Source organism: Arthrobacter sp. StoSoilB19 (assembly GCF_019977275.1).
Lineage (GTDB): Bacteria > Actinomycetota > Actinomycetes > Actinomycetales > Micrococcaceae > Arthrobacter.
Map to the genome: position 1 here is coordinate 2174668 of NZ_AP024650.1, position 230686 is coordinate 2405353.

Genomic DNA, 230686 nt, shown 5'->3' on the forward strand with positions numbered 1-230686 from the left:
CGAAACCGCAGCGCTCATCGAAGAGCTGCAGAAGCAGCGCACAGGCGTTGTCCTGATCGAACGGATGCTGCCGCGCCATGAGCTGATCCAGGTGCTCAGCCATGCCACCGCCTTCGCGTGCCCGTCCATCTATGAACCGCTGGGCATCGTCAACCTCGAAGCCATGGCCTGCGGGGCAGCCGTGGTGGCCAGCGCCACGGGCGGTATCCCCGAGGTGGTTGAGCACGGCCGGACCGGACTCCTGGTGGACCTGGAGCAGGTGACCGACGGCACCGGCACGCCCCTGGATCCTGAAAAGTTCGTCAAGGAGTTCGCTGAGGCCCTCACCGAGGTGGTATCCGATCCCGCACGGGCCCGCGCAATGGGAGAGGCAGGCCGGGAGCGCGCCGAAAAGCACTTCTCCTGGGAGTCCATCACGGAGACCACCCTTGAGGTCTACCGCTCGGTGCTGCCTGCGGCCCGCTGAGCGTACCGCCACGGACGCTTAAGGACGGCAACAACGACGGCGCCGCTCCCCAGCCAGGGGGAGCGGCGCCGTCGTGCTTTCCGGGCCTGCGCGCCGGCGGCTGATCAGGCCTTCCGGGCCGCTGCCGTCCTGGCAATCAGGACTTTCTCGTCCACGGGCGACTGCCCGCTTGCCCTTTCATTACGGAAGTAGGCCCGGGCCTCGTCCTGCCGGGTTTTCTCGGCGCCCGTTGCGATGGCCGCCCGCACGTGATCCCCGCCGTACCCGAAGGCGTCCACCAGGTCCAGGGCATGGGGCCGGATCCTCTCCAGCAGCCGGTTGATGTACCCGCCCACGGTGCGTGCCCGCTGCATGGAGAGCCGGCCGTTCATGAGGTACCAGGCCAGGTTCTTCTCGATCAGGGACAGGCCGAATAGGTCCCGCAGCCAGGTCAGCACCTTCCTGGTTCCGGGGTCGTCCACCTGCTGCAGGGCGTCCGTGAACGCCTCCCACTGCAGCAGTTCGGCGTGCGCCTGGGCGGCATCAATAAGTTCGTTCTGGTGCCGGTTGAACAAGGCGGCGCCCTGGTCCTGCGGCAGCCGTTTGCTGCCCTTCAAAGCAGCCGCGGCCTCGGCCACCATGGTCTGCACCCTGTCGGTAAGGAGGGCGCGCTGGCCTTCCTCGTCCCGCAGCGCGATGGCAGCCTTTTGGACCGAACCGGTGTCGGCCACGAACTGGGCCACCTGGCGCAGTCCGGTGCGGTGGACAGCTGCGCCGGCAGCCTGGTTCACCACGTACCGGGCCAGCACGCCGAAGTCCACGCTGCGGAATTCCTTGGCGTAGTCGGCCAGCAGACGCTTGGCCACCAGTTGGAGCAACACCGTGTTGTCGCCCTCGAAGGTGGCATACACGTCCAGGTCGGCGCGCAGTGATGCGAACCGGTTCTCAATCAGGAAGCCGGCGCCGCCGCAGGCTTCCCGGCATTCCTGCAAGGTGTCCAGGGCGTGCCAGGTGCTCAGCGGCTTCAGCGCTGCGGCCAGGGTTTCCAGGTCCTGTCGGTCCGCGTCGGTATCGTGGGCACCGGAGAAGACATCGTCGAACTTCTGCAGGAGCTGCTCGTGGGCAAAGCCGGCCGCGTAAGTGGTGGCAAGCCGGGTGAAGAGGCGCCGCTGGTGCCGCTGGTAGTCGAGCAGGACCTCTTCCTCCGTGTGCGACGAGGCGTTGAACTGGCGGCGTTCGGTGGCGTACTGGATGGCTGCTTTCAGGGCCACTTTGGACGCTGCGACGGCGGCACCGTCCAGTGACACCCGGCCCTGCACCAGCGTTCCCAGCATGGTGAAGAAGCGCCGGCCGGGGCTGGCGATGGGCGACGTGTAGGTCCCGTCGGCATCGACGTTGCCGTACCGGTTCAGGAGGTTCGTCCGCGGGATGCGGACGTTGGTGAAGTGCAGCCGGCCGTTGTCGATTCCGTTCAGGCCGCCCTTGATGCCGTCGTCCTCCCCGCCGATCCCGGGCAGGAATTCCCTGGTGGCGGGGTCCCTCAGGTCAACGTAGAAGGCATGCACCCCGTGGTTAACCCCGCGGGTAACCAGCTGGGCGAACACCACGGCGCCCAGGCCATCGATGGCGGCGTTGCCGATGTAGTCCTTCCAGGCGGCGCGGAAGGGGGTGTGGATGATGAATTCCCCGGCGGCGGGGTCATAGGTTGCGGTGGTGGCAATGCTGGCCACGTCCGAACCATGGCCCGTCTCTGTCATGGCGAAGCAGCCGGGGATTTCGAGGTTCATGATTCCCGGCAGCCATTTGGCGTGGTGGTCTGCGGTGCCCAGGTGCATCACCGCGGATCCAAAGAGTCCCCACTGGACGCCGGCTTTGATCTGCAGGGACGGGTCAGCCACCACCAGCTCCTCGAACCCGGCGATGTTTCCGCCGTGGTCGTCGGAACCGCCCAGTGCCGCCGGGAAGGCGCGGTGCACGGCTTCATTGTCCACAAGGTATTTGAGCTGGTCGAACACGCGGGCGCGGTGTTCGGTGTGCGTCAGGCCCTCGGTCTTGTGCAGTTCCGGCCTGGCGGCCAGGTCCCTTGCCTGGAGCCGCACGTCGGCCCACTTGCCCAGGAGCTGCCGGCCCAGTGCCTCGACGTCGACGGCGGGGGCAGGGCTGCTGCCTGCGGGTTTGGCTGCAGGGGTCGCCGCGGGGCGAAGCCCCTTGCGGGCGGGGCGGTCCACTACGTCAGTCATGTCACAGTCCTTCTTTGGCGGATAACTTGGTGGTCGGTGGGGCGGGAGTGAGTTCGGGGGCTATGCCCACGCACAGCCAGGCGGTTATCTGGCGCGCCATGGTCTCCTGGCTTGGTTTGGAGGGGGAGTCCGGAGTGCTGAGCCATTGTTCGCCGGCGTTCCGCACCAGGCCGATTGCCGCCTTGGGCCAGTAGCCGATGACGGTTTCCCTGTCGTCGCCCAGGTGCGACCGCATGGGGGTGGCGATCATGTCCGCAATTGCGTCAAAGAAGTGGCCCAGCGGGCCGCCTGCCGCCGACGGGTGCGGCGGGTTGGCGGGGTCGCCGGGGGCATAGCTCGTGACGAACGTGTACACGTTGGGACTGGTGTCCGCCATTTGCAGGTATGCCGAGACCATGGCCAGTAAACCTTCCCGGGGGGTCACAGCGCTTTGCGCTGCTTCCTGGATGCGGTGCTGCATCTGGCTGAGGACCACTTCGCCCACGGCCTGCTGCAGTCCGGCCTTGTCCCCGAAATACCGGTAAAAGACCGACTTCGAGGTTCCTGCCGCCGTTGCAATGTCCTCCATGGAGGCGTCGCTGCCCAGTGCGTGCACAGCGCGGCGGGCCTGCTTGATGAGTTCGCGGCGCCGTTCCTCCCGGTGGCTCTGCCAGCGCGCCGAACGGCCGTCAGAGCTGGCGGAAGACGGCAGCTCAACCGTCGCTGGAAAGCGCGTGTCCTGAAAGTTCACGATACCCAGCGTATCAGGTACGCTGGGTATCGGTAACCACATGTGACCAGAGGAGCCATCCATGTCCACAGACGGACAGTCCACCCCCACACCCGACGGATCAATCGCGGCCGGGGTCCCGGCAACCAGGAGGGCAGTGATCGTAGGGGCCAACCGGATCCCGTTCGCCCGTGCCGGCGGCGCTTATGCAAAATCCTCCAACCAGGACATGCTTACAGCTGCCCTGGACGGACTGATCGCACGCTTTGGGCTCCAGGACGAACGGATGGGCCAGGTGGCCGCCGGCGCCGTACTCAAGCACTCCAGGGATTTCAACCTCACCCGGGAGGCCGTGCTGGGCTCGGCACTTTCCGCCGAGACCCCGGTCTACGATCTCCAGCAGGCCTGCGCCACGGGACTTGAAACGGTGGTGGGCCTGGCGAACAAGATCAAGCTCGGGCAGATCGACTCGGCCATTGCCGGTGGCGTGGACTCAGCCTCCGACGCGCCGGTGGTAGTCAGCGAAGGGCTGCGCGAGGTCATCCTGGACCTTCACCGCGCCAAGACACTTCCCCAGCGCCTGCAGATCCTGAGCCGCCTCCGGCCCAAGGACCTGGCACCGCTGGCCCCGGGCACGGCAGAACCCCGCACCGGCCTGAGCATGGGTGAACACCAGGCCCTCACAACGGCACAATGGAAGATCTCCCGCGAAGCCCAGGACGAACTGGCGCTGAACAGCCACCACAATCTGGCTGCCGCCTACGAGTCCGGCTTCTTCGATGACCTCATGACCCCCTACCGCGGACTGACGCGGGACGCCAACCTGCGGGCCGATACATCGCTGGAAAAGCTTGCGTCCCTGAAGCCGGTGTTTGGCCGGAACCTCGGGGCAGATGCAACCATGACGGCAGGAAACTCGACCCCACTGACCGATGGTGCCTCCACAGTGCTGCTGGCGTCCGACGAGTGGGCAGATGCCCGCGACCTGCCGAAGCTGGCAGCAGTGGTGGACGCTGAAGCTGCGGCCGTGGACTTTGTCCACGGCAAGGACGGGCTGCTGATGGCCCCCGTGTTCGCTGTGCCCAGGCTCCTTGCCCGCCAAGGCCTTACGCTGGCGGACTTCGACTTCTTCGAAATCCACGAAGCATTCGCCGCCACTGTCCTCAGCACCCTGGCCGCGTGGGAGGACGAGGAATTCGGCCGTACCCGCCTCGGCCTGGACGGTGCTCTTGGCAGCATCGACCGCTCGCGCCTGAACGTCAACGGGTCCTCGCTGGCAGCGGGCCACCCGTTTGCGGCGACCGGCGGCCGCATTGTCGGCACGCTTGCCAAGATGCTCCACGCCAAGTCGGCGTCCACAGGTCGTCCTTCGCGCGGCCTGGTGTCCGTCTGCGCAGCCGGCGGCCAGGGCGTCGTCGCGATCCTGGAATCTCTGTAGGGGACGGCATGGCTGACACATATGCACAACTGGTCAACAGCGGCGTAGGCCGCAACCTCGCAAAGAAACTCGGCCTTCCGCAGCCCGCTGTCCTGCGCCGCTACGAGCCGGGGCAGCCCCTGGTGACCGGGCCTGTCGTTGTCCTGGGCGACACCCCCGGCGCGGACAAACTTGCCGCCGAGCTGCTGTCCTGGGACCTCGATGTCAGGCGGCACGCCGTTCCGGCCGAAAAACTGGGTGCCATCATCCTGGTCCTCGATGAGCTCGGGCACCCGGCGGACCTGGAAAAGCCTGTGTTGGCGGCCGCGGGTTCCCTCCGCGACCTGCGGGCCGGGGGCCGGATCATCACCTTGTCCCGCCCGGCGGCGGAAGCTGCCACTCCCGACGCTGCAGCAGCACGCCAGGGGGTGGATGGCTTCCTGCGATCCCTTGCCAAGGAACTGCGTGCGGGAGCAACCGGAAATGGTGTGCTCCTCGCTGATGGCACCACTTCCACCAGCCCCAGCACGCTCGGTGCCATCACGTTCTTCCTCTCCGGCCGTTCAGCGTTCGTGGACGGACAGTTCCTCACGGTTTCAACGGAGGACGGCGCGCTGCCCGCCGACCCGGAAAAGCCACTTGCAGGAAAAGTGGCAGTAGTTACCGGCGCAGCCCGCGGCATCGGCGCGCAGATTGCCCGGACGCTGCACCGCGATGGTGCCACGCTGGTCCTGGTGGACATTCCGGCAGCGGGAGACCAGCTGGCGGCCGTAGCCAATGAGGTACGCGCGACGGCATTGCAGCTCGACATCACCGCAGCGGACGCGGGCCGGCGGATCATCGACCACGCCATACAGCGGTACGGACGTCTGGACATCGTGGTGCACAATGCCGGGGTTACGCGGGACAAGCTGCTGGCCAACATGGACCAGGCGCGGTGGAACCAGGTCATCAACATCAATATCGCCGCCCAACTCCGGATCAACGAGGCCCTGATGGCCTCAGAACACTTCCGGTCTTCGCCGCGTATCGTTTCTGTTGCCTCCACCAGCGGCATCGCCGGGAACCGGGGACAAACCAACTACGCCGCATCCAAGGGGGGAGTTGTGGGAATGGTCCGTGCCAGCGCCCCGCTGCTCGCGTCCCGGAGCGGCACCATCAATGCGGTGGCACCCGGATTCATCGAAACCGACATGACCGCGCGCATCCCCTTCGCCGTCCGTGAAGTGGCACGACGGTTGAACTCACTCCAGCAGGGCGGCCTGCCCTCCGACGTCGCCGAGACCATAGCGTTCCTCGCCAGCGACGCCGCAGGCGGAATCAACGGGGAGGTGCTGCGGGTGTGCGGGCAAAACCTGGTGGGGGCATGACGCTCGCACAGCCGGTGATCCTGGCCGAGATGCCGTCCTTGTCCAAGCTCTACGTCAACGCCGCCGCCCAGGCGGCACGGCGCAGGCTCCTGGGCACACATGACTCCGCCGTCCTCCCGGCCGAGAGCCATGAAGTCAGGGGGGTGGTGGTGGGGGTGGAAAACCTCACGGCCTACCAGCACCTGATCGGTGAGACGGCAAGCGATGTCCTGCCTGCCGGTTTCATCCACGCGATCGCATTCCCGCTGGCCATGAGCGTCCTTAACCGCGACGACTTCCCGCTGCCCCTGCTGGGCATGATCCACCTGCACAACAGCGTCGAACAAAGGTCCCCATTGGTCTTCACGGACGTTCTGGACATGACCGCTTGGGTGCAAAACCTCCGTGGGCACCGTTCCGGCACGCAGGTGGACGTGGTAGCGGAAGTGCGCCCTGCCGGCTCGCCGGATGTGCATTGGCGGGGCGTCTCCACTTACCTGGCCAAGGGCGTGTTCCTGCCCGGAATCGACAAACCTACTGCGCTGCCACCGAAGGCCGATTTCACGCCGCCGGACCCGACGGCCCTGTGGCACCTGGGCGTTGACACGGGGCGGGCCTACGCCGCGGTATCCGGGGATTTCAACCCGATCCACCTGAGCGTGCTGTCGGCAAAAGCACTGGGCATGCGGCGTTCGATAGCACACGGGATGTACTTGGCCTCGCGTGCGCTCGCAGATGTCGGCCCTGCCCGCGGTGACTCCTTCACGTGGGACGTGGAGTTCGAGGCTCCGGTGTTCCTGCCCTCCCGGGTTGCCCTGGAAATCGCCACCGAACAAAGCGGATCAGGGGCATGGAAACACTCGCGCTTTGTCGCCTGGAGCCCCCGCTCCGGGCGCCGCCATTTCAGCGGGACGGTTGCCGCGCTCTAGCCAGCCCGGTTCCCGGCGCCAGGACTAGTCCTGCGGGCGGACTGCCCGCAGGATCCGGTGGAGGCTGAGGAGGACCGATTCGGAGGCAGGGACGGTGCCTTGGGTTGCCTCCCTGCCTGCAGCGGCCGCCATGCAGGCGTCCACCGCCTCTTTCGCGGCGGCGAAGCGGTGTTTCTGGGTCTGTTCGTCAGCTTCGCTGTAGGACGCCAGCAGCTCTCCGGTGGCCGTGATGGCGGCAGCAAGCGGTTCACTGTCCTGCAGGGGGATATCGTAGGGGGCGTCGCTTTCCCAGATGACGTCCGAGAGTACGTCCGTCATGTCCTGGATGTGGAAAGTGACCCGCTCCAGTTCCCGCAGGTCGCGGTAGTCCCTGTCCACGTCCCTGGGGTGCAGCTTCCGCCTGGGATTGGCGCGGCGGCTGGCATCGGCTTCCTTGACCAGATGCCGCACCGATCGAGCTGCTTCGGCCAGTTCGTCCGACCGGCGCGCCCAGTCCTCGTGCTCCGGAGGCCACTTCTCGGTAATCGCCGCCCCCATGTCCGTAAGTTGCCGCCCAAGGGCGAGGCGAAGATCATCGAGGCTTGAAGCCGCTGCATCAAAGTGCAGCGGCGGGAAGATCAGAAAATTGACTGCGATCCCCACGCCCACGCCCGCACCCATCTGGACCAGGTAGCCAAAGGAGAAATCGTCCGCGTTGCTTCCGCCCACCAGCAGGACCAGCAGGGCCGCCGTCGGAATCCAGTCACGGCCCGAACCGATACCCGGCAAGCCGCCCAGGAGCACGCCGACTCCCATGAACAGGGCCACCGTCAACGGGGAGGGTTGGGCAAGGCTGACCAGAATGAAAGCAAGGCCGATTCCCATTGCCAGCCCGGCGAGGGCCTGCGCCCCCTGCTTCACTGAGCCCGCGACGTTGTGGTACATGGCCACCAGGGCCCCCAGCGGCGCATAGTACGCATAGTGCGAGGCCGCGCCCGGCATTAGCGGAGCGATGGCGAACGCCAGGCCCGCGGCAAGCGCGGCTTTGGCAGCCAACTGCAGGCGCTGCGCCGCAAAGGCAGCGGAGAGCCCCGCCACCGATTGTTTGAGAAGTTGGGTCCCCCGAGCCCACCGTGCATCCGGTCGTGCTTGAGTGTTGCCCATCCGGACCACAGTAGGGCCGGGCGCCCGTCAGGACAAGCCGGCTGCGGAACGCCGCACTTCGGCGGCCAGGCGATGCGCCCTTCCCGGCGTCCGGCCCTCCTCCTGGCGGCGTGGAATGTAGCCAAAGCCAAGCCCGTAGGCCGGATCCGCAAAACCGAGCGCCGCGTTGGCACCCTCGTGTCCAAAGGCCCGGTGGCTGCCAAAGTTCCGGGAAGGGTGGGGCTTCATGAAGACGACCGCAAACGCGTTGTCCAGGCCGGAAGAGCGGTCCAGGCCCCACACCTGTTCCCGGGTCATGGCCTCCACCGTCCGGGCCGCCAGGAACGGTTTGTCCCCGTCGACGCCTGTGGTCGCAGCGGCGTACAACCGCGCCAGGCCCTCAGCGGAGCCCACACCGCCGGCGGCGGACATTCCGGCCGCCCGGACGGCGCGGATGTTCGGCAGTTCCATGACGGTGCTGACCGGCGCATTGCTGTTCATGCCTTCGAGGCTGAGTGGATCAACCCAGCCCTGGCCGGGATCTTCTTCATAGAGGACGTCCCTGTACCGTGGCTCCAGCTCCTCCGGGAGCCCCAGGAAGAAATCCACGTCCTGCGGCTGCCGGATCCTGCGGTCGTACATGGCCTGCAGCGACTCGCCCGCGACGCGGCGGCACAACTCCTCCATAAGGATTCCGATGGTCAGGGCGTGGTAGCCGAACTGCCGCCCGGGCTCCCAGGCGGGAGCGGCAGCGGCAAGGCGCGCCGCGGCCGCGGACGTGGTGAATTCATCCAGGCGGAATCCGCCCTCAACGCCCATCAGTCCTGCCTGATGCGACAGCGCTTCCCGGACCAGCAGCCTGTCCTTTCCGTGGCCACCGAATTCCGGCCAGTAATGGACCATTGCCTTATCCAGGTCAAGGACGCCATCCTGGACCATCAGGGCGATGACCATGGCGGCAACGCCCTTGGAGCAGGAATAGGCCCCGGTCACGGTTTCCGAAGCCATGTCGGGGCCGCCCGTCAGGCGCACCACCGGCATCCCGTTGTGGTAGCAGGCGAGTTGTGCGCTGTACCGGGAGTCCTCAGCGAGGAACGACTCAAACAGGGCCAGGACGTTTTCGTACCCTGGCGCCACGGAACCAAGAGATGTCTGCATGCCCTCAGTGTAGGCAGGAAAGCGATTTCCTGCCCGAGGTTTGTTTAGCGCAACGCGCCGTGTCCCGGCGCAACCTCTTCGCCTGGCCGGACCGGCCCGGGCGGCGTGCCGTCTCCAAACGGCCGGCCCCCCAGCGATTCCCTGCCGTGGTCCTGCAGCCAACCGCCCAGGTCCGGACCGGCCGGAACAATGCCCGTGGGATTAATGTCCTCGTGCACGATGTAGTAGTGCTGCTTGATTTGCACGAAGTCGATAGTGTCCCCGAAACCCGGCGTCTGGAACAGGTCCCGTGCATAGCCCCACAGATGCGGCATCTCACTGAGTTTCTGCCGGTTGCACTTGAAGTGGCCGTGGTACACGGGGTCGAACCTGGCAAGCGTGGTGAACAGGCGCACATCCGCCTCGGTGATGGTGTCGCCCACCAGATAGCGCTGCCGGGACAGGCGGTCTTCAAGCCAGTCCAGCGCAGTCCACAGCCGGTCGTAAGCTGAGTCATAGGCTTCCTGGGAACCCGCGAAACCGCAGCGGTAGACGCCGTTGTTGACCTCCGTGAAGACGCGCTTGTTTACCCGGTCGATTTCGTCGCGGAGGTGTCCAGGGTAGAGCAGCGGCGCTCCTGCCCGGTGGAACTCCGTCCACTCGGTCGAGAAGTCGAGGGTGATCTGGGGGAAGTTGTTGGTCACGACTTCACCGCTGCGTACATCCACGATGGCAGGTACGGTAATTCCCCGCGGATAGCCGGGGAACCGTTTGAAGTAGGCCTCCTGGAGGCGCTCTATGCCGAGGACGGGGTCCACTCCGCCGGGATCCAGGTCGAACGTCCAGGAGCGAGCGTCGTGGGTAGGGCCGGGCTGGCCCAGGGAAATCGCTTCTTCCAGGCCCAGCAGCCTGCGGACAATGACGGTGCGGTTTGCCCACGGGCAGGCACGGGCGGCGATGAGGCGGTAGCGCCCGGCTTCCACCGGCCACCCCGGTTCGCCCTTGCTGCCGGGGGAGGCATCCCTGGTGATCCGGTCCTCGATGTAATTGGTGTCCCGGGTGAACTCCGTGCCGCCGGTCACATAGGCTCCACGGGTGCTGTGCGTTTCCTGGCTCATGCCACAAGCCTATGTGCCGGCTAACCGATCCAGGCACCTTCCGCCAGGATCGCCGAGACGGGCTGCCAGGCAACCAGCCACGCTCCGGCAACCAGGAGGGTGAACAAAGCAATCCAGACTCCGGAGGGGACGGAGGTGGCGCGGTACAGAAGGTAGGCGTCGGAGCTGCCAAGGCTTCCGCGACGCCGGATGTGGACGTTCGTGAGTTTGAGCAGGTCACGCACAGCAGCCACCAGGAGTGCAAGACCGAAGATGACGGCCACATGCCCCACGACTGGCGCCGGTGCAAGGAAGGTAAGGGCAGCCGCGCCGGCGATGGCGGCGGCAGTGATGATGAAACCGGCAAGGTTGCGGAGGAAGATCAGCGACGCGGCCAGGACCAACAGGCTCACGGCCATGGCAGCCGGGCCCCACCCGCCAAGGCCGCAGCAGACGAAAGCGGCACCGACCATAGCCGGTACCGGATATCCCCAGAAGCAGGACCATGCTGCTGCAAGCCGGCTCCTGCTGTAAGTGGTGGTGGTTCCGGAATGGTCAAGCCTGAGGCGGATTCCCGACAGCCGCTGACCGGACGTCAAGGCCGCGAACGCGTGACCCAGCTCATGGGTGGTGGTAGCGAGGAGCCCGAAGTAGCGCCAGCTGCGGCGGGGTATGGACAGACCGATGGCTGCCGCCACGGACAACAGCATCTCGATCCAGGTGACGTTGGGTACGTTTGCCTGCGCGAACGCCGCACTGAAGGTGTTCCACAAGCTCGCGGAGCTGTCCAACATTGCCTCCTGGCTGCCGGTTGGCGTCGTAAATGTCCTACTCCAACGCTACGCACCCCAGCTGGGCGAAGGCTTAAAGTCGAAAGGCACGCCCGTTGCGGCGTGCCTTCGGCGTTGGTGGGACGTGCGAATCGCTGCCCGAAAGGTTCCCGACTAGCCTTCGCACTCAGTGCAGTAGCTGTGGCCGTCTTTTTGACGGGCGATCTGGGACCGGTGGCGGACCAGGAAGCAGGAATAGCAGGTGAACTCATCCTCAGCCTGCGGGATGACCTGGACTACGAGCTCCTCAGCGACGAATTCGCCGCCAGGGACGCCGGCGCCGTCCAGTCCGTCAGCCTCGTCCAACTCCTGCACAACACTGCGGGCGTCGGGAGCATTTGCTGACTGGAGCTGCTCGAGTGAGTTGTCCTGCGATTCCTTGACGTCGGAACGCAGTTCATCGTAATCGGTTGCCACTTTAGGTGCTTCTCTTTTCTTTGATTGGCTGTCGGGTATGAAACGTACAGCATCGGGAGGGTATTCCCCAACAGTGAGCGTGAATCCGCCGCCTATTGGGTAAAGGTCCTAAGGAGCAGCCGCACGTTCCAGGAGCGCATTGCGGCCGCGTGGGCAGTGGGGGGACAGGGGACTGGTCCCCCTGCATGACGGAAGGGGCAGTGTGTGGAACAACTCACCGCAGAGTTCGGCGGTGCAGGACAAATCGGCGTGGGCGTCGGTCCTGTGCTGGAGAAGTTCACCGACGTGTCCAGGATTGTCATCCTGCGCGGCGGAGGATTGGGCGACCTGATTTTCGCCATCCCGGCCATGGCAGCACTGAAGGTGGCTTATCCGGGATCAACCATCACGCTGCTGGGAACACCAATCCACAAGGCGCTGCTGGAGGCGGTGAAAAGCCCCGTGGATGAGGTGGTGGTCCTGCCGTTCGCCGAAGGAGTCAGGCCTGGGCAGGAAGAGGCACCTGAACTGGACCGTTTCTTTGCGGACATGCGGGGCCGCACCTTCGACCTGGCTGTCCAGCTTCATGGCGGCGGCCGCTATTCAAACCCCTTCCTGCTAAGGCTCGGCGCCCGTCATACCGTCGGGACCCGGACTGCCGATGCAGCCAGCCTCGAGCGCACCGTCCCCTACCTTTACTACCAGCACGAACCGCTCAGGGCTTTGGAAGTGGCCGGGTTCGCTGGTGCCTTCCCGGTCGATCTCGAAGCCCGGCTGGCGCCCGCCGGCGGGGGAGCCGCACACGAAGCCCTAGACGGCGCCGCCGGCCAGCCGCTGGTGGTGATCCATCCCGGCGCCACCGACCCCCGCCGTCGTTGGCCTGCTGACAAGTTCGCCGAACTTGCCGCTGCCTGCGCAGCGGACGGCTCGCGGGTGGTCATTATCGGTGACAGCAGCGAGCAGGACCTCGCGGAGGCGATCGCGGCCCGGGCCGGATCGGCGGCCGTCGATTCCGCAGCCGGCGCACTGGACATGGCAGGGCTTGTGGCCCTGCTGGCGGAAGCCGGCGTTGTGGTGGCAAACGACAGCGGTCCACGGCACCTTGCCCAGGCCCTGGGCGTTCCCACGGTCGGCATCTTTTGGGCCGGGAACGCGATCAACGCCGGAGCGCTGGGCAGGAGCCTGCACCGCGTGCATGCCTCCTGGGTGACGGCATGCCCCACGTGCGGGATAGACGTGACCCAGGTTGGCTGGACGGCACCCCGCTGCGCCCATGACGATTCTGCGGTAGCGGGCATCGGGGTGCCGGAGGTGTACGAGGATGTCCGCAGCCTCACCGCCACGGCCTACGCAAAGCAGGACGCATGAGCGGCACCGGGACGGCGGGCGTTGCCACCGATCCGCTTCCCGCTGACGGCAAACCGGAATTACTGGTCCTGCGCGCCCTGAAGCTTGGCGACCTGCTGGTGGCCGTACCTGCCCTGAAGGGTATCCGGCGGGCGTTTCCCGAACACCGGCTGCGCTATGCGGCGCAGGGATGGCTGGCAGAAGCTTTGGGGCTGGTGGGCGGTTATGAGCTGTTCCCTACGCATGGGCTGGACGAGCCGCTGGCGATGGAACCCGGCGTAGTGGACGTTGCCGTCAACCTGCACGGCAGCGGCCCGGAGAGCCAGGGAAGGATTGAGGCGCTGAAAGCCAGGCATACGGTTGGCCACCGAAGCGCCCACCGGGACGGCCCGCCGTGGCGGCCGGAACTGCACGAACGCGAACGCTGGGTAAAGCTCCTGGAGTGGCATGGCATCGAGGCGGATCCACTGGACGTAAAGCTGAATACGCCGCATGTCCCCAGCCCCGTCCCCGGTGCGACAGTCCTGCATGTCGGGGCCGCCTATGGCAGCAGGCTGTGGCCGGCGGACCGCTTCGCGGCGGTGGCAGCGGCCCTCGCGGAAGCCGGCCACCAGGTGGTTTTCACCGGCGGCGCAGGGGAGAGGGAACGCGCTGACGAAGTGTGCCGCCTTGCGGGGCTCCCGGGGACCACCGTCTTGGCCGGCGTCCTGGGCCTCGGAGAGTTCGCGGCCACCATCGCCGCCGCACGCCTGGTGGTTTCCGCCGACACGGGCGCCGCCCACCTGGCATCCGCTTACGGCACTCCTTCCGTGGTGCTTTTTGGTCCGGCCCCACCCGAAATCTGGGGTCCGCCCCCTGGGCCCCATGTGGTCCTGACCCGCACGGAGCTGCGGCGCGGGGACACGTTCGCGGCGCAGCCGGACCCCGCGCTGCTGGCAATCCAGGTGCCCGACGTCATGGCTGCGGTCAGGGGGCTGGGCCTGCTGTAAGCGCTGCGGATTTGCGCCCCATAGTGTGGGTCTGCAGGGGTCGGCTTGGGTCCCGGGGGCCTAAAATTGTGTGCATGAGCACTGAGCTGGAAATTGCCTTGGTGTTGGGGACGGCGTTGTTGTGGGTCATCGTGGCGCTGACCATCCTGTCTGCCATTGACCGGCCCGAAAGGAAGGCGCGCCGGCAGGAACGGCGCGACCTCCGGACGGAGAAGCGGCGGATCGAGTATCGCCCCGTCGCAGCGGGTTCCCATCCCCAAGGACGGGACCGGCACTCGCGTAGGCTGCACCCGCATTGACGACGGCGGGACGTGCCCGGGTGCATCGGCGTGGAGCACCCGGCCGGCATACCGCACCCGGCCTGGCGCCCGCCGTCGTCCGTTGACGGTGTTGCGCTGCTGCCTGCCAGTCAAGTCTTGACGGGCTTCTTCGGAACCCTGACACTTTCCCGATGGGAGTAAGCGAAGAGTTGCGGGCACTGACTGACGTGGTGGACCGGCTTGCGGCAAGGTTTCCCGCACTGCCCCGCGAACGCATCGAGGATGTGGTGCAGCAGGAGCACAGCCTGCTGGATGCAGGCAGGGTCCGCGCGTTCGTACCGGTCCTGGTTGAACATGCTGCCAGGGACCGCCTGGCCAGGTGAGGCCCAGGGGCTTTTCAGGGTGCCGGCGTGACGTCGATAAGCACTTTTCCGATGGTTCCCTGTTCCACGGCATCGTGGGCCGCCGCAGTGTCCTCAAGGGTGAACCGGGTAAGAGGCAGGCCATGTTCCTCGCCCACCCGAAGGGCACCTGCCGCGAGTGCCGCGGCAACGCCGGCTACCGCGTTCTCTTTCTGCCCGTCCGTGACCGTGTAGGTGAGGATGAATTGGTAGCGGACGTTCTTGGTCATGCTTTCGCGGATCGGAACCGTGAGCGATTCTCCGGGGTTGGCCGCGTAAATCGAGATGGTCCCGCCAGTCTTGAGAACGTGCAGGTCGGCATCGATGTTCGCCGGCGCGTTGACGTCCACGATGATGTCCACCCCACCGGGCGCTGCCTCCTGAACGGCGCGGACGACGTCGTCCTTCCGATAGTTGATGACCGTCCCGGCGCCTGCGCGGCGGGCGAGTTCGGCTTTCCGTTCTCCGCTGACGGTTGTGATGACGGTAGCACCGGCCCACCGCGCCAGCTGGATGGCAGCATGGCCCACGGCGCCTGCACCGCCGGTGACCAGCACGGTTCGACCCGCCAGGGCGCCGGGCGAGAGCCTGGCCGGACCGTCCTCATTCGATGTCAGGGCACGGTGGGCCGTGAGGGCCGGAATCCCGAGCGAGGCGCCGGTGTCAAAGGATTCGGCGTCGGGAAGTGCCACAACTTTGTGGGCCGGCACCACTACGTACTCCTGCGCCGTACCTTCGTTGCTGCCCCACGCCACGTCCCAGAGCCAGACACGGTCGCCGTGGCTGAAACCCGCCACCTCTGCGCCCACTTGGTCGATAACGCCGGCTCCGTCCTGGTTGGGAACCTTGGTGACGTCCAGTTTCCTGCCACCCGTTCCGGCACGAGACTTCCAGTCCGTGGGGTTCACGCCGGACACCACCAGCCGGACCCGGACCTCACCGGGACCTGGCTCCGTCAATGGCCTGTCCTGGAGCTGCAGCACCGAGGAGGGACCCGTTGCCTGGTACACGATTGCCTTCACGTCTTCTCCCATGTCCGGATGCTCATCCCTTACCGCTCCAACCTAACCGCTAGAAGCGGTCCGTGCCGCGGAGACCCCGGGGGCGGCCGTCCGGATCGACGATGAAGCGGTAGACCGGATCCGCCCAGAGGCGATGGAGTGGCCGGACGGGTTGCGTGGCATGGTGGCGCACCTGCCCTGGCGGTCGGGGCGTGCTGCGGCCGGCCCGGTGCCACTGGTCCAGGGCATCGGCGGTGCTGTTCCACAGCTCCAGTCCTGCGGTGGTGGCCTGGAGCTGTGGGTCGTCCAGCTCCAGGCCCAGGTGTTCGGCCCAGAGCTGGAGCCTCAGCTCCGTGGCGAGTGGCCGGGTGGGCAGGGTGCCGGAGCCTGCAGGCAGCATGCCGTCGGCGGATGTGTCCATCACGGCGCAGGTGAGCTCACTGTCAGTGGTCCAGGAGCGCCGGTTGAAGTTGTCTGATCCGCAGGTGAACCAGGTGTCGTCGATGATGCAGATCTTGGCGTGGACGTAGATCGGGGTTCCCTGGCTGTTTTCCAGGTCGAATATGCCCACCCTGTCCGGCGCGGCCCGGCGGAGCATGCCGATGGCGCGCAGTTGCCCCAAGCGCTTGGGCGGTCCACTGAGAAAGCCATCCGTGTCGGGGTACCTGGGAACCACGATGATCACGTTCAGCCCGGGGTTGTGTTGCAGGGCGGCTGCGATCCCCGCTGCCACCTCTGTTGACCACAGATACTGGTCCTCGATGTAGATGAGCGAACGGGCCTGGGCGAACGCCTTTGCATAAGCCTTCGCTATGGTCCGTTCTCCGTGTGGGGCGAAGGGGAATGGCGGATGCTTCAGGCCGTAAGTGCGCAGCAGCTGCACGGCGTGCGGGCCTGACGGAGGTGGGGGAGGAGCGGACTCGGGGAGCGGCTTGGGGTGCCTGGGCATCCGGGCCAGGCGCTGCAACAGCATCCGGTACGGGGTCCGCCGGTCCAGCGGGTGGGGATCGTTCCACCGTTCAGCGAATACGGCCAGCACATCTGCAACGACCGGGCCGCGCAGCTCAAGGGCGGCGTCGTGCCATGGGGGCCTCTGCCCGTAACGGGAATCCATCTCTACTGCCTGGGGGTCTCCCGCATGGCCGGCGTCATCACGGCGGCTGTGTGAGAGGTCCAGTCCCCCCACGAACGCCACATCGAGGGAAGGATCGGTACGCCGGCGGATGACCACCAGTTTTTGATGGTGCGAGCCGAAGAGGCGGACGCGCTGATCCAACAGTGCCTCCCCGCCGGAGTCGTTGATCTTCCGGCTGAGAAGTTCGTTGGAGCGGCCACTGATAGGGGCCGACACGCGCTCACCATGGGATCTCCAGACGAGGCCCCGTACCTCCACGCCGGACCGGGCCAGCCCGGCGAGCTTCGCGCCAATGGTCGTACCGTTCGCCTCCAACTGCTCATCGGCATCGCCACGCCAGTCGGTGAACCATACCTGGTCTCCCGCCTGCAGCGCAGACAGCTCCTCATGCAGCCTGGAGAAGTACGTTGCTCCGTGAATCAGGGGACGTACCAGGTTTCCTTCAGACCAGGGGCCGGATTCCGTACCAGCCCCTTGGACGTCGGAGGCAGGGTTTCCCCGCTCAGCCTGATTCAGAAACCACTTGCCAACCATGCTGTCCACGTGGCGCTCCTTCCGGGGCCCGGGGCAGGCCACTGCGTTTCCAAACTAACCTACGCCCGTGCGTCTACCTCCGCCCCGTGCAGACGGCTCCAGACAGATTGAAGCCAGCAACGCTCCACCGCCACGTCGGGAATAGGCTTGGGCAAGATCCTCCCTGCTGCAGTCCACTCGGCGGCGGCAAGCACCGGCGCCATGCGCAGGGCGGGATAAGGCCGCTCCAAGAGCCACGCCGTACCTACAGCTCAATCACCAACCAGCTCCATAACCAACGAAGGAATGAGTCAGGTCCATGTCACTGAAGGAAAAACTGAAGGGCGATGTCATCGTCCACATGAAGGCCGGCAACAAGCTGGGCCTGACCACTGTGCGCAACGTCCTGGGCGAAATCGAAACGCGGGAGAAGTCCGGCAAAACGCCGGTCGAGCTCGACGACCTGCAGGTCACGGCGCTGCTGCAAAAGGAAGCGGCCAAGCGCCGGGACACCGCCGCCACGTATTCGGCGGCCGGTCACGATGACCGGGCGCAGGCAGAGATCGCCGAGGCTGAGGTCATTGAGGCCTACCTGCCCAAGGCGCTGACCCGCCAGGAAGCCGAAGCCATAGTGGACGGGGTTATCGCCGGCCTGAAGGCGGACGGAACCGAACTGACGATGCGCTCCATGGGCACAGTGATGAAATCAGTAACCCCCAAAATCGGCGGCCGCTTCGACGGCAAGGCCATCAGCGAGATCGTGAAGGCCCGTTTGGCGTGATGACATTCCCCCGGGCGTTTCCCCGAACGGCCTGTCGTCCCTGGAAAGTCATCGGGCGCCGCTGGGTTACAGCGCGCGCCTGACGCCCTGCAGGGGGTATGGGCCGGCGGCGGTTGGGGGGCGGCATCCGGTCTCAGAGATGCCATGGCCGCCGGCCCTGTCCCCATGTATAAGACCCTGCCCCAGCGGCAGGATCTTGTCCTTAACGGTAAAACCCGTTCCTAAATGACAGCCCACGTTGGCCGCAAGTTTCGCTCAAGACTGGCACGCAGTAGCCGCCGCGGTTTCAACTTCCGGAACGCCCCTGCGCGGTCAGTGCGGCAAACGCCTTCGGCCCGAAGCTCCGGCCCGGAAACAGGGCAAAGAAAAACACCCCGGTCCGAAGACCAGGGTGTTTACGGTGGTGACTCTACTCACCACTCTTGTGCGCGGAGGGGGACTTGAACCCCCACCCCCTTTCGAGGACTAGCACCTCAAGCTAGCGCGTCTGCCATTCCGCCACCCGCGCAGGTGGTATTCCGGGAAGCGTTGCGCTTTTCAGCGTTTCGCGCCTCTCCGAAGCAGCGAGAAAAACTCTAACATGACTTTTCGGGAACAACGAATCGAGCCAAGTAGGTAGGCTGAGGGCAGCGATTCAGCTCGTGCCAACCAGTCATTCCCTACCAAGGAGCCACCAATGCCTGACGTCCTGCCCGAGGATGAAGTTGTCCGGATCTGCCAGGAACTCATCCGGATCGACACCTCCAACTACGGCGACGGGTCAGGACCTGGGGAGCGGGCGGCAGCAGAGTATGCGGCAGGCCTTATCGAGGAAGTGGGCCTGGAGGCGGAGATCTTCGAATCCGCCCCCGGCCGCGCCAACGTCGTGACCAGGATGGCAGGGGAGGACCCTTCCGCCAGCGCACTGGTGGTCCACGGCCACCTGGACGTGGTCCCCGCCCTGCGTGACCAGTGGTCTGTGGACCCGTTCGGCGCGGAACTGAAGGATGGCCTGATCTGGGGCCGCGGCGCCGTCGACATGAAGGACATGGACGCCATGATTCTTTCTGTGCTGCGGGGTTTCGCCCGGGAGGGCAGGAAACCCAAACGGGACATCATCTTCGCGTTCTTCGCTGACGAGGAAGCCGGCGGCGTCTATGGCGCACGTTATGCCGTGGACAACCGCCCGGAACTTTTCGAGGGCGCCACGGAGGCCATTTCGGAGGTGGGTGGCTTCTCGGCAACAATCGGCGGCCAGCGGACCTACTTGCTGCAGACGGCGGAGAAGGGCATCTCGTGGCTGCGGCTGGTGGCCCACGGCCGGGCCGGCCACGGCTCCCAGATCAACACGGACAACGCTGTCACGCGCCTCGCCGCCGCCGTAACCCGCATCGGCGAATACAAGTGGCCCATTGAACTCACGCCCACCACCCGCCAGTTCCTTGATGGAGTGACCGAACTCACCGGCGTGGAGTTCGACGCCGACAACCCGGAGCTTTTGCTCAACCAGCTTGGCACCGTGGCCCGGTTCGTCGGCGCCACCTTGCAGAACACCACCAACCCCACGCTCCTCAAGGGTGGTTACAAGCACAACGTCATCCCCGAGTCTGCCGAGGCCCTGGTTGACTGCCGTACGCTGCCGGGCCAGGAGCAGCAGGTCCTTGAGATCGTGCGCGAGCTTGCCGGCAGTGGAGTGGACGTCAGCTACGTCCACAACGACGTCTCGCTGGAGGTCCCGTTCGCCGGCAACCTGGTGGACTCGATGATTGATGCCCTCCACAAGGAGGACCGCGGTGCAAAAGTGCTGCCCTACACACTGTCCGGCGGCACGGACAACAAGTCGCTCAGCCGGCTGGGCATTACCGGCTACGGCTTCGCTCCCCTGATGCTCCCCGAGGAGCTGGACTTCACCGGCATGTTCCATGGCGTGGACGAACGTGTGCCGGCGGACTCCCTCAAGTTCGGTGCCCGGGTGCTGAACACCCTGCTCACCAACTACTGAGGGGACCTGCCGTGACTCCAGCGGACCTGCTGCCGGACGGGCTCCTGGAACGCATCCGCGGCCGCGCCGCAGGATACGACCGGGACAACGCCTTCTTCCACGAGGACCTGCGGGAGCTTGCGGCTGCAGGGTACCTGAAGCTTTTCGTTCCAGTACCCGACGGCGGCGCGGGGCTTGGGCTCGAGGCGGCAGCGCAGTGCCAGCGCAGGCTGGCAACGGCGGCCCCTGCCACCGCGCTTGCCGTCAATATGCACCTGGTGTGGACCGGCGTCGCGCACGTCCTCGCAGCCCGCGGCGACCACTCCCTGGCCTTCGTGCTCGAGGAAGCGGCGCAGGGCGAGGTCTTCGCGTTCGGCAATTCGGAGGCCGGCAACGACTCAGTCCTCTTCGACTCACGGACCGCGGCCACACCTTATCCGGACGGAAGCTACTCGTTCACCGGGACCAAGATCTTCACCAGCCTCTCGCCGGCGTGGACCCGGCTGGGGATTTTCGGAAAGGACGCCGCAGCCCGGGACGGTGCCGGGGAACTCGTCCACGGGTTCATCAACCGTGAAACGGCCGGCTACTGGATCATGGACGACTGGGACACCCTGGGCATGCGCGCAAGCCAGTCCGCCACCACTGTCCTTGATGGTGCGACCGTTCCGCCGGACCGGATCTTCCGCAAGCTGCCCGTGGGTCCCAACGCCGACCCGCTGGTATTCGCGATTTTCGCGTGCTTCGAAAGCCTCCTGGCCGCCGTCTACACTGGATTGGGCGAACGGGCGCTGCACGTGGGTGTAGAAACTGTAAAGCGCCGCACGTCTTTCAAGAACGGCGGACGCAGCTACGCGCAGGACCCTGACATCCGCTGGAAAGTTGCTGAGGCAGCCATGGCCATGGACAACCTCTACCCACAGCTCAGGGCTGTCACCGCCGACGTCGATGCCCTGGCCGACCACGGGAACCAGTGGTTCCCCAAACTGGTGGGTCTGAAAGTGAATGCCACCGAAACGGCGCGGCGCGTTGTGGACCTGGCCATCCGCGTCAGCGGGGGATCGAGCTACTTCAGGGGTTCGGAACTGGAACGGCTCTACCGCGACGTGCTTGCCGGCATGTTCCACCCCTCCGACGACGAGTCTGCCCACAACACGGTGGCCAACGCCTGGCTGGGCCCGCTGGAGGACTAAACGGTCCGCTGGACCACACGACTCCTAAACGGTCCGCTGGACCTGCATCACCCGGCGCCGCAGCCAAAAGCGCCTGCCGCCGCCCACGTACAGCTTGCTGCGTTCCAGTTCCCACTTGCCGTATTCGGAGTGTTCCACCAGGCGGCGGCGTGCCTCCGGCAGGGAATCATCAGGGCTGACGGTCAGCACGAGGTACTCGTACTGCCGCAAATAATCCCGTTCCCGCTGGACCGAGCTGGTGAGAAATTGTTCCTTCATTTGCTCTCCATTTTCGTCCTTTTCCGGCTAACGTGAAGTCATGAGCATCGATCCGCGTGTCGCGCTTTCGTCCCTGACCACCGCTTTGGAAGAACACCTTATAGCAGCATCGAACCGCCGCGGGGACGGTGACCCCTCCGTTGAGGCAGCTTTTTTCGCAGTGGCCGATGCCTTCGAAGTTTACGAGGACGCGCTGTACGAGGCCTACAACGAGGTCACCCCGTTGCAGGTCTTTGACGACGAGGACGAAGAGGACGAGGAAGCCGACGTGGACGAGGACGAGGACCTGGAAATCGTCGAGGAATAGCCGCGCCGGGGCAGGAACTCAGAAGGCGGCGGAGACATCCTCCAAAGCCCGCGCAATCTGCGGTGGCAGCGGTGCGGGCTGGACGTCCAGGAGTTCCTTCAACTGCACCGGCGTGCGGGCGCCGACAATGGCGGTGGCAACTCCCTGCTGTGACAGCAGCCATGACAGTGAGACGTCCTGGGGAGTCCGGCCCAGGCCGTTGGCCGCCATGCATACCGCATCCACGATGCGCGACGGCTTCTCCTCCAGGTAAGGCTCCACGTAGGCCGATTCGCTGGCCGACGCCCCGCGTGACCCGGCGGGGATGCCGCCGCGATACTTCCCGGTGAGGACGCCGCGGCCCAGCGGAGCCCACGCCATCAGCCCAAGCCCGGCATCCTCCGCGGCAGGGATCAGTTCCGCCTCCGCCGTCCGCTGAAGGAATGAATATTCCGCCTGGACGGCAACCAGGGGCACACTGCTGGTGGCTGCGGCCTTCGCAGCCTGCCAGCCCCTGAAGTTCGAAATTCCGGCGTACCGCGCCCGGCCGGTGCGTACCGCAAATTCCAGCGCAGCCAGCGTTTCATCGAGGGGAACGTTGCCGTCCCAGGCCTCAGCAAACCAGAGGTCCACATATTCCGTGCCCAACCTGGCCAGGCTCGCATCAAGTCCGGTGAGCATCGCATTGCGTGACGTGTCCACCGCGCGGCGCCCGTCCGGCGTCGTCATCCCTGCCTTGGTGGAGATGGAAATTTCGGTGCGGGACACCACATCACCCAGGAGTGAGCCAAGGATGGCCTCCGAGCCCCCGCCCGCATACGACGCCGATGTGTCCACGTGCCGGCCGCCCGCATCAAGGAAGGTACGCAGCAACTCGGACGCGTCCTGTTCGTCAGTTTCCCCACCCCAGGACCGGGTGCCCAGGGAGAGGGCGGAAACTCGCAATCCACTGTTGCCGACGTAACGCTGCTGCATAGCAGCAAGCTTACGGGCAGATGCACCACCGCCATGCCGTAGGGTCTTAGCGTGAACTGGTTTGAAGCGGCCCTGCTGGGCCTTGTGCAGGGACTGACCGAATTTCTACCTATTTCATCGAGCGCACACCTGCGGATCGTGGGGGAGTTCCTTCCCAACGCGGAGGACCCGGGGGCGGCCTTTACGGCCATCACCCAGCTCGGCACGGAGACCGCCGTGCTGATCTTCTTCTGGCGCGACATCGTCCGGATCGTCAAAGCCTGGGCCGGGTCCCTCACCGGCAAGGTGCCGCGGCAGGATCCCGACGTCCGCATGGGCTGGCTGGTGATCCTGGGCAGCCTGCCCATCATCGTGCTGGGCCTGCTCTTCCAGGACCAGATCGAATCGGTACTGCGCAGCATGTGGATCGTGGCCACCATGCTGATCGTCTTCGGGCTCTTCCTCGCCGTGGCAGACGCCGTGGGGGCCCAGAAACGGGACCTGGCGCACCTGACCTACAAGCACGGCATCCTCTATGGGCTGGCCCAGGCCCTGGCACTGATTCCCGGCGTCTCCCGCTCCGGAGGCACCATTACCGCGGGCCTGCTGATGGGCTACACGCGCGAAGCCGCCGCACGGTACTCCTTCCTGCTCGCCATCCCCGCGGTCTTCGGCAGCGGGTTGTACCAGCTCTACAAGGTGGTGACCAAGGAAGGCATCTCCGGCCCGTTCGGCCTGCCGGAAACTGCCCTTGCCACCGTGATCGCCCTGGTGGTGGGCTATGTCATCATCGGCTGGTTCCTGAAGTTCGTATCCACGCGCAGCTACCGGCTCTTTGTCTGGTACCGGATCTTCCTGGGGCTGGCCCTGTACCTCCTGCTCGGTTTCGGCGTCATCAGCGCCTAGGACTAGGCTTGGCTTGTGAAATCCTGGACTTCCCGCCCCGTTCCTGCCCTGCCCGGAAACATGCCCGTCATCCGGCTGTTCGATACCGCGGCAGGCCGCGAAGTGGCGCTGGAACCGGAAGCACGGCCGTCCATGTACGTCTGCGGCATCACTCCCTACGACGCAACCCACATGGGCCACGCCGCCAGTTATGTGGCCTTTGACCTGCTGAACCGCGCGTGGCGGGACGCCGGCAGCGAGGTCTCCTATGTGCAGAACGTCACGGACGTGGATGATCCCCTGCTGGAACGCGCCACTGCCACCGGAGTCGACTGGCAGGACCTCGCGGCGGAGCAGGTTGAACTTTTCCAGACGGACATGGAGGCGCTGAATGTCCTGGCGCCGGACCATTACGTTGGCGCCGTGGAGTCGATTGGCCTCATCGTCCCCGAGGTGGAGCGGCTGGTCAGCCTGGGGCTGGCCTACCAGGTTCCCGGCAGCAACGGGGAACCCGACGGGGATGTCTATTACGACGTCGAAGCGGCCGGCAAGCAGTCAACGGCACCTGATGCCTGGTCCCTGGGATGCATCTCCCACCTTGGCGAAAGCACCATGCTGGAGCTTTTTGCCGAACGCGGCGGAGACCCGGGCCGCGCCGGGAAGCGGCAGGCCCTTGATCCGCTGCTGTGGCGGGTGGAACGGCCCGGCGAGCCAAGCTGGCCCGGTGGAAGCCTGGGCGCGGGCAGGCCCGGCTGGCACATCGAATGTACAGTGATCGCCCAAAAATACCTGCCCTCGCCCTTCACGGTGCAGGGAGGCGGTTCGGACCTCATCTTCCCGCACCATGAGATGGGTGCCGGCCATGCATACTCGTTGGCCGGGGTACCGCTTGCCCGGCACTACGCACACGCCGGCATGGTGGGGCTCGACGGGGAGAAGATGAGCAAGTCCAAGGGCAACCTGGTGCTGGTCTCCAGGCTTCGCGCCGCCGGTGAAGACCCGGCAGCAATCCGCCTTGCCATCCTGGCCCACCACTACCGTTCCGACTGGTCCTGGACGAATGAAGGCTTCACCGCTGCCAAGGCAGACCTTGCAGCGTGGCGGAAGGCCCTCGACCACGCCCCGGAAGGTTCGGGCCGCGAACTGCTGGCCGACATGCGGGCGGCGCTGGCAGCGGACCTCAACGCGCCCGCCGCAGTCGCCGCAGTCTCGCGCTGGGCACGTTCAGCGAACGACGGCGGTGCTGCCGCCAGCCCCGCCGACAGCAGCCTGGTCAGGGACGCGGTGGACGCCCTTCTTGGCATCCGGCTCTAGGCTTCGGCTCCACGTCAGCAAACAGACAGGGGCCGGGCCGGGATTCCTCCCGGCCCGGCCCCTGTCCCTTTTAATGTCAGGGCCGGTCCTGGCCCCGCCGCTTCAGGTACCGCTCAAATTCGCGGGCAATGGACTCGCCGCTGGCCTCAGGAAGGTCGGCGGTGTCCTTGGCTTCCTCCAGCTGCCGGACGTAGGCAGCAATTTCCGGGTCCTCGGTGGCCAGCTCGTCGACGCCGCGCTCCCATGCGTCCGCCTCCTCCGCCAGCTCGTGGGTGTCCAGCGGCACCTGCAGCAGTTCCTCGATGCGGTGCAGCAGGGCAAGCTGGGCTTTGGGGGAGGGGGCCTGTGCCACGTAGTGCGGCACCGCGGCCCACAACGATACGGTGGGGAGCCCGGCCAGCAGTGCCACCTCGGACAGGACCCCCACGATCCCCACCGGGCCTTCGTACTGCGAGGCTTCCAGGTTCATGCGTTCCCGGAGCTGGGCGTCATCGGACGACGTGCTGACCGGAATGGGGCGGCTGTGCGGAACATCCGCCAGCAGTGCACCCACCAGCACCACGTAGTCCACTTTCAAAGCCTCTGCATGGACCAGCAACTCCGCGGTGTAAGCGCGCCATTTATAGGACGGCTCGGTTCCCTGCACAAAGATGACGTCCACGTTGGAGTTGGGCGCCGAGGCTTTGTAGATCCTGGTGGAAGGCCATTTGATCTTGCGTTCACCGGCAGAGTTCCTGCGGACCGTGGGGCGCGTGAACTGGAAGTCGTAGTACTCGTCCGCATCAATGGATGCGACTTTCTTGCCACCCCACAACTTGTTCAGGTACCGCAGCGAATCGCTGGCCGCCTCTCCGGCGTCGTTCCACCCTTCAAAGGCGGCAAGCATTACGGTTACGCGCTGTCCGTCAGCCACCGGCTGCAGGAACCGTTCCCGCTCGGGTCCGGCACCTTGTTCGGCGGTGTCTCCCTCGAAGCTATTCATTTCTTCACCCTACGTCCAAGGTGCGCACTCGTGCATGGAATGAAGCGCCGCAAATCGCCGCTAACCGGCGCAAAGGGCACCCCGCCTGCGTCATATTCGCCAAGGGCGTAGCCCACAGCCTCCGCCCAGCCACGCCCCGTAGACTGGCGTCATGCGATTTCCTGCCACCGGTTCCCCGCTCAAAGCTGTCCTATGGGACATGGACGGAACCATCGTGGACACCGAGCCATACTGGATTGCCGCGGAGCGTGCCCTGGTGGAGGCCCATGGCGGCACCTGGAGCCACGACCAGGCCATGCAACTGGTGGGCCAGTCACTGACGTTCTCCGCCGGCCTGCTCCAGCAGGCAGGCGTCGAGCTGGAAATCCGCGAGATCATCGACGCCCTGACCGCCCAGGTCATCAGCAGCGTCCAGCAGCAGGTGCCATGGCGCCCAGGCGCCCGGGAACTCCTCGAAGAACTGCACCTGGCAGGCGTGCGCTGCGCCCTGGTCACCATGTCCGAGGGGCCGCTGGCCCGCCAAGTGGTGGCCAGCCTTCCCCGCCCCTACTTTGAAGTCCTGGTCACGGGTGACACCGTGACCCAGGGCAAACCGCACCCCGAGGCCTACCTGACCGCCGTCGAACTGCTCCAGGAAAGCGATCCTGATCTCGGAATCCACCACTGCGTTGCCCTCGAGGATTCCGTACCGGGCGTGGCCGCGGCCGTAGCCTCCGGCGTCGCCACGGTGGCTGTCCCGCACATCGTTCCACTGCCCGACGACGGCAGCTACGCACTCTGGGACTCCCTGGCCGGCCGCGGCCTGGTGGAGCTTGAAGCCCTGCTCCCCGGGGCGCAGGCAACGGTGCCGGCCGCCACCGCCGCTGGTGACTCCCGTGGCTGATCCAGGCACTCAGCGGGACACCGAACCGGGCACCCCGCCGGGCACCACGGGACGACGCCGTGACGGCATCCCGCTGGGACGCATTGCCGGCGTTCCTGTCGTGCTTGCTTACTCCTGGTTTGTGATCGCGGCCTTCACCGTCATCGCGTACGGGCCCGTGTTGGCGCGGAACAACCCCATGCTGGGCATGAGCGCCTATCTCGTGGCCTTCGCCTACGCCGTCCTGCTCCTGCTCTCGGTGCTGGTCCATGAACTCGCGCACGCCCTCACGGCGAAAATCTACGGATGGCCCACCCAGAAGATCGTCCTCAACCTCTGGGGCGGGCACACCCAGTTCGAGAGCTTCACGTCTTCCCCCGGCCGGTCCGTCCTGGTGGCGTTGGCCGGACCGGCGGCCAATTTTGTCCTCGCCGGCGGAGCCTGGCTGGTCCTGGGCACCAACAGCCTGGGAAGTGTCGCCGAGATCCTGACGAACATCTTCATGTGGGCCAACTTCCTCATCGCCGTCTTCAATGTCCTGCCGGGCTTGCCGCTGGACGGTGGGCGCATTGTCGAATCCATCGTGTGGAAGGCCACCGGGAGCCAGGCGAAAGGAACCGTGGCAGCCGGCTGGGGTGGGCGCATCATCGTCCTGGCGATCGCTTACTGGTTCCTCCTTCGCCCCTACCTCGCCGGCGACCAGCCGGACTTCAGCCTCCTGATGATCACCATCCTGGTGGGCGGCTTCCTGTGGATGGGTGCCTCGGCTTCCATCCAGCAGGGCACGCTGCGGGCACGGCTGCCGCTGGTCAGCGCAGCGGGATTGTCGACGCCGGCCGTTGGGGTGCCTGCCTCGGGCACTGTCCGTGACGCCCTCCGCCTGGCGGCAGAAGGAACGAAGTCCGTGGTGGTGTGCGGACCGGACGGCCGGCCGCAGGGTGTGGTGGACCCCGGCGCATTGGCCTCGGTGCCCGACGCCGCAGCCGATTCGACGCCAGTCACCGCCATTTCGTTTCCCTTGGCTGCGGGAGCCTATGTTCCCGAGTGGTCCAAGGGGCAGGAGCTGATCCAGTTTCTTTCGCAGGTTGAGGGACGGCACTACGCAGTGGTGGACCACAATGGCAAAGTCACCGGGCTGCTCACCCAGGACGTTGTCCTCGCGGCCATCACAGGGAGGCGCCAGCGCACCGATAGGCACCCGCAGGGCCAGAACCGGTAGAGTTACCTGCCGGTCGTGCATTGCCGCCGCCAGGGGCCACAATATCCGTGGGCACTTTGGCCGCGGCACAAAAGGTTTACAGGAGCGAGGAACATCATGAGCAGCGAAACTGCCGTCAACGACGCCACCGGAGCAGCGCAAGCCGGTGCTGCCGCCAGCGGCTCGCAGCCGGTGGGAGCCGCCCGTCGCCGCGGCCCCTTCAGGGAAGGCGAGCGTGTCCAGCTCACCGACGAACGTGGCCGCATGAATACCATCACGCTTGAACGCGGTGGCGCCTTCCATACGCACCGGGGCTTCCTGAACCACGATGAGATCATCGGCAAGGTGGACGGCTCCGTTGTGGTGAACAACGTCGGCCAGCAGTACCAGACCCTGCGCCCGCTGCTGTCCGACTTCGTGCTGTCCATGCCGCGCGGCGCCGCCGTGGTCTATCCCAAGGACGCCGGCCAGATCGTGACCATGGCGGATATCTTCCCCGGGGCCCGCGTGGTGGAGGCCGGCGTCGGCTCCGGTGCCTTGTCCATCTCCCTGCTCCGCGCCGTGGGGGACAACGGCTACCTGCACTCCTTCGAGCGGCGTGAAGAGTTTGCGGACATCGCCCGGGGAAACGTGGAGACCATCTTCGGCGGCCCGCATCCTGCATGGCAGATCTCGCTCGGCGACTTCCAGGAGGAAGTGGTCAAGGCTGAAGAGCCCGGCTCCGTGGACCGCGTGGTCCTGGACATGCTGGCGCCCTGGGAATGCCTCGACGCCGTCGCCACCGTGCTTGCGCCCGGCGGCGTCTGGATCAACTACGTAGCCACGGTCACCCAGCTCTCCCGTACGGCCGAGGCGATCCGCGCCGACGGCCGCTTCACTGAACCTGACGCCTGGGAATCGCTGGTCCGCGGCTGGCACCTTGAGGGTCTCGCGGTCCGGCCGGACCACCGGATGGTGGCCCACACCGGGTTCCTGCTGGTCACCCGCCGGCTCGCCGACGGTGTGACGGGCATCTCGGTCAAGCGGCGGCCGTCCAAGACCGAATTCAACGAAGAGGATGTCAATGCCTGGACTCCCGGTGCTGTTGGGGAGCGGGCGGTGTCAGACAAGAAGCTGCGGCGGGCAGCCCGGGACGCCATCGCCGGAACGAATGTGGTGGACACGCCCGAGGTTACGAACTAGTCCACATTTCGGGAGTCTCCATCCCTACCCGGCATCTTGGGACTAATGTCTTAAGAGAAGCGCAGGAAGGGGCTGATACATCATGGAGACACCAAACCAGGACTCCGGACGTACACCGGCAGAGCAGTCTGCCGCCAACGACCTCTCGGTTGCTGACCGCCAGGTCAACATACTTCGGGACAAGCTCAGGCACATCGACCGCCAGTTGGCAGCGGCAACGCAGAACAACACCAAGCTGGTCAGCATGCTTGAGACGGCCAAGGCGGAGATCCTCCGGCTGAAAAACGCCCTTGACCAGGAAGGACAGCCGCCGTACAGCTTCGGCACCATCCTCCAGATCAACCCAAAGCGGCAGCCTTCCCCCGGCAACAGCGGACAGGCCGCCACGGAGGAATCGGTGGACATCTTCAACGCCGGCCGGAAGATGCGGGTGGGCATCAGCCCCCTGGTAAACATCAACCAGCTGGCGGTAGGCCAGGAGGTGCTGCTCAACGAAGCCCTCCTGATCGTTGCAGGGCTCGGCTATGAGCGCGCCGGCGAGCTGGCCACCCTGAAGGAGATGCTGGGACGGGACCGGGCCCTGGTGGTGGGCCGGGCCGATGAAGAACGCGTGGTCCGGCTCTCCGGCGCGCTGCAGGCCGAGAAGCTCAGGGTGGGCGACGCCCTCTCCGTGGATTCGCGGACCGGCTACGCACTCGAGAAGGTGCCGCGCTCCGAGGTGGAGAACCTGGTCCTGGAAGAAGTTCCGGACATCACCTACGAGGACATCGGCGGCCTTGGCCCCCAGATCGAGCAGATCAGGGACGCGGTGGAACTGCCATTCCTGCACCCCGACCTCTACCGGGAGCACGGCCTGAAGGCGCCCAAGGGCATCCTGCTGTACGGGCCTCCGGGCTGCGGCAAGACCCTCATCGCCAAGGCTGTCGCCAACTCCCTCGCTGCCCGCGCCGCCGAGCGGTCCGGGAACGTGGACCTGAAGAGCTACTTCCTGAACATCAAGGGCCCTGAACTCCTCGACAAGTACGTGGGCGAAACGGAGCGGCACATCCGGCTGATCTTCTCCCGCGCCCGGGAAAAGGCATCGGACGGCAGCCCCGTAGTGGTCTTCTTCGACGAAATGGATTCCTTGTTCCGCACCCGTGGCACCGGAATCTCGTCCGACGTCGAAACCACCATCGTGCCCCAGCTCCTCAGCGAGATCGACGGCGTGGAACGCCTCGACAACGTCATCGTCATCGGCGCATCCAACCGTGAGGACATGATCGACCCCGCCATCCTCCGGCCCGGCCGGCTGGACGTCAAAGTCAAGATCCAGCGTCCCGATGCCGAAGCCGCCGCGGACATCTTCAACAAATACATCACGCCGGACCTGCCGTTCCACGAATCGGACCTCGCAGAGCACAACGGCGACGTCCAGGCCACGGTTGACGCCATGGTCCAGCGCACGGTCGAAGCCATGTACTCCACTGACAAGTCCAACGAGTTCCTGGAGGTCACCTATGCCAACGGTGACACCGAGATGCTCTACTTCAAGGATTTCAACTCGGGCGCCGTGGTGCAGAACGTGGTGGACCGGGCCAAGAAGTACGCCATCAAGGACCTGCTGACCACGCACCAGAAGGGCCTCCGGATCGAGCACCTGCTGCGCGCTGTGGTGGACGAGTTCCGCGAACACGAGGACATGCCCAACACCACCAACCCCGACGACTGGGCACGTATCTCCGGCAAGAAGGGCGAACGGATCACCTACATCCGCACCATCGTCCAGGGCAAGGCCGGCCAGGAGCCGGGCAAGTCCATCGAGACGATGCCGACCACGGGACAGTATCTATGACGGGTGCAAAGGGACCCGCTGCCGGGGAAGCGCTCCCCGTCGGCGGGGCCATGCGGGTCATGGGGGCGGAAACCGAATACGGCATCCACGCCCCCTCCGCACCCTCGGCCAACGCCACCATGATGAGCGCGCGGGTGGTGCAGGCCTATGCCCAGGTCACCAGGCAGCGGGCGGCCGGCGGGGCCGAGACCCGCTGGGACTATACCGACGAAGAGCCGCTGCACGATGCCCGGGGTTGGACCGTGGACCGGGGAGCTGCACACCCCACCCAGCTGACCGACCAGCCACCGGTGCTTGACGCGGAGGCGGTGGCCCTGGCCTACGGGCGCGAGGAACTCGAACTGGACGGCCAGGACGAGTCGGGGACGCTGCTCATGAACATGGTCCTGGGCAATGGCGCCCGGCTGTACGTTGACCACGCCCATCCGGAGTATTCAAGCCCCGAGGTCACCAACCCACGGGACGCTGTGGCCTGGGACGCTGCCGGCGACCTTGTGGGGCTGGCGGCCGTGCGCCGGCTGGCGGCGGACCCGGCGCTCCCGCCGGTCAACCTTTACAAGAACAACACGGACAACAAGTCCGTGTCCTACGGTTCGCACGAGAACTACCTCATGCCCCGTTCCGTCCCTTTTGGCGACATTGTCCGCGGGCTCACGCCATTCTTCATCAGCCGGCAGGTGGTCTGCGGGGCCGGGCGGCTCGGGATAGGACAGGACAGTTCAACCCCGGGCTTCCAGGTCAGCCAGCGGGCCGACTTCTTCGAAGCCGAGGTCGGCCTGGAAACCACCATCCGCCGGCCCATCATCAACACCCGCGACGAGCCCCATTCCACCGCCGACAAGTACCGGCGCCTGCACGTCATCATCGGTGACGCCAATCTCAGCCAGGTGTCCAACTACCTGAAGTTCGGCACCACGGCCATGGTCCTGAGCCTCATTGAGGCAGGGCTCGCCCCCAAAATCGAAGTCTACGAGCCGGTGGCAGCGCTCAAAACGGTGAGTCACGATACCTCGCTGACAGCAAAGCTGCGCCTGTTGGACGGACGGCGGGTCACGGCGCTGGACCTTCAGTGGATGTACCACGAAGCCGCAGCCAAACTCGCCCAGGACACCGGCGTCGGTGACGCCGTGGACGGTGACGGGCACACACACGAGGTCCTGGAACGGTGGGCTGCCGTTCTCACCCAACTGGACAGTGACAGGGCCGCGGCTGCCAGTTCCGTGGAGTGGCTGGCGAAACTTACCCTGCTTGATGGGTACCGCCAGCGTGATGGACTGGAGTGGAGCGATGCCCGGCTTGGCCTGGTGGATCTCCAGTGGTCCGATATCAGGCCGGAGAAAGGCCTCTACTACCGCCTGTTGTCCAGGAACCGGATGCAGCGCGTGGTGGACGATGCTGCCATCTCCGCCGCCGTGGCCGAGCCCCCCGCCGACACCCGGGCCTTCTTCCGCGGAAAGTGCATCAGCAGCTTCGGCAAGGATGTGGTGGGGGCAAGCTGGGACTCGGTCATCTTCGACGTGCCCGGTTACGGACGGCTTCAGCGGGTGCCTACCAGGGAACCACTGAGGGGAACCAAAGCCCTGACCGGAGCGTTGTTTGAGCGCTACCGGGAAGCGGGACCGTTCCTCGGCGAACTGCTGGGACACAACAGTACTCCGCCTGCGGCGTAAACCGCGCCGGAACGCCCGTCCCGTGGCAGGATGGGCATATCGGAGGATCCGCCGGATCCACCGGAGGAAAAAGGAGGGAATCCAATGGCAGGCCAGGAGCAGCAGCAGCCGCAGTCACGCGACAGCCAGGTCGAAGACGACATCCCCGAGGCACCCCCGGCACCGCCCGAGGCGCAGGCTTCGGCGTCGACCGAAGGCGTGGACGACCTGCTCGACGAAATCGACGGCGTCCTGGAATCCAACGCCGAAGAGTTCGTCCGGGCATTCGTGCAAAAGGGCGGCCAGTAACCCGGACCCGGAAGGTGGCGGAAGCCGCGGACGGCCGGAATCTGTACCGACGTTGAAGTACCACGTTCAAGGAGTGATGAGTGCAGGAATCAACCGCCAACCAGGTAGCCGCCAACGCCACCTCGTCCTTTACGGAGCACCTGCAACGGGACCGGCCCGAGCTACTGCCCTTTAGCCGGTCCCTCCAGGGCGGCGTGTCCGGGGCTGCGCCGTTGCAGGTTCCGCACGCCACCACGATCGTGGCCATGAGTTACGGCGGCGGTGTCCTGATGGCGGGCGACCGGCGCGCCACCATGGGAAACATCATTGCCAGCAGGCACATCGAGAAGGTCTTCCCGGCAGACCACTTCTCTGTCCTTGGCATAGCCGGCACAGCCGGAATAGCGATTGACCTGACGCGGCTCTTCCAGGTTGAACTTGAGCACTACGAAAAGATTGAAGGAACCCAGCTCAGCCTCGAAGGCAAGGCGAACCGGTTGGGGGCCATGATCCGGGGCAACCTTCCCATGGCCCTGCAGGGCCTTGCCGTGGTGCCCCTGTTTGCAGGGTTCGACACCAGCGCCGGTGTCGGACGGCTGTTTTCCTATGACGTCACCGGGGGCAGGTACGAGGAACACGAACACCATACCGTGGGTTCCGGTTCCGTCTTCGCCCGCGGAGCCCTGAAGAAACTCTGGCGGCCCAACCTCACCCCGGCTGAGGCGCTGTCCGTCGCCGTGGAGTCCCTGTACGACGCCGCCGACGACGATTCCGCCACGGGCGGCCCGGATACCGTCCGGCAGTTGTGGCCCGTGGTTTATACAGTGGACAGGACGGGAGCCCGCCGGGTGCCCGAGGCCGAACTCGCGGCTGCTTCGCGCAGCGTGATCGAAGCGCGCACCATCGCCGGACGGGAGGCCTGAGATGACCCAGCAGTTTTATGTCTCGCCCGAACAGCTGATGAAGGACCGCGCGGATTTCGCGCGGAAGGGCATCGCCCGCGGCCGGTCGGTGGTTGTCATCAGCTGCGCGGACGGCATCGCACTCGTCGCCGAGAACCCATCGCCGTCCCTGCACAAGATCGGTGAAATCTACGACAAGATCGCGTTCGCCGCCGTGGGCAAGTACAACGAATTCGAAAGCCTGCGCCAGGCCGGCGTCCGCTATGCCGACGTCCGCGGGTACTCGTATGACCGCGAGGACGTCACCGCCCGCGGCCTGGCGAGCGTATACGCCCAAAGCCTGGGTGCCGTCTTCACCGCAGAGCAAAAGCCGTTTGAAGTGGAACTGGCAGTAGCCGAAGTGGGCTCCACGCAGGCCGAAGACCACCTGTACCGGCTGACCTTCGACGGTTCCATCGCCGATGAGCACAGCTTTGTGGTCATGGGCGGCCAGGCAGACAAGGTGTCGTCAACCATCGAGGCAGGATGGCAGGCGTCCCTGGGCTTCGCCGACGCTGTCCGGCTGGCTTTGAAGGGTCTCACGCCTGCCCAGGAGGGTGACCAGCCGGCAGCACCGCTGCCGCCCGGCGCCCTCGAGGTGGCAGTTCTGGACAGGCTTTCCGAAAGCTCCCGCGGCTCCCGGCGTGCTTTCCGCAGGCTGAACGACGCGGACATCACAGCACTGCTGGCCTAGGAGGACGACATGGACAAGAGAATCTTCGGCATCGAAACCGAGTTCGGGATCTCTTACTCGAGCCCCGACTCGAGGCCGCTGGCCCCGGAAGAGGTGGCCCGGTACCTCTTCCGAAAGGTGGTCAGCTGGGGGCGCTCGTCCAACGTGTTCCTCACCAACGGTTCGCGGCTGTACCTCGACGTAGGATCCCACCCGGAATACGCCACCGCCGAATGCGACGACCTCGCCCAGCTGATCGCCCATGACCGTGCGGGTGAGCTCATCCTGGATGACCTGGTTGATGAGGCCCAGGCCCGGCTGGCGGCCGAGGGCTTCAACGGCACCGTATACCTTTTCAAGAACAACACCGACTCTGCGGGCAACTCGTACGGCAGCCACGAGAACTACCTCATTCCCCGCCGTGGGGAATTCTCCCGCCTGGCCGAAATCCTGATCCCGTTCCTGGTCACCCGCCAGCTCATCGCCGGCGCCGGAAAGATCCTGAAGACGCCGCATGGCGCCACCTATGCGTTCTCCCAGCGGGCCGACCACATCTGGGAGGGAGTGTCCTCAGCCACCACACGGTCGCGGCCCATCATCAACACCCGTGACGAGCCGCACGCGGACGCGGAGTTTTATCGGCGGCTGCACGTCATTGTGGGCGACTCGAACATGTCAGAGGCGACCGCCCTGATGAAAGTCGGAACCGTTGACCTGGTCCTTCGGATGATCGAAGCGGGCGTGATCATGCGCGACATGCGGATGGAAAACCCCATCCGCAGCATCCGCGAGATCTCCCACGACCTCAGTGGCCGGGCATTGGTCCGCCTGGCCAATGGACGCCAGCTCACCGCCCTTGAAATCCAGCAGGAATACCTCACCAAGGTCACGGCCTTCGTCAATGAACACGGCGCCCACAACCCGCATGTACCGCTGATCCTGGATCTGTGGGAGCGGACGCTGCATGCCATTGAATCCGGTGACACCAAGGGCATTGACACCGAAATCGACTGGGCCATCAAGAAGAAGCTGATGGATAACTACCGCGAACGCCACGGCCTTGGCCTGGACGCGCCCCGCATTGCCCAGCTTGATCTGACGTACCACGACATTTCCCGCAGCCGGGGACTTTACTACCTGCTGCAATCCCGTGGAGCGGTCCGCCGCATCGTGGACGACACTGTCATCAAGGGGGCGGTGGACGCGCCGCCGCAAACCACCAGGGCCAAGCTGCGCGGCGACTTTGTCCGCCGCGCGCAGGAGTTGGGACGCGACTACACGGTGGACTGGGTGCACCTGAAACTGAACGACCGCGCCCACCAGACGATCTTGTGCAAGGATCCGTTCCGCAGCGTCGATGAGCGCGTCGATGCGCTTCTGGACTCTATGGGCTGACGTCCAGCTTCAGGGTCTATTCTGGATAAGGTCCTTTTAACGGGACCTCTTCACGGCATGCTCCGCCGCCATGCGGAGTGTCGTATCCACCCTGCCCCGACGAAAGTTTTCCTACGTGCGCCGACTACTAGCAATCCTCCTTCCCGGCCTGCTGCTCCTGACCGCCTGCGGAGGCACCGCCTCCCAGCCAGAGCCCAGCAGCCAGTCCGCCGGGGAGACTGCAAAGTTCGACTCCCTCAAGCTGACCGACAACGGGGACAAGAAGGCCCCTGGCGTGGACTTTGACAAGCCACTGGCCGTGACCCAGCCAACCATCAAAGTGGTTTCCGAGGGCAAGGGCGACGCCGTAAAGGCCAACCAGGTTGCCAAGATTTCCATCCTCGCCCTGAACGGCACGGACGGCTCCCAGCTCGAGGATACGTTCCCCAACGAGCCGGAAAGCCTGGAGCTGAATGACGAGCTCAAGACCAGCAGCGCAGTCATCTACAACGCTTTCGTGGGCGCCAAGGTTGGATCCAGCCTTGCACTGGCCGTTCCCGGCCAGCAGAGCGCGGCATCGGCCAGCCCCAGCCCTTCCGACGGCGCCAGCCCCAGCCCGAGTCCGGAAGCCGGGCCCACCCAGCTGCTGATCATCAAGGTGCTCTCCGCATCCGATCCCACCCCGGTCCTGGACAAGCCCCAGGGCGAAACCGTGACGCCGCCGGCCGGGCTGCCTACCGTTACTGAAAAAGACGGCGTCCCCGAAATCAACGTTGCCGGTGCGGCTGCCCCCACATCCCTCGTGTCCCAGGACCTGATCAAGGGCTCCGGCGCCACCGTCAAGGAGTCCGACACGCTGACCGTGAATTACGTCGGCGTCAACCTGGCAGACGGCACCAAGTTCGATTCCAGCTTCGACCGCGGCCAGCCGGCCACCTTCCCGCTGACCGGGGTCATCAAGGGCTGGACCCAGGGCCTCGCCGGCAAGACCGTTGGGTCCCGCGTCCTGCTGGTCATCCCCAAGGACCTGGCCTACGGCGACGCCGGCCAGGGGCAGGCAAAGGGCGACCTGGTCTTCGTAGTGGACATCCTCGGGGTCAAGTAGCAAGACTTACATGGACGCCGCGTCCCTCGCGGCACCCCATCAGCATTTACGCATAGGAGCAAGCATGTCATTTGGACAGCGGGAATTTGACCGCCAGAAGCCCGAAATCGATTTTCCGGAGGGCGACGTCCCCACGGAACTCGTCATCACAGACCTGATCGAGGGTGACGGCCGGGAAGCCAAGGCAGGGGACACCGTCTCCACCCACTACGTCGGCGTTGCCTGGTCCACCGGCGAGGAATTCGACGCCTCCTGGGGCCGCGGTGCACCCCTGGACTTCCGCGTCGGCGTCGGCCAGGTCATTCAGGGCTGGGACCAGGGCCTGCTGGGCATGAAGGTCGGTGGCCGCCGCCGCCTGGAGATCCCCTCCGAGCTGGCCTATGGCTCGCGCGGTGCCGGTGGCGCGATTGCTCCCAACGAGGCACTGATCTTCGTCGTGGACCTCGTGGCAGTGCGCTGACCCAGGCGCCAACACAGCCGGGAGCGCGGCAGTACTGGAGGAAGTTCCTCCGGTACTGCCGCGCTTTCTGCTTTCATCGGGGGAGTTTAGTAACGTAACGAGCGTGTCCCTATCCCGCACCGAACGACTCCTCAACCTGCTGATTGCGCTGCTCAACACCCGCTACGGGCTGCACCGCAGCGAACTGCGCGAAAAGGTCTACCACGACACCTCCGGCAATGACGTTGCGTTCGGACGGATGTTCGAGCGGGACAAGAATGACCTGCGGGCAATGGGCTTCGACGTGGAGACACTGACGGACATGGGCTGGAGCGAGGACGACCCCGCCACCACCAGGTACCGGATCGGCAAGGAGTCCAACCGGCTCCCGGACGTCCAGCTGGGGCCCGACGAGTGGACCGTCCTGCTGCTGGCCTCCCAATTATGGGAGCGCGCGGCACTGGGCACCGCCGCCCAAAGCGCGCTCCGCAAACTCCAGGCCGCCGGCAGGATGGCGGACGTGGAACTGCCGGCCGGGGTCCAGCCCCGGATCAAACCCGCCGGCCAGGCCTTTGATGACATCGTGGCCGCCATGCACGCCCGGCATCCGGTCACTTTCACGTATCTCGCCGGCACCACCGGCAAAGAGGAGGAGCGCACCGTCGAGCCCTGGGGCCTGGGCAGCCGCTTCGGCCAGTGGTACCTCATGGGCTACGACCGGGCACGCGAGGCACCCCGGCATTTCCGCCTGTCGCGCTTCACCAGTGCCGTGACCACATTGGCGAAGGAGCAGTACACGCCGCCGGTGGACTTCAGTATCCGCGCAGAGCTGGACCTGTTGCCGGAACTGCCGCTGCGCACTGCCGTCGTGGACGTCAAGGAGGGGCACCTGCTGGCCCTCCGCCGTCGTGCTGTTCAAGCCACCCAGGACCAGGCCACAGGCCGGCCAGGTGCGGGCTACGACAGGCTCTTCATCGAGTACCGGGACCCGGAGGTGCTTGCCGAAGAGCTGGCCTCCTACGGACCCGATGCCCTGGCAGTGGAACCGGCTGAACTTGCTGCCGCCGTGAGGCGCAGGCTCCAGGCGGCGGCCGCGTTCAGCGACGCACCCGTCCCCGACTACACGTTCGCCGATGCCCGTGCCCGGACCGCCCGGAAGGGAACGTCTGAGGACCAGCTCAAGCGCATGCTGCAGTTGGTCCCCTTCCTGGTCCACAACCAGGGGCTGCACATCCAGGACGTCGCAAAGCACTTCGGCGTCACCCGTGAAGAGCTCGAGTCAGACCTCCGGATCCTCATCTGCTCCGGGCTGCCGGAGGGTTATCCGGACGACCTGCTCGATATCCAATGGGAAGACGACCACGTCTTCATTACCCAGGACCTTGACCTGAAGAAACCTGTCCGGTTTACCGTGGCGGAGGCATGCGCTTTGCTGACAGGTCTTGAAACGCTCAACGGCCTGCCGGACCTTCCCGGCGGCGGCGCGCTGGAGTCGGTTACCTTGAAGCTCCTGGCGGCCGCAGGCGAGGAAGGGCTGCAAGCTGCCTCCATTGCCGGGCCGGAGGTTGCACCTGCCGACGCCGCAACCCATGCCACGGTCCGCCAGGCCATCGAGACCCGCTCCCAGCTCCACCTGACCTACCTTTCACCCCAGCGTGACGCCGTCACCGAGCGCGACGTTGACCCGCTGCGGCTGTATTCCCTGGACAACACCTGGTACTTCGAAGCCTGGTGCCACCTGGTGGACGGGCTGCGGAACTTCCGCCTGGACCGTGTACAGGACGTTCACCCCAACGGAGCGCCTGCCGCCCCGCACGGGATACCGGAGGGCGGGGTCCCGGCCAAGCTATTCACCCCGAACGACGACGACACCACCGTCACCGTCCAGCTCACCCGGCAGGGGAGGGGGCTGGCGGAGGACTACTACGCGGAGCGTACCGCGGAGTTGCCCGACGGCGGCCTGGTGGCAGAGATCCGGTTCGGCAACACGGCGTGGCTGCCGATGTTCGTGGCCCAGCATGGCGGTTCAGCCCGGATTCTGGCCCCTGCGGAGCTGGCTTCCGCCGCGCGGGACTGGCTTGCGGCCTCGCTGGCCGGCTACGACCGATAGACTTCTCACCATGCCTTGGTGGTCCTGGATTCTCATATGGGTGGCGCTTGTCGCCGTTGCCCTGCTGTTCTATGTCCTGCTGGGCATCCGTCTCTTCCGACAGTTCATGGCCACGGTGAAGGACCTCGCTGCCGCGGGCGAAAAGCTGGGACACCTGAGCCCCGTCGAGGTGGCGGGTGAACCCGCGGATCCGTCCGGGCCCCTGCCGGGTTCTGCCGTTTTTGCCTCGCCCGCCGTCATGCGACATGATTACGAGGCATCCAAATGGGCCCGGCGCGAGGAACGCCGCCGTCGGCGAGTGCAGCGTAAAAAGGACCGGGGCCAGCCGCAGGCGCTCGGAGATCTCGACTTCACATAGAAGTAGGATGTACTTAGAGGAAAGGATTTCCCGTGGGAAGACTCTTTGACGGCCCCTGGCCGATCGTAATCATCATCGTTGTAGCTTTGCTTCTCTTCGCCGCCCCCAAGCTTCCGGCCATGGCCCGCAGCCTGGGACAGTCCATGCGGATCATCAAGTCCGAGGTGAAGGAAATGAAGAACGACGGCAAGGCCGACACCACCGACGCAAACGGTCCGGTGGAAGGCACCATCGTGAACCACCCCAAGGCGAAGCCCGGTGAGCCGACAGACGGCACTGACGTTCCGCCGTCGACCCGCGCCTGACCTCCCGTGGCACTGTCGCGGGCCCGTAAAGCCAATCCCGAGGGGCGGATGTCACTTTGGGAGCACCTCAAGGAGCTGAAGAACCGGCTGATCAAGTCGGCCATCGGCGTCGTCATTGGCGGCATTGGGGGCTGGATACTTTACGATCCGCTGCTGAAGGCTTTGGCCGAACCGGTTAACCGCATTTCCGATGAGACCGGCGGCCTTGCCGCCATCAACTTCGGGACCATCGCATCACCGTTCGACTTCAAGCTCCAGATGTCGCTCCTCATTGGCGCCGTCATCTCCAGCCCCATCTGGATCTACCAGCTCTGGGCCTTCATCACGCCCGGGCTGACATCGAAGGAACGGCGCTACACGCTGGGCTACATGGCTGCTGCCATCCCGCTCTTCCTGGCCGGAATCTGGGTGGGGTGGCTCGTGGTGCCGCAGGTGGTCCACGCGCTGACCCAGTTCACCCCGGCAGGCTCCTCCAGCGTCATCGATGCGCGGACCTACATCGAGTTCGTCACCCGGATGGTGCTCATGCTGGGCCTGGCCTTCCTGGTGCCCGTAGTGCTGGTGGGCGTCAACATGGCCGGGCTCGTATCCGGCCACACCATCCTCAAGGCCTGGCGCATTACAGTCTTCCTGGTCTTCGTCCTGGCCGCCATTGCCGCGCCGGGCGCGGATGCGATTTCGATGTTCATGCTTGCCGGACCGCTGCTGGCGCTGTTCTTCGCGGCAATCGGCATCTGCATCATGAACGACAAGCGCCGCGACCGCCGCCAGGCCCGGCAGGTCGAGGAAACCGAGGCCACAGCGGACGTCGCAACCCCCAGCAGCGAACTGAAGAAGCTCTAGCCTGCCGTTAGGCTTGGGGTATGTCCTCCACCACCGGACCCTTCTCCGCCGGGCCCATCGATCCTGAAGAAATGTCGCCGGCCGAGAGGTACCGTGCCAGCGCCGAACGCCGGGCCGAGGCCGCCACCTACCTCGGGGCGTTTATCCGGACCCTGGACTTCGAGCTTGACGACTTTCAACGGCAGGCCTGTCTTTCCCTGCAGCAAGGCAAGGGAGTCCTGGTGGCTGCCCCTACCGGTGCCGGGAAGACCATCGTGGGGGAGTTCGCCATCTACCTCGCGCTGCAGCGGGGACTGAAAGCCTTTTACACCACACCCATCAAGGCGCTCAGCAACCAGAAGTTCAGTGAACTCACCGCTAAATATGGTGCGGACAATGTGGGCCTCCTGACCGGCGACACCAGCATCAACGGGGATGCCCAGGTGGTGGTCATGACCACCGAGGTCCTGCGGAACATGCTCTACGCTGATTCGGCCACTCTGGGCGACCTCGGCTACGTGGTCATGGATGAGGTGCACTACCTCGCCGACCGGTTCCGCGGGGCTGTCTGGGAGGAAGTCATCATCCACCTGCCCAGCGAGGTCCAGGTCGCCTCACTGAGTGCAACCGTTTCAAATGCCGAGGAATTCGGGGCCTGGCTGGACACCGTCCGCGGCGACACAGACATCATCGTCTCCGAGCACCGCCCGGTGCCGCTGTGGCAGCACGTCATGGTGGGCCGCCGGATCATGGACCTGTTTGCCGGAGAAACCACCTTCGACGAGATCGCTCCGCCCGTGGAGGAAGACGACCTGCAGCCGGCCGCGTCCGGCACATCCCCCGACGCCGGCAAGGGACGTGGTTTCGACGTCAACCCGGACCTGCTGGCAGTGGCCCAGAGCGAGATGCGGCAGAGCTTCCGCAGCAGGCCCGGCCCCGGCGGAAGGGGCCAGCGCGGCCGGCGCGGAAACGACCGCCCCGCCCGTGGCGGCGAGAACACGGGAGTGCGCCCCGCCAGCCGCCCCCAGGTCATCGCCAGCCTGGACCGGATGGACCTGCTGCCTGCCATCACCTTCATCTTTTCCCGCGCAGGCTGTGAGGCTGCCGTGGCCCAGTGTGTCTCGTCCGGCCTCTGGCTCACCACCGAAACAGAGCAGCGGATCATCGCCCAGCGTGTTGACGAGGCGGGGCAGGACATCCCGGCCGACGACCTTGACGTCCTGGGCTTTTGGACCTGGCGCGACGGATTGCTCCGGGGGTTCGCGGCCCACCATGCCGGAATGCTGCCGACCTTCAAGGAGGTGGTCGAGAAACTCTTTGCCGATGGCCTGGTCAAAGCTGTCTTCGCCACGGAAACCCTTGCGCTGGGCGTCAACATGCCTGCCCGGTCCGTGGTGCTGGAAAAGCTGGACAAGTTCAACGGCGAAGCGCATGTGGACATCACTGCAGGGGAGTACACCCAGCTCACCGGCCGTGCGGGCCGGCGCGGCATCGATGTTGAGGGCCACGCCGTGGTGCTGTGGCAGCCCGGTACAGACCCGACGGCGGTCGCGGGACTGGCATCGCGGCGCACCTACCCGCTGAATTCCAGTTTCCGGCCCACCTACAACATGAGCATCAACCTGCTGGCGCAGTTTGGCCGGGCCAGGGCCCGCGAGATCCTCGAGTCCTCCTTCGCCCAGTTCCAGGCGGACCGCTCCGTGGTGGGCCTGGCCCGCCAAGTGCGCAGCCGCGAGGAATCCCTGGCCGGCTACGCAAAATCCATGACCTGCCACCTGGGTGACTTCACCGAGTATGCGCGGCTGCGCAGGGAACTTTCCGACGCCGAGAACGCCACGTCCCGCACCAAGTCCCGCGTCCGGAAGTCCCTTTGCGACGATTCACTGGCGCGGCTCCTGCCTGGGGACGTGGTCAACGTTCCCGGTGGCCGTGCCCCCGGGCCCGCCGTCGTCCTTAGTTCGGACCACGCCAGCCGCGAGCCGCGGCCGGCCGTGCTGACGCTTGACAACCAGCTGCGCAGGATTGGCGCTGACGACCTCGAGGGTCCCATCGCGCCGGTTACCCGGGTCCGCATCCCCAAGTCCTTCAACGCGAAGGTGCCCAAGTCCCGCAGGGACCTGGCGTCCTCTGTCCGGAACGCGCTGCGTGAGAACCGTCCGCCCGCCCCGGGCCAGAACCGCAACCATGACTTCGGCCGGGCCGCTGCCTTGCCCAACCAGGAAAGGCGCATTGCGGATCTTCGCCGGGCCCTGAAGGCACACCCGTGCCATGGGTGCAGCGAACGCGAAGACCATGCCCGGTGGTCGGAGCGCTGGTGGAAGCTAAGGCGCGAAACGGACGGCCTGGTCCGCCAGATCCAGGGCCGCACCAACACCATTGCCAAAACCTTCGACCGGGTCTGCGACGTCCTGTCCGTCTACGGTTACCTGGAAGACGCGGGAGACGGCCGGCTGAATATCAGCGCGGACGGCCAGCGGCTGCGCAGGATATACGGCGAGAAGGACCTGTTGATCTCGCAGTCCCTGCGGCTGGGCGCATTCAATGACCTCGACGCCGCCGAAGTTGCCGCGCTGGCCAGCGTACTGGTCTACCAGGCCAAACGCGAGGACCGGGGCCTGAGGCCGCGCATGCCCAGCGTCTCCCTGGAGACCGCCGTCGACACAGTGGTGAAGGAATGGTCCGTCCTTGAGGATGTGGAAGAGGAACACAAGCTCCCCCTGACCGGTGAGCCTGAACTGGGACTTGTCTGGCCGCTGTATAAATGGGCCCGTGGCCGCCATCTGCAGGATGTCCTCAGCGGCACCGATCTCGCCGCGGGCGACTTTGTCCGCTGGGTGAAGCAGGTGGTGGACCTTCTGGACCAGCTTGCCAAGATCCCCGGACTGGACCCGCGGCTGGCACGGCTCTGCGCCGAAGCGATCAACCTCATCCGCCGCGGCGTCGTGGCATATTCTTCCGTCCTTTAGCCCCGATGACACCCGGCCGGCCCACGCCGGCACCCCCACACCCCAGGAGTCTGCCCCATGCCGCGCCCCGATGCCACTTCCCAGCCTGATGCCGCCTCCCGGCCCGCCCCGGTCCTGTACCGCAATGGGTCCGTTTACACCGCGGCGGATCCATTCGCAACGGCCATGCTGGTGGACGGCGACACCGTTGCCTGGGTTGGATCTGAGCAGGCCGCATCCTCCATCGCAGACAGTTCCATGGAGATCATCGACCTCCGTGGCGCCCTGGTTGCACCCGGCTTCGTCGATTCGCACATCCACCTGACGGAAACCGGGATCGCCCTGGAATCGCTGCAACTGGCCACGGCCACGTCGGCACGCGCGCTGCTGGACGCCGTCGCCGCGGCTGGAGGGAAAGGGCCGGTGCTCGGCCACGGCTGGGACGAAACCAGGTGGGCGGACTCCGCCCTGCCCAGTGCCGAGGAACTGGAGCGGGCGTCAGGGGGCCGCCCGGTCTACCTTTCCCGGGTTGATGTGCACTCGGCCCTGGTTTCGACGTCCCTTGTACAGTCCGCGGACCTTCGCGGCAAGGACGGGTACGACGGCGGCGCCCGGGTCACGCGGGCAGCCCACGACGCAGCGCGGCTGGCAACCCGGCAGCTGCCCCAGGACGTGCTGAAGCGGCACCAGGCCCGTGCCCTGGCGGAGGCTGCGGCGAACGGGTACGTTGCGCTGGCCGAAATGGGCGCACCGCACATCGGCGGGCCTGAGGACCTGAGGCTGGCCGCAGGATGGAACGACGCCGACAAGGACGCGGCGCGCTTTCCTGAGGTGCTGCCGTACTGGGGGGAGCTGGTTTCGTCCGAGGCGGAGGCCCGGACCCTTGTGGAGCAGCTTGGTGCCGGCGTCCGCGGACTGGCGGGGGATTTGAACATCGACGGGTCGCTGGGTTCCAGGACCGCCGCCCTGCGCGCCGGCTACAGCGATGCCGGGCAGGAACGCGGCAGCCTGTACCTCAGCGTCGAGCAGGCGGCTGCCCACCTTGCCGCCTGCTCCCTTGCCGGAATCCAGGGCGGTTTCCATGTGATTGGCGACGCCGGGCTGGACGCCGCGCTGGAGGCGCTGGACGTGGCGGCCAAGGAAGTCGGGGAGCAGCGGGTGCGGGCGGCGGGCCACCGCTTCGAGCACGTGGAGATGGCTGATGCCGCGGCCGTGGCAAGGCTGGCGCACTACTCGGTGACCGTCAGCGCCCAACCGTCCTTCGACGCAGCGTGGGGCGGAGCCGGGGGCCTCTATGAGCAGAGGCTGGGGGAGCGGAGCCGGTCGATGAACCCTTTCGCTGCCTTCTATTCAGCCGGGGTTCCTGTCTGTTTCGGCAGCGACAGCCCGGTCACGCCCCTCCGGCCCTGGTCCAGCGTGCGTGCCTGTGTGGAACACCACAACGAGGACCAGCGCATTTCCGCGCGCGCAGCGTTCCTGGGGCACACCCGTGCGGGCTGGAGGGCCGCACGGCACGCCAACCCCATGGCCGGCCAACTGGTTCCCGGCGCACCGGCCAGTTTCGCCGTCTGGGAGGTGGAGGAGCTGATGGTCCAGGTGGCTGACGGCAGGGTGCAGTCATGGAGCACCGATCCGCGGGCCAGGACCCCACTGCTGCCCGCACTGGACACAGGCTCCGACCCGGTATGCCTGCAGACCGTGAAAGACGGTGCCGAACTCTACGCCAGCCCGGCCCTGCGTTCCTGACCCATAACCCTCCGCCCTATAATGGGGAGTTGCGCCCGCCGCCGGCCAGCCCGGCATCAGGTGCTCCGACCACTTCCACCAGGAAAGGCCCTTCGTGCGCGTCCTTACGATCATTCCCACCTACAACGAACTGGAATCGCTGCCCAAGACGCTCCAGCGCCTTCGGAAGGCCGTTCCGGCGTCGGACGTGCTGGTGGTTGATGACAACAGCCCTGACGGCACCGGCCAGCTTGCCGACGGCTTCGCCGCCGAGGACTCCCAGGTCCACGTCCTGCACCGCAAGGGCAAGGAAGGCCTGGGCGCCGCCTACATCGCCGGTTTTCGGTGGGGCCTGGACGCCGGATACGACGTCCTGGTGGAAATGGACGCCGACGGCTCACATCAGCCCGAACAGCTTCCCCAGCTGTTGGAAGCCGTGGACCAGGGCGCGGACCTGGCCATGGGCTCGCGCTGGGTTCCCGGCGGCAGCGTGGTCAACTGGCCGCTGTACCGCCAGGCGATCTCCCGGGTGGGCAGCACCTACGCCCGGCTGATGCTGGGCCTGCGGATCAAGGACGTCACCGGCGGCTACCGCGCCTTCCGCAGGACCACTCTGGAAAAGCTCAACCTGGACCAGGTGGATTCCGTGGGCTACGGCTTCCAGGTGGACCTGGCGTGGCGCGTGGCCAAACTGGGCCTGCGCATCGAGGAGCGCCCCATCACCTTCGTTGAGCGCGAACTGGGCGCCTCCAAGATGAGCGGCAACATCGTCGTCGAAGCGATGGTCAACGTCACCCGGTGGGGACTGGCCGCCCGCTGGAACACCTTGACCGGCAGGCTGAAGAACAAGCAGCCGTAGTTTTTCCCTGGGGCGCCCTCCGCGGCCTTCTGCGGACACAGGAAAAAGGGGGCGGCCCCGCACCAAAGTGCGGGGCCGCCCCCTTTTTTTCGGCTGGCCTTATGCCGAGCGGCGCTCTCCGCGGCGCTCCCGCAGGATGGTCAGGCGGTCCTCGAGGATCTGTTCAAGTTCAGGAAGCGAGCGGCGTTCCAGCAGCATGTCCCAGTGCGTGCGGACTGCCTTGTCATTGCTGGTGTCCGGCTTTTCGCCGTCAACCAGGAGCGCTTCCTTGCCGGTCTTGGAGACCCACACCGGAGGAATTTCCGCCTCGGAGGAGAACGTGACGAAAACCTGCTCGCCATCTGCGCAACGGTATTCGACCCGCTGGCGCGGAGCCGGCTCAACTCCGGACTCGGTCTCCATGCTCTGCGCACCAAGGCGCATGCCCCGCAGGCTGCGATCGCTCATGATTTCTCCCTCTGGTCGGTTCGCGGATGAAATCTCCGCGTTAGCCGGTGGCGACGTTGCGCCGCCGGACTAGTGTGTGCACTGTGCTGCATCATAAGATTCAACGCATTGCGAAGCTTGGTTGTTCCAGCTGGTCTTCTCCTGCCGGACAAATACCCAATTATACGGGCTTTAACACGTCTGCACCAAAACAGGGAGGGTTCGGCGGCTAGCCACTGAACCCTCCCTGTCTTGGTCAAGAGCCTAGGGCTGCGTGCGCTCGATGGGCGCCTCGTCGAAAAGTCCGCCGGCAGGCTCCGCGCTGGTGCCGCCAAGGGCGTTGCCGATTCCCTTCAGGGCTTCCCCAACTTCACTCGGGATGATCCAGAGCTTGTTGGCCGAGCCCTCAGCCAACTTGGGCAGCGTCTGGAGGTACTGGTAGGCCAGCAGTTTCTGGTCCGGGTTTCCCTTGTGGATGGCGTCGAAGACCTTCTGGATGGCCTGCGCCTCCCCGTCCGCACGGAGGATGGCGGCCTTGGCTTCGCCTTCCGCGGCGAGGATGGACGCCTGCCGCTGGCCCTCCGCGGTGAGGATGGCTGACTGCTTGGTCCCCTCCGCGGTGAGGATGGCAGCGCGCCGGTCGCGTTCGGCCCGCATCTGCTTCTCCATGGAGTCCTGGATGGAGTGGGGCGGATCGATGGCCTTCAGTTCCACCCGCGAGACGCGGATTCCCCAGCGGCCCGTGGCCTCATCGAGGACTCCCCGAAGCTGTCCGTTGATCTGGTCGCGGGAGGTCAGGGCCTCCTCCAGGTTCAGTCCACCCACCACATTGCGGAGGGTGGTGGTGGTGAGCTGCTCCACGGCCTGGATGTAGTTGGCGATTTCATACGTGGCTGCGCGGGGATCGGTGACCTGGAAGTAGACCACCGTATCGATGGAGACCACCAGGTTGTCTTCGGTGATGACCGGCTGCGGCGGAAAGGACACCACCTGTTCCCGCAGGTCCAGCAGCGGCAGCAGCCGGTCCACGAACGGGATGAGGATCGTCAGCCCGGGGTTAAGCGTGCGCTGGTACTTCCCGAGCCGTTCCACGACGCCGGCACGGGCCTGCGGAATAATCCGGACGGACCGGACCAAAACTATGATGACAAAGACGATCAGAACCACCAGCACAATGGCCAGTGCGGTTCCGCCTGCGTTTTCCATACAACTCCTTGTTCCCCAATTGTCAGGCTGTATCCGGACCGGCAGCCGCCGGCGGCGGTGCCGAAACTACTGCTGTGGCGCCGTCGATGGCCGCCACCACCACTTTCTGGCCAGCGGGAAGGATTCCCGCCGCGGAGCGCGCACTCCAAATATCGCCGCCGATTTTCACCAGTCCGCCGTCGGCGGTCACGGCCTCCATCACGACGGCCGGTTCACCGATCAGCCGGTCCACGTTGGTCCGCTGTTCGGCCGGCCCCTTCTTGAGATGCGAAAGGGCTACCGGCCGGACGAAGGCAACCATGAGCAGGGACACCACGCAGAAGACCACCACCTGGAGCCAGGGCTCTGCACCGGCGAAATCGGCAACCAGTGCGGCAAGGGATCCGCCGCCGAGCATGATGAAAAACAGGTCAAGGGTGATCATCTCGATCACCGCAAACGCCAGGAAAGCCGTGAGCCACAATGCCCACCAGTTTTCGCCAAGCCACTCGAACATCCCTGTTTCCCCCTTCGCCACGGGGGAGCCGCACGCGCGGACCCGCCAGTAACTGTCTTTTCATCGTAGTCCGCGGACTTACCGTGTGGGCCGGTTCATACCGGCCGCAGGGGGATAGTGGCCAAGTCGTTACGGGGCGCCGTGGGTCCTGGGCCTGAACACCAGGAGCCTGAACTTTGCGTCGGCTGTCACCGGCTCCGGGGAGTGTTCAAGCCGCACAGCGATCTGCCCCAGGTCCAGGTGGTGGCCGGCCGGGCCCATGAACGCCAGGTCCGCGGCGGCGGCCCGGCCCAGCGCCAGCGGGATGTCGACGTCGACGCTGCTGGCCGGCTCGAAATGCCCCGCCATCGCCCCGGCCAGGCGCTCATCCTTGCCCTCCTCAATGCCAAGCATCCCGGTGAGGGCGGCGATGTCCCCAAGGTGCCCGCTCCGTGGCGTCACCACCACCAGCACGCCGGTGGGTCGAAGGACCCGGGCAAACTCAGCCGGGTTCCGCGGAGCGAAGACCACGGTGACCGCATCCACCGAGTTTGCTGCTACCGGCAGCGGCTGCCAGATGTCCCAGACCAGGTTCACGGCCTCGGGATTGAGCCGGGCAGCGCGGCGAAGGGCAAATTTGGAAATGTCCAGGCCGACGGCGGACGCGTGCCGCCCGCCGGCCGCCGCCGTGTCGAGGATCTCCCGCAGATAGTGCCCGGTCCCTGTCCCCGAGTCCAGAACCACGGCACCTTCCTGCGGCAGGTTGGGCACGACGGCGGAGGCCACCGCCCGCGCCAGCGGCAGGTAGTGGCCGTTCCCCAGGAAGTTGAAGCGCGACGCCACCATGGCGGCACTGTCCGGTTCGAAGGGCGTGCCCTTGCCCACCAGGAGGTTGAAGTAGCCCTGCCGGGCGGCGTCGAAGCTGTGGCCGTTCGGGCACACCAGGCGGGGCTGGCGCGCGGCCGTTGCCTCCAGGTGTTCCAGCGGATGTGAGCAGACGGGGCACAGGAGGTGGAGATCCGCGGCAGGCATGGGAACCATCTTAGGACGGGCCGCCCTGCGCCCCTGCCGTTCGTCACTGCCCCGGGTGACGGCGAAGGTCAGCCGAGCGATATGCCTGCCGGCCCGTCGTCGAAACCCAGCCCTTCCCGCGCCTTGCTGACGCCGGGTTCAGCCCAGTGCGCCGCATACTCGGCGTTGCTGCTCAGGGACCGGAGTTGGGCACGGTCTATGTACAGGATGCCGTTGAGGTGGTCCGTCTCATGCTGGACGATGCGCGCCTGCCACCCGGAAAATGTCCGCCGCTCCGCCGCGCCGTCGGGCGTCTGGTACTCCAGGACCACGGTGTCGGGCCGCGCCACCACCGCCTGGAGCCCGTTGAGGGAAAGGCACCCCTCATAGAACGACGCCAGTCCCGTCCCCGCCGCCGTGTACCGGGGGTTGAGGATGGCCAGGAACTCCAGCGGGCTCCGGTTCCGCAGTGCCGCGGCGTCGGGATCGACGTCGAACTGGTCCTCCAGGACGGCGAGCTGCAGGGGGATGCCCAGCTGAGGGGCAGCGAGGCCCACCCCCGGGGCCTCGTGCATGACCTCGCGCATGACCCCGATAAGGCGGGCCAACTGGCCGGCGGAGAGCTGGCCGTCGAAGGCGGCGGCACGCTGGCGCAGGGCGGGGTGGCCGGCCTGGACGATGGGCGGGAGGGACCCGGCGGACAGGATCCGCTCAACAATCTCACGGATGTCGTCGGCGCCGGCGGTTGTTGGGGGAACAGTCTGGGTCATGGGGACAGCCTACTGGCGGAGCGGCGCAGGACCCTTGGTCTAGGGTCTACTGCATGGCTGATGATTCTTTCCCGCAGGCATCCCCGCTGGAGCACGTCCTGGAATTCATCCGGGTCCTTGAAGCCGGCGGCGGTGCGGAGGACATCCGGCCGTTCCTGTCGGAATCATTCCTGTTGACGGAGGCTCCGCACCTTTTGGCCCCGGAAGGGTCCACCCGCCCGCTGGCGGGAGTGCTTGCCGGTGCGGACCAAAGCCGCGATGTGGTGAAGGACCAGCAGTTCACGGTCCGGCGGACCACCTGTGAGGGAAGCCGGGTGGTGGTGGAAGCCGACTGGTCGGCCACCGTGCTGATGGATCTGCCCTACTGGGACCGTGGCGAGACGATCCGGGCCAGGACATCGTCGGTGTTTGAGGTGCGCAACGGCGTCATCGTCAGCCAGGACAGTTACGACTGCTATTTCCGGTAGCCCTGCAGCCGCTGGTTCCTGCCGGTTCACCTGGTTACTGCATGGTGAAGCGCCGGGCGGCCCACTGGTTCACGGCAGGCACGGCGGCGGCCGCGCCAATGGCGGCAGTGCGGACACGAAGGAGCGGCCCGGGCAGCGGCCTTCCAAGCATCATGTTGATTTCGGCTTGCCGCCGGGCCACGGCCGCAGCCCGGCGCCGGCTTGCCTCAAATTCGCGAAGCCGCCTTCCCGTTGGTTCGCCACCCAGTGCGGCGCAGATCACGGGCACCAGCGCCCTGGCATCCAGCCAGCCCAGGTTCATGCCCTGCCCGCCGATGGGGCTGATCTGGTGGGCGGCATCCCCCACCAGGACGGAGCGGCCGGCCACCATGCGCCGGGCAATCGTGGATTGGACGCTGAACGCGCTCAGCATGGAGTTCGTGGCCGGCTCAGGACGGAACCCGGTCCGGCGTTGCACAAGTTCCGCCAGCTCATCCGGTCCCGTGCCCGGTTCGGCGGGTCGTCCAAGCCGCACCACCCAGCGGCGCACCCGGCCGGGCAGCGGAAAGGACTCGACGATTCCTTCCGGCTCGAGGAACAGGACGGCTTTCTCCCCGTACCTGCTGCCGTCGTCGAAATCCCCCATGAGGTAGTGGTCGGGATAGGACTTCCGGTCCACAGGGACGCCCAGCGCGCCCCTGATCCGGGACCGGGCCCCGTCTGCCGCGACCAGCAAGGCGGCGGTGGCGCTGCCGTTGTGGTTGCCGCGCCGGTTCGCGGCATCCGGGCTGGACTGGACCGCGATGGTGACCTTGCCGCCGTCGTTCCTGGCTTCGGTGACGTTGGCACCCCGGACCAGCGCCGCGGGGTCCAGGGTGCGTACGCGGTCCTCCAGGAGTTCCTCTGTCCTGAACTGTGGCAGTGCCAGGACGAAGGGGTAGTTTTCCGAGACGGCGCCGAACGCCATGGTGCCCACCGTCTTCCCGCGGCTGACCGCCATGCCGGACCGGATGCGGACACCCTCCTCCACCATGGCAGAGGCCACGTGCACCGCGGCCAGTGCTTCCAGGGCCGGCGGGTGGATGCCGATGGCCCGGGTATGCCGGTTCCGCGACTGCCGTTGCTCAAAGACCCTTACCGAAACGCCTTCCTGCAGCAGGGCGGCCGCCAGGTAGAGGCCAACGGGACCACCGCCGGCGATCAGGACATCGGCATCCATCTCAGCCCTGCCGGTAGGCCAGGACCTGGTGGAAGACCGATGAGTGCTCCACGGACCAGCCCGGGGGAGCGGCTGCGGCAAGCTCGGCGCGCGTGTAGCTGCGGCGGATGGAGGTGAGGCCGTCTTCCCGGATGAAGGACTGCCGGAACGGCAGGGCGGCCACACTGAAAAGGGCAAAGGCGGCAGGACTGCGGATCAGGTCGTTGTGCAACGCCTTTCCCGCGGTCAGGATCTCCGAATCCGCCAGCAGTTGCCGGAGTTCCTCCGGGCCAAGATGGTGCAGGACGTGGTTGGAGATGACGACGTCGAACCGGGCACCCTCGCTGACCAGCTCGCCGCTGTGCGCCTTGCGGAATTCCACGCCGGCCATGGACGGGCGTTGCTGGGCGAACCGGGCCGCACGGGGATCAGGATCGATGCCCGTGATATGCACCGCTTTGCCGTCTTTGGCCGCCCAGCGGGCCAGCATCACGGCCAGGTCGCCGCCGCCGGAGCCGATGTCCAGCACCGTTAGCGGGCGCTGGTCGGGAGGGGCCATGGTCCTGAGTTCCCTGGCATACAGTTTCCGCCAGCCGGACAGCACCCGGTTGATGACGGCGAACTGCCGGTACGTGTTGTCCAGGAGACGGGCATCGCAGTCCGGCCTGTCCATCTGCTCCACGTCCGTGGTGGCTCGTCGGCGCAGGAGGATCCCCATTCCGCGGACCGCTCTCAGGCCACGGGCGCTTCGGCCGGCGTCCGGCTTTGGAGCTGGCCCAGGGCATCCTCTGCCGCGCTGCCCTCCCACCCCGGAGCGCCGCCTGTTGCCTGCCGAATCTTGGTGAACAGGCCGGTTTCCACGGTCAGACCCGGGCCAAACGCCATGGAACAGATCCGCTCTTCCGCGGCCGGCCCTTCCCGGAGTGGTTGTTCAAGGATGTGCTTGAGGACGAAGAGCACCGTGGCGCTGCTCATGTTGCCGTAGTTGCGCAAGGTTTCCCGTGCGGGGATCAGCTGGGTGTCGCTGAGGCCGAGCCTGGACTGCACCTTGTCCAGGATGCTCCGGCCGCCGGGGTGGATGGCCCAGTGGGGGATTGCCGTGTAGGGGAGTGGCACCAGTTCCGGCTCCCTGGCCAGAAGGGGCTGCAGCGCGCCGACTATGTGGTCATCGATGATGTGGGGCACGTAGTTGCCCAGGACCATTTCAAAGCCGTTGTCACCGATGTTCCAGGCCATGGAATCCTCACCCACCGGTGTCAGGACCGTCTCGAAGTGGTCCAGCTTCATCAGTGCGGTGTCCGCCATGCCTGGGCGCGCGGTTACGACGGCGGCGGCGGCACCATCGGCGAACAGGGCCGAGCCCATGATGGTGTCCGGGTCGTTGGAGGTGCGTACGTGGAGCGAGCACAGTTCAGCGCAGACAACCAGGACCACCGCATTCGGGTCCGCCTCGCAAAACAGTTTCGCGGCACGCAGGGCAGGAAAGGCGGCGTAGCAGCCCATGAAGCCGAGGTGGTAACGCTGGACTGCGGGATTAAGGCCGAGTTCACGGACCACCTTGTAGTCGGGGCCCGGATTGAAGAAGCCGGTGCAGGAGACCGTCACGAGATGAGTTATGTCAAGTAAATCGACTTCCGGGGCGGCCCGCAGGGCAGCACGCGAGGCCGCCACAAACAGCTTGGTGGCCTCGCGGGCGAAGATATCGTTGCGGACTTTGGTGCTGGGGTTCAGCAGGAGCCCGGTTTCCTGGTCGTAGAACTGCGGATCTTCGGCGCGGGACGTGTTGGTGAGTTCCTGGACGGCGGTAAACCTCGTCTCGATGGCAGCACCGTCAAAACAGGTGTTCACCAGCCGCGAGCCTAAGCGCGACAAGCCAGGCTGCGCGGCAAATACGTCACGGGCCTCGGACTGGATGAGCTTTGTCTCCGGAACTGCAGTTTCAAGTGAACGTACGTAGACCGTCATTGGTTCATTCTTGACGGGCGCCGGAATAAAGACAATGGGACCGCCGGTTTGACCAGCGCTTTCACGCAGGTGTTCGTGCTGGCTGGTTGGCTTGGTGCGCCCCGCTCCGGAGCAGTCCCAAAGCGCCGATAATCTACATTATGTCAACTAGCTCTTTGGGAGCGCTGCCCTGCTCGCCGATGCCTTCGCAACGGACAAAGGCCGCCTTCGCCGGGAAAGTACAGCATGCGGCCGGCTGGGTCAGGAGATGTAGGAACCGCCTGGGCTCCAATGGATGACGCCGCCCTGGTAGTTTTGCGCGACGCCACCGTCGTTGCCCGTGGAGTACTCGTCACTTGTCGGGTAGCCGAGGCGCCCTGATTCGTACCCTGTTGAGGCCCAGATGGAGCGGATGCCGCCTACGGACATATGCGCTCCGGTGGCTGGGGACCAGACGATGGCACCGCCCTGGTAGTTCTGGTAGACACCCCCGTCGCGCAGCCCGCCCACTTCGTTTGATACCGGGTAGCCGAGCTTGCCGCCCTCAAATCCCGACACCGCCCATTCGCGACGGATGGCGCCAACAGAGATATGCGCTCCGGTGGCTGGGGACCAGACGATGGCGCCGCCCTGGTAGTTCTGGTAGGCACCTCCGTCCCGGAGCCCGCCAACTTCATCGGTCACCGGGTAGCCGAGGCCACCATTCTCAAATCCTGTCTCCGCCCACAGGCCGCGGATCGCCCCCACGGAAATGTGGGCCCCCGTCGCCGGTGACCAGACGATGGCGCCGCCCTGGTAGTTCTGGTAGGCACCTCCATCCCGGAGCCCGCCAACTTCATCGGTCACCGGGTAGCCGAGGCCACCAGCCTCAAATCCTGTCTCCGCCCACAGGCCTCGAATCGCGCCGGTGGAGACGTGAGCCCCGGACGCCGGCGAATAAAGGATGCAACCGTGCTCGAAACACTGGTACCCGCCGTTATCCCTGAGCCCATAGATCTCTCCCGTAGTGGCAGCTCCTAAGGCCCCGTTCAGGGACGCTGCCTTTACGGCAATCGGAGTCTGCGGGGCCGGAAACGCGACGGCCGCCAAGGCATCAATCAAGCCGGCGCCGCAGCCTCCTGGGCAGGTTCCCGGAAGGGGCCTGGCCGTTGCCTTCAGCTTCGCCTCGATCCGGGCTGGCGTCAGGGAGGGATCAGCGGCTTTCATCAGTGCGCCGACGGAGGCCGCCATCGGCGTCGCCATCGACGTTCCCATCAGGTAGCCGTACGCTTCTGCGCCTGGAGTGGTTGTTCCGGCGTTGTAGGTGGACAGGATGCCGGCACCTGTGTCGCCTCCCGGGGCCATGACGTCGACGGCGGCACCGAAGTTCGAGTACGAGGCTTTGGATCCGGACTGGTTGGTGGCACCGACCGTAATGACGTTGCTGCAGTTTGCCGGCGCATTGTTTTCGGCGAGCTGGCTTTCGTTGCCGGCAGCCACGAATACGGATGAGCCGCGGCTGACCGCCCCGTCAATGGCGGCCTGCAGGGTGGAAGGGCAGGCCGCCGCTCCCCCGACGCTCAGATTGATGGTTTTCGCCGGGTTCGCATTGGCGGGCACGCCGGAGACTGCTCCTCCGGAAGCCCACGTAATGCTGTCCGACACGTCCGAGAGGTAGCCGCTGCCGCAGTCACCAAGCGCGCGGACCGGCTCGATCTTCACGCCCGGAGCGGCGCCGCTGACTCCTTCACTGTTATTGGCGACAGCGGCGATAATCCCGGCGACATGGGTTCCGTGCCAGGAAGAATGGGCGGATGAGGTGGAACCGCAAGTCCCGGAGGTCCGGTAGTCCCCCGGGTCGGAGGCGTCCGGGTCCCTGCCGTCGCCGTCACTTGAAACGGTTGGGTCGGCGATCATGTCGTAGCCTGCCATGACGTTCGCGTTGAGATCGCTGTGGGCGGTTATGCCGGTGTCGATCACCGCGACGATCTGGCCCGTACCCGTGGTTTTGTCCCAGACAGACGGAACCCTGATGCCGACGCCAGGGTCAGACAGAGCCCACTGCAAGGAGTAGTAGGTGTCGTTGGGGGTGTACGACGGATGCATGAGAATGTCAGGCTCCACGGATTCGACTTTGTCGTCCGCAGCGATGCTCTCCAGCACGCGCCTGGACTCCCCGGCATTGAGCCTGTGGCTTGTCTTGACCACCTTGGCGTCGCTGGCCGTGGTCTTGATCTCCCGCACGCCGATGGAGGCATGCCCGGCAGCCCTGGAATAGGTCTCGTCCCGCTCCGCGGCGCTGCCGGCCGCTGAGGGTTTGAACTTTACGATGAACTGGTCGGTGGGAGCTGGGGCATCCGGCAATTTCTCTGCGGCTGAAGGCCCGGGCAAGACGGGTTTGTCTGCGGCGTTTGCGGCTGGTGCGGTGGCTACGCCGGCGATCGTGGCTACCAACACCACCCCCATAGTCCGTAAGTACGTGTATCCCTTCGTCACACCAGTCTTCATGCTCAGATTCACTCCCCTTGGCCTACGGTTCCACGGTGAGCTTACTAAGGCTTGGTTAACTCAGGGACCCCACCATCATCCAGCCCCAGGGGAGGCTGACCGGTGGGCTGCTGACGCCGGGACAGCTGCCGGTGATCCGGACGGGGTCAAGGCAACCGCAAGGTCCTGCCTTGCCGGCATGCTAACGGCGGCGCTGCATTGAGGCCCCAACGACCGCGCCGATTCCCAACCCAAGCGCACAGCCCCAAAAAGGAGTATGGAACACCGCCAAACCCACACTGATCCCGACGGCGGCACCAACCAGGCTGCAAATCCACAAAGCTTTATTCACACATGTCTCCAGTACAGCGGGACTGACCTCTGCTCCTGCTGAGACCATACTGCATGCCGATTCCGCCTCCGCTCCCCCGCTTCATGTGAGGTCCTGGGTCAAGCTCGAGGAGGCGTGACGGCTAAGCTCGAAACCATGAGTTCCTTGAAAACGAAGGCGGCAGCTACAACGTCCGGAAAAACGGTGCTGGCAGCGGCGGCTGCCGATGTCGTGCTGATCCTTGCGTTCGCCGCCATCGGCCGCGACGCGCACCACCGCGAGGAGCCCATCCTGGGTGTGCTGCTGACTGCATGGCCCTTCCTTGCCGGCGCGGCAGCGGGATGGGTCGTTTCCCGCGCCTGGCGCAGCCCTTTGTCTGCCCTCCGGGCGGGTGTTCCGGTCTGGCTCGGCAGCCTCATCGGCGGCATGCTTTTGCGCGCGCTGACCGCACAGACGGTTGTCCTCCCCTTCGTCATCGTTGCCACGCTGGCCCTCGCAACGTTCCTCGTGGGCTACCGGCTCCTGGCTGCCGGTGCCGCGCGTCTCCGCCGCCGATAGGGGCTCTCCGCCCGAAGGGCGGGCTGCCGGGAAAAGGACGCCCGTGTAATAGGCTGGCAGTAGAGAGAAACCTGCCGTGACTTGCTGCGGCGGAACTGATCGAAGGGGTACAAACGTGGTCACCGCATTTGTTCTGATCAAGACTGACGCCGCCCGCATTCCCGAGACTGCGGAGGAAATCTCAGCCATCGAAGGCATCAGTGAGGTGTACTCCGTCACTGGAGAATGGGATCTGATTGCGGTGGCGCGTGTCCACCGGCACGAGGACCTGGCTGATGTTATCGCCGACCGGCTCTCCAAGGTTCCTGCAGTGGTCCACACCACCACGCACATCGCATTCCGGGCGTACTCACAGCACGATCTCGACGCTGCCTTTTCCCTGGGCTTCGAGCAGTAACCCGCCAAGCCGTCCTCAGGCGCGGGACAGGGACACCCAACGGTCCAGGACGGCTGCAGCGGCGCCGGAATCTATCGATTGCGCAGCCCGCGCGTAGGCCTTCTGCATCCTCGCCAGGAACGGGCCTTCCGCTTCACGGTCGAAGGCAACCAGGCCTGCCGCCGCATTCACCAGGACCGCGTCCCGGGCAGGACCCTCCTTGCCGGCAAGCACGTCACGGACAACTCCTGCGTTTGCCACTGCATCACCGCCGCGAAGCTGCTCAACGGTGGCCAGGCTGATGCCGAGGTCCTCCGGGGAGAAGAACAGTTCAGTGACGCCCCCGCCGCGGATCTCCCACACGGTGGACGGGCCGGTGGTGGTGAGTTCGTCCAGGCCGTCGTTGCCCCGGAACACCAGCCCCCTGCTCCCCCGCCGGGCCAGGACGCCTGCAACGAGCGGCGCCATCCGCGCATTGGCCACGCCGACGGCCGACGCCTGCACCTTGGCAGGGTTGGTCAGCGGTCCCAGGAAGTTGAATGCGGTAGGTATTGCCAATTCGCGCCGGGGTACCGCGGTATGGCGGAATGACGGGTGGAACACCTGCGCGAAACAGAATGTGATACCCGCCTCTTCGGCGTTCCGGGCCACCTGCGCAATGGACAGGTCGAGCCGGACGCCGAGCGCTTCGAGCACGTCAGCGGATCCCGACGACGACGACGCGGCCCGGTTGCCGTGCTTCACCACCTTTGCGCCGGCCCCGGCGGCCACAAGCGCGGCCATGGTGGAGATGTTGACGGTGTTAAGTTGGTCACCACCGGTGCCGACGATATCCAGCTTCTCGCCGGAAATTTCCACCGGGTTGGCATGCGCCAGCATCGCCTCAACCAGGCCGGAAAGCTCATCCACGGTTTCGCCCTTGGCGCTGAGGGCCACCAGGAATCCGGCGATCTGGGCCGGCGTGGCTTCGCCGGACATGATGGTGTCCATGGCCCAGGACGTGTTCTCCGCCGTAAGGTCATTGCCCTTGATCAGTGCCGAGATCAGCCGGGGCCAGGTGTTGCCGGACGCTGCAGATGCCTGTGAAGTCACCTGCTGATGCTATCGAGCGATGGCAGGCACTGACCAATGTGAACGGTGCCGGGAACTTTTCCGGGCAATTTCGCGTCTTTGTAGAAAAAGTCCTCCCAAAAGGCGGTTTGCGTTGGGCAGCACGGACTTTTACAGACATAATGTCTATGTGACATCTGCGACCCATGCCCCCAGTACCCCGGCGCACCCAACGCTGAACCGCCCCAACATGGTTTCTGTCGGAACCGTTGTGTGGCTGTCCAGCGAGTTGATGTTCTTCGCCGGTCTTTTCGCCATGTACTTCACGCTCCGCTCCACGAGCGGTGAAATGTGGGCTGAAGAGACAGCCAAGCTCAACTTCCCCTTTGCGCTCGTCAACACGATTGTCCTTGTGGCCAGTTCCTTTACTTGCCAGATGGGCGTCTTCGCCGCAGAGCGGCTGCAGCCCCGGCGTACCGGAGGTGCCCTTCAGTTCGCCCGTTGGGGAATGAACGAATGGTTCACCCTGACGTTCCTCATGGGTGCGTTCTTCGTTGCCGGCCAGACCACCGAATACGCGATGCTGGTTTCCGAGCACGTCTCGCTTTCCTCCAACGCCTACGGCTCTGCCTTCTACATGACCACCGGCTTCCACGGCCTGCACGTCATCGGCGGGCTTATCGCCTTCCTGCTCATCATGGGCCGGTCCTTTGCCGCGAAGAAGTTCGGACACTTTGAAGCTACGTCCGCGATCGTCACCTCGTACTACTGGCACTTCGTTGACGTCGTGTGGATCGGCCTCTTCCTGGTCATCTACGTACTCAAGTAGCCAGCTTTGATTCTTTTTCTACAAGAGGCAGAATTTCAGGTAGCGGCTCCCGGAGCCGGCGCAGGATCGAATAAAGGAACCACCACGTGAAGGCAATCTCACAAAAGCGGCGTCACCCACTGGCAGCAATAGCGCTGCTTCTGATGGGGCTCCTCATCACGGGTGGGCTGTACGCCGTGGCAACCTCCATGAATGAGGCCAAGGCGAGCACCACCACCGCAAGCGCAAGCGACGTCGAAGAGGGCGGCAAGCTGTTTGCCGCCAACTGCGCCACCTGCCACGGCATGGGCGCCAGTGGTTCCAAGGATGGCCCCTCCCTGGTTGGCGTCGGCGCTGCCGCTGTTGACTTCCAGGTGGGCACCGGGCGCATGCCGATGCAGATGAACGGTCCCCAGGCAATGAAAAAGCCGGTCCAGTTCAACGAACAGCAGACCTCACAGCTTGCAGCGTACGTCGCTTCGCTGGGAGCCGGCCCGGCAATTCCTGCAGAAGACCTGACAAACGGCGGCGGCGACGCCGCAGCCGGCGGGGAGCTCTTCCGCACCAACTGCGCCATGTGCCACAACGCCGCCGCAGCCGGCGGCGCGCTGACCCAGGGCAAGTTCGCGCCCGCCCTGGCCGACGTCAGCGGCAAGCACATCTACGAGGCCATGGCCACGGGCCCGCAGAACATGCCCGTCTTCAACGATGCCAACATCACCCCCGAAGGCAAGAAGGACATCATCACCTTCCTGAAGCAGATCGAGACCACCGGTTCGCCGGGCGGTGCCGACCTGGGTTCGCTTGGCCCCGTCGCTGAAGGCCTGTTCGTATGGGTTGCCGGCTTGGGCGTCATTATCGCCTTCACCATCTGGCTGACTTCCAGGACGTCCTGACTTTCCGCGGGAAGCACACAACTTCTGCTGCCCAGTCAGCAGCTTGAAATTAGAAACTAACCCGGCACAACCGCCGGGACGAGAGAAGGATGAGGCGAATTATGGGCAACCATAGTGACGGCAGTCCGAACCACTCGGGCACCGTAGCTACGGCTGGTCAGAATGAGGTGGAGAAGTTCCAGGATCCTGGAATTCCCCCGCATCGTTTGCGCCTGGCTGACACGGACCCGAAGGCCGCAAAGCGGGCAGAACGGCAGGTCGCCTTACTATTTGGCATCTCTGTTGTTGGAACCCTGATCTTCCTGGTGGCGTACTTCGCCATTGATTTGGGTGATGACTCCAGCATCGCCACCATCCGGCTCCAGAACGCCCTGCTCGGTGTAGGTACTGCCTTCGCCATGCTGGGTATCGGTACCGGCATCGTGCACTGGGCCAAGGCCCTGATGCCCGACCACGAAGTCTCCGAAGAACGCCACGCCATCCGCTACGAGGAGGACCGCCAGGCGGCTGTCCGCATCGTCGACGACATCGTGGAAGAGACCGGCATCAAGCGCCGTCCGCTGATCCGCAACACCCTGCTCGGTGCTGTGGCGCTCGCCCCGCTTCCCGCCGTCGCCATCTTCGGTGACCTCGGACCCCGTCCGGACGACAAGCTCGCACACACCATGTGGGCCCCCCAGGACGGAAAGCGCAAGCGCCTGACCCGTGACCCTGACGGAACTCCCATCAAGGCTTCGGATGTCACCATCGGCTCGGCCTTCCACGTCATCCCGGAAGGCCTGAACGAACTCGAGGAAGGCAAGCTCAACGAGAAGGCAAAGTCCGTTGTGCTGCTCATGCGCCTTGATCCCGCATCGCTCAACCCGTCCAAGGGCCGCGAAGAGTGGGGCTACAACGGCATCGTTGCCTACTCGAAGATCTGCACCCACGTTGGCTGCCCCGTTGCTCTGTACGAGCAGCAGACGCACCACCTGCTGTGCCCGTGCCACCAGTCCACCTTTGACCTCACGCAGGAGTGCAAGGTGATCTTCGGCCCCGCCAGCCGTCCTCTCCCCCAGCTGCCCATCGCAGTTGATGACGAGGGCTACCTGGTCGCTACCAGCGACTTCCATGAACCCGTAGGACCAAGTTACTGGGAGCGTGATTCGCATGAGCGCAGCATCAACAGCTGAGCCGGCTTTCGTCGCCAAAACCAAGACAGGTCGGATCACCGACTTCGTCGACTCACGAGTCGGCGGTTCGGGGATCCTCCGCGAGTTCGGCCGCAAAGTCTTCCCGGACCACTGGTCGTTCATGTTTGGTGAAGTGGCGCTGTACTCATTCGTCATCCTGCTGCTGTCGGGTACCTTCCTGACGTTCTTCTTCGACCCGTCAATGGCGGAGACGCACTACGACGGCGGCTACGTTCCGCTGAAGGGCGTGGAGATGTCGGTGGCATACAGCTCATCGCTGAACATCTCCTTCGATGTCCGTGGCGGCCTGTTCATGCGCCAGGTGCACCACTGGGCAGCACTGCTGTTCGTTGCGTCGGTGGCAGTACACATGCTGAGGGTCTTCTTCACCGGTGCGTTCCGCCGGCCGCGTGAAATGAACTGGGTTGTGGGCTGTGTCCTGCTCATCCTGGCGATGGCTGCAGGCTTTACCGGCTACTCGCTCCCCGATGACCTGCTGTCCGGCAACGGCCTGCGCATCATCGACGGTGTCATCAAGTCCATTCCGGTCATCGGAACGTACATCTCGTTCTTCCTGTTTGGCGGGGAATTCCCGGGAACGGCCATTATCAGCCGCCTGTACATGCTGCACATCCTGCTGGTACCGGCCCTGATCCTGCTGATGATCGTGGCCCACCTGTTCATGGTGGTGGTGCACAAGCACACGCAGTACCCGGGTCCGGGACGCAACGACAACAACGTCGTCGGCTACCCCCTTGGTCCGGTGTACGCAGCGAAGGCCGGTGGATTCTTCTTCATCGTCTTCGGCGTCATTGCCCTGATGGCCGCGTTCTTCACCATCAACCCGATCTGGAACTACGGTCCGTACGACCCTTCCCCTGTGTCGGCCGGTACGCAGCCTGACTGGTACATCGGTTTCGTCGACGGCGCACTCCGGTTGATGCCGGGCACCTTCGGCAACTGGCACGTGGAGCAGATCTTCTTCGGACACGTCTTCACATTCAACGTCCTGCTGCCGGCCCTCGTGCCGGCCGGGATCCTGTTCACCGTGATGTTCACGTACCCGTGGATCGAGCGCTGGGTGACCAAGGACGACCGTGAACACCACGTCCTGGACCGCCCCAGGAACGCGCCCACCCGTACCGCCATCGGCATGGCAGGTTTCGTCTGGTACTGCGTCATGTGGGCCGCTGCTGGTTCGGACCTCATCGCCACGCACTTCCACGTTTCCCTGAACGACGTCACGTACTGGCTGCGGGCCCTGTTCTTCATCGGTCCGGTGATCGCATTCGTGGTTACCAAGCGCGTTGCCCTGGCGCTTCAGCGCAAGGACCGGGAGATCGCCCTCCACGGCCGTGAAACCGGACGCATCGTCCGTCTTCCCCACGGTGAGTTCATCGAGGTGCACGCGCCCCTGGATGAGTACAAGCGGTACAAGCTGGTGGGCTTTGAGTCACCTCAGGTCCTTCCTGCGGTCCCCAACGAGCATGGCGTGGTCACCCGCAAGGAAAAGCGCCGCGCATTCCTCTCCCGCTGGTTCTTCGAGGACCGCGTAGCCCCGGCCACGCCCGCTGAGCTGGAGGCCGCACACGGCCACGGACACGAGGCTGTTGAAGCGGCAGAAGGAAGCAAGAGCCTGACCCACTAGGCTTCTGTTCCAACAGGAAAGGCCCGATCCATCTGAACTGCTCCCCGAAAGTTGGACTGAAGATTCAGTTCTGACTTACGGGGAGCAGTTTCATGTTTAAGAACAGTTCATTGTCTGAGGAACAGCGCGAAGCCGCTGTCGCGCTGTTTAGGATCGGGTGGGGCTCCAGAGCTGTAGCAACCAAGCTGGGGGTGGGTCGAAAGGCAGTCCTCCGGTTGCACGACAGATGGCGTGTTCGTGGAGATACTGCTCTTGTGACCAAACCAGGCAACCGCGTGTATCCATTCGAGCTCAAGCTCAGCGCCGTGCAGCGATACATCTCCGGCGAGACCAGGGTCGCCCTGGCCAAAGAGTTCGAACTGTCCTCGCCACATCTGATAGCCGTGTGGGCGATGCAGTACCGGGCTCAGGGCGAGGAAGGCCTCCGTCCGAAGCCTAGAGGCCGCGCAAGGAAGAACCCTGATACCCCGCCGCAGCAGGAACCGGAGCTGCAGCGGCTGCGACGTGAGAACGAACGCCTTCGTGCAGAGGTTGCCTTCCTGGGAAAAGTAAACGCCTTGAGGGACAGGGAACAGCGCTAAAGGTTCGCGCTGTCATCGCTCTCAAGGCTGAGCACCGATTAGAGGTTCTGCTGGACGTGGCCGGGTTACCACGGTCCACGTTCTTCTACCACCAAGCCAAACTCAATGGCCCCGATCCACGGGCGTCCCTGAAGGCCGCTATTACAGAGATTTTCAAGAAGAACCACGGCCGGTACGGGCACCGCCGGATCCACATCGAACTGCTCAAACAAGGGTGGACGGTCGCGAAGAAGACCGTCCTGAAGCTGATGCGATCCCTGCGGCTGGTCTGCAAGGTCCGAAGCAGGAAGCGCTACAACTCCTACCAGGGCGAACAAGGCGTTGTGGCCCCGAACCTGCTGAAACGCCAGTTCGACGCGGACGCCCCAGACCAGAAGTGGGTTACCGATGTGACCGAGTTCAGCGTGGGTGACCGGAAGCTCTACCTCTCACCGATCATGGATCTTTTTGACCGGCAAATCATCTCCTACGCGATTGGCACGTCGCCCAACCTGGAGCTGGCCAATGCATCGCTGCGCGGCGCCCTGGCCACGCTCGAGAACGGCCAGCAACCCCTTGTGCACTCAGACCAGGGGTTCCAATATCAGCACAGCTCCTGGCGCACACTCTTGGCGGACGCCGGCGCAGTCCAATCGATGTCCCGCAAAGCCAACTGCTACGACAATGCCGTGATGGAAAACTTCTTTGGACACCTCAAAGAAGAACTCTTCCACCGCGTCCGCTTCCTGAACACCGAAGCGCTAACACCGGCCCTGCATGAGTACATCCGCTGGTACAACACCGAAAGAATCTCCACCAAGCTCAACGGCCTGAGTCCAATGCAGTACCGGGCTCAGGCCCTCGCGGCTTAGCCCATCAGTTAGCCGGCACAGCTTCTTTAGTACTGACCGAAGATAGGCGCTTGGGCGCCGGTAGGATCACGGCATGAGCGCCAACGGCAAAAAGCGCGAGACCAAGCGGCAAGTGAGCGTGCGGATCGCATTCGTTTTCATCGCAGGAATCGTGGGCAGCGTCCTGGTATCACGGCTGATACCTCAGGTTGAATGGCTGGCATTCCTACCCGCGGCATTAGCCACCGGAATTATCATTCCGGATGTGGTCGCTCTGATGCGAGGGGATCCGTGATGGATCGCCTTGAACCCAGGGCGGGCCGATAATGTCAGCCAGCTTGCATGTACCCCGGGTAGGTTCGCCGGTACATGAGTCCTACGCAGAAAAGGCTCCGTCCCAGAGATGGGACGGAGCCTTTTCAGAAGAGCCGCCGCTAAGCCGCTGAAGTGGACCTCGCACATTTGCGAGTCCAACTTTCGGGGACCAGTTCATCCGGATCGGGCCTTTCCTGTTTTCCTGGGGTGTGCTGCCCACGCCCCCCACAGGGGAACGGATGGTTGGGGCGGCTAGTGGTTGCGGGCCCTCCTGGCTCCGGGCCGCTGCAGGGGCACCCACAGCTTGTACCGGTCCGCACGGTAGTAGGAGACCGAGTAGTCAACCATTGCCCGGGCCACAAAGGCATGCCGCTGGATCTTCAGCAATGGTGCCCCCACTTCGACGTTGAGGAGGCGCGCCGTGGACGGTGACGCCGCCGTCGCCTCGATCATGTCCTCCCCCCATTCCATAACAAGCCCGTACTGCTCGCTGAGGACGTTGTAGAGCGACGTGGGCGGCTCGCCGTCCAGCAGTCCCGGGACCCGATGAGCCGGTATGAAGTTTTCGTCCACGCTCATGGGCTCCCCATCCGCAAGAAGCAGCCGGCGGAAGCGGACCAGCGGGGTGCCCTCGTCCAGCTGCAATTCACGGGCCAGGAACGCACTGGCACCGATCTGTTCGAAGCTGAGCACTTTGGCGGCAGGCACCATGCCGCGCCGCTGCATTTCTTCGCTGTAGGACGTGAGCTTCACCTGCAGGTCGACTTTCGGCCGCCGGACGAAGGTTCCCAGGCCCACCACCCGCTCGATGACCTCCTCCCCCACCAGTGCATCGATGGCCTGCCGCACCGTCATCCTTGCAAGCCCAAACCGTTCGGCGAGGTCCCGTTCCGAGGGCAGCGCTGAGCCCGGCGGGCATGACTCCGCGATGTACGCGCGAAGGATTTCCCGGAGTTGGACGTAGATGGCCGTTCCGCTGCTGCGGTCTATTTCCCCCGTGATTGCGGCGGCGCCAGCTGCCATGATCGTCCTCCTGCCGTTGGGTGTCCCCTCAATTTTAGAACGGTCTAGACCAGCCACGGACCGCGGCAATCTTTCGCGCCGCATCCGTGCAGGCAGCTATATTTGGTCTGGAAATTTTGCCACGAGACGGAGGGGGCCGTCTTTCACAGAAGGAGTCCCTTTGCCAACAGAAAAGGCCGTGGTGGCAGCGCCCGCGGGCCTGCATGCACGTTCCGCCGCGGTGTTTGTCCGAGCCGTCACCGACACGGGCCTGCCGGTCACCATCAGCAAGGCAGGCGCAGACAAGGCGGATGCCCGTTCCCTGCTTCAGGTGATGACGGCTGACTTCCCACAAGGCTGTGAGGTGGAGCTGTCCATTAGCGACAGTGCGCTGGAAGGCGGCCTGGGGCGCGAGCAGGCCGAGAACGCGCTGCGGGAACTTCGAGGACTTTTAGAGTCGCAGGGAGCCGTCTAGGGGCTTCCAAAAGCGCAATAACGACGTCGGGCCCCACCGGAAGGTGGGGCCCGACGTCGTTATTCGTTTGCTTGCTTAGTGCGCGTGGTCACCGCGGCTGTACTCGTACACCCAGCCCACGAGGGCCACGATGGCCAGGCCACCTGCGATGAAGATGACCCAGGCGCCTACGGCCAGGCCAAGGAAGCCGGTGGCGCAGGCGATGCCCAGGACCAGAGGCCACCAGCTCCAGGGGCTGAAGTGCCCCTGCTCGCCGGCGCCTTCGTGGATTTCAGCGTCGCTGCGGTCCTCGGGACGAAGACCGACGCGCCTTCCGGTGAAGCCGAGGTAGGCCCCGATCATGCCGGCGAGGCCACCCACAAGCAGGATGCCCAGGATGCCGACCCACTCACCCCAGTTGGTCAGGAATCCGTAGACCAGAGCGACGGGAACGAAGAAGAAGACTCCAGAACCAAAGATCCAGGATTCGATTTTCACTGTGCGGTGTCCTTCTGGTCGGCGTTGCCGAGGACCGCTGCTGCGGGTGCCGGCGACTCAACGGTGTGGACCTGGCGAAGTTCCGGGTGGTGCAGGTCCAGGGCGGGACGCTCCGAACGGATCCGGGGCAGGGACGTGAAGTTGTGGCGCGGCGGCGGGCAGGACGTGGCCCACTCCAGCGAAGCACCGAAGCCCCACGGGTCATCAACCTGGACCTTTTCGGCGCTGCGCCAGGTGATGTAGACGTTCCAGAAGAACGGGATCAGGGACGCACCCAGCACGAACGATGCCACGGTGGAGAACTGGTTCATCCAGGTGAAGTTGTCCTCCACGAGGTAGTCGGCGTAGCGGCGGGGCATGCCCTCGACGCCGAGCCAGTGCTGGATCAGGAAGGTGCCGTGGAAGCCCAGGAACAGCAGCCAGAAGTGGATCTTGCCCAGGCGCTCGTTGAGCATCTTGCCGGTCCACTTGGGCCACCAGAAATAGAACCCGGCGAACATGGCGAACACCACGGTGCCGAACACCACGTAGTGGAAGTGCGCCACCACGAAGTAGGAGTCCGAAACGTGGAAGTCCAGCGGCGGGGAGGCCAGGATGATGCCGGTGAGGCCGCCGAAGAGGAAGGTGATCATGAAGCCGATGCTCCAGAGCATCGGCGTTTCGAAGGTCAACGAGCCGCGCCACATGGTGCCGATCCAGTTGAAGAACTTTACGCCGGTGGGCACCGCGATGAGCATGGTCATGAAGGAGAAGAACGGCAGCAGGACGGCGCCGGTGACGTACATGTGGTGGGCCCACACCGTCACGGACAGGGCTGCAATGGCGATAGTGGCGTAGACCAGGCCCTTGTAGCCAAAGATCGGCTTGCGGCTGAAGACCGGGAAGATCTCCGACACGATGCCGAAGAACGGCAGCGCGATGATGTACACCTCCGGGTGGCCGAAGAACCAGAACAGGTGCTGCCAAAGAACAGCGCCGCCGTTCTCGGGATCGAAGATGTGGGCGCCGAACTTGCGGTCCGCGCCGAGCGCGAACAGGGCGGCGGCCAGCGGCGGGAATGCCATGAGCACCAGGATGGCGGTGATCAGGGTGTTCCAGGTGAAGATGGGCATCCGCCACATGGTCATGCCCGGGGCGCGCATGCAGATGATGGTGGTGATGAAGTTGACCGCACCAAGGATGGTGCCGAAGCCGGACAGCGCCAGGCCGAAGACCCACAGGTCACCGCCGATGCCCGGGGTGAACGTCGTGTTCGACAGCGGCGCATAGGCGAACCAGCCAAAGGACGCTGCGCCCTGCGGGGTGATGAAGCCGGACACCGCGATGGTGGAACCGAACAGGAAGAACCAGAAGGCCAACGCATTCAGGCGCGGGAACGCCACGTCAGGAGCGCCGATCTGCAGCGGCATGATCACGTTGGCGAACCCGGCAAACAGCGGGGTGGCGAACATCAGCAGCATCACCGTGCCGTGCATGGTGAACAGCTGGTTGTACTGCTCCTTGGTCTGCAGGATCTGCATGCCGGGCTCGAACAGCTCGGCGCGGATGAGCAGCGCCATGACACCGCCCAGGCAGAAGAACACGAAGGACGCAATCAGGTACATGTACCCGATGGTCTTGTGGTCGGTGGAGGTGATCCAGTTGACGACGATGCGCCCCTTGGATTTAGGTACCACGGGAGCCGACAGGACTCCCGCAGGTGCGGATTGGGTGTACGTAGCCACGTCGCTCCCCTTACTTGGTTTCGTTCAGGTTCGGGTTGCGGTCGTACTCGGCACCGAGCAGGCCGGTGTTGCCTTCGGCCTTGAGCTGGTCCATGTGGGCCTGGAATTCGGATTCCGACACCACCTTGACGCGGAACAGCATTTCGGAGTGGTACTCGCCGCAGAGTTCGGCACATTTGCCGTCGTAAGTGCCCTCTTTGGTGGGGGTGAACCGGATGTAGTTGGTCTTGCCGGGGATCATGTCGCGCTTCTGCAGGAAGGCGGGTACCCAGAAGGAGTGGATGACATCGCGGGCGTTGAGTTCGAGGTCAACAGACTTGTTCACCGGCAGGTACAGGGTGGGGAGCTGTTCCTTGTCGATGGTGTTGCCGGTGAGGTGGGCCTGGACACCGGCTTCGTGCAGGTCTTCCTGGATGACGTCGCCGGACTTGTAGTTGAAGTCCCAGGCCCACTGCTTGCCGCGGACGTCCACTACGACGTCGGCCGGCTGTGAACGGTCATCGATCGCCTGCTGGTCGCGGTCCGTGAAGTAGAAGAACACCAGGACCATGAAGATGGGGATGGTCAGGTAGAAAACTTCCAGCGGAAGGTTGAAGCTGGTCTGCCGCGGGAAGCCAACGGTTCCCTTGCGGCGGCGGTAAGCGACCAGGCACCAGATGATCAGGCCCCACGTAATGGTGCCCACCACGAGCGCAGCAATCCATGAGTTGACCCAGAGGTCCATGATGCGGTCGGTGTTGCTGGTGGTGCCACGTTCAGTGGGCATCCACCCTTTCTCTACCTCTGGCGAACATCCGGTCAAAACCAACGCGCCGGCAATTGCCAAGCTTGAGATCGTGGTGATCGTTTTGCGTCGGCTGCCGGTTCGGTTCTGCGAACTCACAGACGGCCCTTCCTACTTGTTGCTGTTGTCCGGGCAGCCATCGGCGCTCCGGGCACAAAAAAGTTTTACTACTCGGTGTAGAGCTTACCGCTCCGCCGGGCGTTTCGCCCACATGTCGGCGCCGAGCCCCCATGCCGTTTTGGACGGCAGGAAACCCGGCGCGGACATCAGGCGAAATAACCGGCTTAGTGGAATGAATCGCCGCAGGCGCAGGAGCCGCCGGCGTTCGGATTGTCGATGGTGAAGCCCTGCTTGGAGATGGTGTCTTCGAAGTCGATGCTGGCGCCGCTCAGGTACGGCACGCTCATCTTGTCCACGACAACTTCGACGCCGTCGAAGTCGCGCACGGCATCACCATCAAGGAGCCGTTCGTCGAAGTAGAGCTGGTAGATCAGCCCCGAGCATCCGCCAGGCTGCACGGCCACGCGCAGGCGCAGGTCGGTGCGGCCTTCCTGTTCCAGGAGGCTGCGGACCTTGCCTGCAGCGACATCGGTCAGGTTGACCTCGTGAACGGGCAGTTCGTCGCTGGCCACGCTTGTGGCGGCGGTGCTGTTTTCGTTGGTTGCGGTGCTCATTGGCCTACCTTCTTAGGACGGTCTGGCGGCGTCGCCGTAACGGCGCCTGCCCCTACAAATACGGTATGGGCTATAGCTACATGCTACGCGCGGCAGTCCTGTAGCTCTAACTCCTGGCGTAACCGTCAAAGCACGCCGGTTGTTCCCTGACAGCCGCCTGCCCGCGTTCACGACGGAAGGCCCATCACTTGCCGGTTGAAAGGCCTTCACTGTTCAGCCGCGCGAGCATGAGGGCCTCGGCCAGGATGGCGTTGCGGAAGTCACCGATGTGCAGGGACTCGTTGGCACTGTGTGCCCGTGAATCCGGGTCCTCCACGCCCGTCACCAGGATTTGCGCTTCGGGGTACAGGTCCGTCAGGTCGGCAATGAACGGGATGGAACCGCCGATTCCGGTTTCGACGGCGGGAACTCCCCAGGCCTCGCCCAGGGCCCACATGGCAACCGTTGCCGCAGCAGAGGAAGTGTCCGTCCGAAACGGATTGCCTGCCTCCCCCGGAGTGAAGACGACCCTCGCACCAAATGGGGCGTTGGCCTCCACGTGGCGGCGGACCGCCTCCATGGCCTCCGCGGGAACCTGGCCCGGCGCCAGCCGCAGGCTGAACTTTGCCCGTGCGCGCGGAAGGAGGGTGTTGGAGGCAACGTCCACGGCGGGTGCGTCGAAGCCGATGATTGACAATGCCGGCTTGGACCACAGCCGCGAGGCGATGCTTCCCGTTCCAGCCAGCCGGACGCCGTCGAGCACGGAGGCATCGGCGCGGTAATCCGCCTCCGGCATGTCGACCCCGGCCGTGTCGCTGGACACCAGGCCCTCAATGGCCACGTTCCCATCCGTGTCGTGAAGGGTGGCGATCAGGCGGGACAGCAGGGTGGGGGCATCCAGCACCGGGCCGCCGTACATGCCGGAATGCACCGCATGGTCAAGGACCTGCACCTCAATCGTGCCATCCACGAGCCCACGCAGGCTGGTGGTCAGGGCAGGTACGCCGACCTTCCAGTTGCTGGAGTCGGCCACCACAATGACGTCTGCGCGGAGCAGCTCGCGGTTCGCCTCCAGGAATGTCCGGAACGTGGGCGACCCTGCTTCCTCCTCCCCCTCGATGAAGAAGGTGACGCCCAGCCCCAGGGAATCGGCGAGGACTTCCGAAACGGCTGCGTAAGCAGCAATGTGTGCCATGATGCCGGCTTTGTCGTCAGCGGCGCCGCGGCCGTAGAGGCGGCCGTCCTTCTCGACGGCGGTAAACGGCGTTGTTTCCCACAGGGACTCGTCCCCCACCGGCTGGACGTCATGGTGGGCGTAAAGCAGGATGGTCGGGTTTCCTTTTGCGGCAGGCCGGCGGGCGACGACGGCCGGCCCGCCTGGCGTGCCGTCGGCCTTGTTGACGGACAGGACCTGGACCCCGCCGATCCCCACACCCCGGAGGAGTTCGGCGACGGCCTCCGCGCTGCGCTCCAGTGGCATGCGGTCGAAGCTTGGCCAGGCGATGCCCGGGATGGCCACGAGGTCCTTGAGACGTGCCAAAGTTTGATCGAAGGAACGGTCCACCGCAGCACGGAGATCTTCCGTCCTGCCGATGGCCTCAGGGCCTGGTCCTGATGTTCCGGTGGTGCTGTGCGGGGTGGCCGCGGGTGATGAAGTCATGGCCAAAACATTACCCCCGTCACATTCCGCGGCCTGCCGCCGCAGACGCGGGGGCAGGCAGCGGGCGGGCTGCTGCAAGGTATTCTGTTCTGGTGTTCGGACGTAGAAAAGAAGCGCCCTCGGCGCAGGAAACCATAGACCAGCAGGCAGCGGAGACGGCGGCGCGGCAGAACAGTGCCGCGGGCAAGGGTGCCCCTACCCCCACCCGGAAGGCCCAGGAAGCTGCCCGCAAGCGCCCGCTCGTGCCTGAGGACCGCAAGGCGTCCAAGGCTGCCGAACGCCAGGCCATCCAGGACCAGCGCCTCAAGATGCGGCGGGCCATGGACACCGGCGACGAGAAGTTCCTGCCGCTGCGCGACAAGGGTCCGCAGAAACGGTTTGCCCGCGACTTTGTGGATGCGCGGTTCAACCTTGGCGAATACCTGATGTTCGGCGCCCTGGTCTTTGTGCTGGTTTCCCTGGTGGTCCCGGCCTCCAGCGACATGATGATTTACGTCCTGGGCGCTTTCTGGGTCATGTTCCTGGCAGTCTTCGTGGACGTCTTCATTCTGTCGCGCAAGCTCCGCAAGCGGCTGGCGGAAAAGTTCGGCGAGGTGGAGCGCGGTACTGTCTGGTACGGCTCCATGCGGTCCCTGCAGTTCCGGAAACTGCGGCTGCCCAAGCCCCAGGTCCAGCGCGGACAGTACCCTGCCTGACCCTGCATCCACTTAAGAACGAAAAGCCCGGCGGTGTTTGAACTGGTCCCCGAAAGTTGGACTCGCAAATGCGATGTATCCACTTTAGCGGCCAGCTATCGGCTGTTCGCAGAAGTCCCCGTCCCAAGTGGGACGGGGACTTCTGCGTGTTTGAACCACCTGCCAAGCCAGGGGGGCGAGAGCTGCACCTGGGTTTAGCCCGTTCATTGACCTTCATGCCGTATTCGTGGATCGTTTGGTCCATGAGCCGGGGGACGCGAATCGCTTTGTCTTTGATGGTTTCCGTGTTGGTGCTGGCGGGCATTTTTGCCGGCGTCCGGCTATGGAACGTCCATCAACAGACATCGGACTGGGTCCTGTCGCCCAAGGAAGTTCCGTCCAGAGTGCAGTTTGCCGACCGCGAATATAACTGTGGTCCCAACCCACAGCCCGCCGAACACGATGTATCCGCCCTAACCTCTCAAGGCAGGACAGCCGGAGGGGGCGAGATATTTGCTCAGGAGCCTTCTGCCGAAGCCAGAGTGTTTATCGTCGTGCAGACAGGCAAGGGCGCGTTCGGCTGCGGTCTAATGGGGGGACCCTAGTCCAGCTGTGCTTCTAATTGGGACCTAAGCCGCAAGCATCTGAGCACGGTACTGTACCGGGCTCAAGCCCTTGAGCTTGGTGGAAATTCTTTCGGTGTTGTACCAGCTGATGTATGCGTGCAGCGCTGATGCGAGTGCGTCGGTGTTGAGGAACCGGACGCGGTGGAAGAGCTCTTCCTTCAGGTGTCCGAAGAAGTTCTCCATGACGGCGTTGTCGTAGCAGTTGGCTTTGCGTGACATTGATTGGACGGCGCCGGCGTTCTCCAGGAGTGTGCGCCAGGAGTTGTGCTGATACTGGAACCCTTGGTCTGAGTGGACGAAGGGTTTCTCCCCGTTCTCCAGCGTGGCCAAGGCGCCGCGCAATGAGGAGTTGGTCAGTTCCAGGTTGGGCGAGGTCCCAATGGCGTAGGAGATGATCTGCCGGTCGAACAGGTCCATGATCGGTGAGAGGTAGAGTTTCCTGTCGCCGACGCTGAACTCGGTCACATCGGTCACCCACTTCTGGTCTGGGGCGTCCGCGTCGAACTGGCGTTTCAGCAGGTTCGGGGCCACGATGCCATGCTCGCCCTGGTAGGAGTTGTATCGCTTCCTGCTTCGGACCTTGCAGACCAGCCGGAGGGAACGCATCAGCTTCAGAACCGTCTTCTTAGCGACCGTCCATCCTTGCTTCAACAGTTCAATATGGATCCGGCGATGCCCGTACCGGCCGTGGTTCTTCGTAAAAATGTCAGTGACAGCGGCCTTCAGGGACGCCCGTGGATCGGGGCCATTGAGTTTGGCTTGGTGGTAGAAGAACGTGGACCGGGCTAACCCGGCCACGTCCAGCAGAACCTCTAATCGGTGCTCAGCCTTGAGAGCGATGACAGCGCGAACCTTTAGCGCTGTTCCCTGTCCCTCAAGGCGTTTACTTTTCCCAGGAAAGCAACCTCTGCACGCAGGCGTTCGTTCTCACGTCGCAGCCGCTGCAGCTCCGGTTCCTGCTGCGGCGGGGTATCTGGGTTCTTCCTTGGGCGGCCTTTAGGTTTCGGACGGAGGCCTTCCTCGCCCTGAGCCCGGTACCGCATCGCCCACACGGCTATCAGGTGTGGCGAGGATAGTTCGAGCTCTTTGGCCAGTGCGACCCTGGTCTCGCCGGAGATATATCGCTGCACGGCGTTGAGCTTGAGCTCGAATGAATACACGCGGTTGCCTGGTTTGGTCACAAGAGCAGTATCTCCACGAACGCGCCATCTGTCGTGTAACCGGAGGATCGGCTTCCGACGCACCCCGAGCCTGGTTGCTACAGCTCTGGAGCCCCACCCGATCTCAAACAGCGCCACCGCGGCCTCGCGCTGTTCCTCGGACAACGAACTTCTTCCATGCATAAAACTGCTCCCCGAAAGTCAGAACTGATTTTTCAGTCCAACTTTCGGGGAGCAGTTCATGTTCCGCCGGGCTTTTCGTTTTTATCGGGATCCGCTTTCCCGCAGCAACCTGCCTGCAGCGCCTAGGAGCGGCGGTTCTTTGCCAACTGCTTGTTGATCCGTGCCGCCCAGAACGGTCCTTCGTAAAGGAACGCGGTGTAGCCCTGCACCAGGGTTGCACCGGCGTCCAGCCTTTCCTGGACGTCCCGGGCCGACTCCACGCCGCCAACGGACACCAAGGTCAGGGCGTCGCCCGTAGCGTTCCTGAGCCGCTTCAGCACCTCCAGCGAACGCTGCTTCAATGGTGCACCGGAGAGGCCGCCGGCTCCGCACTTCGCCACCTCTTCTGCCGGCGAGGACAGTCCTGAACGGCCAATGGTGGTGTTGGTGGCGATGATGCCGTCCAGCTTCAGGTCGAGGGCAAGGCGCGCGACGTCGTCGATGTCCTCATCGCTGAGGTCCGGGGCAATCTTGACCAGCAGGGGCACATGCCGGCCCGCGGCCCGGTCCGCTTCCTGCCCCACGGCTGTCAGGAGCGGCCGGAGCGTCTCCACGTCCTGGAGCAACCGCAGGCCCGGGGTGTTGGGGGAACTGACGTTTACCACCAAATAGTCGGCGGCAGGCGCCAGGCTGCGGGCGCTCACCAGGTAGTCGTCCACGGCATCGGCCAGTTCCACCACCTTGGTTTTGCCGATATTGACGCCGATGACCGGACGAACCTCCGGGTACCGCCGCTGGAGCGCGGCGCGTGCTGCCCTGAGCCGGGGTGCAACGGCGGAGGCGCCGTCGTTGTTGAATCCCATCCGGTTGATGACGGCCCGGTCCTGGACCAGGCGGAACAAGCGCGGCTTTTCGTTGCCGGGCTGCGCCTGGCCGGTGATGGTGCCCACTTCAATGTGTCCGAATCCAAGCTCCGTGAGGGCCTCGATGCCGTGCCCTTCCTTGTCGAAGCCGGCAGCCAGCCCGAACGGTGACGGAAAGGTGACGCCAAAGGCTGTGGTCTGGAGCGACGGCGCCGGAGCAGTCAGTTTCCGCAGGACTCTCCCCGCACCGGAAGAATGTGCGAGCCGTATCCCCTTGAATCCGATCTTGTGGGCGCGCTCGGCGTCCATCCATGAAAAGGCCAGCCTGAAGAAAGTGGGATAAACGCGCATGCCTCCAGTTTCCCGTCTCCGGGGGCGCCGCACCAAAACGGAGACGCCGAAGTTCGAACAGCACAGTTCGGACAGCACAGTTCGGAAAGCGCAGTTCGGGCGCCGCAGTTCGGACAGCGCGGTCCGGTGTGCCGGTTTAGCATGATGGGCATGCAGTGGCAGCAGGACATCCTGGGCGGTGACTTCGAGTCACACTCCTTCGCGGCCACCGGACGTGACGGGGTTGAACGGAGGGCAACGCTGGTGCGCGTCCGGCCATCTCCCGACAGGGACCCTGCCGGCGGCAGCCGCCGGGCCGTGCTCTTCCTGCACGGTTGGAGCGATTATTTCTTCAACGTGGACCTGGCACGGTTCTGGGCTGCGGCCGGCTACGACTTCTATGCCCTGGACATGCACAACCACGGACGAAGCCTTCGTCCGGAAGCACCGGGCGGGTACGTGGCCGACCTCGCCGCCTACGACGCTGAAATCGAAGAGGCAATCCGCATCATCCGGGATGCAGGCGCACCGGGTCCCCTGGCCCTGATGGGCCACTCCACGGGCGGCCTGGTGGCAGCCCTGTGGACCACCCGCCATCCGGAAGCTGTTTCGCTGCTGATCCTCAACAGTCCATGGCTGGAAATGCACGGCAGTCCGCTGGTGCGGCGCGCTGCATCCAGCATGGTGCGCCCCTTGGCCCGCTTCCGCCCTGAGATGGTCCTCCGGCTGCCGGAACGCGGCCACTACTGGCGGACCATCAGCAGCTCTGCCGACGGCGAGTGGCCGCTTGACGAGCGGTACCGCCCCCGCATGGCCTTTCCGGTGCGCGCCGGCTGGCTTAGGGCGGTGCTCGCCGGGCAGGCGAAGGTGGCCCGCGGCCTGGGGATCCAGGCGCCGATCCTGGTACTGCTTTCCAAGGGCAGCGCGAACGGGCTCCTCTGGTCCGAGGAAATGCGCCGGACCGACGCGGTCCTGGACGTCAACACCATCAGCGCCAGGGCCCTCACCCTGGGCCGCACCGTAACCGTGGAGCGGATCGACGGCGCGCTGCACGACGTCTTCCTGTCACCCGAACCGGTCCGGGCCGATGCCTACAGGCGGCTGGCCCGCTGGTTGCGGGCGTATGGATGAAGCTATTCCGCCGGGGCAGCGGGCGCCGAGGGAGCAGCGGCGGCGTCCACGGCGCCACCATACCGGCGGTCCCGCCTGGCATACTCCTCGACGGCGGCCCAGAGCGTGCGCCTGTCCACATCCGGCCACAGCGTGTCCATGAACACGAACTCCGCGTAGGCCGACTGCCAGAGCATGAAGTTGGACAGCCGCTGCTCCCCCGAGCTGCGCAGGAACAGGTCCACGTCAGGCAGGTCGGGCTCGTCCAGGTACTTCTGGATGGTCCGCTCGGTAATGGCGCCAGGCTTCAACTTGCCTGCCGCCACATCGGCGGCAATCGCTGAGACCGCGTCAGTGATCTCTGCCCTGCCGCCGTAATTAACACACATGGTCAAGTTACAGGTGGTGTTGGCCACCGTGAACTCTTCGGCTTCCTCCAGCTCACGGATGACCGAACCCCACAGCCGCGGCCGGCGCCCCGCCCAGCGGACCCGCACGCCCCAGTCGTCCAACTGGTTCCGCTGCCTTCGCAGCACATCCTTGTTAAATCCCATCAGGAAGCGGACTTCCTCAGGCGACCTGCGCCAGTTTTCCGTGGAGAACGCGTACACGCTGACGTACTCGATGCCCAGTTCGATGGCCCCTGCCATGACATCGAGCAGCGCCGGCTCCCCTGCCTTGTGCCCCTCGATCCGCGGCAATCCCCGCTGGTTGGCCCAGCGGCCGTTGCCGTCCATGACGATGGCCACGTGCCGGGGAATGAATTCAGCCGGAATAGTGGGTGCCACCGCGCCGGACGGGTGCGGGTACGGCGCCGCCACGGGATGCGTGCGCCGGCGCGGTGCGTTGTTCTTTTTTCCCAGGGCCACTGTCAGCTACGCTCCACATGTTTGAGGGATTTCAGTACTCGTTCCAGATGCCACTGCAGGTACGCGGCCACCAGGCCCGCTGCTTCCTTGCGATGCTGCGGCAGGGAAGCATCCGCCGTCGTCCAGTCCCCGGTCAGCAGCGCTGCCAGCAGCGTCACGGTCTCTGCAGCGGGTGCGGGGGAACCGGGCGGCCGGCACTGTGCACAAACCATGCCGCCAAGGGGCGCGGAGAAGGCCGTGTGCGGGCCCGGCATGCCGCAGCGGGAGCAGTCCGTGAAACTGGGCGCCCACCCGCCGGTGGCAAGGGCGCGCAGAAGGTAGGAGTCCAGGATGAGGCCAGCCGCATGTTCGTTGCGGCTCAGCGCAGCGAGGGCGCCCACCAGCAGGTTGTATTGTGCGGTACCGGCCTCGCCGTCGACGTCCGTCAGTTTCTCAGCCGTCTCCGTCATGGCGGCGGCCACCGTATACCTGCCGTAGTCCGCGGCGATGCTTCCGCCGTATGCACCCTTTGCCACGGCCTGCGTGACGATGTCCAGCGTCCGCCCTGACACCAACTGGAGATCGGCCACCATGAAGGGCTCAAGCCGGGCACCGAAACGGCTGCTGGTGCGGCGCACTCCCTTGGCGACGGCACGGACCTGCCCGTGGTGCTTCGTCAGGAGCGTGATGATCCGGTCCGCCTCGCCCAGCTTGTGGGTACGGAGCACCACGGCGTCGTCCCGGTACGCCCGGGAGGCAAAAGAGTGTTGGACCACGCTCTATCTTCCCATCCTGCCCGGCAGCTCGCTGCCAGGCCACAGTGGCGCCTCCGGAGGAAACCGGCGGCACCACCGGCGGGTATCAGGCCTGGGCGTCCCGGATGGCGCGGTTGACCGCGGAGATCACGGCCTTGAGGGAGGACATGCTGGTGTTGGCATCGATGCCTACACCCCACAGCACCCGCTCCCCCACCGCGCATTCGACGTAGGCCGCGGCCATGGCGTTGCCGCCTTCGGACAACGCGTGTTCGCTGTAGTCCAGCACGCGGACATCCACGCCGTCCTCATGCAGGATGTTCAGCAGGGCCGCAATGGGGCCGTTGCCGGTGCCGGTGCGGCTGACCTGGGCACCATCGATGGTGAGCGACGCGTGCAGCGTCATGCCGCCGTCGGCGTCTGTTTCCGTCTTGACGGCCCCCAGCGAGTAACGGCCCCACTGCCCGTCGGCCCGGCCGGACGGCAGGTATTCGTCCTGGAAAATCTGCCACAGCTGCGCGCCGCTGACTTCCCCGCCCACGGTGTCGGTGCGGCGCTGGATGACGCCGGAGAATTCGATCTGCGCGCGGCGCGGCAGGTCCAGGCTGTGCTCGTTCTTCAGCAGGTAGGCCACGCCACCCTTGCCGGACTGGGAGTTCACCCGGATGACGGCCTCGTAGCTGCGGCCCAGGTCCTTGGGATCCACGGGGAGGTACGGAACCTGCCAGGTGAAGTCGTCCACGGGCTTGCCGGCTGCTGCAGCATCGCGCTCCAGCGCTTCGAAGCCCTTCTTGATGGCGTCCTGGTGGGAGCCGGAGAAGGCGGTGAACACCAGGTCGCCGCCGTACGGCGAACGTTCCGGGACGGGCAGCTGGTTGCAGTACTCCACGGTGCGCCGGACGTCGTCGATGTTGGAGAAGTCGATCATGGGGTCGATGCCCTGGACGAACAGGTTCAGGCCCAGCGTCACCAGGTCCACGTTTCCTGTGCGTTCGCCGTTCCCGAAGAGGCAGCCCTCGATGCGGTCGGCGCCTGCCATGTAGCCCAGCTCGGCGGCGGCGACGCCGGTTCCGCGGTCGTTGTGCGGGTGCAGGGACAGGATGATGCCGTCCCGAGGGTGCAGGTGCCGGCTCATCCACTCGATGGAATCGGCGTAGACGTTGGGCGTGGCCATTTCCACCGTGGCGGGCAGGTTGATGATCACCTGCCGGTCGGCGGACGCTTCAAAGACATCGGCGACGGCGTTGCACACCCGGACGGCGTACTCGAGCTCCGTACCCGTGAAGGACTCCGGGGAGTACTCGTAGGTCACGTGCGTGTCCACGAGTGTTTCCTCGTACTTCTTGCACAGGCGGGCACCCTGCAGTGCGATGTCCAGGATGCCGTCCTCGTCCTGGTTGAAGACCACGCGCCGCTGCAGCACGGACGTGGAGTTGTAGAGGTGGACGATGGCCTGCTTGGCACCCACCAGGGACTCGTAGGTCCGTTCGATGAGGTGTTCCCGCGCCTGCGTCAGGACCTGGATGGTGACGTCGTCCGGGATGTGGTTGCCCTCGATGAGCTGGCGGACAAAGTCGAAGTCCGTCTGGGAAGCGGACGGGAAACCGACCTCGATTTCCTTGTAGCCCATGCGGACCAGCAGGTCGAACATCTTCATCTTGCGCGCCGGGCTCATGGGATCGATCAGGGCCTGGTTTCCGTCGCGCAGGTCCACCGCGCACCACCGCGGGGCCTTGGTGATGATCTTGTCCGGCCAGGTGCGGTCCGGCAGTTCAACCTTGATCAGGTCCTGGAAGGGCGTGTACCGGTGGGCGGGCATTCCGGAGGGCTTTTGTGCGTTACGCATGATGTTCGTGGCCTTTTCTATCGATCTTCAGTGAAAGGGTGGCCGGGCAACACAAACTCCGCAGCGAGGGTGGGCCGTGCGCTAGATAGCGTCTGTGGCCTCGCCGCGGCAGCTAAGGAGAAGGAGCTCTGCACGCACTCTTTGAGCGTAACACGGGTGCGTAAGATGAAAGGGCACTACCGTCCGTAAAGTCCAGCATGCAGACGCCTCCGGTGGTCAGCCGGACGCAGGCGTTCCAGCAAAGGAGTTGCAGTGCCCATTTCGGGGATCGATCTGTCCACCATTGATCACACAGTCCGGCCTCAGGACGACCTTTACCAACATGTCAACGGCGCCTGGTTGAAAGCCACCGAAATTCCGGACGACCGGCCCCTGGAGGGAACCTTCACCGCTCTTCGCGACGGGTCCGAAATCGCTGTCCGGGACATCATCGAGGAGGCGGCGGCCAAGGGCGCGGACGCCAGCGGGATCGAACGGAAGATCGGCGGCCTCTACAACAGCTTCATGGACGAAGCGACGGTGGAAGGCAAGGGCATGGAGCCGATCCGCGGGCGGCTCGGCGACGTGTTCGCCACGGACTCGGTAGCTGACCTCATCGCACTGGCGGGCCGGTTGTTCCGTGCGGACGTGGGCGGGCTTTTCTACATCTACCCGGCCCCCGATGCGGGGAACCCTGACCGGGTCCTGTTGTACACCGGGCAGGGTGGCCTGGGCCTTCCCGACGAGTCGTACTACCGGGAAGAGAAGTTCGCACCCATCGTGGCGGCCTACACCGCGCACGTGCAGAAAATGTTTGAACTGGCCGGGGTGGCCGATCCCCATGGTGCGGCCGGGCGGGTTGTCGAACTGGAGACGAAGCTCGCGTCCCACCACTGGGACAATGTCACCCTCCGGGATCCGCAAAAGACCTACAACCTGAAGACGGCGGAGGAAGCCAATGCGCTGTTCCCCCTCCTGGCCACGTGGTTCGACGCCGCGGGAATCGACGCAGACAAGCGTACGGAAATCGTGGTGAGCACCCCTGACTTCTTCACCGGTGCCGCCGGCCTCCTGGACGAAGTTCCGGTGGCAACGTGGCAGGAGTGGCTGGCCATGCGCGTCATCAGCGCCGCTGCACCTTATCTGTCGGCAGCCTTTGTGGACGCCAATTTCGCGTTTTACGGCACCACGATCAGCGGCACGCCCCGCAACAAGGACCGGTGGAAGCGCGGCGTTGGCGTCGTCGAAGCCGCCCTTGGTGAAGCTGTGGGCCAGATCTACGTGGCCCGCCATTTCCCCGAATCGCACAAGGCACGGATGCAGACCCTGGTGGCCAACCTTATCGAGGCCTACCGCCGCAGCATTAATGACGTTGCATGGATGGGCGGGGACACCAAGGCCGAGGCGCTCCGGAAGCTGGAGGCCTTCCGGGCCAAGATCGGCTACCCGGACGAGTGGATTGACTACTCAGCCGTGGAGATCGACCCCGAGGACCTCCTGGGGAACGTCGAACGCGCCCACAATGCCGACGTCGACAGGCACCTGGATGAGGTGGGCAAGCCGGTGGACCGGAACAAGTGGCTGATGACCCCGCAGACGGTTAACGCCTACTACCACCCGATGATGAACGAAATCGTGTTCCCGGCAGCGATCCTGCAGCCGCCCTTCTTCACCGCCGACGCGGACGACGCCGTGAACTACGGCGGCATTGGCGCCGTCATCGGCCACGAGATCGGGCATGGCTTTGATGACCAGGGCTCACAGTTCGACGGCGGCGGAGCGCTCCGCAACTGGTGGACGGACCAGGACCGCCAGGCTTTTGAGGCGCTGACGGCGCGGCTTGTGGCCCAGTTCGATGCGCTCTCCCCCGCTGCAGCGCCCGGACACCACGTCAACGGACGCCTGACATTGGGCGAAAATATTGGTGACCTGGCAGGCCTGACCATCGCCTACAAGGCCTACCAGATCAGCCTGGACGGGAAGGAACCGGAGGTCCTGGACGGGCTGACCGGTGAACAGCGCTTCTTCGCTTCCTGGGCAGCAGGCTGGCGCCAGGTCATCCGGCAGGAGGAGGCCATCCGGCGCCTTGCCACCGATCCCCACTCCCCCAACGAGTTCCGGACCAACGCGATCGCCAGGAACCTGGACCCGTTCCACGAAGCGTTCGACGTCACCGAGGAGGACGGCATGTGGATGCCGCCCGCCGAGCGGGTCAGCATCTGGTAGCCGCATAACAGAAATGGGCCCCGCCGTTGCCGGCGGGGCCCATTTTGTTGCCTGCCGGAGGTACTGCTGCCTGCAGCTGTACCAAGGCATGGAACGTCGCTACCGGCGCACGATCAGTTCGGGATTCGCCTGCTGGCAGACCTTGTCCCCGGCGGTCTGGTTGACGATGTCCTGGGGCAATGCTGCGGCAGGACTGCCGGCCTCATAGGCGGTGCCGGTGGTGAAGTCGCTGCCGAGGTAAACCTGTACGCCGGTCACGCCGGGAGCCGGAATCATCAGGGTGGCAGGAATCCCCAGCATGGCAGCGACATCTGCTGCCACGTCATCGAAGCCGTTGCCGTAATACACTGCCGTCTTGGCCACGGGCTGGGCCAGGAACTGGCCCGTCTGGGCGAAGCCGCCCGACACCAATGCCTGGACGATTTCCTGGGCGCGGCCTGCGACGCCGCTTCCGTTGGCGACGGTTACGGGCTGGATGGCCTTGTTGTAGGGCGGCACCGGCGGGGCTGTCTCAGTAGGGGCCGCGGACGGGGTTGCCGATTCAGTGGGTGACGGCGTGGTGGGCGCGGTGGGGTCGGTGAGGTCCACGTTCTTCCGCATTGCCGAGAAGAGCTGTGCGCCCGCTGGTTCGGCGATGACCAGCCGGTTGGGATCGATGGGTGCCGGCGTGGTGGGCACCGCGACAAACGCGACCTTGCCGATGTCGATGTTCTTGAGCCGGTTGCCGATCGTCAGCAGGGTGGGGACAGAGGCAAGGCCGTCATCCACTGTCAGGTTCTGGGTTACGACGTCCGCGATCTTCAGCATCTTCGCGGGATCGGACAGGGTTCCATCGTCCTTGATCTTGCGGGTCAGCGCCGAGAGGAAGCCCTGTTGCGCCTTGATGCGGCCAAGGTCGCCGCCGTCGGCAAAGGCGTGGCGGGTGCGGAGGAAGGCAAGCGCCATCTCGCCCTGCACGGTCGAGGTTCCGGCCGGCAGCCGCAGCCGGGAATCAGGATCGTAGACGGCGTCGCTGATGCAGACTTCCACACCACCCACGGCGTTGGAAAGTTCCTTCACGGCGTTGAAGTCGGCCATCATGAAGTGGTCCACCTGCATGCCGGTGAGCTTGTTGACGGTATCCACGGCGCAGCCGATGCCGGCCTCGCTCATGGCCTCATTGATCATGACGCCGGTGCGGGCAGGATAGTCCTTGCCGGTCTTCTTGTCCTTGCAGTCAGGAATGTCCACCAGCAGGTCGCGCGGAAAGCTGATGACGTTGACGCGCTTGTTGTCCTCGGAGATGTCCATCAGCATCATCACGTCCGACTTGCCATAGCCCGTGGAATCGTCGGCTGTGCCATATTGCGAGTTTTTTCCGTCGCGGGTGTCCGAGCCGAGGATCAGGATCTGCAGCCGGCCCGTGGCATCGTTCCCGGGGGATTCGGTGCTTTCGCCGCCGGCATTCAGCGGCGCCTTGGAGATGTTGTTCTGCAGCCGGAGGAACCAAAAACCGGCAAAGGCGATCCCGGCCACGAGGACCAGCGCCATGACACCCGTGACGGCTTTGAGCCAGATGGGCATCCCGCGCAGCGTACCGAGGTGCCGGGCGGCACCTACGGCGCCGCCGTTCGCGTGGCGGGATACCGGTCCCGGTCCGGCTGACAGGTCAGCCCCGTTGTCGCGTTTGTCGCGGCCTCGACCCACGTCGTGAACCTTCCTCTAAATACAGAATCCGGTCCATTTTAGTGGTCCAGCCTGGAAAACTTGCCTGCCGCACTCCTGCGAACGTTCTTTTCGTGGATCAGAAACCCAGCTTGACCAGCTGTTTCGGGTCGCGCTGCCAGTCCTTGGCCACCTTGACGTGGAGGTCCAGGTAGATGCGCGTGCCCAGGAGGGCTTCGATGCCTTTGCGGGCGTTGGTCCCGACTTCACGCAACCGGCTGCCGCCCTTGCCGATGATGATGGCCTTCTGGGACGGCCGCTCGACATAGAGGTTGACGCGCACATCAAGCAGGGGGCTGTCGTCAGGCCGGTCCTCCCGGGGAACGATTTCCTCCACCACCACGGCCAGGGAATGGGGAAGCTCGTCCCGGACACCCTCAAGGGCAGCTTCGCGGATCAGTTCCGCCACCATGACTGCCTCGGGCTCATCCGTCAGTTCGCCGTCCGGGTACAACGGGGGCGACGGCGGCATGTGGCTGATCAGCACGTCGGCGACTGTTTCCACCTGGAAGCCGTCAGTGGCGGATACCGGAACGATGTCCTTCCAGCCGTCCTCCCCCATTACTTCGCGGCCCAGGGCCGCCACCGCAAGGAGCTGTTCGGTGAGCGCCTGCTTGTCCACGAGGTCAGTTTTGGTGACGATGGCGATCACCGGTTTGCGGCCGACGGCGGCAAGCTGGGCGGCGATGAACCTGTCGCCGGGGCCGATTTTCTCGTTGGCCGGCAGGCAGAATCCGATGGCGTCCACCTCGGCGAGGGTATCCGCGACGAGGTCGTTCAGGCGCTTGCCGAGCAGGGTGCGGGGACGGTGCAGGCCCGGAGTATCCACCAGGATCAGCTGGGCGTCCTCGCGGTGCACGATGCCCCGGATGGTGTGCCGCGTGGTCTGCGGTTTGGCGGACGTGATGGCCACCTTCTTGCCCACCAGCGCGTTGGTCAGGGTGGACTTGCCCGCATTGGGCCTGCCGACGAGCACCGAAAATCCGGCGCGGAATCCGCCGAAGTCGTCCGTGGCCGCAGCCTTATTTTTCTTGCTCACGTGGAACTCCCTGCTGGGTTGCTTCGGCCTCTTCCAGGAGGCCTTCAAGGTCAGTCTCTACTCTTGGTACCGGCGCCGCAATGATGTGGCTGACCCGGTTCCGCCGGCCTTCAAGCCGGTCCGCACGCAGCGATACGCCCTGCACTTCCACGCTGCTGCCCACGATCGGGACGCGGCCAAGTGCCTTGGCGAGGAGGCCGCCCACGGTGTCCACCTCGTCGTCGTCGATTTCCAGGTCGAAGAGCTCGCCGAGATCGTCGATGCCCATCCGGGCACTGACCCGGTAGGAACCGTCCCCCAGCGCGACGGCTTCCGCGCTCTCGGTGTCATATTCGTCGACGATCTCGCCGACGATCTCCTCGATCAGGTCCTCGAGGGTTACCAGTCCGGCGGTGCCGCCGTATTCGTCGATCACGATCGCAACGTGCGTGGACTCCTTCTGCAGTTCACGCAGGAGGTCGCTCACAGGCTTGGACTCCGGCACGTAGCGCACCTCGCGGGCCAGCGACTCGACCAGCGGCGGCTCCTGGTCCGCACGGAGCTGGTGGATCACTGCAGCAACGTCCTTGAGGTACACGATGCCAAGGATGTGGTCAGTGTTCTCGTTGATGACGGGGATCCGCGAGTATCCGGACCGCAGGAACAGGGACATCGCCTGGTGCAGGCTGGACCCGGCGTCAATGCTGACGATGTCCGTCCTGGGAACCATGACGGCGCGCACCAGGGTGTCGCCGAAGTCGAAGACCGACTGGATCATCTCCGCTTCGGTGTCCTCGATCATGTCGGACTCGCTGGCACGGTCCACCAGTTCCCGGAACTCCTGTTCGCTGAAGAACGCATCGTCGCCGCCCGGCGCCCCGGGGGCCGCCGAACTTCCCAACGCCACCAGCCAGCCGGGAATCGGTCCCAGCACGCTGGTGAGGAACCGGACCATCGGGGCAGTGAAGCGGACAACGGCAGTGGAGTGCAGCCTGCCCAGCTGGCGGGGCGAAACGCCCACGATCACGAACCCAAGAAGGGCCATGATGCCGGTGGCCACCAGGCCGGCAAGCCACACGTTGTCCAGCAGGCTGGAGATCAGGACGGCGACGGCCACCGCGGAGGCCATCTCGAACCACACCCGCCAGAAGCGCAGCGCCCGGGTGTGGGCCACGGGCTCGGCAAGGATGCGCCGCATGGCGGTGCCGCGGCTCCTGTGCAGAGCATCTTCGGCGTCGTGCCGGGGAAGGAAACTGAAGGCGGCCTCGGCCGCTGTCAGCAGGGCCGCGACGGCAAGGAAAACCAATGCCACCGCGACCAGGAGCAGTTGCGTCACTGGGTCGTCTCTGCAGGTGCTTCTTTGCCCGTGAAGCCGGACAGGAGTTCCCGCTGGAGCCCGAACATCTCTGCCTTCTCCTCCGGTTCGGCATGGTCATAGCCCAGCAGGTGAAGGATGCCGTGTGTGGCCAGCAGCAGCATCTCGTCCTGCAGCGAGTGGCCGGCGTTCCGGGCCTGCACCTTTGCAACCTGCGGGCAGATGGCAATGTCACCCAGCATGCCCTGCGGGGTGGGCCGGTCTGGCGTCCCCGGGGTTAATTCGTCCATGGGAACCGAGAGCACGTCGGTGGCACCCGGTTCGTCCATCAGTTCAATGTGCAGCTTCTCCATGGCCGGCTCATCCACGAGGAGGATGGACAGTTCGGCCTGCGGATGAATGTAGAGCTGCTCAAAAATGTACCGCGACAGTGCCACGAGCTCCGACTCCTCCACCTGGACGCCGGACTCGTTGTTCACCTCGATGCTCACGCGTGTTCCCCCCGTTTTTCCCGGCCGGCTGAATGCTTGAGCCGGCTCCGCTGGGTTTCATCCCAGATGCTGTACGCGTTGACGATGTCCCCGACCAGCCGGTGCCGCACCACGTCGGCGGCATCCAGGACCGAGAAGCTCACGCCGTCGATTCCCTGCAGGATTTCCTCAACGATCCGCAGCCCGGAACGCGTCCCAAACGGCAGGTCCACCTGGGTGACGTCTCCGGTGACCACCATCTTGGATCCGAAACCGAGCCGGGTGAGGAACATCTTCATCTGTTCCGGCGTGGTGTTCTGCGCCTCGTCAAGGATGATGAAGGCGTCGTTAAGCGTCCGGCCGCGCATGTAGGCCAGGGGTGCCACTTCAATGGTGCCGGCCGCCATCAGGCGCGGAATGGATTCGGGGTCCATCATGTCGTGCAGGGCGTCGTAGAGCGGCCGGAGATAGGGGTCGATCTTGTCGCTGAGCGTGCCGGGGAGGAAACCAAGCCGTTCCCCCGCTTCCACCGCGGGGCGGGTCAGGATGATCCGGCTGACCTCTTTTTGCTGCAGCGCCTGGACGGCTTTTGCCATGGCCAGGTACGTCTTGCCGGTGCCGGCCGGACCAATGCCGAAGATCACGGTGTTGGCGTCGATGGCATCAACATAGTTCTTCTGGTTCAGCGTCTTGGGCCGGATGGTCCTGCCGCGGCTGGAGAGGATGTCGTGGGTGAGCACATCCACGGGATTCTGCAGTGACTGCGTGCGCAGGAGGGACACCAGCTGCTGCAGCACAGCAGGAGTGATGACCGTGCCGCGGGCCACCAGGCCACGGACTTCCTGCAGGAGCCGCATGATCCGGGGAACATCACCGGCGGGGCCGTTGATGGACAGTTCATTACCCCGGGCATGGAAGTTGACGGCCGGGAACTGCTCTTCGATGAACCGCAACGCCTCGTCATGGCTGCCGAGTGATTGAACCATCTGGTCGGAGTTCTCAAAGAGGACTACTTCAGTCCGGGTGCCGGGCAGGGAGTGCGGGAATTCACCCGGACTGCCTTCGCCCGTATTGAGCCGGCGCTTACCATTTGCTGATTCAGTCATGGTGCTGGCCCGCAGGCCCGTGGTCCCCTCGAAGATCGACATCTATGTTTGCGTTCGCTGATGCCGGCGCCCGTTGGACGGTGCTCCTGGCCCCAGCGATCCCTTTATCTTACGCCAGCGCGGGGCCGGGCCGGATACCAGGCCGCCATGGAGCAGCGGCTGCAACCCGTCCGGAGGGTGCCGGGACGTCCTTAGGTATCAACTTCATATCGGCCTCATATCGTTCCCGTTGCAGTTGTGCCCGCGGAGGCAAAGAGCGGCTGGGCGGCCGCGCCGCTGTGCAATGCTGGAAATCCAGCATCTGCTGGAACACCAGGCCGCCAGGGGGATCGGCCCGCCACGCCAGGAAAGGACAAGGGCAGGACAGTGCCGGAAACCTCTGCGCCCGAAAGGGCGGGACGACCGATGGGCCGTCTGCGCCCCGCCGTCCTTGCAGGAATCCTGGTCCTGGTTCCGGTCCTTGCGGGCTGCACGGCCGAGGGCGGCCCCTCACCCACCGGCACCATCGCCTCAGTGCCGGCAACGGGCGGCACCATGCCGGACACGCTGTCCACCAGCGCCCCGCTGGAAACCGCACAGTCCTCCAACAAGGCGCCGGTCTACTGGATCGGCCGCAGCGGCGGGAACATCTTTCTTTACCGGGAATTCCGCGACGTCCCTGAACAGGAGAACCCGGTCACCCGCGCCCTGCGGGCCATGATGTCCGAGAAGCCGCTGGACCCTGACTTCTTCACGCCCTGGCAGAACCCGGACAAACTTGCCACCTCAATCTCCGGCAAGGACGTCATCACCGTCGACGTCTCCTCGGACGCTTTCAACAGCAACCTCGATGCCGACATGGCTGCCCGGGCCATCCAGCAGCTGATCTACACGGCAACCGCTGCCGCCGCCAGTTCGGGCCTGATCGACACCGGCCAGCAGATCCGGGTCCGGATCCTCGTGGACGGCCACACGGACTACGTGGCCTTCGGCAAAGTGCAGCTCGGGGCCCTGATGACCCGCGCCGCGGGCCTGGTGGCGCCCGTCTGGATCATTGATCCCCAGGAGAACGCCGAAGTGCCCGGCGGGAGCGTGAAGATCACCGGCCGCAGCACATCGCCCGGGGCGAAGCTCCGCTGGCAGATCCTGCAGTCTACGGACGGCGGCAGCAAAGCACCGTTCCTGGCGGGTGAAACCACGGCTGCGTCCGAACAGGGGCAGGCCGGCGTCTTCACCCTGGCCCTGAACCTTCCGCCGGGCGATTACATGCTGCGGGTGGCCCAGGCCGGCTCCGGCGGGGAACCGGACCGGAACGAGGACACGAGGTCCTTTAAGGTCCGGTAGCCGTCCACCGGCCAAGGACGTCGCTGGCAAGCACGACGGCGGCCGGGCCGGCCGTGGAGGACCGCAGGACATGGTGCCCCAGGAGGGCGGTCACGGCGCCCTTATCGCAGAGTTTCGTTACCTCCCGCTGGCTGATGCCGCCCTCCGGACCGACGATGAGCAGGATTTCCCGGGGTCCGGAGCCTGCTTTCCCTTGCCATGTTTCAAGGACGGTGCGCAGCGGCCGAACGGCGTCCTCATGCAGGATGACAGCGAGGTCGGCAGCTTCCACGGCAGCGGAAAGCCCGGCAGTGTCGACGGCGGACCGCACTTCGGGGATCCAGGCGCGCCGTGCCTGCTTGGCGGCCGCGGCCACGGAGGATTCCCATTTGGCATGGGCCCGGGCTGCGCGGTCGCCCTTCCAGCGGACGATTGACCGTTCGGACTGCCAGGGTATGACGGCGTCGATGCCCAGTTCCGTGGCCGTCTCGATGGCCAGCTCGTCGCGGTCCCCCTTGGCGAGGGCCTGGACCAGCACCAGCCGGACGTCCGGCCTGTCTTCGACGGTCAGCGTCCCGCATTCCACCTCGAGTGCGGAGGGAGCGGCGGACACCACCTTCCCGGTCATCCGGGTGCCGGCGCCGTCGACGATGTCCACCGCTTCGCCGGGAGACAGCCGTTTGACGGTGACGGCATGCCGCGCCTCCGCCCCGTCGAGGACAAAGAGTTTGCCGGCCGCCATCCCGGCCAGCGAACCGGGGGGCGTGAAGAAGACGGGGTTGCTCACCGCTACAGGTTACCGAGCCGGTCCCGGAGCTTGGCGAACATGCCGCCGCTGGCAGCGAGCTTGCCCTCGGTGATCTGTTCACCACGGAGCTTGGCCAGTTGGCGCAGGAGGTCCTCCTGCGCGGGGTCGAGCTTGGCCGGGGTGTCCACCTGGAGGTGGACCTTCAGGTCGCCGCGGCCGTAGCCCCTCAGGTGGGTGACGCCGAGGCCGCGCAGGGTGATGATCTCCCCCGACTGGGTACCGGGCTTGACGTCGATCTCCTGCGTGCCGTCGAAGGTTTCCAGGCTGACATCCGTGCCCAGGGCGGCTGCCGTCATGGGGATGTGCAGGGTGGCGTGCAGGTCGTCGCCCTCCCGCACGTAGGTGGCGTCATTGTTGACGCGGATCTCCACGTACAGGTCGCCGGCCGGACCGCCCGCGGGGCCAGCCTCGCCCTGGCCGGAGAGCTGGATCCGGGTTCCGGTGGCCACACCGGCAGGGACCTTGATGGTCAGCGACCGGCGGCTGCGGATACGGCCCTGGCCGCTGCACTCGTTGCAGGGATCCTTGATGACGGTGCCGAAACCTTCGCAGGTGCCGCAGGGGGCGGCCGTCATGACCTGGCCGAGGATGGAGCGGACGGCCCGCTGGACCTGTCCGCTGCCGCCGCAGATGTCGCAGCGTTCCGGATGGGTGCCGGGGCGGCAACAGGATCCGTCACAGGTGGGGCAGACCACGGCGGTGTCCACTTCGAGTTTCTTGTTCACGCCGAATACGGCGTCGCGGAGGTCGATCCGTACGCTGATCAGGGCATCCTGGCCGCGGCGGATACGGGAAGCGGGACCGGACGTGCCGCCGGCGCCGAAGAAGGTGTCGAAAATGTCCTGGAACGCGAAGCCCTGGCCCGCGTAGCCTGCGCCGCCGAAACCGTTGTCGGTGCCGTTCTCATTGCCGGTGGTGTCGTAGATCCGGCGCTTCTGGGGGTCCGAAAGCACCTCGTAGGCGTGAGTTACTGCCTTGAACCGTTCCGATGCGTCCGCACCGGGGTTTACGTCCGGGTGTAGGGTGCGGGCCAGCTTGCGGTAGGCCTTTTTGATTTCTTCACCCGTCGCTTCGGGTGAGACTCCAAGGACGTCATAGTGGCTGCTCAAAGTTCGTATCTCTTCCTTGTTGTACTGCGTTCAGTTGGGCGGCCCAGCTCTTGCTTTCCGGCCGAAGCGCGCTCCGGCGGCCAAGAGTCAGGGCCCCAAAATCCTGGAAAGGTAGCGCGCCACTGCCCTGACGGCGGCCATGGTGGTGGGGTAATCCATCCGGGTGGGCCCGAGGATGCCTACTTTCGCCGAGCTGTCCGGACCGTAGGCAGTGGCCACCACGGAGGCCTCGGCAAGGCCGTCGTACGGGTTCTCCCGTCCGATGCTGACAGCGACGCCGCGGTGGTCCTGGGCCATTTCGCTCAACAGCCGCAGCATCACCACCTGTTCCTCCAGCGCCTCGAGCACCGGGCCGATGCTGAGGGGGAAGTCGACGTTGGACCTGGCCAGGTTGGCGGTGCCGGCCATGACCATCCGGTCCTCCCGGCTGTTTTGCGCCAGGCCCTCCAGCCCGAGCGCCAATGCGTGTGCCGCCTGCCGCTGCGGGTGCGGGGTGGCGGCGACGACGGCGGGCAGCGCCTGGGCCAGTTGGCGCAGCGGTGTTCCGCCCAGTGCACCGAGGAACCGGGTGCGCAGTTCAGCCAGTGCGTCGTCGCCAAGGTCCTGCCCGACGTCGATCACCCGCTGCTCCACCTTGCCGCTGTTGGCGATCAGGACGACGAGGACCTTGCGCGGGGCGAGCAGGACGAATTCGATGTGCCGGACCAGTGCCCTGCTCAGGTGCGGATACTGCACCACGGCAACCTGGTTGGTCAGCTGCGACAGCAGCCGGACGGTCCTCTCCAGCACGTCGTCGAGGTCGTCCGCGCCTTCGAGCAGGGACTGGATGGCGCGGCGTTCGGCGGCCGAGAGCGGCTTGACAGCCGAGATTTGGTCCACAAAGAGCCGGTAGCCCTTGTCCGTGGGAATCCGGCCGGCACTGGTGTGCGGGGCGGTGATCAGCCCCTCGTCCTCCAGTGCGGCCATGTCATTGCGGATGGTGGCGCTGGAAACACCAAGATGATGCCGCTCCACCAGGGCCTTGGACCCAACCGGCTCGCGGGAGTGGACGTAGTCCTCCACGATGGCCCGCAGTACTTCCAGCTTGCGTGGCTCGCTCACTCTCCACCTCCATCCATGGTTCGGGGCGCATGCCCCTCCCGATGCAACCCAGGGTTAGCACTCGACATGCCTAAGTGCTAACAGTCTATTATGCCTCGGCCCGTTGTTAGCATTGGTACCGCTCCGGGCGAAATTGCGGAGTTGAACACTAGTGCTAGGCGGATTAAATCCATGGATTACCGGAACTGGGGCCCACGCGGCATATCCGCTCCCGCACGGACGGAACTGCCTGAGGTCCCCGTGGAGCGCGGCATGGTGCTCGAGGAAGTGCAGTCAGGCTGGGTGGGTGCCGTGACCCGGGTGGAGAAATCCGGCGGCATGCATGTGGTGGCGCTGGAGGACCGCAGGGGAAAATCGCGTACCTTCCGCCTTGGGTTCGGCTTCCTCCTGGAGGGCCGGCCGATCCGGCTGATGCCACCCGCCCCCCGGCCGGCCGCTGCCGGTCCCGCGGCGGGCAGGACGGCCTCGGGGTCCGTTCGGGTCGCCGGACAACGCGCCCAGGTGGCCAAGGCCAGCCGGATCTGGGTGGAAGGCAAGCACGACGCCGAACTGGTGGAGAAGGTCTGGGGAGACGACCTCCGGGTGGAGGGCATCGTCGTCGAGCCCCTGCACGGCATTGACGACCTTGCCGCAGCCGTCGCGGACTTCAGGCCGGGGCCTGGCCGCCGTCTTGGCGTCCTGGTGGACCACCTGGTTCCTGACTCCAAGGAGTCCCGCATCGCGGATGCCGTCATGGCCTCCCCGGGCGCCGCAGGCAACGTCCTGATCGTCGGTCACCCCTACGTGGACGTCTGGCAGGCGATCCGGCCCGCTGTCCTTGGCATCGACAAATGGCCGGCCGTGCCCCGCGGGCAGGACTGGAAGACAGGGATCCTGAAAGCCTTCGGCTGGCCCCACGCCACCAAGGAAGATGTCGGCCTGGGATGGCAGAAGCTGCTGGGCGCCGTGCGCACGTACGCGGACCTCGAAGCGTCGCTGCTGGGCAGGGTCGAGGAAGTCATCGATTTCCTGACCGTGCCGTGAAGGGCGGACGGCGTCCCGGGAACCAGTATTCTTGGTAGTGCGGTTCCTTGTTTCCTGAGGCACTGCGCACCGCGCCGGAATTGTAGTCAGCACCACTTGCACCTTCGAAGGAACAGACTGTGGCAGAAAACGCACGTGATCACAGGGACGGCCAGGGCCGTTCCGAGTACCATGGCGTCCCCGCCAACGCCCTGCCGCTTACGGCCAGCGAAGACCGCCAGTGGGCGACGCTGGCGCACTTCGGCGGGATCCTGGGGTGCGTCCCCTCGCTGCTGATCTACTTGATCTTCCGTGACCGCGGGCCATTTACCGCCCAGGAATCCAAGGAAGCGCTGAACTTCAGCCTGCCGCCCACCATCGCCGCGGTGCTGGCCAACATCCTGGTGTTCGTCCCCTACGTCGGGAACATCTTCGCGGTCATTGCCACGCTGATCTGGGTGGCGCTCACGTGCTTCTCCGTCGCGGCAGGGATCCACGTCAACCGGGGCCAGCCGCACCGCTACCAGTACAACCTGCGCTGGATCAAGTAAGGGCAACTGCCCGCGGGCCGGCTCTAGTCCGGCAGGATGCGGCGGACTACTGCGTCTGCCAAGAGCCTGCCCTTGAGGGTCAGGACCAGGCGTCCGCGGAATGCGGCAGCAGGATCAACCAGGCCGGCTGCGATCAGTCCGGCCACCTCGTGGCGTCCCCCGGCACTCAGCGTTGAGACATCCAGTCCCGACTGGAGGCGGGCCTCCAGCATGACCCGCTCCAGGTTCCTTGTTTCCGCGTCCAGGGTTTCCCTGCCGGCGGCGGGCGAAAGCCCCTGCGACAGCCGGTTCGCGTAAGCGGACGGGTGCTTGACGTTCCACCAGCGGACCCCGCCCATGTGTGAGTGCGCGCCCGGGCCGATGCCCCACCAGTCGTCACCCCGCCAGTATGCGAGGTTGTGGCGGCAGGCCTGCTCCGGAGTCCGCGCCCAGTTGCTGACCTCGTACCAGCCAAGTCCGGCTTCGGTGATCAGCTGGTCGGCGAGCTCGTACTTGTCGGCGTGGTCGTCGTCGTCGATTCCCGGGACTTCGCCGCGGCGCATCTGCGCGGCCAGCTTGGTGCCCTCCTCAACGATCAGCGCGTAGGCGCTGATGTGGTCCGGCCCGTAGGAAAGCGCCGTTTCGAGGGAGTGCCGCCAGTCGGCCAGCGACTCCCCCGGCGTCCCGTAAATCAGGTCCAGGCTGACAGCCAGTCCTGCCTCGCGCGCCCACTGCACCACCTGCGGCACCCGGCTGGGCGTATGGGTCCGGTCCAGCACCTTGAGCACGTGCGGAACCGCGGACTGCATCCCAAAGGACACCCTGGTGAACCCGGCGTCCTTGAGGACGGCAAGGGACTCCGGCGTGACGGAATCGGGGTTGGCTTCGGTGGTGACCTCGGCGCCGTCGTCAATGCCCCATTGGTCGATGGCGGCCCGGAGGATCAGGGCGAGGTCATCGGCCGGCAGCAGCGTGGGCGTGCCGCCGCCAAAGAAGACGGTGCTGAGCTTCCGGTCCGGCAGCCCTGAACGTGACAGCACAGCAGCCGCCAGCGACACCTCGGACACGGCGGTCTGGGCGTATGCGTCCTGGGACGCTCCGCCGCCAAGTTCCGTGGCGGTGTAGGTGTTGAAGTCGCAGTAGCCGCAGCGCACAGCGCAGAACGGGATGTGGACGTACAACCCGAAAGCCCGGGCCGCCGCACCGTCCGCTGCCTGGGCAGGCAGCAGACCGTCCGACGGCGCCGGGTCGCCGAGGGGAAGAACGCTGGGCATCAGCGGGTCCCCCGCTGTGCGGTGGTCACTTCTTCTTGGCCTTGTCCTTCGATTCGTCGGTGGTCAGGGCGGCGATGAACGCTTCCTGCGGCACCTCCACTGTGCCCACCATCTTCATGCGCTTCTTGCCTTCTTTTTGCTTCTCCAGCAGCTTGCGCTTCCGCGAGATGTCACCGCCGTAGCACTTGGCCAGCACGTCCTTGCGGATGGCGCGGATGCTTTCGCGGGCGATGATCCTGGAACCGATCGCGGCCTGGATGGGCACTTCGAACTGCTGGCGGGGAATCAGTTCGCGCAGCTTGCCGGTCATCATCACGCCGTAGGCGTACGCCTTGTCCCGGTGCGTGATGGCGCTGAACGCGTCCACCTGTTCGCCCTGGAGCATGATGTCCACCTTCACCAGGTCGGCGGCCTGCTCGCCGTCGGCCTTCCAGTCCAGCGAGCCGTAGCCCCGGGTCTTGGATTTCAGGATGTCGAAGAAGTCGAAGACGATTTCCGCCAACGGCAGGCGGTAGCGGATTTCCACCCGGTCCTCGGAAAGGTAGTCCATGCCGCCCATGACGCCGCGGCGGGACTGGCACAGTTCCATGATGGCGCCGACAAATTCGTTGGGGGCCAGGATGGTGGCGGAGACCATGGGCTCGCGTACCTCGGCGATCTTCCCGGTGGGGTACTCGCTGGGGTTGGTCACCCGGACCACCTTCTTGTCCTCCAGGGTCACCTCGTATTCCACGTTCGGTGCGGTGGAGATGAGGTCGAGGTTGTATTCGCGCTCCAGGCGTTCGCGGGTGATCTCGAGGTGCAGGAGACCCAGGAAGCCCACGCGGAACCCGAAGCCGAGGGCAGCCGAGGTTTCCGGTTCGTAAACCAGCGCGGCGTCGTTGAGCATGAGCTTTTCGAGGGCGTCGCGGAGTACCGGATAGTCGGCGCCGTCCAGCGGATACAGGCCGGAGAACACCATGGGCTTGGCATCGGCGTAGCCGGGGAGGGACTCCGCCGCCGGCTTGGCCAGGTTGGTGACGGTATCGCCCACCTTCGACTGCCGGACGTCCTTCACGCCGGTGATCAGGTAGCCCACTTCACCGACGCCGAGCCCCTTGGACGGTGTGGGTTCCGGGGAGCTGACACCGATTTCCAGAAGCTCGTGCGAGGCCCTGGTGGACATCATCTGGATGCGCTCACGCGGATGGAGCATGCCATCCATCACACGCACGTAGGTGACCACGCCGCGGTAGGTGTCGTAGACCGAGTCGAAGATCATGGCACGGGCCGGGGCATCGGGGTTGCCCTTCGGCGCCGGCAGGTCGCGGACGATCTTGTCCAGAAGGGCCTCGACGCCGACGCCGGTCTTGCCGGATACGCGCAGGACGTCCTCGGGATCGCCGCCGATGAGGCTGGCCAGCTCGGCGGCGTACTTTTCAGGCTGCGCCGCCGGAAGGTCGATCTTGTTCAGCACCGGGATGATGGTGAGGTTGTTCTCCATGGCCAGGTACAGGTTGGCCAGCGTCTGGGCCTCAATGCCCTGCGCCGCGTCCACCAGCAGGATGGCGCCTTCGCAGGCCGCCAGTGACCGGGATACCTCGTAGGTGAAGTCCACGTGGCCGGGCGTGTCGATCATGTTCAGCGCGTAGCTGACGCCGTCCACCTCCCAGGGCATGCGGACGGCCTGGGACTTGATGGTGATGCCACGTTCCCGCTCGATGTCCATCCGGTCCAGGTACTGGGCCTTCATGTCACGCGCCTGGACCACACCGGTGGACTGCAGCATGCGGTCAGCCAGCGTGGACTTGCCGTGGTCGATATGCGCGATGATGCAAAAGTTCCGAATGATTGCCGGATCTGTCGCGGCGGGCACCGGTGCGGTGCGGGCCATGGGAGACACGCAGGGTCCTTACTGTTGGCTTTTCAGCAGCCACCCGCCGGGCAACGCCATAGGCGCCTGCGGAACAGCTGCACATCTTGAACATCCAGTGTCCCACGTCCGGGACCCACGGACCGCATCCGGGCAGGGCGCCGCCGGGCAGTTCCATGCCGAACCACCGCCGATAGGCTTTTCGCATGGTCATTGATCTCCGCTCCCTGGGAAACGCCGTCCGCCGCGGCCTGCGCATGCTGCAGAAACGGCGGCCCGCCCCGCCGGCCCCGGGCCCCGACCGGGACCGCCGGGCGGGGGCCATGCCTCAGGCTCCCGGCGGAGGTCCTGCCGGGTCCGGGTATCCCGGTGATTACAGCGGGCGGTCCGCCGTCCGGTATGCACCGCAGCCGGACGGCGACCCGGATCCGGGCGAGGTGGTGTGGGCCTGGGTCCCTTACGAGGAGGACCACGGCAAGGGGAAGGACCGGCCGGTGCTGCTGGTGGGGCATAACGGCCCGTTCCTCCTGGGACTGATGCTGACCAGCAGGGACAGGGTGCCTGCCGGTTCAACGTCCGGCGACTACGTGGACCTCGGTTCCGGGGACTGGGACAAGCAGGGCAGGCCCAGTGAAGTGCGCCTGGACCGTATCCTGCAGATCCGCCCTGACAGCATCCGGCGGGAGGGCGCCGTGCTGGACGCGGCGCGGTTTGAGAAAGTTGCGGCCGGGCTGCGCCGGCGACACGGCTGGACCTGACCAACCCAAATGGCCAGTGCCGCCGCTGACCTGCTATTCTTTATTGCTGTGTGTCCGTGCAGGTCGACGGTCACTGATGGCTGGCCGCCATAGGTATCCCCACGCCGCTCAGTCAAGGCCAGCCTGAAAGCCCTCTAGACCATTTCCGCATTACAAAGAGAGTTCACACGTGGCGAATATCAAGTCCCAGAAGAAGCGCATCCTGACCAACGAGAAGGCACGCCTGCGCAACAACGCAGTCAAGTCTGAGCTGAAGACGGCCATCCGCGCCGTCAACACCGCCGTTGAGTCCTCTGACAAGGAAGCTGCTACTACTGCGCTCGTTACTGCCAGCCGTAAGCTGGACAAGGCTGTCAGCAAGGGTGTTCTGCACAAGAACAACGCAGCGAACCGCAAGTCGGCGATCTCCAAGAAGGTCAACGCACTCTAAGGTTTCCAGTTCCCACGAACTGATGGTGTGGCCGGTACCGCAAGGTACCGGCCACACGCTTTTAAGCGTTGCGGCCTACCTGCCCTGGACGGACATGGCAATCACCGTCACGGCGTGTTCGACGGCGTAGACGGGGTCCCGGGACAAGCCCTTGACCTGCGCATCAGCCTCCGCCGTGGCCTGGATGGACCGGACCAGGCCTTCCGGGGTCCAGCGCCGGACGTCCCGCTGTGCCTGCTCCACGAGCCAGGGCTGCATCCCGAGTTCCGCCGCGATCTGCGCGGGCGATCCGGAGGCGCCGGCCACCCGTGCGACAGTCCTCAGCTTCGAGGCGAGGGCTGCCACCAGCGGAACCGGGTCAGCACCGGTGGCAAGGGCGTGGCGCAGCGTCGACAGCGCCACGGGGGCGTTTCCTGCCATTGCGGCGTCGGCGACCTTGAACGCGGTGGCCTCGATCCGTCCGCCGTAGTACTTGTCCACGGTCTCAGTAGTGACGGTGCTCCCTGCGTCGGCAATCAGTTGCGAGCACGCCGCGGCGAGTTCCGAAAGGTCGGCCCCCACGGCATTCACCAGCGCCTGGACGGCGTCCTGGTTGATCCGACGCCCGGCCGCCTTGAACTCCGCCATGACGAACGAGACCTTGTCCGCATCCTTCTTCAGTGGCTGGCAGTCGACGACCGGCCAGCCACCCTTCTTAACGGCGTCGAGGAGCTTTTTGCCGCGTGCTCCGCCGGCGTGCCGGAGCACGACGACGGCGTCCTGTTCCGGGTGCTGCAGGTAGGCAAGGGCATCCGCCAGGAAGGCGTCGTTCATCCCTTCCACGGCCTCCACTTCAATGAGCTTGCTCTCACCGAACAGTGAAGGGCTCACCTGCATGGTCAGGGTGCCGGCGTCATAGCCGGCGGCGTTGATGCGGCTCAATTCGACGTCCGGCGCGGCCGCCCTGACCTGTGAGCGGATCCTGTCCATGGCCCTGATGCCCAGGTACTCTTCCGGGCCGCTTACCAGCACGATCGAGGCCGGGGCTACGTCCCGCCAGGAGGCTGTGTTCGACGCCGGGGAGCGTGTTGCCCGCTTTTGCGCGACGGCCATCCAAGGTCCCTTCCGGAGGTTTTATTGCAGTATCCCAGCCTGCCACGTCTGCGCCCGCGGTCCAAGCTGCCCTTGCGGCGGATGTGCTGCAGCCGCAGCTCCATCAGCCCGATCAGTGCCACCGTGACGGCGTGCGCTTTCCGGACCTGGCAGGCGAACCGCAGGGGCCGGACCACTGCCCACACGGCCGCCAGGGTAACGGTGGACAACAGCACCATCGACAGCAGCCCGGGCACTCCCTCAGGCCAGGGCAGGGCGGAGCCGGGCAGCTGCGCCGTGAACCTGGCGGTGGCGGCGACGCCGGCGCTGAACGTTCCAGCCACAGCGATCAGAAACGTGGCGGCCCACGGAAGCAGGACCACCAGCGGCACCGCTGCCGTTCCCAGCAGGGTCACCGGCGCCACCAGGGGTGACACCACGACATTGGCCAGCAGCGAATAGGTGGCGAACCGGGGCTGCAGGAGGACGATGACGGGCCCGCACAACAGCTGTGCGGACAGCGGAACCGCAACGGCGGCGGCGATCCACCGGGGCACCGCTGCGGGAATCCAGGCGACGATCCGCCGCCCCAGGAGAATGATCCCCAGCGTGGCAAGGACGGACAGCAGGAATCCGAAACTGGTGCCAAGGGCAGGCTCGGCCAGTAGAAGGCCGATGACGGCGAGGCACAGGAAGCTCAGTCCGCGCCCTGGGCGTCCGCCCGCGAGGGCGGCCACCCCGATGGCACCCATGAGAGCGGCCCGCAGGACGCTGGCGTCCGGTCCCACCAGGACTATGAAGAGGGCCAGGCCGCAAAGTGCTCCAGCCGCAGCGGGAGCACGCGGCAGCCGGCACCGGCGGCACAGGAGCAGCAAGGCCCCCAGCACCAGGCTGCAGTTTGCCCCGCTGACCGCCGTTAGGTGGGTCATGCCCACAGCCTTCATGGCGTTGTCCAGTCCCTCGTCCAGTGCGCTGGTGTCTCCGGTGACCATTCCCGGAAGGAGTCCGCGGGCATCGGGTGACAGGAAAACCGCGGCGGAAACGAAGCGCGCCCGAAGCTCCTTCGCTGCCCCCTCCAGCAGCGAGCCTCCCATGGCCTTGCCGGGGGCGGTGGAGGCGGCCAGGGTTCCCGCGTCCTGGTCCCCCGGCTCCGCCGGCCGCAGCTTTCCTGCTGCGCGCAGGGTCTGCCCCGGAACCACCCCGCCCCAGCCTTGCCCGCCCATGATGGTGAGCCGCGCCCGTGTCCGCACCAGCATGCCGCCGGTGGTCACTTCCTGCGTCCACACCGGAACTGCCCAGCGTCCCGCCGACCCGCCCGGTCCTGCCATGGCCCTTGGGTTTCCGGCCACCTCCACAATGGCGACGACGGACTTGCCGGCAGTGACCGCGTCGGCGAGGGGACCCTCGAACCGTTGGCTTGACGACGTTGCAGCGTGGGCTGCGGCGGCAGCGGCCAGCATCAGGGAGACGCCCAGGGCGGCGGGAAAGCTGCGTCCGGTGGCGCGGGGCGGCCCGGCCCGTTCCTGGTGGCCGACGGCGGGACGCGCAGTTCGTGCCGTGCGATGCCTGGCCGCGCGGGCCAGGAGGAGGCCGCCAAGTGCCGCCAGTGCGGAGCACAGTGCTGCAAGCTCCGCAGGCGGCAGCCAGAGCCCGGCCACTGAGGCGGTCCATACCAATAATGCCGGAAGGGCAAGGCGGAGGTCCGTGCGGCGTCGTGGTTCCGCGGGACTGGTATCAGCGTTTTCCTGGGCCTTGCCGCCATCGGCCACCCGCTGGCGCACGTGGTGCACGGCGCGCGTCCAGTGCCCCTGCAGCGGCCGGTGCCCGGTGGCCGGCAAGCAGGGGGTCCGTGGGTGGGCCGGTGTCGAAGGCGGAGAAGGGGTCCCGGAGGCTTCCGTTGCGCCTGGAGGCGTCGGAGCCTGTGGTTCCAGGCCGGGGCCATTCACCGCGGACTCGATGAAGCGGTGCCAGGGACTGCGCCGTTGCTTTCCGCCGCCGGGATCGGGCGCATTCCATCCCTGACCCTTGTCCCGGCCTCCCCTTCCTGAATTCGCTCCCACGGCCGTCCCTAGACCGTCACCAGCGGGAGCAAGGCCTCAAGCATCTTTGGTCCCACGCCGTCGACGGCGTCCAGTTCTTCCGCGCTCTTGAAGGGGCCGTGTTCCTTCCGCCAGTCCACGATCCGCTGGGCCAGGACCGGCCCGACTTTTGGCAGCGTGTCCAGCGTGGCAGCGTCCGCGGTGTTGAGGTTGACCTTTCCGCCGGTCTGGCCGGGTACCGTCCCCTGCTGCGCAGTGCCTGAACCAGCACCCATTGACCCAGTGCCGTCCGGACCTGCGGCACCGGCCGCGGAGGCCTGGGGTTCCCCTTGCCGCGGAACGTGGATTTTCTGGCCGTCCTCCACCACGAGGGCAAGGTTGAGCCGGTTGACGTCGGCGTCCGGAGTCGCACCGCCCGCCGCAGCGATGGCGTCCTCAACGCGGCTGCCGTGCGGCAGCCGGATAACACCGGGTCTGGCCACGGCGCCAACAACGTGCACCACCACCGTCCCCGCTGACGCGGAGCCGCCCTGCCCGCTGCCGGAATCCGGTGGGGCTGGGGCCCCGCCCTGGACGGAACCACTGTCACCGGCCGCTGCTGATGCGCCGCCGGAACCGGTGCCGCCCAACGGCAGGACCTGGGGCGCGGCCGCCCCGGCCTGCCACCAAAACCAGGCTCCCGCGGCCACGGCCAGAACAGCCAGCAGCACGGCGACGCGCAGCCCCACCCGCCACCGGAGCGAAGGCGCCACACCGGAACCAGCTCCGGAGCCACTGCCGGGTTTGTCTCCGCCCGCGTCACCGGAACCCCGGTACTCAAAACCGTCGGGGCCGGCCCCGTCCTGCAGGAGCCCGGAAGGTCCCTCCCCCAGGGTGGCATGGAGCCTCGCCCTCACATGGCGCGCCTGCTGACCTGCTGCTCCAGCATCCCGGCGTGACATAGCTCCACCCTAGGAACACGGTCCGCCGACCGGCAGCCGGCAAAGAGGCTATGTGGAAAGGTGCGCTTCAGCGCCCGGTCCGCCGTCCGTCCCCCCATCGGCGGCCGTCCTGCCCACGATGACCGCAAGGACGCCGAGGCCCGCATGGGCAGCGAGGACCGCCGGGAGGGAACTGATCTGGGCGGGCGGGCATTCGGGAAGTGCCGCTTCCAGCCGCGCGGCCAGGCTCTCCGCCTCTTCGGAGTTCCCGAAATGATGGACGGCCAGGCGCACGGCCTCTCCCGGACGCGCCGCCGCTTCGGCCACCACGATTTCCTCAAGGCGCGCCACGGCCCTGGCACCTGACCGCACCTTCTCCAGCGGGACGATCCTGCCGCCGTCGACCGCAAGGATAGGTTTGATGGCAAACATGGTGCCCAGCAGCGAGGCCGCGGCGCCGATCCGTCCGCCCCGCCGCAGCTGTTCCAGGCTGGGGACGTAGAAGAAGACCTTGGTGCGGGCTGCCTGGGCCGCTGCCGCGGCAGCAACCCCGGCATGGTCGGCGCCGGCGGCGGCAGCCTCCACGGCAGCCTGCACGGCCATCCCCTGTGCCATGCCCACGGTTCGGGTATCCACCACCTCCACGGGGATCCCCACCTTTGCCGCAGCAAGCCGGGCCGCGTCGGCAGTGCCGGAAAGTTCCCCGGAGATATGGACGGAAACGACCGCCTGGAATCCCCGGAGTTCGGCCGCGCGGTACGCCTGCTCAAATTGGCCCGGTGACGGCCTGGATGTTTTGACCTGCGTTCCGGAGGCCAGCGCCACGGCGATGGTCTCGAGGATGTCGTCTTCACCCTCGCCGTAGATTTCCCGGCCCACCATGACGGGCATGGGTGTCACGGTCAGGATGCCGTCCCGCGGCAGCCTGCCTGCATAGTCCGCAGGCAGGGCGGCAGCGGAATCAGTGACGACGGCTGTGCGCACCTCAGCGCTCCCGGCCGCCCGCCGCGTCCCCGGACGCGCCCCGGGACGGAGGCCTGACAGCCGTGCACGGACCCATGGCCAGGCAGCGGCATTACTGTCGGGCAAGGGGCCTCCTGGAGACGGTGTCCGGATCAGTCAGCACCGGCCGCCGGAAAACTTCCCGCGGCCGGTGCGTGCTGCAGGGTGCAGCGCTTATGCCGGGACGATGTTGACCAGCTTAGGCGCACGGACGATGACTGTCCTGATGCCGCGGCCGTCAAGGGCGCGCTGGACGTTGTCGGACGCCAGGGCCAGCTCGCGGAGCTGATCCTCGGAGACGTCCGGGGACACCTCAAGCCGGTCACGGACCTTGCCCTGCACCTGGACAACGGCGGTGACCGTGTCCTGGACCAGGAGCGCGGGATCGTGGGCGGGCCAGCCTGCGTTGGCCACCGACGCCGGGTGGCCCAGCAAGTTCCACATGTCCTCGGCGGTGTATGGCGCGAAGAGGCTGAGGATCACGGCGACGGCTTCAGCGGCTTCGCGGACCGCCGGATCCGCCGCCCCTGCGCCGGAGTCAATGGCCTTGCGGGTGGCGTTGACCAGCTCCATCAGCTTGGCCACCACCACGTTGAACTTGTTGGCGTCCAGCAGTTCAGCGGCGTCCGCGATGGTGCGGTGCGTTACCGACCGCAGCGCGCGGTCGCCGGTGGTGGCGTCCACGCCGGGCCCGCTGGCCACGTCCTGCGCCAGGCGCCAGGCGCGGGCCAGGAATTTCGCCGAGCCCGACGGCGAAACATCGGCCCAGTCGACGTCGTCCTCCGGCGGGGAGGCGAAGATCATGGTCAGCCGGACCGCGTCCACGCCGTACTTGTCGAGCTGCTCGCCGAGGTCCACGCCGTTGCCCAGCGACTTGCTCATGGCTTTGCCGCCGTTGAGTACCTGGCCCTGGTTCAGCAGGGCGCTGAAGGGTTCGTCGGCGTCGATCATGCCCAGGTCGTGGATGACCTTGGTGAAGAAGCGGGCGTACAGCAGGTGGAGGATGGCGTGCTCCACACCGCCGACGTACTGGCCCACGGGCATCCAGTCGTTGATCTTCTCCGGATCGAAGGGGCCCCCGGTGTAGTGCGGGGAGACGAAGCGCAGGAAGTACCAGGAGGAGTCGACGAACGTGTCCATGGTGTCGGTGTCCCGCTTGGCATGGCCGTGGCAGGTGGGGCATTCGACGTTGACCCAGGACTCGGCCGCGGCCAGCGGCGAGGTGCCCTTCGGGGCCAGGTCCTCGCCGCGGAGGTCCGAGGGAAGGGTCACGGGCAGCTGCTCATCGGGAACGGGGACTTCGCCGCAGGACGGGCAGTGGATGATGGGGATGGGGGTGCCCCAGAACCGCTGCCGGCTCAGGAGCCAGTCGCGGAGCCGGAAGTTCACGAACTTCTCGCCGGTGCCCTGCCGCTCCAGGATGGTGATGGCCGCCGGGATGGCCTCGGCCTTGGGCAGTCCGTCGAGCTCGCCGGAGTTGATCAGGGTGCCCTCCCCCGAGGTGGCGGTGCCCGAGACGGCGGGATCCTCTTCGCCGGTGTCCAGGACGGCGCGGACCGGCAGGTTGAACGCGCGGGCGAAGTCGAGGTCCCGCTGGTCATGCGCGGGCACGGCCATGATGGCGCCCGTGCCGTAGTCGGCCAGGACGTAGTCGGCAGCCCAGACCGGCAGTTTTTCGCCGTTCAGCGGGTTGATGGCGTAGCGGCCGGTGAAGACACCAGTCTTTTCGCGCTCGGTGGACTGGCGTTCGATCTCGGAGAGCGCCTTGACCCGTTCACGGTATTCGTCCAGGGCAGCTGCGTGGTCGTCCGTGACAAGTTCGACGGCGAGCGGCGCGTCGGCAGCCACCACGAAGAAGGTTGCCCCGTACAGGGTGTCCGGGCGGGTGGTGAAGACCGTGACCTCCTTGGCGGGCTTGCCGCCGTCGGCCTCGATCACGAAGTTGACGTGGGCACCCTCGGACCGGCCGATCCAGTTCTTCTGCATGGCCAGGACGCGCTCGGGCCAGTGGCCGCGCAGCTCGTCCATGTCATCCAGCAGGCGGTCCGCGTAGTCGGTGATCTTGAAGTACCACTGGTTGAGCGACTTCTTGGTCACGGTGGTGCCGCAGCGCTCGCAGGCGCCGTTGACTACCTGCTCGTTGGCCAGGACGGTCTGGTCCTTGGGGCACCAGTTGACCGGGGAGTTCTTCCGGTAGGCCAGCCCGCGCTCGTAGAAGCGCTTGAACAGCCACTGGGTCCAGCGGTAGTACTCGGGGTCGGAGGTGTGGAGGCGGCGCGACCAGTCGGCGGAGATGGCGTACCGCTTGAAGGACGCTGCCTGGGTGTCGATGTTGGCGTAGGTCCACTCGCTGGGGTGGGCGTTGCGCTTGATGGCAGCGTTCTCCGCGGGCAGGCCAAAGGAGTCCCAGCCGATGGGGTGCAGGACGTCGTACCCCTTCTGGCGCAGGTAGCGGGCCACGACGTCACCCATGGCGAACGCTTCGGCGTGGCCCATGTGCAGGTCACCGGACGGGTACGGGAACATGTCAAGCACGTAGCGGCGCTCCCGGGACCCGTCATCCACCGGGGTGAAGACCTTGAGGTCCTCCCACACCTGGGGCCATTTGGCCTCCATGGCGGTGAAACTGTAGGTGCCCTCCTCAGGCTCCGCCGATACTGTTGTTGCTGTTCCGGTCTCTGTCTCCGGCTGAACGCCCACTGCTGCCCTCTTCTGTTCTGTTACGGCATCGGTGCTGCCATAACGGCCTGATCCTCCTGCTGCCGGCCCGGCGCCATACCCCGGACACACAAAAGCCCCTCGCCAAGGGAGGGGCTGCCGCTCAGCTATCCGATATCCGGAGCCGGCGGCTAACTAAGCAGAAGGATCGCACGCATGGCTCTACTTTAGCGCACCCCCAGTGTAAACAAGTGCCGGATTACCGCCCAGCCGATGAGGGCACACGCCGGAGCCCGCATCCCCCTAAAGCCACCACCCCGAATTGGGTGCTCCCCCTACTGCCGGAGCCGCAAAGTTGAGGGGCTAAGTACTCTTGCCAAGTTATGCTATGCGGTCCACAGTGATGGCAAGTCTGCGGGGTACTGAACGGTCTCAGGTCGAGGAGCCCGAAATGTGTTCTTGGCGTAGATTTCCCGCACGACAACTGGCGGACAGCAGCTTCGCCCCCGCAAAAGTAAAGGTCCGCACCGAAGCTCCCGGGTTGTGGGCCAGGCAATCACCGTGGTACTGGTCATGACCGCCATAATTCGCTGGGCTGTCCAGTTCCGGTTGTTGGTCCTGGCATTGGCTGCGGGAATTCTCGCTTTTGGGTTATCAAGTTTGCCGGGCATGTCCGTTGATGCCTATCCGGAATTCGCCCCGCCGCAGGTGGAGATCCAGACGGAGGCCCTGGGGCTCTCGGCCGCCGAGGTGGAACAGCTCGTCACCTCCCCGATGGAGGCCGACCTGCTGAACGGCGTTGCCTGGGTGGAGGCGATCCGATCCAAGTCCCTCCCCGGGCTGTCCTCGATCCAGATGGTCTTCAAGCCGGGGACTGACCTTTTCCGGGCACGCCAGCTGGTCTCTGAGCGCCTTACCCAGGCCCGCGCACTGCCGAACGTGTCAGCAGCGCCGGTCCTCATGCAGCCGCTCTCATCCACCAGCCGGGTGATGATGATCAAGCTCACGTCAAAGGACATGTCGGCCATCGACATGTCTGTCCTGGCCCGCTGGACGATGAAGCCAGGCCTCCTGGCGGTGCCTGGTGTCGCCAACGTGGCCATCTGGGGCCAACGGGATCAGCAACTGCAGGTCCTGGTGGATCCGGGTCAGCTTGCAGCCAAAGGCGTCACGCTGGACGATGTCATCAAGACCACCGGCAACTCAGTATGGGTATCACCGCTGAGCTACCTGGAGGCCTCCACCCCGGGAACGGGCGGCTTCTTCGAGACCGGACACCAGCGGATCGGCGTCCAGCACGTCCTGCCAATCACCACTCCCCAGGACCTGGGTCAGGTTCCATTGGACAGTCCGGCGGGGAACCTCCTCCTGAAGGACGTCGCCACGGTTCAAACGGACCACCAGCCACTGATCGGCGATGCCCTCCTGAGCAAGGAAACCGAACTCCTCCTGGTGATCGAGAAATTCCCCGAGACCAACACCATGGACGTGACGCGGGGCGTGGACGAGGCACTGCGCGCACTCCAGCCGGGCCTGCCCGGGGTACAGGTGGACACCACCGTTTACCGACAGGCGTCCTTCATCGAGGAGGAAGTCGGCGTAATCGGCGTCGGCCTGCTCATCACATTGCTGGTCATCGTCGCGATGTTCTGGGCGTTCTTCCGGTCATGGCGTGCCGCTGTCATCAGCCTGGTCACCATCCCGGCGGCACTCACCGCGGCGGCCCTTGTCCTGTACTGGCGCGGGGTCGGGATGAACTCCATGGTGTTCGCGGGCATGGTGCTCGCCCTCGCGGTTATCGTAGGCGACGTCGCCGAGGACCTCAGTGGGGTGGTGGCGGCGAACCTTTCCGCCAGGAAACGCGGGGACGCGCTGCACGATACCCAGCGGGGCTCGGGCCTGGTTCCGGAGGCCCTTCGCTCGGTTCGTACTCCGATTCTCTACTCGCTGTTGATCATGGCGCTGGCCACGATGCCGGCATTCTTCTTCACAGGTGAGAATGGAGCCCTTTTCGGTCCACTTGTCCTGGCCTACCTGCTTGCCCTGGCAGTCTCGATGATCGTGGCGCTGGCCGTCACAGCCGCGCTGGTGTTCGTCCTCCCCGGAGCGTTGAACGCGCCGCGGGAACGCCGGTCGCTGAAGCGGCTCGAGGTGGGCTACGGCCGGCTCCTGGTCCGCCTGAGGGGAGGGGCTAAATGGATGTTCGCTGCTTCCGCCGTTGTGGCGCTGGCGGGGCTGGCCTTGATGCCCCAGCTGGCAGCCGGCCACCCCGTGGTACCGGTAATGGCGGACAAGACCCTGGTGGTGCACTGGAGCGCGATCGCTGGTACCTCGGACCAGGAAATGAGCCGGATCACGGAGGCGGCGGCGGGCGAGCTGCGCGGCGTGCCCGGCGTGGCCAATGTGGGAGGCCACGTTGGCCGGGCCATCACCTCCGACCAGGTCGGTGACGTAAGTTCGGGTGAACTTTGGGTCAGCGTGGCACACGATGCGTCCTTCAGGGATACTGCTGCCGCCGTCAAGCAGGTCATTGCCGGCTACCCCGGGCTGACCAGCAAGGTATCGACCTATCCCCAGGAGCGCCTCGACGCGATCCGGGACGCTGCGGACAGCGGATTCGCCGTCCGGGTCTACGGCCTGGACCCCGCGATCCTGCGGCAGAAGGCGTCGGAGGTGCAGCAGATTCTGGAACACACCGCCGGCATTGCGAACGCCCATGTTGACGTTCCCCCCGAGCAGCCCATTGCCGAGGTCACGGTTGACCTTGCCAAGGCGCAGAAGGCCGGCGTCGCCCCCGGGGATGTTCGACGCGCTGCGGCCGCCTTGGTGCAAGGTATCGAAGTGGGCAACCTCTACGAACAGCAGAAGGTCTTCTCGGTCATCGTCAAGGGGGTCCCGTCCACGCGGAACAGCCTGGACAGCGTTCGTGACCTGATCATCGACACCCCCAGCGGCGGGCATGCCCGCCTGGGCGACGTCGCCCAGGTCAATATGGTCGGAAACGAGTCCGTCATTCTTCACGATGACACCTATCGCCGCCTTGACGTGAAAGCCGATATCCAGGGCCGGCCCCTGAGCGACATCCAAAACGACATTAATGCGGGCCTCCAAAAGATGCAGTTCCCGATGTCGTACCACGCCGAAATCCTCACGCAGTATGCCCAGCAGCAAAGCAACATCCAGTGGCTCTGGTTGCTCGGAGCCATTGCCGCGGCCGGCATCCTGGTGCTTCTGCAGACTGCTGCCGGAAGCTGGCGGCTCGCCGTCCCGCTCGCCCTGTGCCTGGTCCTTTCGCTCTCCGGAGGCGTGCTTGCCGCCCTGGTTACCGGGGCGGTAAATTCCCTGGTCGCACTGGTGGCGTTCGCCGTCGTGCTGGGGATCGCGGCCCGGGGCACCCTGCTGATGGCGGAACGCGTCCGGACACTACAGGCCCGGGGCGGCGACGTGCCGATGCCTGGCCTGGTGGTCCATGCGGCGAGGGACAGGCTGGGTCCGACGTTGATGTCGGCCGGGATGACGGCACTTGCACTTGTGCCCCTCGTCCTGTTCGGCGGCGTGGCAGGAACGGAAATCATTCAACCGCTTGCCGTGATCATCTGGGGCGGCCTGCTGACCTCCACCCTGTCCACCCTGTTCGTGGTACCCGCCGTACTGCTCGCCTTCGCGCCGAAGGCACCAGCACACAGCGACGGCCACGCCACCTATGAACCTACTGAAAACCAGGTTGTGTGATGAAATCCATTCCAGCAGGGCCCGCCAGGAAGCACGCAGCCCTCATTATCGCGGCGTTCCTGTCACTCCTGGTTGCAGGGTGCGCCCAAGTGTCCGAAGCGGCGTCAGCCAACGACCCGGCGGCCATTGCCACGGTGCCGGGAACGGACCTTCACCGCATCACGCTCACCGATCACGCTGTCCAACGCCTTGGGCTTACCACTGTCCAGGTGGCGACGGACCCCCAGACCGGGAAGCTCACCGTCTCCTATGCGGCCATCCTGTATGACAGCACCGGCAAGACGTGGGTCTACACCAACCCCGAGCCCCTGGTTTACGTCCGCGCGCCAATCACCGTCGAACGCATCAACGCCGATGTTGCGCAGTTGGGCGACGGGCCGCCTCCCGGCACAACGGTGGTGACCACGGGCGCTGAGGAGCTTTTTGGCGCGGAATTCGACACGGCCCAGTGACATGCGCTGGATAATCGGGGTCAGCCTCAGGTTTAGGACGATCGTCGTCGCCATCGCGTGTGCGGTCATGCTGCTCGGATCCCTGCAGCTGGGTGCCGCGTCCGTGGACGTCTTTCCCGAATTCGCCCCACCCCGGGTCGAAATCCAGACCGCGTGCCTTGGCCTGACTGCCCAGGAAGTCGAAGAGCTGGTCAGCGTTCCCATCGAGGCAGCGGTAGGCGGCATGCCGGGACTGGACGAGCTGCGGTCCAAATCCGTTGCGCAGCTGTCTTCGATCGTGTTGCTCTTCCATCCGGGCACCGACCTGCTCAACGCCCGCCAGCAGGTCTCGGAACGCATGGCGTCCGTGACAGCGGCGCTGCCGACCTGGGCGGCCCCGCCGGTCATGCTGCAGCCGCTGTCCGCCACGAGCCGCGTGATGAAGATAGGAATGACGTCATCCGAGCACTCGCTCATTGAGATGTCCATGCTGTCCTACTGGACCATCCGGGCCCGCCTCCTGCGGGTTCCCGGTGTGGCCAACGTGGCAATTTGGGGGGAACGGCTCCAGATGCTGCAGGTGCAGGTGGAACCCGACAAGCTCAAAGCCCAGGACGTTTCCCTCAACCAGGTCATGGAAGTCACCGCCGGCGCCCTCGACGCAGGCCTGCTCAGGTACTCGCCCGGAAGGTTCATCGGCACCGGGGGCTTTATTGACAGCCCCAACCAGAGAATGGGGGTTCGGCACGTCCAGCCGATAAAGACTCCCGCCGACCTGGCCCAGGTGACGATCCGTGAAAAGGACGGCGTGCCCCTCCACCTTGGCGACGTAGCCCAAGTAGTGGAAGACCACCAGCCACTCATCGGTGACGCCGTCATCAATAGCGGCCATGGGCTCATGCTCATTGTCGAGAAACTGCCCTGGGGCAACACCCTGGACGTGACCAAGGGCGTTGAGGAGGCCCTGCATGAGTTGCAGCCCGGCTTGAGTGGAATCAGCTTCGACACCACTATCTTCCGCCCGGCAAGCTTTGTGGAGGAATCCATCTCCAACCTCAGCCTGGCCCTGCTGCTCGGCTGCCTGCTCGTCGTCCTGATCCTGGGCGCTTTCCTCTTCCAATGGCGGACAGCCCTCATCAGCCTCATCGCGATTCCGCTGTCCTTGCTCACAGCTGCCCTGGTCCTGTATTTCACCGCGAGTTCGATCAACACGATGGTCCTTGCGGGGCTGGTTATTGCGGTCGGTGTCGTGGTCGATGACGCCATCATCGACGTCGAAAACATCATGCGGCGGCTGCGGCAGCACCGCGCCCGGGGCAGCGGCGAATCCACGTCCTCGGTGGTGTTGAAAGCCTCGCTCGAGATGCGGAGCCCCATCGTCTATGCCACCCTGATCATTGTGGTGGCGGCAGTACCCATCTTCTTCCTGGATGGACTGACGGGCGTCTTCTTCCGGCCGCTGGCAATCACCTACACGCTGGCAGTACTCGCCTCAATGCTGGTGGCGCTGACGGTCACTCCGGCCCTGGCACTGATCCTCCTCGGTAACGCCAAACTGGAGGAGCGTGACGCTCCCCTCGTCCGCGTGCTCAAGCGCGGCTACCACGCGGTCCTGTCAGGCATGATGAAGCGGCCCCGCTACGGCTACGCGGGATTCGGAGTCGTCGCCCTGGCAGGTTTGGCGATAGCACCCCTCCTGGGCTCATCCCTGTTCCCCACTTTCAAGGAACGGGACTTCCTGATGCACTGGGTCTCACAGCCGGGAACGTCAGCCGCGGAGGAATATCGGATCTCGCAGCGCGGCTGCGAGGAGTTCCTCAAAGTGCCCGGCGTCCTGAATTGCGGTACACACATTGGTCAGGCCTTCACCGCCGACGAGATTGTTGGCGTCAACGCGGGCGAGCACTGGATCAGCATTGACCGTCACGCCAACTACGACGAGACGCTCGCCGCCGTGCAGGACGTTGTCAACGGGTATCCCGGCCTGCACCGGGACGTCCAGACCTACCTGAAGGAACGGATCGAAGAGGTCCTCACGGGAGCCAGTGAGCCGATCCTCGTCCGCGTTTACGGGGATGACCTCAACGTGCTGCGTGAACAGGCCCAACGGGTCAAAGACATCCTGGACGGCATCCACGGCACCCAGGACGCCCATGTCTCCCTTGAGGTTGAGGTCCCGCAGATCTCTGTCACGGTCAACCTGGCCCAGGCACAGAAATACGGACTGAAACCTGGCGATGTGAGACGTGCGGCAGCCACGCTCGTGGCTGGCGAGGAGGTAGGCGACGTCTTCCGCGACGGACGTGCCTACGACGTCCACGTCTGGAGCACTCCCGCCACCCGGTCCAGCGTTACCAGCATCGAAGACCTGCCGATCGACACGCCCACCGGCCAGCGGGTCCGCCTCGCTGACCTGGCCACCGTGGCCCTTCAGCCGGTGCCGAACCAGATTGACCGTACGAACGGATCGCGCCGCGTTGAAGTTGGATCGTTCCTGGCATCGGGCGCAGACCTCGGCAACGTCGCCCGCGAGCTGCAGCAACGCCTTGACACCCTGGACCTGCCGGCCGGTTACAGCGTGCAGCTGCTAGGCGAATACACCGAACGTGAGGCGGCCACGAACCGCCTGATGATTTTCGCCGCCGCTGCCCTCGTCCTGATCCTCCTGCTCCTCCAAACATCATTCCGGAGCTGGCGGCTCGCCGTACTGTCCCTTCTGACCCTGCCGATCGCCTTGGTGGGCGGGGTTTTCGCCGCTTTCATGTCCGGCGGGATCCTTTCCCTGGGCTCGGTTGTGGGCTTCCTGACGGTGATGGGTATCGCTGCGCGCAACGGCATTTTGCTCATCAGCCACTGCCAGCATCTGGAAAGGGACGAGGGTGAGACCTTTGGCCGTGACCTGGTGCTGCGCGGGGCAGCCGAGCGGCTGTCCCCGATCCTCATGACCACCCTGGCAACCGGATTGGCCCTGGTGCCCCTGGTGGTCATGGGGAATGTCCCGGGCCACGAAATCGAACACCCCATGGCAGTGGTCATCCTGGGCGGCCTCGTCACGTCCACCCTGCTGAACCTCTTCATTGTGCCGTCGCTGTACCTCCGCTTCGCCAAGCGGCGCCCGGCCCGCGGCACTCGCCGCCCCAACCCGGAACCAGCCCCCGCTGGATAGCGGCAGGGTGCACAAAACCCACTCACAACGAAAGGCCGGCCATGTTCCATCGACAAAAGCGATTCACCGCATACGGTTCCACGCTCATGCTTGTCCTGGCGACGCTCACCGTGACGTCCGCCGCCACCGCGGCCGCGGCACAACAACCACCGGAGCTCTGCGGTCCCGGCTCTGCGATCATCTTCGACCCTTCTGATTTCCAGACAAAACCGCATATCGACAACAAATGGTTCCCGCTCAAGCCGGGCATGCAATTCACAACCACTGGGGAGGTGTCCTCTTCGGACGGCGTCCACGCGCACAGCGTGGTCAGCACCGTGACAGGGCTGACGAAAGTGATTGACGGCATCACCACGCAGGTGGTGTGGGACCGCGATTATGACAACGGCGAACTGGTCGAATCCGAGCTGGCGTTCTTCGCGCAGAGCACCAGCGGCGCCGTCTGGCTGTTCGGCGAATACCCCGAGGAATACGAAAACGGCAAGTTGGCCGGCGCACCAAGCACCTTCATCAGCGGCATCGCGAAGGCGCAGGCCGGTATCGCAATGAAGGCCACGCCCCGGACAGATACTCCTCCGTATGTGCAGGCGTACGCACCGAAGGTGGATTTCCTTGACTGCGGGCAAGTCTTCAAGCAGGACCAGCACGTTTGTGTTCCTACGGGCTGCTACAACGACGTGCTGGTGATCGATGAATTCAACCCTCTGGAACCACCTGACGCCGGGCATCAGCGAAAGTTCTATTCAGCCGGAACCGGGCTGGTGAAGGTCACTGCAGTGGGCGGTTCCGACCAGGAATTCATGGATCTGGTGAAAGTGCGGCAGCTGGATGCCCGGCACTTCGCCCGTGTCAATGAGGAGGCCCTGGAGCAGGACGCGAGGGGCTACGAGGTCAGCAGGAGCGTTTACGCGAAGACACCGCGGGCCCAACTCTGCGATTGAGCCTCGGAACCGGACATCTCCTGACCGGAGCCCGTGAACAGGGAGGGCGGCACCAATGCCGCCCTCCCTTTTCACTGCTGTCCGGATTGTTCACTGCTGTCCGGATTGTACACTGCTGCCCGGACTGTTCACTGCTGCCCGGATTGTCCACTGCTGTCCGGGCCGCAGAGAGTGCTGCCTAGCGCACGTCCTCGTCGACCCAGTCCATGGACTTGGTGACAGCCTTCTTCCAGAGCCGCATCTGGCGGTCCTGTTCGGCCTTGTCCATCTGCGGTTCCCAGCGCTTGTCCTCGGACCAGTTGGCCGAGCACTCGCCCAGGTCCTTCCAGAAGCCAACAGCCAGGCCAGCCGCGTAGGCTGCCCCCAGCGCCGTGGTCTCGATGACCTTGGGCCTGATCACCGGGACGCCGAGGATGTCCGCCTGGAACTGCATCAATGCGTCGTTGGCGACCATGCCGCCGTCGACCTTCAGTTCGGTCAGCGGAACGCCGGAGTCCGCGTTGACGGCGTCAAGCACCTCGCGGGTCTGGAATGCCGTGGCCTCCAGGGCTGCCCGGGCGATATGGTTCTTGTTAACGAACCGGGTCAGGCCCACGATGGCCCCCCGCGCGTCGGAGCGCCAGTACGGGGCGAAGAGGCCGGAGAACGCGGGGACGATGTAGACGCCGCCGTTGTCCTTGACGGATGCGGCCAGGGTTTCCACCTCGGGGGCGCTGCTGATCATGCCCAGGTTGTCGCGCAGCCACTGGATCAGCGAGCCGGTCACGGCGATTGAACCTTCCAGGGCGTAGTGCGGCTTGGCATCGCCCAGCTTGTAGCCCACGGTGGTCAGCAGCCCGTTCTTCGAGTGGACAATTTCCTCGCCCGTGTTGAAGATCAGGAAGCAGCCGGTGCCGTAGGTGTTCTTGGCTTCTCCTGCTTCAAAGGCGGCCTGGCCGAATGTGGCGGCCTGCTGGTCGCCCAGGATGCCCGCCACCGGCGTTTCCCGCAGCAGCTGCGAGCTGTGGACGGTGCCGTAAACCTCTGAGGAGGACTTGATCTCCGGCATCATGCTTCGCGGCACGCCAAAGATCCCGAGGATTTCGTCGTCCCACTGCAGGGTTTCGAGGTCCATGAACAGGGTCCGGGAGGCGTTGGTGACATCGGTGACGTGGACACCGCCGTCCACGCCGCCCGTGAGGTTCCAGAGGACCCAGGCGTCGGTGTTGCCGAACACCAGGTCCCCGGCCTCTGCCTTTTCACGGGCGCCGTCAACGTTGTCCAGGATCCATTTGATCTTGGTGCCGGAGAAGTAGGTGGCCAGCGGCAGGCCCACCTTTTGTTTGAAACGGTCCGCGCCGCCGTCCCTGCCCAGTTCGTCGACGATGTCCTGGGTGCGGGTGTCCTGCCACACGATGGCGTTGTACACCGGCTTGCCTGTGGTCTTGTCCCACACGACGGCTGTTTCACGCTGGTTGGTGATGCCGACGGCGGCAATGTCGTGCCGCGTCAGGTTCGCCTTGGAGAGGGCCGAGCCGATGACCTCACGGGTGTTGTTCCAGATTTCCGCGGCGTCGTGTTCCACCCATCCTGCCTGCGGGAAGATCTGCTCATGTTCCATCTGGCCGGAGGAGACTATGGCGCCGCTGTGGTCGAAGATGATGGCGCGGGTGCTGGTGGTGCCCTGGTCAATGGCGATTACGTACTGGTTCATGATGACGTCCTTGTCTTGTTAATGGCTGTGATGAGTACGGGTCAGGAAGCGGCCGTGATGATGATCGGGACAATCCGGGCGACGAGTCCACCCAGGGCGCCGCCCACAAGCGGGCCGACCACAGGAATCCACGAATAGCTCCAGTCGCTGGAGCCCTTGCCCTTGATGGGAAGCACAGCGTGGGCGATGCGCGGTCCCAGGTCACGGGCAGGGTTGATGGCGTAGCCGGTGGGGCCGCCGAGGGAAACACCGATACCGACCACGAGCAGCGCTACTGCCAGCGGGCCGAGCCCTGAGGGGGTACCGCCGAGGGTGAGGATGACGAAGACCAGCACAAAAGTGCCGATGATTTCGGTGATCAGGTTCCATGGGGTGGACCGGATGGCAGGGCCGGTGGAAAAGGTCCCAAGCTTGCTGGCAGGCTCGGGTTCGTCGTCGAAGTGCTGCTTGTAGGCCAGCCAGCAGACCACGGCACCAAGGAATGCACCCACCATCTCGCCACCGAAGTAGGTGAGGGTGGAAGCGAAGTCTACGGTGACTCCCGGCGCATATTCAGCCTTGCCATTGAGCAGCAGGCCGAGCGTGACGGCAGGGTTCAGGTGCGCGCCCGACTTGGCGGCGACGAAGACACCACAGAAGACGGCAATGCCCCATCCCCAAGTGACCATCAGGAAGCCGCCACTGTTGCCTTTTGTCCCCCGCAAAGCCACGTTGGCAACGACGCCGCAACCCAACAGGGTCAGCATGCCCGTGCCAAAGACTTCGGAGAGGAAGACTATTCCTAGAGACATCTTTGACTCCATTTCTTTGTTTAGTTGTCGGTCCTCCGCTGGTGAAGGACCGTGTGGCCGGGACGCTGTAACGCCCCGGCCGGAAACCTGGCCTTAGGCGACCAGGCTGTGCGTTTCCACGCGGTGGAAACGCTGCAGCACGTCCTGTGCGTGCTTGATCTCGGCGGCGCGCGCCGCCGCGTCCCACTGGAGCGGGACGGACAGGACTTCCGCCACTTCGTTGAGGAGTTCACCGGTAACCAGTCCGCGGAAGGCCAGGGAGGTACGCCGGATGAGGACGTCCACCAGGTGCCCCACCTGCTCATTGGCCGCCATGAATTCCAGTTCACGGACGCTCAGTTCACGGGTGGACCGCAGCGCGTGGTCGGGCTCGGCATCGAGGTAGGCGATGACCTCTTCGGCCCGGGTCCCGTAGCGGGTCAGCAGTCCGGCCGTGCGGTCTGCATCCCGGCCGCCGGCCATGTGGGCCTTGATCCATTTCTGCACGCCAGCTTCGTCGGCAGGGAAACCGGCGCCGCCGCCGATGGGGAGCTGCGCCGTGGACACCTTGCGCTGCACGCCGAGTTCACTGAGGACCTCGTTGGTCAGGTGCTCGGCAAGGGCACGGAAGGTGGTCCATTTGCCGCCCACCAGGCTCAGCACGACGGCGCCGCTCCCCTCAGGTGCGGACGCGCGGCGTTCGATGCGGTAATCACGTGAGACGAAGCCGGGCTGGGTGGCGTCATGGCTGGGCAGGGGGCGGACACCCGAGAACGTGTACACGATGTCCTCTGGTGTGACGTCGACCGAGGGGAAGACGTGGTTGATCAGTTCAAAGAAGTACTGGATCTCCTCGTCGGTGCAGACGGCGTCCTCCGACATGTCCGCGTCAACGTCCGTGGTGCCCACGAGAACCCGGTCGCCCATGGGGTAGATGAGGACGATCCGGCCGTCGGTGTGCTCGAAGAAGATTTCCCGGCCGCGGCAGGCGGCGAGGAGGCCCGGGTGGTCCAGCACGATGTGGGACCCCTTGGTGCCTCCCATGAACGAGGATGCCGCACCCATTGCCTGGTTGGTGTGGTCCACCCAGGCCCCGGTGGTGTTGACGATGATGTCCGCCGTGAAGTCGAATTCCTCACCGGTCAGTTCGTCGCGAAGGCGGACAGTGCTTCCCCTGCCGGTTCCCGGATTGGGGGTTGCAGACATGGATTGGAGTGACAGGTAATTGCTGGCGCGGGCCGTATCACTCTGTGCGCTGGTGCCCCTCGCGTTACCGGCGCGTCCGGCCTTTTCGCCGTCCTGCAGGACGTCCAGGGTCAGCCGCTCCGGGTTGTGGACGGACGCGTCGAAGTAGGTGGCCGTGTATTTGACGTCGGGCCGCAGGGCGGGCAGTTCCCCGAGGGCTGCCTTGTGGGTCCTGAACTGGTGCCGCGGTACCGTCCCGCCGTTCCTGGAGAACGAATCGTAGAGACTAAGCCCCACCTTGATGAGGAACGCTCCACGCTCCTTGGGCTTTCCCTGCTGCTTGTGGGTCAGGAAGCGCAGCGGTGCCGAGAGGATGCCGGAGAAGGTGCTGAAGATGGGGATGGTTGTCTGCAGCGGCTTGACATAGTGCGGCGCAATCCTGAGCAGGCGGTTGCGTTCCACCACGGACTCCCGGACCAGGCGGAACTCGCCGTTCTCGAGGTAGCGGATTCCGCCATGGATCATGTGCGAGGACGCACCGCTGGCGCCCTGGCAGTAATCTCCGCGTTCCACGAGCGCGACATCGACGCCCTGGAGTGCCAGATCACGGAAGGTGCCCACTCCGTTGATGCCACCGCCAACAACCAGCACCTTCGCGTGCGGACGTTGCCGCAGGCTGTGGACGGACGCGCGCCCGGCCCCCGGCCGGGGCACTGAAACAGAGGAGGGTTGAACAGTTGAATCCTTGGGTCCCAAAACGACTCCCTTGGGGCTTTGTGTGATGCGGACGCACTGGATAGCGCCGCCGTTCTGCTCTATTGTTCGGAGAAATGGAAAATGGAGTCAAGGACTATGCACGAACGTGCAGAATGGAAGTGAGATGGCACTTTCACGGGACGCAGATGCCCTCCGAGCTGCACAAATGTACTACTTGCAGGACCTCACCATGGACGCGATTGCGCGTGAACTGCGCACGTCACGGTCCACGGTTTCCCGCCTTTTGTCGTCCGCACGGGATTCGGGCCTGGTACAGATCCAAATCCGCAACCCTTTGGACACCGGACCCGAACTGGAAGGGATCATCCGCCGCCGGTACAACCTTGATGTCCACGTGGTTCCCATCCTTGGCACGCTCAACGAAGCCGAAACCCTCGACCGCGTGGCCATGCAGGCGGCGCGCACCATCGGGCCCCTGGTGGATTCCAACGCCATTATCGGCGTGGCCTGGGGATCAACGCTCAGTGCAGTCAGCCGGCACCTCACCAGGAAAATCACGCATGACAGCGTGATAGTCCAGCTCAACGGCGCCGGAAACATGCACACCACGGGCATTACCTATGCCAGCGACATCATGCGCAGGTTCGGCAGCGCGTACGGAGCCCGGGTGGAGCAGTTCCCGGTTCCGGCCTTCTTCGACCACGCCGCCACCAAGACGGCAATGTGGAATGAACGCAGCGTGCAGCGCGTGCTGGAGCTGCAGGCAAAGATGAGCATCGCCATCTTCGGTGTGGGTTCCGTGCACGCCGACTATCCCAGCCACGTCTACGCGGGCGGGTACCTCGATGAGGACGACCTGAACGCCCTTGCCAACTCGGACGTGGTGGGTGACGTCGCCACGGTCTTCTTCCGCGCCGACGGGTCCTCCGACGGGATCGTCCTGAACGAAAGGTCCACCGGTCCGGCGCTTGCCCAGCTGCGGCAGGTGCGCCGCAGGATCTGCGTGGTGTCGGGGGTTTCCAAGATCAACGGCCTGCGCGGCGCCCTGGCAGCGAGGCTGGCCACCGACCTGATCCTGGACGAAGCCACCGCACGCCGCCTGGTCGATTACGAGGGACTGACCAGCTGAAGTGGGTAGAGTCGTTGCCATGAGAACCTCACCCCGGCTCAGCCTGAACAACGGCGTGCTGATAGACCAGCTCGGCTTTGGGCTGTACAAGGTGCCGCCAGCAGAGGCGGAAGGGCTCGTGGCCACCGCGCTCGCCGCCGGCTACCGCCACTTCGATACCGCCGCCATGTACGGGAACGAAACCGGCGTGGCCCGCGGCATCAGTTCCCAGTTGGGCGACGGGACAGGCAGCGGCGGCTCCGGGGAACTGTCGCCGTCCCTGAGCCGGGAGGACATCTTCATCACCACGAAAGTGTGGAACGACCACCACGGCTACGACGCCACGCTGCGGGCTTTCGACGACTCCATGGTCAACCTGGGACTGGACTACGTGGACATGTACCTCATCCATTGGCCCTGCCCACGCCGTGGCTTGTTCCCGGAAACCTACCGGGCCCTGGAAACGCTGTACCGCGAAGGCAGGGTCCGTGCCATTGGCGTCAGCAACTTCCAGCCGGCACACCTTGACCGCCTGCTCCAAAGTGCCGAGGTGGTTCCCGCCGTCAACCAGATCGAACTGCACCCGTGGCTGCAGCAGGAGGAACTGCGCAGCAAGCACGCCGGCCTGGGCATCCGGACAGAAGCGTGGAGCCCGCTGGGCCGCGGCCAGGTCCTGGCCGATCCGGTGATCCAGGCCTGCGCCGCCGAGCACGGCCGGACGCCTGCGCAGGTGATCCTTCGCTGGCACATGCAGCTGGGGAACATCGCCATTCCCAAGGCCAGTTCCGAAGTGCGGATCCGGGAGAACCTTAACGTCTTCAATTTCGAACTCTCCGAACGCGACCTGGCGGCCATCAACGCGCTGGACCGCGGGCAGCGGACGGGCTCGCACCCGGACAACGTCAACTAGGCCCGCGCATGGACACCGTAAATCCGGGGACCTCCCCTGCGCCTGCGTACCTGAGCGCGGGGCTTTCCGCCCGCACCTCAGCCTCCACCGTGACCATCGACGGCGGCACGGTGGCCTTCTGGACCTATGCGCCCCTGCAGGAAACGCCGGAGACCCGCACCATCCTGGTGGTCCATGGGTTCCGCGGCGACCACCACGGGCTCCTGCGCGTCGCGGACAAACTGCCGGAGATGCGCATCATCATGCCGGACCTGCCCGGCTTCGGCAGCTCCGATGCCTTTGCCCGGGACCCGCACTCAGTGGAGCGCTACGGGCAGTTCATCAGTGACTTCATGGCGTCCCAGGGACTGGGGCCGGAAACCGTGCTGCTGGGACATTCATTCGGCTCCATCCTTGCTGCGTACTTCGTGGCCAACAACCCGGAGGCCGTGCGTCCCCTGATCCTCATCAACCCCATCGCTGCTCCGGCGCTGGAAGGACCCAAGGGCGTGATGACGCGGCTGGCAGTCCTGTATTACCGGCTGGCGGCACGGCTCCCCCGCGGGCCGGGCCTGGCCCTGCTGCGCAACCGGCTGATTGTGCGGGTCATGAGCGAGGCCATGGCCAAGACCCGCGACCGGGAGCTGAGGGCTTTCATCCACGGCCAGCACCACGCCTACTTCAGTTCCTTCGCGGACCGGGACAGCCTGCTGGAGTCGTTCACGGCCTCCGTCAGCAACCACGTGGCGGAGGTGGCCGGACAACTCGAACTCCCCGTGCTGCTCATCGCGGGCGAAAAGGATGAAATCGCCACCCTTCCCAGCCAGCACCGCCTCCTGTCACTGCTTCCGGACGGGGAACTGAAGGTGATTCCCGGCGTCGGACACCTGATCCACTACGAAACTCCGGAGCCGGCCGCCCGACACATCCGCAGCTTCCTGAAGGACCACCCCGCGTGAAGATCGTCATTGATGCACGTTTCACCCGTACAGACCATCACGACGGCATCAGCCGCTACGGAGCCAGCCTGATCGCTGCCACGGCAAAAATCGCGGATGTCTCCATGCTGGTTTCCGACGTCCGGCAGCTGGCCCTCCTGCCGGACGTGCCGTACACGCTCATCAGCAGTCCGCTGTCGCCGCTGGAGCTGTTCGTTGCCCGGAAGGTCAATGCCACCGGGGCTGACGTGGTGGTGTGCCCCATGCAGACCATGGGTACCTGGGGCCGGAAGTACGGGCTGATCCTCACGCTGCACGACCTCATCTACTATGAGCACCCCGCTCCCCCGGGGTTCCTGCCGGCCCCCGTCCGGCTGCTCTGGCGCCTCTACCACAAAGCATTCTGGCCGCAGCGGCTGCTCCTCAACCGGGCCGACACCGTGGCCACCATCAGCAGGACCACTGAGGCGCTGATGGCCAAGTACCGGCTGACGCGCCGGCCCGTCCGCATCATCGCCAACGCCCCCCAACCGGCGCAGGAACCCCGCCAGCCTGGCGACGGCGCGGACAAGACCATCATTTACATGGGTTCGTTCATGCCCTACAAGAACGTGGAAACCATGGTGGCCGGCATGGCCGGACTGCCCAAATACACGCTGCACCTGCTGAGCCGGATCACGCCGGAGCGGCGGGCGGAACTGGAAAGCCTCATCCCGCCGGGCGCCTCCGTGGTGTTCCACAACGGCGTGACGGACGCAGAGTATGACGGCCTGCTGCGCCGGGCAACGGCGCTGGTGAGCCTGTCCCGGGCCGAGGGATACGGCCTTCCCCTGGTCGAGGCCATGGCCGTGGGTACCCCGGTGATCGCCAGCGACATTCCCATCTTCCGGGAAGTCGGCGCGGACGCCGCCACCTACGTGGACCCGGAGTCACCCGGGCAGTTCGCGGACGCGGTTGCGCAGCTGCAGGACGACGCGCACTGGCAGGACATGTCGCGCCGCTCCCTGGCCCGGGCGCGGGAGTTCAGCTGGGATGAATCGGCCCGCCAACTGGTGGAGGCGGCACACGAGGTCGTGGCGAAAAGGCGCCGCTGAGGACGTCCCCAAGGCATCATTGCCCTGGCCGTCACAGGACGTCCCCAGCCTAGAGGACGTCAACACCGTCCAGGCGCAGCTGCACAGGGTCCGTGGCCCGTTTGGCGGCCACGGCTGCGCGGGTCACCCGCAGGACACGGACGACGGCGGCGGCCTGGCCATAGGGGAAGAACAGCAGGGTCCGGACGTCCTCGGCCGAGCGCCGGCCGGAAGGCGGTGCGGTGAGCACCAGCGGCGCCGGACCGGCGGTGCGGATACTTATCCCCGCGCCGGCGAGGTCCGCTTCCACGGCACCTGTGTAGTGTTCGACGGCGGCGCGCGGCCCGGTGACCGAGGCGATGCGCACCGCTGGGGGAAGCTGCAGTTCCACGCGCAGGGACAGTTCCCGCTGGGCATAGCCGGCCGGGTCCCAGCGCAGCAGCGCGCCGGTGGCTGCTGCGTCCGTGGCGGTGACCACCACCAGCCCGCCGTCCGGGGCGGGACGGACGAGGGCAGCGGCGTTGAACCAGCGGCGTACCGTGTCTTCGCCCGCCCGGAGAGTCTCCCGGCGCAGCAGGGAATCGCCGTCCAGCAGCAGGGCGGCGGCATACCCGGCCTCCGCCACCGGTTCGGCCCCCACGGTCGCCACCACCAGCGACTTTCCCGCCCCCACCGTGGCTTTCACTTGGTCGCCGGACGACGTGATGACCGTTGTGCCGGGAAAGGCCCGGCCAAGCTCCTCGGCTGTACGGAGGACTCCGGTTGAACCTTTCCGCAGCCGCCGGGCGCCGCAGTGGGAGCACTTCCAGTCCGGCGCCGGCGTGGAACACCAGCGGCATTGGGGAAGCGCCGAGGTGCCGGCCAGCGCAAGGGGCCCCTGGCAGTTCCCGCAGCGGGCCGGCTCCCGGCAGGTTTCACACACCAGTGACGGCGCGTACCCTGCCCTGGCAACCTGGACCAGGACAGGGCCACGCTCAAGACCTTCCTTGGCGGCCTGCCAGGCAGCGTGCGGCAGGCGCGCGATGGTGGCCAGTGGGTCCCGCCCCTGCTCGAAGCTGTCTGCCGTGCTGACCACGCGGGGAACCGTCCTGCGGACGGTGGCACGCTCGGTGTCAACCGGGACGGCCCAGCCGGCTTCCACCAGACGCTGGACCTCGGTGCTGCGCGCGTGCCCGGCAAGGAGGCAGGCCGTGCCCTCCTGCTCGGCGCGAAGGAGCAGGACCTCCCGTGCGTGGGCGTACGGTGCGCGCTGCTCGATATGGAGGTCGTCGCCGTCGTCCCAGCACGCCACGAGCCCCAGGTCCTGCACCGGGGCGAAGGCGGCCGAGCGTGTACCGATGGCGATGGTGGCCTTGCCCGCGAGCAGGCGCAGGAAGTTCCGGTACCGGGGTGTGGGCCCGTCGTCGGCGGTCAGCCTGGCTACGGCAGCGTCCGGCACCAGGTCCTTGAGTGCCTGCTCCAGGCGATCCAGGTCCCGGTAGTCAGGCACCACCAGCAGGGCGCCCCTTCCGGAGGAATACGCTGCAGCGGCGGCCTGGGCAAGCATGGCCGGCCAGCCGGCAGTCCCGTAGCCCTGCAGCGGATTGACGGCGGCCCGCGGAGATCCACCGGCGGCCAGGTGCCGCAGGAAAGCGGCACCTGTGCGGAGTGTGCCCCAGGCTGAAGATCCGGGGCTGCCCTGGACGTCCTGCACGGCTTCGGCGTCGGGGATGTCCAACGAGTCCGGAAAGTCCTTTTCCAGCCTGGCAACCCGGGGTGGAACGGCTAGGCGCAGGACATCGCTGACCGTCCCCGCATACCGTGCAGCGACCGCCGTGGCGAGGTCCCGGACGGCCGGCGTAAGGACCTGGACCGGGGACACAACTTTTGCCAGGGGTACAAGGGTGTGTCCGGCGTCGGACTGTGCCACGCGTTCCAGGACGAATCCATTGAGGTCCTGGCCGTTGAACTTGACCTTGACCCGGACCCCAGGCTGGGCTGCCTGGTCAAGCGCGGCCGGGACGGCATAGTCGAATGGGCGGTCCAGGTGAGGCAGCGAGGACTCAATGAGCACCCGCGCCACCGGAAGCTGCTCCGCCACGGTGACGCCGCCTTGCACGGGACGTGCAGGGAAGCCCTGGAGCAGGGACGGCTGGACGGAACTGCCAGCAACCATGGCGGTCACCTCCGTTCAGCTGACGGGTTGGACAGGATCAGCCAAGCACCGGGCACTGACATTGGACGTCCGGCAGCCGGCCGAAGCCGGCTAGGCGTTGAAGAATGCCTTCAGGTCGTCCACCCGGTCCAGGCGCTCCCAGGTGAAGTCGGGCTCATCCCGGCCGAAGTGCCCGTGGGCGGCGGTCTTGGCGTAGATGGGGCGCTTCAGATCCAGGGCATCGATGATGGCGCGCGGACGGAGGTCGAAGATTTCCGCGATTGCTGCGCTGATCCGGGCCGGATCCACCGTCTCGGTGCCGAACGTCTCCACGTAGGTTCCCACCGGCCGGGCCTGGCCGATGGCGTACGCGATCTGGATCTCCGCGCGCTTGGCCAGTCCAGCGGCCACCACGTTCTTGGCAACCCAGCGCATGGCGTACGCGGCGGAGCGGTCCACCTTGGACGGGTCCTTCCCCGAGAAGGCGCCGCCGCCGTGGCGGGCCATACCGCCGTAGGTGTCCACAATGATCTTGCGGCCGGTGAGGCCGGCGTCGCCCACCGGGCCGCCGATGACGAACTCGCCGGCAGGATTGAGGATATTTGCCGTCCGTGAGATGTCCAGGTTGGCGCCCGCGAGGACGGGTTCAATGACGACGGCGGCAAGGTCGGCGCGCAACTGCTCCAGGCTTGCCCCCTCCGCGTGCTGGCTCGAAATCACCACGGTTTCCACGGAAACGGGCACGTCTTTGTCGTAGCCGACCGTCACCTGGGTCTTGCCGTCGGGGCGAAGATACGGCAGCTGGCCGGTCTTGCGGACTTCGGTGAGCCGCTCGGACAGCCGGTGGGCCAGCCAGATGGGCGTGGGCATGTAGGAAGGGGTTTCATCGCTGGCGTAGCCGAACATCAGGCCCTGGTCGCCGGCACCCTGGAGGTCATAGTCGTCCTCCTGGCGGCCTTCGCGTGCCTCAAGGGAGTTGAACACGCCGCCGGCGATGTCGTTGGACTGCTGGCCGATGGAGACGGACACGCCGCAGCGGGCGCCGTCGAAGCCGTTGGCTGAGGAGTCGTAGCCGATGCCCAGGATGGTCTCCCGGACGATCTGCGGGATTTCGACGTACGCGTCGGTGGTGACTTCGCCTGCCACGTGCACCAGGCCCGTGGTGGCCATCGTTTCCACAGCCACGCGGGATTCGGGGTCCGCGGCCAGCAGCGCGTCCAGGATGGCGTCACTGATCTGGTCGCAGATCTTGTCCGGATGGCCTTCGGTGACCGATTCGGACGTGAAAAGCCGGAGCGCGGAGGGCGTGGCCCCATGGGTGTGGGGAAGGTGCAGCGGTAAAGTCACTCAACTACCTTACTGGTTGGTGGTGGCACTCCCGTCAGGGAGAAGTCGGTAGATGTCCCCGTGCTAAGCAAAGGTGGCCGGAAACACTTCAGGCGAGGGGCGAAACAGGTTCAAGTGGACGAAACACGGTTCAGTTCAAAGCTGATGCGGCGGACGATGGCTTCCGAAACCTCTGTCTTGGTTCCCGAAGCTTCCTGTGGTTCGGAGCCGGAGCGCGACAGGATGACCACCGAGTTGGAGTCGTGGCCAAAGACCTTGTCCGCTCCTACGTGGTTCACCACCAGCAGGTCGCAGCCTTTCCGCTGGAGCTTTGCTTCCGCATATGCCAGGACGTCGCCCTGGCTGTCCCCGGTTTCGGCGGCGAATCCGACGATGAGCTGCCCGGCCTCGCCGGCACCCGCGTTGCGCTGCTCCACGAGCTCCTGCAGGATGTCCGGGTTGCGGACCAGGGTGATGACGGGATCGGCGGTGTCGTCCCGTTTCTTGATCTTGGTGTCCGAGACTTCCGCCGGGCGGAAATCGGCCACGGCCGCGGACATGATGACGACGTCGGACACGGCGGCGGCTTCCAGTGCGGCTTCCCGAAGTTGCAGGGCGGTCTCCACGCGGACCACCTCCACGCCGGCGGGCGGCGGAACGTCCATGTGGGCTGCCAGCAGGCGCACGGTAGCCCCGGCGTTCCGCGCTGCGACCGCAAGGGCCACTCCCTGCTTGCCGGATGACCGGTTGCCAAGGAAGCGAACGGGGTCCAGCGGTTCGCGGGTGCCGCCGGCGCTGATGGTGACGGTGCGGCCGGCAAGGGGCAACTGGTAATCACTGCGTCCCTGGACCAGGGCCATGGCTGCGTCGAAGATCACCTGGGGTTCCGGAAGCCTGCCGGGACCTGAGTCTGCCCCGGTCAACCTGCCGGAGGCGGGTTCCAGGACGGCTGCGGCCCGGCCGCGGAGCGTCTCAACGTTGGCCCGGGTGGCCGGATGCTGCCACATTTCCGTGTGCATCGCGGGGGCGAACAGCACCGGGCCGTGGGCCATCAGCAGGGTGTTGGTGAGCAGGTCCCCGGCCTGGCCGGTGGCAGCCTTCGCCAGGAGGTCCGCTGTGGCAGGTGCCACCACCACGAGGTCCGCCTCATGGCCAAGGCGGACGTGGTTCACCAGGTGCACGTCATCAAAGACACTGTTGCTGACCGGGTTTCCGGACAGCGCCTCCCAGGTGGCGGTACCGATGAAGCGGGTGGACGCCTCCGTGGGAATCACCGTGACGTCATGGCCGGCTTCAGTAAAAAGCCGGAGGAGCGATACCACCTTGTAGGCGGCGATCCCTCCCCCGACTCCGAGGACTATGCGCACGTGACCTCCGTCAACAGCAAGTCAGTTCAGCGGCAGGATTACTCTGCGGCTTCGATCGGCGTGGAAACCAGCTTGCCTTCGTTGATTTCGCGCAGTGCGATCGACAGCGACTTTTCGTTCAGCTTGGTGTCGACCAGGGGTCCGACATACTCGAAGAGGCCCTCGTGCAGCTGGGCGTAGTAGGCGTTGATCTGACGAGCACGCTTGGCACCGAAGATCACCAGGCCGTACTTGGAGTCGGCTGCCTCAAGCAGCGAGTCGATCGGCGGGTTGATGATGCCTTCAAGGTTCGTGGACACGAATTCTCCAAATTCCTAGCGGGCTGACGGTTCCGGCAGGTGTGGATGCGGTGTCAGCCCCATGAGTGAAACTAGCTCGTCCGCTGCCCGGCGGACGTCGTCGTTGATGACGGTGTGGTCGAACTCCGGTTCAGCAGCAAGTTCCAGTTTAGCGGTTTCCAGGCGTCGCTGCTGTTCTTCCGGTGTTTCGGTGCCCCGGCCCACCAGCCGGCGGACCATCTCGTCCCAGGTGGGCGGGGCCAGGAAGACGAACTGGGCGTCCGGGACGGCTGCCTTGACCTGGCGCGCACCCTGCAGGTCGATCTCCAGCAGCACGGAGCGGCCCTCCGCGATGGCCTGGTTCACGGTGCTCTTCAGGGTGCCGTAGGTGTTTTGTCCATGGACGACGGCCCATTCCAGGAGTTCACCATCGGCGATAAGCCGCTCGAACTCATCCTTGGTCTTGAAGAAGTAGTGGACGCCGTCAACTTCCCCGGGCCGGGGCGCCCGGGTGGTGGCTGAAACGGAAAGCCATACTTCGGGGTAGTTGTCACGGATGTAGGTGGACACGGTGCCTTTGCCAACAGCCGTCGGACCTGCGAGGACTGTCAGTCCAGGTTTCTTGCTCACGTATTCCTTTTGCCGCAGTTGGGGGAAAGACAGGCGCCGCCTGCCTCAATGCTCGTCAATAAAATCTACCAGCGCCCGGCGCTGGTGGACGCCCAGGCCCCGGACCCTGCGGGACGCCGCGATGCCCAGCTGCTGCATGATGGCGGCGGCCCGCACCTTCCCGATGCCGGGAAGGGCCTCAAGCAGTTCCGAGACCTTCATCCTGGCCAGTGCGTCGTCTTCCAGGGCGGAGCTGATAATGTCCGCCGCGGACCTGTCGCCGTTCCGAAGGCTTTCCTTGGCGGCCGCACGGGTGGCCCTGGCTGCCGCTGCCTTGCCCAGGGCGTCGGCCCGTTCAGATGCGGATAAAGGTCGCAGGACCATCACGGACACCCCCGGATTCGGCGGATTTCATCCAAGGGCGGCCGCCCTTGGACCTGTCCTGAAACTACCCTTTGGTGCAGCCCGAATCAATGCATCCGGGCAATTGCAGCCTATTGTCCCCGCAGCCCGTCCAGCGTCCGCAGGGCCGCCTCCCGCAGGCCACCCAGGTGCGGGCCTGCCGAAAGGATGTCGCGGCTGGAGGTTCCCAGGACCAGCGGGTAGGCGTCGCCGAAGGTGGAGCGGAGGTCGGCCGGCGTTGCCCCCTGCGCCCCCAGGCCGGGGGCGAGGATGGGCCCGCGGACGGCAGCGAGGTCGAGTTCAAGGTCTTTCTGGGCACTGCCAACGGTGGCGCCAACCACCAGGCCCACGGAACCCAGGCTGCCCCCGTACCGGGCATTTTCGGCCGCTGCGGCGGCCGTGATCCTGCGGGCCACCGAGTCCTTACCGCCAACATGCTGGACGGAAGCGCCTTCAGGGTTGGACGTCAGCGCCAGCACGAAGACACCGCGCCCGGTTTCGGCCGCGAGGTCCAGCGCGGGGCGCAGCGACTCGAAGCCGAGGTAGGGGCTCAGCGTGACGGAGTCCGCCGCCAGCGGGGACCCGTCCCGGAGCCAGGCGTCGGCATAGGCGGCCATGGTGGACCCGATGTCGCCGCGCTTGGCGTCGGCGATGCTCAGGACGGACTCGTCCCGGGCGGTGGCCAGGACTTCCTCCAGGACCGCCATACCGGCCGATCCGTGCCGTTCGTAGAGCGCCACCTGGGGCTTTACCGCGGCAGCGAGCGAAGCCACCGCCTCCAGGACGGTGAGGGAAAAACGCCTCAGCCCGGCGGCGTCGTCGTCCAGTCCCCAGCTCTTCAGCAGTGCCGGATGCGGGTCGATGCCCACGCAGAGCGGGCCGCGGGCGGCCATGGCCGCGCCGAGCCGGGAGCCGAAGGACTCCCGGCCGGCGGCGGATACCGGCCTGCTGCCTGGTACCTGCTCAGGCATGCTGCAGCGCAGCCTTCTGTGATTCCGCAAGCGCGGCGGCGTGCTCCTGCAGGCTGGTGACGGACCACTCGTAGGTGCGCAGGGCTTCGATGGCCTGGACGGCGGCGTTGAACTCGGCCACCGTGGTGATGCACGGAATGCCGATGGACGTCGCCGCTGCGCGCAGTTCGTAGCCGTCGCTGCGGGCTTCGCCGCCGGAGGGGGTGTTGAAGACCATGTCGATCTCGCCGGCCACAATGAGGTCCGCGATGGTGCCTTCACCCTCGGCGCTGCTGCCCTCGGCGACCTTGCGGACCGGGGTGGCCTGGATGCCGTTGCGGCGCAGCACGTCGGCGGTGCCGCCGGTAGAGACGATCTCGAAGCCGAGGTCCGAGAGCCGCTTGACGCCCATGATCACCGAGCGCTTGTCCCGGTTGGCTACGGAGACAAACACCTTGCCCTCGGTGGGCAGCGCGTTGTTGGCGGCCGCCTGGCTCTTGGCGAAGGCGGTGTCGAAGTGCTTGTCGATTCCCATGACCTCGCCTGTGGAACGCATCTCGGGACCGAGCAGGGAGTCCACCACCTTGCCTTCAAGGGTCCGGAACCGGCTGAACGGCAGGACGGCTTCCTTGACGGCGACGGGGGCGTCCAGTGGCAGGGTGGAGCCGTCACCGGTTTCGGGCAGCATCTTGTAGGCGCTGCGGAGCTGGTTGATGGTCACGCCGGTGCCGATGAGGGCAGCGGCCTTGGCCATCTGGACGCCGGTGGCCTTGGACACGAACGGCACGGTCCGGGACGCGCGGGGGTTGGCTTCCAGGACGTACAGGACGTCCGAGGCCAGCGCGAACTGGATGTTGATCAGGCCGCGGACGCCCACGCCTTCAGCGATGGCGCGGGTGGCGGTGCGGACGCGTTCGACGACGTTGCTCCCCAGGGTGATCGGCGGCAGGACGCAGGCGGAGTCGCCGGAGTGGATGCCGGCTTCCTCGATGTGTTCCATGATGCCGCCCAGGTACATGTCGGTGCCGTCGTAGAGGGCGTCGACGTCGATTTCGACGGCGTCCTCAAGGAACCGGTCAATCAGCACGGGGTGGTCCGGGGTGATTTCGGTGGCGTTGGCGATGTAGCGGGAGAGGTTGGGCTCGTCATAGACGATTTCCATGCCGCGGCCGCCCAGCACGTAGGACGGACGGACCAGGACTGGGTAGCCGATCTCGTCCGCGATCTTCTTGGCGTCCTCGAAGGAGACGGCGGTGCCGTTCTTGGGCGATACCAGGCCGGCCTTGTCCAGCACCCGGGAGAAGGCGCCGCGGTGCTCGGCGAGGTCGATGGCCTCCGGGGACGTTCCCAGGATGGGGACGCCGGCGTCGGCCAGCTGCTGGGCCAGCTTCAGCGGGGTCTGGCCCCCGAGCTGGACGAACACGCCCATGACGCCGCCGGTGCGTTCCTCGGCCGCGATGACCTCCAGCACGTCCTCGAGCGTCAGCGGCTCGAAGTACAGGCGGGTGGAGACGTCGTAGTCGGTGGAGACGGTTTCCGGGTTGCAGTTGACCATGACGGTCTCGTAGCCGGCCTTGCGCAGCGCCATGGAGGCGTGGACGCAGGAGTAGTCGAACTCGATGCCCTGGCCGATGCGGTTGGGCCCTGAGCCGAGGATCAGGATGGACGGCTTGGAGTGCAGCGCAACCTCGTCCTCCTCGTCATATGCCGAGTAGTGGTACGGCGTGTAGGCGGCGAATTCGGCGGCGCAGGTGTCCACGGTCTTGTAGACGGGACGGATGCCCAGCGCCTGGCGTACGCCGCGGACCACGGCCTCGGGGTTGTGCGTCAGGGCGCCGATCTGTTCGTCGGAGAAACCGTGGCGCTTGGCGCGCTTGAGCATGTCGGCGGTCAGGGCGCCGGCCTGGCGGATTTCGCGGGAGATTTCGTTGAGCAGCTCCAGCTGGTCAAGGAACCAGGGGTCGATCTTGGTGGCTTCGAAGAGCTGTTCCACGGTGGCGCCGCCCAGGAGGGCGCGCTGGACCTGGTGCAGGCGTTCGGTGGTGGGGCGCTTGGCCTTTTCGATGAGCTCCGGCACTTCCCATTCGGGGACGGAGCTGAAGTCCAGCTGCGAGCCCTTCTGTTCCAGGGAGCGCAGGGCCTTCTGCAGGGCTTCGGTGAAGTTCCGGCCCATGGCCATGGCCTCGCCCACCGACTTCATGGTGGTGGTGAGGGTGTTGTCCGCTGCCGGGAACTTTTCGAAGGCGAACCGCGGGACCTTGACCACCACGTAGTCCAGGGTGGGTTCGAAGGACGCGGGGGTCTTCTGCGTGATGTCGTTGGGGATCTCGTCCAGGGTGTAGCCGAGCGAGAGCTTGGTGGCGATCTTGGCAATGGCGAAGCCGGTGGCCTTGGATGCCAGTGCCGAGGAGCGGGAAACGCGGGGGTTCATCTCGATGACCACCACGCGGCCGGTCTTGGGATCGATGGCAAACTGGATGTTGCAGCCGCCCGTGTCCACGCCCACCTCGCGGATGACGGCGATGGCGACGTCGCGCAGCTTCTGGTATTCGCGGTCGGTGAGGGTCAGCGCCGGTGCCACGGTGATGGAGTCGCCGGTGTGCACGCCCACGGGGTCGAAGTTCTCGATGGAGCAGACGACAACCACGTTGTCGTTCTTGTCCCGCATCATTTCGAGCTCGTATTCCTTCCAGCCCAGGATGCTCTCTTCGAGCAGCACCTCGCTGGTGGGGCTGTACTGCAGGCCCTGTCCGACGATGCGGCGCAGGTCCTGTTCGTTGTAGGCCAGGCCGGAACCCAGCCCGCCCATGGTGAAGGACGGGCGCACCACCATGGGGTAGCCCAGGTCTTCGGCCGCCGTGAGGGCCTCATCCATGCTGTGGATGATGTGGCTGCGGGCGGATTCCGCGCCACAGCGTTCCACCACGCCCTTGAACTTTTCACGGTCCTCGCCCAGCTCGATCGCGGCGATGTTGGCGCCGATCAGCTCGACGTTGTACTTCTCCAGTACGCCGTTCTTGTCCAGGGCGATGGCAGTGTTCAGCGCGGTCTGCCCGCCCAGGGTGGGCAGGACGGCGTCCGGACGTTCCTTGGCGATGATCTTCTCCACCACCTCGGGGGTGATGGGCTCAACGTAGGTGGCGTCGGCGAACTCGGGGTCGGTCATGATGGTGGCCGGGTTGGAGTTCACGAGGATGACGCGCAGGCCTTCCTCCTTGAGGACACGCAGTGCCTGCGTGCCGGAGTAGTCGAATTCGGCGGCCTGGCCGATGACGATCGGGCCGGAACCAATGACGAGGACGCTCTTGAGATCTGTACGTTTCGGCATTACTTCTTGTCCTCAGTCTTGTTGTCGTTTTTGTGGTCAGCGCCTGCGGGGTGGGCCGCGTCCACGGGGTCCTTGGACGCGTTGGCGTTCCGGCCGTCCCGTGTGCCTTCCATGAGCTCGATGAAGCGGTCGAACAGGTAGGCGGCATCGTGCGGTCCTGCCGCGGCTTCCGGGTGGTACTGCACGGAGAACGCCGGGATGTCCAGGCAGGCGAGGCCTTCCACGACGTCGTCGTTCAGGCTGATGTGGCTCACTTCCACCCGCCCGTAGCGTGCCTCCGGGGCCTGCGTGGCGCCGTCGAGGGGGGCGTCCACGGCAAAGCCGTGGTTCTGGGAGGTGATCTCCACCTTGCCGGTGCGCCGGTCCATCACGGGCTGGTTGATGCCGCGGTGGCCGTAGCGGAGCTTGTAGGTGCCAAAGCCCAGGGCGCGGCCCAGGATCTGGTTGCCGAAGCAGATGCCGAAGTAGGGCAGCTTTTCGTCCAGGACCGAGCGGAGCAGCTTGACCTGGGCGTCGGCGGTGGCGGGGTCGCCGGGGCCGTTGGACATGAAGAAGCCGTCCGGGTTGACGGCCTTGACGTCCTCAAGGGTGGCGGTGGCGGGAAGCACGTGGACTCGGACGCCGCGCTCGGCGAACCGGACCGGGGTCATGGCCTTGATGCCCAGGTCGATTGCAGCGATGGTGAGGCGGGGTTCGCCGTCCCAGCCGTGGTCCTTTGGCTCCACGACGTAGGCTTCGTCCACGCTGACTTCCTCGGCCAGGCGCGAGCCCTCCATGGGGGCGCTGGCCAGGACGGCGTCGAGCAGTTCCTTGTCCGTGGCCTGGGCTGCCTCGCCGGAGAAGATGCCGGCGCGCATGGTCTTGTGCTCACGCAGGTGCCGGGTGATGGCGCGGGTGTCCACGCCCTGGATGCCCACGATGCCCTGGGACACCAGCTCTTCGTCCAGCGACCGTTCGGAGCGCCAGTTGGAGGGCCGGCGCGCGGCGTCGCGCACAATGTAGCCGGCCACCCAGATGCGCCGGGACTCGGCGTCGTCGTCATTCACGCCGGTGTTGCCGATGTGCGGGGCCGTCTGGACCACCAGCTGGCGGGCGTAGGAGGGATCGGTGATGGTTTCCTGGTATCCGGTCATCCCGGTGGCGAAGACGGCTTCGCCCAGGGCGGTGCCGGTGGCGCCGTAGCTGGTGCCGCGGAAGATGCGCCCGTCTTCGAGTACCAGCGCAGCTGGCGTTGCCGGAGCGGAGGTGGTTGCTGTCAATGTATTCGCTTTCACTGTCTTACTTTCCACTGGTGGCACCAGCCGCTGGGGCTGACGAAATCAAATCCTGAAGGGCCTGGTAGAGAACGTCCTTGTCCGCGGCGCGGCGGGTCCGGAAGCCGGTGTCCAGGTGGTGGGCACCGTGCGTCCATGCCAGCACCAGCAGGCCGTCCTTCTCCACGAACTTCCCCGCCATGCCGCTGTCCTGCCGGACATCGGAGAGGGAGGCTGCGGGGATGTACAGCGCAGGCGCACCCGACCGCTCATAGAGCACGCCGTGCGGGTACACCGCGAGGGTGGCATTGGTGCGGATCCCCAGCCCATGCACGGCAATGCGGTCCAGCCAGTCGCCGGCCGTGGTGGTGGCCACGTACTGCCCTTCGGCAGTTGCGGTGGGCTCACCGGGCACAGCGGGCACCTGGGGCAGTTGTTCGACGTCGGACTGGCGCTTGAGGCGGTTGCGCCAGCCGACGGCGAGGAGGACGAACACGACGGCGACCACCGCCAGCATGGCAAGTCCGGGAAGGATTTTGTCCATCAGGCAGCGCCTGCCGGGGTTGCGGCGGAGTCCGGGTGCGGGGTGTTGAGTTTGCCGTCAAGGACGGTGGGGTGCCCCCTGAAGAAGGTGGCCACCACCTTGCCGGGGAGTTCCCTGCCCTTGAACGGCGAGTTGCGGCCCATGGTGGCCATCTGGAAGGGGTCCACCGTCCAGCGCGCCGCCGGATCCACCAGGATGAGGTTGGCGGGTTCCCCGGCTTCGATGGGCCGGCCCTGGTCGCTCAGCCGGCCAATCGTCGCGGCCGCCGTGGACGTGACCCGGGCGAAGTCCGCCCAGGTCATCAGGCCGGTTTCAATCATGGCGTGCTGGACCACGGACAGGGCGGTTTCCAGCCCGGTCATGCCCATGGCTGCCTGCGCCCATTCGCATTCCTTGTGCTCACTGGGGTGCGGCGCGTGGTCGGTACCCACAACGTCGATCGTCCCGTCTGCCAGCCCGGCGCGCAATGCCTGGACGTCGGCGTCGGTGCGCAGCGGCGGGTTGACCTTGAACACGGGGTCGTAGCTGCGCACCAGGTCATCGGTCAGCAGCAGGTGGTGCGGGGTGACCTCGGCCGTGACGTCGATGCCGCGTTCCTTGGCCCAGCGGATGATTTCCACCGAGCCGGCCGTGGACACGTGGCACACATGCAGGCGGGAGCCGACGTGCTGGGCCAGCAGGACGTCGCGGGCAATGATGCTTTCTTCCGCCACCGCGGGCCAACCGGTGAGGCCCAGGACCGCGGAGACGTCGCCCTCGTTCATCTGTGCCCCGGCTGTAAGTCGGGGTTCCTGTGCGTGCTGAGCCACGACGCCGTCGAACGCCTTGACGTATTCCAGGGCGCGGCGCATCAGCACGGGGTCGTGGACGCAGATGCCGTCATCGGAGAACATCCGCACCCGGGCGCGGGAATCGGCCATGGCGCCCAGCTCGGCCAGTTGCTCCCCTGCCAGTCCAACGGTGACGGCACCAACGGGGCGCACGTCCACCCAGCCGGCCGCGCGGCCCAGAGTGTAGACCTGCTCCACCACGCCTGCGGTGTCCGCGACGGGGGTGCTGTTGGCCATGGCGTGCACAGCTGTGTAGCCGCCCAGGGCCGCAGCCCGTGTTCCGGTCTCCACGGTCTCGGCGTCCTCGCGGCCGGGTTCGCGGAGGTGCGTGTGCACATCGACCATGCCCGGCAGGGCCACCAGGCCTGCAGCGTCGATGACAGTGGCCCCGTCAGCGTCAAGGCCGGTGCCAATCTCGGCGATGATGCCGTCACGGACCAGCAGGTCCGCGGGGTCGCCGCCCAGGATGGCGGCGCCTTGGATGAGGTAGGTTCCGGTGTTGCCTGCCATCAGTTGCTCTCCTTGGGGGACGGGGCCGCGGCGGCATAGGCCGGTGCCCGGTGGGCGGCTGGTTCCCGGGTATCCCCGGAGAGCAGCAGGTACAGTGCGGCCATCCGCACGGACACGCCGTTGCGGACCTGAGCCAGGACGGTGGAACGGGGTGAGTCCGCTGCGGCGGCGCTGATTTCCAGGCCCCTGTTCATTGGCCCCGGGTGCATGATGATGGTGTCCGTCATGCCCAGGTCGTCAAGGGCGCGGAGGCGGTTGTCGTCGAAACCCCACCGGCGCGAGTATTCGCGGGTGCTGGGGAAGAACGAGGCGTTCATGCGTTCGCCCTGGACGCGGAGCATCATCATGGCGTCGACACCGTTGGCCAGGGTCTGGTCCAGATCGTAGCTGACGCTGCAGGGCCATTTGTCGACGCCGACCGGCAGGAGGGTGGGCGGCGCCACCAGCGTGACTTCGGCCCCGAGTGTCCGGAGCAGCCAGACGTTGGACCGGGCCACACGGGAATGCAGGACGTCGCCGGCGATGGCGACCCGCATGCCCTTCAGGTCAGTCCCATCGGAACGCGTGCCGGCCAGGCGGGCCCAGTGCCGGCGCATGGTGAAGGCGTCAAGCAGGGCCTGGGTGGGGTGTTCGTGGGTGCCGTCGCCGGCGTTGATGACTGCGGCGTCGATCCAGTCGGTGGCGGCCAGCCGGTGCGGCGCGCCGGAGGCCCAGTGCCGGATGACGACGGCGTCGGCGCCCATGGCGGACAGGGTCTGGGCGGTGTCCTTGAGGGATTCGCCCTTGGACACCGATGATCCCTTGGCGGCAAAGTTGATGACGTCAGCGGACAACCGCTTGGCAGCGGCTTCGAAGGAGATGCGGGTCCGCGTGGAGTCCTCGAAGAAGAGGTTGACCACGGTGCGTCCGCGCAGCGCGGGAAGCTTCTTGACTTCCCGCTCCCCCACGGCAGACATTTCCTCCGCGGTGTCAAGGATGCGGATGGCGTTCGAAAGGCTGAGGTCCTCGGTGGACAGGAGGTGTTTCATGCGCCGCCTTCGATCACGACTTCGTTGACCGGGGTTCCGGCGTCGGACGTGTCTGTTTCTTCGAGCCGGACCCGGACCTTCTCGGCGGAGGACGTGGGCAGGTTCTTGCCAACGTGGTCAGCCCGGATGGGAAGTTCGCGGTGGCCCCTGTCGATCAGGACCGCAAGCCGGACGATGCGGGGGCGGCCGAGATCTACCAGCGCATCCAGGGCGGCGCGGATGGTCCGGCCGGAGTACAGGACGTCGTCGATGAGCACCACTACTTTGTTGTCGATGCCTGTCCGGGGCAGCCTGGTGGGGTACGGCGGCCGTGTCCCCTGGTGGGAGAGGTCGTCGCGGAACATGGTGACGTCGAGCTGGCCCACAATGGCGGCGGCGTCAACGGTGGCGTCCGCGGCGGCGATTTTTTCCGCCAGCCGGACAGCCAGTGGGTAGCCGCGGCGGGGAATGCCCAACAGGACCAGGTCCTGGGATCCCTTGTTGGCTTCGAGGATCTCATGGGCGATACGAGTAAGTGCCCGGTCAATGTCCGCCTGGCTGAGGACAACCCTGGCTGGAACCGGTGCGCTGGTGACGGAAGTCAACGCTCGTCTCCCCTTTCCCCGCCTCACAGGACGGAATTAAAAAAGGAATGTTTGCTGTTCAAAATTACCACACGGTCCCTGCCCGGCCGGTCCCCGGGTGACGCGGTACTGGTCACACCCGAACGGCGCGGGAGGCCCGCTCCTTTGTGGTGTGGTGGCCCCCGCTTAGGCTTTCGGATATGCCGATGTATCCGCAGCAGCCTTCCTCCGGCCTCCCCGACGACCCCTACCGCAGGCCCACCGGCCCCCTGCCCCGGCAGGCCAATCCCAGCTGGATGGGACAGGTGCAGCCCGAATACTACCGCGCCGCCCCCGGACACCAGGGCCACCCGCTGGCTGCAGTGGTGCCGCCGCAGGCGCAGGAAGCCGCGCTGCGGGCATCGCGGACCCGCAGCGGGCTGGCGGGCCTGACGGTTGCGGGCGGCGTGCTTGCTTTCCTGAGCCTTTTCCTGGTGGTGCCGTTCCTGCTGTCCAACACCGGCGCCGCCGGTTTCCTGATTGGTTTCCTGGCATCGCTGGTCCCGCTGTCGGTGGTCCTGGCTGCGGTCCACATCATCGACAGGTGGGAACCGGAACCCAAGCGGCTGTTGTTCTTTGCCTTCACGTGGGGTGCGGCGGTGTCCGTTGCCGTGACCCTGCTCATCCAGCCGTTCTTCGTGATCGCCTTCCAGTTCACCGACGAACCAGACCTGCAGACCTACATGGCCACCGTCCAGGCCCCCATCGTCGAGGAGTTCGCTAAGTCCCTTGGCCTGCTCATCCTCCTCCTCGCGGCGCGCCGGCAATTCGACGGTCCCGTGGACGGGGTGGTGATTGCCTTCACCATCGCCGGCGGCTTCGCCTTCACCGAAAACATCCTCTACTTCGGCAGGGCCATCGCGGAATCGGCATCCCCGGCCAGCGACTTCGCCCAGGTGTTCTTCCTCCGCGGTGTCATGTCCCCCTTCGCCCATGCGATTTTCACCGGCACCACAGGCCTGGTCATGGGCTTCGCTGCCAGGCGCTGGCACACGGGCGCCTCGATCGGCGCCTTCTTCGTGGGACTGCTGCCGGCCATGTTCCTGCACAACAGGTGGAACAGCATGGGCGGCGGCTTCCTGCTGGACTACATCATGGTCCAGGTACCGATCTTCGTGCTGGCAGTGGGCGGCATCATCTTCCTGCGGGTGGCCGAAAACCGCCTCACCCGGCAGCGGCTGATGGAGTATTCCGCTGCGGGATGGTTCACGCCCGCGGAAGTCCAGCTGCTGGCCACCCGCGGCGGCAGGCGCATGGTCCTGGCATGGGCTGCGGGTTCGGGCAGGAAGCGGCAGATGAAGCAGTTCGTGAAGGCGGCCACCCAGCTTGCCAACACCCGCCAGCGGATCCTGAGCGGACGCGATGTTCCGCTGCACCAGGCCGAGGAAAGGCAGCAGCTCCAGCGGATCGTGTCCCTGAGGGCGGCAGTGGCCGGATGATGTGAACCGCTTGCACGCAACAGGGCCCCGCCGGATTGAACTGCTCCCCGAAAGTTGGACTGAGAAATCAGTTCTGACTTTCGGGGAGCAGTTTTATGCATGGAAGAAGTTCGTTGTCCGAGGAACAGCGCGAGGCCGCGGTGGCGCTGTTTGAGATCGGGTGGGGCTCCAGAGCTGTAGCAACCAGGCTCGGGGTGGGTCGGAAGCCGATCCTCCGGTTGCACGACAGATGGCGCGTTCGTGGAGATACTGCTCTTGTGACCAAACCAGGCAACCGCGTGTATTCATTCGAGCTCAAGCTCAACGCCGTGCAGCGATATATCTCCGGCGAGACCAGGGTCGCACTGGCCAAAGAGCTCGAACTATCCTCGCCACACCTGATAGCCGTGTGGGCGATGCGGTACCGGGCTCAGGGCGAGGAAGGCCTCCGTCCGAAACCTAAAGGCCGCCCAAGGAAGAACCCAGATACCCCGCGGCAGGAACCGGAGCTGCAGCGGCTGCGACGTGAGAACGAACGCCTTCGTGCAGAGGTTGCTTTCCTGGGAAAAGTAAACGCCTTGAGGGACAGGGAACAGCGCTAAAGGTTCGCGCTGTCATCGCTCTCAAGGCTGAGCACCGATTAGAGGTTCTGCTGGACGTGGCCGGGTTAGCCCGGTCCACGTTCTTCTACCACCAAGCCAAACTCAATGGCCCCGATCCACGGGCGTCCCTGAAGGCCGCTGTCACTGACATTTTTACGAAGAACCACGGCCGGTACGGGCATCGCCGGATCCATATTGAACTGTTGAAGCAAGGATGGACGGTCGCCAAGAAGACGGTTCTAAAGCTGATGCGTTCCCTCCGGCTGGTCTGCAAGGTCCGAAGCAGGAAGCGGTACAACTCCTACCAGGGCGAGCATGGCATCGTGGCCCCGAACCTGCTGAAACGCCAGTTCGACGCGGACGCCCCAGACCAGAAGTGGGTTACCGATGTGACCGAGTTCAGCGTCGGCGACAGGAAACTCTACCTCTCACCGATCATGGACCTGTTCGACCGGCAGATCATCTCCTACGCCATTGGGACCTCGCCCAACCTGGAACTGACCAACTCCTCATTGCGCGGCGCCTTGGCCACGCTGGAGAACGGGGAGAAACCCTTCGTCCACTCAGACCAAGGGTTCCAGTATCAGCACAACTCCTGGCGCACACTCCTGGAGAACGCCGGCGCCGTCCAATCAATGTCACGCAAAGCCAACTGCTACGACAACGCCGTCATGGAGAACTTCTTCGGACACCTGAAGGAAGAGCTCTTCCACCGCGTCCGGTTCCTCAACACCGACGCACTCGCATCAGCGCTGCACGCATACATCAGCTGGTACAACACCGAAAGAATTTCCACCAAGCTCAAGGGCTTGAGCCCGGCACAGTACCGTGCTCAGATGCTTGCGGCTTAGGTCCCAATTAGAAGCACAGCTGGACTAGGGTCCCCCCATTAGACCGCAGCCGAACGCGCCCTTGCCTGTCTGCACGACGATAAACACTCTGGCTTCGGCAGAAGGCTCCTGAGCAAATATCTCGCCCCCTCCGGCTGTCCTGCCTTGAGAGGTTAGGGCGGATACATCGTGTTCGGCGGGCTGTGGGTTGGGACCACAGTTATATTCGCGGTCGGCAAAGTGCACTTTGGACGGAACTTCCTTGGGCGACAGGACCCAGTCCGATGTCTGTTGATGGACGTTCCATAGCCGGACGCCGGCAAAAATGCCCGCCAGCACCAACACGGAAACCATCAAAGACAAAGCGATTCGCGTCCCCCGGCTCATGGACCAAACGATCCACGAATACGGCATGAAGGTCAATGAACGGGCTAAACCCAGGTGCAGCTCTCGTACCCCTTCGCTTGGCAGGTAGTACAAACACGCAGAAGTCCCCGCCCCAAATGAACTGCTCCCCGGAAGTTGGACTGAGAAATTCAGTTCCGACTTCCGGGGAGCAGTTTTATGCATGCACGTAGTTCGTTGTCTGAGGTTCAACGTGAGGCCGCTGTAGCGTGGTTTGAGAAGGGCATCGCGGATAGTGCGGCGGCGACGTTGCTAGGGGTGTCCCGCCCGCCGATAAGGGTTCTCTATCGGCGGTGGAAGATCCATGGTCGAGGAGCGCTGGTGGCCAAGCCGACGAAACAGGTGTACTCGTTCGAATTCAAGCTCGCGCTGGTTGAACGGTTTATCGCCGGTGAGACTGCCCCGGATCTCGCGGCGGAGGTGGGTTTGTCCTCGCCCACGCTACTGAAGACGTGGGCCCGGGCGTATCGCCGCGAGGGCCCGGACGCATTACGTCCCAAGTCCAAGGGCAGGCCTAAGGCACCTGATGCCCCGCAGCCGGCCGAGGTATCGGAACTGGAGCGGTTACGGCGGGAGAACGAACGGTTGCGGGCGGAAGTGGCTTACCTGGGAAAATTGCGGGCCTTGAGGGCGCAGGAACGACGGTGAAGGTCCAAGCCCTCATCGCTCTCAAGGCTGACTTCCCGCTTCCGGTCCTGCTGCAGGCAGCATCTCTTGCCAGATCGACGTTCTTCTATCATCAGGCACGCATCCAAGGCCCTGATCCGCAGGAGTTCATCAAGGCCGCTGTCAGGGAAATTTTCGAGAAGAACCATGGCCGGTACGGGCACCGGCGGGTCCACACCGAGATGGTCAAGCAAGGGTGGACGGTCGCGAAAAAGACCGTTCTGAAGCTCATGCGGTCCCTGAATCTGGTGTGCAAGGTCCGGCGGAAGAAGCGTTATAACTCCTACCAGGGCGGGCAGGGCCGGGTTGCTCCGAACGTGTTGAACCGGGAGTTCGAGGCTGATGCCCCGAACCGGAAGTGGGTAACGGATGTGACGGAGTTCAGCGTCGGCGACCGTAAGCTCTACCTTTCGCCGGTTATGGATCTTTTCGACCGGCAGATCATCTCCTACTCGATCAGCCCGTCTCCGAATCTGGAGCTCACCAATAATTCGCTGCGCCAGGCCCTTGCCTGCCTTGAGGATAACCAGCAGCCACTCGTGCATTCGGACCAGGGCTTCCAGTACCAGCACGTCTCGTGGCGAAAACTCTTACAGGAAGCCGGCGCGAGCCAGTCGATGTCACGCAAGGGCAACTGCTACGACAACGCCGTGATGGAAAACTTCTTCGGCCACCTTAAGGAAGAGCTCTTCCACCACGTGCGATACCTCAGCACCGACGCCTTGGCAGGGGCACTGCACGAATACATCCGCTGGTACAACACCGAAAGAATCTCGACAAAGCTCAAGGGCCTGAGCCCGGTGCAATACCGGACCCAGACCCTCGCGGCTTAGGCTCTTATTTAGTCAGTCCAACTTCCGGGGAGCAGTTCAAAATGGGACGGGGACTTCTGCGAAGAGCCGATCGCTGGCCGCTAAGGTGGATACATCGCATTTGCGAGTCCAACTTTCGGGGACCAGTTCAGATGGCGGGGCCCTGTTGCGTGGTGGAAAGGCTACGCGAGCAGCGAAGGCTTCAGCTGCTGCAGCCGGCCCAGCAGGCCGTTGATGAACTGCGGCGACTCGTCCGTGGACAACGTCTTGGCCAGCGCGACGGCCTCACTGACCGCCACGCCGTCGGGGACGTCGTCGTTGTAGAGCAGCTCCCAGGTGCCGATGCGCAGGATGATGCGGTCTACGGACGGCATCCGCTCCAGGCTCCAGCCCTGCGAGTACGTCTCCAGGAACTCGTCAATGGCTGCCTGCTGGGAAAGCACGCCTTCGACGATTTCCAGGGTGTAGGGGTTGACCACCTGGTCGGTCTTTTCCCGGCGCGCACGAAGCACGTCGAACGCCGAAACGGAGCGCTGCTCCGCCTCGAAAAGAACATCCAGTGCCCTGTTGCGGGCTTTACCGCGGGCGCTCACTACTCAGTGACCCGGCCCAGGTAGCTGCCGTCGCGGGTGTCCACCTTGACCTTGGTGTTGTTCTCGATGAACAGCGGAACCTGGATCTCGTAGCCGGTCTCCAGCGTGGCGGGCTTGGTACCCGCGGAAGAGCGGTCACCCTGCAGGCCCGGCTCGGTGTAGGTGATTTCGAGGACGACGCTCGGCGGCAGTTCAATGTAGAGGGGGTTGCCGTCGTGGATGGCAATGTTGACCATCTGGTTCTCGAGCATGAAGTTGGTGGCGTCGCCCACCGTGGCACCGGAGACGGTGATCTGGTCGTAGTCGGAGGTGTCCATGAAGACGAAGTCCGCACCGTCCTGGTACAGGTACTGGTAGTCGCGGCGGTCCACGGTGGCCGTCTCGATCTTGAGCCCGGCGTTGAAGGTCTTGTCAACAACCTTGCCGGACATCACGTTGCGCATCTTGGTCCGCACAAAGGCGCCGCCCTTGCCGGGCTTGACGTGCTGGAATTCGATGACGTTCCAGAGCTGGCCCTCAAGCTTCAGGACCGTTCCGTTCTTAATGTCGTTAGTGGTTGCCACTGGTTTCCTCTGGTTTCTTTGTCTGGCCGCGTGGTCAGATGCTGTATGCCGGGCGGGCACGCCACAACGGCCCGCCTGCACGTGTTTGTCAAAAATCGCGTGGATGCAAAAATTCCACAACCATTCTACCGGTAAATCGGAGCGGGCCTTTCCGCCGGCGCTGCCGGCCGGCTCAGCAGGCCAGGTCCAGGACGTCCCTGGCACGCTGGAGGGCCACCGTGGAGGAATAGATCTGGGCGGCATCCGCCGATTGCGCCACCCCCAGGTCAAGCGCCCTGGAGAAGGACTCCACCGCCGCGGAGGTTTGGCCGGCTGCGTACTGCGTGCGGCCCAGGTACAGCAGGGCCAGGGCCTCCCGCGGCGTGCCGTGCGCCTCAGCCAGGAGCTGCCGGAACAACCCAATGGCACGGTCCATGCGGTGGCTGACGCTGAGCACCTCGGCTTCGAACACACGGAGCAGGAATGATTCCGGGTCCTTGAAGCGTGCCTCGGCCAGCAGTTCGGCAGCTTCGGACGCGTGGCCCTCAACCAGCAGCACGAAGATGTGGTCAGCGGGGTCGGTGGAGGCGGCCAACGCCTCCCGCACCGCGTCCTCGTTGACGACCTGGGGCAGCAGCGTGTCCGGATTGATCCGGATACCCGGGAAGCCGGCCTCGGGCCAGTCGGAGGTTCCGCTCATGTTGCCCTGCATCAGGAGGCAATTTCCTGGTAGGCCGCAAACAGCAGCGAGGTGTCCGGGACGTCGAGGATCCCCGGTTTGGCGATGCCGTCAAGCACCACGAAGCGCAGCAGGTCGCCGCGGGATTTCTTATCGCGCCGCATCCCGTCCAGCAGGCCCTGCCAACGGTCCCGCCGGTAGGTGACCGGGAGCCCAAGGCCTTCCAGGATGCTCCGGTGCCGGTCGGCGTCGGTATCGCTGAGCCGGCCCACGCTGCGGGCAAGTTCCGCTGCGAACATCATGCCCACGGACACGGCGGCGCCGTGCCGCCAGGAATACCGTTCCACCAGTTCGATGGCGTGTCCCAGGGTGTGTCCGTAGTTCAGGATTTCCCGCAGCCCGGACTCTTTGAGGTCCTCGGAAACAACTTTCGCCTTGACGGCGATAGCCCGCTCGATGAGTTCCCGGAGCACGTCGGAGCGCGGGTCAACCACGGTGGCCGGGTCCTTTTCCACCAGGTCAAGAATGGCGGGATCGGCAATAAAGCCGCACTTGATCACCTCGGCCAGTCCGGAAATGATCTCGTTCTTCGGCAGCGTGTCCAGGGTGTCCAGGTCCGCCAGGACGGCGGCGGGCGGGTGGAAGGCGCCGACGAGGTTCTTCCCCTCCGCGGTATTGATGCCGGCCTTGCCGCCCACGGACGCGTCCACCATTCCCAGCAGGCTGGTGGGCATGTGGATGACTTTGACCCCCCGCAGCCAGGTGGCGGCGACGAAGCCTGCCAGGTCGGTCACTGCCCCGCCGCCGACGGCGACGATGGCGTCCGAGCGGGTGAAGTCGTTTTGGCCCAGGACCTGCCAGCAGAAAGCTGCCACCTGGATGTGCTTGCCTTCTTCGGCGTCCGGGATTTCGGCGGTGAGGGAGGTGAAACCGGCGGCTGCGAGTTCATCGCGGACGGTGTCGCCGGTGAGGCGCAGGGCGCGGGGGTGGATCACCAGGACCCGGCGGACGCGCTCCCCGAGCAGCGCGGGAAGGTCACCAAGCAGGCCGCGCCCGACGACGACGCCGTAGTTGTTGCCGGCACCCTCGCCGGTGACGTTGATGACTGTTGATTGGGTGTTCACTTTTCAACTTCCTGTTTGGCAGCTGCGTGGTTCCGCAGTGCTGCTTCCAGCCGGCCGCCGAGCTCGGGTATCGAGCCATGGCGGACGTCCAGGGTGATGTCGGCCAGCTTCTCGTAGACCGGCCTGCGGGTGGCGAACATTGCTGTCCAGCGGCCCATGGCGTCGCCGGCAAGGAGCGGCCGGCCGGAGTTCCGGGCAATCCGGTCGGCGACGGTGTCGGCGTCGCACTCCAGGTACACGACGGTGCAGTGGCTGATCAGCTGCTGCGTCCCCGAGTCGAGCACCGCTCCCCCGCCGAGCGAAATAACAGTGGGTGTCCCTTCGGCTTCCTCAACGGCGCGGGCGACGGTCCGCGCCTCAATTTCCCGGAAGGCGTGTTCACCGCGGCCCGCGAAGATCTCGGCGATGGATCCATGCCCGGCAACGATCACGGCGTCCGTGTCGACAAACCGGACGCCCAGCTGCTGCGCCAGCAGCTGGCCGATGGCCGATTTGCCCACGGCCATGGGGCCGATGAGCACAATCGGCCGGTCGCCGACAGATCCGGTACTGCTGCGGTGGAGCACTACTGGCCGATCGAGTCCAGGGATGCCGGGATGTTGTCCAGGTAACCCTTGATGTTGCGTGCGGTTTCCGCCACTGAGTCACCGCCGAACTTTTCGATGACGGCCTCGGCGAGGACCAGGGCCACCATGGCCTCGGCCACCACGCCGGCGGCCGGGACTGCACAAACGTCCGAGCGCTGGTGGTGGGCCTTGGCGGGTTCACCGGTGCTGACGTCGATAGTCCGCAGGGCACGCGGCACGGTGGCGATGGGCTTCATGGCTGCACGGACGCGGAGGACATCCCCGATGCTCATGCCGCCTTCGATGCCGCCGGCACGGTTGCTGGCGCGCACAATCCGGCCGCCGCCGTCGCGGACGATCTCGTCATGGGCGGCAGAACCGCGGCGGGCTGCGGTGAGGAAGCCGTCGCCCACCTCCACGCCTTTGATGGCCTGGATCCCCATGAGGGCCGCAGCAAGCCTGGCGTCCAGCCGGCGGTCCCAGTGCACGTAGCTGCCAAGTCCCGGCGGGAGGCCGTAGGCAAGGACCTCCACCACGCCGCCCAGTGTTTCGCCTTCCTTGTGCGCGGCGTCCACCTCGGCCACCATGGCGTTCGACGTGTCACGGTCGAAGCAGCGCAGGGGGTCGGTATCCAGGGCAATGACATCGCCCGGTACGGGCAACGGACGGCCTTCGGGCACCGTCACGCTGGCAATGGACACGGTGTGGCTGACGAGCTCAATGCCGAGGTGCTTGAGGAACTGCGCCGCTACGGTGCCCAGCGCCACCCGGGTGGCGGTCTCCCGCGCGCTGGCGCGTTCCAGCACCGGACGCGCTTCGTCGAAGCCGTACTTCTGCATGCCGGTGAAGTCCGCGTGCCCCGGACGGGGACGCGTCAGGGGCGCGTTGCGCGCCTGGTCGGCGAGGAGTTCGGGGGCCACCGGGTCGGCGGACATGATCTGCTCCCATTTGGGCCATTCGGTGTTTCCCACCTGGATGGCAACGGGGCCGCCCTGGGTGATGCCGTGCCGGACACCGCCGAGGATGGTGACCACGTCCTGCTCGAACTTCATCCGCGCACCGCGGCCGTAGCCAAGGCGGCGGCGGGCCAGGGAGTCTGCGATGTGCCCGCTGGTGATTTCCACACCGGCGGGGACGCCCTCAATAATTCCCATCAGAGCCGGACCATGGGATTCACCGGCAGTCAACCAACGCATAATTTCCATCCTGCCACGTAGGGCGGTCAGAACGCCCGCCGGGCAAGGCCGACTGCGTCACACATCACATCTATGACAGCTGCATTAACGTCTTCCCCGCGACGGGTGAAGAGCCGCACCTGCTCCACTGCCTGGTAAAGCAACATCTCCAGCCCCGGCACCACGCGGCCACCGCCGGCCTGCCATACCGAGGCAACCAGGCTGGGCCACGGATCGTAGGCAACATCCAGCAGCACGCCGGGCGTCGGAGCTTTCAAGGCGGCCACTTCGGCTGCGAGTCCGTCTGCCGCACGGGGCGGCAGGGTGGAAATCACGACGTCGGCTTCCGACGTGGGGCGCGCGGCTCCAGCCAGGGGGCGGACCTCCAGGGCAACTCCCAGGCTGTCCGCGGCTGCACGGACATCTGCTGTGCGTGAGGCATCGCGGACGAAGACCTGCACCGTTCGGGTGCCCAGTTCCTTCAGGGCAGCGATGGCCGATGCAGCGGTCCCGCCGCCACCAAGGATGACAGCCGTTGGTGCTGCGGGGGTGCCCGCATGGCACAGGGCGTTGACGATCCCGGCAACGTCCGTGTTGGAGCCCACCGTCCTGATGCCGCCGGCTGAGTCCTCGAAGGTAACGGTGTTCACCACGCCCAGGGTCTGCGCGACTCCCCGTACCTCGTCCACTTCCTGGAGCATCGCCGTCTTCAACGGCATCGTGACGGAGAGCCCGCGCCAGCCCGGCTGGTGCCGGATCTGGCGCATGAAGGACGGCAGCAACTCCTCTGTGACGTCGATGGCCGTGTAGCTGATGCCCGCACCCAGCTGCCCGTATGCCGAGAGATGCAGCGCCGGGGATTTCGAGTGGCTGATCGGGTGGCCCAGCACGGCAGCCCGCAAAGTCATGTGCAGCGGCCCGCGTTGGCCTGGCACCACGCGTTGTACTGCTCGACGTACGCGTTGTGTTCAGCCAGTGTCTTGGCGAACTTGGTTTCCTTGGTGTCCAAATTGATGGTCACCCAGTACAGGTAGTCATTGGCCTTGGGCCGGGCGGCCGCATCGATGGCGGTCTTGCCGGGAGAACCGATGGGTCCCGGCGGCAGCCCCGGATTGGCGTAGGTGTTGTAGGGGTTGGACTTGTCCTGGCGCTGCTCGTCCGTGAAGTTGAAGCTCCGGGTGCCAAGGCCGTACGTGACGGCGGAGTCAACCTGAAGAAAGCCACCGGTCTGGTCATTGGGCTTGAGCCGGTTGTAAATGGCGCCCGCCACGTCACCGTAGTCTGCCTGTCCGCCCTCGGCCTGGACAATGCTGGCCACGATAACGGCCTGGTACTGCTTGGCGGGGTCCGTGATGCCCTGCGACACGAGTTCATCGGTAGTGGACTTTACCAGCGCCTGCAGGATGTCCTTGGCCGGGGTTCCCAGCGGGAAACGGTACTCACCCGGTGCCAGGTAGCCTTCGAGGTTCTTGGCGTTGGCGGGCAGGCCAAACTGTGCGGGCTGGTTGCTGAGGGACTGCAGCTGCTGCACGGAAATCCCCGAGCCCTCCGAGATCGCCTGCAGCGATTCGCCAATCCTGAGGCCCGCGCTAAGGGCGAAGTAGATGACCTTCGTCTTGTCCTTGCCCGCCAGGATGTTGACCGCGTCCGCGTTCTTCATCTCGGTTTTGAAGGTGTAGTCGCCCGGCGACAATGTGCCGCCGGAGGCATGGAACGCCTGCATGAACGTGTCGGCGTTGGCCACGACGCGCTGGTTCTCCAGTTCCGTGGCGACAGATCGGGTTCCCTCGCCGCTTGCCACCGTGATCCGGACCTCACCCGATCCGGGACCCGGGAAGTCCGAAGGCTTGCCGTTGCCCAGGAGTGGCTTGAGGAACTGGGCTCCCACGGCCACAGCCGCCACAAAAACGGCAAGGGTCAGGAACAGGGCGAGCAGCCTGCGCCGGCGCCGGACCTTCTTCGAGGGGCGCGGCACTACCTGGGCTGCCGATGAGCCGGGCAGCAATCCATGGTCCGCGTCGTGGTGGTGGACATCGTGGTGCGGCGCGTCCACGTGGGCATCGTCGTGGTATCCGGCGGCGTGGTGGACATGGTCGTCGTCCACTTCCTGGTAGTCGTGCAGGTCCGGGTGGTGCAGGTCCGCTTCATGGTGCACATGGTCTTGGTGCCCGACGGCGTCGTGGTGCAGGGCGGCTTCATGGTGCACATCGTCATGAAGCGTGACAGCGTCATGGTGTCCGACGGCGCCATGGCCGCCGACGTTGCCATGGTGCGGGACGTCGTCGTGATGTCCAAGGGGCGCAGGGGCGTCCGGGGCGGCAGCGTCGCCGTCGAAAGGGTCCGTGTGGGTAGGACCTGCGGGCTCTTCGTCCTGGATGGACGGGGGTGCCTCCGGTGCCGCAGGAACATCACCTGCGCCGGGCAGCGGAGCAAACGTGGGCGCCGCTGCGGGCGACGGCGCCGCAGGCGGTGCGGCCGGGGGCGGCGGGACGTCGCCGGTTTCATAGGCCTGCTCGGGCACGGCGTCCTGGCCACCGGTATTGAGGCTCTTCTCCCGTGCCCGCAGTTCCTTGCGGGTCAACGGCCTCCCAGCCCCGGTATCCAGCCGGCCGAAGGTGTCGTCAATGTTGGCAGGGCTCACTGTTGCCTTCCATTATCTGAAGATTGGGCCGTGTCTGCGGGGATGGCGCGGACGGTTTCGTCCGTCCCACCGGCCCCCAGGTCCACGGACGGGGGTGGCGCTGTCACGCGTGAGCCGACATCCGCTCCCCTGGCTTTCTGCATGTCGATGGCGTGCTGAAGAATACCCGCCGCCGCGACCTGATCCACTACTTTACGGTGGTCCCTGCTGCTCATGCCAGCTTCGTGCAGGTTCCGGTGGGCCGTGACACTGCTGAGGCGCTCATCCACGAGGTTCACCGGAACGGCGAGACCGCGCCGTGAAAACTCCGCGGCGAGGAGGAGGGCATAGTCCGTGGCCATCCTGGCCGAGGCATGTTCTTCGCCCTTCATCGTCCTGGGCAGCCCGACGATAACCTGCACCGCGCCGAGTTCCTCCGCCAGTTTGGCGATGACGCGCACGTCCGAGTTTTTCCTGGCATTCCGGTCGAGGGTCTTGTACGGCGTGGCAAGGATGGAGTCGCGGTCGCAGACGGCCACGCCCACCCGGACGGTGCCGACGTCCACCCCCAGTTTGACGCCCCGGGGGTAGCCGCCGGCAGCAACAGGATCGGTCATAACGTGGTTAGCGCCTTGAAATGGCGTCGACGACGGCTGCCAGGGCAGCGCCGACCTTTCCGGCGTCGGTTCCGCCGCCTTGGGCGACGTCGTCCTTGCCGCCGCCACCACCTCCGAGGACACCGGCAGCCACCCGGACCAGGGCACCGGCCTTGACGCCGGCCTCCCTGGCTGCCTCATTGGTGGCTACCAGGATCAGGGGACGGTCGTTAGCGACGCCGGCGACAGCCACGGCGGCAGCTGCCGAACCGAGCCGGTCGCGCAGGTCAAGGGCCAGGCCGCGAAGGTCGTCGGCTCCGCTGACGGTGCCGGCGTCGTGGGCCAGCACCTTGACGCCTGCGGCGTCCTGGGCGGTGTTGACCAGCTGCGCAGCGGAAGCGGCCAGCTGTTCTTTGCGGAGCCGGTCCAGTTCCTTCTCGGTGGCCTTCAACTTGGCCAGGGTGGCGGAAATCCTGTCGGCGAGCTGGCCGGACGGGACCTTCAACAGGTCCGTCAGTTCGGTCACCAGGGCACGCTCAGCCGCAAGGTGGCGGAAGGCCTCCATGCCAACGAAAGCCTCCACGCGGCGGTTGCCCGAGCCGACGGACTGTTCGCCCAGGAGCGACAGGCTGCCGATCAGCGAGGTGTTGGCAACGTGGGTGCCGCCGCACAGCTCGCGTGACCACGCGCCGTCGATCTCCACCACGCGCACCTCGCTGCCGTAGTTCTCCCCGAAAAGGGCCATGGCGCCCATGGCCTTCGCTTCGGCCAGCCCCATGATCTTCGTTTCCACCGCGTAGTTGTTGCGGATGGCCAGGTTGGAGACTTCCTCGATTTCGGACCGCGTGGCGGTGCTCAGGCCTTCGCCCCAGGCGAAGTCGAAGCGCAGGTACCCCGCCTTGTTGAAGGATCCACGCTGGGTGGCCTCCGGACCAAGGATCTGGTGCAGCGCGGCATGCACGATGTGCGTGCCCGTGTGGGCCTGCTCAGCGGCATGGCGGCGTTCACGGTCGACGGCGGCGCGCACCAGCGAGTCAGCGCCGATTTCGCCTTCGCGGACAATCGCCTTGTGGACACTCAGGCCCTTCACGGGCCGCTGGACGTCCAGGACCTCGACGACGAATCCGTCACCGGTGATCAGGCCGGTGTCGGCGGCCTGGCCGCCGGCTTCGGCGTAGAAGGGGGTTTCGGCCAGGACGAGTTCGATCTCGTCGCCGGTGGCGGCCTGCTGCACCTGGCGGCCGGCGCTGAGCAGGCCGCGAACGCGCGACTCGCCCTCAAGCTCGGTGTACCCGGTGAAGACCGTCTCGCCCTGGGCCAGGATGTCCTGGAAGACGGTGAGGTCGGCGTGGCCGCCCTTCTTGCCCTTGGCATCGGCCTGGGCGCGCTGGCGCTGTTCCTGCATGAGGCCGCGGAAGGCCGCCTCATCCACTTTGAGTCCCGCTTCCTCCGCCATCTCCAGCGTGAGGTCGATGGGGAAGCCGTAAGTGTCGTGCAGCGTGAAGGCGTCCGCACCGGACAGCGGCTTATTGGCGGCTTTGGATTCCTTCACGGCCTCTTCCAACCGGGCGGTGCCGGACGCGATGGTGCGCAGGAACGCCTTCTCTTCGGCGTAGGCAATGCGGCTGATCCGGTCGAAATCGGTCGCCACCACCGGGTAGACGCCCTTCATGGCGTCGCGCGATACGGGCAGCAGATCAGGCAGGCAGGCCTGTTCCACACCCAGGAGGCGCATGGAACGGACGGCACGCCGGATGAGGCGGCGCAGGACGTATCCGCGGCCCTCGTTGGAGGGGGTCACGCCGTCGGAGATCAGCATCAGTGCCGACCGGATGTGGTCGGCCACCACGCGCATGCGCACGTCGTCGGTGTGGTGGGGATCGTCCGGGGTTTCGGCGGAGGTGTATTCCCTGCCGGACAGTTCGGCGGCCTTGTCGATGACCGGCCGCACCTGGTCGGTCTCGTACATGTTCTCGACGCCCTGCAGGATCATGGCAAGGCGTTCCATGCCCAGGCCCGTGTCGATGTTCTTCTTGGGCAGCTCGCCGACGACGTCGAAGTCCACCTTGGAGCGGACGTTTTCGATCTGGTACTGCATGAACACCAGGTTCCAGATCTCGACGTAGCGGTTCTCGTCGGCGATGGGGCCGCCGTCAACGCCGTAGGCGGGACCGCGGTCGTAGTAGATCTCGGAGCAGGGGCCGGCGGGTCCGGGCTGGCCGGTGTGCCAGTAGTTGTCCGACTTGCCCATCCGCTGGATGCGTTCAGCCGGGACGCCGGTGTTCTTCAGCCACAGTTCCTCGGCTTCGTCGTCCTCTTCGTAGACCGTCACCCACAGACGTTCGGGCGCAAGGCCGTAGCCGCCGTCGTCAACGCTCTTGGTGAGGAGCTCCCAGGCGAACTTGATGGCGTCTTCCTTGAAGTAGTCGCCGAACGAGAAGTTGCCGCACATCTGGAAGAAGGTGCCGTGGCGGGCAGTCTTGCCCACTTCCTCGATGTCGCCGGTGCGGATGCACTTCTGCACGCTGGTGGCGCGGGAGTAGGGCGCTTCTTCGCGGGCAGTGAGGTACGGAATGAACGGGACCATGCCGGCCACCGTGAACAGCAGGGAGGGGTCGCTGGAGACCAGCGATGCGGAGGGAACCGCCGTGTGGCCCTTGCTGACAAAAAAGTCCACCCAGCGCTTTGTGATCTCCTGCGACTTCATGAGCTGTTTTCTTACCCTTCTTGGTCCGTCCCGCCGGGCGGCACGGAAATTTCGTTCAGGTGGCAAGGTTCCCGGATCGGGTTCCTGCCGGTTGTTGGCTGGTGCCGGTTGTGCCCCGCGGGCTCAGCGGCGGACCAGTTCCGCGGACTCGACGCCAAGGGCGGTCCGCAGGTCGGTTTCCCGTTCGCGCATCCCTGCGCGGACGGCATCCGCGAAGTCGTACACCCCGTCGGCAAGACGCCCTACCGCACGGTTGAGGCCCTCAGGTCCAAGAGTGGACTGGGCCTGGCTCACTTTGCGGAAGGCAATGACCCCAATGGCCACGCCGATTCCCATCCAGACAATTCTTTTCATATTCGTTCTCTTCGAATCTAGCGGCTGCGGCGGCCGGCAGCGGGCTTCCGGCGGTTGGCGACGGCGCTGCGCACGCCGTAGCTGAACGCCGCAACCTTGATCAGCGGCGAGCCCACCGTGGCGGCCACCAGCGAGGACAGGGCGGAAATGTTGGCGGATGCGTCGGAGACGTTGGACGCGATACCGTCCACCTTCTTCAACTGCTGGTTGGTGGTGGAAACGGTGGCCGTTACCTCATCCATCAGGGGCGTGGCGCCGTCGCTGATGGACCTGATGGCAGTCCGCACTTCGTCGAAGACTTTCCCCAGCTTCAGGATGGGGACCGCGAGCAGCAGCACCAGGAGCGCGAACACCCCGGCAGCGATCAGGCCGGCAATATCGCCACCAGTCATAGACGTTCATCTCCTCGAAATTCTGTGATTGAGCCCCATCCGCGGCGTGACGGAATGCCCGTTGCGCAGATGTCCCCCAAGTACCTTACATACAAAGAAGCCCGCGGCGCGTGCCACGGGCTTCTTTGGATACGCTGCTGGGATTTAGCGTGCGTAGAATTCGACGACGAGCTGCTCTTCGCAGGTCACCGGGATTTCCGAACGCTTGGGGCGGCGGACCAGGCGTGCCTGCAGGGCTTCCAGCTTGACGTCCAGGTAGGCCGGAACGGCAGGCAGGACGTCGCGGTGTGCGCCGGCTGCGGCAACCTGGAGCGGAACCATGGTCTCGCTGCGGCTGTGGACGTGGACCAGCTGGCCCTCGCCGACGCGGAACGACGGGCGGTCAACGCGGACGCCGTCAACCATGATGTGGCGGTGCACAACCAGCTGGCGGGCCTGGGCGATGGTGCGGGCGAAGCCGGCACGCAGGACCAGGGCGTCGAGACGCATTTCGAGCAGCTCGATGAGGTTTTCACCGGTCAGGCCCTTGGTGCGGCGGGCTTCTTCGAAGGCACGGGTCATCTGTGCTTCACGGATGCCGTACTGGGCGCGCAGACGCTGCTTTTCGCGCAGACGTACGGCGTAGTCGGAGTCCTGCTTCTTGCGGGCACGGCCATGCTCACCGGGGCCGTACGGGCGGCGCTCCATGTACTTGGCGGCCTTGGGGGTCAGAGCGATGCCGAGGGACCGCGAGAGGCGGGCCTGACGGCGAGCACGAGTGTTGTTAGCCACTAGTGTCCTTCCAATATCTGCGGTGTGTCAGTGTTACTGGCCTCCACGATGGAGAGCATCGGCCAACCGCTGCCTTTTGCTACTGGGCGCAGGGCATAACCTTCTCAACGAATTGGGGAGATTGTGCGTCCGTGCCTTGCCAGACGAACATCCAGCCTACCATGGCGGCTACTTGCCCCGCACAATCTTCCGCAACCGCTCCAGCCGCTGGGCGATGTCCCGTTCCGCTCCGTTGCCGGTGGGCTGGTAGTAGTCCCGGCCCACCAGGTCGTCCGGCGGGTACTGCTGCGTTGCCACCGCGTGCGGGGCGTCGTGGGCGTACTTGTACCCCACGCCGTGTCCCAGCTGCTTGGAGCCCGGGTAGTGCGCATCCCGCAGATGCGCGGGAATGCCGACGCCGAGTCCCGCGCGCACGTCCGCGATGGCTTTGTTGATGCCCATGTAGGCGGCATTCGATTTTGGCGCGGTGGCGAGGTGGACCACGGCCTCAGCCAGGATGATCCGCCCCTCCGGCATCCCGATCAGCTGCACCGCCTGCGCCGCGGCCACGGCGGTCTGCAGCGCCGTGGGGTCGGCCATGCCCACATCCTCTGCCGCCGAGATGACGATCCGCCGCGCCACGAACCGCGGGTCCTCCCCGGCTTCAAGCATCCGGGCAAGGTAATGCAGGGCAGCATCCACGTCCGAGCCCCTGATGGACTTGATGAATGCGCTGGCCACGTCGTAGTGCTGGTCACCGGCACGGTCATAGCGGACGGCGGCCGCATCCAGCGCACGCTCGGTGTGGCGCAACTCCACGGTGACCGGCTCAGCGGTGACCGGCTCAGCAGCTGCACCCTCCTCCCCCACGGAACGTTCGACGTCGTCCGCGTCACCGAAGGCGACGCCGGCCGCAGCCTCCAATGCAGTGAGCGCCCTTCGCGCGTCCCCGCCGGACAGCCGGACCAGGTGTTCCAGCGATTCGTCGCTGAGCCGGACCTTCCCGCCCAGCCCGCGCGGGTCCTCGACGGCCCGCACCAGCAGGCCCTCGATGTCGGCATCCGTCAGCGGCCTGAGCGTGAGGAGCAGGGAGCGGGACAGCAGGGGTGAGACCACCGAAAAGGAAGGATTCTCCGTGGTGGCAGCCACCAGGACCACCCAACGGTTTTCGACGCCGGGAAGCAGCGCGTCCTGCTGGGCCTTGTTGAAGCGGTGGATCTCGTCAAGGAACAGCACCGTGGTGGTCTTGTACAGGTCCCTGGCCGTCAGGGCGTCGTCCATGACGCGGCGGACGTCCTTGACGCCGGCGGTGATGGCGGACAGTTCCACGAATTTCCGTCCCGGTCCGCGCGCGATGACGTGCGCCAGCGTGGTCTTTCCCGTACCGGGCGGCCCCCAGAGGATGAGGGAGGTGGGACCGGCCGGGCCCGTACTGTCCGCCCCGGCGCCTGCGGCCAGCTGCCGCAGCGGCGAACCCTGGCCGAGCAGGTGCTGCTGGCCCACCACTTCGTCCAGGGTGCGGGGCCGCATCCGGACGGCCAGCGGACTGCGCGGCGAACCTTGGCTACGGGAACCCTGCCCCCTGGAACCCTGGCCCCCGGAACCGGTGCTTGCCCCGGAGACGGGACCGTCGTCGTCGTCGTTTTCTGGTCCGTGCCCGAAGAGATCATCCACATAGATAGGCTACTTCCAGTCCACCGCTGCTTTTCGCCTCCGTCTTCCGCCCGGCCCTGACACCAAAGGAACTCCCATGCCTGCCACCGTTGCCCACGGCGGGCCGCCGTCCGTCCGCACCGCGTTCGTTCCCGGCAGCCGGCTGCCGGGCTGGGCCGACCGGTTCGGCGCCTCGCATGGCGGTTACCGGCTGCAGGATGACGACGACGGCCTCCGCCTGGTGGCGGCCGACGGCACCGAAGCGCTCCTGCAGGCGCCGTGGCCGGCCGACGGACGCCCGGGACGCGGCGGCGGAGCGCTGGAGCGGCTGGCCGCCCTTGCGGCCCAACCGCGACGGCTGGGCCTGCTGCTGGTGCGGCGCGGCGGTTACGGCATAGGGGTGGCAAGCGAAGGCATCCTGCTGGCATCCAAGGCAGGCACCAGGTACGTCCAGTCCCGTACGGCTGCGGGCGGACAGTCCCAGCAGCGGTTTGCCCGCCGCCGTTCCAACCAGGCGGACGCTTTGGTTGCGGCCGTCGCCGGCCAGGCGGCGGACGTGTTCCGTAGTGCGGCCTTCGAGTACCTGGTGCCCGGCGGCGACCGGCCCCTGGCCGACCTTGTCCTCCAGGAACCGGCCCTGCGTGACTACGCCCGCCTGCCACGCCTCGCGTGGCTCGACGTCGCCGAGCCCCGGGCCGCCGTGTTGAAGAAGGCCGCGGTGGACGCCTGCTCGGTCCGGATCACGGTGACCGACGCATCCGGATAGCGCACGGCTGCTGCCTGGTCAGCAGCCTGTCAGGGCGCGGCGGGGGCGTTCCTGCCGGTACAGGTAACGCCCGGCTTCCGTGAACCCGGCGTTGGCATACATCGCCTGCGCCCCATGGTTGGCGGCGGTGACAAGGAGCCAGTACTTCCCCGCCCCCTGCTCCGCACCGGCCTGCAGCAAGGACTGGAGGACAGCAGTTCCGTAGCCGCGGCGGCGCGCTTCAGCCCGGGTGGCCATGCAGTACAGCCCGCCCTGGGCGCTTCCGGCGGGAAGGGCGAGGCGCCCGACGGCGGCGGGCAGCCCGGCTCCGTCACGGACAAGCGCGTAAATCGAAGGACAGCCCAGCAGGATTTCCCGGGCGATGGCGAGGGCGTCCTCCCCGCCGCGCCCGTCCACCTCCCACCAGACGCGCAGCCAGTCCGCGGAGGGTTCCCGGGAAACTTCAACGGCAGCGTCCGCGGTTCCTCCAGTCATCGGGCCGCGGGTCATGACCACGGTCCCGGATTGCCGGGTGAAGCCTTCAGCGTCGAGCAGGTCGTGCAGCGCGGCTGTTGCGGGGGTGTCGAACAGCTGGAAGATGACCGGCAGCCGGCGGCTGCGGTACCAGGACCTGGCGTCGGCGAGCAGGCCCCGGAGGCTGTCACCTTGCAAATCCGCGGTGACGGCACGCGGCCAGATGGAGTTGGCGCGCTGGGTCACTCCGCCTGCTGCGCGCAGGACCCAGCCCCCGGCGTCGTACCGTTCCAGGGCCGGCCAGGCGGCATCCATGGCGGCTTCGAGGTCCAGTGGTGCGGGTTCACTTTTGCCCGGGGCGGACAACTGACAGCTCCTTCCTTAAAGGCGGGAGGTTCCCCGGTGATCCGGGGAACCTCCCTTGGCCGCTGCCTTGCGGCAGCGTTGCGTGATGCTACTGCTTCTCTTCGGGCTTCTTCACTTCCGGCTTTTTGGCCTCCGGCTTGAAGTCCACGCCTGCCTCCTTGCGCTGCTGCGGCGTGATGGGGGCCGGGGCATCGGTGAGGGGGTCGTGGCCGCCGCCGGACTTCGGGAAGGCGATGACGTCGCGGATGGACTCGACGCCCGCCAGCAGCGAGACCACGCGGTCCCAGCCGAAGGCGATTCCGCCGTGCGGCGGGGCGCCGTACTTGAAGCCCTCCAGCAGGAAGCCGAACTTGGTCTGGGCGTCCTCCTTGTCCAGGCCCATCAGCTCGAAGACGCGCTCCTGCACGTCCCGCTGGTGGATACGGATGGAGCCGCCGCCGATTTCGTTGCCGTTGCACACGATGTCGTAGGCGTAGGAGAGCGCCGATTCCGGATCCTTGTCGAAGGTGTCAAGGAACTCGGGCTTGGGCGAGGTGAATGCGTGGTGGACGGCGGTCCACTGCCCTCCGCCGACGGCGACGTCACCGGAGGCAACAGCGGCTGCTGCGGGCTCGAACATCGGCGCGTCCACCACCCAGCAGAAAGCCCAGGCGTTGGGATCGATCAGGCCGGTGCGGTGGCCGATCTCCACGCGTGCAGCACCCAGCAGGGCCCGCGACGGCGTCTTCTCACCCGCGGCGAAGAAGATGCAGTCCCCGGGCTTGGCGCCCACGGCGTCAGCCAGGCCGGCGCGCTCGAACTCGGTGAGGTTCTTGGCGACCGGTCCGGCGAGCTCGCCGTCCTCCTTGTAGAGGACATACGCCAGGCCCTTGGCGCCGCGCTGCTTGGCCCACTCCTGCCAGGCATCAAGGGCACGGCGTGCCTGCGACGCGCCGCCGGGCATGACGACGGCCCCAACGTAGGGTGCCTTGAAGACGCCGAAGTTGGTGTCCTTGAAGAAATCCGTGAGCTCGGTCAGTTCCTGGCCAAAGCGCAGGTCCGGCTTGTCCGAGCCGTAGCGCGCCATCGCGTCGGCGTACGTGATCCGCTGGATGGGCGTCGGGATGTCGACGCCGATGAGCTGCCACACCGCCTTGACGATGTTTTCGCCCAGCCGGATCACGTCGTCCTGGTCCACGAAGCTGGCCTCAATGTCCAGCTGGGTGAATTCCGGCTGGCGGTCCGCGCGGAAGTCCTCGTCCCGGTAGCAGCGGGCAATCTGGTAGTACTTTTCGAAGCCGCCCACCTGCAGCAGCTGCTTGAACAGCTGCGGGGACTGCGGCAGCGCGTACCAGGACCCCGGAGCCAGGCGTGCCGGAACCAGGAAGTCACGGGCGCCTTCCGGCGTCGAACGTGTCAGCGTGGGCGTCTCGATCTCCACGAAGCCCTCATGGTGGAGCAGTTCGCGCGCCACCCGGTTTGCCTCGGAGCGGAGGCGCAGGTTGCGGCTGGGGCCGGGACGGCGCAGGTCCAGGTAGCGGTGCTTGAGGCGCGCTTCCTCGCCGACTTCCACGTGCTCGTCGATCTGGAACGGCAGCGGGTCGGAGGTGTTGAGGACGGTGACGTCCTCGGCGATGACCTCGATTTCGCCCGTGGCCAGCGCCGGGTTCTCGTTGCCTTCAGGACGCCTGGAAACGGTGCCCTTGATCTGCAGGACGTATTCATTGCGCAGTCCGTGGAACACTTCCTCCTCGCGGACCACCACCTGGGCCACGCCCGAAGCGTCGCGCAAATCCACGAATGCCACACCACCGTGATCACGGCGGCGGCCCACCCAGCCGGCCAGGGTTACGGTTTGTCCAATGTGCTCGGAGCGAAGGGATCCGAGGTCATGTGTGCGCAGCACAGCACGCCTTTCTGCGGGAAAACAGTGGGAAGTCAATATGATCGTTGCGGGAACGATCCCGTCCGAGTTTACCCGCTGGAAAGGGACTGCCGCCGCATGAGCGAACCGCAGCAGCTGCAACGCAGGCTGGGAACCTTTGATGCCACCGCCATCGGACTGGGCTCCATGCTGGGTGCCGGGGTGTTCGTGGTGTTCTCCCCGGCCGCGGCACTGGCAGGGAATCTGCTGGTCCTGTCCGTGGCTGTTGCCGGGCTGGTGGCGTACTGCAACGCCGTGGCATCGGCAGCCCTCGCCGCCAAGTACCCCACCAGCGGCGGGACCTACGTCTATGGCCGGAAACAGCTGGGCGAATGGCCGGGCTTCCTGGCCGGCTGGGGTTTCGTCACGGGCAAGACGGCGTCCTGCGCGGCCATGGCGTTGACGTTCGGCAGCTATGTGGCGCAGGACTACGCCGTCCCGGTTGCCGTGGCCGCCGTCGTGGCCCTCACCGCCGTCAACCTGCTGGGCATCACCAGGACAGCCCTGCTGACGAGGATCCTGCTGTGCCTGGTCCTGGCAACACTGGTGTTCGTTGGCACCGCCGCCGTGCTGGGTCCGCACCCCGCGCCACTGCCGGGAGGCGCGCATTCCGGCGGGGTGGAGGGCGTCCTGCCTGCCGCCGGGCTGATGTTCTTCGCGTTTGCCGGTTATGCCCGGATCGCCACGCTGGGCGAGGAGGTCAGGAATCCGGCGCGTGCCATCCCCCGCGCCATCCTGGCGGCCCTGGCGGGCGCATTCGCCATTTACCTGCTGCTGGCACTGCTCCTGCAGGCCCACCTCGGAGAGCGGTTGGGGTCCACAGGCACTCCCCTGCTGGACGCAGTGCTGGACAGCCGGCTGGCAGCGGGTGCACCGCTGGTGCAGGCAGGAGCAGCGGCCGCGTGCCTGGGCGCACTCCTCGCGCTGATCACGGGCGTGGGAAGGACAACGTTGGCCATGGCCAGGGAGCGCGATCTTCCAGGGCCTCTGGCCAGGGTGGGCGGTCCCCACACCGTTCCGTTCGTCGCCGAACTGGCCGTGGCCGCCGTCGTGATCCTGCTGCTCCTGACCACCAACGTGATGACCGTCGTGGGCTTCTCAAGCTTCGGCGTGCTGGTCTACTACGCGGTAGCCAACGCGTCAGCGTTCACCCTTTCCGCCCATCCCGGCTACGCTCCCCGGTGGCTTAACGCGCTGGGTTTCGTGGGCTGCGTGGTACTGGCCTTCACTTTGCCGGCTGCGTCGGTGCTGACCATGGCCGCAGTCCTTGCCGCCGGCGTGGTGGGGCGCTGGCTGGTGCTGCGGTTCCGGCAGCACCGGCACCGGACATAAGCGCCCGGCTAGACCGACGCCGCGGCGGCCGCGGTTGTCTCAACCTGCACTGCCAGGTCCTCCAGCGGCGGCATCCAGGTTTCAGGGGCGGCCAGCACCTGCTCGCCGGTGCGGATGTCCTTGACCTGGTGGGTGCCGCCCTCGTCCGTGAACCAGACGAACGGGATTCCCCGGCGGTCCGCGAACTTGATCTGCTTGCCGAACTTCTCGGCCTTGGCAGCCACTTCGGTGGGGATTCCCCGGCTGCGCAGCAGGGCGGCGACATCCTGGGCAGTGCCCCAGCTGTCGTCATGGTTCAGGGCCACCAGCACTGCAGTGGGAACAGAGCGGGAGGCTTTGGCCAGGTCCTGGCTCAGGATCCGGGACACCAGGCGGGTGACGCCGATGGAGAGGCCAACGCCCGGGAACTTGCGGTTGCCCTTCGACGCCAGGGCGTCGTACCGGCCGCCGGAGCAGATGGACCCCAACTGTTCGTGGCCCACCAGGACGGTTTCCACCACCGTGCCGGTGTAGTAGTCCAGGCCACGGGCGATGCTGAGGTCCGCCAGTACCTTGCCGGGCGCCCGCTGCACGGCGGCATCGATGACCTGCTCCAGTTCGTCCAGGCCCTCGTCCAGGAGTTCGCTGCTGACACCCAGGGCACGGACCTGGTCCACAAAGGACGTATCTTCCGTTCGGATGGCAGCCAGTTGAAGCGCCTTGGCAGCCTGCTCGTCGGTTGCGCCGAGCTCGGTCTTGAGCAGTTCGGCCACCTTTGCCGGACCGATCTTTTCGAGTTTGTCGATACTGCGCAGCACGCCTGCGGTGTCATCGAGTCCGATGCCCCGGTAGAAGCCTTCCGCCAGTTTGCGGTTGTTGATCCGGAGACGGAAATCGGGGATGGGCAGCGCACTGAGTGCTTCGGCGATGACCAAGGCGATCTCGACGTCGTAGCGGAACGGAAGCTCGCCGTCGCCGACCACGTCGATGTCCGCCTGGGTGAACTCGCGGGCCCGGCCTTCCTGGGGCCGCTCGCCGCGCCACACTTTCTGGATCTGGTAGCGGCGGAAGGGGAAGGCCAGGTAGCCGGCGTTTTCCACCACGTACCGGGCGAAGGGAACGGTCAGGTCGAAATGCAGGGCAAGCGCGTGGGGATCGGCCTTGCCGGCTTTAACGGGGTTCTCGCTCTCGTCCTCCTGGAGCCGGCTGAGCCCGTACACTTCCTTGTCGATCTCGCCCTTGCGCAGCAGCTGGCCCACCGTCTCCACGGCGCGGGTTTCGATCGAGGTGAAACCATGCAGTTCAAAAACCCGGCGCAGGGTATCGAGCACATGCAGCTCCACCAGCCGCTCCTCGGGAAGCCACTCGGGGAATCCGGACAGGGAGGCGGTGCGTGCCATGGGGAAGGTTCTCCTTAGGAATGGAAGGTGCGCCGGAGCTGCCGGCCGCGCCCGCAACGGCGGTCGTTCGGCGGCAGCACAGCCAGCCATGCATAAACTATGTGCGGCAGCCAGTTTATGCGTCATCCGTGTGCATCTCTAATGCGGCGGACCCGCACGGCCTGGCCCTTAACACCTGCGCCCCGCGGCCAACCGCCGGGCACCAGCAGCCCGACGACGAGGAGGACCCTTGGCGGCCAGTTCACGCAGTGCACGCGAAGCAAAACGGCGCATCCAGCAGATGGAAGCCAAGCGTGAGCTCCGGCGCGACCAGGAGAAGCGGCGGAAACGCGACAACCTCGTGGCCGCCGGCGCCGGAACCGCCGCCGTGCTGCTCGCCGTCGTCCTCCAGCTCACCGCCTTCGCCGGAAACCCCACTGAGGACGAATATGCCGCCGCGCAGGCGGGACTGACGGAACCATCCACCTCTGCAAGCGCCTCCGCGACACCCTCGGCGCCGGCCACCAACGGGCCCAACATCCCGTCCGCGGACACGGCGGCGGGCAAGACGTTCACCGGCGAACTGCTGCTGAACGGCAGCGCGCTCGGCGTGGAAGTGGACGGGACCAAGGCTCCGCAGGCAGCAGCCGTTTTCAAGTCCCTCAGCGACCAAGGCTATTTCAACGGCAAGTCATGCCACCGGCTCACCACTGCGGACCAGTTCGGCGTGCTGCAGTGCGGCTCCCCCAACGGGGACGGACAGGGCGACCCTAATTACACGTGGGGTCCGCTGGAAAACACGCCCGCAGACAACACCTACCCTGCCGGCACCATCGCCGTGGCCCGCACGGGGAACAACGCGTACGGCAACGGGACACAGTTCTTTATTGTCTACAAGGACACGGTCATTCCGGCCGATGCTGCCGGCGGCTATACCGTGGTGGGGAAGGTGACATCCGGGCTTGATGTTGTATCCAACATCGCTGCCGCAGGCATCACCCCGGGAGCCGGCGACACGGACGGCGCGCCAAAACAACCAGTCACGATAGACTCGTTCTCTCTGAAGTAGGAAGCCGGGCCGGCCAGGCCGCGGTGCAGTAAGTGAGTATTTCCCTCCAAGCGAAAGACTTTTAGCGGTGACAGACAGTCAGAAATCCGACGAAACAGCAACAGACATGACCGAAGCAGCGGCTCCGGCCGAGGTTGGCGGTACTGATGCCAATGCCGGGCAGTCCCCCGTGACCCCTGAAGCCGCCGCTTCCGATGAGGGCACCGGGCAGGCTGACGAAGCCCAGGCCGCCGAAAGCCAGGCCATCGGGGACCCGGCCAGCGGGGCCCTGGCCACCGAAGACCACGGCGCTGAAGACCAGGCTGGAGGGACCGCCGCAGCGGAGACCTCCGCACCTGCCCCGGCTCCTGCCCCCGCTCCGCGGCCGTCTGCACCGTCACCGGCAGCGTTCGCGTCGCGTCCCAAGCCTGCCGCTGCCGCTCCGGCCGCGGTTACGGCTCCGGCTGCACCTGGTACGTCCGTTGCCGAAGCCTCCAAATGGGGCCGGGTGGAGGGGGACGGACACGTCTACCTGAGCATCGACGGTGGCGAACACCCCGTGGGCCAGTACCCGGGTGTCAGCGACGACGAAGCGCTGCTCTACTTCGCGCGGAAGTACGACGACGTCGTGGCCCAGATCGTCCTGCTGGAGCAGCGGGTCAGCTCCAAGGCACCCAGCACCGACATGCAGAAGACCGTGACGCACCTGCGGGAACAGCTCGCCGAGCGCAACATGGTGGGCGACCTCCGTGCAGCGGAGGCGCGCCTGGACGCGCTGGCAGGCCAGATCACCGAGCTGGAAAAGGCCGAAAAGGCGGAGCACGACGCCGTGCGTGCCGCCGAGCTGGCAGCACGTGAAGCCATAGTCGCTGAAGCAGAGGAAATCTCCGGCCAGGATCCGGCGCAGACGCAGTGGAAGACCTCCAGCGCCCGGATGAACGAGCTCTTCGAGAACTGGAAGACGGCCCAGAAGAGCGGCGTCCGCCTGGGCCGCAGCAACGAAGATGCCCTGTGGAAGCGGTTCCGTGCCGCCCGCACCGTTTTCGACCGGCACCGCCGTGCCTATTTCTCCCAGCTGGACAGCAACAACTCTGCCGCGAAGGCCGCCAAGGAGAAGTTGATTGCCGAGGCTGAGGCACTCTCCACATCAACCGACTGGGGCTTCGCTGCCGGTGAGTACCGCCGGCTGATGGACCAGTGGAAGGCCTCACCGCGGGCAAGCCGCAAGGACGACGACGCGCTCTGGGCAAGGTTCCGCGCCGCCCAGGACGTCTTCTTCACGTCCCGCCAGGCTGCCAACGAGGAGATCGACCAGGAGTACGCAGCAAACCTCACGGTAAAGGAGGCGCTGCTGGCCGAGGCCAACGCCATCCTGCCGGTGAAGGACCTGGCAGCGGCCAAGAAAGCCCTTCAGTCCGTTCGTGACCGCTGGGAGGAAGCCGGCAAGGTTCCCCGCGCGGACATGGGCCGGGTCGAGGCCGGGCTGCGGAAGGTTGAAGACGCCGTGCGGCACGCTGAGGAAGAGCAGTGGCAGCGGTCCAACCCCGAGCGCAAGGCACGCACCAACAGCGCGCTCTCGCAGCTGGAATCCGCAATTGCCGGGCTCCAGGAAGACCTTGCCAAGGCTGAGAAGAGCGGCGACCAGCGCAAGATCAAGGCCGCCCAGGAAGCACTCGAGGCACGCCAGGCATGGCTCGACCAGATCCAGCGTTCCGCCAGCGAGCTTGCCTGATTTTTCTGTCGTGAACTGACGGGCACAGGCCCGGTCCGGGTGTTATCCACATACTCCGGGCCGGGCCTGTGCCTGTTAACGGCGTCGGGGCAGGATGAAGGCATGGCCTCATCTCCAATCCCCTCCGCCGCCGGTCCCGGCAGGGAAGCCACCGCTGCCGGCGTACGGCCGGGCTGTCAGGCAAACGTTGGGGAGGCGGCCGCGCCGCCGCGTTTTCCCGACCTGTACGCACCCGGCGTGCCCTTCGCCGCTCCCGAGTTGCAGTCCCTGGCGGCCGACGGGCTGTTGGCCCGCTTCCACCAGCATGGCTACACCCTCCCCGGAATACCGGCATCGCCGCAGCTCCGGGCCAGGGCAGCAGCCGGAATCGTCCCGGCGGCCATACGGCAACGTGTTGTCGCCGGGCGCATGACGGCGGCCTGGATCTACGGCTGCGCAGCGGAACCGGAGAGGCTGGCGCTGCTGGTGGACGCCAAGCGAAGGGTGTCCAGTCTCCGGAACACCCGGGGCTGCACGCTGCACGAAGTGAAGCTCGGGCCCTTCGATGTGATCAGCCTCGGCGGACTGATGGTCTCCAGCCCGCTGCGGACCGCACTCGATATCGCCCTGCATGTGGATGCCGAACGGGCCGTCCCCGCCCTGGCGGGATTGCTGGCCCGGCCGCAGCAGGATGTCAGGCTGCGCCTGCTGGTGCGCGCCATTGAGGCCACCCCAAGGGTCCCGCACAAGCGGGCTGCTTTGGAAAAGCTTGCCCTGCTAGCTCCGGCGCTTGTTCCCGGTGGTGCGGTAGACGTCGAAAACCCCGTCGATCCTGCGGACGGCGCTCAGGACGTGGCTGAGGTATTTGGGGTCGCCCATCTCGAAAGCGAATCTTGAAATGGCCACCCGGTCGGTGGACGTGTGGACGCTGGCAGCAAGGATGTTGACATGGTTGTCGGACAGGACCCGCGTCACGTCCGAGAGCAGGGATTTCCGGTCCAGGGCCTCAACCTGGATTTCCACCAGGAAGACGCTCGACTGGGTGGGTGCCCAGTCCACGTCCACGATCCGGTCCGGCTGGTCCTTCAGGTCGGAGATGTTGGTGCAGTCGGTGCGGTGCACGGACACGCCGGATCCCCGGGTCACGAAGCCAAGGATCGGGTCCGGCGGAACGGGCGTGCAGCAGCGCGCCAGCTTCACCCATACATCGCCTACTCCACGGACCACGACGCCGGAGTCGGAGAAGCGGGCCTTGCTGACCTGGGTGGGGATGCTGACCTCTTCGACGTCATCATCGGCACTCTCGTTGCCACCCAGGCTTTCAATGAGTTTCTCCATGACCGACTGGGCGGAGGTATGCCCGTCGCCCACACCGGCGTACAGGCCGGAGATGTCCGCGTACTTGAATTCCTCGGCCACGGCGGCCAGGGCCTCGTGCGTCATCAGCCGCTGCAGCGGAAGGTTCTGTTTCCGCATGGCACGGGTCAGCAGTTCCTTGCCGCGGTCAATTGCCTCTTCGCGGCGTTCCTTGCTGAACCATTGGCGGATCTTGTTGCGCGCCCTGGCGCTCTTGACGAAATGCTGCCAGTCCTGGCTGGGACCTGCCCCCTCGGCCTTGGAGGTGAAAATCTCCACCCAGTCGCCGTGGTTCAGCTCGCTGTTGAGCGGAACCAGCTTTCCATTGACCCTGGCGCCGATGGTGCGGTGGCCCACCTCGGTGTGCACGGCATAGGCGAAGTCCACGGGAGTCGATCCTGCCGGGAGCGCCATGACTTCGCCCTTGGGCGTAAACACGAACACTTCGCGCGCATTGATTTCGAAACGCAGTGAGTCCAGGAACTCGCCGGGATCGGACGTTTCCTGCTGCCAGTCCACCAGTGAGCGCAGCCACCCCATGTCTCCGTCGCGCGGGCTTCCGGGACCGACGGCGGTGCGGTTGGGCTGGTCCTTGTATTTCCAGTGCGCCGCAACACCGTACTCCGCCCGGCGATGCATTTCGTGCGTGCGGATCTGGATTTCCACCGGCTTGCCGCCGGGGCCAATCACCGTGGTGTGCAGGGATTGGTACATGTTGTACTTGGGCATCGCGATGTAGTCCTTGAACCTGCCGGGCAGGGGGTTCCAGCGCGAGTGCAGGGTGCCCAGGGCGGCGTAGCAGTCCCGGACCGAGTCCACCAGGACGCGGACGCCCATGAGGTCGTTGATGTCGTCGAAGTCCTTGTCGCGGACAATCATCTTTTGGTAGATGGAGTAGTAGTGCTTGGGCCTGCCGGTGATGGTGGCTTTAATCCGGGCAGCGCGCAGGTCCTCAGTGATCTGGTCACGGATGACACCCAGGCTCTTCTCCCGCTCCGGCGTCCTGTCCCCCACCATCCGCACGATCTCTTCGTACACCTTGGGGTAGAGCGCAGCGAAGGACAGGTCCTCAAGTTCCCACTTGATGGTGTTCATGCCCAGCCGGTGCGCCAGCGGCGCGAAGATCTCCAGGGTTTCGCGGGCCTTGCGGGCGGACGATTCAGCCGATACGAAGCGCCAGGTGCGGGCATTGTGCAGCCGGTCCGCCAGCTTGATCATCAGGACCCGGATGTCCTTGGCCATGGCCACGACCATTTTGCGGACCGTCTCGGACTGTGCGGCCTCGCCAAAGCTGACCTTGTCGAGCTTGGTGACGCCGTCCACCAGCATGGCCACTTCCGGCCCGAAGTCCCGTTTCAGGTCCGCCAGGGTGTAGGGAGTGTCCTCGACCGTGTCGTGGAGCAGGGCGGCTGCCAGTGTGGTGCCGCTGAGGCCCAGTTCCGCAAGGATGGTGGCCACAGCCACCGGGTGGGTGATGTACGGATCCCCGCTCTTGCGCTTTTGCCCGCGGTGGCTGCGCTCGGCGACGTCGAACGCACGCTGGATGAGGTCGAAGTCCTCTTTGGGGTTGTTGGCGCGTACGGTCCGCAGCAGCGGCTCAAGGATGGGTGAGTATGTGGCGGTTCCCCGTCCGGTCAGGCGGGCAAGCCGGGAGCGTGTGCGCTCCCGGCGGCCGGGAAACGTGGGGCGGGATCCTGAGTTATCGACAGGTACCAATGAGCCCGGGCGCGCAGAAGGTGCCGCACCGGCTTGCATGCCGGCAGGATTTTTTTCCTCCTGTGCCGTTGGCGCTGACGCCGAACGTTCTTCCAATGAAGTACCCCTCACCACCGTCTTAATTACCCCAGTCTATTCCTCCGGGCAGCGACTTTTATAACCGGGCCTGCACAGGCAAAGGCCGGGCGGCGCAAAGTACGCGCCGCCCGGCCTTTGGGTGGTTTAAAGCTGCCGGTGGTTGTTGATCAGGCCTTGGCCGGCGAGGCCGGAACTGCCCGTTCAGCTGCACCTGCGCGGCGCTGCTCAACACGCCTTGCCTGCTTCACCAGCTCCGGTTCGCCCTGGCGGAGCCAGGCGTACATCGGCGCCGCCATGAAGATGGTTGCCGCTGTACCGATGAGGATTCCGACGAACAGTGCCAGGGACAGGTCACGCAGGGTTCCTGCGCCCAGGAGGCCGGCACCAATGAACAGGATGGCGCCCACGGGAAGGATGGCCACCATCATGGTGTTGATGGAGCGCACCAGCGTCTGGTTGACGGCAAGGTTGACTTCCTCGCCGAAGGTCCGGCGCGTGGACGCGTCGATCCCGGCCGTGTTTTCGCGGATCTTGTCGAAAACCACCACGGTGTCATACAGCGAGTAGCTGAGGACGGTGAGGAACCCGATGATGGCCGAGGGGGTGACCTCGAAATCGCTGAGGGCATAGACCCCGGCCGTGATGAACATGGTGACGGCCATGCCGGCAAGCGCCGAGAGGGACATCTTCCAGGTACGGAAGTACAGGGCCATCAGCAGGGCCGCGAGCAACACGAATACTCCCAGGCCGATCAGTGCCTGCTTGGTCACGTCTGCACCCCAGGTGGGCCCGACGAACGTGGAGGTCACCTCGTTGTCGGTAACGCCGTAGGCGGTGGTGAGGCCCTCCTTGATCCGGAGGGTCTCGTCATCCGTCAGTTTGTCGGTCTGGATGCGCATGGTGTTGCCGGCCACGTTGGCTACCCGCGGAACACTGCCCGACACCACATCAGTCACGGCCTTCTCACCGATGGAGGCATCGGTGGTCTTGACGTTGGACACGGTAAATTCGGAACCACCGCGGAATTCGATGCCGAGGTTGAAGCCGCCCTTGGCCACCGGGATAAGGATGGACAGGGCCACGCCCACCGCTGCGATGATGAACCAGATCTTCTTGGCGCCGACGAAGTCGTAGGAGCGCTTCCCGGTGTAGAGCTCGTTGCCGAAAGTAGCGAAGCCTGACATTACTTGTTCTCCTTCGCGGAGGTCTTGGACGAACCAGCCAACTGTTCCTGCTTCTCTGCCAGGCGCCGCTCGGCGATGGTCATGCGGCGCTCGGCCTCGGCAGCCGCCCCTGTGTTCTTGGTGCGGACCACCACGGGCTTGTCCTCCGGGGTGCGGACGCGTCCGGCGCCGCGGTACAGCGGGACGGCACCCAGCCGTTCGGGGTCGAGGCCGGAGAACTTGTGGCCTTCACCGAAGAACCGGGTACGGGCCAGGAGCTGCAGCGTGGGGTGGGTGAACATGAACACCACGATGAGGTCGGCGATGGCGGTCAGGCCCAGGGTGAAGGCGAAGCCGCGGACGTTGCCCACTGCCACGAAGTACAGGACCAGTGCGGCCAGGAGGTTAACGGCCTTGGAGGCGAGGACGGTGCGCTTGGCGCGCTTCCAGCCGTTTTCGACGGCGGATACCAGGCCGCGCCCTTCACGCAGTTCATCCCTGATGCGTTCGAAGTAGACGATGAAGGAGTCTGCCGTCTGCCCGATGGCCACGATGATGCCGGCCACGCCGGCCAGTGACAGCCGATAGTTCTCCGTCCAGCCCAGGATCGCGATGGCCAGGTACGTCAGGGCACCGGCCACCACCAGCGATGCGATGGTGACGAAGCCCAGGGCACGGTACTGGAACAGCGAGTAGACCACCACGAGCAGGAGCCCGATCAGGCCGGCCAGCAGGCCCATGCGCAGCTGTTCGCCACCGAGCGTGGCGGAAATCTGCTGCTCGCTCTGGATGTCGAAGCTGATGGGAAGGGCGCCGAACTTCAACTGGTCGGAGAGTGCCTTGGCCGTCTTCTCATTGAAGCCACCGGTAATCTGCGGACGGCCGTCAGTGATGACAGCCAGGGAACGCGGGGCGGAGATGACCTGGTCATCCAGCACAATGGCGAACTGGGACTTGGGGTCGGTGCCCGACTGGCCGCCGGCTGCCACGTAGAACTGGTTGAGCCGTTCGGTGACCTCTTTGAACTTGGCTGTACCCTCGGCGTCGAACTGGATGTTGACGGCCCATTCATTGGTGACAGCCCCCTGTGCGCCCTGCTGCAGCTGGAAGGACGAGGTGACGATGTTGCTGCCCTTCACCTCCACGGGACCCAGGATGTACTTGATGGCCGGCGACTTGTCCGTGGCCGGCTCGCAGGTCACCAGCGGCTTGGTGGGATCCGACCGCTGGGCTTTCTCCGCAGCGGCACTGTTGCAGTCGAGTGCCTCGAACTGCTTGTAGATCTCGGGCGTGATCCAGTTGGTGTCACTGCTGTTGGCAGGCTCGGCGGTCGGCTTGGGCAGCTGGTCCTCCGGCGTCTGCGACTCGGCAGGAACTGCTGCGCCGTCGCCATTGAGGAGGACAGGGCGGAAGTTCATGTCCGCCGAGGCCTGGATCAGGTTGCGCGTCTCGGCAGAGGGTGTGCCGGGAAGGCTGACCACCACGTTGCGCCCTGACTGGGTGCTGATTTCCGCCTCGGAGACGCCGGAACCGTCAACGCGCTGGCGGATGATCGCCACCGCCTGGTTGAGCTGCTGTTCGTTGATGTCCGAACCGCCCTCCACCTTCGGGGCCAGGATCATCTGGGTGCCGCCCTCGAGGTCCAGCGCCAGCTTGGGTGCCCAGCTGGCCTGTCCGGCAATGGTGCCGCCGGCCAGGACGGCGGTCAGCGCTGCCAGGATTACACCAAGCCAGACCAGGACGCGGAGCCCTGGTTTCTTGCGGCCAGTTCGTGCCATTGTCGATCTTTCTCTTGTTCGCGGAGAAACCACCGGAGCGGGCTGCTGCCTGCGCCGGCGGTGGTCCGCAGCGGTAGAGGGAGGAAGGGGCCAGCGGGCCTAGCTGTCCTTTTTGCCCTCGTCGTTGAGGCGCTTCAGGGTTTCCTCGGGAGTCTCGGCACCTGTTGCGGTGCTTCCGGACTCCGGAGTGGTGAGGGAGGACGCATCATCCGGAACCACCGGGGAGGCGTCGGCCGGCTGGGCGGCGGGTTCTGCCACCGGCTCAACGACCTTGGTGACGGCCTGGCGGTGCACAGTGGCCAGGTTGCCGGGGGAAAGTTCAAGGGTGACCTTGTTCTCGGCCTCGTCGATGTCCACGATCCGGCCGAAAAGGCCAAAGCTGGTCATGACCTCCACGCCCGGGGCAAACTTCGACTGGAGCTCTGCCTGCTGCTGCTGCGTCTTCTTGTTGCGGCGGAACATCATGAAGATGAATACGCCGAGCATGACGAACAGGAGAATTGACATTGGATCCAAGGGGAATTCCGTTCTTTAGCGTGGTGTAGCTGGGTTTTCCGGCGACGTTGGCTTCGCTTCGGCCGGGGCGGGTTTGCGGTGCAGGCAGAACGCCTGACATGTTCCTTCCCCAAGCGACGGGGGCGTCAGGGCCACCCGCGAAACAAAGACCCGAACGTGCCGGGCGTCATACCAGTCTAAAGGGAAAAGCTGAAGGGAGCCTGCTATTGGCTCTCCGGGGCCCAGTCCCCCGCCGCGGCATCGCCCCCGGCGGGCTCGAAAAGGTCCAGTTGCTCCTGCGCGAAGACACCGGACGGGATGGCATAGCCCAGGTGCGTCCATGCCGGTGCCATGGCAATCCTGCCGCGGGGCGTACGGCCCAGCAAGCCCTCCCGGACCAGGAACGGTTCGGCGACTGTCTCAACGGTTTCGGTTTCTTCACCGACGGCGATGGCGAGGGTGGACAGTCCGACCGGACCGCCGCCGAACTTGGTGATGAGTGCGTCGAGGACGGCCCGGTCCAGCCGGTCCAGACCCTTTTTGTCCACCTCATACATGTCCAGGGCAGCGGACGCGGTCCTGGCGTCGATTTGTTCGACGCCGTGCACCAGCGCCCAGTCCCGGACGCGCCGCAACAGCCGGTTGGCAATACGGGGAGTGCCGCGGGAACGGCCGGCGATTTCGGCGAAGCCGGCCGAGTTGACCTTCAGGTCCAGCAGTCCGGCAGAACGCCGCAGCACCAGTTCCAGCTCCGGAACCGAGTAGAACTCGAGGTGCCCGGTGAAGCCGAACCGGTCGCGCAGCGGTCCCGGCAGCAGTCCCGCGCGGGTGGTGGCGCCCACCAGGGTGAACGGCGGCAGCTCGAGCGGGATGGCGGTGGCACCGGCCCCTTTGCCCACCACGATGTCAACGCGGAAGTCCTCCATTGCCATGTAGAGCATTTCCTCTGCAGGCCGGGACATGCGGTGGATCTCGTCCAGGAACAGGACCTCGCCCTCAGAGAGCGAGGACAGGATTGCTGCGAGGTCGCCGGCGTGCTGGATGGCAGGTCCGCTGCTGAGGCGCAGCGGCGCGTTCATCTCGGCGGCAACGATCATCGCCAGGGTGGTCTTGCCCAGGCCGGGCGGCCCGGAGAACAGCACGTGGTCGGCAGTCCGTCCGCGCATCCGGGACGCCTGGAGCACCAGCGACAGCTGCTTGCGCACCCGGTGCTGGCCAACGAAGTCGTCAAGGTTCTTGGGCCTGAGCGCCGCCTCAATGGCACGCTCCTCCGGCTCCTCCCCCGCTGCGACCAGGGACGGTTCAGCCACGGGTGCCTACGCGGTTGCCTGCCCGGGCGCCGTCCTGGCCCAGCCAGCGGAGGGTGGTGCGCAGGATTTCGGGCACGTTGCCGCGGAAGGACACTTCCGGGTCCTCCGCAAGGGCTTTGTCGATGCTGGTGGAGGCGTCCTTTTCGGACCAGCCCAGGCTGGTCATGGCGGCCACCACCTGGGGCTTCCAGGCAGCTTCTGCGGGCGTGGCGGCACCGGGGGCCGCAGCGGTTCCGTGCGGGACGAGCTTTCCAGCCAGCTCCAGCACTATCCTGCCGGCCACCTTGGGGCCGATTCCGGGGACCTTCGTGAAGGTCTTGCTGTCCCCTGTGTGCGCGGCAACCCTGATTGCTTCGGGATCGTGGACGGCCAGGACTGCAAGCGCAAGCCGGGGACCGACGCCGCTGACACTCAGCAGGATGTCGAAGACCTCGCGTTCGTCGTCGGAGGCGAAGCCAAAGAGCGTCAGCGAGTCTTCCCGCACGATCAGGGAGGTGAACAGCTGGCCTTGTTCACCCACGTGCAGCCTGCTGAGCGTCTGGGGCGTGGCGTTGACGCTCATCCCGGCACCGTTGAGGTCTATCACGGCCGTGGACAGGCCAACATGCGCTACGGTTCCGCGGAGGAAACTGATCAAGGCCGGGCTCCCGTTGTACCGCCGGCCTCACAGTGAGGGCCCGGCTATCCGAACATATTTACGAATACCCTAGCAAGCAGCAGGGACAATCAGCGTGCACGGCGCGCCTTCGCCTCCGCCTCGGCCCATGCCCGCTGCGCGGGCGTCAGGGATGAGCTGCCGGGACCCGTGGTGGCCACGGCCGCGCCGCTTCCGGCCCGCCACGCGTGCGTGATGGCCAGCGCCAGCGCGTCGGCGGCGTCGGCCGGACGCGGCGGCGCGTCAAGGCGGAGGATCTTGGTGACCAGCTTGGTCACGGCGTCCTTGTTGGAGGACCCGCTCCCGGTCACGGCGGCCTTGACCTCTGATGGCGTGTGCAGCGCCACCGGAATTCCCCGGCGGGCCGCCGCAGCGATGACCACGCCGGAAGCCTGGGCTACGCCCATCACCGTGCTGACGTTGAGCTGGGAAAAGACGCGTTCGACGGCGAGGACGTCCGGCTCGTAGCGGTCAAGCCATTCGTCAATTGCCGTGGCGATCACCAGCAGGCGCCGGTCCAGCGTCTCCTCGGGGGACGTGCCTACCACGCCGACGGCCACCATGCTGGCCCGCCGGTTCCGCTCAACATCCACCACGCCAATGCCGCACCGGGTTAGGCCGGGATCAACGCCGAGGACGCGGAGTGTCACCCGGCCCCCATCGAAGTGCCCGGCACAGCCTCCGGGGACGCACTAGCCGGCAAGGCGGGACGTCACTCGGATTCCAGGGCGGCCTGGACTTCGTCGCTGAGGTCGGCGTTGCTGTACACGTTCTGGACGTCGTCGAGGTCCTCGAGGGCGTCGGCAAGCTTCAGGAACTTGCGGGCGCCGTCCACATCCAGCTCAACCTGCATTGAGGGCACGAACTCAACTTCGTCGGTGTCGTACTCGATGCCGGCTTCCTTGAGTGCTTCGCGGATGGCGGGAAGATCTCCCGGCTCCGAATGGATCTCGAAGGTCTCGCCGTTGTCCTTGACTTCCTCCGCGCCTGCGTCGAGGACGGCCATCAGGACGTCGTCCTCGCTCAGGCCGTTCTTGGGCAGGTTCACAACACCCTTGCGGGTGAAGAGGTAGCTGACGGAGCCCGGGTCCGCGATGGTGCCGCCGTTGCGGGAGATGGCCAGCCTTACTTCGGAAGCCGCCCGGTTCTTGTTGTCGGTAAGGCACTCGATCAGCAGGGCTGAGCCCTGGGGCCCGCGGGCCTCGTACATGATTTCGGTGTAGTCCACCACTTCACCGGTGAGCCCGGCGCCGCGCTTGATGGCGCGGTCAATGTTGTCGTTGGGGACGGACGTTTTCTTGGCCTTGGTAACGGCCAGTTCCAGGCCGGGGTTGCCGGCGAGGTCCGGTCCACCCATCCGGGCGGCAACTTCGATGTTCTTGATCAGTTTGGCAAACGACTTTGCGCGGCGGCTGTCAATGATCGCCTTTTTGTGCTTGGTCGTTGCCCATTTGGAGTGGCCTGACATGCTTTACGCTTCTCCTCTGATCATGCGGATAAAAAGTTCGTGTACGCGTTTCTCGCCGGTCACTTCCGGGTGGAAGGAGGTGGCCAGCAGCTGGCCGGAACGCACTGCGACAATTCTAGCCGTCCCGGGCAGCGCTGCGGCGTGGGACGCCTGGCCGGGGTCCGCCGGTTCCACCTGCGCCAGGACCTCCACGTCCGCACCGACCCGCTCCACCCACGGACCGCGGATGAAGACAGCGTGCACGGGTGCCACGCCTGATTCCGTGGCGCTGAATTCCAGGCCCTTGAACTCCAGATCGGTTTCGAAGGACTCGCGCTGCCGGCCAAAGGCGTTGCGGCGGACGGTGATGTCCAGGCCGCCGAACGTCTGCTGGGGGGCGCCCGAAAGATCGGTGGCAGGATCGGCGATGTCCGAGGCAAGCAGGATCATCCCTGCGCAGGAGCCATAGACCGGCAGTCCCTCGGCGATGTACTTCCGGAGCGGGTCTGCAAGGTCGAAGGCCCTCGCCAGCTTGTCGATGGTGGTGGATTCGCCTCCGGGAATGATAAGGCCGTCCAGGCCGTCCAGCTCCTCCGGGCGGCGGACAGCCACGCCCTGCGCGCCGGTGGCTTCGGCAGCGCGGAGGTGTTCGCGGAAGTCTCCCTGGAGGGCCAGGACGCCGATCCGCAGGCCTGAGCCCACGCGCGCAGGAGCAGCAGAGGGGGGATTCGTCATCCCTCCAGCATACGGGCCCTCCCTCCATGGCTGCTGCCACTCGGAGGCCCCGGCAAAGGTTGCATGCCGCTGCTGGGATATATTCAAAACATGGTCTTCTTCAGTGTTCCGCTCGGCAAGCTGGTCCGCAGGGTGTCCCGGCTGCGGGGCGGCGGGTCCGCACTTCCAGGACTGGTGGTCGAGAAAATCGATCCCGGCTTCATGCGGCGGACGCTCACCACGCTGCCCCATGGTGTGGCGGTGGTCAGCGGTACCAACGGCAAGACGACCACCACCAAGATGGTGGTCGAACTGCTGGAGAGCCAGGGCCTGAAGGTCTTCACGAACCGGACCGGCAGCAACTTCACCCGGGGCGTGGCGGCGGCCCTCCTCGGCGAGGTGGACTGGCGCGGCAGGCTGGATGCGGACGTCGCGGTGCTGGAACTGGACGAAGCCCATGCGGTCCATTTCGTGAACAGCGTCCCGCCCCGCTACTGCCTCTTACTGAACGTTCTGCGTGACCAACTGGACCGTTTCGGCGAGATCGACAAAACGGCACAGCTCCTGCAGCACATCGCTTCCAAGACCACAGGAACCGTGGTCCTGAACCGCGAGGACCCCCGCGTTGCCAGGATCGCGGAAACACTGACTGGCCAGGAGGTCAAGTACTTCGGCCTTGACGACTCCCTGCTGGGCACCTTTCCCAATGACGACGACATGCGTGCCGCTCCGGGGAGCCCCGCGCCGGCGGGCCTGCAGGAAAAGCCGGCAGCCGACGTCGTGCTCCGCAAAGTGGGCGCGGACAGCGCCGAGTTTGAGTACGACGGCGGGACGGTCACCACGGCGATGAAGCTGCGCGGCGTCTACAACATCTTTAACGCGGCTGCTGCGCTGACGCTGGCCCGCAGCATCTGCGGCGGTGGCGCCGCCACCGCCGACCACGCCACTTTGCTGGACGCGCTGTCCCGGGTGGCGCCGGCCTTCGGCCGCGGCGAAAGCCTGACCGTGGACGGCCAGCCGCTGGACCTGGTGCTGGTGAAGAACCCCAGCGGTTTCCGGCTGGGACTGAAATCCTTCCCCGCCGCCGGGTACGCCACCATGATCGCCATCAACGACAACTACGCGGACGGGCGGGACATGTCCTGGCTGTGGGACGTGGAATTTGATTCCCTGCGCGGGGCGGGGGTGGAAATGATAAGCGGGTCGCGCGCCTACGACATGGCGCTGCGGCTCCAGTACGACGACGTCCAGGTCGGAGCGGTGCAGACCGACATCCCGGCCGCCCTGGCAGCCTTTATCCGGGAGGGCCAGGGCAAGCCCAAAAGGATTTTCTGCACCTACACCGCTATGCTGGCCATCCGCCGCGAGCTGTCCAAAATCACCACCGTGGAGGTTGTCTCGTGAATCCTGCAGAAGCAGCGACGGCCGGCGGCCAGTCCAAGGGCACCCTCCGGGTGGTGCAGCTGTACCCGCGCGACATGAACATCTACGGCGATTGGGGCAATGCCCTGGTCCTGCAGCGCCGCATTTCCTGGCACGGGTACACCCCTGAACTGCTCGAATACAACGTGGGCGATCCTTTTCCCGAGGGCGTGGACATCATTGTCGGCGGCGGCGGGCAGGACAGCGGGCAACTGGTGATCCAGGACGACCTGCAGGCCCGGGCCGGCCAGCTCAAGGAGCTGGCCGAGGATGGTACGCCGATGCTGGTCATTTGCGGCCTGTACCAGCTTTTTGGCCGGTTCTTCAAAACCCGCACCGGCGCTGTCATCCCGGGCATCAGCATCCTGGACGTGGAAACCCACGGCACCGATGAGCGCCTGATCGGCAACGTCAAAGTCTCAACCAATGAGTTCGGCGACGTCCTCGGCTACGAAAACCACAGCGGCCAAACCACGCTGGGCAGCGGTGTGCGGCCACTCGGTACCGTAGCCAAGGGAACGGGCAACAACAGCAACGACGGCCATGAAGGGGCCCGCTACCGCAACATCGTGGCCAGCTACCTGCACGGCTCGCTGCTGCCGAAGAACCCCGCCATCGCCGACTTCCTCATCCGCACCGCAGCGGAGCGCAAGTTCGGCAGCTTCTCCCCCGGCAACCCGGACGACACCTATGCCGTCCTGGCCCGGGAGCACGCTGCCCGCCGGCCGCGCTGACCAAAAAGACTACTGACCCGGGTTACCGGCAGAGGTGCGGCATCCCGGTCAACGCCACTGGAAGTACTCCCGGTGGATGTTGGCCCGGCGGACTCCGGCGGCCCGGAAGGCTTTGCGGAACTGCCGCAGCATGGGATCCGGTCCGCCCATGAAAACCGACAGCTGGCGTGGTTCGGTTCCCACTGCGGCCAGGACTGCCTCCGGGGTGAGCCGGCCATCCGCCTCGGTGTCCACCAGATGGACCGTGAGCCGTGGCTGATTCCAGGCGGCGGCAGTGATCTCGTCGGCAAAGGGCGACGGACCTGCCGAGGTCACGAAGAAGTGGACGTCTTCGTGGAGCTCCCCGTCCAGTGACCGCAGCCAGCTGAGGAAGGGCGTGATTCCCACACCGCCGGCGACCCAGGCCTGATGGGACGTGCCGCGGTGCCGGTCAAAGCGTCCGTAGGGCCCACCGACCACGGCCGGCATCCCCGGCTGGACCACGTCCGGAAGCCTGGCTGTATGGTCGCCCAGCGCCTTGACCGTGATGCTGATTCCACCTTCCTCTGCCGGTCCCGAGATGGAGAATGGGTGCCGCTGCCAGCCCTCTGCTGTTTCCAGGTAGACCATGGCGAACTGGCCCGGCCTGAAATCCAGCGGCCGGCCCAGGGGACGGAGCGCCACTTCCACCAGGTCCGGCGCAACGGGCCGGACGGACGCAACCTGGTAGTCGTGGTGCGGCAGGAAATGCCGCGACAGCAGCTCGCGGTAGGCGTAGAACCCCAGTCCCGTCCCGCCGATAACCACGTAACTCCACCGGAGCGCGGGCGCGGCCTCAAACGCGCTGGCGTCGAGCAGGCCGTGCAGGAAGCCGGCGGCCAGGAACAAGCCGGTCAGCCGGTGGAAGCCCCGCCACCGCTCGTAGCCACCCAGCACGCGGGCCGCCATTTGGACCGGCCGGGTTCCAAGAGATGCCAGGACCAGGCGGCGGAGAGGTGCGGGAAGCATCGTCCGCCAGCGCGGCAGGACTGCCCACACCACCAACGCGGCCAGGCCGCTGATGGCGACCACTGCCAACGTCTTGCCCAGGCTGGTTGCTTCCGGATTGGCGGCAAGTTCAATATGGGGCAGCAACAGGATGGTTGCCGTAATCGCCGCCCTGCGGTGCCAAATGGCGGCGTGGTCAATGCCACCAAAAATCGGCTCGACGTGAGGGAGGGTGCTGACCAGGACCAGCGCGATCGAATACAACAAGACGGACTCGCCACCGAAGAGCTGCCCAACGTGCCCCAGGACAGGTTCGCCGGCAGGGCGTGCCAGTAACCAGAAGACGCCGTACACCGCCACCAGCACCGTGATGGCGCCGGGCCCCAGCCATCGGAACGGAATGCCCAGGAAGTCGGTCCCGGGCCTGCTGCCAACCTTGGTCATGGGCCACGGTCCCTTCGTCATTGCCCTGCCTTTTGCGCGTGCCATGCAGGTCGCGTCGATTGCGGCCCGTGCCGGGCCCCATAGCGGCAATTGTAGGGACACAGGCTGGGAGCGCATCCTCCATCCCCCGATTGAGAAGCGTACCCCGCTGTGAAAGGTTTACCCCATGACGAACCCGCTCCTTTCCGCCAGTCCCCTGCCCTACGGCCTTCCACCGTTCCAAACCATCGCCGTGGAGCAGTACCGTGAAGCCATCAACGCAGGGTTGTCCGCGCACCTGGACGAGATCGGGGCCATCGCCGGCAACGCCCAGCCCGCGACATTCGAGAACACGGCCCTGGCCATGGAACGTTCCGGGCAGTTGCTGAACCGGTCAGCCGCGGCGTTCTTCACCCTGGTGTCGGCAGATGCGTCGCAGGAAATCCGGGAGCTGGAGACAGAACTGTCCCCGCGCTTCCAGGCCCACCAGGACGAGGTGTACCTCAACAGGGCCTTGTTCGAACGCTTCGCCGCCATCGATACGGACACTTGCGATCCCGAGTCGGCCCGCCTGGTGGAGGAATACCTCAAAGAGTTCCGCCAGTCAGGCATCCAGCTGGATGCGCCGGGCCAGGAGCGGCTGCGCGCCATCAACGCCGAACTGGCGCGCCTGGGCACCGAGTTCGGCCAGCGGGTCAAGGAAGGAATGAAGTCCGCCGCACTGCTGCTGGATGACGCGGGCGACCTGGCGGGGCTGCCGGCCGACGACGTCGCCAGCGCAGCGGTTGCAGCCCGCGACGCCGGACACGACGGCAAATACCTGCTCACCCTGATCCAGCCCGGCAACCAGCCTGCCCTCGCCGCACTCGAGAACCGTGACGTCCGCCGTCGCCTGTTCGAAGCCTCCGTGGCGAGGGGCAGTGACGGCGGCAGCCTGGATGTCCTGGACCTGGCCCGGGACATGGCCGGGCTGAGGGCGGAGAAGGCACGGCTGCTGGGGTTCGCCAACTATGCCGAACTTGTGGTTGACCGGCAGACGGCGCCGGACTTCGAAGCGGTCCGGACCATGCTGGGCCGGATGGCGCCGGCCGCCATCCGCAATGCCGACGCCGAGGCGGCGGCGCTGGCCGGGGTTGCCGGCCACCCGCTGGAAGCGTGGGACTGGGCCTACTACTCGGCCAAGGTGCGGCGGGAAAAGTACGACGTCGACGAACAGGCGCTCCGGCCGTACTTTGAACTCAACCGCACCATTAACGACGGCGTGTTTTTTGCGGCCACATCCCTGTACGGCGTCACCTTCCACGAGCGGACCGACCTCCACGGCTACCACCCTGACGTGCGTATCTGGGAGGTCCGCCACGAGGACGGCTCCGCCCTGGGGCTGTTCCTGGGCGACTATTACGCGCGCGAATCGAAGCGCGGCGGCGCCTGGATGAACTCGCTCGTGGACCAATCGGCGCTGCTGGGCACCCGGCCCGTGGTGATCAATACCCTGAATATTTCCAAGCCGCCCGCGGGTGAACCGACGCTTCTCACCCTGGACGAACTGCGGACCCTTTTCCACGAGTTTGGCCACGCGCTGCACGGCCTGTTGTCGAGCGTTACCTATCCGCGCTTTTCAGGCACCGCGGTGCCGCGGGATTTCGTGGAGTACCCGTCGCAGGTGAACGAAATGTGGATCATGTGGCCGGATGTAGTGTCCAACTACGCACGCCACCACATCACCGGCGAGCCGCTGCCGCAGGACATCGTGGACCGGCTGGAGGAATCCCGGCTCTGGGGCGAGGGATTCGCCACCACCGAATACCTGGGAGCTGCCCTTCTTGACCTGGCGTGGCATGTGCTGGAACCGGGCGGTGCCCCTGACCATGTGCTGGAGTTTGAGGCGAAGGCCCTGGCTTCCGCCGGGATCGCCCATCGCCTGATTCCGCCCCGGTACCGCACCGGGTACTTCCAGCACATCTTCGCCGGGGACGGATACGCGGCGGGCTACTACTCCTATATCTGGAGCGAAGTATTGGACGCAGAGACCGTTGACTGGTTCAAGGAGAACGGCGGCCTAACCAGGGCGAACGGCGAACGCTTCCGGCAGGAGTTGCTCTCCCGGGGCAACAGCCGCGACCCGCTGGAATCGTTCCGCATCGTGAGGGGCCGCGACGCACAGCTGGACCCCCTGCTAAGGCGCCGCGGCCTGGAGTAACCCCCTGACCTTAAAGAAGTACGACGCCGGTCCCCCACCGAAAGAAGGTGAGGAACCGGCGTCGTCATTACTTAGGTGAGGCGACCACCAGCGACAGGCGGGGGTGATCCGGCAGCACGCGTAAAAGGGGCCCCGCGCCCCGACCAGCGACAAAGCCGCCAAACGAGGCGCGGGGAATAGCGTGCAGAGGATCAGCGCCGCCAGGCGCCCAAAGAGGACGCGAGGAGGGTGTTACCAGCCGCGTTCGGCGAGGCGGTGCGGCTGGGGGATCTCGTCGACGTTGATGCCCACCATGGCTTCGCCGAGGCCGCGGGAGGCCTTGGCGATGACGTCGGGGTCGTCGAAGAAGGTGGTGGCCTTGACGACGGCGGCCGCGCGCTGGGCGGGGTTGCCGGACTTGAAGATGCCGGAGCCGACGAAGACGCCGTCGGCACCGAGCTGCATCATCATGGCCGCGTCAGCGGGGGTGGCGATGCCGCCGGCGGTGAACAGGACGACGGGCAGCTTGCCGGCGGCGGCAACTTCCTTGACCAGTTCATACGGGGCCTGCAGTTCCTTGGCCGCGACGTAGAGCTCGTCCTCGGGCAGGGAGGACAGCCGGGCGATCTCGGAGCGGATCTTGCGCATGTGTCCGGTGGCGTTGGAGACGTCGCCGGTGCCGGCTTCGCCCTTGGAGCGGATCATGGCCGCGCCCTCGTTGATGCGGCGCAGGGCCTCACCGAGGTTGGTGGCGCCACAGACGAAGGGAACCTTGAAGTTCCACTTGTCGATGTGGTTGATGTAGTCGGCGGGGGTCAGGACCTCGGACTCGTCGATGTAGTCGACACCAAGGGACTGCAGGACCTGGGCCTCGACAAAGTGGCCGATGCGGGCCTTGGCCATGACCGGGATGGACACGGCATCAATGATCTGGTCGATCATGTCGGGATCGGACATGCGGGACACGCCGCCCTGGGCACGGATATCGGCCGGAACACGCTCCAGCGCCATGACTGCCACGGCACCGGCGTCTTCGGCGATGCGGGCCTGCTCGACGTTGACGACGTCCATGATGACGCCGCCCTTGAGCATCTCGGCCATGCCACGCTTCACGCGGCTGCTGCCCGTGACGCTGTTCGCGGACGAACCGGCCTCGTTGCTTACATCAGGTGTAGACACAAAAACCCCTATGGGTAGACAGATGATCTTCGCCGGGCATGCGGCGGCAGCTGCCGGAGGTGCACGCACGGATTGCCGGGTCGCTTGACCGGGCACTTATATACTAGTCCCCCGCCGCACGGCAGGCTTAATCATGTCTAATCTGCGGGCGTGGGCTCTGCCAATGCCTGCCGGCGTACCGAGATAACGCGCTGAACGACGGTGATGAGGCTGGCCGCCGCCAGGAGGACCAGTGTGACCAGGAGCACCACCGGCGGGAGGCCCAGGCCGGTCAGGCCGGTTACCACCAGGATGGATACCAGGCGTTCCGCCCGCTCGGCGATCCCCACGTTGGCCGTGAAGCCCAGCGACTCCGCCTTCGCCCGGGCGTAGGAGACAACCATGCCCAGGACAAGGCAGAGCAGGGCGGCCACGGCGATGGCCATGTTGTTGCCGCCGGTGAAGAACCAGACGGACACCCCGGCGAAGAGGGCACCGTCGGCAACCCGGTCCAGGGTGGAGTCGAGGAAGTTCCCCCAGCGGCTCTTCACGCCCTGCATCCGGGCCATGATGCCGTCCAGGACGTCCGAGAAGATGAAGGCAGTGATGAAGAGCGTGCCCCAGAAGAGCTGCCCCAGCGGGTAGAAGCCCAGGCTTCCGGCCGCAACACCTGCAGTTCCGAGGATGGTTACCGCATCCGGGGAGACACCGATCTTCAGGAGCCAGCGGGCCAGCGGGGTGAACAGTGCGGTGAAAAAACCGCGGGCATGCCTATTCAGCATCCGACTCCCCGGGCCAGGCTTCGGCCACTTGTCTCCGGACCTCGTCAAGGGTCTGGGTGATGGCCTTGGTTTGGGCGATGATGGGGAAGAAATTGCCGTCCCCGCCCCACCGCGGAACGATGTGCTGGTGCAGGTGCGCCGAGATGCCGGCTCCGCCCACAACCCCTTGGTTCATGCCCAGGTTGAAGCCGCCGGGATTGGACACCTTGCGCAGGACCCGCATTGCCGTCTGGGTTAGGTCGGCAAACTCGGCGGTTTCTTCGACCGTGAGGTCCGTGTAGTCCGGAATATGCCGGTACGGACACACCAAAAGGTGCCCGGGATTGTAGGGGAACAGGTTCAGCACCACGTAGCAGGTCCGGCCGCGGTAGACGATGAGCGCCTCTTCGTCGGTGCGGGCGGGGCCCACGCAGAACGGGCAGTCGTTCTCATTCTTGAACTGGTGCTGCCCGCCCTTGATGTAGGCCATCCGGTGCGGAGTCCACAGGCGCTGGAAGGCGTCGGGGACACCGGCGAGGGCGAAGTCGTCGGTAACGCCGGCATCGCCTGGATATCCTGCGCCTGTGTTCTCCTGCACTGTGCTGCTTCCGTTCGCTAGCTGGTCCGGTTGCGGACGGCGTCGGTGATCCGCTTGACCGCTTCCGACACGGGCACGCCGTTGTCCTGGCTGCCGTCGCGGAAACGGAAGGAAACGGCGCCGGCCTCCGCGTCGTCGCCGCCGGCGATCAGCACGAACGGGATCTTGTCCTTGCTGGCGGTGCGGATCTTCTTGGGGAACCGGTCCGAGGACGTATCCACCTCGGCGCGGATGCCCTCGGCCTTAAGCTGGTCGACGACGTCGAACATGTACTCGTTGAACGCCTCCGCCACGGGGATGCCCACCACCTGGACCGGAGCCAGCCACGCGGGGAACGCGCCGGCGTAGTGCTCGGTGAGGACGCCCATGAACCGCTCCACCGAGCCGAAGAGCGCACGGTGGATCATCACCGGCCGCTGCCGGCTGCCGTCGGCGGCCTGGAATTCCAGCTCGAACCGTTCGGGCAGGTTGAAGTCCAGCTGGATGGTGGACATCTGCCAGGTGCGGCCCAGCGCATCCTTGGCCTGCACGGAAATCTTGGGGCCGTAGAACGCCGCTCCGCCCGGATCGGGCACCAGCTCCAGCCCGGACTCCTGCGCCACCTCGGCAAGGGTCCTGGTGGCTTCCTCCCAGGTGGCGTCGTCGCCCACGTACTTCTCCGGGTCCTTGGTGGACAGCTCCAGGTAGAAGTCGTTCAGGCCGTAGTCCTTGAGCAGGTCCAGGACAAAGGTCAGGGTCTTGGTGAGTTCGTCCTTCATCTGCTCGCGGGTGCAGTAGATGTGGGCGTCGTCCTGTGTCATTCCACGGACGCGGGTGAGGCCGTGGACCACGCCGGATTTCTCGTAGCGGTAGACCGATCCGAATTCAAACAGCCGGAGGGGCAGTTCACGGTAGGACCGGCCGCGGGAGCGGAAGATGAGGTTGTGCATGGGGCAGTTCATCGGCTTCAGGTAGTAGTCCTGGCCGGGCTTGCGCACGGTGCCGTCCTCGTTGAGTTCGGCGTCCACGTGCATGGCGGGGAACATGCCGTCCTTGTACCAGTCCAGGTGGCCGGAGACCTCGTAGAGGTGGCCCTTGGTGATGTGGGGGGTGTAGACGAACTCGTAGCCGGCCTCGACGTGGCGCTGGCGGGAGTAGTCCTCCATCTCCTTGCGGATGATGCCGCCCTTGGGGTGGAAGACGGGCAGGCCGGAGCCCAGTTCGTCCGGGAAGGAGAAGAGGTCGAGTTCCGAGCCGAGCTTGCGGTGGTCGCGGCGCTCGGCCTCGGCAATGCGCTCCTGGTATGCCTTCAGCGCTTCCTTGGTGGGCCACGCGGTTCCGTAGATGCGCTGCAGCTGCTGGTTTTTCTGGTTGCCCAGCCAGTACGCCGACGACGAACGGGTCAGCGCGAAGGCGTTGGAGATCATCTTGGTGTTGGGCAGGTGCGGGCCGCGGCAGAGGTCACACCAGACGGTGGTGCCTTCCTTGCGCTCCACGTTGTCGTAGATGGTGATGTCACCGGCGCCGACCTCGACGTTCACGCCCTCGCCTGCCTCGGCAGCGTCGTTCTTCTTGCCGAGCAGTTCGAGCTTGTAGGGCTCGTTCTTCATGGCTTCGCGGGCCTCGTCCTCGCTGACCACGCGGCGGACGAATTTCTGGTTCTGGTTGACGATCTTGAGCATCATCTTTTCGAGGGTCTTGAGATCCTCGGGGGTGAAAGGCTCGGCGACGTCGAAATCGAAGTAGAAACCGTCGGTGATGTAGGGGCCAATGCCGAGTTTGGCGTCGGGGCGCAGCTGCTGCACTGCCTGTGCCATCACGTGGGCGGTGGAGTGGCGCAGGACGTTCAGGCCGTCGGGCGAATCAATGGTTACGCCTTCCACCTCGGCGCCTTCGGGCAGTTCCTGGTCCAGGTCCTTCAGCTCGCCGTTGACGCGGGCCACAACAACATCACGGCGCTCAAAGAAGAGTTCCGCACCGGTTGTCCCGGTAGTCACCTTGGTCTCTTCGCCATCGACGAGAAGGGTGATCTGCTGGGCATCTGACACGGGTGTCTCCTATTCAAAGTTGAGGCTTCATAGCTTGTGGCATACGGGGACCACAGCCAGCCACCGTCAATGCTATCGGTTCCGGTTGAGCCCACCAACGCGGCGCACAGCACGCTCACCCGTTAAAGCCGGTAATCGCCAGCGTCCTGCTGATGCCGTCCAGGGGATGCGGGCCGTCCTGGGCAGCCGCTGGCGAGGACTCGGGGAAGGGCAGCGTCTCCGTGCGGCTGAGGTCCCAGGCCATGCTTGCGCTCAGGCTGATCCCCCGGGGGCCGGTCCTTCGGGTGGTGCCGCGGATCAGCAGCAGGCGGGTGCCAAACAAAAGTGGCCCTGCACTTTCCTGGGCCTCATGGAAGAAGACCGAATCAACGCAGCCGGTGCCGTCGTCGATGCTGATGAACACCACCCTCCGTCCGCCGCGCATGGGAGGGGTCTGGGTTGCCACCCGCACCCCGGCCACCAGCACTTCGGTCCCGTTGCGCAGGCTGAGGAGTTTATCGGCTGTGGTGACGCCCAGCTTTTCCAGCAGGGGACGGTGGCTTTCCATCAGATGGGTGCTGACATCGACGGCCATGAGGTCCAGTTCCGCCCGGACGTTTTCCACCAGCGTGGGGGCTGGAAGCCCGGGCTTGATGTTGCGCAGTTCAATATCGCCCAAGGGTAGGGACAGCTGTCCCTCCAGGATGTCGGCGCCTTTGCGCGCGCCAGTGGCTGACTGGAGCTGCTGCAGGTGCTGCACCAGGTCGGCCCGGTTGGCTGTTCCCCCGGCTTCCCGGTGCAGGGCATCAAAGGCTCCCAGCTGGGCGAGCCGCCTGATGCTTGGCTTGCTGAGCCGCGAGCGCGCGCGGAGGTCTGCCAGTGAGTCATATGGCTGGCCTGCCACTATCCGCTTCAATTCGGCTGCGGACAGCCCGTAGATCCCGTTCAGGCTGAGCCGGATCCCCAGCCTGCCGGCGTCCTGGCCGGACTCGATCCGCTCCACCCGGTATTCAGCTTTGCTCCGGTTGATGTCCAGCGGAAGGATGGGTATCCCGAGCCTGCGGGCTTCGGCCACCAGCAGCCGTTTGGGATACATCCCGGGGTCGTGCTCCCATAAGCCGGCAAGGAAGGCTTCCGGGTGGTGTGTCTTAAGCCAGGCGGACTGGTAGGTGGGGACGGCGAAGGCAGCACCGTGGGCTTTGCAGAAGCCGAAACTGGCAAACGACTTCAATGTCCCCCATACCTTGTCCACCACTTCGGGGGCATATCCCCTGGCTTTTGCATTGCGCCGGAAGTATTCCTCCACCCTGGCTTCACCGTCGTCGCTGCTCAGCGCCCTGCGGAACTCGTCGGCTTTGGCAAGCCCGCAGCCGGTCATGATGTCGAGGGTTTTCAGGATCTGTTCGTGGAACACCGTGACCCCATGGGTTTCCTGCAGCACCGGTTTAAGGTCCGGGTGGGGGTAGACCTCAGGGGCGAACCCGTGCCGGTGTTCCAGGAAGGGCCGCACCATGTCGGATTTCATGGGGCCGGGACGGAACAGTGAAATATCGATGATGAGGTCGTTGAACTCCCGGGGTGCCATCTTTCCAATCAGCTCCCGCTGCCCCGGGGATTCAATCTGGAAGCAGCCAAGGGTGTGCGTGCTCCTGATCAGCTGGTATGTCGGTTCGTCGTCGAGGGGAACGGCGTTGAGGTCGATCCGGCCGTCCCCGGCGATGTAGTCAGGGCCTGTTCCGTCAGGTCCTGCCGAGTGCCTTCCTGCCTCCACCACGTCCTTCTTGCTGGGGTGGATGCGGATGATCTCCCGGACTGCGAAGGCCATGGCGCTTTGCATGCGCACCCCAAGGACATCGAGTTTGAGCATGCCCATGGGGTCCATGTCGTGCTTGTCGAACTGGCTCATGGGCAGCCCCAGGCCGCTTGGCTGGACCGGGGTGCGGTCCAGGAGTGTGGCATCGCCCAGGATCACTCCGCACGGGTGCATGGAGATGTGGCGGGGCAGCCGGTCCAGGCGTTCGGTCAGGTCCACCAGGAGGTCAAGCTGCTGGTTCCCGTCCGTGTCGCGCTGCTCCACCCGGCCGGCGAACTCCCGGAGCTCGGGCTTTTCCTGCAGGGCTTCACGGAACTTCCGGGCGGAAAAGCGCCACAACTGCTTGGCGATCTCCCCCACCTCGCCGTCGTCCATGCCCAGCGCCAGCCCGGCGTCGCGAACCGCCCCCCGGGCCCGGTACCCGTTCTGCATGCTCATCAGGGTGACGCGCTCCGGGCCGAACCGGTCAAAAATCCTGTGGTACACGTTGTGGCGTTCCGCGCTTTCCACATCGATGTCAATGTCAGGGAGGGTGGCACGGTCGTTGGAAAGGAAACGTTCAAAGATCAGGTCATGCTGGAGGGGATTCACATGGCTGACCTCGATCAGGTAGTTGACCAGGCTTGAGGCACCTGAGCCCCTGGCGGCCGCCCGGACCCCCATGTCCTGGATCATGCGGGATACCTCCGCCACCGTCAGGAAATAGGCGGAGAAACCCAGGTTCCGGATGATGCCAAGCTCATGCTCCAGCCGGGACAGCATCTCCTGTTCGGGTTTTCCTGAGATCCCCGGGAAACGCCTGCCGATTCCCGCATGGCAGCGCTGGACAAGTTCGGCGTGCGGATCCTGGCTGATCCCAATAACCGATGCTTCCGGAACCACTGGCTGCTTCCACCCCATATCGGTGCTGGGGTCGATCCGGCAGAGGTCGGCGAGCGCCTCTGTTTGCGCCATCAGCTGTTTGAGGTCTGCTGCACCGTAACCGGCAGCGGAAATGATTTCCTTTCCCAGTCCCAGCATTTGTTCGGAGGTTTTCAGCCAGCCCTGCCCGGTGGGCTGCAGGAGCGGTTCACCTGCAAGTTCCGGAAGGGACTTCAGGGTCCGGGCAGAATCCAGGACGTCGGCGGTTGGTGCGCCGTCTGCGGCACAGTACCTGACGGCGTTGGTGAGGATGGCGGGTACGTGGTGTTCCTCTGCGAGCCTGAGCATGCGGACTGCATGTGCGGTGCTGAAGGGAGTCCCCGGAGCGCTGAGCTGGGAGACAATTTCCGCCACGACCGTTCCAGCGGGCATGGCATCCAGCCATTGCTTGAACAGGGTCCGTGGACGCAGGTAGCGCCGGCCATCCATGGCCCGTCCGACGTCGGAATCCGGTCCAATCAGGACGGTCAGCACCGGCTTGAGGGTCTGGGGGTCAAGGGTGCGGGAGGCGAGTTCGGCACGGGTGACCGCGGCGGGCACCGCTCCCCCGGCTTTCCCCGAGGTCCTGGCGTGGGCATCGGAAACCAGCCGGCACAGCGCACGGTACCCGGCACCGTTGTTGTGGCCGCGGGCCAGCACCACCACCCTGCCGGATACCTGTGTGCGGTGATCGCCGTCGTCGTCAAATACTGCAAGGTCCACCCCCACTATGGGGTCGATGCCCGCCGCCATGCAGGCCTTGAGGTGCTTGATGGTGCCGTACAGCCCGTCCCGGTCGGTGCAGGCAAGGGCCGTTGCGCCGTCGGCTGCGGCCGCCATTGCCAGCTCTTCAGGCCAGGAGACACCGTAGTGGGCACTAAATGCCGTGGAAACGTGGAGGTGGGTAAAGCTCATGGTGATGGGAGGTGGGGATTCATGCGGTTTTGGGGCGAAGGCCGTCATGGATCCGCAGCAGCCGCCAACGGCCACTGCGGATATGGCGGGTCAGGTCAAGGGTGAGGGGTTCGGCAACGGCAGGTTCTCCTGGCCCCATCGGGCGGGACGCCACTTTGGCAGGCAGTACCTGGACCCGCCAGATTTCGTGGTCCACCACGCCCGGTCCGCTTCCCAGCGGAGCCCGGGTATCCTCTGCCCACCATTGCCGGCGTTCATACCAGCGGACAGGTTCGGCACAGACGATGTATGACGTTCCTGCCCACGTCAGGGATTCCGGCTGCCCGGAAGCGGAGCACACCACGTCAACGGACTCGCTGAACATGCCCACGTGCGCCTCCCTGCAGCTGCAGATTGTGACCCTTATTCGAATATGTATTCGAACGAATCCAGTCTACGCCGGGGAGGCAGCAAAACATAGGCGGGGGTGGACGGAGCGTGCGGCAGGGAGCAGGATGATGGCATGAGTACCGATGACGCACTCCTGAAGCAGGCAAGCATCAAGACCCAGGACTCCACCCTGGTTGCACGGTTCGACATCGACGGCACCATTCCGGACTCCGGGGCCTATGTGGTGGGCCTGATGGGAGCCTCGCCGGATTATTCCATGCAACGACGGCTGTGCATTGAGTTCATGAACGGGGAGGCAATCGCCTGCTACTCGTTCAACCGGGACCAGGGAATCGAGGAAGACTACGACCTGTCGGGAGTGTCCCACTCGGACAACAGCATTACCGGGAGCTTTCCCGCGACGGCCTTGACCGGGCTGGGGCAGGGCCATGTCCTGTCAGCCTTCAGTGAGGCGGACGGCCGGGAGTTCCAGCACGGGGTGCCGGTGGAGGAAGCCCTTTAGGGCTCCTCCGCCAGCCCCCGGAACAGGTCAGCTGTTTTCTTTGTGGATCCGCAGTTCAAGTTCAATGAACGCGGAGATCATCGCCCGGTAGGTTGCTTCGACGATGTCCGGATCGATGTCCTTTTTCTCTGCGGCGGACCGGACGTGCTCGATGATCCGCTCCACCCGTCCCGGGGCACGCACCTCTGCGTCATCACCCTTGAGGGTCCCGGCGATCCTGATCAGCCGTTCGCGGCGGGCAATGAGGGTGACAATCTGTTCATCCACCTCATCAACGGCAACCCGAACGGCAGCGAGCTGTTCCTTGTCGGCCCGGGCATCCCTATCGTTTCCTTGAATTGTCGCCATCATCTGACAGTATCGAAGCATGGAGCCAAGAGTCGACTTTATCTCCCTCGGAGTCCGCAATGTTCAGGCATCCCGCGACTTCTACGTTGATGGCCTTGGCTGGCCGGTCCACCGTGAGGTTGCCGGGGAAGTGCTGTTCATCCAGGTGAACCACGGCCTGGTGCTGTCCCTGTGGGACGTCCGCCAGATGCAGGCCGAAGCGGGCACCAGCCCTCCCGCCGGCATCCCCTGCATCACCCTCAGCCACAACGTCGCCGGTCCCGGGGACGTGGACAGGGTCATGGAAGAGGCCGCGGAGGCCGGCGCTGACATCATTGCCGAGCCGGTCACCCAGCCGTGGGGCGGCTACACGGGCTATTTTGCCGACCCCGACGGGTTCCGCTGGGAAGTGGCGTACAACCCCACCTGGGCAGTGGACGACGCCGGCAGGGTCACCGTCTGATCCCCGGCCGTACCATGGGGTGCGGCTGCTGGAGCTGGGCTGAAAAACAGGGCTGGGAGAACAGGGCGCTAGAACAGGGCAGCTAGAACAGGGCTTCGACCGGGCGGATCAGTTCGGGGCCGTTATTGCGGACATTGCCCACTTCCTTGCCCACCGACTCCACCCGCCAGTCGGCCGCGGCATTCTTGACGCCGGACCGCACCAGGTCCACGAGTCCGGCCGCGTCATCCGCCTGCGGATCCAGCCATGCCTCCATGGTGTCCCTGTCCATGGGCAGGGGGACGCGGTCGTGCAGCTCCGTCAGCTTCCCGAAGATGGTGGATTCAGACCCCGGCGGAGGCGTGTCTGCCGTGAGGATGGACGTTGAGAGCAGCCAGCGGCCCGGATCCCCTTCGGGAACGGAGGGGTCCTTCCACCACTCGTAGAGGCCGGCGAAGACCAGCCCGTGGTCCGTGCCCGGGTGCACGTAGTAGGGCTGCTTCGACTTCCCAGGTCCCTGCTTCCATTCGTAGTAGCCATCGGCCGGGACCGCGCAGCGGCGGGACTGGACTGCCTTCCGGAACGCCGGCTTCTCCAGCACCGATTCGCTCCGGGCGTTGATCATGCGGGAACCGATTCCGGGGTCCTTGGCCCAGGACGGGACCAGGCCCCAGCGTGCCACGTGCAGCTGGCGCACCTGCCGGGGCGCGGCACTGTCATCCACCAGGCGCTCCAGCACGATGGGGACGGCATCGGTGGGTGCCACGTTCCAGGACGGCGGGATGCTCACCTCGCTCTCCAGCTCGGCATCGAACTCAGCCAGCAGGTCCCCCACGGCACGTGCCATTACGTAGCGTCCACACATGGCACCAGCTTGCCACCGCCCGCCACAAACTGTCATCCGGCGCCGTTCCAGGCGTCAGGCACCGGGGAATACCGGCAGCCACGCTACGGTTGACGGTAAGGAAACCTTTCAAGCGACGTATAGGAGATCCCTGTGGACTTCACTCCCGAATCCGGCACCATCACGATGTTCTCCACCACCTGGTGCGGCTACTGCAACCGGCTCAAGAAGCAGCTGGACGCGCAGGGCATCGGCTACACGGAAGTCAACATCGAAGAGGTGGACGGCACTGCCGAACTCGTGGAGCAGCTGAACGGGGGCAACCGTACGGTTCCCACCGTGCTTTTCCCGGACGGCTCCGCAGCCACCAACCCGTCTGCTGCCGAGGTCAAGAGCCGGCTGGCTGCCTGACCGGCCCAAGGCGCGGCATCGCCGCAACTTTAGTGCGGGTCATGCCCCCAGGCTGCTGAAGGAAGCAGTTTCCAGGGTGGCATGGCCCGCATATGTTTCCAGCAGGGACCGCTCAACGGCTGCCACGTCAAGGCCGGACACCAGGTCGTTGGCGGCACCGGCGGTTGCCGGGTCCCAGTCCAGGCCGAGCGCGGCATAGCTGTCGGTGAGGACCTTGCGGATCGGGGCGGAATCCTCCACGACGATGACGGAGCTGAAGAGCCAGCCACCCGAGACCACACGCTGCGCGGTACCCACCAGTTTCACCCGCCGGGAGTTGTCCGCTGGATCCGTTCCATGCACGCTGAATTCACCGGGACAGTACTCGCCTGGGATTTCCCCCACCGCCGCCTGCACCCCAACGCCCCGCAGCGCCTGCGCAAAGAGCTCACCGAAGTAACCGAACCTGGTTTTGGAACCGGCGACGGCGTCCGCGTCCGGTTCGATATGGTCCACCACAAGGGTGCCACGGTGGTAGGCGGCCGCGCGTCCCCCCGCCCGCCGGACCAGGGGTTCGAAGCCGTTGTCCCGGCAGGCCCGGGCGGCGGCGTCAAAGCCGGGCAGGCGGGTGTCCCGCTGCCCGAACGCCACAGTGGGAGCCGGCCGGTACAGCCGCAGGGTGGGGCCGATGCCGCCGCTCCTGGCCCTGGCCAGCAGCTCCAGGCCGAATTCGAGGTCACGGCCCGCGCCGCGGGACACGTCCTGCCGCACCACGGTAAGCGTGCGGAGTCCAGTACCGGTGTGGTGCATTGTTGCGAAACTCCTGGGTCGGGTGCGGGCAGGCCATCCCTAGGTTACGCCCGACGGCGGCAACCGCCTTAACGAACCCGGCGCCCGGCCCACAGGGCGTGCAGCAGCGGAAGGGACGACGCGGCCATCAGCGCGTTCCCGGCCGCCAGGTCGTCGGCGCGGACGATGGCGCCGGCCACCAGCAGGGCAGCGAAAACCACGGCGGAGGCCGCGCGCCGTCCCGCCCGTTCCAGCCGCGCCGCCTGCCGCTCCAGCCGCGGAACAGCCACCTCCAGCGACCCCTCCTCAAGCCGGCCGGCCAGCGCGTCCAGCCTGCCGGGCAGGCGCAAGGCAATACCGGCGGCATCGAGCGCCTGCCGGGCCACGTCCTGCACCACGTTGCCGCGCTCGTCGCGCAGCAGCTGCGCCGCGTAGGGTTCCACCGAGTCCCAGAGGTTGAAACGTTCATCCAGCGCGCTGCACACACCGGAGGTCAGGGACATGGCTCGAATGATCAGCAGGAAATTCTCCGGCAGCTGGAACGGCAGCGAGCGGACCACGTCGCCGAACTCCACCGCGAAATCCCGGAACTCCCGGGGGTCGACTTCGCGGAGCTCGGCAAAGCCCATGCCGCCGAAGCGGGCAAAGAGCTGGGTCATGGCGCGTTCCAGGCCCACGCTGTCCGCCGACGGCATCAGGACGCCGACGTCGTTGATCGCCGCCACGAGTCCCTTGCCGTCGCGTGCGGCTGCTGCGATCAGGAGCTTCCGCAGGCCGCTGCGCGTGGATGGGGTAACCTCGCCCATCATGCCGAAGTCAATGAACGTCAGTTTCCAGGGGCGTTCGCCTGCGCCTGCACGGACGGGAGTGACGAAAATGTTCCCAGGGTGCGGGTCCGCATGGAAGAAGCCGTTGGTGAACAGCTGGTCGAACATGATGGCGGCAAAAACCGGGGCCACCGTGGCGGGATCGATGCCCGCGGCACGGAGCGCACGGGCATCGGTGATCTTGATGGCCGTGACATCCTCAAGGGTGAGTACACGGCGGGTTGTCCGTTCCCAGACAACTTCCGGTACCGCCACCCGGTCATCACCGGCAAAGTCAGCCGCAAAGCGCTCGGCGTTGACTGCCTCGTGCAGGTAATCAATCTCCTGCAGGCTGATCATGGCGAATTCCTCTACCAGGGCACGCATGTCGGCGCGGCGGGAGACGAGCCGGACGTGGCTGAGCCAGCCGGCCACTTTCCGCAGCGCGGCAAGGTCGACGTCGACGATGGCGCCGATGCCCGGACGCTGAACTTTCAGGACCACGGCATCCAGTCCAGTGTCCCCGGCATCCAGGGGGTCCAGGCGGGCCCGGTGGGCCTGTCCCAGCGAGGCGGCTGCAATCGGAGACTCGTCCACGGAGGCGAAAACCTGGTCCGGCGGTGCACCCAGTTCCTGTCCCGCCAGGGCGGCGATTCCCGGGAAGGCCACCGGCGGCACCTCGTCCTGCAGCCCTTCGAGCTCTTTGGTGATCTCCGGAGGCAGGACGTCGAGCCGGGAGGACAGGAACTGGCCCACCTTGATCATCAGGCCCCCGAGTTCCACGGCCAGGTCATGGAACCGCCGGGCAAACTGCCGCATCCTCCGGGAGCGCGTCCGGGCGGCGACGCCACCAAGCCCTATCCGCGGCAGGAACAGCTCAAACCACCACGTGGTTGCAAGGTTCCAGGCGGCGAAGCGCAGGATCCGCCGGTAGCGCCCGCGGTGCTGCCTCAACGGGCGCTGCGGGTCGTCCCTGGCTTGGAGGATCGACGACACCCGATCAGTCCCGGGCGAGGATGGCGTAGAGCCGGCGGCGGGCCTCGTCCAGCACTGCCACTGCCTGCTGCACCTGTTCCGCTGAACCGGTTCGGCCTACCTGCGCCGCAGCCTGGGCCAGTTCAATCCCGGCCTTGGGAAGGGAAGCGATGCCGCCTCCGCCCATGGAGGCCGCCGGATCCCATGGCGCAGATCCCCGCTGGGCCGCCACCTCCTCACGGCCGGCTTCGGTCAGCGAGTAGATCTTCCGCCCGTTGGATTCCTCGGCGCTGATGGACCCTTCATCGGCCAGCAGCTGCAGCGTGGGGTAGACAGAACCCGCGCTCGGTTTCCAGCTGCCGCCGCTGCGCTCCTCGATCTCCCGGATGATCTGGTACCCATGCATGGGCCGTTCCGCGAGCAGTGCCAGCACCGCTGCCCGCACCTCTCCCTTCCCGGCGCGGGTTCCCACCCGTTTGTCGAAACGGGCGCGCAATTCCTCCACGGCCTGCCACATGCCGTCCAGATTGTTTCCGCCGAATCCCCCTGTGGGGTGTGAAGCACGCATGATGGACTCCTTTGCCGATCGCGAACGATATACAACGATACTCAGCGATATACGCCGCGCACCATACCAGGAGCAAGGATGCTGCCCGCGGACAACCAGCAGCCGGCCACCGCCCGCGTACTTGTCAGGACGTGCGCCGGGTCAGGATTTGCGCAGGGTCAGGATTTGTTCAGCGCGGCCGAACGGGCCCTGCCGGTCGTGCAGCACGGTGGAGGTCAGCCCGATCCCGTCGCGGCCGAACGACACCGCGTTGTCCAGCCCCAGCCACTCCCCCTCGGGCCTGCGGTACATGTGGATCTGCAGGTCCAGGTTGGGGAACGCATAGCTGTCCTTGCCCGGAGGTACCCGGGCGGCAATGCCGTTGGCGGTATCCACCAGACCCATGAGCCGCGGGAAGTCACCGCTGTCCGCCCGGTCGGTCAGCGGATGGTCGGTGCGGAGCCATACTTTCCCGGCGCCCGGCCGGTGCCCTTCGGCCACCCGCATTTCGAGGGACCGGATGTAGCCTCCGGGCCACACGGCGGAGCCGTCATAGGGTTTGCATTCATCGGGCCCCGGTATCGCCGCGTCCTCGACGGCGGCCACCCCTGCGGTGTCACTGGTCTGCAGGCGCCAGCCGGTGGCACGGATCGCGGTCCGGCCCCCGGCCACCAGCTCGGCCTGGACCAGTTCGATGGTCCTGCCGGGCCGCAGGGTGGTGGTGTCAATGCGGAACTCGCCGCCGGGAATCAGCCCAAGGATTTCGTAGCTGATCCGGGCCATCCGCATGTCCCCGCGCGGCTGGTGCCGTTCCAGGACATCTGCCATCAACCCGGAAGCGGGAGCCATGTGCTGTTCGTGGGCGTTCCAGGCGCCCTGGGCGTGGATGGTGGACCGGAACAGGCCGCCGCCAAGGTCCTGGTAATAGAAGTTGCCCCCGGCGAGTTCGGACAGGTCTGCAGTCAAGGCTGGCCCCTTACGGAATTTAGTGAATTGGCACTAACTCTATCCTCCGGCCGTGGAAGGCACGCTGCGGCAAGGCCACGAAATGTTGGAGGGTGCGGGTGCCAATCGGACTAGACTCAGGAACTGGTCCTGTCAGCAACCCAAAAGAGGTTCCATGCGCGTCATCAGCTATAACCTCCGCAAGCACAAGGCCAGCGGCGAGCTTCTTGCCCTGGCACGGAACCATGACATCGATGCGCTGTGCCTGCAGGAAGTGGATTCCAGCGATCTGCCGGAGACCCTTGGTCCCCTGCACCTGGCCGACGTCACCAAGGGCAACCGGCTGGGGCTGGCCATCTATTACCGCACCACCCGGTTCACGGCATTGGACACGCAATCCTTCGCCTTAAAGAAATCCATGCATGACCGGGTGCTGGCCCCGGCCCATGAGCGGCTCATCGGAACACGGGTGATGGACAACGAAACCCAGCATGAACTGGTGATCGGCTCGTTCCACGCTGCCCCGCTGACCGCATCGAACTCGCTGCGCAGGAAGCAGATCCACGCAGCCCACGCCGAACTGCTGAGCATGGGCAAGGGGTTGATGACCCTGATGGTGGGCGACTTCAACTATCCGTTCTTCACCAAGAACCTGGACATGCATATGAAGAACTCGGGGTACGCCCTCTCGCTGAGCAACAGGCGGACCTACACCAGGTACAAGGTGTTCAAGGGTCATTTCGACTTTGCCACGTCCCTGGGCCTGGACATCACCAGCGTGGAAACCCTGCCGCGCGGAAACTCGGACCACCTGCCCATCCTGGTGACCGCCGAGTACGGCGAGGGCTACTAAATGATCAGGGCGACGGCAACCGGTAGATTCGGGCGTCGGCGTTACTGAATATGAGCTCCACGCCCCCTTGGGCCTTTAGCCAGTCTTCCAATTCCTTGGAGTTGCGTTCGGTGCTCTGGCCCTGGAGCTCGAGGCTTGCCTCTGTTGACCGCATGAGCAGCACGAAGGCGCCGGCAGGGTTGTGCCGGCCGTAGTTATAGAAGATTGGGCCGCAGCTCGCTGCTGACAAGTCCCGCCGGCACAACTCGTCCATGGTCCGGTACCGGTGTTCCAGGTAGGCATCGCTGCGCCATGGTGTTGGGTGGGCAGCGGAAATAATGGCCGCCCCGTGAGGCGCGATCCGCTCCACTTCGGCCACGGCGGCCATCTCACTGTCGGTGAAGATGTCGAACTTCGTATTCCCGAACCTGCTGGTCTCGATCAACAAGGTCAGCAGCAGGAAGGTGGGCACGAGGGCCAACACGGCCAGGAAAGGAAGGCGCGTGCCGCCCTCCCTTGGCAGCAGGGCCGAGGACGCCTGCAGGGCGACGAAGGGCAGCGCGAACAGGGAGACGCGGATGAGCATTTCCCCGCCGTATGACTGCATCGGGAACAGCAGGAGCGGGGTGGCTGCAAGCAGGACCACCCGGATGTCAAGCCGCTTCCTACGCCAGTCCCGTACCGCCCCTGCCGCCGCGAGGACCCACAGCACGAGGGTCAGGACCATTCGGACTTTCACTACGAGCGAATGGCCCGGGGTCCCGGTGACGCGGTCAACGACATTAGCCGCAACCGCACCCTGGAATCCTGCGTCCTCAAGGGGCGGGTGTCCAATGAGATAGGCACTTGCCGGGTAAACCAACCAGAGTACAAGCACCACAGCAGTGATCAGCGGCAGCCGGCTGGACCAGAGACGCCCACTGAGGCTGAGGGCGGTCATGGCAATGAGCATCATGAAGGGTGTCAGCTGGTGGCTTGCACAGATCACAGCGACAAGCAGGAGGGCCACCACGAAAGCGCTCACCCGGTGCTGCGGCCTTTGCTCCCAGGGGGACCGGCCCCGCCACCAAACCGCCAGGTCGGCGGGCCGGAAGCCACGGAAAGTGCCGGGGTTCGCGGCCAATGGTCCGACGAGCAGTGCGATCAGGATGAGGTACAGGAAGAAAGCGAAGGCCTGCGGGGACAGATAGTCCTGGTCCTGCCAGTTCCCCAGGCAAAAAAGCCAGAGCACCAGCCAACGCCGTCGCGGATCAGCGGTCAAGGTCCGGGTAAGCACTGCCAGGGCCATGAGCCACAGCCCAACGTCGAACACAGGAGCCCACAGGGCTATGCTCACCGGTTGGAGGCCGGATGCCTTGATGACCGTGGCCAGGAGGGCAAAGAAACCCGGCCAGTTGAAGTACGCGTCAATGTCAGGATCTATGACCTGCGTGCTTGATAGTGCGTCGGCAATGCCCAAATGCCTGAACGCTACTTCGCCCCGCGGTATGTCGGTCACAAACGCTGCGGTCCCAAACAGCTCCACAACCAGCACTGCGAGGAGCCACACCATCACTGCGCGGCCCGCCGGGCCCCGGGCGTCCCCCCGCAGCGCCGCGATGAAGGTGAGATTGATCAGCAGGAGCCCTATCCAGTACGGATAGGGCAGGACGGCAACGAGCCCGAGGTCGCTGTTGACGGGCAGGTCCACGGTGGAGGCCGCCCCTGCGGCGAGCACCAGCGATACGGCACCTGCCAGTGCGAAGACCACATCGCGGGGCCGCAGGCGCCCACCGTTGCGTCCGGGGGCATCGAGCACGGCGGTCATGGTGTCTCCTGCCTGGGGCGCCAGGGCATGGCGGGGATCCTGGGCCCGGCTGCCCCGAAGCCGGGCGAAGGCACTACCGGCGGCCGAGCGCGGCATCTTGGTCCTCACGCCGCCCGGGTACCGGGAGGACGCGCTCCCGCGCCGCATGCGCCACCATGCCGAAGAATGCAGGATATTGATGTCGCCGTGTAGTGGCAGGGATCTGGACACCCGCAGGAGTCCGGCCCGGCAGTAAGCCTGGCTGTGACGTGGCACCCGGTGACAGGAGAGGAATGGACAACTGGCTCACCAACCTTGCTTCGTGGCTGGGATGTAGATTCAGCCAACCGGAGATGGCCCCAAAAATGGGACATGTCAGGGCTAATACGGTGGTTGTCCGGTTTACCTGCCCAGAGATCAAGCAGCCCCGACTTCGCCGTAGCTTGGAGCATAACGGCCTGCACATGCGGACAGCACCAGTACCGGGTACCTAATTTCGCGCCAGGGATACCTACACCCGCCCGCAGGGCAGCCCGGTCCGTCAGTCCAACTTCCAGGGTGGGCAGTCCAGGAAAGGCTTATCAGGGATCCTGGGTGTCCAGCCGCGCCAGCAGGTCCGGCCACGACGCCGCGAATCCGGGGTGCAGCTCCAGTGCGTCCACCTCGGCTGTGGGAATCCAGAGCAGTGCGATGCTTTCGGGATCGCTGATGACGGGCTCGAAGGATTCCCGCACCAGCACCACTACGGTGGTGTAGGACCAGTAGCCGTGGTCCAGCACGGAGGTGAACAGCACTTCCACGCTCTCCGGCGGGACGGCAGCTTCCTCGTAGGCTTCGCGGAGGGCACCGTCGACCGGTTCCTCGCCCTGGTGCAGTGCCCCGCCGGGCAGGCCCCAAGTTCCACCGTTGTGGCTCCAGACGGCGCGGTGCTGCAGCAGCACACCTTTGCCGGGGTCGTAGGCCAGGACGCCGGCCGCGCCGAACCTGCCCCAGTACCGGCCGCGTTCCCCCTCCACCCATGCGTCGCCCGGGTCGCGCGGGCCGGTGCGCGGCGGCGGAGTGGAGGACGTGCTGGCGGACGGAAAGAGATCCATCGCTCCAGTCTGACAGGTGAAGCACCCGCAGGTGAAGCACCGGCGGGCCAGGCGGGGGCGGGTCAGGGGGCGGGCGGAATCCCGCCGGCCCCGTCAGGTCTTGTTTCCGTGGTCGACGGCGAAATCACCGCCGGGATACATGACGGTTTCATGCCCGTCGTCAAAGCGGACCACATATGGTGGGCTGCCGCCCTCGCCACGGACTTCAAGAATCACCCCATGCCGGTCCGAGGACCCCACGGTCCTGCCGTGCACGACGATACGGTCGCCTTGGGCTGCCTCCATGGCAATCACCTCCCAGCCCCCAGATTACGACTCGTGGCCGCGTGGGAACAGGGCACCATGGCAGGATTCCGGTATGCCGTTGAACCTCATCCTGCTCGCCGATACCCACATACCCAAACGCGCCAGGGACCTGCCGGAACAGGTGTGGTCCGCCGTCGAAAATGCCGATGCCGTATTCCACGCGGGCGACTGGGTGGAGGCAGCCCTGCTGGACGAATTCGAACGCCGGAGCAACCGGCTGCTGGGTGTTTTTGGCAATAACGATGGGCCCGAATTGCGCCGGCGCCTGCCCGAAACGGCAACTGCCAACCTGGACGGAGTCCGCTTTGCGGTGGTCCATGAGACGGGGCCGGCCAAGGGCCGCGAAGTGCGGTGCGATGCGCTCTTTCCCGACGCCGATGTCCTGGTGTTCGGCCACAGCCACATCCCGTGGGACACGGTGTCGCCGAACGGCCTGCGGCTGCTGAACCCCGGGTCGCCTACGGACCGCCGCCGCCAGCCGGCGTGCACGTTCATGGAGGCCACGGTCGACGGCGGTCAGTTGGCCGAGGTCCGGCTGGTCACGGTCCAGCGTGACTGACCCGCCATGCCGCTTGGCATGAGGCCGCCTCTCTGCCTAGGCTAGGAACCGTAAGCATGCTTAGCTTTTTGCTTTCCTGTAACGGCGCAAATCGCGGGCTGCTTCAGTACCCGGGGCGACGAACCAGCCCGTGTCCGCACGACCAGGAGGACCACCATGACTGACCAGTACACCTTCCGCAATCCCGTGACGGCCTACGAAAAAATCTCCCCGCCCAGGCAGCACCAGCCCGAGCCGGGGCTGGATGCAGAACTCGAACCCAAGGCCGACCTGGGCGAGGAGACCTACCGCGGCACCGGCCGGCTGGAAGGCCGCCGGGCCATCGTCACCGGCGCGGACTCCGGCATCGGGGCCGCGACGGCGATCGCCTTTGCAAGGGAAGGCGCCGACGTCGTGCTGTCCTACCTGCCGCAGGAAGAAGCGGACGCCTCGCGCATCGCCGGGATCATTGAAGCGGCCGGCCGCAAGGCCGTCAAGGTGCCCGCTGACCTCAAGGATTCGGCGGCATGCCGCGACCTGGTGGAAACGGCGGTGGCGGTCCTGGGCGGGGTGGATATCCTGGTCAACAATGCCGGGAAACAGGTGGCCCAAGAGGACCTGCAGGACATTTCCGACGAGCAGTTCGACTACACCCTGAAGACCAATGTCTATGCGATGTTCTGGGTGACCAAGGCCGCCGTGCCGCATATGCCTGCGGGTTCGACCATCATCAACACCACGTCCATCCAGGCCTACAACCCGTCCCCCACCCTGGTGGACTATGCCACCACCAAGGCGGGCATCAACAACTTCACCAAGGGCCTGGCCCAGCAGCTCGCGCCCAAGGGCATCCGGGTGAACGCTGTGGCCCCCGGCCCCATCTGGACGCCCCTGCAGGTCAGCAGCGGCCAGCCCAAGGAGCAGCTGCCGGAGTTCGGCCAGTCCACGCCCCTGGGCCGTGCCGGCCAGCCCGCCGAACTGGCCCCCGCCTACGTCTTCCTGGCGTCGCCGGAGTCCAGCTACGTCGTGGGCGAAACGCTGAACGTCAACGGCGGCAGCCCCACGCCCTAGCAGCCAGCCGCGCTCCGGCTGCCCCGGTCCGTGTGGTCAGCCGGCTGCGTCCTGCGCCGCCAGGAGCTCGTCGGTGGCAGGGTCCGGCTCGCCGTTGAAGAACTGGGCCAGGACAGTCTTGAACACTGTTTCTCCGGGTGCTGCCCGGAGGAACAGTGTCATGGAGGATCGGAGTTTCCTGGCGTCGATGCCACCGAAGATGTCCTCGGCCGGCTGGTCGGCATGGTTGGCCAGGACCGTGGCACACTCGAGAAGCCGCGGGCCCAGGACTTCGTGGTCCAGGTAGGCCCGGGCTTCAGCCAGTGAAGAGATGGCGTATTTACGTGACATGGCGCTCTGCCCCAGCCCGGCAATCTGCGGGAAGATGAACCACATCCAGTGCCCGGACTTCCGGCCGACCTGCAGCTCCCCCAACGCCTGGTCATAGGTTCCGCCGGTGTTTTGGGCGGCAACAAATCGCCCAAGATCAAACGGCTCATTCATGTGGATCTCCTTCATTCGTCCGCTTTTAGAAAGTCAGTTCCTTCATGAGGGCAGCGGCCGCCGCCTGAAGATGGGGGTCCGGGTCCCCGCTCCACCGTTCCACCACACCGCGGGCCCGCTGCCGTTCACGCTCCCCCAGCCCTGCCAGCAGCGGCATCAGGACATCGGAGAGCAGGGGCGCGGTCAGATCCGCTGCGTGGGCGGAGCGGAGGAAGCCTTCCAGCCGGGTCAGGTCCGAATGCTGCAGGAGCCGCACCCGTGACTGCAGCAGCACCACGGCGGCAAGGCGGCGCTCGAAAACCGGGCGGGAGCCGGGCCCCGGCTGTCCCCAGAGGGCAGAGGCCAGCATCACGGTTGCGTCGTGGTCCAGGTCCGTGAATTTGCGCAGGGCGTCGCGCACGGTTCCACGGACGGCGCCCACGGAGGAACCATACGAGGCCAGCACACCGCCCGGGCGGTGTGCGACGTCGTCCGCGCGGTACCAGGCGCCCTCATTCTGGAGGGTACGGTCAACAAATTCCGCCGCAGCGGACACCACGTCCGCTGTGCCGGTCACCGCGCGCGCCCCGCGGAGGCGTGGTGGATGCAGAACGGGGTCCAGGGCCGGGCTTCCAGCCTGCCCTCGGCGATGGGTTCCCCGCACACCGCACAGATGCCATAGGTCCCCGCGGCCAGCCGGGCCAGGGCAGCTTCAATCTGGTCCAGCCCCGCCGAGCTTTGTTTCAGCAGCGCCGATGCCTGTGACAGCTCGAAGGCGATCGTGGCGCCCTCCGGATCGTGTTCGTCGTCGACGTTGGAGTCCTGGCGGGCCGAATTCGCAGCGTCGATGTCCGCCCGCAGCGCCGGCAGCAGCGCCATCCGCCGCGTCCGCTCCTCTTCGAGCAGTGCACGGAACCGTTCGAAATCTGGCATGGGGAAAGCCTAGCGCGTCAGTCAGTACCAGTTCAGGGATACGGAATGGTTCCATGCCCCGCACGGCGACCCGTAGCGGTCACGGATGTAGCCCAGGCCCCATTCGATCTGCGTCCGGTAGCTGGTCAGCCAGTCGCTCCCGGCGCTGGCATACTTGCCGGGCGGCAGTGCCTGGGCAATTCCGTAGGCCCCGGACCACGCGTTGGTGGCGGTGGTCAGCCAGTTGGATTCCTTGGTCCACAACTGGGCCAGGCACAGGAACTGGTCCTGGCCCCAGCCGAAAGCGGCAAGGCGTCCGGACGCGTAGCTTTTCGCCCCTGCCGGATCGTTGACCGCTCCACCGGGAATGGAAGGCACGACGACGGCGGGCGGGCTGGGCAGGGCCGGCTCGGCTGGCGGCGCCTCCGGAACGGAAGGGACAGGGTTGGCCGGCGGAGGGTTGGCCGGCGGAGGGTTGGCCGGGACAGGATTGGCAGGGGCTGGATTCACCGGGACAGGATTGCCGCCCACGGCGGCTGGGGCGGCTGGTGCGGGCGGCCTGGGCTGCTGGGCGGCCGCCGCGGCGGCCCTGGCGGCCGCTTCGGCCTGGCGGCGGGCCTGCTCCTCCGCTGCGGCGCGCTTGGCCGCCTGGGCCGCCTCGTAGGCAGCCAGCGCAGCCTGGCCTTGGCGGTACTCCCCCTCAAGCGCCGCCGTCGTCCCTTTCAGGGTGGCAAGCTGGGCCGTTAGCTCGCCGCCGTGCCGCTGCTCCTCGGCCACCTGCCGTGCCAGTGCGTCCCTGGCGGAACTGGCTGCCCCGGCTTTTGCCTTTGCCTCCCCGGACAGGCGCTCCCGTTCGCTCCTGGCAACCTTTTCCTGTTCCACCAGGGCAGCGGATACCTTTCCGGCCGCCGCCGCCTTGACCACCAACGCGGCCGTCTTGTCCCCCACGAGCTTGACGAGGTTGAGGCCCTGGACGCTGTTGGTCCCCAGGGCGTCCAGCGCCACGAAGAACCCGGCGTTGGTCCCGCCTGTCTTGTACGACTGCACGGCCAGGGCGCCGAGGTCCTTCCGGTACCGGGCCACTTCGTCGTTTGCGCGGGCGGCCCGTGCGGACAGGGTTTCCAGGCGTGATGTGGCGGACTGGAGCTCTGCATCCGCGGCAGCGTATTCGGCGGCCGACCGTACGGCTGCGTCCCCGGCTGCCTCCGACTGCGCCTGCAGGCCGGTCAAGAGCCCGTCGATGGTGGCAATTTCTGCAGCTTTTGCCGCTTCGGACGACTGCGCCTGCTGCACATCCGACCAGGAGGGATATCCGCCGGGCGGCGGCTCCTCCGCTGCGGCCGGCAGCACGGTGGCGGCGGCCAGGGCGATGGCCAGCACGCCACCGAGGAGCGGGATCCCTCGGCTGGTCACGAACAGGGGCATAGTCCCGAAGCTTACCGTCCGGCGCGGCCCCCGAGGGCGCGTCCGTGGCCACATTGTTACCGTTTGCAGCGATAAAGACCCTGCCTGCATCGGTCGAGGTCACCGCCCGAAATGCGAAGTACATCAAGACGTTTGCGCAATTGAGAGGGGAGCCTCGTATGTTATCCAAATGTGACAATCGGGGGCAGCGCGGGTTATGGTCGTTTGGTGTCCCTCTCAGACGGGACATTCCCGTCAGCATGCCGAGCCCTGCCGCTGATCATGGGATTCAACCGCTTTCCGTTTGGCAGGGACGGGGGAACCAAGTTTCTACGGCCACATGTGGCCTTGGGGTTAAGTCGTTAGCGCCTCCGCCCGCGGAGCCAGCTACCGGCCGGGTATCTCCAGCCCGAACCCGACAGCTCACCCCGCAGGCATGGGAGAGGCGATCAACTGTGTCAAAAATTTCCACCACTGCCCGTCACCGCGCGACTCCGGCCCGCTCCATTGTGCTCGAGGGCCTCGCCGTAACCGCCAAGTCCCAGGCCCGTTCGCTGGGCCGTCCGGCGCTTGCCGTTGCTGCAGCGTCCGGTATTGCCTTTGGCGTCGGAGCCCCGGCCCATGCAGGTGTCACCGGCCCGGACACCACTGAGAACACCAGCGTCCAGGCATACTCCGCACCTGCCCCGGCAGCAGCACCCGTCGCAGCAGCAGGAACCGTCCACACGGTGGTGTCCGGCGACACCATCGGGGCCATCGCGGCCGCCCATGGCGTCAGCCTCAACGACGTCCTGGCCGCCAACGGACTGGGACTGTCCTCCATCATCTACCCCGGTGACCAGATCCAGATCCCCGGCGCTGGCCACACCGCAGCCCCGGCGCCGGCAGCAGCTCCCGTCCAGACGGCAGCCGCAACCGCACCGGCAAACACCGGCATGAACATGTCCTACGCCTCAGCCGCCCCGGCGGCGTCCACCGGCACCGGGACCGGCGCTGCCATCCTGGCATCCGCTTACAGCCAGGTCGGCGTGAACCAGGACTGCACCGCAATGGTTGAGAAGGCCCTGCGCTCCGTCGGCAAGTCCGTCGGCGACCTGGCCCCCACGCAGTTCTTCCAGTACGGAACCGTTGTCGGCGCTCCCGCCCCCGGCGACCTGATCATCACCTCCGGCCACGTGGGCGTGTACGCCGGCAACGGCCAGGTTGTGAGCGGCGGCGTCAACGGCTACAGCACCGAGGTCCACTCCATCAGCTGGCTCGGCGGCTACTCCGCAGTCCGCGTAGCCTAGCCTTCGCAACGCTTTGGCAGCAGCAGGCTGGTACTAAACAGCAAAGCTGTTCTTAGACAGGAGGGCGGCAGCCGGGTATTCCCGGCTGCCGCCCTCCTGTCATTTCCGCACCGTACCGCTGAACAGTCACGTCCCGCAGAAGGTCATGTACGTGCCGAAATCCTCAGGGGCACCTTCGGCGTAGCGTTCCAGGCCCGGCCGCTCGGCGAAGGGGCTGCCGACGGCCTCGAGCAACTGCTGCAGGGGAGCCAGGTTTCCGTCAGTGGCGGCGGACAGCGCCTCTTCCACGAGGTGGTTCCGCGGAATATAGGCAGGGTTCACGCTGTCCATCAGTTCCGCGTCGGGCCCCAGGGCCTGCCACCGCTCCGCCCAGGCGTCGAACGCTTCAAGGTCCAGGACCATGCCGCGCACGGGACGGAGGTCCCCCCGCGCGGCCTTGCCCAGGTTCCGGAAGAACAAGGTGTAGTCCACCGGCCCGTCCTTCAGGATGGCAATGGCACCGTCCACCAGGGCGGAGGCGGCGTCGCTGTCCGCATCCCCCGACAGGCCCAGCTTGGCCTTCATGCCGCCGGACCACGCCTGGCTGTACTGTCCGCGGAATCCGCCAAGTACCTCCACCGCGGGGGCAACCGCCTTTTCCTGGTCCCCGTCGATCAGCGGCAGCATTGCCTCCGCCAGCCGTGCAAGGTTCCATTCGGCCAGCACCGGCTGGTTGGCGTAGGCGTAGCGTCCGCTGACGTCGATGGAACTGTAGACAGCGGCGGGATTGAACACATCCATGAACGCGCACGGGCCGTAGTCGATGGTTTCCCCTGAGATGGTCATATTGTCCGTATTCATGACCCCGTGCACGAACCCCACCAGCATCCACCGGGCCACCAGGTCCGCCTGGGCGGAGACCACCGAGGCGAACAACTCCAGGTAGGGGTTTGGGGCGCCGGCAGCGTGCGGGTAGTGCCTGCCGATGGCGAAATCCGCCAGCCGCTTCAGCAGCTCGAAGTTTTCCGTGGCCCGCGCGTACTGGAAGCTGCCGACGCGCAGGTGGCTGCCGGCAACCCGCGCCAGGACCGCACCGGGCAGCATGCCGTCACGCCTGACCTGCCGGCCAGTTGCCACGACCGCGAGCGAGCGGGTGGTGGGAATGTGCAGGGCATGCATGGCTTCACTTACCACGTACTCACGGAGCATGGGCCCGACGACGGCACGTCCGTCCCCGGCGCGGGCAAACGGCGTGCGCCCCGAGCCTTTGAGATGGAGGTCCAGGAGGCGGCCGCCTTTGTCCGTGACCTCACCAAGCAGCAGGGCGCGTCCGTCGCCAAGCAGCGGAGAGTAGCCGCCGAACTGGTGGCCCGCGTAGGCCTGCGCCACCGGGGTGGCGCCCGCCGGAACGTGGTTGCCCACCAGGAGCCGCACCCCTTCGGGACTGCGAAGGTACCCTGGGTCCAGGCCCAGGTCGCGTGCGAGCCTGTCGTTCAGGACCAGGAGCTCGGGGCTGGGGGCTTCCTCGGCCTGCCAGGGAACGGCGAGTTCCGACAGTTCCCGGGCGAAACGGCCGTCAAAAGTGACCGTGGATTCAGCTGCTGCCGTCATGGCTTAACCCTATCGCCGTAGTTCCGCCCGCTGCTTCCCGTGCCGGTTGCCGGCGGCGGGGAACGGCAATGTGCTGCAGGTCCTCAGCGGCAATGACCGTGGTTCCCGGAGCCTGCGCCCGTGCCTGCTCCGCGAGGTGCGGGACGCCGTCGCCATAGCGTGCGGAGAAGTGGGTGAGCACCAGCATCCGGGACTTCCCGGACGCCGCAAGTTCCCCTGCCTGCCCGGCGGTCAGGTGCAGGTATTGCCGGGCCAGGCCGACGTCGTCGTCACTGAACGTGGACTCGGCCACCAGCAGGTCCGTGCCTGCTGCCAGTTCTTCGGCACCGTGGCACGGTGCGGTATCCATGATGAAAGCGAAGCGCTGGCCCGGCCTGGGAATACTGACCTCTTCCAGCCTGGCCGCTCCGAGGACCCCTTCGCGCTGCAGCAGGCCCACGTCGGGCCCTTCGATGCCCGCCGCCCGCAGCCTCTCCGGCAGGAACGTGCGGCCATCTGGCTCGGTGAGCAGGTAGCCGTATGTCTCGATGCGGTGATTGAGGGGCCGGACCTCAAGCCTGTCCGCCACGGCACCGGCGCCGCCATGTGGATGGAGCCTCACGTCAAGCCCGGGCGGGCTGAGACCCACCAGGGCCCTGACCACCTGGTCACCGGACGCCGGATAATGCAGGTGGACCGGGTGCGCCACGCCGTCCAAAACCATCCCGGAGAGCACCCCGGGAAGGCCGAAGCAATGGTCCCCGTGCACGTGCGTAAGGCAGATCCTGGTGATGGCGCCCGCCGCCACTCCCGCATGGATCATCTGGCGCTGGGTACCCTCGCCGGGATCGAAAAGCAGCCCTTCGCCGTCCCAGCGCAGGAAGTAGCCGTTGTGGTTGCGGGTCCGCGTGGGAACCTGGGACGCAGTGCCCAGCACTACGAGTTCACGCACCGTTGGAATCTGACGCTGCAAGCAACCCTTTGGCGTAGGCGGCCTGGCCGCCGTGCTGAAGGCAGTCCCCCAGGATGCTGACCAGCCGCACGCCCAGGGTGACGGGCGGATCCCAGCGCCTGTCGACCACACTGTCCAGGTCGGAATCCCCGATACCTTCCAGGACCCTGGCAGTCTGCCGGTGAACGGCCAGGTAATACTCCCGCAGGAGTTCCCGGGGCGCGCGGACTGCGTCCACCTGCTGGCTTGAGTGGCCGTAGCCCGTATCACTGTCCGCCAGCGGGAGCCCGAAGCGGGTTACGAATCCTTCGGCCTTCCAGACCTGCTCCAATCCCGAGGCGGACGCAACCTGCGCATCTTCCACCCGTCCCATGTGCCAGACCAGCCAGGCGATGGAATTGCCTTGGCCTGCAGGACGCAGCTGCAGCTGCTCCTCATCCAGCCCGTCCAGTACCTGCCCCACCAGGCCGGGGAGGCGGTCAAACGCCTCGAGCAACAACTCCTTGGAGTGCATGGGTCTCCTTCCCTGCGGACCGGGCCCGGGCGCACCCGGCCCCGGGATTGCTAGCGTTCCAGGTCGTCCGGCTCAAACTCACTAAGGGGCGAGCCGCCAAAGTTTTCCTCGTCGTCGCTTGCGTCTGCTTCCAGGCCGGTGGGATTCCCGCCGAAATCGACGTCGGCTGCTGCTTCACCCAGCGTGGGTGTGTCCGGCGGAACCTGCTCATCGCCGGAGCGGTACCGGGCCTCCGCGCTTTCGTCCCGCAGCGTCTGGTCACTCAGGAAGTCCTGCTCCTCCCCCGAGACTGCTTCGTCCTGCAGCAGCGGGTCCTCTTGCCAGCGGTCCGGATTGTTCTCTGCAGCCCCGGGGTAGCTGTCAGGTTCCCCGTTGACGGGATCGAGCTCCAGTGACGATGCCGCGCCGGGAGTCTCGTCGAGAAGAACGTCGTCTTCCTGCACAACTTCCAACTCATCGTCGGGGACGTTCTGTTCAGTCATGATGATGCCTTTCTCATGGGCTCCGGGCGGATAATAGTAAGCATACTGAGGAACGGTATGCCTGTGAACAGCCACTGCATTTCCGTCCCAAGCGGACAAACGGCGGTTCCCGGCCGCGCGCCAAGGCCGCAGGGCGGCCTGAACAGCGCTTCCGTGACTTTTGGCCCTAGAGTGCCGGTGGCGGCGGGGCCAGTCTTGAAAGGCAGGAAGACCAGTTCAAGACGACCAGGAAGTGCGGCCATGACATCCCAGAAACCCATCGCTGTGGGCACCAACGACTCTGCGCAAAGCCAGGCCGCGGTCCTGTGGGCGGCCCGCCGCGCCCACCGGACGCACCTGCCGCTGGTGATCCTCCACGTCGTCGACGACCGGTGGGTAGCTGAACCCTACCCCTGGTTTGGAACCCTCCAGCAGGCCGGCGAGGAACTGCTCAAGACCGCCGCCGGCAGGCTCGAAGGAACCGTGACGGTCACGCCGACTACGGAACTGCTCACCGGAAGCGTGGGCGGCCAGCTGGCCAAGTATTCGAAGAAGACCTCGATGATGGTCATCGGCTCCGGCAGCGGGCACCTTGGCGGGGCCCTCGCCGACCGCGCACTCCAGGTGGCGACCGCCGCCAAAGTCCCTGTCGCCGTCGTCGGGACCCAGGACCTCGAAGGCAGGTCCGGTGTGGTGGTCGGCGTTGACGGGTCTGCCGAGGCAACGCGGGCCGTCGCCTTCGCCGCGGCCGAGGCCGACCGCGAGGGAGACGAACTCACCGTCGTTTATGCCGTCAATGCGCCCGACCCCATCATCGACGCCGGCCTGACGCCGGGGGCGCTCGCGGACCTCATCGTGGACGAAGAACGCGTCGTGCTCTCCGAAACCGTGGCCGGGCTCAAGGAAGACTACCCGGACCTGACCGTGCACCAGCGGCTCGACAGGGAAAAAAACGCGGTGGACGCCCTTGTCGAGGCCGCCGCCGGGGCACGGCTGCTTGTGGTGGGCAGCCGCGGCCGGGGCGCCTTCAAGCGCCTTTTGCTCGGTTCGACCGCACACGGCGTGCTCAGGCACCTCCCGTGCCCCACGATCATTACCCGTACTGACACCGTTCACAGCCCCCTTTAGGCCGCAGCGCCTGCTGGTCCTTCTTCCCGCTCCACATCCTCCCCTACAGCGGAAGGTTCCACGCCATGAAAAAACCCGCCGCCATCATCATGCTGGTCCTCGGCATCCTGATCTCTCTTCCGGGACTGGCCGCGCTGGCGGGAGGAGCCGTGGCATCGGCGGTGGGATCGATCCAGGGGGACGGATACCTGACCTCCGGCACATCCCGTTTTTCCGTCAGTTCCTTTGCCCTCACCTCTCCGCGGGCCGAGGCCATCGGCGAGGATGTGCCGGGCAGGCTTCCTTTCGACATCGGTACCCTGCGGCTGCGGATTGCATCAATGATCCCCGACAAAGCGGTGTTCATTGGCATCGGCCCGCAGGCCGACGTCGAACAGTACCTGTCAGGTGTGCACCACTCGGAGCTGCTGAACATCCGGCAGCGGCCTTTCCGCGCCGAATACCGTGACGTTCCGGGCGGCAACCCCGCATCGCCGCCGGCCGGCCAGCGCTTTTGGACGGCCTCCGTTTCAGGCTCCGGCGAGCAGGAGCTGACGTGGAACATCACCCCGGGCACCTGGGAAGTGGTGGTGATGAATGCCGATGCCTCCTCCGGTGTTGATGTCCAGGCACAGGCCGGCTTCCGCTCAGACCTCATCAGGCCGGCAGCCACAGGCCTGCTGGTGGGCGGCCTCATCGCCCTCGTGATCGGTATTCCCCTCATCGTCTTCGGCGCCATGGGACTGGGCCGGCATGCCGGGCGGCCACCTGTTGGACCATCACCGGGCGGCCCGGCGGTGGCAGGACCGGGGATGGCGGGACCGGGGATGGCGGAACCGGGGATGCAGGCGCCTGGGATGGCCGGACCGGGGATGCAGGCAGTGCCGGCCGCACCCGGAGTGGCACCCCCGCCGCAGCCGCTCACCGTGGCAGCCGAAGACCGCCGCGCCTACCCCGCAAGGCTTTTCGGTGACATCGATCCGGGACTGTCACGATGGATGTGGCTGGTCAAGTGGTTCCTGGCCATACCGCATTTCATCCTTCTCTTCTTCCTCTGGTTTGCGTTCGTCATCACCACCATCGTGGCGGGCTTCGCCATCCTGTTCACCGGCCGGTACCCCAGGGCACTGTTCGACTTCAATGTGGGTGTCATGCGCTGGAACTGGCGGGTGGCCTTCTACGCCTACGCCGCCGTAGGCACCGACCTCTACCCGCCGTTTACGCTCAAGCGCACCAATTATCCTGCGGACTTTGACGTTGACTACCCGGAACGGCTGTCCCGCGGGCTGGTGCTGGTGAAATGGTGGCTCCTGTCGATCCCGCACCTGCTCCTGGTGGCCGCGTTTACCAATACCACGTGGCGGTGGCGGGCGGACAACACCTTCGTTGGCGCCACCTATGAGCAAAGTGCGGGACCGTCCCTGCTGGGCCTGCTGGTTCTGGTCGCGGCAGTGATCCTGCTGTTCACCGGCCGCTACCAGCGCCCGCTGTTTGACTTCATCCTCGGCATCGACCGCTGGATCTACCGGGTCCTTGCCTACACAGCGCTGATGCGGGACGAATATCCGCCATTCCGGCTGGACCAGGGAGCCACCGAACCTGAATGGCCCGAACCGGTGATTCCGCCGGCCGGGGCACCACCGGCGGGAGCCCCCGCGGCGCCGTGACCTTCGGCCCTAGCCCCGCAGCAGGCATCCGGGCATGATGGGCCTGACAGCGAGGGTCCGACGAGGGAGCAGACATGAGCATAGCCGGGGCACCAATTGCCAGGATCGTGGTGGGCGTCGACGGATCGGAACCGTCCCTGGAGGCACTTCGCCAGGCCCAACGGCTCGCCACTCCCCTCGGCGCCAAGGTCCAGGCGATCGCCTGCTGGGAGTACCCGCAGGTGTACTCGGGCTACGTCATGATGGGCATTGAGGGCTTCGAGGAAGGCGCCAAGAAGGTCCTGGAAGACGCGATGGTGCAGGCTTTCGGCGCCGAGATGCCGGCCAACGTCACCTCGACCCTTGTCCGCGGCCATCCGCGTGAGGCGCTGATCGACGCCAGCCGGGACGCCGACATGATCGTGGTGGGGCGCCGCGGGCACGGCGGGTTCGGCGGCCTGCTCCTGGGCTCCGTCAGCTCCGCCATCGTGGCCCATGCCCACTGCCCGGTACTGGTGGTCCACACGCCCGAGAGCGGAGCCCACAGCTCCAAGGAGTCCTGAACGGTACGTCCGGGCGGGAAAGGTACTGACCTCCGGGACGGGTGATGGCATTGCCGCTCAGTGAGGCACGACGGCGGACACCCGCCATAGCGCTCGCCGCCGCCCTGGTGGTCCTCGCCATTTCACTGGCCCTGTTGCTCCCGGCGCCCTCGGCCGGTCCGCCGTCGGCATCACCGACGGCTCCCTCCCCGCTGCCCAGCGGCTCCAGCCAGCCCGGCACAGCCAGCCCAACCGTCTCCACCCCCGCGCCGGGGCCGCAGGAGACGGAGACACCCGAAGCGGGCCAGGCTCCCGTCGAGCCCCCGGTCGTCGTGCCGCCGGTTCCCGAACCGCAGCTCACGGAGCCACCGGCCGGCCCAACGCCACCCCGGGAGCCGGGTACTCCCCCGCAACCGGCGCCGTTCCCGGAATCCCTCCGCGGCCAGGACCTGACCGTCATCCCGGGGGCAGGCCGGGTGGTTGCCCTCACCTTCGATGCCGGAGCCAACGCGGCAGGACTGCCCATAATCCTGCCCACCCTCGCCGCCAAGGGGGTCGCCGGGACGTTTTTCCTGACCGGCAACTGGGCGGCGAACAACCCGCAGGCCGTAGCGCAGATCGTGGCCGCCGGGCACCGGGTGGCCAACCACTCCATGACCCACCCGGGCTTCACCGGACTGGGCAACGACCAGATCTTCCAACAGGTGCGTGGTGCCGAGCAGGCCATCCTGGCAGCCGGCGCCGATCCAAGGCCGCTGTTCCGCTTCCCCTACGGCGAGCGGGACGCACGCACCATCGCTGCAGTCAACTCCCTGGGCTACGTGGCCGTCAGGTGGACCGTGGACACCCTGGGCTGGAAAGGCACCAGTGGAGGTTCCAGCGTGCAGGCGGTCGCCGACCGCGTCCAGGCCGGCCTGCAGCCCGGTGAAATCGTCCTCATGCACATCGGGTCCAATCCCGACGACGGCACCACCCTCGACGCCGACGCCCTCCCCCGGATCATTGACCGCATCGCTGCCGCAGGATACGGCTTCACCACGCTCGATGCCCTGCCGGGGCAGTGAGGCCGCGGCACCATGGCGAAGACCCGGCCCTCCCGACGCGGGCACGTGCAGCCCCCGCGGCCGGAACCATCCTCCACCGGCCGCCAACCGGACGCTGTCCCTGATCCGGCACACCACGGGCTGCCGGTCCACGAGGTCGTCCTGCTGCTGGAAACGGATGCGGCCAGGGGCCTTGGCCAGGAAGAGGTAGCGCGCCGGCGCGCCCAGTTTGGTGCGAACGAGCTTCCCCGGTCCAGGGGCGGGGGAATCGCCCGCAAGCTGGGGCGCCAGTTCAACAACCCGCTGGTCTACGTCCTGTTGGCCGCCGCCGCCGTCACCGTGGTCCTTGGCGCGTTCCTGGACGCCGGCGTCATCCTCGCCGTGGTGCTGGTCAACACGCTGATCGGATTCGTCCAGGAAGTCCGGGCTGAAGCGGCCCTGGACGCCCTTCACTCGCTTGTCCGCACCCACGCCACCGTCATGCGCGGCGGCGAACGGAGGCAGGTCCCCTCCGAGGACCTGGTCCCCGGCGACCTTGTGCTGCTGGAGGCCGGCGACCAGGTACCGGCTGACCTCCGCCTGGTGCGCCTGTCCGCCTTACGGGCGGACGAATCGGCGCTGACGGGAGAATCCGACCCCGTGCCCAAGGACGAGGTGGTCCTGCCCCCGGTCACGCCGGTGGCAGACCGGAGGAACATGCTGTACAGCGGCACCCTGGTGACCGCCGGCACGGGTGCGGGGGTCGTCGTCGCCATCGGCGGCGGAACCGAACTTGGCGAGATCCACCGCCTCATGGGGACGGTCCGGCCGGTGGCCACGCCGTTAACGGTCAAACTGGCACGCTTCAGCTCGACGCTCACCATAGCCATCCTGGCCCTCGCCGCCGTGGCCTTCCTTGCCGGGCTGGCACATGGCGAGCAGCCGGGGCAAATGTTTACTGCCGCCGTCGCCCTGGCCGTAGGAGCCATCCCCGAAGGCCTTCCTGCCGCCGTCACCGTGACGCTTGCCATTGGCGTCCGCCGCATGGCGCGCCGCCGGGCCGTGGTCCGCCGGCTGCCGGTGGTGGAAACGCTGGGCAGCACCACGGTGATCTGCTCGGACAAGACGGGCACCTTCACCGAGAACCAGATGACAGTCCGGGCACTCTGGACCCCTTCCGGGACGTATGACGTTACGGGTTCCGGCTACGGACCGGAGGGACGCATCGCCCCGTCGGCAGCACAGCACACCGGCGGCCGGCAGCACGTGGCGGATTCAGCGGAGCACCCGGCGGACGGGGACGCTGCGCTGCAGTGGTCCCTCCTGGGCGGTGCAGCCTGCAACGACGCCACCGTCCGCAGGGAGGGGCAGGGGTGGCACGTACGGGGGGACCCTACCGAAGCCGCAATGCTGGTGGCAGCAGGGAAGGGCGGGATGGACGTATCCGGCTTCCTGGCGGCCAACCCGCGGAAGCAGGAACTGCCGTTCACGTCGGAGCGGCAGTTCATGGCCACCCTGCACCTTTCCACGCTTCCGCACGGAGCCGGCGTGGTGTTCGTCAAAGGCGCCGCCGAACGGGTCCTTGACCTCTGCGGCACGGAAATGGACAGGTACGGTGCCAACAGGCCCCTCCACAGGCAGGCCGCGCTCAATGCCGCACATGCGCTCGCGGACAGCGGGCTCCGCGTGCTGGCCACGGCCATGATGCGCCTTCCCCCGGACAGCCGGCCTCTCTCCGCCATCCAATTGCGGGGCCGGATGACCCTGACCGGGCTCCAGGCCATGCACGACCCTCCCCGGGAAGCGGCCGCGGCGGCAGTGGCGGCCTGCCGGCGTGCCGGCGTGGCGGTCAAGATGATCACCGGAGACCACGTGCGGACTGCCGTAACCGTTGCCGCGGCGGTGGGCCTGGCCGCCGACCATGACAGCGGAACAGCCCTGACAGGCGCGGAGCTGGACGTCATTGCACCTGACCAGTTCGCCGATGCCGTGGAACGGGCCACGGTTTTCGCCCGGGTCTCGCCGGAACAGAAACTCCGCCTGATCGGGGCCCTGCAGTCCCGCGGACACGTGGCCGCCATGACGGGGGATGGCGTCAACGACGCACCGGCCCTCCGGCAGGCGAATGTCGGCATTTCGATGGGACGCACCGGAACGGAGGTGGCCAAGGAGGCATCGGACATCATCCTCACCGATGACGACTTTGCCACCATTGAGGCCGCCGTTGAAGAAGGCCGGAATGTCTTCGACAACCTGACCAAATTCATCGTCTGGACCCTGCCCACCAACATGGCCGAGGGGCTGGTGATCCTCGTGGCCATCCTGCTGGGCGCAACGCTGCCCATCCTGCCCACCCAGATCCTCTGGATCAATATGACCACCGCTGTTGCCCTTGGACTCATGCTTGCCTTTGAGCCAAAGGAACCAGGACTGATGTCCCGGCCGCCACGGCCGCCGGACCGCCCCCTCCTGACGTGGGCGCTTACCGTGCGGATCCTGCTCGTTTCGGCCCTCCTCGTCGCCGGGGCATGGTGGCTCTTCGAACATGAATTGGCCGATGGTGCCTCTCTTGCACAGGCCCGGACGTCCGCCGTGAACCTTTTCGTGGCCGTGGAGGTGTCCTACCTCTTCAGCTGCCGGTCGCTGACCCGGCCGGCGTGGCGGATAAGGCCGTTCAGCAACCGCTGGCTCCTGGTCGGCGTCGCGGTGCAGGCGGCCGGCCAACTGGCACTCACGTATGCGCCGCTGATGAACGGGCTCTTCCACACCGCCCCCATCAGCGGCGAAGCGTGGCTGCGGATCCTTGGCCTGGCCCTGCTCGCATCCGTGGCAGTCGCCGTGGACAAGCGTTTGCGGCGCCGCGGCTTCTAGTGCTCATCCCCCGCGGCCGCAGCATCCGGCATAAGGCGCAGCAACACCAGGCCTGTGACCACGGCCATCACTGCCGCCATGAGGACCGCCGCCCCTACGCCAATCACCGCGATCAGCCAGGCAGGCTGGTCCGGCTGCCACAAAGGCGGGGCAACCAGCATGAACGCTGCAAGACCCGCCGCCCAGGCCGCGGCGTTGCCGGCGATCCACGGCCACGCCCGCCGGACCTGGTGCCGCAGCTCAAACCACTGGGCAGTGCCAATGGATCCGAGCAGCAGGATCGCCGCCGCGCCACCCGCAGTCAGCCGGAGCGGAAGCGGCCAGTCCTGCCATTCCCCGAAGGTGGACGGCAGCATGCCCACGGACCAGGCGAATGCCGCGGCCACCGCGGTCAGCAGGACCCAGCGGGCCGCGGAGATCCCCGGCAACCGGTTCCGCAGGACGCGGACCTGGAACCATCCCAGGACAGCTCCTTCGGCGAGGCCAGCCAGTACCAGGAGTGCAAATTCCGCGCGCGGCCAGGCAGTGGCCGCAAGAAACCAGGCAAGGACCGGGGCGAGGAAGCCCAGGCTCTCGCCCAGGGTCACCCAGCCCGCCCAGCGGGTGAGGAACGCACGGCGGGCTGTCCCGCCGTCGTACGTGCTGTCCGCAACGGCCACGGTGCCATCCTCCCTTCCCGCTTTACTCCCCTGCAACGGAACCGGATGCTCATCCAGATTCACCGTGCCCGCGCCGCCACCGCCAGTGCCATAAGCCCCCGGTGCGGAAGTTCCGCACATTCCGGCAGCCTAGGACCGGAGCCTGGTACCCGGCCCCGGAACAGGACTAATGGCTCTGCCCCGGACACCGGCAGAAACCAATACTGGAAGGGAAGGCGGACGGCTGGCGTCCGCCTCCACTTCAGCGGAGGTCGTGACGTGTACGGCTGGAACGACGGCATGGGCCTGTGGGGCTATGTCCTGATGAGCATCAGCATGGTGGTGGTCTGGGGAGCAATCATCACCGGCGTTGTCCTGCTGGCCCGTTCCCTGCGGGCTCCCTCCCCGGGTGCACCCCGGCCCCCGTCGCCACTAACGGCAGAAGACGTACTGGCCGAGCGTTTCGCGCGCGGCGAGATCGACGTCGCGGAATACCGGAACAGGCTGGCTGTCCTGCGCGGCCAGCCGGGTACCTGAGTTCCGGTTCCCGCAGGCAATGGATAGTGGGTGCAGCTGTGCCGCTCTCTGAATTTGAAAAACGCGAACTCGAACTGATCGGCCATGGCCTGGAGGAGGAAGACCCCGGATTCGCGGCCCTGCTCGGAAGGGATGCCTTCGTACTGTCGCTTCGCACCCGCGTCAGGCGCGGACTCCTGCTTTTCGCGGCGGGCGTGGGCGTCCTGCTCCTTGGCCTGGTGGTCCGGGCGCCCTACCTGGGCATCGCAGGCTTCGCCGTCATGAACGGCGGAGCGTACTGGGCCATCAAAGACCTCCGCTGGTCCTTGCGGGCCAACCACCGGCATGTCGCCCAACTGGAAGGCAACAACGAATGAACACCAACGGCGGTAACGGCACGGAAGCCGGCTCCGAGGCGCGTGCGCTGCAGGCGGTGGAAGCCCACCATGCCGACATGCTGCGGCAACTGAACGCGCTGGTGGGACTGCTGACGGAGGCCGTGGAGGCATGGGACCCTGCCGCCGGACAGGAAACGCAGGCTGCGTTGCTGGACTGGTGCGACACGGTGCTGGTGCCGCACGCCCTGGCAGAAGAAGGGCCGCTGTACAGCGGGCCCCACGGCCTGCCGGAAGCGAAGCTGCTGGTGGACGGCATGCTGGCCGAGCATCAGGTCATCGTGGGCCTGGTTGAAGAGCTCAGGACCGCCGAAGGCGTTGCTGCCGCCGTGGCCGCCGGGGCCATCCAACGGATTTTCGCCCTGCACCTGGACAAGGAGAACCGCCTCCTGATGCCCTTCATCATCCAATCCCCCGGCCTGTCACTCGCACAGGCAGTCGAAGGGCTTCACGAACTGGTGGGGGAAGGCGCGGCTCACCATCATGGGGACGGCCAGCACAGCCACTAGGGCGGGATGACACGTACGACGGCGGGATGCCGGGTCGGTCAGTCAGGGCGCCTGCAATCAGGCCGCCGGGTCAGGGCTCCCCGTCAGGGCGCTTGCCTGGCCGGTGTCCCCCGCGCCGTCCGCCTCCGGGGCGTGCACCACCAGCACGGGACAGTGGGCATGGCTCACGCACGTCGAACTGACGGAGCCAAGGACAAAGCTCCCATGTCCCCGCCTGCCCACGATCAGCAAGGAGGCGTTGCGGCTCGCGTCGATGAGTACCGGCCCTGGCTTACCCCGTACCAGGCGGGCATGCACGAAGGCCGGCAGCTCCCCGAATGCTTCTTCCAGTGCCTGCTGGAGGACCTGGTGGGCCGCGTACTTGAACCCTTCGATCCCTACGGCGAGGTAAACCCCGTAGCCGGCCGGGACGTCCCAGCAGGCCCAGGCCTCAACCGTCGCTGACAGGGGCTCCGCCATGGCCCGGGCCACCCGGAGCGCGGCGATGGAGGCGTCTGATCCATCCACCCCAACGATGATCCTGGGGTGCGTTTCAGGGGCAGTCATGCCGGCTCCATTCACTGTTGTTGCCGCATTCCCTCCTGCGGGCATCCTGCAAGCGTCGTCCCCAGAATGGAACAAGTGCGCTTTCAGGGGTAGGGCCGAAGGTCATGACAGGAACAGGGCCCAGACTTCGGGTGCCGCCCTGCGGATCGCCGGCGGACTTAGGTCCCTTCCGGCAGGACGCCTCCTGGGGAACAATGGGCTCAGGCCCTCCCCGGGGGCCGCCCCCGCACGAATGCGGGATTTGGTCCTGGAGATTTGGGAGCGATCAGTGCAGATGCATGAAGCTGGGTCTGAGGCGGCAGGATCTCCCGGGCAGGTCCGGGTGTTCATCCTTGATGACCACGAACTTGTCCGGCAGGGGTTGAAGGACCTGCTGGAGGGCGAAGGGTTCCTTGTGGTGGGCGAAAGCGGCTCGGCTGCCGAGGCCACGCGCCGCATACCCGCACTGCACCCCGACATCGCCATCCTCGACGGAAGGCTTCCCGACGGCACGGGAATCGAGGTCTGCCGGGACGTGCGTTCCCTGGACCCCCGCCTGCGCTGCCTGATACTCACCAGCTACGACGACGAGCAGGCCCTTCGAGGCGCTGTCCTGGCCGGTGCCTCCGGATACATCCTGAAACAGATCAGGAGCGATGACCTCCTGGCCGGAATCCGGAAGGCGGCTGCGGGCGAGTCCCTCTTCGATCCGGGAGTTGAGCAGCAGATCATTACCGGACTGTCCACTGCACACACCGATCCCCGCCTGGAGGGCCTCAGCGCACAGGAGAAGAAGGTCCTGGCCCTGATCGGGCAGGGCCTGACCAACAGGCAAATCGGCGACGAACTGTTCCTGGCCGAGAAAACCGTCAAGAACTATGTTTCATCGATCCTGGCAAAACTGGGCTTCGAGCGCCGGACGCAGGCCGCTGTCTACGTCACCAAGAGCTCCACGGACACTGCCTGAGCCGGCAGGTCAGGTGAGCCGGGCGGTCCATGTCACGGATGTGCCCTTGCCTGGCCCGCTCTCAATGATGCAACTGCCCTGCAACAACTCAGCCCGGTGGCGCATGTTCGCCAGGCCGCTCACCCGGGCAGGGTCGGCGAAGCCCCGGCCATTGTCGCGGATGAGAAGCTGGACCTGGTCCTTGCCCACCGCAACCGTGACCTCCACGTCGTCCGCGCCGGAATGCCGCAGCGCGTTACTGAGTCCTTCCGACAGCACGGACAGCAGATGGACGGCCACATCCTCCCGGATCGAGTCCACGGGGCCGTCCAGGGCCACCTTGGGGGTCAGGGCGTAGCTGCGCGAGTTTTCCCGGACCACCCGCAGGATCCGGCCCGTCAGCGGTTCGCGTTCCTCATCCGCCGTCCGGAGCGAGTAGATGGTGTCCCGCAGCTTGCGGATTGTTTCATCGAGTTCCGTGGTGACGGCGGCGATGCGCTCGTGCGCCACCGGGTCCACGGTGTAGCGGCGCAGGCTTTGGATGCTCAGGCCTGCGGCAAACAGGCGCTGGATGACGAGGTCGTGCAGGTCCCGCGCGATCCGTTCCCGGTCAGTGAACAGCAGGTTTTGTTCGCGCAGTGCGTTCACGCGCGCCAGGTCGAGCGCCAGCCCGATCCGGCTCCCGAAAATGGCACCCGACTCTGCGTCCGCCTGGTTGAAGGCGGCAGTTGCGTGTGCGCGGGCCAGCAGGAGAACGCCGTTGTCGCTGCTGCCATGCCCCAGGGAACACACGAGTACGGATCCGAGTTTCCCGGCCATTCCGGCCTCAAAGACCTGCCGCGGGTCCTTGGCCACAAAGGAGCCGCCGCCCTCGATCACGTCCCACACGGAGTGGGAGACCCTCCATTCCTGGCCTGCCTGGAGACCCTGCACACCAAGGCAGGACCGGCATCGAAGCACGCCTCCACCCGCCGGCACGGCCACCACTGCAAGTGCCGCATCCGATACCTTTAAAGCGGCGTCGGCAACGACGTCCAGGTTATCCGCGTCCCCGGGGCTGGACGCCATGATCAATCTGCTGCTGAGCTCCATGCCTGCTTCCAGCCACTTCTGCCGGCGCCCGCTGTCTTCAAAGAGGCGCGCGTTCTGGATCGCGACGCCGGCCGCCGCCGCCAGGGCAACGGCAAGGTCCTCATCGTCGGAGGTGAAATCCTCGCCACCTTGCTTTTCCGTCAGGTAGAGGTTACCGAACACCTCGTCACGGACGCGGACGGGCACGCCAAGGAATGTCTTCATGGGCGGGTGGTTCGGCGGGAAGCCGGACGCAATGGGATGCCGGCCAAGGTCATGGAGCCGCAAGGGCTTTGGTTCGCGGATGAGCAGGCCAAGTACGCCGTGCCCCGTCGGCAGGTCGCCAATGGAGCGGATTCCGTCTTCATCAATACCCACCGTGATGAAGTGGCTCAGGGTGCGGTCTTCGCCAATGACGCCCATAGCGCCGTACCGTGCGCCGACCAGGGCGCAGGCCGAACGGACCAGGCGGTCAAGCACGGCCTCAAGGCTCAGATCCTCGGCGAGGGCCACCACCGCCGCCAGCAGGGCGTTGATGCGTTCCTGGGTATCCAGCTGTTCGTCGCCCCGGGCGGAAAAGTCCCGCAGCAGGTCTTCAACGGTGTCCCTAGTCGGCGGACGCCAGGGCTTCTCAGTGCTCACGTTCCACCTCCTGCGGCAAGAACCTGCCACGCTGCGGGTCCTTGGCGCGGTCCGGGGGTCCGGAACGGAAATGCCTGCCCCGGGCCGCAAGTCCGCCTTCACTTGGGCATGAAGACGCTACCGGCACAATTCTAGGAGGCCCAGGCGAAAATTACCTCCGACCGTCCCGGATGGGTGCCTTTGCTGGCGCGGGACCTTCTTCCCTATCCCCGGGAGGTTTGCCGGTCCTAGGCTACGGCCATGAATACCGCAGCCACAGAACCTGACATCAAGGAACTCGGCGTCCACGATTGCTGGCGATACCTTCGTTCAACTTCCCTCTGCAGGATCGCCTTCTCCGAGGGGGACGCAGTGGAAAACTATCCGGTGAATTTTGTCCCCACCAACGGCACACTGCTCATTCGTACCGGCCAGGGAACAAAGCTCGCCTCCCTTGCCGACCGGAAAGTGGTAGCCGTCGAGGCGGACGGAATGAACCAGTACGGCACCATCGCCTGGAGCGTCATCATCAAGGGGCACGCCAAAGTTGTAACCGATGCGGAGGAAGTCCAGGACGCCATGGAGGCGGGCTTGTCCCCCTGGCAACCCGGCCAAAAAAATGTCCTGATCCGGATCACGCCGCAGGATATCAGCGGCCGGAGGTTCGTCATCGCGGCGCCGACCCATTGGTGGCCGGCCCGGGAGCCCAGCGCCGACTGACCCAGCGCCCACTAGCCCAGCGCCGACTGGCCAACGCTGATCAGGCCAACGCGGATCAGGCACGCCGGTCAGGGCAACGTCATCCGGCTCCGCTCCACGCCCGCACCACACCCCTTCTCCAGCACCCCCTAAGGATGGTCCCCCATGGCAACTGCCAAGCCAATCGCCGTCGGCATCACTAATACTTCGGCCTCCAACGCCGCCCTGTTGTGGGCAGCTGCCCGGGCCAACAGGCTAAAGTGCCCCCTCGCCGTCGTAAATGTGGTGGACGACCGCTGGATGGCCGCCGAAGTGCTCCCCTACCTTGAAGTCCTGCGTGAATCGGGGCTGGCGCTGTTGAAGGAGGCCGGTGAAAAAGCCACCGCAGCCGAACCCGGACTGCAGGTAACCCTCCAACTGCTCGAAGGAGGCATCGGGGCAGCCCTGGGCGACTATTCCAGGAATGCCTCCATGCTCGTCCTGGGCACCAGCGGCCACACGCGCGGCGCCCTGACGGACCGGGCCCTCCAGGCCACCGCCACCGCGGAGTGCCCGGTGGCCGTCATCGGTGATGCCCAGGAGGCAGGCCGCGGCATCGTGGTGGGCGTGGATGGCTCGCGTGAAGCAACACAGGCAGTGGCTTTTGCGGCCGCGGAGGCTGACGCACTGGGCGAGGAGCTGACCGTCCTATATGCCTTCACCGGCCCCAACCGCTGGATTGCGGCAGGGCTGCCGCAGAGCAGTTTCGCCACCCACGTCGTCGAGGAGGAACAGATCGTGCTCGCCGAAACTGAGGCGGGCCTCCGGCAGGACTATCCGGACCTCGTGGTCAACACCAGGATGGAGACCGTTCTTGAGCCGGCGGACGCCCTGATCCGTGCTGCATCCGGCGCCCGGCTGCTGGTCCTGGGCAGCCGCGGAAAGGGCGGCTTCGAAAGGTTCGTCCTGGGATCCACGGCACACGCAGTGCTGTCGCAGCCGCCGTGCCCCACCGTGATCACCCGGGTGCACAAGCAGCAGCACGCCGACTGACCGGGTCAGCTGCCTGGCCACATCATGACAATCGCCGGGGACAACGGGAGACCGGTCCCGGGACTGGACGTGAGCCATCCCCGGGACGGACTCTCCACCGCAGAAGTGCGGGAGCGCACTGCCGCCGGCCGTGTCAACAGCGTGCCAACGGCAACCAGCAGGAGCGCCTGGGAGATTGTCCAGGCGAACGTGTTCACCCTGTTCAACGGCGTGGTGGGAGGCTGCTTCATCCTCCTGCTGGTCCTTGGCCAGTGGCGTGATGCGCTGTTCGGCTTGTCCGCCATCAGCAATTCGCTGATCGGGATCATCCAGGAGTACCGGGCAAAGCGTTCCCTTGACCAGCTTGCCATTCTGCAGGCCGCCCGGAACACGGTGGTCAGGAACGGGGCCAGGGAAGTCGTCTCCTCGGACGAACTGGTCCCTGACGACCTGGTGGTGCTCAACGCCGGGGACCAGGTAACGGCAGACCTGGAGCTTCTTGGCGGGGCACCGCTTGAGGTGGACGAATCCCTGCTGACGGGCGAGTCGGAACCCGTTCCCAAAGCCGGCGGTGCCGTGCTGCTGTCCGGCTCGCTGATCCTCGCCGGCAGCGGCCGGGCCAGAGTGCTCCGCGTGGGACCCGACACCTTCGCTTACCGGCTGGCAGCCGAGGCACGGCGGTTCTCCCTTGTCAGGTCAGAGATCCGCAGGGGCCTGGAGAAAGTCTTTACCGTCATCACCTGGCTGTTACTGCCCACCGCACTGCTGCTCACGAATGCGCAGATGCAGGACCAGGGCGGATGGGCTGGAGCCATGGGATCGGGGCGGTGGATACCTGCCGTCGTGGGAGCTGTTGCCGGGATCATGGCCATGATCCCCCTGGGCCTGCTCCTGATGACAAGCGTGGCCTTTGCCGTGGGCGGCCTCCGGCTCGCTCGCCAGAAGGTCCTGGTCCAGGAACTCGCCGCCGTGGAGGTATTGGCACGGGTGGATGTCCTCTGCCTGGATAAAACCGGCACCCTGTCCTCCGGCTCCGTGGTGTTTGACGCCGTCCATGAGGCCGGAACAGTTCCTGCGTCCGGGTGGCGGCCGGCGGTGGAATGGTTTGGTGCCAATGCTGAGGCCAGCAGCACCGCTGCAGCCATCGGCGCGGCCTTTCCCGTGCGGGTTCCGCTGCAGGAGCAGGATTCCGTCCCGTTCTCCTCCGCCCGGAAGTGGAGTTCGGTGACGTTCGCGCCGGGCTCCGCCGCCTCCGGGACGTGGATCCTGGGAGCGCCGGATACGGTCCTCGGGTCCGCTGACTCTGCTGATGCGCACGCCAGGGCGGCGGCCCTCGCTTCCACCGGCCTGCGGACCCTGGTTCTGGCGCACCTCCCGGCGCCGCTGCCGCCGGGCCCCCAAGAGGCAGGCCTGCCGTCCGGGCTGGTGCCGGTCATGCTGCTGACCTTCCGGGAGAGCATCCGCCGGGACGCCGCCTCCACCCTCGACTACTTCCGCCGGCAGGGGGTGACCGTCAAGATCATTTCCGGTGACGATCCCCGGACCGTGGCAGCGCTTGCGCGCGGGGTGGGTTTTGGAACCGGGGTTGCCTATGACGCACGCACGCTTCCCCGGGATCCGCTGCTGCTGGAGGAAACGGTGGAGTCGCAAAGCCTCTTTGGAAGTGTGACCCCATCCCAGAAACGGGACCTGATCCAGGCCCTGAAGCGGCGGGGGCACACGGTGGCAATGACCGGGGACGGGGTGAACGACGTCCTGGCACTTAAGGATGCGGATCTGGGGATCGCCATGGACTCGGCCTCCCCCGCGACCAAGGCCGTGGCCCGCATGGTCCTCCTGGACGGGCGCTTTGAACGGCTGCCGGCGGTGGTGGACGAGGGGCGCCGGGCCATCAGCAACATTGAGCGCGTCTCCCTGGTCTTCCTGAGCAAGACTGTCTACGCCACGGTCATCTCCGTGGTGACCGGCGTCCTGTTGCTGGCCTTCCCGTTCCTGCCCCGGCAGCTGTCCGCACTGGACGGACTGACCATCGGCCTGCCGGCGTTCTTCCTTGCCCTGCAGCCCGGCGGCCAGCGTTATGCCCCCGGGTTCCTGAGGCGTGCCCTGGCCTTCGCGGTCCCGGCAGGCATCTGCACGGCCCTGTGTGTCCTGGCGGTCAGCGCGTACGGGCAGTTGTGGGGCGGCCACAGCCTTGAGTCCGCCCAGTCCGCGGCAACGGTGACACTCGGTCTGGTGGCCGCGTGGATCCTGGTGATGGCATCACGCCCCCTCAACCGGATCAAGGTGTTGATCCTTGCCGGGATGTACGCGGGGCTGGTCCTGTTGTTCAGCGTTCCCTTAACGCAGGACTTCTTCCGGGTTGAGTGGCCGCCCGCCGGACTGCTGGCCGTCTCGGTTGCAGTTGCCCTGGCAGGGTGCCTGGCCATCGAACTGGTTGGCCGCCTGACCCGCCGGCCACCGGCGGGTCACGGCCGAACGGGGCTGGGACCTTTGCCTCTGGAGCCGGATTCATCGAAAGGGGATGGTGGAAGTGCCGGGCAACGCGATGGTCCGGCTTCCACATGAGCAGGAGGCAAGAATGACTGACCTGATGAAATGGTTTGATAACCGCCGCTCCCCCATCGATGTCATCGAACGGCTTTTCGAGGGTGACCTGGGGTCCTCCGCCATCAGGGTCGAAGAGATGGTGGACGGCAACACGCTGGTGGTGCGGGCAGAGCTGCCCGGAATCGATCCGGAGAAGGACGTGGACGTGACGGTTACGGACGGTGTCCTGACCATCAAGGGAGAACGGCAGGAAAAGAAGGAACACAAGGAGAAGGACAGCTACCGGTCCGAGTTCCGCTACGGTTCCTTCGTCCGGCGGATCCCCCTCCCCACCGGGGTGAAACAAGACGACGTAACGGCTGCATACAAGGACGGGGTCCTTGAAGTGCGGGCTCCCATGCCGGAGCAGGTGCAGGCAACCGGGGCGTCCAAGATCCCCATTACCAGGGGCTGAGCAGAGTCACGGTACGACGACGGTGCCTGGCTTCCGGGGAGACTGTCCCCTGGGGTGCCAGGCACTTTCCTGTGGCCGCCAGGGCAGTACGCGGGGACACGCAGTATGCCTTGGGCAGCGGGTCAGACGGCTTGTTCGTTGGCAGCCCGCGCCTCTGCTGCCGCAATAACCGGAAGCGTCCGCACGTACGTGTCCGGGTTCAGGGACACCGAATCGATCCCCTGGCTGACCAGGAACTCCGCAAGGTCCGGATGGTTGCTGGGCCCTTGTCCACAGATGCCGATCTTGATGCCGGCGGCATGGGCCTTGCTGATCGCCTGGGCAATCATGGACATTACTGCCGGATCCCGCTCATCGAACAACCCGGCTAGTTCCTCCGAATCGCGGTCCACCCCCAGGACCAGCTGGGTGAGGTCGTTGGAACCGATGGAAAAACCGTCAAAACGCTTGGCGAATTCCTCTGCCAGGACCACGTTGGATGGGATCTCACACATCATGTAGAGCTGGAGCCCTTCGGCGCCGCGGACCAGCCCGTGCTCTTCCATGGCCTGGATGACCTGGTCCGCTTCCCGCACGGTGCGGCAGAAGGGGACCATGACAATCACGTTGCCGAACCCGGCCTGCTCCCGGACGCGTTTGAGGGCCTTGCACTCCAGCGCGAATCCTTCCCGGTAGGCGTTGCTGTAGTAGCGGGAGGCGCCGCGGAACCCCAGCATGGGGTTTTCCTCGGGACGTTCGAAAGCGCTGCCGCCGATCAGGTGGCTGTACTCGTTGCTCTTGAAGTCGCTCAACCGGACGATCACCGGTTTGGGATGGAAGGGGGCGGCGATCTTGGCGATCCCCGTGGCCAGCACGTCGATGAAGTACTCCTGCGGGTCCTGGTAGCCGCTGGTGAGCTGCCGGATGAGCGCGGCCTCCTGGGGGTCTGACACCCGTTCCGGATGGACCAGGGCCATGGGGTGGATGCGGATCAGGTTGTTGATGATGAACTCCATCCGGGCCAGGCCTACGCCGTCCGCAGGCAGCCGCCACCACTTGAACGCGGCGGCCGGGCTGGCGATGTTGATCATCACGTCCGTGCGGGTGGCCGGGAGGGCGTGCATGTCCACGTCCTCCACGGAGAACTCCAGCAGCCCTTCGTAGACGCGGCCCTCTTCGCCTTCCGCGCAGGACAGGGTGACCTGGCCGCCGTCGGGAAGGACCTCTGTGGCGTTGCGCGTTCCCACCACTGCGGGCACGCCCAGTTCGCGGCTGACAATGGCGGCGTGGCTGGTTGTGCCGCCGTGGTCCGTGATGATGCCCGCGGCCCGCTTCATGACGGGAACCCAGTCCGGGTCCGTCATCCGGGTGACCAGCACGGAGCCGTCCACGAATGATTCGATGTCCTTGGCATCCCGCACCACGCACGCCTGGCCGCGCGCGACCGAATCTCCGATGGCGGCGCCGGTGACCAGGACCTTCCCGGGCCCTGCAAGGTGGTAGGTCCGGAAAGTTGATGTGCTCCGGCGGGCCTGGACGGTCTCCGGCCGTGCCTGCACCATGAAGAGTTCGCCGGTGACCCCGTCCTTGGCCCACTCCATATCCATGGGCCGGCCGTAATGTTCCTCCACCGCGACGGCCCAGCGGGCCAACAGGACAATCTCGCGGTCATCCAGTACCCGTGAGCTCTGCTCCCGCCCGGTCGTCTCCACCATCATGGTCCTGGCATCGCCACCGCGGCTGTACACCATTTTGCGTTCCTTGGCACCGACTTGCCGCTCGATCACGGGGCTGAAGCGCCGGTCTGCAAGGAGCGGCTTGAACACCTGGTACTTGTCCGGGTTGATGGTGCCCTGGACCACCGTCTCCCCCAGCCCCCAGGCGGCGCTGATGACCACCACGCCGGGAAAGCCGGACTCCGTGTCGATCGAAAACATCACCCCTGATGCGCCAAGGTCCGAGCGGACCATGCGCTGCACTCCAACGGACAGGGCAACGTCGAGGTGGTCGTAACCCTTCATTTCGCGGTAGCTGATGGCACGGTCCGTGAACAGGGAGGCGTAGCAGCGCCGGCACGCCTCCAGGACCGCGCGCTCCCCGGCCACGTTCAGGAAGGTTTCCTGCTGGCCGGCGAAACTGGCGTCCGGGAGGTCCTCGGCCGTGGCACTGCTGCGGACCGCAACGGCCACTTGGTCTTGCCCGGTGCGCTGGCAGAGGGCCCGGTAGTGCTCCTGGATGTCGGCAGTGATGTCCGCCGGGAAGGTGGCCTGCAGGAACAGTTCGCGGATCGCCGCCCCGGCCTGCCGAAGTGTTGCTGCCCCGGCGCGGTGGTCCTCCATGTGCTTCCTGATCCGGGGCTCCAGGCTGTTGGCAGCAAGGAAAGCGCGGTAGGCGGTGGCCGTGGTGGCGAACCCTTCCGGAACCCGGACTCCTGCCGGCTGCAGCGCACGGCTCAACTCCCCCAAGGAGGCGTTCTTTCCCCCTACGGAGGGGATGTCCGCGATCCCGGTTTCTTCAAGCCATTTGACGCTGACATCGGCCAGGGACGTTTCTGCAGCGGCGGTCATGGCTCGATTCTGGCCTTGGTGGCGCCGGGGCAGGCAGAGTCTTTGGTCCTAGCTCCGCCGCAGGCGCGCCCGGGCCGCTTTGTGGATCCAGTCTGCAAGAAGGACAGCGGGGGCCGCGAGAAGTGCCAGGAGGAAGCCCAGGGGAGGCGGCGGGGCCTGGCCCAACAGCGTTGCAAGGTAGGGCAGGAACAGGCACACCGCAAGGATGGCCAGTTCCGCAAGAACTGCCCATACCAGAAGCCGGTTGGTACCCCATCCCAGCTTCCAGGGCGGCACGGTGGCGCTCCGGCAGGCAAAGGCGTTGGCCAGCTGTCCCAGGACCACGGCGGTAAAGGCGGCGCCGGAGGCAGCCATGAGGAGCCCGGGCTGGGGAACCTGCCCCCGGATCCACCCGCCGGCAGCGAGGACAACGGAGAAGACGGCCATTTCCATGGCGGCCTCCGTGGGACCCAGGATGCAGAAGACACGGATGATCAGTTGCCGGTCCATCAGGTGCCGGCGTTCGGGCGGACGCGCCAAAACACGCCGGCCGGGCGGTTCGGCGCCAAGGGCCAGCGCGGGCAGCAGGTCGGTGCCAATGTCCAGGGCAAGGATTTGAAGGACACCGAGGGCAAGCGGGAAGTGGCCGCCGGAGAGCGCCCAGATGACAAAGGGAGTCAGCTCCGCCACGTTGTCGGTGAGATGGTAGGTGAGGAACCGGTGGATGTTGGCGTAGGTTGCCCTTCCTTGTTCGATGGCTGCCACGATGGTGGCGAAATGGTCGTCCAGGAGGACCAAATCCGCGGCCTCCCGCGCCACGTCAGTTCCGCTCCGCCCCATGGCCACGCCGATGTCGGCTTCGCGAAGGGCCGGGCCATCGTTGACGCCGTCGCCGGTCATGGCCACCACATGCCCACGGGCCTGCAGCGCCTTGGCCACGCGGAGCTTCTGTTCGGGCGAGACCCTGCTGACCACCACTCCGTCACGGTCCAGGAGTGCGCCGAGTATTTGCTCGTCCGCCGGAAGGTCTGCGCCTTCCAACACGTATTCAGGCGTTCCGGCAAGGCCGATCTGCCGGGCGATCGCTGCCGCCGTGGCAGGGTGGTCGCCGGTGATCATGGCGACCTTCAGGCCCGCCTGCCGCGCCGTTCGG

212 protein-coding genes, 1 tRNA gene and 1 riboswitch (2 of these 214 running past the window's edge) are annotated in these 230686 nt (G+C 65.9%); of the genes, 92 read left to right on the forward strand and 121 right to left on the reverse strand.

Annotated features, from left to right (window positions below):
• Positions 1 to 466, forward strand: partial view of a glycogen synthase gene (gene glgA / locus LDO86_RS09930; protein WP_043425351.1) — the 3' end only. 740 nt of this gene lie to the left of the window's left edge; only the last 466 of its 1206 coding nucleotides appear in the window; its start codon lies beyond the left edge, outside the window; it ends in the stop codon at positions 464 to 466.
• A gap of 104 nt (positions 467 to 570) precedes the next feature.
• Here glgA and LDO86_RS09935 read toward each other — a convergent pair whose 3' ends face one another.
• Both LDO86_RS09935 and LDO86_RS09940 read right to left on the reverse strand, forming a co-directional pair.
• Positions 571 to 2685, reverse strand: a complete 2115-nt coding sequence (locus LDO86_RS09935; protein ID WP_018771148.1) for an acyl-CoA dehydrogenase — start codon at positions 2683 to 2685, stop codon at positions 571 to 573.
• A gap of 1 nt (position 2686) precedes the next feature.
• Positions 2687 to 3415 carry a TetR/AcrR family transcriptional regulator gene (locus LDO86_RS09940; protein ID WP_018771147.1) on the reverse strand — a complete coding sequence of 243 codons (729 nt, stop codon included), beginning with the start codon at positions 3413 to 3415 and terminating at the stop codon, positions 2687 to 2689.
• 61 nt (positions 3416 to 3476) lie between these two features.
• Here LDO86_RS09940 and LDO86_RS09945 point away from each other — a divergent pair, with 61 nt between their 5' ends.
• Genes LDO86_RS09945 through LDO86_RS09955 form a run of 3 tightly spaced genes read left to right on the forward strand, consistent with a single transcriptional unit; the run spans position 3477 to position 7089 of the window.
• A complete protein-coding gene (locus LDO86_RS09945) occupies positions 3477 to 4832 on the forward strand; it encodes an acetyl-CoA C-acetyltransferase (RefSeq protein ID WP_018771146.1) in 1356 nt (451 codons plus the stop codon).
• Positions 4833 to 4840: 8 nt separating this feature from the next.
• The gene (locus LDO86_RS09950; protein WP_018771145.1) at positions 4841 to 6181 is read left to right on the forward strand and encodes a 3-oxoacyl-ACP reductase; all 1341 of its coding nucleotides are present in this window, start codon (positions 4841 to 4843) and stop codon (positions 6179 to 6181) included.
• Positions 6178 to 7089 carry a MaoC/PaaZ C-terminal domain-containing protein gene (locus LDO86_RS09955; RefSeq protein WP_018771144.1) on the forward strand — a complete coding sequence of 304 codons (912 nt, stop codon included), beginning with the start codon at positions 6178 to 6180 and terminating at the stop codon, positions 7087 to 7089. Before LDO86_RS09950 ends, LDO86_RS09955 begins: the two co-directional genes overlap by 4 nt.
• A gap of 24 nt (positions 7090 to 7113) precedes the next feature.
• On the opposite strand, the gene LDO86_RS09960 is transcribed toward LDO86_RS09955, so the two are convergent.
• From LDO86_RS09960 to LDO86_RS09980, 5 genes are all read right to left on the reverse strand, one after another.
• Entirely contained in the window at positions 7114 to 8166 is a 1053-nt protein-coding gene (locus LDO86_RS09960) for an FUSC family protein (RefSeq protein WP_018771143.1), read from the reverse strand.
• Positions 8167 to 8259: 93 nt separating this feature from the next.
• Positions 8260 to 9369: an EstA family serine hydrolase gene (locus LDO86_RS09965; RefSeq protein ID WP_018771142.1), complete on the reverse strand. Its 1110-nt coding sequence runs from the start codon at positions 9367 to 9369 to the stop codon at positions 8260 to 8262.
• Positions 9370 to 9413: 44 nt separating this feature from the next.
• Complete coding sequence (locus LDO86_RS09970; protein ID WP_018771141.1) at positions 9414 to 10466, reverse strand: glutathione S-transferase C-terminal domain-containing protein; 1053 nt, start codon at positions 10464 to 10466, stop codon at positions 9414 to 9416.
• Positions 10467 to 10486: 20 nt separating this feature from the next.
• Positions 10487 to 11239, reverse strand: coding sequence for a M50 family metallopeptidase (locus LDO86_RS09975; RefSeq protein ID WP_018771140.1), 753 nt, complete (start codon positions 11237 to 11239; stop codon positions 10487 to 10489).
• Between the two features lie 150 nt (positions 11240 to 11389).
• Positions 11390 to 11692, reverse strand: a complete 303-nt coding sequence (locus LDO86_RS09980) for a DUF4193 domain-containing protein (protein WP_018761323.1) — start codon at positions 11690 to 11692, stop codon at positions 11390 to 11392.
• A 204-nt stretch (positions 11693 to 11896) separates the two neighbouring features.
• On the opposite strand from LDO86_RS09980, the gene LDO86_RS09985 reads away from it, so the two are divergent.
• The 4 genes from LDO86_RS09985 (at position 11897) to LDO86_RS10000 (ending at position 14650) form a co-directional block, all read left to right on the forward strand.
• Positions 11897 to 13039, forward strand: coding sequence for a glycosyltransferase family 9 protein (locus LDO86_RS09985; protein WP_018771139.1), 1143 nt, complete (start codon positions 11897 to 11899; stop codon positions 13037 to 13039).
• Positions 13036 to 14007 (forward strand): glycosyltransferase family 9 protein, encoded by a 972-nt coding sequence (locus LDO86_RS09990; RefSeq protein WP_018771138.1) that lies wholly within the window; start codon positions 13036 to 13038, stop codon positions 14005 to 14007. The genes LDO86_RS09985 and LDO86_RS09990 overlap by 4 nt, the downstream gene beginning before the upstream one ends.
• A gap of 74 nt (positions 14008 to 14081) precedes the next feature.
• On the forward strand, positions 14082 to 14306 hold the full coding sequence (locus LDO86_RS09995) for a hypothetical protein (protein ID WP_018771137.1): 225 nt from the start codon (positions 14082 to 14084) through the stop codon (positions 14304 to 14306).
• Positions 14307 to 14458: 152 nt separating this feature from the next.
• On the forward strand, positions 14459 to 14650 hold the full coding sequence (locus LDO86_RS10000) for a hypothetical protein (protein ID WP_018771136.1): 192 nt from the start codon (positions 14459 to 14461) through the stop codon (positions 14648 to 14650).
• Between the two features lie 14 nt (positions 14651 to 14664).
• Here the strand turns inward: LDO86_RS10000 and LDO86_RS10005 are convergent, their stop codons facing one another.
• Positions 14665 to 15690 (reverse strand): NADPH:quinone reductase, encoded by a 1026-nt coding sequence (locus LDO86_RS10005; protein ID WP_026266055.1) that lies wholly within the window; start codon positions 15688 to 15690, stop codon positions 14665 to 14667.
• Positions 15691 to 15739: 49 nt separating this feature from the next.
• A complete protein-coding gene (locus LDO86_RS10010) occupies positions 15740 to 17338 on the reverse strand; it encodes a phospholipase D-like domain-containing protein (RefSeq protein ID WP_043425363.1) in 1599 nt (532 codons plus the stop codon).
• Between the two features lie 298 nt (positions 17339 to 17636).
• On the opposite strand from LDO86_RS10010, the gene LDO86_RS10015 reads away from it, so the two are divergent.
• A complete protein-coding gene (locus LDO86_RS10015) occupies positions 17637 to 18098 on the forward strand; it encodes a GatB/YqeY domain-containing protein (RefSeq protein ID WP_018771133.1) in 462 nt (153 codons plus the stop codon).
• Positions 18099 to 18523: 425 nt separating this feature from the next.
• Here the strand turns inward: LDO86_RS10015 and LDO86_RS10020 are convergent.
• Positions 18524 to 18606, reverse strand: a tRNA-Leu gene (locus LDO86_RS10020).
• Between the two features lie 168 nt (positions 18607 to 18774).
• Between LDO86_RS10020 and LDO86_RS10025 the strand changes: the two genes are divergently transcribed.
• Positions 18775 to 20079: a M20/M25/M40 family metallo-hydrolase gene (locus LDO86_RS10025; protein WP_018771132.1), complete on the forward strand. Its 1305-nt coding sequence runs from the start codon at positions 18775 to 18777 to the stop codon at positions 20077 to 20079.
• 11 nt (positions 20080 to 20090) lie between these two features.
• Complete coding sequence (locus LDO86_RS10030) at positions 20091 to 21251, forward strand: acyl-CoA dehydrogenase family protein (RefSeq protein WP_018771131.1); 1161 nt, start codon at positions 20091 to 20093, stop codon at positions 21249 to 21251.
• A gap of 24 nt (positions 21252 to 21275) precedes the next feature.
• Here LDO86_RS10030 and LDO86_RS10035 read toward each other — a convergent pair whose 3' ends face one another.
• Complete coding sequence (locus LDO86_RS10035; protein WP_018771130.1) at positions 21276 to 21509, reverse strand: DUF5703 family protein; 234 nt, start codon at positions 21507 to 21509, stop codon at positions 21276 to 21278.
• A 40-nt stretch (positions 21510 to 21549) separates the two neighbouring features.
• Here LDO86_RS10035 and LDO86_RS10040 point away from each other — a divergent pair, with 40 nt between their 5' ends.
• Positions 21550 to 21816: a hypothetical protein gene (locus LDO86_RS10040; protein WP_018771129.1), complete on the forward strand. Its 267-nt coding sequence runs from the start codon at positions 21550 to 21552 to the stop codon at positions 21814 to 21816.
• Between the two features lie 18 nt (positions 21817 to 21834).
• On the opposite strand, the gene LDO86_RS10045 is transcribed toward LDO86_RS10040, so the two are convergent.
• Positions 21835 to 22770 (reverse strand): aldo/keto reductase, encoded by a 936-nt coding sequence (locus LDO86_RS10045; RefSeq protein ID WP_018771128.1) that lies wholly within the window; start codon positions 22768 to 22770, stop codon positions 21835 to 21837.
• A 51-nt stretch (positions 22771 to 22821) separates the two neighbouring features.
• On the opposite strand from LDO86_RS10045, the gene LDO86_RS10050 reads away from it, so the two are divergent.
• Together LDO86_RS10050 and mshC are read left to right on the forward strand one after the other, a co-directional pair.
• Positions 22822 to 23655, forward strand: a complete 834-nt coding sequence (locus LDO86_RS10050) for an undecaprenyl-diphosphate phosphatase (RefSeq protein ID WP_018771127.1) — start codon at positions 22822 to 22824, stop codon at positions 23653 to 23655.
• 15 nt (positions 23656 to 23670) lie between these two features.
• The gene (mshC, locus tag LDO86_RS10055; RefSeq protein ID WP_056390347.1) at positions 23671 to 24948 is read left to right on the forward strand and encodes a cysteine--1-D-myo-inosityl 2-amino-2-deoxy-alpha-D-glucopyranoside ligase; all 1278 of its coding nucleotides are present in this window, start codon (positions 23671 to 23673) and stop codon (positions 24946 to 24948) included.
• A 76-nt stretch (positions 24949 to 25024) separates the two neighbouring features.
• Here the strand turns inward: mshC and LDO86_RS10060 are convergent, their stop codons facing one another.
• Positions 25025 to 25930 (reverse strand): PAC2 family protein, encoded by a 906-nt coding sequence (locus LDO86_RS10060; RefSeq protein ID WP_018771125.1) that lies wholly within the window; start codon positions 25928 to 25930, stop codon positions 25025 to 25027.
• A 151-nt stretch (positions 25931 to 26081) separates the two neighbouring features.
• Here LDO86_RS10060 and LDO86_RS10065 point away from each other — a divergent pair, with 151 nt between their 5' ends.
• From LDO86_RS10065 to LDO86_RS10150, 18 genes are all read left to right on the forward strand, one after another.
• The gene (locus LDO86_RS10065; protein WP_026266054.1) at positions 26082 to 26813 is read left to right on the forward strand and encodes an HAD family phosphatase; all 732 of its coding nucleotides are present in this window, start codon (positions 26082 to 26084) and stop codon (positions 26811 to 26813) included.
• Positions 26814 to 26880: 67 nt separating this feature from the next.
• The gene (locus LDO86_RS10070) at positions 26881 to 28011 is read left to right on the forward strand and encodes a site-2 protease family protein (RefSeq protein ID WP_144600031.1); all 1131 of its coding nucleotides are present in this window, start codon (positions 26881 to 26883) and stop codon (positions 28009 to 28011) included.
• Positions 28012 to 28107: 96 nt separating this feature from the next.
• Complete coding sequence (locus LDO86_RS10075; RefSeq protein ID WP_018771122.1) at positions 28108 to 29172, forward strand: tRNA (adenine-N1)-methyltransferase; 1065 nt, start codon at positions 28108 to 28110, stop codon at positions 29170 to 29172.
• A gap of 82 nt (positions 29173 to 29254) precedes the next feature.
• Positions 29255 to 31006, forward strand: a complete 1752-nt coding sequence (gene arc / locus LDO86_RS10080; protein WP_018771121.1) for a proteasome ATPase — start codon at positions 29255 to 29257, stop codon at positions 31004 to 31006.
• A complete protein-coding gene (dop, locus tag LDO86_RS10085) occupies positions 31003 to 32676 on the forward strand; it encodes a depupylase/deamidase Dop (RefSeq protein ID WP_018771120.1) in 1674 nt (557 codons plus the stop codon). The genes arc and dop overlap by 4 nt, the downstream gene beginning before the upstream one ends.
• 84 nt (positions 32677 to 32760) lie before the next feature.
• A complete protein-coding gene (locus tag LDO86_RS10090) occupies positions 32761 to 32964 on the forward strand; it encodes a ubiquitin-like protein Pup (protein ID WP_018761343.1) in 204 nt (67 codons plus the stop codon).
• 80 nt (positions 32965 to 33044) lie between these two features.
• On the forward strand, positions 33045 to 33866 hold the full coding sequence (gene prcB / locus LDO86_RS10095) for a proteasome subunit beta (RefSeq protein ID WP_018771119.1): 822 nt from the start codon (positions 33045 to 33047) through the stop codon (positions 33864 to 33866).
• 1 nt (position 33867) lies between these two features.
• Entirely contained in the window at positions 33868 to 34578 is a 711-nt protein-coding gene (gene prcA / locus LDO86_RS10100; RefSeq protein WP_018771118.1) for a proteasome subunit alpha, read from the forward strand.
• Positions 34579 to 34587: 9 nt separating this feature from the next.
• On the forward strand, positions 34588 to 35952 hold the full coding sequence (pafA, locus tag LDO86_RS10105) for a Pup--protein ligase (RefSeq protein ID WP_056390354.1): 1365 nt from the start codon (positions 34588 to 34590) through the stop codon (positions 35950 to 35952).
• Between the two features lie 115 nt (positions 35953 to 36067).
• Positions 36068 to 37036: an FKBP-type peptidyl-prolyl cis-trans isomerase gene (locus tag LDO86_RS10110; protein ID WP_018771116.1), complete on the forward strand. Its 969-nt coding sequence runs from the start codon at positions 36068 to 36070 to the stop codon at positions 37034 to 37036.
• A gap of 64 nt (positions 37037 to 37100) precedes the next feature.
• Positions 37101 to 37496 (forward strand): FKBP-type peptidyl-prolyl cis-trans isomerase, encoded by a 396-nt coding sequence (locus tag LDO86_RS10115; protein WP_018771115.1) that lies wholly within the window; start codon positions 37101 to 37103, stop codon positions 37494 to 37496.
• Between the two features lie 103 nt (positions 37497 to 37599).
• Positions 37600 to 39585, forward strand: coding sequence for a WYL domain-containing protein (locus tag LDO86_RS10120; RefSeq protein WP_018771114.1), 1986 nt, complete (start codon positions 37600 to 37602; stop codon positions 39583 to 39585).
• A 10-nt stretch (positions 39586 to 39595) separates the two neighbouring features.
• Positions 39596 to 39943, forward strand: coding sequence for a hypothetical protein (locus LDO86_RS10125; protein WP_026266053.1), 348 nt, complete (start codon positions 39596 to 39598; stop codon positions 39941 to 39943).
• A 32-nt stretch (positions 39944 to 39975) separates the two neighbouring features.
• Positions 39976 to 40248, forward strand: a complete 273-nt coding sequence (gene tatA / locus LDO86_RS10130) for a Sec-independent protein translocase subunit TatA (RefSeq protein WP_018771112.1) — start codon at positions 39976 to 39978, stop codon at positions 40246 to 40248.
• A 48-nt stretch (positions 40249 to 40296) separates the two neighbouring features.
• Positions 40297 to 41091 (forward strand): twin-arginine translocase subunit TatC, encoded by a 795-nt coding sequence (gene tatC, locus LDO86_RS10135; protein WP_018771111.1) that lies wholly within the window; start codon positions 40297 to 40299, stop codon positions 41089 to 41091.
• 20 nt (positions 41092 to 41111) lie between these two features.
• Positions 41112 to 44036, forward strand: a complete 2925-nt coding sequence (locus LDO86_RS10140) for a DEAD/DEAH box helicase (protein WP_018771110.1) — start codon at positions 41112 to 41114, stop codon at positions 44034 to 44036.
• A 57-nt stretch (positions 44037 to 44093) separates the two neighbouring features.
• Positions 44094 to 45761 (forward strand): amidohydrolase family protein, encoded by a 1668-nt coding sequence (locus LDO86_RS10145; RefSeq protein WP_018771109.1) that lies wholly within the window; start codon positions 44094 to 44096, stop codon positions 45759 to 45761.
• 94 nt (positions 45762 to 45855) lie between these two features.
• On the forward strand, positions 45856 to 46599 hold the full coding sequence (locus LDO86_RS10150) for a polyprenol monophosphomannose synthase (RefSeq protein WP_018771108.1): 744 nt from the start codon (positions 45856 to 45858) through the stop codon (positions 46597 to 46599).
• A gap of 99 nt (positions 46600 to 46698) precedes the next feature.
• Here LDO86_RS10150 and LDO86_RS10155 read toward each other — a convergent pair whose 3' ends face one another.
• The 5 genes from LDO86_RS10155 to LDO86_RS10175 all read right to left on the reverse strand — a co-directional run bounded on the left by LDO86_RS10155 (position 46699) and on the right by LDO86_RS10175 (position 50487).
• Complete coding sequence (locus LDO86_RS10155; protein ID WP_026266052.1) at positions 46699 to 47046, reverse strand: RNA polymerase-binding protein RbpA; 348 nt, start codon at positions 47044 to 47046, stop codon at positions 46699 to 46701.
• A 243-nt stretch (positions 47047 to 47289) separates the two neighbouring features.
• Complete coding sequence (locus LDO86_RS10160; RefSeq protein WP_018771106.1) at positions 47290 to 48231, reverse strand: SPFH domain-containing protein; 942 nt, start codon at positions 48229 to 48231, stop codon at positions 47290 to 47292.
• Between the two features lie 22 nt (positions 48232 to 48253).
• On the reverse strand, positions 48254 to 48727 hold the full coding sequence (locus LDO86_RS10165; RefSeq protein WP_018771105.1) for an NfeD family protein: 474 nt from the start codon (positions 48725 to 48727) through the stop codon (positions 48254 to 48256).
• A gap of 129 nt (positions 48728 to 48856) precedes the next feature.
• Positions 48857 to 49738: a putative RNA methyltransferase gene (locus LDO86_RS10170; RefSeq protein ID WP_018771104.1), complete on the reverse strand. Its 882-nt coding sequence runs from the start codon at positions 49736 to 49738 to the stop codon at positions 48857 to 48859.
• A 68-nt stretch (positions 49739 to 49806) separates the two neighbouring features.
• On the reverse strand, positions 49807 to 50487 hold the full coding sequence (locus LDO86_RS10175; RefSeq protein WP_018771103.1) for a peptide deformylase: 681 nt from the start codon (positions 50485 to 50487) through the stop codon (positions 49807 to 49809).
• Between the two features lie 53 nt (positions 50488 to 50540).
• On the opposite strand from LDO86_RS10175, the gene LDO86_RS10180 reads away from it, so the two are divergent.
• Complete coding sequence (locus LDO86_RS10180) at positions 50541 to 50954, forward strand: nuclear transport factor 2 family protein (RefSeq protein WP_018771102.1); 414 nt, start codon at positions 50541 to 50543, stop codon at positions 50952 to 50954.
• 34 nt (positions 50955 to 50988) lie between these two features.
• Here LDO86_RS10180 and LDO86_RS10185 read toward each other — a convergent pair whose 3' ends face one another.
• From LDO86_RS10185 to LDO86_RS10200, 4 genes are all read right to left on the reverse strand, one after another.
• The gene (locus LDO86_RS10185) at positions 50989 to 52152 is read right to left on the reverse strand and encodes an NAD(P)/FAD-dependent oxidoreductase (RefSeq protein ID WP_018771101.1); all 1164 of its coding nucleotides are present in this window, start codon (positions 52150 to 52152) and stop codon (positions 50989 to 50991) included.
• Between the two features lies 1 nt (position 52153).
• Positions 52154 to 52849, reverse strand: a complete 696-nt coding sequence (locus tag LDO86_RS10190; RefSeq protein ID WP_051081430.1) for a class I SAM-dependent methyltransferase — start codon at positions 52847 to 52849, stop codon at positions 52154 to 52156.
• A 14-nt stretch (positions 52850 to 52863) separates the two neighbouring features.
• On the reverse strand, positions 52864 to 54096 hold the full coding sequence (locus LDO86_RS10195; RefSeq protein ID WP_018771099.1) for a type III polyketide synthase: 1233 nt from the start codon (positions 54094 to 54096) through the stop codon (positions 52864 to 52866).
• Positions 54097 to 54336: 240 nt separating this feature from the next.
• Positions 54337 to 56511 (reverse strand): S8 family serine peptidase, encoded by a 2175-nt coding sequence (locus tag LDO86_RS10200; RefSeq protein ID WP_196804785.1) that lies wholly within the window; start codon positions 56509 to 56511, stop codon positions 54337 to 54339.
• A 517-nt stretch (positions 56512 to 57028) separates the two neighbouring features.
• On the opposite strand from LDO86_RS10200, the gene LDO86_RS10205 reads away from it, so the two are divergent.
• A complete protein-coding gene (locus tag LDO86_RS10205; protein WP_043425344.1) occupies positions 57029 to 57430 on the forward strand; it encodes a DUF3054 domain-containing protein in 402 nt (133 codons plus the stop codon).
• A 115-nt stretch (positions 57431 to 57545) separates the two neighbouring features.
• Positions 57546 to 57827: an Lrp/AsnC ligand binding domain-containing protein gene (locus tag LDO86_RS10210; protein ID WP_043456257.1), complete on the forward strand. Its 282-nt coding sequence runs from the start codon at positions 57546 to 57548 to the stop codon at positions 57825 to 57827.
• Positions 57828 to 57842: 15 nt separating this feature from the next.
• On the opposite strand, the gene trpD is transcribed toward LDO86_RS10210, so the two are convergent.
• Positions 57843 to 58898 carry an anthranilate phosphoribosyltransferase gene (gene trpD, locus LDO86_RS10215; RefSeq protein ID WP_018771095.1) on the reverse strand — a complete coding sequence of 352 codons (1056 nt, stop codon included), beginning with the start codon at positions 58896 to 58898 and terminating at the stop codon, positions 57843 to 57845.
• Positions 58899 to 59010: 112 nt separating this feature from the next.
• On the opposite strand from trpD, the gene LDO86_RS10220 reads away from it, so the two are divergent.
• From LDO86_RS10220 to LDO86_RS10250, 7 genes are all read left to right on the forward strand, one after another.
• Entirely contained in the window at positions 59011 to 59685 is a 675-nt protein-coding gene (locus LDO86_RS10220; RefSeq protein WP_223991571.1) for a heme-copper oxidase subunit III, read from the forward strand.
• A gap of 86 nt (positions 59686 to 59771) precedes the next feature.
• On the forward strand, positions 59772 to 60560 hold the full coding sequence (locus LDO86_RS10225) for a c-type cytochrome (RefSeq protein WP_018771093.1): 789 nt from the start codon (positions 59772 to 59774) through the stop codon (positions 60558 to 60560).
• A 101-nt stretch (positions 60561 to 60661) separates the two neighbouring features.
• Positions 60662 to 61732 (forward strand): Rieske 2Fe-2S domain-containing protein, encoded by a 1071-nt coding sequence (locus LDO86_RS10230; RefSeq protein WP_026266047.1) that lies wholly within the window; start codon positions 60662 to 60664, stop codon positions 61730 to 61732.
• The gene (locus LDO86_RS10235) at positions 61710 to 63380 is read left to right on the forward strand and encodes a ubiquinol-cytochrome c reductase cytochrome b subunit (protein ID WP_018771091.1); all 1671 of its coding nucleotides are present in this window, start codon (positions 61710 to 61712) and stop codon (positions 63378 to 63380) included. The genes LDO86_RS10230 and LDO86_RS10235 overlap by 23 nt, the downstream gene beginning before the upstream one ends.
• Positions 63381 to 63490: 110 nt before the next feature.
• Entirely contained in the window at positions 63491 to 63961 is a 471-nt protein-coding gene (locus tag LDO86_RS10240) for a helix-turn-helix domain-containing protein (RefSeq protein ID WP_224083963.1), read from the forward strand.
• Positions 63962 to 63975: 14 nt separating this feature from the next.
• Positions 63976 to 64812, forward strand: coding sequence for an IS3 family transposase (locus LDO86_RS10245; RefSeq protein ID WP_224084480.1), 837 nt, complete (start codon positions 63976 to 63978; stop codon positions 64810 to 64812).
• Between the two features lie 73 nt (positions 64813 to 64885).
• Positions 64886 to 65086, forward strand: coding sequence for a hypothetical protein (locus LDO86_RS10250; protein ID WP_018771088.1), 201 nt, complete (start codon positions 64886 to 64888; stop codon positions 65084 to 65086).
• A 272-nt stretch (positions 65087 to 65358) separates the two neighbouring features.
• Here LDO86_RS10250 and LDO86_RS10255 read toward each other — a convergent pair whose 3' ends face one another.
• The gene (locus LDO86_RS10255) at positions 65359 to 66129 is read right to left on the reverse strand and encodes a GntR family transcriptional regulator (RefSeq protein WP_018771087.1); all 771 of its coding nucleotides are present in this window, start codon (positions 66127 to 66129) and stop codon (positions 65359 to 65361) included.
• A 160-nt stretch (positions 66130 to 66289) separates the two neighbouring features.
• Here LDO86_RS10255 and LDO86_RS10260 point away from each other — a divergent pair, with 160 nt between their 5' ends.
• A complete protein-coding gene (locus LDO86_RS10260) occupies positions 66290 to 66583 on the forward strand; it encodes an HPr family phosphocarrier protein (protein WP_018771086.1) in 294 nt (97 codons plus the stop codon).
• A gap of 75 nt (positions 66584 to 66658) precedes the next feature.
• Here the strand turns inward: LDO86_RS10260 and LDO86_RS10265 are convergent, their stop codons facing one another.
• From LDO86_RS10265 to LDO86_RS10285, 5 genes are all read right to left on the reverse strand, one after another.
• Positions 66659 to 67060 carry a cytochrome c oxidase subunit 4 gene (locus LDO86_RS10265; protein ID WP_018771085.1) on the reverse strand — a complete coding sequence of 134 codons (402 nt, stop codon included), beginning with the start codon at positions 67058 to 67060 and terminating at the stop codon, positions 66659 to 66661.
• Positions 67057 to 68784, reverse strand: coding sequence for a cytochrome c oxidase subunit I (gene ctaD / locus LDO86_RS10270; protein WP_018771084.1), 1728 nt, complete (start codon positions 68782 to 68784; stop codon positions 67057 to 67059). The genes LDO86_RS10265 and ctaD overlap by 4 nt, the downstream gene beginning before the upstream one ends.
• 10 nt (positions 68785 to 68794) lie before the next feature.
• On the reverse strand, positions 68795 to 69667 hold the full coding sequence (gene coxB / locus LDO86_RS10275; protein ID WP_026266044.1) for a cytochrome c oxidase subunit II: 873 nt from the start codon (positions 69665 to 69667) through the stop codon (positions 68795 to 68797).
• 185 nt (positions 69668 to 69852) lie between these two features.
• The gene (locus tag LDO86_RS10280; RefSeq protein ID WP_018771082.1) at positions 69853 to 70242 is read right to left on the reverse strand and encodes an iron-sulfur cluster assembly accessory protein; all 390 of its coding nucleotides are present in this window, start codon (positions 70240 to 70242) and stop codon (positions 69853 to 69855) included.
• A 184-nt stretch (positions 70243 to 70426) separates the two neighbouring features.
• Complete coding sequence (locus LDO86_RS10285) at positions 70427 to 71881, reverse strand: dipeptidase (RefSeq protein ID WP_026266043.1); 1455 nt, start codon at positions 71879 to 71881, stop codon at positions 70427 to 70429.
• A gap of 92 nt (positions 71882 to 71973) precedes the next feature.
• On the opposite strand from LDO86_RS10285, the gene LDO86_RS10290 reads away from it, so the two are divergent.
• Positions 71974 to 72576 carry a DUF3043 domain-containing protein gene (locus LDO86_RS10290; RefSeq protein WP_018771080.1) on the forward strand — a complete coding sequence of 201 codons (603 nt, stop codon included), beginning with the start codon at positions 71974 to 71976 and terminating at the stop codon, positions 72574 to 72576.
• A gap of 608 nt (positions 72577 to 73184) precedes the next feature.
• Here the strand turns inward: LDO86_RS10290 and LDO86_RS10295 are convergent.
• From LDO86_RS10295 to LDO86_RS10305, 3 genes are all read right to left on the reverse strand, one after another.
• Positions 73185 to 74021, reverse strand: a complete 837-nt coding sequence (locus LDO86_RS10295; RefSeq protein ID WP_224084481.1) for an IS3 family transposase — start codon at positions 74019 to 74021, stop codon at positions 73185 to 73187.
• A 14-nt stretch (positions 74022 to 74035) separates the two neighbouring features.
• Entirely contained in the window at positions 74036 to 74506 is a 471-nt protein-coding gene (locus LDO86_RS10300; protein ID WP_224083964.1) for a helix-turn-helix domain-containing protein, read from the reverse strand.
• A 140-nt stretch (positions 74507 to 74646) separates the two neighbouring features.
• Entirely contained in the window at positions 74647 to 75717 is a 1071-nt protein-coding gene (locus LDO86_RS10305; protein WP_018769262.1) for a quinone-dependent dihydroorotate dehydrogenase, read from the reverse strand.
• Positions 75718 to 75867: 150 nt separating this feature from the next.
• Here LDO86_RS10305 and LDO86_RS10310 point away from each other — a divergent pair, with 150 nt between their 5' ends.
• Positions 75868 to 76827, forward strand: a complete 960-nt coding sequence (locus LDO86_RS10310; protein ID WP_018769263.1) for an alpha/beta hydrolase — start codon at positions 75868 to 75870, stop codon at positions 76825 to 76827.
• A 2-nt stretch (positions 76828 to 76829) separates the two neighbouring features.
• Here LDO86_RS10310 and LDO86_RS10315 read toward each other — a convergent pair whose 3' ends face one another.
• The 3 genes from LDO86_RS10315 to leuA form a co-directional block, all read right to left on the reverse strand.
• Complete coding sequence (locus LDO86_RS10315; RefSeq protein WP_018769264.1) at positions 76830 to 77675, reverse strand: isoprenyl transferase; 846 nt, start codon at positions 77673 to 77675, stop codon at positions 76830 to 76832.
• A gap of 2 nt (positions 77676 to 77677) precedes the next feature.
• Positions 77678 to 78430 (reverse strand): DNA repair protein RecO, encoded by a 753-nt coding sequence (recO, locus tag LDO86_RS10320; RefSeq protein ID WP_018769265.1) that lies wholly within the window; start codon positions 78428 to 78430, stop codon positions 77678 to 77680.
• Positions 78431 to 78515: 85 nt separating this feature from the next.
• The gene (gene leuA, locus LDO86_RS10325) at positions 78516 to 80255 is read right to left on the reverse strand and encodes a 2-isopropylmalate synthase (RefSeq protein WP_018769266.1); all 1740 of its coding nucleotides are present in this window, start codon (positions 80253 to 80255) and stop codon (positions 78516 to 78518) included.
• A gap of 252 nt (positions 80256 to 80507) precedes the next feature.
• Between leuA and LDO86_RS10330 the strand changes: the two genes are divergently transcribed.
• Positions 80508 to 82460 carry a M13-type metalloendopeptidase gene (locus tag LDO86_RS10330; protein WP_018769267.1) on the forward strand — a complete coding sequence of 651 codons (1953 nt, stop codon included), beginning with the start codon at positions 80508 to 80510 and terminating at the stop codon, positions 82458 to 82460.
• A 99-nt stretch (positions 82461 to 82559) separates the two neighbouring features.
• Here the strand turns inward: LDO86_RS10330 and LDO86_RS10335 are convergent, their stop codons facing one another.
• The 5 genes from LDO86_RS10335 to LDO86_RS10355 form a co-directional block, all read right to left on the reverse strand.
• A complete protein-coding gene (locus LDO86_RS10335) occupies positions 82560 to 84023 on the reverse strand; it encodes an LCP family protein (protein ID WP_081620200.1) in 1464 nt (487 codons plus the stop codon).
• 220 nt (positions 84024 to 84243) lie between these two features.
• Positions 84244 to 85203, reverse strand: coding sequence for a GTPase Era (gene era / locus LDO86_RS10340; protein WP_018769269.1), 960 nt, complete (start codon positions 85201 to 85203; stop codon positions 84244 to 84246).
• Entirely contained in the window at positions 85187 to 86518 is a 1332-nt protein-coding gene (locus LDO86_RS10345) for a hemolysin family protein (RefSeq protein WP_018769270.1), read from the reverse strand. The genes era and LDO86_RS10345 overlap by 17 nt, the downstream gene beginning before the upstream one ends.
• Positions 86515 to 86988 (reverse strand): rRNA maturation RNase YbeY, encoded by a 474-nt coding sequence (gene ybeY, locus LDO86_RS10350; protein WP_018769271.1) that lies wholly within the window; start codon positions 86986 to 86988, stop codon positions 86515 to 86517. Before ybeY ends, LDO86_RS10345 begins: the two co-directional genes overlap by 4 nt.
• Complete coding sequence (locus LDO86_RS10355) at positions 86985 to 88073, reverse strand: PhoH family protein (protein WP_026265765.1); 1089 nt, start codon at positions 88071 to 88073, stop codon at positions 86985 to 86987. The genes ybeY and LDO86_RS10355 overlap by 4 nt, the downstream gene beginning before the upstream one ends.
• 405 nt (positions 88074 to 88478) lie before the next feature.
• Between LDO86_RS10355 and LDO86_RS10360 the strand changes: the two genes are divergently transcribed.
• On the forward strand, positions 88479 to 89396 hold the full coding sequence (locus LDO86_RS10360) for a GerMN domain-containing protein (protein WP_018769273.1): 918 nt from the start codon (positions 88479 to 88481) through the stop codon (positions 89394 to 89396).
• Here the strand turns inward: LDO86_RS10360 and LDO86_RS10365 are convergent.
• The 3 genes from LDO86_RS10365 to hrcA all read right to left on the reverse strand — a co-directional run bounded on the left by LDO86_RS10365 (position 89383) and on the right by hrcA (position 92393).
• Positions 89383 to 90162, reverse strand: coding sequence for a 16S rRNA (uracil(1498)-N(3))-methyltransferase (locus LDO86_RS10365; protein ID WP_018769274.1), 780 nt, complete (start codon positions 90160 to 90162; stop codon positions 89383 to 89385). The two genes, LDO86_RS10360 and LDO86_RS10365, sit on opposite strands and share 14 nt — an antisense overlap.
• 2 nt (positions 90163 to 90164) lie before the next feature.
• Positions 90165 to 91292: a molecular chaperone DnaJ gene (dnaJ, locus tag LDO86_RS10370; protein WP_018769275.1), complete on the reverse strand. Its 1128-nt coding sequence runs from the start codon at positions 91290 to 91292 to the stop codon at positions 90165 to 90167.
• Positions 91293 to 91379: 87 nt separating this feature from the next.
• Positions 91380 to 92393: a heat-inducible transcriptional repressor HrcA gene (gene hrcA, locus LDO86_RS10375; RefSeq protein ID WP_018769276.1), complete on the reverse strand. Its 1014-nt coding sequence runs from the start codon at positions 92391 to 92393 to the stop codon at positions 91380 to 91382.
• 171 nt (positions 92394 to 92564) lie between these two features.
• Here hrcA and LDO86_RS10380 point away from each other — a divergent pair, with 171 nt between their 5' ends.
• Complete coding sequence (locus tag LDO86_RS10380) at positions 92565 to 93416, forward strand: DUF3097 domain-containing protein (protein WP_018769277.1); 852 nt, start codon at positions 92565 to 92567, stop codon at positions 93414 to 93416.
• A 119-nt stretch (positions 93417 to 93535) separates the two neighbouring features.
• Complete coding sequence (locus tag LDO86_RS10385; protein ID WP_018769278.1) at positions 93536 to 93946, forward strand: DUF4870 domain-containing protein; 411 nt, start codon at positions 93536 to 93538, stop codon at positions 93944 to 93946.
• A 23-nt stretch (positions 93947 to 93969) separates the two neighbouring features.
• On the opposite strand, the gene hemW is transcribed toward LDO86_RS10385, so the two are convergent.
• Positions 93970 to 95199: a radical SAM family heme chaperone HemW gene (hemW, locus tag LDO86_RS10390; RefSeq protein ID WP_018769279.1), complete on the reverse strand. Its 1230-nt coding sequence runs from the start codon at positions 95197 to 95199 to the stop codon at positions 93970 to 93972.
• Positions 95200 to 95224: 25 nt separating this feature from the next.
• Complete coding sequence (lepA, locus tag LDO86_RS10395; RefSeq protein WP_026265766.1) at positions 95225 to 97081, reverse strand: translation elongation factor 4; 1857 nt, start codon at positions 97079 to 97081, stop codon at positions 95225 to 95227.
• 176 nt (positions 97082 to 97257) lie between these two features.
• Between lepA and LDO86_RS10400 the strand changes: the two genes are divergently transcribed.
• Both LDO86_RS10400 and rpsT read left to right on the forward strand, forming a co-directional pair.
• Positions 97258 to 97809, forward strand: coding sequence for a type II toxin-antitoxin system PemK/MazF family toxin (locus LDO86_RS10400; RefSeq protein ID WP_018769281.1), 552 nt, complete (start codon positions 97258 to 97260; stop codon positions 97807 to 97809).
• A 169-nt stretch (positions 97810 to 97978) separates the two neighbouring features.
• Complete coding sequence (gene rpsT, locus LDO86_RS10405) at positions 97979 to 98239, forward strand: 30S ribosomal protein S20 (protein WP_018769282.1); 261 nt, start codon at positions 97979 to 97981, stop codon at positions 98237 to 98239.
• A 75-nt stretch (positions 98240 to 98314) separates the two neighbouring features.
• Here rpsT and holA read toward each other — a convergent pair whose 3' ends face one another.
• From holA to leuS, 5 genes are all read right to left on the reverse strand, one after another.
• Positions 98315 to 99331: a DNA polymerase III subunit delta gene (gene holA / locus LDO86_RS10410; protein ID WP_018769283.1), complete on the reverse strand. Its 1017-nt coding sequence runs from the start codon at positions 99329 to 99331 to the stop codon at positions 98315 to 98317.
• Positions 99265 to 101148, reverse strand: a complete 1884-nt coding sequence (locus tag LDO86_RS10415) for a ComEC/Rec2 family competence protein (RefSeq protein WP_223991579.1) — start codon at positions 101146 to 101148, stop codon at positions 99265 to 99267. Before LDO86_RS10415 ends, holA begins: the two co-directional genes overlap by 67 nt.
• A 230-nt stretch (positions 101149 to 101378) precedes the next feature.
• Positions 101379 to 102290, reverse strand: coding sequence for a helix-hairpin-helix domain-containing protein (locus LDO86_RS10420; protein ID WP_026265767.1), 912 nt, complete (start codon positions 102288 to 102290; stop codon positions 101379 to 101381).
• Between the two features lie 48 nt (positions 102291 to 102338).
• On the reverse strand, positions 102339 to 103358 hold the full coding sequence (locus tag LDO86_RS10425) for a DegV family protein (protein WP_026265768.1): 1020 nt from the start codon (positions 103356 to 103358) through the stop codon (positions 102339 to 102341).
• Positions 103359 to 103445: 87 nt separating this feature from the next.
• Positions 103446 to 105971: a leucine--tRNA ligase gene (gene leuS / locus LDO86_RS10430; RefSeq protein ID WP_018769286.1), complete on the reverse strand. Its 2526-nt coding sequence runs from the start codon at positions 105969 to 105971 to the stop codon at positions 103446 to 103448.
• Between the two features lie 531 nt (positions 105972 to 106502).
• Here leuS and LDO86_RS10435 point away from each other — a divergent pair.
• The 4 genes from LDO86_RS10435 (at position 106503) to LDO86_RS10450 (ending at position 114199) form a co-directional block, all read left to right on the forward strand.
• Positions 106503 to 109661 (forward strand): efflux RND transporter permease subunit, encoded by a 3159-nt coding sequence (locus tag LDO86_RS10435; RefSeq protein WP_043424953.1) that lies wholly within the window; start codon positions 106503 to 106505, stop codon positions 109659 to 109661.
• A complete protein-coding gene (locus LDO86_RS10440; RefSeq protein ID WP_018769288.1) occupies positions 109661 to 110113 on the forward strand; it encodes a hypothetical protein in 453 nt (150 codons plus the stop codon). The genes LDO86_RS10435 and LDO86_RS10440 overlap by 1 nt, the downstream gene beginning before the upstream one ends.
• Before the next feature lie 67 nt (positions 110114 to 110180).
• Positions 110181 to 113258: an efflux RND transporter permease subunit gene (locus tag LDO86_RS10445; protein WP_018769289.1), complete on the forward strand. Its 3078-nt coding sequence runs from the start codon at positions 110181 to 110183 to the stop codon at positions 113256 to 113258.
• 41 nt (positions 113259 to 113299) lie between these two features.
• Positions 113300 to 114199, forward strand: a complete 900-nt coding sequence (locus tag LDO86_RS10450) for a hypothetical protein (protein WP_018769290.1) — start codon at positions 113300 to 113302, stop codon at positions 114197 to 114199.
• A 178-nt stretch (positions 114200 to 114377) separates the two neighbouring features.
• Here LDO86_RS10450 and glpK read toward each other — a convergent pair whose 3' ends face one another.
• From glpK to LDO86_RS10465, 3 genes are all read right to left on the reverse strand, one after another.
• Entirely contained in the window at positions 114378 to 115892 is a 1515-nt protein-coding gene (glpK, locus tag LDO86_RS10455) for a glycerol kinase GlpK (RefSeq protein WP_018769291.1), read from the reverse strand.
• A gap of 41 nt (positions 115893 to 115933) precedes the next feature.
• Positions 115934 to 116683 carry an MIP/aquaporin family protein gene (locus LDO86_RS10460; protein ID WP_026265770.1) on the reverse strand — a complete coding sequence of 250 codons (750 nt, stop codon included), beginning with the start codon at positions 116681 to 116683 and terminating at the stop codon, positions 115934 to 115936.
• A 93-nt stretch (positions 116684 to 116776) separates the two neighbouring features.
• Entirely contained in the window at positions 116777 to 118561 is a 1785-nt protein-coding gene (locus LDO86_RS10465; RefSeq protein ID WP_056390442.1) for a glycerol-3-phosphate dehydrogenase/oxidase, read from the reverse strand.
• 166 nt (positions 118562 to 118727) lie between these two features.
• On the opposite strand from LDO86_RS10465, the gene LDO86_RS10470 reads away from it, so the two are divergent.
• The 4 genes from LDO86_RS10470 to LDO86_RS10485 are packed head-to-tail and all read left to right on the forward strand — an operon-like array spanning position 118728 to position 122593.
• Entirely contained in the window at positions 118728 to 119693 is a 966-nt protein-coding gene (locus LDO86_RS10470) for a sugar-binding domain-containing protein (protein ID WP_018769294.1), read from the forward strand.
• Positions 119694 to 119712: 19 nt separating this feature from the next.
• The gene (locus LDO86_RS10475) at positions 119713 to 120582 is read left to right on the forward strand and encodes an aldo/keto reductase (RefSeq protein WP_224083965.1); all 870 of its coding nucleotides are present in this window, start codon (positions 119713 to 119715) and stop codon (positions 120580 to 120582) included.
• Positions 120583 to 120590: 8 nt separating this feature from the next.
• Positions 120591 to 121520, forward strand: a complete 930-nt coding sequence (locus LDO86_RS10480; protein ID WP_018769296.1) for an alpha/beta hydrolase — start codon at positions 120591 to 120593, stop codon at positions 121518 to 121520.
• Positions 121517 to 122593, forward strand: coding sequence for a glycosyltransferase family 1 protein (locus tag LDO86_RS10485; protein ID WP_018769297.1), 1077 nt, complete (start codon positions 121517 to 121519; stop codon positions 122591 to 122593). Before LDO86_RS10480 ends, LDO86_RS10485 begins: the two co-directional genes overlap by 4 nt.
• Before the next feature lie 49 nt (positions 122594 to 122642).
• On the opposite strand, the gene LDO86_RS10490 is transcribed toward LDO86_RS10485, so the two are convergent.
• The 13 genes from LDO86_RS10490 to pyrR form a co-directional block, all read right to left on the reverse strand.
• Positions 122643 to 124727 carry a primosomal protein N' gene (locus LDO86_RS10490; RefSeq protein WP_224083966.1) on the reverse strand — a complete coding sequence of 695 codons (2085 nt, stop codon included), beginning with the start codon at positions 124725 to 124727 and terminating at the stop codon, positions 122643 to 122645.
• Positions 124728 to 124817: 90 nt separating this feature from the next.
• Entirely contained in the window at positions 124818 to 126053 is a 1236-nt protein-coding gene (gene metK / locus LDO86_RS10495; protein ID WP_018769300.1) for a methionine adenosyltransferase, read from the reverse strand.
• A gap of 110 nt (positions 126054 to 126163) precedes the next feature.
• The gene (gene coaBC, locus LDO86_RS10500) at positions 126164 to 127399 is read right to left on the reverse strand and encodes a bifunctional phosphopantothenoylcysteine decarboxylase/phosphopantothenate--cysteine ligase CoaBC (protein ID WP_224083967.1); all 1236 of its coding nucleotides are present in this window, start codon (positions 127397 to 127399) and stop codon (positions 126164 to 126166) included.
• Between the two features lie 38 nt (positions 127400 to 127437).
• Positions 127438 to 127698, reverse strand: a complete 261-nt coding sequence (gene rpoZ / locus LDO86_RS10505) for a DNA-directed RNA polymerase subunit omega (protein ID WP_003800778.1) — start codon at positions 127696 to 127698, stop codon at positions 127438 to 127440.
• A 15-nt stretch (positions 127699 to 127713) separates the two neighbouring features.
• Positions 127714 to 128307 carry a guanylate kinase gene (gmk, locus tag LDO86_RS10510; RefSeq protein ID WP_144599766.1) on the reverse strand — a complete coding sequence of 198 codons (594 nt, stop codon included), beginning with the start codon at positions 128305 to 128307 and terminating at the stop codon, positions 127714 to 127716.
• A gap of 45 nt (positions 128308 to 128352) precedes the next feature.
• Complete coding sequence (gene mihF, locus LDO86_RS10515) at positions 128353 to 128670, reverse strand: integration host factor, actinobacterial type (RefSeq protein WP_026265771.1); 318 nt, start codon at positions 128668 to 128670, stop codon at positions 128353 to 128355.
• 110 nt (positions 128671 to 128780) lie between these two features.
• Entirely contained in the window at positions 128781 to 129659 is an 879-nt protein-coding gene (pyrF, locus tag LDO86_RS10520; RefSeq protein WP_224083968.1) for an orotidine-5'-phosphate decarboxylase, read from the reverse strand.
• The gene (gene carB / locus LDO86_RS10525) at positions 129652 to 132966 is read right to left on the reverse strand and encodes a carbamoyl-phosphate synthase large subunit (protein WP_134164710.1); all 3315 of its coding nucleotides are present in this window, start codon (positions 132964 to 132966) and stop codon (positions 129652 to 129654) included. Before carB ends, pyrF begins: the two co-directional genes overlap by 8 nt.
• Positions 132966 to 134225: a glutamine-hydrolyzing carbamoyl-phosphate synthase small subunit gene (carA, locus tag LDO86_RS10530; RefSeq protein WP_224083969.1), complete on the reverse strand. Its 1260-nt coding sequence runs from the start codon at positions 134223 to 134225 to the stop codon at positions 132966 to 132968. Before carA ends, carB begins: the two co-directional genes overlap by 1 nt.
• 19 nt (positions 134226 to 134244) lie before the next feature.
• Positions 134245 to 134763: a hypothetical protein gene (locus LDO86_RS10535; RefSeq protein WP_224083970.1), complete on the reverse strand. Its 519-nt coding sequence runs from the start codon at positions 134761 to 134763 to the stop codon at positions 134245 to 134247.
• Positions 134763 to 136103 carry a dihydroorotase gene (locus LDO86_RS10540; protein WP_018769308.1) on the reverse strand — a complete coding sequence of 447 codons (1341 nt, stop codon included), beginning with the start codon at positions 136101 to 136103 and terminating at the stop codon, positions 134763 to 134765. The genes LDO86_RS10535 and LDO86_RS10540 overlap by 1 nt, the downstream gene beginning before the upstream one ends.
• Positions 136103 to 137131: an aspartate carbamoyltransferase catalytic subunit gene (locus LDO86_RS10545; protein WP_018769309.1), complete on the reverse strand. Its 1029-nt coding sequence runs from the start codon at positions 137129 to 137131 to the stop codon at positions 136103 to 136105. Before LDO86_RS10545 ends, LDO86_RS10540 begins: the two co-directional genes overlap by 1 nt.
• On the reverse strand, positions 137128 to 137715 hold the full coding sequence (gene pyrR, locus LDO86_RS10550) for a bifunctional pyr operon transcriptional regulator/uracil phosphoribosyltransferase PyrR (RefSeq protein ID WP_018769310.1): 588 nt from the start codon (positions 137713 to 137715) through the stop codon (positions 137128 to 137130). Before pyrR ends, LDO86_RS10545 begins: the two co-directional genes overlap by 4 nt.
• Before the next feature lie 179 nt (positions 137716 to 137894).
• On the opposite strand from pyrR, the gene LDO86_RS10555 reads away from it, so the two are divergent.
• The 5 genes from LDO86_RS10555 (at position 137895) to LDO86_RS10575 (ending at position 142487) form a co-directional block, all read left to right on the forward strand.
• Positions 137895 to 139172 carry a PrsW family intramembrane metalloprotease gene (locus LDO86_RS10555; protein ID WP_224083971.1) on the forward strand — a complete coding sequence of 426 codons (1278 nt, stop codon included), beginning with the start codon at positions 137895 to 137897 and terminating at the stop codon, positions 139170 to 139172.
• A gap of 113 nt (positions 139173 to 139285) precedes the next feature.
• Positions 139286 to 139753, forward strand: coding sequence for a helix-turn-helix domain-containing protein (locus tag LDO86_RS10560; RefSeq protein ID WP_224083972.1), 468 nt, complete (start codon positions 139286 to 139288; stop codon positions 139751 to 139753).
• Positions 139754 to 139803: 50 nt separating this feature from the next.
• Positions 139804 to 140604, forward strand: coding sequence for an IS3 family transposase (locus LDO86_RS10565; protein ID WP_263422050.1), 801 nt, complete (start codon positions 139804 to 139806; stop codon positions 140602 to 140604).
• Between the two features lie 705 nt (positions 140605 to 141309).
• Complete coding sequence (locus LDO86_RS10570; protein WP_018772270.1) at positions 141310 to 141636, forward strand: transposase; 327 nt, start codon at positions 141310 to 141312, stop codon at positions 141634 to 141636.
• A complete protein-coding gene (locus LDO86_RS10575; RefSeq protein WP_018772269.1) occupies positions 141633 to 142487 on the forward strand; it encodes an IS3 family transposase in 855 nt (284 codons plus the stop codon). The genes LDO86_RS10570 and LDO86_RS10575 overlap by 4 nt, the downstream gene beginning before the upstream one ends.
• Positions 142488 to 142648: 161 nt before the next feature.
• Here LDO86_RS10575 and nusB read toward each other — a convergent pair whose 3' ends face one another.
• From nusB to LDO86_RS10645, 14 genes are all read right to left on the reverse strand, one after another.
• Positions 142649 to 143059, reverse strand: a complete 411-nt coding sequence (gene nusB / locus LDO86_RS10580; RefSeq protein ID WP_018769312.1) for a transcription antitermination factor NusB — start codon at positions 143057 to 143059, stop codon at positions 142649 to 142651.
• Positions 143059 to 143622, reverse strand: coding sequence for an elongation factor P (gene efp / locus LDO86_RS10585; protein ID WP_018769313.1), 564 nt, complete (start codon positions 143620 to 143622; stop codon positions 143059 to 143061). The genes nusB and efp overlap by 1 nt, the downstream gene beginning before the upstream one ends.
• 172 nt (positions 143623 to 143794) lie before the next feature.
• Complete coding sequence (locus LDO86_RS10590) at positions 143795 to 144313, reverse strand: hypothetical protein (protein WP_018769314.1); 519 nt, start codon at positions 144311 to 144313, stop codon at positions 143795 to 143797.
• Entirely contained in the window at positions 144313 to 145404 is a 1092-nt protein-coding gene (gene aroB, locus LDO86_RS10595) for a 3-dehydroquinate synthase (protein ID WP_018769315.1), read from the reverse strand. Before aroB ends, LDO86_RS10590 begins: the two co-directional genes overlap by 1 nt.
• Positions 145401 to 145970: a shikimate kinase gene (locus LDO86_RS10600; protein ID WP_224083973.1), complete on the reverse strand. Its 570-nt coding sequence runs from the start codon at positions 145968 to 145970 to the stop codon at positions 145401 to 145403. The genes aroB and LDO86_RS10600 overlap by 4 nt, the downstream gene beginning before the upstream one ends.
• Positions 145970 to 147169, reverse strand: coding sequence for a chorismate synthase (gene aroC, locus LDO86_RS10605; RefSeq protein WP_026265774.1), 1200 nt, complete (start codon positions 147167 to 147169; stop codon positions 145970 to 145972). Before aroC ends, LDO86_RS10600 begins: the two co-directional genes overlap by 1 nt.
• 23 nt (positions 147170 to 147192) lie before the next feature.
• Positions 147193 to 148053: a shikimate dehydrogenase gene (locus LDO86_RS10610; RefSeq protein WP_224083974.1), complete on the reverse strand. Its 861-nt coding sequence runs from the start codon at positions 148051 to 148053 to the stop codon at positions 147193 to 147195.
• Positions 148050 to 149786, reverse strand: coding sequence for an endolytic transglycosylase MltG (gene mltG, locus LDO86_RS10615; protein WP_018769319.1), 1737 nt, complete (start codon positions 149784 to 149786; stop codon positions 148050 to 148052). The genes LDO86_RS10610 and mltG overlap by 4 nt, the downstream gene beginning before the upstream one ends.
• Positions 149783 to 150382: a Holliday junction resolvase RuvX gene (gene ruvX, locus LDO86_RS10620; RefSeq protein WP_018769320.1), complete on the reverse strand. Its 600-nt coding sequence runs from the start codon at positions 150380 to 150382 to the stop codon at positions 149783 to 149785. The genes mltG and ruvX overlap by 4 nt, the downstream gene beginning before the upstream one ends.
• Positions 150383 to 150389: 7 nt before the next feature.
• A complete protein-coding gene (alaS, locus tag LDO86_RS10625) occupies positions 150390 to 153068 on the reverse strand; it encodes an alanine--tRNA ligase (RefSeq protein WP_018769321.1) in 2679 nt (892 codons plus the stop codon).
• A 123-nt stretch (positions 153069 to 153191) separates the two neighbouring features.
• On the reverse strand, positions 153192 to 153422 hold the full coding sequence (locus LDO86_RS10630; protein ID WP_222430050.1) for a DUF6167 family protein: 231 nt from the start codon (positions 153420 to 153422) through the stop codon (positions 153192 to 153194).
• Positions 153423 to 153439: 17 nt separating this feature from the next.
• Positions 153440 to 153814, reverse strand: coding sequence for a DUF948 domain-containing protein (locus LDO86_RS10635; RefSeq protein WP_018769323.1), 375 nt, complete (start codon positions 153812 to 153814; stop codon positions 153440 to 153442).
• A 144-nt stretch (positions 153815 to 153958) separates the two neighbouring features.
• Positions 153959 to 154585, reverse strand: coding sequence for a 30S ribosomal protein S4 (gene rpsD, locus LDO86_RS10640; RefSeq protein ID WP_009357431.1), 627 nt, complete (start codon positions 154583 to 154585; stop codon positions 153959 to 153961).
• Between the two features lie 168 nt (positions 154586 to 154753).
• A complete protein-coding gene (locus tag LDO86_RS10645; protein ID WP_018769324.1) occupies positions 154754 to 156238 on the reverse strand; it encodes a replication-associated recombination protein A in 1485 nt (494 codons plus the stop codon).
• A gap of 76 nt (positions 156239 to 156314) precedes the next feature.
• Here LDO86_RS10645 and LDO86_RS10650 point away from each other — a divergent pair, with 76 nt between their 5' ends.
• Complete coding sequence (locus LDO86_RS10650; protein WP_018769325.1) at positions 156315 to 156983, forward strand: acVLRF1 family peptidyl-tRNA hydrolase; 669 nt, start codon at positions 156315 to 156317, stop codon at positions 156981 to 156983.
• An 18-nt stretch (positions 156984 to 157001) separates the two neighbouring features.
• Here LDO86_RS10650 and LDO86_RS10655 read toward each other — a convergent pair whose 3' ends face one another.
• Together LDO86_RS10655 and aspS are read right to left on the reverse strand one after the other, a co-directional pair.
• Positions 157002 to 157751 (reverse strand): GNAT family N-acetyltransferase, encoded by a 750-nt coding sequence (locus LDO86_RS10655; protein ID WP_043424957.1) that lies wholly within the window; start codon positions 157749 to 157751, stop codon positions 157002 to 157004.
• Positions 157752 to 157890: 139 nt separating this feature from the next.
• Entirely contained in the window at positions 157891 to 159687 is a 1797-nt protein-coding gene (aspS, locus tag LDO86_RS10660) for an aspartate--tRNA ligase (RefSeq protein ID WP_018769327.1), read from the reverse strand.
• A 96-nt stretch (positions 159688 to 159783) separates the two neighbouring features.
• Here aspS and LDO86_RS10665 point away from each other — a divergent pair, with 96 nt between their 5' ends.
• Positions 159784 to 161037, forward strand: a complete 1254-nt coding sequence (locus LDO86_RS10665) for an APC family permease (protein ID WP_018769328.1) — start codon at positions 159784 to 159786, stop codon at positions 161035 to 161037.
• Positions 161038 to 161045: 8 nt separating this feature from the next.
• On the opposite strand, the gene hisS is transcribed toward LDO86_RS10665, so the two are convergent.
• Positions 161046 to 162416, reverse strand: coding sequence for a histidine--tRNA ligase (gene hisS / locus LDO86_RS10670; RefSeq protein WP_224083975.1), 1371 nt, complete (start codon positions 162414 to 162416; stop codon positions 161046 to 161048).
• Positions 162417 to 162645: 229 nt separating this feature from the next.
• Here hisS and LDO86_RS10675 point away from each other — a divergent pair, with 229 nt between their 5' ends.
• The 3 genes from LDO86_RS10675 (at position 162646) to LDO86_RS10685 (ending at position 166051) form a co-directional block, all read left to right on the forward strand.
• A complete protein-coding gene (locus LDO86_RS10675; protein ID WP_018769330.1) occupies positions 162646 to 163464 on the forward strand; it encodes a peptidylprolyl isomerase in 819 nt (272 codons plus the stop codon).
• Between the two features lie 67 nt (positions 163465 to 163531).
• Positions 163532 to 165175 carry a DUF349 domain-containing protein gene (locus LDO86_RS10680; RefSeq protein WP_026265776.1) on the forward strand — a complete coding sequence of 548 codons (1644 nt, stop codon included), beginning with the start codon at positions 163532 to 163534 and terminating at the stop codon, positions 165173 to 165175.
• Between the two features lie 102 nt (positions 165176 to 165277).
• Complete coding sequence (locus tag LDO86_RS10685) at positions 165278 to 166051, forward strand: type IV toxin-antitoxin system AbiEi family antitoxin (protein WP_224083976.1); 774 nt, start codon at positions 165278 to 165280, stop codon at positions 166049 to 166051.
• Here LDO86_RS10685 and LDO86_RS10690 read toward each other — a convergent pair.
• The 9 genes from LDO86_RS10690 to pdxT all read right to left on the reverse strand — a co-directional run bounded on the left by LDO86_RS10690 (position 165932) and on the right by pdxT (position 175887).
• Entirely contained in the window at positions 165932 to 168322 is a 2391-nt protein-coding gene (locus tag LDO86_RS10690) for a bifunctional (p)ppGpp synthetase/guanosine-3',5'-bis(diphosphate) 3'-pyrophosphohydrolase (protein WP_026265777.1), read from the reverse strand. The two genes, LDO86_RS10685 and LDO86_RS10690, sit on opposite strands and share 120 nt — an antisense overlap.
• A 149-nt stretch (positions 168323 to 168471) precedes the next feature.
• Positions 168472 to 169488: a protein translocase subunit SecF gene (gene secF, locus LDO86_RS10695; protein ID WP_018769334.1), complete on the reverse strand. Its 1017-nt coding sequence runs from the start codon at positions 169486 to 169488 to the stop codon at positions 168472 to 168474.
• A complete protein-coding gene (gene secD / locus LDO86_RS10700; protein ID WP_018769335.1) occupies positions 169488 to 171245 on the reverse strand; it encodes a protein translocase subunit SecD in 1758 nt (585 codons plus the stop codon). Before secD ends, secF begins: the two co-directional genes overlap by 1 nt.
• Before the next feature lie 99 nt (positions 171246 to 171344).
• Positions 171345 to 171752: a preprotein translocase subunit YajC gene (yajC, locus tag LDO86_RS10705; protein ID WP_018769336.1), complete on the reverse strand. Its 408-nt coding sequence runs from the start codon at positions 171750 to 171752 to the stop codon at positions 171345 to 171347.
• A gap of 212 nt (positions 171753 to 171964) precedes the next feature.
• A complete protein-coding gene (ruvB, locus tag LDO86_RS10710; protein ID WP_018769337.1) occupies positions 171965 to 173050 on the reverse strand; it encodes a Holliday junction branch migration DNA helicase RuvB in 1086 nt (361 codons plus the stop codon).
• On the reverse strand, positions 173043 to 173687 hold the full coding sequence (gene ruvA / locus LDO86_RS10715; RefSeq protein WP_018769338.1) for a Holliday junction branch migration protein RuvA: 645 nt from the start codon (positions 173685 to 173687) through the stop codon (positions 173043 to 173045). Before ruvA ends, ruvB begins: the two co-directional genes overlap by 8 nt.
• A gap of 89 nt (positions 173688 to 173776) precedes the next feature.
• Positions 173777 to 174355, reverse strand: a complete 579-nt coding sequence (gene ruvC, locus LDO86_RS10720) for a crossover junction endodeoxyribonuclease RuvC (RefSeq protein ID WP_018769339.1) — start codon at positions 174353 to 174355, stop codon at positions 173777 to 173779.
• A gap of 62 nt (positions 174356 to 174417) precedes the next feature.
• On the reverse strand, positions 174418 to 175173 hold the full coding sequence (locus LDO86_RS10725; protein ID WP_018769340.1) for a YebC/PmpR family DNA-binding transcriptional regulator: 756 nt from the start codon (positions 175171 to 175173) through the stop codon (positions 174418 to 174420).
• A 3-nt stretch (positions 175174 to 175176) separates the two neighbouring features.
• On the reverse strand, positions 175177 to 175887 hold the full coding sequence (pdxT, locus tag LDO86_RS10730; protein ID WP_026265778.1) for a pyridoxal 5'-phosphate synthase glutaminase subunit PdxT: 711 nt from the start codon (positions 175885 to 175887) through the stop codon (positions 175177 to 175179).
• Between the two features lie 90 nt (positions 175888 to 175977).
• Between pdxT and LDO86_RS10735 the strand changes: the two genes are divergently transcribed.
• Together LDO86_RS10735 and LDO86_RS10740 are read left to right on the forward strand one after the other, a co-directional pair.
• A complete protein-coding gene (locus LDO86_RS10735; RefSeq protein WP_026265779.1) occupies positions 175978 to 177270 on the forward strand; it encodes a Mur ligase family protein in 1293 nt (430 codons plus the stop codon).
• Positions 177267 to 178022: a glutamine amidotransferase gene (locus LDO86_RS10740; protein WP_018769343.1), complete on the forward strand. Its 756-nt coding sequence runs from the start codon at positions 177267 to 177269 to the stop codon at positions 178020 to 178022. Before LDO86_RS10735 ends, LDO86_RS10740 begins: the two co-directional genes overlap by 4 nt.
• 48 nt (positions 178023 to 178070) lie before the next feature.
• Here LDO86_RS10740 and LDO86_RS10745 read toward each other — a convergent pair whose 3' ends face one another.
• A complete protein-coding gene (locus tag LDO86_RS10745) occupies positions 178071 to 179453 on the reverse strand; it encodes a hypothetical protein (protein ID WP_018769344.1) in 1383 nt (460 codons plus the stop codon).
• Positions 179454 to 179598: 145 nt separating this feature from the next.
• On the opposite strand from LDO86_RS10745, the gene LDO86_RS10750 reads away from it, so the two are divergent.
• Positions 179599 to 181611, forward strand: coding sequence for a M3 family metallopeptidase (locus LDO86_RS10750; protein WP_018769345.1), 2013 nt, complete (start codon positions 179599 to 179601; stop codon positions 181609 to 181611).
• 231 nt (positions 181612 to 181842) lie between these two features.
• Here the strand turns inward: LDO86_RS10750 and pdxS are convergent, their stop codons facing one another.
• From pdxS to LDO86_RS10780, 6 genes are all read right to left on the reverse strand, one after another.
• The gene (gene pdxS / locus LDO86_RS10755; RefSeq protein WP_026265780.1) at positions 181843 to 182769 is read right to left on the reverse strand and encodes a pyridoxal 5'-phosphate synthase lyase subunit PdxS; all 927 of its coding nucleotides are present in this window, start codon (positions 182767 to 182769) and stop codon (positions 181843 to 181845) included.
• A gap of 137 nt (positions 182770 to 182906) precedes the next feature.
• Entirely contained in the window at positions 182907 to 183530 is a 624-nt protein-coding gene (gene pgsA / locus LDO86_RS10760; protein WP_018769347.1) for a phosphatidylinositol phosphate synthase, read from the reverse strand.
• Positions 183520 to 184107: an HIT domain-containing protein gene (locus tag LDO86_RS10765; protein ID WP_018769348.1), complete on the reverse strand. Its 588-nt coding sequence runs from the start codon at positions 184105 to 184107 to the stop codon at positions 183520 to 183522. Before LDO86_RS10765 ends, pgsA begins: the two co-directional genes overlap by 11 nt.
• Positions 184108 to 184124: 17 nt before the next feature.
• Entirely contained in the window at positions 184125 to 186134 is a 2010-nt protein-coding gene (thrS, locus tag LDO86_RS10770; RefSeq protein WP_018769349.1) for a threonine--tRNA ligase, read from the reverse strand.
• 115 nt (positions 186135 to 186249) lie between these two features.
• Entirely contained in the window at positions 186250 to 189741 is a 3492-nt protein-coding gene (gene dnaE, locus LDO86_RS10775) for a DNA polymerase III subunit alpha (RefSeq protein WP_018769350.1), read from the reverse strand.
• A 19-nt stretch (positions 189742 to 189760) separates the two neighbouring features.
• Positions 189761 to 190111, reverse strand: a complete 351-nt coding sequence (locus tag LDO86_RS10780) for a DUF6504 family protein (protein WP_018769351.1) — start codon at positions 190109 to 190111, stop codon at positions 189761 to 189763.
• A gap of 132 nt (positions 190112 to 190243) precedes the next feature.
• On the opposite strand from LDO86_RS10780, the gene LDO86_RS10785 reads away from it, so the two are divergent.
• Positions 190244 to 190633 (forward strand): hypothetical protein, encoded by a 390-nt coding sequence (locus LDO86_RS10785; RefSeq protein ID WP_018769352.1) that lies wholly within the window; start codon positions 190244 to 190246, stop codon positions 190631 to 190633.
• A gap of 27 nt (positions 190634 to 190660) precedes the next feature.
• On the opposite strand, the gene LDO86_RS10790 is transcribed toward LDO86_RS10785, so the two are convergent.
• Positions 190661 to 190981, reverse strand: a complete 321-nt coding sequence (locus tag LDO86_RS10790; protein WP_051081370.1) for a chorismate mutase — start codon at positions 190979 to 190981, stop codon at positions 190661 to 190663.
• Between the two features lie 19 nt (positions 190982 to 191000).
• On the opposite strand from LDO86_RS10790, the gene LDO86_RS10795 reads away from it, so the two are divergent.
• Positions 191001 to 191423, forward strand: a complete 423-nt coding sequence (locus tag LDO86_RS10795) for a VOC family protein (RefSeq protein WP_018769354.1) — start codon at positions 191001 to 191003, stop codon at positions 191421 to 191423.
• Positions 191424 to 191505: 82 nt separating this feature from the next.
• On the opposite strand, the gene LDO86_RS10800 is transcribed toward LDO86_RS10795, so the two are convergent.
• The gene (locus LDO86_RS10800; protein ID WP_018769355.1) at positions 191506 to 192249 is read right to left on the reverse strand and encodes an SOS response-associated peptidase; all 744 of its coding nucleotides are present in this window, start codon (positions 192247 to 192249) and stop codon (positions 191506 to 191508) included.
• A gap of 150 nt (positions 192250 to 192399) precedes the next feature.
• Here LDO86_RS10800 and LDO86_RS10805 point away from each other — a divergent pair, with 150 nt between their 5' ends.
• Positions 192400 to 192657 carry a mycoredoxin gene (locus tag LDO86_RS10805; RefSeq protein ID WP_018769356.1) on the forward strand — a complete coding sequence of 86 codons (258 nt, stop codon included), beginning with the start codon at positions 192400 to 192402 and terminating at the stop codon, positions 192655 to 192657.
• Between the two features lie 39 nt (positions 192658 to 192696).
• Here the strand turns inward: LDO86_RS10805 and LDO86_RS10810 are convergent, their stop codons facing one another.
• From LDO86_RS10810 to LDO86_RS10825, 4 genes are all read right to left on the reverse strand, one after another.
• Positions 192697 to 193446, reverse strand: a complete 750-nt coding sequence (locus tag LDO86_RS10810; protein ID WP_224083977.1) for a lipoate--protein ligase family protein — start codon at positions 193444 to 193446, stop codon at positions 192697 to 192699.
• 68 nt (positions 193447 to 193514) lie between these two features.
• Positions 193515 to 195227, reverse strand: coding sequence for an AarF/UbiB family protein (locus LDO86_RS10815; RefSeq protein ID WP_018769358.1), 1713 nt, complete (start codon positions 195225 to 195227; stop codon positions 193515 to 193517).
• Between the two features lie 4 nt (positions 195228 to 195231).
• Positions 195232 to 195774, reverse strand: a complete 543-nt coding sequence (locus tag LDO86_RS10820; protein WP_018769359.1) for a PadR family transcriptional regulator — start codon at positions 195772 to 195774, stop codon at positions 195232 to 195234.
• 141 nt (positions 195775 to 195915) lie between these two features.
• The gene (locus tag LDO86_RS10825) at positions 195916 to 196719 is read right to left on the reverse strand and encodes a thioesterase family protein (RefSeq protein ID WP_018769360.1); all 804 of its coding nucleotides are present in this window, start codon (positions 196717 to 196719) and stop codon (positions 195916 to 195918) included.
• 154 nt (positions 196720 to 196873) lie between these two features.
• On the opposite strand from LDO86_RS10825, the gene LDO86_RS10830 reads away from it, so the two are divergent.
• A complete protein-coding gene (locus LDO86_RS10830; protein ID WP_018769361.1) occupies positions 196874 to 197551 on the forward strand; it encodes an endonuclease/exonuclease/phosphatase family protein in 678 nt (225 codons plus the stop codon).
• A 4-nt stretch (positions 197552 to 197555) separates the two neighbouring features.
• On the opposite strand, the gene LDO86_RS10835 is transcribed toward LDO86_RS10830, so the two are convergent.
• From LDO86_RS10835 to LDO86_RS10845, 3 genes are all read right to left on the reverse strand, one after another.
• Positions 197556 to 199484: a glycosyltransferase gene (locus tag LDO86_RS10835; RefSeq protein ID WP_224083978.1), complete on the reverse strand. Its 1929-nt coding sequence runs from the start codon at positions 199482 to 199484 to the stop codon at positions 197556 to 197558.
• Between the two features lie 413 nt (positions 199485 to 199897).
• A complete protein-coding gene (locus tag LDO86_RS10840; RefSeq protein ID WP_018769363.1) occupies positions 199898 to 200410 on the reverse strand; it encodes an NUDIX hydrolase in 513 nt (170 codons plus the stop codon).
• Positions 200411 to 200503: 93 nt separating this feature from the next.
• Positions 200504 to 200695: a DUF1918 domain-containing protein gene (locus tag LDO86_RS10845; protein WP_026265782.1), complete on the reverse strand. Its 192-nt coding sequence runs from the start codon at positions 200693 to 200695 to the stop codon at positions 200504 to 200506.
• A 73-nt stretch (positions 200696 to 200768) separates the two neighbouring features.
• Between LDO86_RS10845 and LDO86_RS10850 the strand changes: the two genes are divergently transcribed.
• Entirely contained in the window at positions 200769 to 201275 is a 507-nt protein-coding gene (locus tag LDO86_RS10850; protein ID WP_018769365.1) for a metallophosphoesterase, read from the forward strand.
• A 156-nt stretch (positions 201276 to 201431) separates the two neighbouring features.
• Positions 201432 to 202325: a glucose 1-dehydrogenase gene (locus LDO86_RS10855; protein ID WP_018769366.1), complete on the forward strand. Its 894-nt coding sequence runs from the start codon at positions 201432 to 201434 to the stop codon at positions 202323 to 202325.
• 36 nt (positions 202326 to 202361) lie between these two features.
• On the opposite strand, the gene LDO86_RS10860 is transcribed toward LDO86_RS10855, so the two are convergent.
• The 4 genes from LDO86_RS10860 to LDO86_RS10875 are packed head-to-tail and all read right to left on the reverse strand — an operon-like array spanning position 202362 to position 205124.
• Positions 202362 to 202808: a DUF1810 domain-containing protein gene (locus LDO86_RS10860; RefSeq protein WP_043424958.1), complete on the reverse strand. Its 447-nt coding sequence runs from the start codon at positions 202806 to 202808 to the stop codon at positions 202362 to 202364.
• A gap of 25 nt (positions 202809 to 202833) precedes the next feature.
• Entirely contained in the window at positions 202834 to 203364 is a 531-nt protein-coding gene (locus tag LDO86_RS10865) for a DNA alkylation repair protein (RefSeq protein ID WP_224083979.1), read from the reverse strand.
• Positions 203361 to 203720, reverse strand: a complete 360-nt coding sequence (locus tag LDO86_RS10870) for a TraR/DksA C4-type zinc finger protein (RefSeq protein ID WP_018769369.1) — start codon at positions 203718 to 203720, stop codon at positions 203361 to 203363. The genes LDO86_RS10865 and LDO86_RS10870 overlap by 4 nt, the downstream gene beginning before the upstream one ends.
• A 21-nt stretch (positions 203721 to 203741) precedes the next feature.
• A complete protein-coding gene (locus LDO86_RS10875; RefSeq protein ID WP_018769370.1) occupies positions 203742 to 205124 on the reverse strand; it encodes a lytic transglycosylase domain-containing protein in 1383 nt (460 codons plus the stop codon).
• 260 nt (positions 205125 to 205384) lie between these two features.
• Positions 205385 to 205555: riboswitch (cyclic di-AMP (ydaO/yuaA leader) on the forward strand.
• A 3-nt stretch (positions 205556 to 205558) separates the two neighbouring features.
• On the opposite strand from LDO86_RS10875, the gene LDO86_RS10880 reads away from it, so the two are divergent.
• Entirely contained in the window at positions 205559 to 206392 is an 834-nt protein-coding gene (locus LDO86_RS10880) for a LysM domain-containing protein (protein ID WP_018769371.1), read from the forward strand.
• A gap of 126 nt (positions 206393 to 206518) precedes the next feature.
• Here the strand turns inward: LDO86_RS10880 and LDO86_RS10885 are convergent, their stop codons facing one another.
• Genes LDO86_RS10885 through LDO86_RS10900 form a run of 4 tightly spaced genes read right to left on the reverse strand, consistent with a single transcriptional unit; the run spans position 206519 to position 209909 of the window.
• Complete coding sequence (locus LDO86_RS10885; RefSeq protein WP_018769372.1) at positions 206519 to 207982, reverse strand: protein adenylyltransferase SelO; 1464 nt, start codon at positions 207980 to 207982, stop codon at positions 206519 to 206521.
• A complete protein-coding gene (locus LDO86_RS10890) occupies positions 207966 to 208913 on the reverse strand; it encodes a ribonuclease Z (protein ID WP_224083980.1) in 948 nt (315 codons plus the stop codon). Before LDO86_RS10890 ends, LDO86_RS10885 begins: the two co-directional genes overlap by 17 nt.
• A complete protein-coding gene (locus LDO86_RS10895) occupies positions 208906 to 209427 on the reverse strand; it encodes a DUF664 domain-containing protein (RefSeq protein WP_018769374.1) in 522 nt (173 codons plus the stop codon). Before LDO86_RS10895 ends, LDO86_RS10890 begins: the two co-directional genes overlap by 8 nt.
• A gap of 50 nt (positions 209428 to 209477) precedes the next feature.
• Complete coding sequence (locus LDO86_RS10900) at positions 209478 to 209909, reverse strand: hypothetical protein (protein WP_018769375.1); 432 nt, start codon at positions 209907 to 209909, stop codon at positions 209478 to 209480.
• Positions 209910 to 210149: 240 nt separating this feature from the next.
• Between LDO86_RS10900 and LDO86_RS10905 the strand changes: the two genes are divergently transcribed.
• The 5 genes from LDO86_RS10905 (at position 210150) to LDO86_RS10925 (ending at position 217076) form a co-directional block, all read left to right on the forward strand.
• Positions 210150 to 211016 carry a universal stress protein gene (locus LDO86_RS10905; RefSeq protein ID WP_018769376.1) on the forward strand — a complete coding sequence of 289 codons (867 nt, stop codon included), beginning with the start codon at positions 210150 to 210152 and terminating at the stop codon, positions 211014 to 211016.
• Between the two features lie 65 nt (positions 211017 to 211081).
• The gene (locus LDO86_RS10910; protein WP_018769377.1) at positions 211082 to 212662 is read left to right on the forward strand and encodes a DUF4389 domain-containing protein; all 1581 of its coding nucleotides are present in this window, start codon (positions 211082 to 211084) and stop codon (positions 212660 to 212662) included.
• Positions 212663 to 212736: 74 nt separating this feature from the next.
• Complete coding sequence (locus LDO86_RS10915) at positions 212737 to 213204, forward strand: universal stress protein (protein ID WP_026265783.1); 468 nt, start codon at positions 212737 to 212739, stop codon at positions 213202 to 213204.
• 44 nt (positions 213205 to 213248) lie between these two features.
• Positions 213249 to 214247 (forward strand): polysaccharide deacetylase family protein, encoded by a 999-nt coding sequence (locus LDO86_RS10920; RefSeq protein ID WP_018769379.1) that lies wholly within the window; start codon positions 213249 to 213251, stop codon positions 214245 to 214247.
• Positions 214248 to 214259: 12 nt separating this feature from the next.
• Entirely contained in the window at positions 214260 to 217076 is a 2817-nt protein-coding gene (locus LDO86_RS10925; RefSeq protein WP_081620194.1) for an HAD-IC family P-type ATPase, read from the forward strand.
• Here the strand turns inward: LDO86_RS10925 and LDO86_RS10930 are convergent.
• Positions 217073 to 217735, reverse strand: a complete 663-nt coding sequence (locus LDO86_RS10930) for a hypothetical protein (RefSeq protein WP_018769381.1) — start codon at positions 217733 to 217735, stop codon at positions 217073 to 217075. The two genes, LDO86_RS10925 and LDO86_RS10930, sit on opposite strands and share 4 nt — an antisense overlap.
• A 258-nt stretch (positions 217736 to 217993) precedes the next feature.
• On the opposite strand from LDO86_RS10930, the gene LDO86_RS10935 reads away from it, so the two are divergent.
• From LDO86_RS10935 to LDO86_RS10945, 3 genes are read left to right on the forward strand one after another with little or no spacing between them, the layout of a single operon-like run.
• Positions 217994 to 218251 (forward strand): hypothetical protein, encoded by a 258-nt coding sequence (locus LDO86_RS10935; RefSeq protein WP_018769382.1) that lies wholly within the window; start codon positions 217994 to 217996, stop codon positions 218249 to 218251.
• A 38-nt stretch (positions 218252 to 218289) separates the two neighbouring features.
• Positions 218290 to 218607, forward strand: coding sequence for a DUF3040 domain-containing protein (locus tag LDO86_RS10940; RefSeq protein ID WP_018769383.1), 318 nt, complete (start codon positions 218290 to 218292; stop codon positions 218605 to 218607).
• Complete coding sequence (locus LDO86_RS10945) at positions 218604 to 219134, forward strand: hemerythrin domain-containing protein (RefSeq protein ID WP_018769384.1); 531 nt, start codon at positions 218604 to 218606, stop codon at positions 219132 to 219134. Before LDO86_RS10940 ends, LDO86_RS10945 begins: the two co-directional genes overlap by 4 nt.
• 57 nt (positions 219135 to 219191) lie before the next feature.
• On the opposite strand, the gene LDO86_RS10950 is transcribed toward LDO86_RS10945, so the two are convergent.
• Positions 219192 to 219680: a universal stress protein gene (locus LDO86_RS10950; RefSeq protein ID WP_018769385.1), complete on the reverse strand. Its 489-nt coding sequence runs from the start codon at positions 219678 to 219680 to the stop codon at positions 219192 to 219194.
• 274 nt (positions 219681 to 219954) lie between these two features.
• On the opposite strand from LDO86_RS10950, the gene LDO86_RS10955 reads away from it, so the two are divergent.
• Entirely contained in the window at positions 219955 to 220626 is a 672-nt protein-coding gene (locus LDO86_RS10955; protein ID WP_051081367.1) for a response regulator transcription factor, read from the forward strand.
• A 9-nt stretch (positions 220627 to 220635) separates the two neighbouring features.
• Here LDO86_RS10955 and LDO86_RS10960 read toward each other — a convergent pair whose 3' ends face one another.
• Positions 220636 to 222318, reverse strand: coding sequence for a GAF domain-containing sensor histidine kinase (locus LDO86_RS10960; protein WP_018769387.1), 1683 nt, complete (start codon positions 222316 to 222318; stop codon positions 220636 to 220638).
• Positions 222319 to 222558: 240 nt separating this feature from the next.
• Between LDO86_RS10960 and LDO86_RS10965 the strand changes: the two genes are divergently transcribed.
• From LDO86_RS10965 to LDO86_RS10980, 4 genes are all read left to right on the forward strand, one after another.
• A complete protein-coding gene (locus LDO86_RS10965; protein WP_018769388.1) occupies positions 222559 to 223017 on the forward strand; it encodes a pyridoxamine 5'-phosphate oxidase family protein in 459 nt (152 codons plus the stop codon).
• A gap of 144 nt (positions 223018 to 223161) precedes the next feature.
• Positions 223162 to 224028, forward strand: coding sequence for a universal stress protein (locus LDO86_RS10970; RefSeq protein ID WP_018769389.1), 867 nt, complete (start codon positions 223162 to 223164; stop codon positions 224026 to 224028).
• Positions 224029 to 224097: 69 nt separating this feature from the next.
• Positions 224098 to 226572, forward strand: a complete 2475-nt coding sequence (locus LDO86_RS10975) for a cation-translocating P-type ATPase (protein WP_018769390.1) — start codon at positions 224098 to 224100, stop codon at positions 226570 to 226572.
• A gap of 13 nt (positions 226573 to 226585) precedes the next feature.
• Positions 226586 to 227008: an Hsp20/alpha crystallin family protein gene (locus LDO86_RS10980; RefSeq protein WP_018769391.1), complete on the forward strand. Its 423-nt coding sequence runs from the start codon at positions 226586 to 226588 to the stop codon at positions 227006 to 227008.
• Between the two features lie 122 nt (positions 227009 to 227130).
• Here LDO86_RS10980 and ppsA read toward each other — a convergent pair whose 3' ends face one another.
• A complete protein-coding gene (gene ppsA, locus LDO86_RS10985; protein WP_018769392.1) occupies positions 227131 to 229554 on the reverse strand; it encodes a phosphoenolpyruvate synthase in 2424 nt (807 codons plus the stop codon).
• 48 nt (positions 229555 to 229602) lie between these two features.
• Positions 229603 to 230686: the 3' end of a cation-transporting P-type ATPase gene (locus LDO86_RS10990; protein WP_018769393.1), read on the reverse strand. Its footprint extends 1472 nt past the window's final position; only the last 1084 of its 2556 coding nucleotides appear in the window; its start codon lies off the right edge, out of view — the gene reads right to left on this strand; its stop codon occupies positions 229603 to 229605.

Coding starts and splice junctions, on each gene's coding strand:
- LDO86_RS09935 (WP_018771148.1), bottom strand. CDS start 2,685: ATGACTGACGTAGTGGACCGCCCCGCCCGCAAGGGGCTTCGCCCCGCG.
- LDO86_RS09945 (WP_018771146.1), top strand. CDS start 3,477: ATGTCCACAGACGGACAGTCCACCCCCACACCCGACGGATCAATCGCG.
- LDO86_RS09950 (WP_018771145.1), top strand. CDS start 4,841: ATGGCTGACACATATGCACAACTGGTCAACAGCGGCGTAGGCCGCAAC.
- LDO86_RS09955 (WP_018771144.1), top strand. CDS start 6,178: ATGACGCTCGCACAGCCGGTGATCCTGGCCGAGATGCCGTCCTTGTCC.
- LDO86_RS09965 (WP_018771142.1), bottom strand. CDS start 9,369: ATGCAGACATCTCTTGGTTCCGTGGCGCCAGGGTACGAAAACGTCCTG.
- LDO86_RS09970 (WP_018771141.1), bottom strand. CDS start 10,466: ATGAGCCAGGAAACGCACAGCACCCGTGGAGCCTATGTGACCGGCGGC.
- LDO86_RS09975 (WP_018771140.1), bottom strand. CDS start 11,239: ATGTTGGACAGCTCCGCGAGCTTGTGGAACACCTTCAGTGCGGCGTTC.
- LDO86_RS09990 (WP_018771138.1), top strand. CDS start 13,036: ATGAGCGGCACCGGGACGGCGGGCGTTGCCACCGATCCGCTTCCCGCT.
- LDO86_RS09995 (WP_018771137.1), top strand. CDS start 14,082: ATGAGCACTGAGCTGGAAATTGCCTTGGTGTTGGGGACGGCGTTGTTG.
- LDO86_RS10000 (WP_018771136.1), top strand. CDS start 14,459: ATGGGAGTAAGCGAAGAGTTGCGGGCACTGACTGACGTGGTGGACCGG.
- LDO86_RS10010 (WP_043425363.1), bottom strand. CDS start 17,338: ATGGTTGGCAAGTGGTTTCTGAATCAGGCTGAGCGGGGAAACCCTGCC.
- LDO86_RS10015 (WP_018771133.1), top strand. CDS start 17,637: ATGTCACTGAAGGAAAAACTGAAGGGCGATGTCATCGTCCACATGAAG.
- LDO86_RS10025 (WP_018771132.1), top strand. CDS start 18,775: ATGCCTGACGTCCTGCCCGAGGATGAAGTTGTCCGGATCTGCCAGGAA.
- LDO86_RS10035 (WP_018771130.1), bottom strand. CDS start 21,509: ATGAAGGAACAATTTCTCACCAGCTCGGTCCAGCGGGAACGGGATTAT.
- LDO86_RS10040 (WP_018771129.1), top strand. CDS start 21,550: ATGAGCATCGATCCGCGTGTCGCGCTTTCGTCCCTGACCACCGCTTTG.
- LDO86_RS10045 (WP_018771128.1), bottom strand. CDS start 22,770: ATGCAGCAGCGTTACGTCGGCAACAGTGGATTGCGAGTTTCCGCCCTC.
- LDO86_RS10060 (WP_018771125.1), bottom strand. CDS start 25,930: ATGAATAGCTTCGAGGGAGACACCGCCGAACAAGGTGCCGGACCCGAG.
- LDO86_RS10065 (WP_026266054.1), top strand. CDS start 26,082: ATGCGATTTCCTGCCACCGGTTCCCCGCTCAAAGCTGTCCTATGGGAC.
- LDO86_RS10075 (WP_018771122.1), top strand. CDS start 28,108: ATGAGCAGCGAAACTGCCGTCAACGACGCCACCGGAGCAGCGCAAGCC.
- arc (WP_018771121.1), top strand. CDS start 29,255: ATGGAGACACCAAACCAGGACTCCGGACGTACACCGGCAGAGCAGTCT.
- dop (WP_018771120.1), top strand. CDS start 31,003: ATGACGGGTGCAAAGGGACCCGCTGCCGGGGAAGCGCTCCCCGTCGGC.
- LDO86_RS10090 (WP_018761343.1), top strand. CDS start 32,761: ATGGCAGGCCAGGAGCAGCAGCAGCCGCAGTCACGCGACAGCCAGGTC.
- prcA (WP_018771118.1), top strand. CDS start 33,868: ATGACCCAGCAGTTTTATGTCTCGCCCGAACAGCTGATGAAGGACCGC.
- pafA (WP_056390354.1), top strand. CDS start 34,588: ATGGACAAGAGAATCTTCGGCATCGAAACCGAGTTCGGGATCTCTTAC.
- LDO86_RS10115 (WP_018771115.1), top strand. CDS start 37,101: ATGTCATTTGGACAGCGGGAATTTGACCGCCAGAAGCCCGAAATCGAT.
- LDO86_RS10125 (WP_026266053.1), top strand. CDS start 39,596: ATGCCTTGGTGGTCCTGGATTCTCATATGGGTGGCGCTTGTCGCCGTT.
- tatC (WP_018771111.1), top strand. CDS start 40,297: ATGTCACTTTGGGAGCACCTCAAGGAGCTGAAGAACCGGCTGATCAAG.
- LDO86_RS10140 (WP_018771110.1), top strand. CDS start 41,112: ATGTCCTCCACCACCGGACCCTTCTCCGCCGGGCCCATCGATCCTGAA.
- LDO86_RS10145 (WP_018771109.1), top strand. CDS start 44,094: ATGCCGCGCCCCGATGCCACTTCCCAGCCTGATGCCGCCTCCCGGCCC.
- LDO86_RS10155 (WP_026266052.1), bottom strand. CDS start 47,046: ATGAGCGATCGCAGCCTGCGGGGCATGCGCCTTGGTGCGCAGAGCATG.
- LDO86_RS10160 (WP_018771106.1), bottom strand. CDS start 48,231: ATGGAAAACGCAGGCGGAACCGCACTGGCCATTGTGCTGGTGGTTCTG.
- LDO86_RS10165 (WP_018771105.1), bottom strand. CDS start 48,727: ATGTTCGAGTGGCTTGGCGAAAACTGGTGGGCATTGTGGCTCACGGCT.
- LDO86_RS10170 (WP_018771104.1), bottom strand. CDS start 49,738: ATGCCTGCCGCGGATCTCCACCTCCTGTGCCCCGTCTGCTCACATCCG.
- LDO86_RS10175 (WP_018771103.1), bottom strand. CDS start 50,487: ATGACCCAGACTGTTCCCCCAACAACCGCCGGCGCCGACGACATCCGT.
- LDO86_RS10180 (WP_018771102.1), top strand. CDS start 50,541: ATGGCTGATGATTCTTTCCCGCAGGCATCCCCGCTGGAGCACGTCCTG.
- LDO86_RS10185 (WP_018771101.1), bottom strand. CDS start 52,152: ATGGATGCCGATGTCCTGATCGCCGGCGGTGGTCCCGTTGGCCTCTAC.
- LDO86_RS10190 (WP_051081430.1), bottom strand. CDS start 52,849: ATGGGGATCCTCCTGCGCCGACGAGCCACCACGGACGTGGAGCAGATG.
- LDO86_RS10195 (WP_018771099.1), bottom strand. CDS start 54,096: ATGACGGTCTACGTACGTTCACTTGAAACTGCAGTTCCGGAGACAAAG.
- LDO86_RS10205 (WP_043425344.1), top strand. CDS start 57,029: ATGAGTTCCTTGAAAACGAAGGCGGCAGCTACAACGTCCGGAAAAACG.
- LDO86_RS10230 (WP_026266047.1), top strand. CDS start 60,662: ATGGGCAACCATAGTGACGGCAGTCCGAACCACTCGGGCACCGTAGCT.
- LDO86_RS10235 (WP_018771091.1), top strand. CDS start 61,710: ATGAGCGCAGCATCAACAGCTGAGCCGGCTTTCGTCGCCAAAACCAAG.
- LDO86_RS10250 (WP_018771088.1), top strand. CDS start 64,886: ATGAGCGCCAACGGCAAAAAGCGCGAGACCAAGCGGCAAGTGAGCGTG.
- LDO86_RS10255 (WP_018771087.1), bottom strand. CDS start 66,129: ATGGCAGCTGGCGCCGCCGCAATCACGGGGGAAATAGACCGCAGCAGC.
- LDO86_RS10280 (WP_018771082.1), bottom strand. CDS start 70,242: ATGAGCACCGCAACCAACGAAAACAGCACCGCCGCCACAAGCGTGGCC.
- LDO86_RS10285 (WP_026266043.1), bottom strand. CDS start 71,881: ATGACTTCATCACCCGCGGCCACCCCGCACAGCACCACCGGAACATCA.
- LDO86_RS10305 (WP_018769262.1), bottom strand. CDS start 75,717: ATGCGCGTTTATCCCACTTTCTTCAGGCTGGCCTTTTCATGGATGGAC.
- LDO86_RS10310 (WP_018769263.1), top strand. CDS start 75,868: ATGCAGTGGCAGCAGGACATCCTGGGCGGTGACTTCGAGTCACACTCC.
- leuA (WP_018769266.1), bottom strand. CDS start 80,255: ATGCGTAACGCACAAAAGCCCTCCGGAATGCCCGCCCACCGGTACACG.
- LDO86_RS10335 (WP_081620200.1), bottom strand. CDS start 84,023: ATGCCCATCTGGCTCAAAGCCGTCACGGGTGTCATGGCGCTGGTCCTC.
- LDO86_RS10355 (WP_026265765.1), bottom strand. CDS start 88,073: ATGACTGAATCAGCAAATGGTAAGCGCCGGCTCAATACGGGCGAAGGC.
- LDO86_RS10360 (WP_018769273.1), top strand. CDS start 88,479: ATGGGCCGTCTGCGCCCCGCCGTCCTTGCAGGAATCCTGGTCCTGGTT.
- LDO86_RS10380 (WP_018769277.1), top strand. CDS start 92,565: ATGGATTACCGGAACTGGGGCCCACGCGGCATATCCGCTCCCGCACGG.
- hemW (WP_018769279.1), bottom strand. CDS start 95,199: ATGCCCAGCGTTCTTCCCCTCGGCGACCCGGCGCCGTCGGACGGTCTG.
- LDO86_RS10400 (WP_018769281.1), top strand. CDS start 97,258: ATGGTCATTGATCTCCGCTCCCTGGGAAACGCCGTCCGCCGCGGCCTG.
- holA (WP_018769283.1), bottom strand. CDS start 99,331: ATGGCCGTCGCGCAAAAGCGGGCAACACGCTCCCCGGCGTCGAACACA.
- LDO86_RS10420 (WP_026265767.1), bottom strand. CDS start 102,290: ATGTCACGCCGGGATGCTGGAGCAGCAGGTCAGCAGGCGCGCCATGTG.
- LDO86_RS10435 (WP_043424953.1), top strand. CDS start 106,503: ATGACCGCCATAATTCGCTGGGCTGTCCAGTTCCGGTTGTTGGTCCTG.
- LDO86_RS10440 (WP_018769288.1), top strand. CDS start 109,661: ATGAAATCCATTCCAGCAGGGCCCGCCAGGAAGCACGCAGCCCTCATT.
- LDO86_RS10445 (WP_018769289.1), top strand. CDS start 110,181: ATGCTGCTCGGATCCCTGCAGCTGGGTGCCGCGTCCGTGGACGTCTTT.
- LDO86_RS10450 (WP_018769290.1), top strand. CDS start 113,300: ATGTTCCATCGACAAAAGCGATTCACCGCATACGGTTCCACGCTCATG.
- glpK (WP_018769291.1), bottom strand. CDS start 115,892: ATGAACCAGTACGTAATCGCCATTGACCAGGGCACCACCAGCACCCGC.
- LDO86_RS10460 (WP_026265770.1), bottom strand. CDS start 116,683: ATGTCTCTAGGAATAGTCTTCCTCTCCGAAGTCTTTGGCACGGGCATG.
- LDO86_RS10470 (WP_018769294.1), top strand. CDS start 118,728: ATGGCACTTTCACGGGACGCAGATGCCCTCCGAGCTGCACAAATGTAC.
- LDO86_RS10475 (WP_224083965.1), top strand. CDS start 119,713: ATGAGAACCTCACCCCGGCTCAGCCTGAACAACGGCGTGCTGATAGAC.
- LDO86_RS10480 (WP_018769296.1), top strand. CDS start 120,591: ATGGACACCGTAAATCCGGGGACCTCCCCTGCGCCTGCGTACCTGAGC.
- LDO86_RS10490 (WP_224083966.1), bottom strand. CDS start 124,727: ATGGTTGCTGGCAGTTCCGTCCAGCCGTCCCTGCTCCAGGGCTTCCCT.
- mihF (WP_026265771.1), bottom strand. CDS start 128,670: ATGGTCCTGCGACCTTTATCCGCATCTGAACGGGCCGACGCCCTGGGC.
- pyrF (WP_224083968.1), bottom strand. CDS start 129,659: ATGCCTGAGCAGGTACCAGGCAGCAGGCCGGTATCCGCCGCCGGCCGG.
- carB (WP_134164710.1), bottom strand. CDS start 132,966: ATGCCGAAACGTACAGATCTCAAGAGCGTCCTCGTCATTGGTTCCGGC.
- LDO86_RS10535 (WP_224083970.1), bottom strand. CDS start 134,763: ATGGACAAAATCCTTCCCGGACTTGCCATGCTGGCGGTGGTCGCCGTC.
- LDO86_RS10540 (WP_018769308.1), bottom strand. CDS start 136,103: ATGGCAGGCAACACCGGAACCTACCTCATCCAAGGCGCCGCCATCCTG.
- LDO86_RS10545 (WP_018769309.1), bottom strand. CDS start 137,131: ATGAAACACCTCCTGTCCACCGAGGACCTCAGCCTTTCGAACGCCATC.
- LDO86_RS10555 (WP_224083971.1), top strand. CDS start 137,895: ATGCCGATGTATCCGCAGCAGCCTTCCTCCGGCCTCCCCGACGACCCC.
- LDO86_RS10590 (WP_018769314.1), bottom strand. CDS start 144,313: ATGCAGGGCAACATGAGCGGAACCTCCGACTGGCCCGAGGCCGGCTTC.
- LDO86_RS10610 (WP_224083974.1), bottom strand. CDS start 148,053: ATGACTTTGCGGGCTGCCGTGCTGGGCCACCCGATCAGCCACTCGAAA.
- ruvX (WP_018769320.1), bottom strand. CDS start 150,382: ATGACCGATCCTGTTGCTGCCGGCGGCTACCCCCGGGGCGTCAAACTG.
- alaS (WP_018769321.1), bottom strand. CDS start 153,068: ATGAAGTCGCAGGAGATCACAAAGCGCTGGGTGGACTTTTTTGTCAGC.
- LDO86_RS10630 (WP_222430050.1), bottom strand. CDS start 153,422: ATGAAAAGAATTGTCTGGATGGGAATCGGCGTGGCCATTGGGGTCATT.
- LDO86_RS10635 (WP_018769323.1), bottom strand. CDS start 153,814: ATGACTGGTGGCGATATTGCCGGCCTGATCGCTGCCGGGGTGTTCGCG.
- LDO86_RS10650 (WP_018769325.1), top strand. CDS start 156,315: ATGCCTGCCACCGTTGCCCACGGCGGGCCGCCGTCCGTCCGCACCGCG.
- LDO86_RS10655 (WP_043424957.1), bottom strand. CDS start 157,751: ATGGATGCCGCCTGGCCGGCCCTGGAACGGTACGACGCCGGGGGCTGG.
- LDO86_RS10665 (WP_018769328.1), top strand. CDS start 159,784: ATGAGCGAACCGCAGCAGCTGCAACGCAGGCTGGGAACCTTTGATGCC.
- hisS (WP_224083975.1), bottom strand. CDS start 162,416: ATGGCACGCACCGCCTCCCTGTCCGGATTCCCCGAGTGGCTTCCCGAG.
- LDO86_RS10685 (WP_224083976.1), top strand. CDS start 165,278: ATGGCCTCATCTCCAATCCCCTCCGCCGCCGGTCCCGGCAGGGAAGCC.
- secF (WP_018769334.1), bottom strand. CDS start 169,488: ATGTCAGGCTTCGCTACTTTCGGCAACGAGCTCTACACCGGGAAGCGC.
- secD (WP_018769335.1), bottom strand. CDS start 171,245: ATGGCACGAACTGGCCGCAAGAAACCAGGGCTCCGCGTCCTGGTCTGG.
- yajC (WP_018769336.1), bottom strand. CDS start 171,752: ATGTCAATTCTCCTGTTCGTCATGCTCGGCGTATTCATCTTCATGATG.
- LDO86_RS10725 (WP_018769340.1), bottom strand. CDS start 175,173: ATGTCAGGCCACTCCAAATGGGCAACGACCAAGCACAAAAAGGCGATC.
- pdxT (WP_026265778.1), bottom strand. CDS start 175,887: ATGACGAATCCCCCCTCTGCTGCTCCTGCGCGCGTGGGCTCAGGCCTG.
- LDO86_RS10735 (WP_026265779.1), top strand. CDS start 175,978: ATGGTCTTCTTCAGTGTTCCGCTCGGCAAGCTGGTCCGCAGGGTGTCC.
- LDO86_RS10745 (WP_018769344.1), bottom strand. CDS start 179,453: ATGACGAAGGGACCGTGGCCCATGACCAAGGTTGGCAGCAGGCCCGGG.
- LDO86_RS10750 (WP_018769345.1), top strand. CDS start 179,599: ATGACGAACCCGCTCCTTTCCGCCAGTCCCCTGCCCTACGGCCTTCCA.
- pgsA (WP_018769347.1), bottom strand. CDS start 183,530: ATGCTGAATAGGCATGCCCGCGGTTTTTTCACCGCACTGTTCACCCCG.
- dnaE (WP_018769350.1), bottom strand. CDS start 189,741: ATGAGCTTTACCCACCTCCACGTTTCCACGGCATTTAGTGCCCACTAC.
- LDO86_RS10785 (WP_018769352.1), top strand. CDS start 190,244: ATGAGTACCGATGACGCACTCCTGAAGCAGGCAAGCATCAAGACCCAG.
- LDO86_RS10790 (WP_051081370.1), bottom strand. CDS start 190,981: ATGGCGACAATTCAAGGAAACGATAGGGATGCCCGGGCCGACAAGGAA.
- LDO86_RS10795 (WP_018769354.1), top strand. CDS start 191,001: ATGGAGCCAAGAGTCGACTTTATCTCCCTCGGAGTCCGCAATGTTCAG.
- LDO86_RS10800 (WP_018769355.1), bottom strand. CDS start 192,249: ATGGCACGTGCCGTGGGGGACCTGCTGGCTGAGTTCGATGCCGAGCTG.
- LDO86_RS10810 (WP_224083977.1), bottom strand. CDS start 193,446: ATGCACCACACCGGTACTGGACTCCGCACGCTTACCGTGGTGCGGCAG.
- LDO86_RS10820 (WP_018769359.1), bottom strand. CDS start 195,774: ATGCGTGCTTCACACCCCACAGGGGGATTCGGCGGAAACAATCTGGAC.
- LDO86_RS10830 (WP_018769361.1), top strand. CDS start 196,874: ATGCGCGTCATCAGCTATAACCTCCGCAAGCACAAGGCCAGCGGCGAG.
- LDO86_RS10835 (WP_224083978.1), bottom strand. CDS start 199,484: ATGCGGCGCGGGAGCGCGTCCTCCCGGTACCCGGGCGGCGTGAGGACC.
- LDO86_RS10840 (WP_018769363.1), bottom strand. CDS start 200,410: ATGGATCTCTTTCCGTCCGCCAGCACGTCCTCCACTCCGCCGCCGCGC.
- LDO86_RS10845 (WP_026265782.1), bottom strand. CDS start 200,695: ATGGAGGCAGCCCAAGGCGACCGTATCGTCGTGCACGGCAGGACCGTG.
- LDO86_RS10850 (WP_018769365.1), top strand. CDS start 200,769: ATGCCGTTGAACCTCATCCTGCTCGCCGATACCCACATACCCAAACGC.
- LDO86_RS10855 (WP_018769366.1), top strand. CDS start 201,432: ATGACTGACCAGTACACCTTCCGCAATCCCGTGACGGCCTACGAAAAA.
- LDO86_RS10860 (WP_043424958.1), bottom strand. CDS start 202,808: ATGAATGAGCCGTTTGATCTTGGGCGATTTGTTGCCGCCCAAAACACC.
- LDO86_RS10870 (WP_018769369.1), bottom strand. CDS start 203,720: ATGCCAGATTTCGAACGGTTCCGTGCACTGCTCGAAGAGGAGCGGACG.
- LDO86_RS10875 (WP_018769370.1), bottom strand. CDS start 205,124: ATGCCCCTGTTCGTGACCAGCCGAGGGATCCCGCTCCTCGGTGGCGTG.
- LDO86_RS10885 (WP_018769372.1), bottom strand. CDS start 207,982: ATGACGGCAGCAGCTGAATCCACGGTCACTTTTGACGGCCGTTTCGCC.
- LDO86_RS10895 (WP_018769374.1), bottom strand. CDS start 209,427: ATGCACTCCAAGGAGTTGTTGCTCGAGGCGTTTGACCGCCTCCCCGGC.
- LDO86_RS10900 (WP_018769375.1), bottom strand. CDS start 209,909: ATGACTGAACAGAACGTCCCCGACGATGAGTTGGAAGTTGTGCAGGAA.
- LDO86_RS10905 (WP_018769376.1), top strand. CDS start 210,150: ATGACATCCCAGAAACCCATCGCTGTGGGCACCAACGACTCTGCGCAA.
- LDO86_RS10910 (WP_018769377.1), top strand. CDS start 211,082: ATGAAAAAACCCGCCGCCATCATCATGCTGGTCCTCGGCATCCTGATC.
- LDO86_RS10915 (WP_026265783.1), top strand. CDS start 212,737: ATGAGCATAGCCGGGGCACCAATTGCCAGGATCGTGGTGGGCGTCGAC.
- LDO86_RS10920 (WP_018769379.1), top strand. CDS start 213,249: ATGGCATTGCCGCTCAGTGAGGCACGACGGCGGACACCCGCCATAGCG.
- LDO86_RS10925 (WP_081620194.1), top strand. CDS start 214,260: ATGGCGAAGACCCGGCCCTCCCGACGCGGGCACGTGCAGCCCCCGCGG.
- LDO86_RS10945 (WP_018769384.1), top strand. CDS start 218,604: ATGAACACCAACGGCGGTAACGGCACGGAAGCCGGCTCCGAGGCGCGT.
- LDO86_RS10950 (WP_018769385.1), bottom strand. CDS start 219,680: ATGACTGCCCCTGAAACGCACCCCAGGATCATCGTTGGGGTGGATGGA.
- LDO86_RS10955 (WP_051081367.1), top strand. CDS start 219,955: ATGCATGAAGCTGGGTCTGAGGCGGCAGGATCTCCCGGGCAGGTCCGG.
- LDO86_RS10965 (WP_018769388.1), top strand. CDS start 222,559: ATGAATACCGCAGCCACAGAACCTGACATCAAGGAACTCGGCGTCCAC.
- LDO86_RS10970 (WP_018769389.1), top strand. CDS start 223,162: ATGGCAACTGCCAAGCCAATCGCCGTCGGCATCACTAATACTTCGGCC.
- LDO86_RS10980 (WP_018769391.1), top strand. CDS start 226,586: ATGACTGACCTGATGAAATGGTTTGATAACCGCCGCTCCCCCATCGAT.
- ppsA (WP_018769392.1), bottom strand. CDS start 229,554: ATGACCGCCGCTGCAGAAACGTCCCTGGCCGATGTCAGCGTCAAATGG.